Raw genomic sequence first — 230,068 nt, 5'->3', positions numbered from 1 at the left:
TAGTTAATTGTCGTAGCCTGCCACCACTAATTCGTGAAGGTTTGATTGATTTTGAACGTTACCCCAGTGACATGTCACGCTATTACAGAGTTCGACTTACCGATGAAGGAGAAAAAGTCCTGGAGTATGGAGTGTGAAGTTACGTATATATGATTAAGTTGTTTTAGATGATTGTAACTTGAGAAAAATCAAATAGTTGTCAATTAGCGCCTTCAGGCGCTTTTTCTGTTCTATCAATTCGTATAGTAAATGTTCTCTCCAGATATTCAGGAAAACATGTAGTAGTTTGTCAGGTTGTGCAATTGGCGCAACTGGGGATGTTATTAATTTTCATAGGCGCTATGATGGATTTGCTGGCGGGCGTTTGCAGATTCCCCCGGCAAAGGTTGGTCCCGTTCAATTGCAGTTGATGGGGCGGGACCGGATAACAACGAAAAGGCATGGAGTAGTTAGCATGAATCAACTTTTAGTGATTGATGGTGTTTCTGTTCGTCAGGATAACGAAGGCCGCTATTGCCTTAATGATTTGCATAAGGCTGCTGGTGGTGAACGTCGAAATGATCCGCACGACTGGATGCGTCTGAAGCAAACTAAAGACCTTGTTGAATTATTGAGCGATACGGGAATCCCCGTAACGGTCATCAAGGGAGGAAAAAACCAGGGTACTTTCGTTAGCAAGGAGTTGGTGTATTCCTTCGCTATGTGGATCAGCCCTGAGTTTAGTTTGAAAGTCATCCGCACTTATGATGCTATAGCGAACCAGCAAAAACCGGTCTCAATGCCTGATGAAGTTCAGGCCAGCATTCTCCTCCTTGAGTCAGCTTCAAAGCTGCTGAATTTCTCCAACTCATCAAAACTCGGCGCTTATCAGAAGATTCAACAGTATTACGGTATCCCTAATATGATGCCGGTATATGCCATTGACGCTCCAGCCGATGCAGCAAATGGATCAAGCCGCGCAAGTTTCTCACTAACCTCATCACTGAAAACTCATGGCATTAAGTTAACGGCAAGCCAGGCATACAAACTGCTGGAAAAGGTCGGTGTTGTTGAGCAAAAGGTAAGGGTTAGCCGATCAGCGCCTGGTGGCGTTAAAAACTTCTGGTCACTCACTGCCAAAGGGTGCATGTACGGGAAAAACGTAACCAGCCCGGCGAATCCCCGCGAAACTCAGCCACACTTTTTCGAGTCGCGTTTCCCGGAGCTTCTTCGCCTGCTTGAAACCGTGCATTGAGGTGTAAATGCGAGCATTGCTTACGCCTGAAGTAGCCCCACGCACGGGAATTGTACTTCTAAAGCCGGGGAGTGATCTGCTCCCCTTGTTCCGTGGCCGTGTTCTGATATGCACGCCACCGGGAGAGCTGGCAAGCCTGCCATCAGGCTTAATCAATGACAGCAGCCAGCCATTACTGGACGAAAAAATACTGGCAGGATTCTTTAATGATGACCGGGTAATCAAAGCCGCTGGTGGATGGGAAGCCCATGATGCATGGGTGCAAAAAATTAACGCCTGCCAGCTTCAGAAAAAGGATTCATATCATCATCCGCATTACACTACCTTGCGGACCGAATTGGGCACGGTTTGCCTGTGCTATCACGATGATAACTACTGCCGTGCGAATGGGTTGCCTGTGCAACTGGAAGCGGTTGCATCAGGGAACATGGCGCGATGGGTCATTGAATCAGCCTGCATTCAGATGGGGTTAGGTTCGGACCATCGGATGACATTACCGGAGCTGTGCTGGTGGGCCTGCCTCAATGACTTTACGGACCTGATACCTGAAGCACCAGCGCGCCGTGTGCTGCGAATGCCAGTAGAGACAAAGGCTACCGGCCCACTGAAGGAATCGCATATCCAGCCTGAGCGCGCAGCGCGGGAAGTGATACAGGAAGCGGTTGAGGTAGTTAAGGCGGTCATCAGCCTGGCTATCGATCCTGAGTCACCGGAATCATTCATGAAGCGGCCAAAGCGCCGCCGACTGGAAAATGAGAAGTACACACGATGGGTCAAAGCGCAGACATGCGCCTGTTGCAATAATCCAGCAGATGACCCGCATCACATCATCGGACACGGACAGGGAGGAATGGGAACAAAGGCACACGATTTGTTTGTGATACCGCTTTGCAGGGCGCATCACGACGAACTCCACCGCAACCCTGGTGAATTCGAAAACAAATACGGGAGCCAGACAGAACTGCTGTTGAGATTCCTGGATCACGTCATAAGCATTGGCGTAATCGGGATAGCAAAAAAATAAATCGGTATGGAGAAATAATGATGCGTGACATGTCACAAGTTTTGGATTGCTGGGGAGCATGGGCATCAGCTGATAGCAGCGGCGTTGATTGGCAGCCAATTGCTGCAGGTTTTAAGGGATTAATTCCACATGGTAAAAACGCAAGAGTTCAGTGTTGTGATGACGACGGTATTGTTATTGACAGCTGCGTTGCAAAGCTAAAAAAACATAAACCCGAAGAATATGAACTCGTCATAGCACATTACGTGATAGGAATTTCACTACGAAGTATTGCAAAAAAAAGGAAGTGTTCTGATGGTACGATTAGGAAAGAGCTGCAAACAGCAGAGGGTTTCGTAGATGGATGTCTTTCTGTACTTGATATCAAGTTAGAGATGCAATGAAAAGAGGCCCGGCAAGGGCCTTTTTTTTATGCAATTCGCTTTGAGTTTGACCTGTATCTAACTTGTGTAAGCTCTGAGTTGAAATAGTCTTCATCAAGAAAGTCTAGTAGCTCTTTTATTTCTTTTTTTGATGTTGGCATTGTTATTTTCATTGCCGGTCCCGCACCAGATGTGATTAGTGGGAAGTTTAAATTCTGAGCTGCGCTTAATATCTTGCTTACAGGGATTGATTTTAATATCCCGCTTTTGTTAATAAGTGAAACTTTCTTTCTGATCACGTTGTCGGCAACAGCATCAAGGTTGAATCCTTGAGGTACGTCGAATGCAGGCTCTTTCGTAAAGTTATCTAGATCGGTTTTTGTTGCAATTGCAAAATACTGGTTCATATCAAATATACTGCGAAGATTTGTAAAGCTTCGGAATTTTATCCTTTGACCATCAATTATTGCAACAAGTTTATCATCTAAGTTAAAGCCCAGCAGGTCAGACATGCTAAATACATTTTTATTTAGCCATAAGTATTTTGAGGCGGATAGTATTTGTCTCTTGCTAAAAGTCTGTATTGCGATTTTATCTTTATTATTTGGGAAATCTGGTGCCATGAACATTGCTGTTACTGTGTCAAGGCCTATTGAATTATCCCACTTTGGAATCGCAGTGCTTCTGTTTATGGCGTCAAGCAATGGTGCGGCTTCTTGAAAACCAGTGATTGAATGGCACTCATCGGAGCTTGGAATGTATCCTGCCTCGAAAGGCAGAACTTTATGATATTGAGTTTCAAAGTCTGCTTCCTGTTTTCTGAATGCAGACGTTATCTTAGTATCGGTTTTTTTATCTGTATCAACCCTATAAATCCTCACAGCGGAAGTTTTATTCATTATCGCAAAAAGTGCCATTTTAATTCCTTATTACGTGTATAAATGTGTAGTCAGTTAGTTGTATTACCTCGAAATCTTTTCCCTGTACGTCAGTAATAACTTTTTTTGATATTAAAACAAACCCCACTCCAGTATCATCTTCAGCTTCATAAAACTTATAGCCCAGAATAGAGATTAGGGGGTTGAAGTTATAGTTTTCTGAAAAGCTCACATAAATAAGTAAGGATGCATAGAAAAATAACGCATACTGCCATTTGTCTGCAATTGAGTCAGTGCCAAGCAAAGGAAATAAATAACTCAGGAAGTAGTTTGTTACCTCTTTATTGGCTGGAGAAATTGAACTTATGTTTTTAAATAATGGTGTTATGTTTTGTGATGCATATCTTAGAAAGAAAACCACGGATATAAAGCTTACCAGACATACAGCAAACGACGACCAGATGAGCCACGGCTTGCACTTCATAAATCCTATGAATATTAAAGTTATGCTAACTGGCGCAATTGAACTGGCAGTGAGTAGAATGCGTGCGAGCTTGTTCATTTTTCTTCCTAGTAGGGTGCTGTATATAAATACAGTATACGTGCGCACTTCCTTTCTGTCCTTTTTTCTTACTCCAATTTTTTTTAAGTGTCATCACTTTTTTACTAACGCGTACGCAAAAGCTTAGGTAACCTGTTAAGAGTGGTCACTTAGACACGCAGCTTAAACATTGAAACCCTGCCTTATGGCGGGGTTTTTTAGTTTCTACGCAATACCAAAGGCGCTAAAGCATGACGGGTTCATAGCCCAATCCATGCTGGTAGCTGCAAATACCCAGCGCCTTTCATATTGTGGTGAATCCACAGCAGCATTATCCCTGCGGCTGACGAGCCAGGTCATTACCGCCGATGTGCGTCAGGGTCTTAATAACACGCTAAGCAGCGGGGTGGCGCCCGCACTTTTTCTTATGCCAGCCATTGAGCTGGCTTTTTTATTTTCTGACTACAGACAGCGCCGACCGTAATCACGGAGGTGAGAGACCATGAAAATGCATAGCATCCACACCTGGGCAGAATTCTGGGAATTACTTCGATCGTGGTGGGCCGGTGACGTCCCAGCTGGTGGTGTAGCAATGGCGATCGTTATTACGGTCCTGCGTGTGGCTTACACAGGCGGCGGCTGGAAAAAAATGTTACTTGAAGCTCCATTATGTGGGCTGGTGACACTGTCAGTTTATTCCTCACTTAACTATTTTGGCCTGCCCACGGAATTGGCTGTTGGGATAGGCGGTAGCATTGGCCTGATTGGTGTTGAGCAAATCCGCAATCTGGCTATCCGAGTTATCAACTTCCGCTTTGGTGGCGGCAACCCACAGGCGTAATCCATGAATCAGACACAATTTCAGCAGGCGGCTGGTATCAGCGCCGGGTTAGCTGCGCGCTGGTTTCCGCATATTGATGCGGCCATGAAGGAATTTAGCATCACCGCACCGATTGACCAGGCAATGTTTATTGCTCAGGCCGGACATGAAAGCGTCAGTTTCAACAGGCTGGTTGAGAGCTTCAATTACAGCGTTGCAGGGCTGGCTGATTTCGTTCGTGCCGGAAGATTGACGCAGGATCAGGCTAACTCGTTAGGTCGCCGCCCGAATGAGTCATCGCTACCACTGATTCGCCAGCGAGCAATCGCCAACCTGGTATACAGCAAACGGATGGGAAATAACGCGGCAGGTGATGGCTGGTTCTATCGCGGTCGCGGCCTGATCCAGATAACCGGTCTGACTAACTACCGCAATTGCGGCAACGGCCTGAAGGTTGATCTGGTGGCAAAGCCAGAGTTACTGGTGGATGACGCTTACGCTGCACGAAGCGCCGCATGGTTCTATTTCACTAACGGCTGTCTCAGGTATCCTGGCGATCTCAGCCGCGTTACGCAGATTATCAATGGTGGACTTAATGGCCTTGATGATCGTCGCGCCCGATTTACTAAATCCTATTCTGTTCTGGTGGTGTGACATGCGCTTAGTCGAAGACTGGAAACGCTGCTGGCGATGGTTCTCTGTCCACAGCCTGGTACTTGCTGGTGCAATACCGCCAACGTGGGCATCACTCTCTGATGACCTGAAATCACATATTCCGGCTGAATACATGGGAACGGTCACGGCTGTGGTCGCCCTGTGTGGGGTCATTGGTCGCCTCGTAGACCAGAGAAAGCGGCCATGACAGCAGAGATTAAGGCGGGGATCGTCATCGTTCTTCTAATCATGCTGTTTAGCCTGATTGGTGCCGGTGGCTATTTCGGCTATCGGTACAAAAGCAACAGTGTCCGGGCTGATACTGCCGAGCAGAATCTTAATCTGGCGAAAGACACGATTAACGATATGCAGGTACGGCAACGTGATGTAGCGGCGCTGGATAGTAAATACACGAAGGAGTTATCTGATGCTCAGGCAACTATCGATCAGCTGCGTGCTGATGTTGATTCTGGCAAGCGTCGGTTGCAGCTCAGCGCGACCTGTCCAACAAGCAACGCCACCGGCCCCACCAGCGTGGATGATGCAGCCAGCCCCCGACTTACTGACTCCGCTCAACGGGATTATTTCACCCTCAGAAGCCGAATCGAAACAGCCGGAAAGCAAATAGCTGGTCTTCAGCAGTACATCAGAGAGCAATGTCTTAACTAAGGAAAAATGAAATGACCTTTTATGAAAGTGTAGCGCTGTGGTTCTCCTTCTTCGTATCCGTGCTTTACCTGATCGCTGGTGGTTGGGTGAAGATTCGCAATTACATTAAAGCCAAAGCGCAGGCTAAAGCCGATGCAATTGAGCTGGAAGTACAGACACGCCTGAAGGCTGCACAGGCAGCAACAGCAGATGCCCCGTCAGCAACAGCTACATCCGTAGCTGGCTCAGTTAATAACTTTCAAGCTACAGCATAGTTAATCATCTGAATCGATTGTATATTTCAGTAGCAACTTTTATCAAAGCATCATGTTGAGTTGTGAATTACACTCATTTGGTTACAGCTATGAGGTAATTGAAATGAAAAGTAATGAATCAGCTTACATTGATGACACAGGTGAACTGGCCGTTATTGATATTTTTGACTCAGTCAGACACGTTCCGCTTCCGGAAGTTGATACACCTGAACAACTGATTCAGCAACTCCAGCTGTTGACCTCGCAAAGTAGTTTCAGTCATAAAGCACTGGATATGGCTTTTGAGGTAATGGCTGAAAAAATCGGCCTTGGTGCCGGTTGCTGATTCGGTGGGTGAGTTTAATAAGTTTTCATCACAAGGCGCATTTGCGAGTGCGCCTGATGATGATTTACTGCTCATATGTAAATTAACGAATGGATGTTCATCAATACAAGCTATGAGCTACCCATTGTGTTAGGGTCAGTTTTTAACTACCCGCCGCGGGATCGCATATGAAAAGCGTTATAGTCTTCTTCAATCTTGAGCCTGCCGAGGTCATTAGTGTAATGCGAGGCGTTACCTCAATTGGCCGTAATTATCCCAATGGTGATAGAATTCAACTTCCAATAATGTCAGCCGGATTTCCATCTTTAACAGGGGACTCAAAAATTGTTCATATCGCCTCTGACCGGACCCTAACCAGTGATGAAATTCTGGAAGCGGCTAACAAAATGTTGTGAATAGTTTTAACTTAGTTTACTCCACCACCGTCTTCGGACGGTTTTTTAATCCTCCGCCAGGGATAACGGTTTACTACGCTATTAAGCATTGCGGACAGGTGTAAATCATGCGAGGACTCTCTCACAACTGGAATACTCTGTCAGCAAAATACAAATTAGTAGGCTAAGCTTCTTCATAAACCAACTAGGAAGAGTATGAGCTGATTTTGAAGAATATCGATATGAATTTTTTCGCTATTGAAATCAAAAAATTAGCCGCTGAATACCAATCGGGCAAAGTGCTTCAAGAAGTGAAAGCAGATGTGGATGGATTAATCCAGTCAATCAGAGAGAGTATTGGTCCTGATAAGAAGGTCCAGATTGAGCAATGGTCAATTCTGCTTGAAGCGTTAGAGGGGTATCGGAATAGCAGAGCTGACCCGGCATGGAGCATCGTGATATCGCATGCAGTTAGGAGGATAAAAAGTCGGAGGAGTAGTGCGAAGTTCAGTAGAAGGCGCTTTGCTGGTAAAAATCCATCCACTTATAAATAAAGCAAACCACTTAGAAGGTATATCTATAATGACCAGCTTTCCTGAAAGTTTACTGGCCGCCTCCGGGCGGTTTTTTCTTATCTGAAGGAAGGCAACTACCACATGACTGAAATCAGATTTGTGGTGGTCGGCCATCACACCCGCAGTTATGCCGCTGTTCAGCTGGCTAATTCGATTGGCGCTCATCTGCTGATTGATGATTAACGCAGGGGAGCCAACTGGAATCATCACCGTGCTATTGAGTGGGCTGCACAACAGGACTGCCGCGTTGTCATTCTTGAAGACGATGCACAGCCGGTTGATGGCTTTCGCCTGCTGGTTTCCGAATGGCTGGAGCGATTCCCTGATGATCTGGTGAGCTTCTACCTAGGCACCGGCAGACCACCGCAGTACCAGAAAGAGATTGCAGGGATGCTGGTTGAAACAGACCGCACCCGCGCGAGTCACATCGTAATGAGTAAGCTAATTCACGGTGTCTGTTACAGCCCGCCACAAAGCAGCCTGCAACAGATAGTCAGTAGATGGAATCAGACCAAAGCCGCTGATTATGCTGTCGGCGATGCATACGGTGGATGTGTCATTTATCCATGCTATTCACTCGTTGACCATGCCGACCTGCCAACGGTTGAGCGTCACCCGGACAATGAGCCGAGGACAGAACGCCGCAGAGCATGGAGACTGGCATGAAAACGCTCAACGCTGGGTTAATCAGGCGGTTATGGCTTTTTTGACCTGAATCTCTCAAGACCAGAAAACACCCGTGGGGTAATTGAACCGGTTACCAGTATTGATGGTTCAGGCTTTGACTGAATTTTATACACTGCAATCTGAGCCTTGCTCAGTATCTTTTCTGGTGCGAGGTCTGACACGATTGAGTATTCAGATGTTGGCAACTCCCACCTGATTCCATCAATACCAAGACTTCGTGAAAAACCTTCCAGTTTCATTTGCTTATGGAGGTTTTCATATTTATTGCTTTTATCTGCATCATGCAACTCAACGCGTACCGTGTAATTGATCATAAGAACTCCTGTAACAAGGGCTTATTAAGATAATTCCTAATCGGTAAAGCGACAATGTTTTTAATGGATTGGGATATGAAAGAACCCCGCATCTACGGCAGCAGATGGGATAAAGCTCACCTGCGATTCCTGCAACAGCATCCGCTGTGTGTGATGTGTGAACAGCAGGGAAGGATCACAGCGGCCACGGTTGTAGACCACATCGAACCACACAAACTGAAAGACGCGCTGAAGACTGGCAACAGCCAGGCGATATCGAAAGCACAGCATTTGTTCTGGAGTAAAGACAACTGGCAATCGCTGTGCAAAGCGCATCATGACTCAACCAAACAGAGAATGGAGAAAAGCGGAACCGTCATCGGCTGCGATGCTAACGGCTACCCGCTCGTTCCTGCTTCTCACTGGAGTAAGTAATGACGGCAGATGAACAAACCATTCTGATGTTCAGAGGATTGATCGCATCACTCCCTGAAGAGAGTCAGGCAAAGGTAAAGCAGGCAGAGAAACAGATTCGTGACCTGCTGCCAATTTACCCGGAAGGCGAAGCATTCGTGGCGATGGGATTGATTGGCGCAGAGCTTCAGGGTGATGAGATGGTTACTGTCACCAAGTGAAATCATTTCATTTGCAATGATATTGATTCTCATTTGACGGTGGGGGAGGGTAAATCTTCAAAGTGTTTGCTCCAAATGACCGCCGCCAAAGTTTTATTTAAACGCTAACCCGATTTTTTCAGTTTTAAGGGTGTTGACATATGGCAGAAAAAAGAACCCGCTCCGACAGTTCAGCGGCAGCGGTTCGGGCCATGCAAAATGCAACCGTGGACACCATCCAGCCCCCGGTTCATGCGGGTCTGGAAAAAAAAGCCGAACCATTCTGGCACGACAATATCAGATCGAAAGCGCTGGACAGCTGGACGCCAGCCGATCTCCTTGCCGCCGCTGAACTGGCAAATAATCAGCTTTATATCACCGTTTTACGCAAGGAATTGCGCAAAGAAGAGCGGATCAGAGGTGAAGAGCGCGCTGAGGGGGTTATCAAGGATTTGCGCAAGCAGATCACCGAATTGCAGCGAACTATTCTCGCCCAGCGCCGTGACCTGCAAATCCATTCGCACGCCACCAACGGTGAGAGCCGCGACCAGCAGAAACGCAATCAAAATGATCGTGATGCCCGCAGCACCAAAGAGCAGCACGACAGTGAAGAAGACAACCTGATCGCCTTCCCCAAACACGGATAACAGCCTATGACGCGAGGTGAGCGTGTAATAGCGTTCATCGAACGTTATTGCATAGTGCCGGAAGGCAAGCTAATCGGTCAGCCTATGCGGCTTGACCCGTTTCAGAAAGATTTCATCCTGGCTGTGTACGACAACCCTGTCGGCACGGACATGGCGATTCTGAGCATTGCCCGTAAAAACGGGAAAACCGGCCTGATAGCCGGAATACTGCTGGCGCACCTGGTGGGACCGGAAGCGGTGCAAAATACGCAGATAGTGAGTGGTGCACTCAGCCGTGAACAGGCCGCAATCGTTTTTAACCTCGCGGTCAAGATGGTGAACCTTAGCCCGCAGTTGCAGGAAATAGTCAGCATCACCCCGAGCGGGAAAAAGCTGATTGGCCTGCCCTGCAACGTCGAATACAAAGCGCTGTCGGCAGAAGGGAAGACAACGCACGGGCTTTCGCCGGTGCTGGCAATTCTGGATGAAACCGGGCAGGTGCGCGGGCCGCAGGATGATTTCATTGATGCTATCACCACGGCGCAGGGTGCGCATGAAAACCCGCTGCTGATTGTCATCAGTACCCAGGCGGCAAATGACGCTGACCTGCTCAGTATCTGGATTGATGACGCGGTGAAATCAAAAGACCCGCACATCGTCTGTCACGTTTATGAAGCCCCGAAAGAGGCGGATATCAGCCAGCGCGCATCATGGCTGGCGGCAAACCCGGCGCTTGGTACGTTCAGGTCAGAAAAAGACATGGCGCGCCAGGCGGAAAAAGCGGGGCGCATGCCGAGCTTTGAGAACACCTTCCGCAACCTGAACCTTAACCAGCGCGTTTCAACGGTATCACCGTTCATTTCCCGCAGCGTGTGGGAGGTATGCGGGGAGTCACCGATTAACACGCCGCGTAAATGGTATGCGGGTCTGGATTTGTCAGCCCGTAACGACTTAACCGCACTTGTAATCGCCGGGGAAGCAGATGATGGGGTATGGGACATTTTCCCCTTCTTCTGGACGCCGGAAAAAACACTTGAAGAGCGAACCAGAACGGACCGCGCACCGTATGACGTATGGGTGCGGGAAGGCCTGTTGCGGACCACGCCGGGCGCATCGGTGGATTATGCCTTTGTGGTGAACGATATCGCGGAAATTATCGGTGATTTTGACCTGGCATCGATGGCGTTTGACCGGTGGCGTATTGACCAGTTCAGGAAAGACGCTGATGCGATTGGCCTGTCCCTTCCGCTGGTGGAATTCGGGCAGGGTTTTAAGGATATGGGACCAGCGGTAGACACGCTTGAATCGCTGATGCTCAACGGGCGGGTCAGGCACGGCATGCACCCGGTGCTGACCATGTGCGCCGTGAATGCGGTGGTGGTGAAAGACGCTGCCGGTAACCGAAAACTCGATAAATCCAAAGCAACAGGCCGCATTGACGGCATGGTCGCCATGACCATGTCTGTAGGCGCGGCTAACGGGGAGGTCACTGAGCAGGGTGGTGACTTTGAAGACTTCATTTTCAGACCACTGAGCATGTGATGGAAGAACCAAAATACACAATTGACCTGCGAACCAATAACGGCTGGTGGGCAAGGCTTCAGTCCTGGTTTGTGGGCGGTCGCCTGGTCACTCCCGAACAGGGATCGCAAACCGGGCCGGTTTCGGCATATGGCCATCTTGGTGATTCCGCCGTAAACGATGAGCGAATTCTGCAAATTTCGACGGTGTGGCGCTGTGTCAGCCTGATTTCAACGCTTACCGCGTGTTTACCGCTTGATGTGTATGAAACCGACAAAAGCGATAACCGCAGCAAAGTTGGCCTGGATAACCCGATGGCGCGCTTGCTGCGCTATTCGCCTAATCAGTACATGACCGCCCAGGAATTCCGGGAAGCCATGACGATGCAGCTGTGTTTTTACGGTAATGCCTACGCGCTGGTGGAAAGAAACGGCGCGGGTGATGTGATAAGCCTCCTGCCGCTTCAGTCCGCCAGTATGGACGTGAAGATGGTCGGCAAAAAGCTGGTGTACCGGTATCAGCGCGACAGTGAATATGCTGATTTTGCCCAGAAAGATATTTTTCACCTGAAAGGATTTGGTTTTAACGGTCTGGTCGGCCTGTCACCGATTGCTTTTGCCTGTAAATCGGCAGGGGTGGCGGTGGCAATGGAGGATCAGCAGCGTGATTTCTTCGCCAACGGTGCGAAGTCTCCACAAATCCTCTCCACGGGTGAAAAGGTGCTGACAGAAGCCCAGCGCACGCAGGTTGAAGAGAATTTCAGGGAAATTGCGGGCGGTCCGGTTAAAAAACGCCTGTGGATTCTGGAGGCGGGTTTCTCAACCTCAGCAATCGGCGTCACGCCGCAGGATGCTGAAATGATGGCGTCCAGAAAGTTTCAGGTCAGCGAACTGGCCCGGTTTTTTGGCGTTCCTCCGCACCTGGTGGGCGACGTTGAAAAATCTACGAGCTGGGGCAGCGGTATCGAGCAGCAAAACCTCGGTTTTCTTCAGTACACCCTGCAACCCTACATTTCCCGCTGGGAAAACAGCATCCAGCGCTGGCTGATTCAGCCTGCTGACGTTGGCCGGTTTCACGCGGAGCACAATCTTGATGGCCTGCTTCGTGGTGATTCTGCTTCCCGCGCCGCCTTTATGAAAGCGATGGGAGAATCGGGCCTCCGGACAATCAACGAAATGCGGCGCACTGACAACATGCCGCCTTTACCGGGCGGTGACGTGGCGATGCGTCAGGCGCAGTACGTGCCGATCACCGATTTAGGAACCAACAACAAGCCCCGCACTGACGGGGCTTAATTTTTTGGGGGCCGTGATGCCTGAGATTGTAAAAACGCTGTCTTTTGATGAAACGGAAATCAAATTTACCGGCGACGGTAACCAGGGGATTTTCGAAGGGTACGCCTCTGTGTTTAACAACACGGATTCAGACGGCGACATCATCCTGCCGGGCGCATTCAAAAGCGCGCTGACGAACCAGACCCGCAAGGTCGCCATGTTCTTTAACCATAAGACGTGGGAATTGCCGGTGGGTAAATGGGATGCCCTGACGGAAGACGATAAGGGGCTGTATGTGCGCGGGCAGCTGACGCCGGGGCACAGTGGTGCAACCGACCTGAAAGCCGCCATGCAGCACAAGACGGTTGAGGGCATGTCTGTCGGCTTCTCTGTCAATAAAGACGATTACTCAATCGGTACCAGTGGCCGCATCTTCAAAAACATTCCGGTGCTGCGCGAAATCAGCGTGTGCACCTTCCCGGCCAACGAGCTTGCAGGCGTAGCCGCCATGAAAAGCGTCGATGGCATTGAAACCATCCGTGATGTTGAGAACTGGCTGAGGGATTCAGTCGGCCTGACCAAATCACAGGCAGTCGGGTTAATCGCCCGGTTTAAGTCAGCGATTCGGAGCGAGTCCGGAGGCGACGAAAACGAAGCACAAATTAACGCTCTGCTTGAGAGCATCAAATCATTTCCCTCAAATTTAGGAAAATAACATGTCCGAACTCGCGCAAATCCAGAAAGCCATCGAAGAGTCACAGTCAAAAATGACCCAGCTGTTCGATGCACAGAAAACAGAAATCGAAAACACCGGCAGAGTTTCAAAGCAGCTTCAGGATGACCTGGCGAAAGTCAACGAAGAGCTTCAGAAGTCCGGTGCCCGTCTGTTTGACCTTGAGCAGAAACTGGCTTCCGGTGCCGAAAACCCGGAGGCGAAAAAATCTTTCTCTGAACGTGCAGCTGAAGAGCTGCAGAAGTCATGGGACGGCAAACAGGGCAGTTTCGACGCCAAAACCTTCAATAAGTCGCTGGGCAGTGATGCAGCATCTGCCGGTAGTCTTATCCAGCCGATGCAGGTGCCGGGTATTGTGATGCCGGGCCTGCGCCGTCTGACTATCCGTGACCTGCTGGCGCAGGGCCGCATTTCCAGCAACTCGCTGGAATACGTGCGTGAAGAGGTATTCACCAACAGCGCTGACATCGTGGCGGAGAAGGCGCTCAAGCCTGAATCTGATATTACCTTCAGCAAACAGACGGCAAACGTGAAGACGATTGCGCACTGGGTGCAGGCTTCCCGTCAGGTGATGGACGATGCTCCGATGCTGCAATCTTACGTCAATAACCGACTGATGTACGGCCTGGCACTGAAGGAAGAAGATCAGCTGCTTAACGGTGATGGTACCGGTGATGATCTGGAAGGTATCAACCATGTTGCCACTGCGTATGACACCACGCTGAATGCAACCGGTGATACCCGCGCAGACATCATCGCCCACGCCATCTATCAGGTGACCGAGTCTGAATTCAGCGCTTCCGGCATCGTGCTTAACCCGCGCGACTGGCACAACATCGCGCTGCTGAAGGATAACGAGGGCCGCTACATCTTCGGTGGTCCGCAGGCGTTTACCAGCAACATCATGTGGGGCCTGCCAGTGGTGCCGACCAAAGCGCAGTCTGCCGGTACGTTCACCGTGGGCGGCTTTGATATGGCGTCTCAGGTGTGGGACCGCATGAATGCGACCGTGGAAGTCAGCCGCGAAGACCGCGATAACTTCGTGAAAAACATGCTGACGATCCTGTGCGAAGAACGCCTGGCACTGGCTCACTACCGCCCGACTGCAATCATCAAGGGCACTTTTGCTTCTGGCTCCTGATGGGGAGGGCGGGGAAACCCGCCCTGTTAATGTATGGCGATAGATGTACTGGATGTTTTAAGCCTGAAACTGCTGAAGCAGCATATTGAGTTTGAAGAGGACGATCGCGACGAGCTGATCACCCTCTACGCTCAGGCGGCGTTTGATTACTGCATCCGCTGGTGTGATGAACCGGCATGGAAACTGGCTTCAGATATTCCCGCTGCTGTTAAAGGTGCGGTCCTGCTTTGCTTTGCAGATATGTTTGAGCACCGCACAGACCAGAGTGAAGTGCAGCTGTATAAGAATGCGGCAGCGGAGCGAATGATGTTTATTCACCGTAACTGGCGCGGGAAAACCGATGATCAACTGGAGGAAGGCAGCTGATGGAACCCGGACGTTTTCGCCACCGTGTCACCATTCAGAATTCGCGGCAGATCAGAACGCCGTCAGGCCAGCCGCAGGATGAATGGTATGAGAGTGCAACCGCCGTTCCTGCTGAGGTTAAGGCGATCAGCGGGCGTGAACTGATGACGGCAGGCGCTGAAAAATCGGAGGCGACTATCCGCGTCTGGATGCGATACCGCCAGGATATTACTTCCGCGTCGAGACTGGTCTGCACCAGTGGGCCGCTTAAAGGCATGGTGCTGGATGTTTCCGGCTCACCCGTACCGAACGGAAATGGCACGCGCCTGGAAATTCTCTGTAAGCAGGGGGTGAAGACGTGATCGATACGAAACTGGATTTTTCCAGCCTGCTGGATTTGACCGATGACCTGATGGCGCTCAGTAAGGCCGAAAACCGCAAGGTTATGCGTGATGCGACCCGCGCCGCCGCTACTGTCTTTAAAGATGAGGTGGTGAAGCGTGCGCCGGTACGATCGGGCAGGCTGAAGAAAAATATTGTTGTGATGACCCAGCGTGATCGCAGCGGGGATATTTCCTCCGGCGTTCATATTCGCGGGACCAATCCGCGCACCGGTAACAGCGATAATAAGCTGAAAACCAGAGACTCCCGCAACGCGTTTTACTGGCGATTTGTCGAGCTGGGCACCTCAAAGCAGCCCGCCGTGCCGTTTGTCCGGCCTGCGTATGACGCCAGGCAGGAAGAGGCGGCAAAAGTCGCTTTTGCCCGTGCTAACCAGGCGATTGATGAGATTCTGACAAAATGACAGAAGCGCAAATCTATTCGCTCATTGGCGGTCTGGCGGGTGGTCAGGTTTATCCCTATGTGGTGCCGCTTAACCCGCAGGGTGACCCGTCTGTTTCGCCGCCGTGGGCGGTATTCACTGTAGTGAGTGAAGTCTTTGGCGACACGCTATGCGGACCCGCCGAGGAAACCGGCACGCTCCAGGTGGATGTGTACGCACTGACCACTGACGAGGCGAGGAACATCCGCGAAGAGGTTGCCGTTGCACTGGCACCGCTGCAATTCACCCAGCTGAATAAAACCAACAGCTACGAAACGGACACCGGTTTATACCGGGCCACGCTGGAGATACAGAGCCAGCAGTAATCAACCCTCTCAATAACGACCGGCGAAAGCCGGTTTTTTTATGCCCGGAGAAAAGCATGACCAGCAAATATGAAGTAACGAAGGGGATGACCTTTGCCGTCTCTGACGCACCGGTAACCGCCGAAGATTTCACTGATGCAGGTTTCCCGACTGCCAGCGTCAACTGGCTTGAAGCTGCCTGTGCAACCAAAGAGATCACGTATACCGGTGGACAGAAAGCCGATATCGACGTGACCACGCTGTGCTCTACCGAGCAGGAGCAGACCAACGGACTGGCCGCACCAGCGGAAATGAGTATTACCCGTAACTGGGTAGGGGATGAAGAAGCGCAGCAGGCGCTTGAAACGGCGTATGCGAATGATGAGTTGCGCGCGCTGCGTATCAAATTCCCGTCCGGTAACGGTTTCTATGTGCTGGTTGAGGTGCGCCAGAGTTCATGGGGTGCCACCACGTCAGCCGTGGCAAGTGCCACTTACTCACTGCGGGTGCGCGGTACGCCGAAACGCATCTTTGCATCCGGTTCGTAAGCGGCTCAGGCCGCTTTATTCCTCTTTTATCTTCCCTTATCTGAGAATTCCAAATGCCGAAAACCGCACAACCCAAATTTTCACTTCGCGCCCTTGCGCTGGCTCCATCGTCAGGGTTTCGCTCGAAAGTCTTCACCGTGCCGGAATGGGGTGACGTAAAAGTCATGCTGCGAGAGCCATCCGGCGAAGTCTGGGTGAAATTCCGCGAGATCATGAACCCGCCAGAGCCGCAGGAGGGTCAGGAGCCGAAGAAGCTGACCTTGCAGGAAGAATATATCCGCAACAAAAAGGCGGATGTCGTGATGTTTATCGATGTCCTGCTGGATGAAGAGGGTAACCGCGTCTTCAGCAATGAAGATGAAGATACCGTGTCGGAAATTTATGGCCCGGTCCATTCCCGCCTGCTGTCTCAGGCGCTGAATCTCGGCATGTCTCAGGAAGTCGCAGAGGCAAAGTAAAAGAGCCGCTGACTTTCTTCCTGATGTCGCTGGCGCTCCGGCTGGGGCGCACCCTCCATGAACTCCGCGAAACCCTGACCGCCAGTGAGCTGAAAATGTGGCTGGCGTTTGATCGCATCAGCCCGATTGGCGACTGGCGCGGGGATATTCAGGCCGCTCAGGTGGTGACTGCTGTCCTGAATGCACAGGGAGCCAAAGCCTCCATGTCGGAAATGGTTCTGAAGTGGGGCATTACTGAAGAAGAGGAAGAGATCAGCGGCCTTGAAGAGTGGATGGGTGGTCTTTAATTCCCGCGCCAGCGGGCTTTATACGGGTGAACTATGGCAACGCTGCGCGAACTGATTATCAAAATTTCCGCGAACTCCAGTTCATTTCAGACGGAAATCGCCCGCGCGTCGCGTATGGGCGCGGATTATTACAAAACGATGGAGCAGGGCGGCAAAAAGGCCGCTGCTGCTGCACAGAACACCCGGCAGGCCATAGCCGAACTGAATTCTCAGCTGGCTACCGTCCAGTCAACGGTAACCGGCCTGGCCGGTGCGATGGCGGGTGCGTTTGCCACCCATCAGCTGATCGAGTACGCCGACACCTGGAATCAGCTTAACGGTCGTCTGCGGCTGGCCTCAACGTCAGCGGATGATTATGTGACTTCACAGCGTACGCTGATGGAAATCAGCCAGCGTACCGGCACATCACTGGAGGCTAACTCCAACCTCTACAGCCGTATCGCTCAGTCTCTGCGGTCGATGGGGTTTGCATCGTCTGACGTGGCGAAGGTGACGGAGACGGTCGCTACCTCGCTGAAACTGTCCGGTGCCAGCACGGAAGAAGCCAGTTCTGTTATCACTCAGCTTAGTCAGGCGCTGGGTTCCGGCGTGCTGCGCGGTGAAGAATTTAACGCCATCATGGAGAACGGCCAGCGCCTGGCAAAGCTGCTGGCTGACGGCCTCGGCGTAACGGTCGGTGGCCTCCGTAACATGGCGAATAACGGCGAGCTGACGACTGATAAAATTGTACCGCTCCTGACTAACGTTCAGGTGCTGCGCAAAGAATTTGAAACCCTGCCCGCCTCTATCAGCGGATCGGCGCAGAAAGTACAGAACGCCTTTATGGCGTGGGTGGGCGGGGCTAATGATGCGGTCGGCGCGTCCTCTTCACTTTCCGGCATGCTCGACAGTCTGGCGAAAAACATCGATACGGTTGCCGACACTGCCGGGTTGCTGGTGGGTATCGGGCTTGCGCGCTATTTCGGCAATATGGTCGGCAACGTTGCGCAGTCAACGGCGGCAGTGGTGTCTAACACCGCCGCTGAAGTGGCGCTGGCACAGGCACAGGTCCGGGGCACACAAATAAGTGTGGCCGCAGCGCGTCAGACACTTTACCGGGCACAGCAGGCGAAAGCCGCTGCGGTATCGATTGAGGCGCAGATAGCCGCCGAGCGCAGTCTGGCGGCGGCACAGACCGGGCTGAATAACGCCATTGCTGGCCGTTCCTCAGCTATGGCAAATCTGACCAATACCGCCTCAGTGATGTCCCGCCTGGGGAGTGGTGTGCTGGGTATCCTCGGCGGCTGGCCCGGCGTCATTATCGGTGCCGGTGCGGCGATGTATGGCCTGTATCAGAACACCCAGCAGGTGCATAAAGAGGCGGTTGGTTTTGCCAATAATCTCGATGAGATTAACGGCAAACTGAAACAAATGTCCGTGCTGGGCCTGAAGTCTACCGCAGCGGATGCCCGGATATCATTACAGGCGCAGCAGAAAGACCTGAACGATCTGGACGCGCAGATTCTGAAGGTGAAAGACAGCCTTTCCGCGCTCGACCAGATTCAGCAGGATTACAACAAACACCCCACGCTGACCTATATCAACACGTTCATGGATCAGGCCGATATCACGGCCAAAAACGTTGAACTGACGGATAAGCTGAACAAGCTGGAGTACCAGCGGGAAGATGCAGCGGCAAAAGTTGCGGGTACGCAAAAGCTGGTTAACGATGCCAGCGATCTGGCCGCACAGAAAGCGGTAGAGCAGGCCGGGGCCGTTTCAATCCTGAAGGGTGCCTATGACCTGCTTAACCGCTCGATGTCTGCGACCGCAGGCGCAACGCCGCCGCAGTATCAGGGACCGGTAGTTTCCACGGCGAACGCGACACCTCAGCAGCAGACAGCGCTGGAGAAAGCCCGCCGTGATAACGAGCTTGCCAGCCTTGACGGACTGGAAAAACTGCATCGTCAGTATCAGTACGAAGCGGATGACCTGAAGCTGACCGGCGCACTGTACACGACCTACGTGTACAACAAGGATCAGGCAGCGAAAAAGGATGCTGCCGCAGCGCAGGCTAAAAAGGACGGCACTGCGGCGACCAATGCGCAGAATAAAGCCGAACGTGAAGCGGCCACGATTGCCGAGAACTATGCCCGCAAGATGGCCGACCTGAGTGTCGCCATTGAAGTGCAGAAGGTTCGTGCCACGGAAGGAGAGAAGGCGGCTGATCTCTATGCTGCTGCGCATCAGGCCGGGATTAAGTGGACGGAAGAACAGCGCAAAGCTATCCGGGACTCCTCAACAGAGCTGGCAACCTGGACACAGCGCGCTGAAGAGAACGTAAAAAAACAGCGTGACCAGACTGAAGCGCTGAAGGATTTAACTGACGCGGCCCGCAAATACCGCGATGAAGCAGCGCAGACGACCGACACTGCAGGCATGAGCGATCTGCAACGCCAGCGTTATGATGAAACGCAGCAAATTGATCGTCTTTTCGATAAAGCTGGCGGGAATAGCAGCACGCAGGCAATCGCAGAGCGCCAAAAGGCGCTGGATGCGCTGGAGAAGAAATACCAGGCCATTTCCGCGACGGAATCCAGCTGGCTCAACGGCGTTTCAAAAGGCTATGAAAACTGGCTGGAGAACGCCAGTAACATATCTGGCACGGTGGCAAGCGGCATCACATCCACGATGGACAGCGCGATGGATAACATGGCCGCGATGCTGACGGGCAGTAAAGCCGACTGGAAAAGCTGGGGGCTGTCTGTTTTGCAGATGATCGCCAAAGTTGCTTTGCAGATGGCGGCAGTCAGTGCAATGAGCGGCGTTGCCAGTATTTTTGGCACCACGCTTACCAGCCTGGGCGGTGCGGCTTTTGGCTCGGTCAGTGCCGGGGCGGCAAGTGGCTCCGTGGGCGCTATGGGAATGCCAACCAGCTTTGCCAGTTATGACGGTGGTGGTTATACCGGAATGGGTGGTAAATATGAACCCGCTGGTATTGTTCATAAAGATGAGTTTGTTTTCACCAAAGAGCAAACGGCCCGTATTGGTGTGGCGAATCTCTATGACCTGGCAAACGGATACGCAAACGGTGGGTATGTTGGCGGGACGGTCCCGTATTCATCCGGGGTCAATCGCGCTACCGGCAGCGGCAATATTAATGTGCAGGTGGATGCGCCAGTCAGTATCACACAGGGCGCAGACAGTGGCGGTGTGAGCAATGCTAATACCACTGCCGCCTCTAAACAGCTGAAAGCGATGATTCAGCAAACTATAAATGAGTGGGCAAGGCAGGCAATTTCTCCTGGTGGATTACTTTACAAAACATAATAACAGCGCCTATCTTGCATACTCACTTTTTTGCACAAGGAAATGATTATGGATGGTGGTGCTTTTTTGTTCTGGTATTTGATATTTGCCGTTGCTGGCGTTGTTATTTGGTATTTTCTCAACCGTGCCAGTGTAAGAGCTAATCGGCAAATTGAATTACTGGAATCAATTGATAAAAAGCTAAATAAAATCATTGATTCGGAATATGACTTATCTGAGGTGAAAGATAAGTCAGCACAGGGATATCTGGAAGAAGCCAGGAAAAAAGCAGGGCTTTAATAAAGCGGAAATCTAAACAGGGCCACCTTCGGGTGGTCTTTTCGTTTCTGGAGATGAGATGGCAACGGATACTTTCAGCTGGTGTGTCAGGATCGGAGCCGAAGAAGAGGTCACGGTAGCGACGCTTCAGGCTCAGTTCGGTGATAACTATAAACAGGTGGCCGGGGTGGGTATCAATCAGGATGCCGAGTCCTGGAATTTATCCTGCAACGGCAAAATTGCCGACATGGCAACGGTGCGCGCCTTTCTGAAATCCCACGTTACCTCCTCTTTCTGGTGGGTGAATCCGTGGGGAGAAAAGAAACTTTATCGGGTAAAAAACGATTCCATCAAGCCGAGTTTTCAGAACGGAATTATTGCGGATATCGCTTTTACCTTTGAACAGTCATTCGCGCCCTGATTGGGCAGTTAACTATCTGAGGCGCTGATGCGCCTTTTTTTATGGGGCGAATATGAGTTTTACGGCAGATATTCAGCAACTGGAGCCGGGTAGCCTCGTCCAGTTGATCGAGATTGACGGCACCGCGTTTGGCATGCCGGATGTGCTGAGATTCCACGCTCACAATATCGCGGAGGCAGACTGGAATGCGTTTGCCGAGGGGCTTCCGGCCATCATCTGGCAGGGAAACCAGTACGACCCGTACCCCTATGAATTACAGGGCGTTGAGCTGTCCAGCACCGGATCACAGCCGACGCCAACGCTTTCTGTGGGTAACGTGGGCAACTACGTTACTTCGCTGTGCCTTCAGTTTGATGACATGGTGAAAGCGAAGGTAAAAATCCACACCACGCTGGCGAAGTATCTGGACGCGGCAAACTGGACTGGAGGCAATGCCAGCGCCAGCCCGACAGATGAACGGGTGCAGGTGTTTTACGTCAACTCGAAGAAAAGCGAGACGCGTACACAGGTCGATTTTGAGCTGTGCTCGCCCTTTGATGTTCAAAGCCTGCAACTCCCCTCCAGGCAGATTACGCCGGTGTGCACCTGGTGCATGCGGGGCTGGTATCGTACCGGCACCGGCTGTGATTACAACGGCGCAAATTATTTTCTGAAGGACGGCACACCAACGGCTGATCCTTCCCTTGATGTCTGCGGCGGGCGGCTCAGTGACTGCCAGCTGCGTTTTGGTTCTGAAAACCCGATTCCGTTTGGTGGCTTCCCGGCTGCAAACCTCCAGAGCAAATAATCATGCGCGAAAAAATCATGAACGCTATACGTGAGCACGTCTCTGCTGAATACCCGAATGAGGCATGCGGGGTGATCATTCAGGCCGGGCAGTCACAGGAATATATCCCCTGCCGGAATATCTCCGATAAGCCCACGGAACATTTCACGCTTGCGCCTGATGACATGGCTGAAGCGGAAGAACGGGGTGAAGTTCTGATGATAATTCACTCTCACCCGGATGTGGTGCAGCTGATACCGTCCGAACTGGACCGTATTCAGTGCGACCATTCCGGCGTGGAGTGGGGGATCATGTCGTGGCCGGACGGTGATTTCTGCACCCTTTCACCGCGTGGCGACCGGGAGTTAGCCGGGCGGCGCTGGGTGCTGGGGCATGCCGACTGCTGGTCACTGTTGCGTGATTATTTCCGGCTGGAACATGGTATTACGCTCGGTAACTGGTCCGTTGATTACGAGTGGTGGGTGGATGGCAAAGAAAACCGCTACGACGACAACTGGCAGGGCGAGGGCTTCACAGAGGTCGATGCAGCTGCCATGCAACCCGGTGACGTGATCATGATGCGGGTGCAGGCACCCGTGACTAACCATGCTGCCGTTTATCTCGGCAATAACATCATCCTCCATCATGCCTTTGGCAATCTGTCTGCCCGCGTCCCTTACGGTAAATATTACCGTGACCGCACCGTGCGGATAGTCCGGCATAAGGAATTATTCAGTGCTTAAAAAACTGACCCTCTCCGGTGGTCTGGCGAAAAAGTTCGGTAAGGTGCATCAGTTCCACGTAGCCGACCTGAAGGAAATGATCCGTGCCATGTGCTCACAGGTGCCCGGCTTCAAAAAATACCTGTCGAATGCGCACCTCAGCGGGGTGAGTTTTGCTTTCTACAGCGGCGGTAAGAATATCAGCCTGGAAGAGTTCGATATGTCTTCGGGCGCAACTGAATATCGCATGACTCAGGTTATCAAAGGCAGCAAGCAGGTCGGCGTGCTCCAGATTGTGATCGGTGCGGTGGCGCTGGTGTCTGCCTATTTTACCGCTGGTGGCACGCTGGCGCTGTGGGGTTCTGCACTCGGAACCGCAACGGCGACAGGTGTTGCAACTACCATGCTCACCGGTATGGGGATCAGCATGATGCTGGGTGGCGTGATGAGTATGCTGACGCCGCAACCCAACTTCAATGTCGGGGCATCGTCCAGCGCGGACAATAAGCCTAACTACGCCTTTGGCTCTCCCGTTAACACGGTTGCAATGGGGTATCCCGTCCCGCTCCTTTTCGGCACGCGTGAAATAGGCGGTGCCATTATCAGCGCTGGGATTTATTCCAGCGACCAGCAGTAATATTTTATTCAGGAGTTAAACCATGACCTTAGAACAAAGAGTTGAAGAACTTGAAACAGAGATGAAAGTCTTAAAAAAACAGCTCGCAGATGCACAGCAATCCACAAGCTGTATTTTAGACTCACAAACTGCAGAAATTCATTCTATTAAATCCAATTTAGACTTAGTGAAAATGAATGTTAATTGCAATCAGTGAAACTTTGGCGAGCATGCTGAATAGCTAGATTTTCAATTTCTAACAAAGTTAAGCTTTTAACATCTCTACCACTGACATCTATTTGAAAATTGTGCTGAGACTGGTCTTCACCAACCAAGAAGACATGCAACTTTTGATTGCTTCCTTCAGAATTTATACCGCTGACCGTATTTAGCTTGTATTTCATCAATCTTCCTTAAACTGAGGTAATCAGCCATCCCTCATTGCTGTGTGCGCCCATGCCCCAAACATGGACGGGCTGAATACTCAACATATCCTTATCTGTAAATCAGCAACATCCTGATATTCGATCAGTAATTAATCATGCCCGCCACCGTGCGGGCTTTTTTTATGGGTGAAATATGCGACTTCTTGACGGTGCATTGATTCAGGGCAGCAAAGCGGGAAGCAGCAGCGCCCATACGCCGGTAGAAGAACCGGATGACCTGTTATCGGTCGCGAAAATTAAAATGCTGCTGGCGATTGCTGAAGGGGAGATTCAGGGCGAACTGACCGCGCAGAATATTTTCCTGAATGATACCCAGCTGGCTAATGAGGACGGCACCTACAACTTCACCGGAGTGGTATGGGATTACCGCAACGGCACGCAGGACCAGACCTACATTCAGGGCATGCCGGAAATCAATAACGAGTCCTCTGTGGGTGTTGAAGTCACAACAACTTCACCCTGGACCCGGCAGTTTACCGATCTGACGCTGGATGCGGTGCGCGTAAAACTGAGCCTGCCTTTGCAGTATCTGTACAAAGATAACGGCGATATGGTGGGCACGGTCACGCAGTACGCTATCGATCTCTCAACCGATGGCGCAGCCTGGGTAAACGTGGTTAACGGCAGCTTTGACGGTAAAACCACTTCGGAATATCAGCGCGATCACCGTATCAACCTGCCAGCAGCTACAACCGGCTGGTCCATCCGTGTCCGCCGTATTACTGCTGACTCGACCTCAACGAAGCTGATTAACGCCTTCAAAGTGTTCTCTTTCGCGGAAGTCATCGACAGCAAGTTACGCTACCCGAACACCGCATTACTCTACATCGAGCTGGATTCCAGCCAGTTCAACGGCAGCGCACCGAAAATCACCTGTAAACCGAAAGGTAAGCTGGTTCGCGTGCCGACAACGTATGACCCTGTCACCCGGACCTATAGCGGCACCTGGACGGGTGATTTCAAACTGGCCTGGACAGATAACCCGGCGTGGGTGTTTTACGATCTGGTGCTGGATGAGATTTACGGCATGGGCAACCGTGTTGACGCCACCATGATTGATAAATGGGAGCTGTACACCATTGCGCAGTATTGCGATGAGATGGTGTCAGACGGCGCAGGCGGCACGGAGCCGCGTTTTACCTGTAACGTGTACATCCAGAGCCAGGAAGATGCCTACACGGTTCTGAAGGACATTGCGGCGATATTTCGCGGGATTACCTTCTGGGGTAATGACCAGATTTACGTGAAAGCGGACGTACCACAGGACGATGTGGATTTTGTTTACCACGCCTCAAATGTGATTGACGGCCTGTTTACGTATGCGGGTGGCTCCTACAAAAACCGTTACACCTCCTGTCAGGTGTCATGGTCCGACCCGCAGAATCATTACTCTGACACGGTTGAAGGCGTTTATGAGCCTGACCTTGTTCAGCGCTACGGTGTTAATCAGACCCAGCTAACGGCCATCGGTTGCACCTCGCAGAGTGAAGCGCACCGGCGCGGGCGCTATGTGATCCTGTCGAACGCGAAGGACGGGACCACAACATTTGGCGTTGGGTCTGGATGGTTATATCCCGCTGCCGGCTGAAATCATTGGCGTGGCCGATCCATTCCGTGCGGGCAAACAGAACGGTGGCCGCATCAAATCGGTTAACGGTCTGAATATCGAACTTGACCGGGAAGCGGATTATGCCGCAGGTGATCGCCTGGCGCTGAATCTGCCGGACGGTACTGCGCAGACCCGTACCATTGCGTCAGTCAGCGCCGATAAGAAAACGGTCACGGTCAGCACTGCATTCAGAATGACACCAGCGGCGGGGGCGGTATGGGCTATCGACAGTGATAATCTGGCGATTCAGTATTTCCGCGTGACCTCCATTGCGTCGAACGATGACGGCACCTTTACGATTGCTGCCGTACAGCACGACCCGAACAAGTACCGCTACATTGATGACGGCGTGAAAATCGACCCGGCACCGATCACCGTGACGCCACCAGGCGTAATGACTGCGCCACAAAATATTACCATCTCCCAGGTGGATTACGTCGAGCAGGGGCTTAACGTGGCCTGCATGCAGGTGACGTGGGACGCCGTGACAAGCGCTATCAGCTACACCGCACAATGGCGCAAGGATAACGGTGACTGGGTTAATGTGGGTCAGCAGAGCGCGAAGGGCTTCACCATTTCCGGGATTTATGCGGGCGTGTATGACGTGCGCGTGCGTGCCGTGAATGCGGTTGATGTATCATCGCCGTGGGGTTACGCGCAGTCAACCACGCTGACGGGGAAAGTAGGCAAACCCGGCACGCCGGTCAGTCTGCTGGCCTCTGATGATGTTGTGTGGGCTATCGATATTCAGTGGGGATTTCCGGAAGGTTCCGGCGACACCGCCTACACCGAGTTGCAGGTAGCCACCACGGCAGACGGGCAGAACCCGCTGTTTCTGGCTTACGTGCCATACCCCGGCGTCAGCTATCAGCATGGCCCCATGCCCGCAGGCGTGCGCCGCTGGTATCGTGCGCGGCTGGTGGACCGTATCGGGAATGTGGGCGACTGGACGGAGTTTGTAACCGGCGCGAGTAGCGTTGATGCCACGGCATTGCTGGGGGATATCACTGAGCAGGTATTACAGACGGATGCCGGAAAGCAACTGGTATCGAAAGTGGATACCAACATTGAAGGAATGCTCCAGAATGCCCTGGACGGTGATGCCACAGTTGATCATCAGTTCCAGCTGTACGGACAAAACCGCGCTGATATCCTCACCGTTAAGCAGACGATTGCAACAAACGACCAGGCCTATGCTCAGAAGTTTGAGCAGGTGCAGGCCAGCATCGACACGAACACCGCCGCCGTTCAGCAGACATCAACGGCGCTGGCTGACACCAACGGCAAACTCTCCGCGCAGTATTCTGTCAAGGTTGCGGTAGACAGCAACGGTCGCCAGTACGCTGCCGGTATGGGGATTGGTGTTGAGAACTCACCGTCAGGCATGCAGACGCAGGTGCTGTTTCTGGCTGACCGGTTTGCAGTGATGAGTCAGGTAGGGGCAACCCCGAAAACCTTCTTCGCTATTCAGAATGGGCAAACCATTATCGATACAACATTTATCGGTGATGGTACCATTACCAATGCGATGATCGGGGCTTACATTCAGTCAACAAACTATGTGGCTGGGGTTTCAGGCTGGCGACTGGGGAAAGATGGAGCGTTTGAGCGTAATGCTGCGAATGGTTCCGGGCGTGTGGTTGATACTGGAGTGCTGAGGCAGCTTTACGATGCAAATGGCACGCTGCGTATCAGAGACGGACTTTGGTAAGGAGATTATATGCCCTGCGGACTACAATGCTGGGATGCAACGGGCAAATTGATAGTAGATATTGGTGATTACAATACGCGATATCTTGGAAGGACAACCGTCACTATTCCCGCCAATTCAAACATTGCCACCGGTTCTTTTAGCGGAATGACGGATACAGGATCATTTGTCGTCGTTGTCTCAGCAACAAGTACATCTTATTTCACTCCTGCTAATTTTGCTGCGCGGGCTTATAGCGGCGGCTTTCGTGTATTTAAACTCTCTTCATACACTGCCGCCGTTACACTCACACTGGATATGTATGCGTTTTTATGAGTGGATATCAGGTATTTAACTCTTCGGGTGCTCTTGTAATCGATTCTGATTATAAAGGTACTTATTACAAAGACACCGTAGCCTATGCCGGATTAACCGACATTGGCTATTACAATATTTCCTGTCAGTTAGGTGACTCGACTGATATGGGCCATGTAACCAACAGTGTTGCCCTTGATGACCATCTGAGATGGTTTAAGCCGAATAATAATGCAAAGATGTTTTTTACCGGGCCGGACTGGATGACGGCGAATGCCGGTTCGATGGCAAGAACGCGCAGCGATATGCCAGTGGAAAGCGGATACAGGGATGTTTTTAATGCGTCTGGAGAATTGATTTGGTCTGCGGTTATGGCTGCAAAAATCCCACGCATTTTAGGTTTTTTCGATATACCCGCTAATTTTGACCTTGATAATAGCGTGTACTCGCAAAGTATTGGCACAAACGTTTGGCTTCTTGTCAGTTCAGTTCCGGGTGGTAATATATCTGATGATGGTGCTGTAACTGGTTTTTCTGGTCCCTTTTTTAGATTTACTAATGGAACACTGCAATGCCAGTGGGTAAACCAGAAGCAGCTTTCATGGGCTAACACCCTAAAGCCCTATGGACTGCGCATTCCTTATGGGATTCTCTCAAATCTGACTTGATAGAATTAGATCTTTATGATCGATTTTATGAATTGAAAAGAAAGACCATTACCGCTTTTATACCTCTAATTTTGGAGGATATATGCGAATTATTATCTTTGTGTTTTCAATAGTGTTTTCAACAATTGCATTTGCCAACAATATCATTACTTATCCTAAACGTGCCGAGAACCTGCGCATAGATGGTGAAGTCAATGTGCTTTATGACGTGAATGCACAAGGAAAGCCGGAAAATATCCGTATTATCAGCATGCAACCGAGATATGTATTCAATCGTTCAGTTCAAAATCAGATAGCACGATGGAAGTATCCAGTGGGATATCCTCAGACCGACATCGCGTTGCGGGTGATTTTCAGGGCGAACTAAAAACCCTGACCATCGTAACTAGCACATTGTAGTGAGCGTCTTTAGTGGGACCTTACATCCTCTACACTAAAATACTACCCAATTGGGCGGGTTGCAGGTTAATGATTTTCCATCTTTTCATCATGGTGTTAGGATTGGCTCACTAATGGTTAACTGGTGACACTAATGATTAAAAAAATATTTCCGGCCCTTACATCCTGTTTTTTGTTAGCAGGATGTATGAATAATTTACAAGATGCTAGAGCATATAATGGGGTTGACAGCTCATACCTTTCTTCTCATGACATACAGACCACTGCTGTATGTATAAAAAAAGGATGGCAAGAGGTTTTTTCCACTGATCCGTCCCGCATTTGGATGACAGATGAAAAAGATGGGGTTATTTCAATCTATACGCCTCAATTTATTTATCTTGCGGATATTAAAGCGGAAGGAAGTAAGTCAAACGTCACTTACTATCACAATGGTGACAGGTTTTGGGGAACTAAGGAAAAGCTAACCTCAGCCATAAAGAGATGTTTATAAATCATTCCCAAATAAACCCGGCCATCGTGCCGGGTTTTTTATTGCCCGGAGAAAATATATGCCAGCAGGCACTATTACCCTGACCAACAATTCTTCAACGGTATCAGGAAACGTAACGGCATTCGCCACAGAATTAAGCGCGAATGATTTTCTGGTGGCGGTTGTCGGTGGTGTGACTTATACGCTGGGCGTTAAGTCTGTTGAATCCGCTACCAGTCTGACTTTAATTACCGCTTATGGCGGACCGACAACATCAGGGTTGGCCTGGACTGCTTTACCCAATCAGGCGCTGGTGGGTATTACTGCTCAGGTGGCCGCTGATGTAGCAAAGGCAATTCGCGGTCTGAATCTGGACAAAGCCAACTGGCAGCAGATTTATACCGGTACAGGCAATGTCACCGTAACCCTGCCAGACGGAACAACCTATACAGGACCAGCCTGGAACGGAATAACAGCCACGCTCGCAGGTAAAGCGGCAAAAGGTGTAAATAACGACATCACATCGCTTACAGGGCTGACCACAGCCCTTAGCGTTGCGCAGGGCGGTACAGGAGCTATAACGGCGTCTGCTGCCTGGACGGCATTATTAAATGGGCGCACAGTTGCAAATGCAAGGGGTGATCTTGGGCTTGCAACTAGTTCCGCTGCAAACTTTGCAGCATTAGAACTTTCAAGTGGCACACCGTATATTGATTTTCATTATGCATCTTCAGCCAGTGATTACTCAGTTAGGTTAATCAATGACGGTGCAACAAAGTTATCCCTTATTGCTGGTCAGTTTGACTCATCTGGTGGATACACCTCAAGGATTGGTACAAATGGCGGCATCGATACCGCTGTACCCTGGAATTTCTTCTGGAACTATAACAACGCAGTACAGCTTGGAATGTTTGTTGGAACCGGGTTTATTGGGTATGTAACTACAAACTCTGCATCAGATAAGGGCTGGAAAAAAGATATTAATTACCTGTCTGAAATTTCAGATAAAGCAAACAGTGATGCATTAAACGAGGTTTTACAATGGAAAGTCGCCACGTTTAAATATAAAGCTAGAGGGATAATTCCAGAGTCTGCTGAAAAACTCGGCTTCATTGCAAACGATTTAGTTAACACGAGTCCTGCATGTGTGACGGGGCAAGGTTTGCCTGATGATTATGATATTGAAGCAGACCCGAATAACCCAAATGCGTATAACCTGGATCAGATTGCAATTATCGCCAAACTGACTCAGGCAGTGCAGGCCCAGCATCAGATGATTACCAGCCAGAATGAGACAGTAACGGATTTGCAAAAGCGTATCTCTGTACTTGAGGGGGCTGGGGCATAATCAAAAAAAGCACAGGCCAGCCCTTGAGTCCAGCCTGTGCAAGATACAATCCGTGAATGTCATTTTTCTCAGTGGCTTAAAAAATTTACATAAATCTGTTTTTACTTTCAACAAAAAAAGCCCGCGCTCCAGGACGGAAGTGCGCGGGCAAGTTCTACCATGGATATAGGGTTGCGGCATGTCGGTGTGGCATGCCGCAGTATCAGTTTAGCAGCGGTTGTTTGGGGTGCAAAAAAAGCCCGCATCCCACGGAATGAGAGGAGCGGGCAAAGTCCATAGCTGATGGATATAGCGATTCCGGCATGTTCAGGATATGCCGTGTAAAGATTGTAGTAACAGCTGGGCGTTATGCAAAAAAAAGCCCGCATTAGCGGGCGAAATTCGTTACATGGGATTATCCATATAATTTATGACCCAATGTCCCTCCAAAGGTTCAACTCTCCCCGCACTAAATTTCCTTTCCTGGCAATCCCTTCTCAGAAACCTCTGATGATCTACTTGATCGATTCTGCCGATTAATAAATACTGTATGTACATACAGTAATAATCGGGAGTTGATCACCATGCCACGTTACAGCGACATCAAGAACGCCTTTTACCAGAGCATCAAGATGGACCAGAAAGGGCAGAAGACAGTGAACACAACTGACTTCGTTGCAGAACTGGAGCGGCATCATCACCACTGGTCATTAAAGCAAGCGAATGACTGGATTGAGAATCAGATGAATTACTTTCGTGACATTACGCCGGACTTCAGCGAAAACCGGACGTTCTGCCTGTTCAATCCTAACGGACCGTACTGATTACTGATATGGGCTTTCCATCCCCTGCAAGGGACTATCTGGAAAAGCGTCTCGACTGGAACGAGATAATGAACGCCCGCTATGAAGGCACAATTATGGTGGAAACTGCAGACGGCCTGGTAGTGGTGGATACCACTATCAGACCGAAGCAGGGTAACATGGGTAGTTACCCGTGCATGGGATGGTCCATGTCCATAAAAAAGCCCGTGCTACGGCTCCCGAACAGCACGGGCAAATGCTTGCATAAAATCCACCTCACGGCAGGTTTATAGCCATGCCGTCTTATCAGTTTATGCAGCGGTAATAATGTGTGCAAAAAAAAATGCCTGCTGAGTGTGCAGGCTTAAACACTCCAATAGGGAAAAATCTCATCGCACCACAATTGCTGTGTGCAGTGCATCTCTATAATAGCGACATTGAAATATTTGTACACATTCATACCGATGATTAAATTTTGTCGATTTGATTAATTTTTGTTAGGCATAGTCCGAAAAGAAACCCGGGCAGTGGGATAAGTTTGCCCGGGCTAAAGGTGTATCATGAACAATATAAGTTTAACTTAAGTCGCTGATTACGCCAGCCAGGCAGCGAGATGGTCACCCATTAAACCAGTCATCTGCTGATTCCCATGCATCCTGAAGCACCTGTGAAACAATCGCTTTATCACCTTCCTTATCTTTTGAGCGCAAAAGTGACAGGCCGTCATTACTGGCGGTCTTAACCACAACGCTCAGGTCATCAAAGTTGTGACTCAGGCGCTTAGTGAGTTCCTCCCGCAACGCATCCATTGCACCCTTCGGCATCCCCTTAGCCTTCTCCTTTGCGATCATCACTTCAACAATCATGCTTCCCCCTGATTACTGTATCGGCATCCACTAACTAAAAAGATACTGGTTGAATGTACAGTATATTTATATACTGTGATTTCATACAGTGCAACGGCAGAGGTGAAAATCATGGGCTTCCCATCCCCGGCAGCTGATTATCAGGAGAGTGCTCTCAACCTGAACGAGATAATGATCAGTCATCCATCGGCTACTATCCTTGTCCCTACAGCGAATGGCTGGTTGCTGGTAGACAAATCCATCAGCCCGGTAAGGGGGAATCAGTTGTATTTCCTGCTGTGGGGTCAGGAAAAGATTGGAGTTCTGCGGCACAACTCAATCATCTGCACTGATGGAGAAGAAGTCCGAGGGGAAGCGCTGGAGGAGATAACTGTAGTTGGCGTGATAACCTGGGTGATTACCCGTCATTGGGACAGGGAAAGCCCAACGATTTAACGCTGTGGCATGCATGGGGCACCAGTGGGGCAAAAATTAACGCCGAAGTTCGATTAAGTTCATAAACATGCATTTCTAAGTTGCTGTCCAACCGTGATAAATCGGCGCTCCTGGACGATCTTTGATGATTTTTAAATTAAATTATCCATACCGCTGATATGCAGCAGCACACAACCCAGCAACACCACCAGCGGCATGATCGCCAGCTTGGCGACGGTAATGCCAACCACCGCCGCATTGGGGCGCAGACGAAAGCCAGAGAGATTGGCCCCGAGCACGATCAGCGCGCAAGGCAGTGCCGCCTGTGCCAGCCAGGTCGCCAGCTTCATGCTCCAGTCAGGCAACGCAAGATGCGCAAGATTCACCGCTGTTCCCAGCAACAATCCAATAATCATCGGGTTCGCCAGGCTTGCCAGCAGGACGCCGGGTTTAAACGGCTCGCTTCCGGCGAGGGTGCTATACAGGCTTTGAAAGCCAAACAGCAGCAGGCTGTGGACCGCGAGTACCGTGAACAGCAACACCAATCCCGCATCACCGTACATACCCGCCACCATCGCCAGACCGATCAGGGCATTATTGGAAAAGGAAGCCGTCAGGCCAAATGGCGTCGGATTCCCCATATGGCGATGGGTAATGATATTCACCACCGCAAAAATAAGCAGCGCCGGGACAAAGTACGCCGCCAGAATTTTGATATTCAGGCCATCATGCAGCGGCGCGTTGACCATCCCGGTAAACAGGACCATCGGCATAAACAGCTTAAAGGCGAGACTACCCAGCGCTTTGTTGGCATGGGCATCGAGGGCACCGCGACGGGCCAGTATATAGCCGAGAATAATCAACAGAAAGACAGGCAGAATAATGTGTGCGACGCTCACAATCGATGGCTCCGGTAAAAACTTGCGAATCATATTATTACCGAACGCTCCCCTCGCTGTCAGCGCACTTCCCCGTAGCGGAACCCCTCCTGGCATGCTAATTGCTAACAACCTATAACCTGGTGTTAAGCGTTTAACAGCTCAGCACACGCTATTCATTCCTCAGAGGAAAACCGAATGCAGTCGCTTAATCTACGTCAGATTGAAGTCTTTCGGGCGATTATGATTACCGGTTCGATTAACGGTGCCGCGCAACTGCTGTTTGTGTCTCAACCCGCCGTCAGTCGGATGCTGTCGCACACGGAAGCTCGCATTGGCTTCCGGTTGTTCGAACGGGTTAAGGGAAGGTTATATCCTTCGCCAGAGGCACGCAGCCTGTTCAATGATGTCGAATCGGTGTATCGCGATATCCAGCGCGTCAATACCACGTTGCACAACCTGGTACAGCAGCGTCAGGGTGTGCTGCGCATTGCCAGCAGCCCCAGTCTGGGGCATCAACTGGTGCCAGATGCTATTGGTGCTTTCAGGCAGTGCAACGAAAACATCCTTGTCAGCCTCGAATGTTTGCGACACCGGTTGCTGCGGGATCGGCTGCTTGATCAACATGCGGACCTCGGTATCTCCTTGTTTCCTATCGATCATCCCAACCTGTGTGCCGTGCCCCTGAGTTATATCCGCGTGATGGTGGTGTGCCCGGCCAATCATCCACTCACCCGATTACCGGCCAAAGAGTTGCCTGCGGCGCTGGCGGAGACGCCCTTTATTGGTTACTCCACGGATACCCCGTTCTACAGTTTTATGATGAAGGCCTTCGAACGCGTTGGTCTGCCTTATCGTCCAAGTATTGATGTCGATTCCCCACATCACGCCTGTGCGCTGGTTAAAAACGGCACCGGCTTCTCGGTAGTTGATGAAATCTCGTTCCGTGCCTCCGGTGCTGAACACATGGCGGTGCTGCCGATTCTCGGTGAAGAACGCCTGACCATCAGCCTGGTGCATCTGCGCCACGAACCGCTGGCGCAGTTCGCGCAGGTGTTTATCGACCATTTGCGCAAGGTGCTGGATAGCAGCGGCTTCCATCTGTTCAACATGGATTAACTTTAGGTTAAGTAAGGCCCACATTTTGGTATACGACAGAGCGCTCTGAACCTCACACAATGGCCCTACGACACTGTGTCGGTCTTGTTGAGGAAAAGTGCGTGCGTGAAATTGTAATTGGCGGAGCTCAGTTGGGAGCAATTCAAAAAAGCGACTCAAGAGAAAGTGTGGTCCAGCGCATGCTGGCATTACTGGAGCAGGCGTGGCAGCAGGGGTGCGAGCTGGTGGTGTTTCCTGAGCTGGCGCTGACGACGTTTTTCCCACGCTGGTATATGGAAGACCAGCATGAAGTCGATAGCTGGTTTGAACGCGAAATGCCGAATGATGTGACGCGCCCGCTGTTTGATTTCTCCCGCGAGCATGGTATTGCCATCACCTTTGGTTACGCCGAACTGACCCCGGAAGGGCGTCACTTTAACACCTCCATCATGACCGATCGGCAGGGCAATATTGTCGGCAAATACCGCAAGGTGCACCTGCCGGGGCATGTTGAGTACGATCCACATCGTGATTTCCAGCATCTGGAAAAACGTTATTTCGAGCCGGGCGATCTGGGCTTCCCGACCTGGGAAAACCAGGGCGCGATCATGGGCATGTGTATCTGCAACGATCGCCGCTGGCCGGAAACCTATCGCGTCATGGGGTTGCAGGGCGTGGAACTGGTCACGCTGGGCTACAACACCCCTTCCGTGAATTCCCTTGAGCGCGACGAAGGCGAAACCAAACGGCTGTTCCACTCCGAACTCTGTATGCAGGCAGGTGCTTACCAGAATGCAACATGGGTGGTTGGCGTGGCGAAGGCCGGCGTGGAGGATGGCTTCCCGTTGATGGGCGGCAGCATCATCGTGGATCCAAACGGCTTTGTCATGGCGCGCGCCAGCGGGCAGGGTGATGAGTTGATCTCCCACCGCTGCGACATGGATCTGTGCCAGTTCGGCAAAACCACCATCTTTGATTTTGCCCGTCATCGTCGCATCGAACATTACGGCATCATCACACGCCAGACCGGCGTGGAACGCCCCTAACCCGGAGAAATTGAGTCATGCGCACCGTCTATCTGAATGGTGAGTTTATTGCGGAAAATGAAGCGAAAATCTCGGTCTTTGATCGGGGGTTCACCTTCGCCGATGCCATCTATGAGGTGACTGCGGTATTGCAGGGCAGGTTGGTGGATTTCGAACAGCACCTCAAGCGCCTGCGCCGTTCGCTGGGCGAGCTGGCGCTGTCGTTACCGGTTGATAACGATCAGTTGCTGGCGATCCATCGGGAACTGGTCACCCGCAACGATTTGCACGAAGGTCTGATTTACCTGCAGGTAAGCCGTGGCGTCGAAGACCGTAACTTCTCGTTTCCCGCAGCAGGTACGCCACCGACACTGGTGCTCTATACCCAGGCCAAAGATATCCTTGGTAGCCCACTGGCGAAACGCGGGATGAACATTATCAGCCTGCCGGATTTGCGCTGGGGGCGTTGCGATATCAAGACCACGCAACTGTTGTATGCCTGCCTGGCGAAAGAGCAGGCGCGGCTGCGTGGCGCTGACGATGCCTGGCTGGTAAAGGATGGCCTGATTACCGAAGGCACCTCCAACAATGCCTTTATCATCACCCACGCCGGTGCCGTCGTCACCCGTGAGCTTTCTCAGCTGTTGTTGCCGGGTATCACCCGCAGTGCGCTGATTGCCCTGATTAACGAACATGGCCTGCGTCTGGAAGAGCGCGGCTTCACTATCGATGAAGTCAGGGAGGCCGCAGAAGCTTTCATTACTTCCTCCACCTCCTTTGTTTACCCGGTCGTCAACGTCGATGGCCAGCCGGTTGGCGCGGGTCAGCCGGGTCCCCTGACTCAGCGTTTACGCCAGCTTTATATCGAGCATGCCTTAGCAGCAGCACTCTGACGGCAGCAGGACGCTTACGTCCTGCGTTGTCCCCTTACATTGCACACACCGCATTTCCCGACACCAGGGTTTGCCTTTTACTGGAGTGTTAAGAGTGAAACTATTTCCGTCCCGTACTTTGATCGCTTGTCTGTTATCGGTTGGCCTGAGCGCCGCCATTGCCGCGCCATCGGTGATGGCGGCAGAGAAAACCCTGCATGTTGTGATGTCATCTTCCTTACGGGTACTGGATCCGATCGCCACCACGGCGCAAATCACCCGTAACCATGGCTACATGATTTACGACACCCTGATCGGCATGGACGATAAACAGACGCCGCAGCCACAAATGGCGGACTGGAAAATTTCACCCGATGGCCTGACTTACACCTTCACCCTGCGTGACGGCCTGTTATGGCATGACGGCAAACCGGTGACCGCCACCGATTGTGTTGCCTCGCTGAAACGCTGGGCGCGTTACGATGTCGGCGGGCAATTGATGATGAAGTATGTCGCTAGCCTCACCGCCACCGATGATAAAACCATCACCCTCAAGCTGGCGAAACCCTTCGGCTATGTGCTGCAACTGCTGGCGAAGCCCTCGTCAGTCGCGGCATTTATGATGCCGGAGAGGGTAGCGAACACCCCGGATGGCAAGATGATCACCGATTACACCGGTTCCGGGCCGTTTAAATTTGTCGCCAGCGAATTTGATCCGGGTAACCGCGTGGTTTATGAAAAATTCAAAGGCTACGTGCCACGCAAAGAGCCGGCCAGCGGCACTGCGGGTGGCAAAGTGGTGAAGGTGGACCGGGTCGAATGGATCAACATGCCTGATCGGATGACGGCGATTAATGCCTTAACCTCCGGTGATATCGATTTTATTGAACAGCTGCCGATCGACCTGCTGCCGATGGTGCAGGCCGATCCGAATCTGAAGTACGGCACCTTGAGCAAGCTCGGTTCCATGACCGGTGGGCGTATGAACTTCCTCTATCCACCGTTTAACAATCCTGATATCCGTCGCGCGGCATTGCTGGCCATGAACCAGAAAGATGTGCTCGATGCGCTGGTGGGCAATCCGCAGTACTACAAACTTTGTGCCTCGGTGTTCGGTTGCGGTACGGCACTGGAAAGCCAGGCGGGCGGCGAATCGCTGCTGAACGGCGGCAATATCGAGGAAGCGAAAGCGCTGCTGAAGAAAGCCGGTTACGACGGCACACCCGTGGTGATCATGCAGCCAACCGATGTGCCAAGCCAGGCCTCACAACCGGTGGTGGCGGCCCAGGCGTTGCGTAAGGTGGGCTTTAAGGTCGATTTACAGCCGATGGACTGGCAGACGCTGGTGTCGCGTCGCGCCAACCCGAACCCACCGGCCCAGGGCGGCTGGAATATGTTCTTTACCTACTGGAATGCCGAAACCATCTGGAACCCGGTGGTGAACCCAATGCTGGACGGTGGCGGACGTAACGGTGCCTGGTTCGGCTGGCCGACCGATCCGCAGATGAACCAGCTCAAAGTGGATTTTGCCACCGCCACCGATGCGGCCAAGCAGAAAGAAATTGCGGTCGAGATCCAGAAGCATGCGATGGACGAAGTCAGCTACATCCCGCTGGGGCAATTTTATGATGTCGCTGCGTGGAGCAACCATATCAGCCACTTAATGACCGGACCTTCCACCGTGTTCTGGAACGTCGAGAAAGACGATTAATTGCTGACTTAAACACAACCTTCGGAGGCTCCTGTGGCTGGTTATTTTATTCGCCGCGTACTGGCGGCAATCCCGGTGATGCTGGTGGTCGCGCTGTTTGTTTTTCTGTTGTTGCGCCTGTCGCCGGGCGATCCGGCGGCAATTATTGCTGGTGATATGGCGACACCTCAGCAGCTGGCGGCGATTCGCGCCAATCTGGGTCTGGACCAGCCGCTATATCAGCAATTTTTCGTCTGGATCGGACAGCTGTTGCATGGCGACTTCAGCACGTCACTGATGGCACATACCCCGGTACTGACCATGATTGGTCAGCGACTGGAGCCGACACTGAGTCTGGCGCTGGTGGCGATTATCTTCACCATCCTGATTTCCGTGCCGCTCGGCGTGCTGGCGGCGTGGAAACACGGCAGCTGGATCGACAACCTGGTGATGTCGGCATCGGTGCTGGGCTTCTCGATTCCGGTGTTTGTGATTGGTTATCTGCTGGCAACCCTGTTCGCCATTGAACTGAGATGGTTGCCGGTGCAGGGATTTACCAGCATCACCAAAGGGGTGTGGCCGTTTGCCGAGCGCATCATTTTACCGGCTCTGACGTTGTCATCGGTGTATATCGCGCTGGTGGCACGCATGACTCGCGCCAGCGTGCTGGAGGTGCTGGGTGAAGACTATATCCGTACCGCCCGCGCTAAAGGGTTAGCGGAAATCCATGTGCTGTTTCGTCACGCGCTGCGTAATTCGATGATCCCGATCCTGACGGTGATCGGCACCGGCTTTGCGCTGATGATCTCCGGCGTGGTGGTCACCGAAAGCGTGTTTAACATTCCCGGTCTGGGCCGATTGATTGTTGATGCGGTGCTGGCACGCGATTACCCGGTGATTCAGGGCATGATCCTGCTGACCAGTGGGGTCTACGTCATCATCAATCTGTTGATTGACCTGTCGTATGCGCTGAGCGATCCGCGTATTCGTTACTGAGGGTAAGGCATGAGCATGATTAAACCTGTTTCAGTGGTGCTGCCAGCGCCCCGACGTCGTTGGTTAACGCTGCCGCGCATCCCGCTGTTATCGGTGATTGCGCTGGTCACGTTGACGCTGATTGTCGGCATGGCGATCTTTGCCCCGTGGATTGCCAGCCATGATCCCGAGGCGCTGTCACCCGCGTTTCGTCTCAAACCACCCAGCGCGGAGTTTTGGCTGGGGACCGATGCCTATGGTCGTGACCTGTTTGCACGCGTGGTGTATGGCGCACGCATTTCGTTAATGGTCGGGCTGGGCGTCACGCTAATGAGCGTGTTGATTGGCCTGCCGCTCGGGTTGCTGGCCGGGTATTTTCGCAGCCTCGACGCGATAGTCATGCGGGTGATGGATGGCCTGATGGCGATCCCCGGCATCCTGCTGGCCATTGCCATCGTTTCACTGAGCAGCGCGGGCATCTGGACGGTGATGGTGGCGATTATGGTGCCGGAGATCCCGCAAGTGGTGCGCCTGGTGCGTTCCAGGGTGCTATCGGCGCGTGAAGAACCCTATGTAGAAGCGGCGATCCTGACGGGCACCTCCACCTTCCGGGTGCTCACCCGGCATTTGATGCCGAATACCCTGGCTCCGCTGATTGTGCAAAGTACCTATATCTGCGCATCGGCGATTCTCACGGAAGCGATTCTGTCCTTCCTCGGCGCGGGTATCGGCACGGAAATTCCCACCTGGGGCAACATCATTTCCGAGGGCCGCCTTTATTTCCAGCTGAAACCCTCGCTGGTGCTATGGCCGGGGCTGCTGCTTTCGCTGTGCATTCTGTCGATTAACCTGCTGGGCGATGTGGTGAGCGATGCCCTCGACCCGCGACTGAAAAAAAGGGGCGATAAATGACGGAACAACATTATGAGGTGCTGCATGTCGATCGCCTGTCAGTAAGCACCGCACAAGGTGTGCCGATCCTGCAGGATATCTCTTTCCGTATCCACGCCGGAGAGACGCTGTGTCTGGTGGGGGAAAGCGGTTCGGGTAAATCGGTCACCTCACTGGCGACTCTTGGTTTGCTGCCAAAAGGCGCGCTGAAGGTCACCGGTGGCCGCATCCTGCTCGATGGCGAAGATGTGTTGCAGGTGAGCAATAGCCGCCAGAAAGCATTGCGTGGCAGCCATATGGCGATGATTTTTCAGGAGCCGATGACGGCACTCAATCCGGTGCTGACGGTGGGACGCCAGATCGACGAAGTATTGCAGACGCATACCGGGCTCGGCGCGGCGGAACGCCATGCTCGCGTAATGGATGCCTTATCGCAGGTGCATCTGCCGGATATCACCCGTATCTATGGTGCGTATCCGCACCAGCTGAGCGGCGGCCAGCGTCAGCGCATTATGATCGCGATGGCGCTGGTGCTGGAGCCCCGGTTACTGATCGCCGATGAGCCGACCACCGCGCTGGATGTCACCACGCAGCAGCAAATCCTCAAACTGATCCGTGAATTGCAGCAAAAGCACGGTACAGCGGTATTGTTTATCACTCACGATATGGGCGTGGTGGTGGATATTGCGGACCGCGTCTGCGTGATGCGCAAAGGCAATATCGTTGAATCCGGTGGATTAGAACAGGTGCTGTCACAACCCCGCGAGGATTACACCAAAGCGTTGCTGGCGGCGGTACCTGGCCTGGCGCCACGACCGGCACGCAAAGCCATCAGTCCGCAGGTGGTGCTGGATGTGGTGGAGCTGGGCAAAATCTATCGGGCGAAAGGGGGGCTGCTGAGTTGGTTTGGCAAACGGCGCGCGGGAACACGCGCATTGGATGATGTCACCTTCAGCCTCAAGAGAGGGCGCACGCTGGGTATTGTCGGCGAAAGCGGGTCCGGTAAATCCACCATGGCACGCTGCGTAATGCGCTTGCTGACGCCGGATGAAGGGGCGATTCGCATCACCGGCAACGATATTTCCGAGCTGTCTCCCGCGGGTCTCAAACCACATCGTAAACGCATTCAGATGATTTTTCAGGATCCGAACCGTTCGCTCAATCCGCGCATCAGTATCGGAAAAAGTCTGGTGGAAGGGCCGATGAATCACGGCGTCTCTTTCGCCGAGGCCTGGGCGCGTGGACAAGAACTGCTGGAACTGGTCGGGTTGCCTGCTGACGCTATCGAGCGTTTTCCCCATCAGTTTTCCGGTGGGCAGCGGCAGCGTATCGCTATCGCCCGTGCGCTGGCGATGGAGCCGGATGTGATTGTGGCGGATGAAGCGGTATCAGCGCTCGATGTTTCAGTGCAGGCGCAGGTGTTGCAACTGCTTGATGACATCCAGCGTCGTCTCGGGGTGGCGATTTTATTTATTACCCATGATTTACGTGTCGCCGCTCAACTATGTGATGACGTGCTGGTGATGCAGCACGGCAAGGTGATCGAATACGGTGCAGCAGCTGATGTGCTGGGTGCGCCACAACATCCTTATACCCAACAACTGATGGGGGCGGTGCCTGGTAAAGGCTGGGATTTTGCCGCAGGCCGGAGGATCGGAGCATGACTTTTGATTTGCTGTTTCGTGCCGTCACGGTGGTGGATGGCAGCGGTGCTGAACCCTATATGGCGGATGTGGCCGTTGCGGGCGAACGGATTGTCGCTATCGGTGATCTCAGAGGAGAGGCGGCGCAGCGCGTGATTGAAGGCAATGGGCGCTGTCTGATGCCGGGGTTTATTGACGTCCACACCCACGATGATACCAATGTGATTCATCAGCCGGAGATGCTTGCCAAGATTTCCCAGGGGGTGACCACGGTGATTGTCGGGAACTGTGGCATCAGCGCGTCGCCAGTGGTTTTACCGGATGCGCCGCCCGATCCGATGAACCTGTTAGGGAAAAAAGACGCCTTTGTCTATCCCACTTTTCAGCATTATGTCGCGGCGGTGGAAGATGCCGGTCCGAGTGTGAACGTGGCGGCGTTGATTGGTCATACCGCGCTGCGAGCCAACGTGATGACGCAATTTGATCGTCCGGCCACCCGCAGCGAACTCGAACAGATGTGCGGGACGTTGCAGGACGCGCTTGATGCGGGGGCCATCGGTCTGAGTTCCGGCCTGGCCTATACCAATGCCCGCCAGGCACCGATGTCGGAAATGCAGCCGCTGGTGGATATCGTTGGTGCCTCGGGAGCAATTTACACCACGCATATGCGTAATGAACACGATGGTTTGCTGGACTCGCTGGAGGAATCATTTACCACAGCGCGGCAGGCCGGGGCAGAGCTGGTTATCTCGCATCTGAAATGTGCCGGAGCCGGTAACTGGGGTCGGGCACCGCTGGCACTGGCGGCGCTGGAAAAAGCCGCTAGCGAACAATCCTGTAACTGTGATTGCTACCCTTACAATTGCAGCTCCACCACGCTCGATGCCTGGCGTGTTGATGGCAAGATGGAAATTTATATCACCTGGTCGGAACCTCATCCGGAGATGGCAAAAAAGACCTTGCAGGAGATCGCTGAACTTTGGGGTGTTGATCAGTGGCAGGCCACCGAGCGCCTGCGTCCGGCCGGGGCGATCTACCATATGATGAGTGAGGACGATGTGCGTCAGGTGCTGGCCCATCCGTTGTCGATGGTAGGCTCCGATGGCTTACCTTCCGATCCCAATCCTCACCCACGTCTGTGGGGCACTTTTCCGCGCGTGCTGGCCCATTACTGCCGTGATCTCAAATTGTTCGACCTGGCAGAAGCGGTGCGTAAGATGACCGGCCTGTCTGCCACACGCTTTCGCCTGCGCGATCGTGGCAGGGTCCGTGAGGGGGCATTCGCCGATTTAACCCTGGTGGATATGACTCGCATTGAAGATGTTGCCACCTATCGCGATCCCTGCCGCCAGGCCCCGGGCATAGATCTGGTGGTGGTCAACGGGGTGGTGAGTTATGAGGACGGAAAAGTGCAGGGCCGGAATGGGCGGTTGTTAAAACGTGAGACAAAGAACGCGTAACCCAGAAAGGCTTGCAGGCTGTAATAAGACTTGTTAAGTGGTCTTTTCAGTTTTACTATAAAGACCGGTTAAACAGTCCTTAAGGTGCATTATGCCAAACATCATTTTGAGTGACACGAGCGCCAGTGTCAGCGAGCTTAAGAAAAACCCTATGGCGACAGTGAGCGCCGGAGATGGATTTCCGGTAGCCATCCTTAACCGTAACCAACCCGCTTTTTATTGTGTTCCTGCTGAGTTGTACGAAAAAATACTGGATGCACTCGATGATCAGGAACTGGTTAAGCTAGTCAGTGAACGCAGCAACCAGAATCTGATTGATGTGGATCTGGATAGTTATTTATGAGTTATCGAGTCAAATTCAGGGAAGATGCGCTGAAAGAATGGCAGAAACTCGATAAAACCATTCAACAGCAGTTTGCCAAAAAACTAAAGAAGTGTGTTGAGCACCCACATATTCCTTCTGCAAAATTAAGGGGGATAAAGGATTGTTACAAGATAAAACTCCGTGCGTCCGGTTTCCGTCTCGTTTACCAGGTGATAGATGATGAATTAATCATCGCTGTGGTTGCCGTCGGTAAACGTGATCGGAGTGAAGTTTATAATCTGGCAAGTGAACGCCTGAGATAATCAGCATCGGCTCCCGCTGGGAGCCGATGTTATCAGTGCCACAAGGGTTGCCATGTCCCAACATCACTTGCATTAATGCGTTTGGGTAACAGCTTCGCATCGTAGAACGCATCGGCAATTTTCTGTTGTTCTGCCAGGTTACTGATGTGCACCGGTTCGATCTGATAGCTGCGCTGGGCATTTGCCTGTTCCACGGTGGAGACGGGCAGATTACCCCACAACGGCGACAGGATTTTCGCCGCCTCGGTGGGATTGGCTTTCAGCCAGGCGGATTCCTGTTGCAGCGCCTGATACACGGTATTCAGCACCTGAGCATGCGCTTTGGCATAAGGGGTGGACACCAGATAATAGCGCTGGTAGCTCGCCAGGCCGTCACCGCTGGTCAGCACGCGCGCGTGCTGTTCCACCTTCGCACTGGTGACGTAGGGTTCCCAGGTGACCCAGGCATCAACACTGCCATTCTCCAGCGCCGCACGACCGTCTGCCGGTGTCAGCCAGGCGGCCTTGACGTCATTAAATCCCAGTCCCGCCTGTTTCAGCGCCGCAATCAACAGATAATGGCTGCCCGCTGCTTTGGTGACGGCGATCCTTTTCCCTTTCAGGTCCTGCAACGTTTTAATCGCTGAGTTCGCCGGGACCAGGATCGCCTGTGCGTTGGGGGAAGGGGTTTCGCGTGCGTAGTAAGTCAGGTCCGCGCCTGCCGCCTGGGCAAATACCGGCACCGTGTCGGCGACATCGGCGGAAAGATCGACGTTGTTCAGATTGAGCGCTTCGAGCAATGGCAGGCCGCTGGAAAACTCGTGCCAGCTGACGTTAATGCCTTCGGCAGCAAGGGATTTGTCCAGGTCGCCGCGCTGCTTAATCAGCGTCAGTAACGTTGAGGATTTCTGGTAACCAATTCGCAGCGTTTCAGCCGCCTGGGTGGAAGCGGAGATGAGTGCTGTGAGCAGCAACGCGCTGACCAGCAGCGGTCGTAAAGTGGGCATGACCTTTCCTTTTGGCGTTTATTGTCATGCGATGGTAAAAGCCGGGCCGCTACACACCAACTGCCGTCTTTGCATAAGGTTTGCCGGATTTGAGATATCCTGCAACGGCGCAATAAATCGCGCCGTTACAAAATAAGCTAACCCGTAAGTTCATCATATAAATCACGCAGCCGGGTACGCAGATAAAGCACCGCTTTATGCTTACGAGATAACAATGTTTGCACGCTAACCCCTGATTCTTCTGCCAGCTCTTTATAGCTGTACCCCTGCAACTCGGTTTTATCGAATACTTCCCGCTGCGTGGGTGGCAGCTCCGCAAGGGCTTCGCCTAACTCTGCCCATATCATCGCTTTCAGGTATTCATCCTCGGGCGTGTGTGGCACACCGAAAAGCGTCTCCGCCAGCTCATCTTCCGCCGTATCGCCTGTATCATCAGCGCCAAAATAGGCAGACAGAGGCAGCTCGCTTTTTTTGCGCGATCGGTCGGTCATTTCATTGCGGGCGGCGCGAAACAGCCAGGCGACGGCATTCTCCACCGGCTGATCCACCGTCATCAGCCGCCAGGTAACTTCCTGCAGGATATCCTCGGCATCGTCACGTACCGGGATGCGACGGCTGATAAAGGACTTCAGCCGCGATCGGCAGGCACCGATCGCTGACATTAGCAGGGATTCCTTCGCCGTTGCGGATTTCATGGCTGTCACTCAGCTTCCGGCGTTTTAGGCGGCGTGTTTTCCGACGGTTTGCGGGTATCCGTATTATCCTCCCAGCGTCCACGCCAGCCACAGTGACCGCGAGCATCACGGCGTCCAAAACCTTCACGGCGTTGGCGCATAAACTCTTCACGTTGTTCGGGGGTCATTTGCATCCAGCGTTCGTGCATGCGGCGACGTTCGCGCACCATGCCAAACATGCCTGCATGGAAACCCAGGCCACCAAACAGGATGCGGCACAGGACTAACAACCCCAGCGCCTGCCAGAAGCCAATACTTTTCACCCCGATGATGGCGGGAAGTAACGCATTCCACAACGACATCACCAGCAAGCCAAGTACCACCACCAGCGCGACACCCAGCAACAACGGTTTAGCCATTCTGTGTCCACCCATGCCGCGACCACCAAACCGACGTCCACGCATATCAAAATCTCTCATCGTCTTTCCTCTCATCACATTAGCGGATTACTGCCTGTGTTGAGGTAGACGAATGAGCGAAAGAAATATTGCTAAAAAAAAGAAAAATTGTGGTGCACTGACTTTCTGATGATCTTTGTAGAGCAATTTACTGGCGCAATTCTTAATCAAATTTTTTGAATTTTTTCAGCAAATCCCTCAGCTTTTACTCGCCGGCCTACAGGTCTATTCTCTCTCACATCGGGGCACAACGCCCCACCCACTAAAAATTATCTCTGAGGAATTGACCATGAAATCTATCAAAACTTTCGTTGCAGTTGCGGCCCTGTCACTGGTTTCTTTCGGCAGCTTCGCACAGAGCATCACCGCTTCCGCTTCAACCCTGGATGGCGCAGAAGCCAAAATCGCCGCTCAGGCTAAACAGGCCGGTGCCTCTTACAAAATCACCGGTGCACGTGTGGATAACGGTGCTTACCTGTCAGCGGAACTGACTAAATAAACGGTTAACGCGGGAAGTAATGATTAGCCAGATCACAATGATCGCACTAATTATCAAGAAAGAAACAATAACTATGGTTATTATTATTTCCATCGAAGGCGCACAGCCTTCTAAACAGACAAATTAAGGATTAAGACCATGAAAACTATCAAAGCAATGTCCATCGCCGCTGTCGCTGCTCTTTCACTGATGTCATTTGGCAGCTTTGCTCAGAGCATCTCCGTAACCTCTTCAACTCTGGACGGTGCGGAAGCGAAAATCGCCGCTCAGGCAGCACAGCAGGGCGCGCAGTACAAAATTACCGAAGCGAACACCAATAACCGTGTTCACATGACCGCAGAACTGTACAAATAACGGATGGTCGTACAGGGAAGTGCCGGAAAAGGTCGCCGCAAGGCGGCCTTTTTCGTATGCGTGGCCCGTCCTGTGAGCGGGTAAGGCAAAGTAGAAAGTCGTTAAACCAGCCAGAACGTGATGGCAATGACGACAATTGCGAAAGTCGCCGTCGTACCCCAGGCGTAAGACGGCCAGAATGTCACTGACAGCATCCCGAATCCGAGAATGAGCAGCACCGGGATCAGGGTGCTGGCAAAATATCTCAGTTGCCTGCGCAGCCTGGTCATAAAGTCATTACTCAACTTATTCGACTCCTTTCCCTGGAAAACATCTTTGATCGTCCGGGAACTCAACCCGGTCCGTCGCTGCCTGCGGCCAGTAGCGCCACGATAATGTCGCTGATCGGTGTCGCGATGCCATGCGTTCGGCCAAGCCGTGACACCACGCCATTACGGATATCCCATTCCAGCGGGCGTCCGGCCTGGCGATCGGCGAGGATGGAGGTGCCTAAATCCGGCGGGGCACGATGGAAGCCATCGATAATCTCCTGCGGCACGTCATCACTCAGGATTGCCCCCTCGGCACGGGCAACCGACAGGCATTCACGTAAATAGGCTAATGCCACATCGGTGATATCGGCACGGGAGAACATACCGGCGCGGCGTCCTGACAGCACCATTAAACCGGCGACTGCGTTTTGCAGCAATTTACGCCAGGCAACCGAGGTGAAATCATCAGAGAGGGCGGCTTCACAGCGCGTGCCCTCCAGCGTTTGCTGCACCCGTCTTGCTGCGGGCGTATCAGGCAAGGTCAGCCGTGGTTTGGCTCGCAGCCAGACGGAAGCATCCGGCTCGCGCTGTGCCGGAAACCACACCACCGATGGCAGCACAGTCGCTCCCGCAACGGCATTCGCCAGCATCGCTTTCTGCTCCACACCGTTTTGCAACACGCAAACCACCGTGTTCTCGTTGCATAACGCAGCCAGCCACGGGGTAGTGGCTGCCAGCTGCGTCGTCTTCACGGCGACGAAAACCACGCTGAATGGATGGGTAATCGCTGCCGGATCGGTCAGTACCGGTCCCGGCACCACGATTTGGCCGCCATCAAAACGCACTTCCAGCTGTGGGTGAGCGGTACGTCCACACACCACCGGCGTACGTCCCACTTCATGCAGGGCGGCGACGATAGTGGTGCCAATCGCCCCTGGGCCGATAAGCGCAACCCCTGAATTTCCGGACATCATCAACTCCTCAAAACGACGAATAAGGTGAGTCATACCATCAGGCATACGCTGATGCTATGCAGCCCAGAGCCAGAATTAAAGCAAAGTCTTTTCATTATGGTATGAATAAAAACTCATGCTTCAGAGATACAGGTCCTGTGCCTTACGCGACTCTGCCAGCAGCCAGTTGCGGAAACTCACCACATGCGGCTGCGTTTCTAACCCTTTCGGGCAAACAAAATAGTAGGCGATAGGGGAGGGAAAGGGCGTATCGAATAAGCGGATTAGGCTACCCTCGCCAATCTCTTTTTCCACATGGCCACTGCGCGCCAGAGCGATGCCCTGGCCCAGCAGTGCAGCTTCAAGTGTCATATTGGTATCCGCCAGCCGGACGTTTTCCTTCAGTGCCGGAATGCTGACGCCAACCTGTTTAAACCAGCTCTCCCATTTGGGCACCAGATCAGCACCGTCACGTGTGAGCAGGGGATAACGTAATAATTCGGCGGGTTCCTGCGGGGTGCCAAAACGGCTGAGCAACGCCGGACTGGCTACCGGAAAGATTTGCTCCCGAAACATAAATTCGGAGTGCAGTGCGGGATAATTGCCGTTGCCGAAACGGATCGCCACGTACGAATCAGAACTGGAAAAATTGATCACTTTATCGCTGGATTCCAGCGTTACCAGGATTTCCGGGTGTTGTCTCGTCAGATCAGGTAAACGGGGTAACAGCCATTTCAGTGCGAAGGAGTAAGTGGTGTTCACCCTCAGCCGGAACCTGCCGTTTTGCTCGTGGAGATCGGCCAGGGTGGCATCCAGATTCATAAAGAATTCACGCACTATCGGGGCAAGGGCTGCGCCAGCTGGCGTCAGACTTAAGGTTTTTCCACGCTGAAAAAGCGGTAACCCCCAGATGTCTTCGAGATTTTTCAGTTGATGGCTGACGGCGCTTTGCGTGATATGTAATTCTTCTGCAGCCGAGGTGAAGGTTGAATGCCGGGTGGCGACTTCAAAGGCGCGTAAGGTCGCGGTTGGCGGCAGATGTTTCATAAAGCGGTGTCTCCCCGGCGTGCAAACCCTGGACGATAGCTATGAGTGAATGGTCATAGTATGGCATGTTCCGGTAACCGACAGGGAGTGCACCTTATTATTATTTTATTAAATTGTTATGTTGTTATAATACTCGCAGCATAAGAACAACCGGCTCATTTCTTATCCAGCCCGCCAATAAAAAAATCACTGAACGCCGCCACCTGCTGTGGCTGAAACCCGCCGATAACTGCTATACCCGCCGGTGTCTGGCTGGCGGGTACAGGTCCAAATCGGATCAACGTCGTTCAGCAACTGTTCCTATACTTCTGATTCATCCCATTATCCCCCAGGGAGGATCACGATGATCACGCTTCACCATGCGATTAAAATTTCTGCCAGCCGCCATGCGGTGTATGCCTCACTTACCGACATCAACCACATGGCAGCATGGCATGCCGGGAAGGTTGAGGGAGAGATTGCACCCGGCAAAGTGCTGACGCTGCGTCCCAAACCCGAAACCTGCTTCAGCTGGCGAACCGATCAACTGGAGAGCGATGCGTTGATTGTTCAAACGTCACAGGAAGAAACCGATAGTCACGCCGGTAAAACCCTCACTTTTTCACTTTCCGATCTGGATGATGGCCGCACGCTGGTGGAATTGACGCACGGAGAATGGGCAGAGAGCGATCCACATTTGCCGTTCTGCAACACTTATTGGGGTGAAGTGCTTTTTCATCTGAAAACTTTCGCCGAACGCGCCTGAGGACAAGCCACCATGCCACAGAAAAAACCTGTCACTTATCACGTTGTCAAACCCGGTGAACCGCACCCACAGGGCTGGAAGGTGCCTCCGGTTAACGATTTGCGCTCAGCCATTGAGCTGCTAAAGACCATGCCAGGTCACTATATTGAAACTGATCGCGAAGTGGACCCAAACGCTGAACTGGCAGGGGTTTACCGTTATATCGGTGCTGGCGGGACAGTGATGCGCCCAACGCGCATCGGTCCGGCCATGACGTTCAATAAGATAAAAGGCTTTCCCGATGCGCGCGTACTGGTTGGTTTAATGGCGAGCCGCGAAAGGGTGAGCGCATTGCTGGGTGCTCCGGTACGTGAGCTGGGTATCCAGATGGCAGAAGCACGTAAGAATGTCACGCCGCCGGTGGTGGTGGAGCGGGAAAATGCCCCTTGCCAGGAAGTGGTGTATCGCGCCGGAGACGAAGGTTTCGACCTGCGTAAAATCCTGCCAGCTCCGACAAATACTACCGAAGATGCAGGCCCCTATTTTTGCCTCGGTCTGGTGCTGGGAAGTGACCCAGATGATCGCGGCAACGTTGATGTCACTATCCATCGTCTGTGCGTGCAGAGCGCAGATGAACTTTCCATCTTCTTTGCTCCGGGCCGCCATATTGATGCCTTCCGGCAGAAGGCGGAAGCCGCAGGCAAACCACTGGCCGTCTCCATCAATATGGGACTGGATCCGGCTATCTATATCGGTGCGGAATTTGAAGCGCCAACCACGCCATTTGGTTTTAATGAGTTATGCGTTGCGGGCGGCTTGCGGGGACGACCTGTAGAGCTGGTGGAATGCTTAACTATTAAGCAACGGGCAATTGCGCGTGCCGAGATTGTGATTGAAGGTGAGATCTTGCCCGAGGTGCGTGTCGCTGAAGATCAAAACAGCAAAACCGGCAAAGCGATGCCGGAGTTTCCTGGTTATACCGGTGATGCCAACCCTTCGCTGCCGGTGATAAAGGTCAAAGCGATCACTACCCGTACCCATCCTATCCTGCAAACGCTGGTGGGACCGGGTGAAGAACATGTCAGCCTGGCAGGGATCCCCACTGAAGCCAGTATCCATATTGAGTGTCAGGACGCGTTACCAGGATTGGTGAAAAATGTTTATGCCCACAGCGCAGGCGGCGGTAAGTTTCTGGCAGTGTTGCAGGTGGAGAAGAAGAATGCCGGTGATGATGGTATGACACGCCAGGCAGCACTGATTGCGCTGGCGGTGTATCGCGAGCTGAAGAATGTCATTCTGGTCGATGAGGATGTTGACCTGTTCGATACCGACGATGTGTTATGGGCGTTGCAGACCCGTTATGTCGGCGATCTCGATACCCTGTTTGTTCCCGGTATCGCCGGGCATGTGCTCGACCCGACGCAGCAACCTTTTTACGATCCGCGCGTTACGGCGAAGGGCACTACCACCAAAACGATTTTTGACTGCACGGTGCCATTCCATCTGAAAGAACACTTCATTCGTGCCCGGTTTAAACAGGTGGACGCGAGCCTGTGGGCACCTGAATTGTTTGGTAAAAGCTAAGCCGATGACTCCAGTGAACGCAGCCACTGTGCCAGCACTGCAGCATGGTTGTGCTGCGTATCTTTCGCCGCATATAACAGGGTGACGGTGCCGTTGTTACCCCGCTCAACCAGCTGGTGGCCTTCATCCTGATGTGCGAGCAATTCCCGCTGGTAGCTTTCACTGAACGATGTGAAATCAAGGGTTTCAGCGTGGAAGGCTTTACGCAATCCTGTTGAGGGAGCGAGGTTTTTACACCACTCGTCATAATGAAGATCGGTCTTTTTAATTCCGCGCGGCCAGAGTCTATCAACCAGTACCCGGTAGCCATCGTCATCACTGACAGGATCATAGACGCGTTTACATTGGATCACGGTTATTTTCTCCTCGCCTGGAATTCCAGCCAGCCCAGGGTTTTTTCCATCGTCTGGCGCTCCTGATCGGCCTGCATAATAAAAGGCGCTGAAATAGTCGCGCCTGCGGCGGATTTCGCCAGAATATCAAGACTATCCCCAATGCCGTACCCGCCATGGGTGATAAAAGGGATGATATTTATTCCAGATAAATCATGGCGAACTAAAAAGGAGCGCATGATAGAAGGCAGACTCATGCCCCAGATAGGATAACCAAGATAGACCGTTTTATATTTTTTCAGGTCGGCCAGATTATTCAGTAAGGGGGGATTAAAGCCGCTTTTTCTCTCGTTGCTCGCCTGCTCAACCATTTCCAGGTAATCAGCAGGATAGGGTTGCCGGGGGAGAATTTCATATTGGTCAGACTTAAGGGCGCGTTGAATAATACCGGCAATCACCCGCGTGTTGCCGCTGCGGGAATGCCAGGCCACCAGCGTATCTGACTGGCCGGTGAGGATCGAGCCAGAGATGGGCTGCGCCACGGCGTCCTGCGCCAGCAGGGAAACGCCGGTCAGGAAGGGAAACAATGCCCGGCGGCTGAGGTTAAATTCATCGTTCATACTGCCTCCGGCAGCAAGGTATTTATTCAGTTCAGGGCAACCTTAAAGCTTAACAGGCCCGGAAAAATACACCTTTTGCGGCATGATTGATGAGCAGGATTCATAGGGGTTATCAGGCTGTAGCGGAGCAAGTTATTGCGCGGGGTTTACCGGCACCGTACTCAGAATTGCGCGATGAATCGCGCCGCTACGGAATCGTGCGGTTATTATAATGGCAGCGATAAGCTGCCATTTTTTAATTAAAGGATAGAGAACGGATATTCAACAAATACGCGGACTTCATTACCGCCGACATTATAGTCTGAAGCATCAGACGAGACGCGCAATGAGGAGAAGCGCAGTTTCACTTTCAGGTCCTTCGCGACACCATCCGGCACTTTATACTGCAGCTGGTTGAAGAATTCGTGCTCGTGACCATTATCGGTCGCTGCGGTTTTGATATTGTCACCACGGACATAAGCAACGTCATAGCTCAGACCATTGATACCGACACCGCTCAGATCGATGGAGTAAGCCACCTGCCATGAACGCTCGTCTTCACCATTAAAATCAGACCAGTAAGAGTTCGCCAGCCAGATGGTGTTGCCGCCATCGCCTACGCCACCCTGATTACGGTATCCGCCATAATGGTAACCGGTGCTCCCGCTGCTTTGCTGATAAGCAACTTTGAAGGTATGGATATCGAAGGTATAGCTGGCAGCCAGGCTCCAGATGGTATTACTGCGGCCAGTGTCGAGCTGATCGGCATATTCCTGGCTCAGGCGTGAGTTATAACCGTTGAAATCCAGGCCAAAGGATTGATTAGCCGCAATTGGCGCTTTGTAGTTCAGACCGAGATATTGCTTGTTAATCACGTCTTCAACATTTGACGCGTAAAATGCACCACTCAGCTGATCGGTAAATTGATAACTGGCCCCGGCAAAGCTCAGGGATTTCAGGCCGGTATTATGGCTGTCGTCACTTTTCTGCTGTTCATCGGTGAAATAACCGGCTGAAACGTTTAATCCGGCAACTTCCTGCGAGTTGATCATGAAACCGGTATAGGTTTCATCCAGCAGGCGTGAATCATCGGCGGTCAGGATTGGCAGAACCGGGCGCTGTGTACCGTAGCTGAGCACGGTGTTGGAGAAGCGCATTTTTGCCGTGGCACCGAATTTAGCCAAATCTGACTTTGCCTTGCCATCGTTATCCTGGGCAAAGAAATCGATGCCGCCTGCGCCACTACGGCCACGGCCGCCATCCAGTCGAACCGCATACTGCGCCAGACCATCGACGCCAAATCCGACCGGTCCCTGAGTGAATCCAGAGGAGAAATTGGCGATGATGCCTTGTCCCCACTCGCGGCGAGTGCGAATGCCGTCGTCTTTATAATTCCTGTTGATGTACGCATTGCGTAACAACACATCCAGATGGCTATCGTCGAGGAAACCGTTGGAATCCTGCTGCGCCGCAGCGGCCATTCCCGAGAGACCCATTAATGATGCTACCAGTGAAAGTTTGAAGATCTTTTTCACGTTATGTCTGCCTTAAAAAATCAATATTATTCTGTTAATGCGAAAGACTGCGCGCGGGATATTACCATCGAATGCGTGACCGAAAGTGCCTCGTTTTTATCGATTTATGCGATTTTAACGGCATTAAATCCTTTCCTGGCGGGATGTAATGATGTGGAGAGTCTATAATTCGTACGTTCAAATGGCCGGAGACGTGGCGATATTAATTAAAATCACTCATAACTGATATCAGGCAATAACGCTACAAAGCTATTTTACTCATGGCTACAATCATTTCGTGCATTACGTAAATTAAATACCACCACCCGTACCCTCTGTATGTCCCACCTGTCATGACTGGCTGATATTAAACAGTCTGAATTTTTGCAGTGATGTTTGTCGCATCGTTTTCATAATAACAATTGAAGCAAACTACTGGAGAGCTATGGAACTTTTTATCAATAATCAGACGGTTCAGGTCGATGCAGACGCCGATACCCCGTTGCTCTGGGTCATTCGTGATGATCTGGCGATGACCGGGACGAAATATGGTTGCGGTCTTTCGCAATGTGGAGCCTGTTCAGTGATGGTTGACGGGCAACTGGTCCGTTCCTGTGTCACGCCGATAGATAAGCTGGCCGGTAAGCAGATTACTACCATCGAAGCGATAGAAAGCGACGAGGTTGGCAAGCGCGTGGTGGCCTCCTGGATAAAGCACCAGGTTCCGCAGTGCGGGTATTGTCAGTCAGGACAGGTGATTGCGGCGACGGCGTTGTTGAAACAGATTGCGCATCCTTCTGATGAAGAGATTGCGGCGGCGATGGTCAACCTGTGCCGCTGCGGCACGTATAACGCCATCAAAGCGGCCATCCATGAGGTTGCCGCACAGGAGGGTGAAGCATGAAATTCTCTGCGGACATCTTCACCGCCTCGTTGGCACAAATGACAGAGGGAGAGGCGACCAATCTCTCACGCAGACGTTTCCTCCTTGCCTCGGCCGGAACCGTGGCGGGGGCGTTTGTCTTGGGTTTTGGCCTGCCGCTCGGCGAGGCGCGGGCGCAGGATGCTAACGCGACCGTCGCTGCCGGGACGCGCGTACCCGCCTTCCTGGCAATTCGTCCCGACAACAGCATCCGTTTCCTTTCCCCATTTGTTGAAGGCGGGCAGGGTATCTTCACCGGCATGGCGCAAATCGTGGGGGAGGAGCTGGATGCTGACCCCTCGCTGTTCATTGTCGAAAATGCGCCAGCAGGTAACGATTACAAAGTGATGGAGGGCGGCAGACGCATCACCGGGGGCAGTATGTCGGTGCGCATGAGTTACGACACCATGCGCCGCCTCGGCGCACTGGCACGCCACATGTTACTCCAGGCCGCCGCCGCAGAACTCGCGGTGCCGCTAAGTTCGCTGATCACGGAACCGGGTAAAGTGATCGATCCGGCATCCGGCAAGTCCCTCTCCTATGGTGAGCTGGCCGCGCGTGCCATGGATCTGCCCGTACCTGCGTCAGACACGATTAAATTGAAAGACCCGGCACAATTTCGCTGGATTGGCAAACCCGTCCCACGTCTTGATATCCACGCAAAATCAACCGGCCAGGCAATCTATAGCATTGATTGTAAGGTGGAAGGCATGTTGCAGGCAGCGGTTCAGCATGCACCGCGCCTCGGTTTGTCGGTGGGGGAGATCCGTAACGAAGAACAGGTTTCAGGTATGAAAGGCGTTCATTCGGTGCATCGCTTACCGGGAGCCGTAGCGGTGGTCGCCGAGCGCTGGTGGCACGCTAAGCGAGCCGTTGAAGCCTTACAGGTCAGCTGGAATGAACCCGATGAATCGGCACGTGAGCGTTATATGCCAGCAGATTTCTCCTCAGACCAACATGCAGAGGCACTCGCGAATGAACCGGGTAAGGGTGACGATGCCGAGACTAAAGGCAATGTCAGCCAGGCATTAGCTAGCGCCCACAGCACGCTGCAAGCCACGTATCATTCGCAGTATCTGAACCATGCGCAATTAGAGCCACCCTCTGCCCTGGCGCGTTTTAACGCTGACGGCACCCTCGAACTGTGGCTGCCTAATCAGGCTCCGGAAATGTTCCAGGCTGACGCCGCAAAACGCACCGGGCTGCCGCCCGAAAAGATTTTCATCCATTCGCCGCTGTTAGGGGGCTTTTTCGGCAGACACTTTGTCTATGACACGGCGATGGTGTATCCCCAGGCAATTGAACTGGCGAAGGCGGTCGGGCGTCCTGTGAAAGTGATCTGGAGCCGTGAAGAGGAGTTTTTACGCGACACCCATCGCCCGATGGCTGCCGTCCGTTTTCAGGCCGGGCTTGATGAGGCGGGCTATCCGGTGGCGCTTGAGGTGGTCAGTATTACCGAAGGCCCTACCGAGGGCATTGTCGGTAAACGTGGTGCCAAACTGGATCCCAGCGCCGTCGAGGGATTGACCGGCAAAGCCTATGACATTCCGCATCGCCGTATTGCCCAGATTTACAAAAAAGGGCCGGTGATGCTGGGTTACTGGCGCTCGGTAGGCAACTCGATGAATGATTTTCTCTACGAAAGCTTCCTCGATGAGATCGCCGTTGCCGGAAAAAAAGATCCGTTTGAATTGCGCCTGCATCTTTTACAAGGCAATCAACGGCTGACTCATTTGCTCAATGCCGTAGTTGAACTCTCCGGTGGCTGGAAACCCGGTCCTTATGACGCTGCTGATGGCTCGAAACGTGCGCGGGGTATCGCGATGGCCTCTCCTTTTGGTACTCAGGCTGCCGCCATCGCTGAAGTGTCGATTGTGGATGGCAGGGTGAAAGTCCATGAAGTCTGGGAAGCGATTGATCCCGGCAGCATCATTAACCCGGCGATTGTGGAAGCGCAGGTGAACAGTGCTGTCGCGCTGGGATTATCCCAGGTGCTGCTGGAAGAAAGCGTCTATGAGCAGGGAAAACCCGTCGCCCGTAATTACGATATGTACCCGATTCTGCCGCCTTCAGGTATGGCCAACGTCCACGTCAGGATTGTAGCCAGTGGTGAAAAAATGGGAGGGATTGGCGAACCGCCACTTCCGGCTATTCCCCCGGCTGTCGCCAATGCGGTGTTCAGGCTCACCGGCCAGCGTGTTCGCAGCATGCCGCTATCACGCCACAACTTCGCGTAATCCTGAACTGAAGCCGGAGAATAACAATATGACCAAGCGCAGTATCAGTGTGGTGTTCGCTTTATTGATCGTTATCCTGGGCGTTGTGGCGTGGGTAATGCGTACCCCGACAGATAACATCGCAGTGAATGAGTCCCTGAATCCCCCGTCGGCTGAGTTGCTGAAACAGGGGGAATATGTTGCCCGATTAAGTGACTGTGTTGCCTGCCACAGTGTGCCAGATGGCGCGCCGTTTGCGGGCGGGTTAAAAATGGCGACACCGGTCGGCAATATTTATTCAACCAACATCACCCCGGATAAGGAAACGGGCATCGGTGAATATACCCTGACCGAATTTAGCCGAGCGGTACGGCATGGCGTTGCACGCGATGGGCATCGTCTCTACCCGGCGATGCCTTATCCTTCCTATGCCAAACTGAGTGATGAGGACGTTGCCGCGCTTTACGCCTGGTTCAAATACGCGGTTAAGCCGGTCAATCAACCCAATAAACCCAGTGATATTCCGTGGCCGTTAAATATGCGTTGGCCACTGGCCTTCTGGAATAGTGTGTTTACCGTTAATGGTCCCTGGCAGCCAAAGTCCGGCCAGGATGCGCAGTGGAATCGCGGCGCTTATCTGGTCGAGGGACCGGGTCACTGTGGCAGCTGCCATACGCCGCGTGGCCTGGCCTTTAATGAAAAAGGTCTCGATGCCGACAGCCCGCATTTTGTCGCCGGTGCAGCGCTGGATGGCTGGTATGCCCCGAGTCTGCGCGGGGACATCAATACCGGGCTGGCGCGCTGGAGTGAAGACGACCTGTATCAGTTCCTGAAAACCGGACGTAATCAGCATGGTGTGGTGTTTGGTTCGATGGCGGATGTGTTTAATAACTCGACGCAATACATGAGCGATGACGATCTTAAAGCTATCGCACATTATCTGAAGTCCTTACCTGCGGGCAGCAACAACCAACCTCAGGCATGGAAATATGATGGTGATTCGATCAACAAACTGAGCCTGCCGGCAAGACTCAGCACCCCAGGGGCACAGACCTTTATGGCCCGTTGCAGCAACTGTCATGGTGCTGATGGTCGTGGACAGGCACCGTGGATCCCGCCGCTGGCCGGGGCGACCTCCATGCTGGTGGATCAATCGTCGGCAATCAATGTGACGCTGAATGGCTCGGCACGCGTGGTGGCGAATGGCATGCCGGATGCTTATCGTATGCCGCCGTTCCGCAAACAGCTGTCCGATAAAGAAATGGCGGATGTGCTGAGTTTTATCCGCTCTTCCTGGGGGAATACCGGCGTGCCGGTGAGCGAAAAAGATGTGCATGATTTGCGTCAGCGCACCGATCCGGCCAGCAGTGATGTGATTATTTTGCAAATGCGCTAAGTACAGAGGATCGCTGTAGAGTGACCCCGTCTTGTAAGACGGGGTCACTCAATACTACCGTCGATAGCGCAGCGCATCCACCATCAGGGTAAAGGCGCGGGAGGGTGCCCGGCGGCTTGGATAGTAGAGATGGTAGCCATCCCAGTATGGACACCAGTCTTCCAGCACTCGCACCAGTTTTCCCTCGGCGATCAGCGGGGCTGCAAGATCTTCCGGTACATGCGCCAGGCCAAAACCACTCACCGATGCATCGAGTACATGGAAGATATTGTTGAAAACGGTCTGGCCCTCAACCCTGACGCGTAGCTCTTCCCCCTCTTTTTCAAACTCCCAGGCATATAAGCCGCCATGCGTCGGCAGGCGAAGATTAATACAGCGATGCGCTACCAGATCGCGTGGATGGAGCGGGGTGGGATAACGTTGAAAATAGTCAGGCGAACCCACCACGGCAAAACGGACATCGTCACTGATTCTTACCGAGATCATGCCCTGAGCAACGGTCTCTCCCAGCCTGATCCCGGCGTCAAAGCGGCCGGCAACAATATCGGTCAGCCCATAATCGGTGATCAGTTCTACCTGGATATCCGGATAGTCAGGCAGGAATTTTTCCAGTTTCGGCCAGACCAAATAGGTGATCGCATAATCAGTCGCGGTTACGCGCACCACGCCGGTCGGGTTATCCCGCAGGTCGAGTACCGCATCCAGCTCATTTTTGATTTCATCCAGCTTCGGACCGAGTGCCTGTAATAAACGTTCACCCGCTTCTGTGGGCGAGACGCGGCGGGTGGTACGAGTGAGAAGGCGCAACCCCAGTCTGGATTCCAGCGCCTTCATGGAATGACTGAGCGCCGACTGGGAAACGCCCAGTGTTGCCGCTGCGCGAGTAAAACTTTGCTCGCGGGCTACCGTGATGAAGGCCACCAGATCATTTAGGTTATCGCGCGACATTAATGAAATTCCTTCATCATTACATCCTGTTTTTACACCATAGTCAGAAGTTAACCTGTCAGATAAGGTTAAGAGTAGAGCGGTAAGACACAGACGAAGGGGGGGGTATGAACACAATCCGGGCGGGATTGGGTTCATTTTCCGGGGAACTCTCCGACAGGTAAAGTAAAATTCAGTACAAATCACCCGTAAGGATAAAAAATGCCACATGTAGATATTAAATGTTTGCCACGTAACCTGACGGAACAGCAGCTTGCAGCGTTGGCTGATGATATTACCGCTGCGCTGGTAAAACATCTGGGCACCACTGACGATGCGGTATCCGTTGCACTGAATGAAATTCCATCCGAAAAATGGAAGGGTGACGTTTATGACACCATCATCAAACCGCATTTAGCTGAGTTAATTAAAAAACCAGGTTACCAATACTAAGTTTATGCAGGCCGGAATCGCCTTCCGGCCTGTGTCATACCATTTATGCCGGTAAGCGGGTTCTGCTGATGGTTAACCAAATCAGCGTCATCAGCATGGCGGTTGCCGCCACCATTTTCAGGCCGCCAATCAGGTTTTCATCACCACTGGCACTGATCATCAGGCCGAACACCGCAACGCCCATCACCCCTCCCATCTGCCGTGCGCAGGAAAACAGGGCTGACGCCGATCCGGCTTCCTCATGTGTCGCCTGAGAAAAAATCAGGTTAGCCACACCGGGCATCGCCAGAGACGTTCCGGCACCCAGGAGCATCATCGGGGTAAACAGCTGATAGGTTCCCCAGTCCTGCTTAATCAATAACAGCAGGCCGAAACCGACAAAACTGACCAGGCTACCCACAGACGATAACCCGCGCAGACGAAACAATCGCCCCAATCTGCCACTGCTGAAATTCACCAGCGCGGTACACAGCATCATTGGCAGAAAAGCCAGGCCAGCCTGCAAAGCGGTGAGTTTCAGTTCACTCTGGAAAAAAATACTGAAAATGAACACGGCACCATAAAACACCATATTGCAAAGAAAACCGATTACCACTCCGCTGAGGATAAGCCTGTTGCCCAACACCGATGGCAGCAGAACCGGATCGGCCGACTTTTTCTCGCCACGAATAAATAGCGCCAGCGCGAGCAGTCCGGCCAGCAAAGACAATAAGGTGATACGGCTATCCCAGCCGAAGCGCCCGGATTCTGTCAGAGCAAAAGTCAGCAGCCCGAGCGCCAGAATAATCAGCGTCTGGCTGACAACCTTAATCTTCCGGTTAAAGCGTGGGCTGACCGGGGCAAAGCGCAGGGTAAAAAATACGCTTAGCAAACCAACTGGCACATTGATCAGGAAAATACTTTTCCAGCCCAGCAGTTTAATCAGAAAACCACCCGCGACCGGGCCCGCAGCCAGCGCAAAACTGCCTGACGCCGCCCACAGGGCGATCGCCCCGGCACGCGCCTTGCCATCAGCGAAATACTGACGCAGCAGCGTCAACGAACTGGGGACCAGCAGGGCAGCACCCACCCCCTGAATGCCGCGTGCGATATCCAGCCAGTAGATGCTGGGCGCAAAGGCACAGCTTAGCGATGCGCCGATAAAGATTAAAATGCCAGTGACAAAGATATTCCTGACACCAAAGCGATCGCCCAGCGTACCGGCACCCAGCAGCAGCGAGGCAAAAAGCAGGGAATAAGTATTAATTACCCATTCGAGGTCAGCGATCCCGGCATGGAAATTCTGCCGCAGGGTTTCCAGCCCGACGTTAACGATGCTGACATCAAGCTGGACCAGAACGAAACCCAGACACACCGCTGTGGTGAACAGCTTGTCCTGAGTGGTGTTTTTTATATGCATGTTTATTCCAAAGAGGTGCGGACCCACGGCAGTAGGTCGCTACCGTACTGATGAATGTATAAGTTGCAGGCGAAACCACAGAGCAGTTTGGTGTCTGAAGTGTATGTTACAGAGGTGGGTTGAGATTTTTAATAATCTAAAATCTATATTTGTTTTGTGAGAGTCTCATTTTTCGCCTTCATTGGCCGCGAAAGGGGCCAGATGCTGCAGCGGACCGTCCTGTTTTGCCAGACGATGTGCTGATGGCGGTAACCCGTAAACGCGCCTGAAGACGGTGCTGAAGGTGCTTTCGGAGGCATAGCCCAGGCGAAAAGCCAGTTGCTTGATCGGCTCGGCACTCAGTCTGAGGGCTTTGCTGGCAATCTGCATGCGCCAGTGCGTGACATAATTCAGCGGGGAGGTGCCGGTAGTTTCGCTGAACCGACGTGCAAACCCGGCGCGTGACATCCCGGCGATATTTGCCAGTTCCATCAGATGCCAGTTTTTTGCCGGTTCGGCGTGAATGGCGGTAATTGCACGCATAATGCGCGTGTCGCGCAACGCTCCCATCCAGCCCTGCAACTGCGCCTCGTCAGAGAGCACCCAGCTGCGGATACCTTCAATCATCACCAGATGCATCAGATGGTTCCCGGCGACGGCGGAACCCGGGCGGTGAGACTGGCTTTCGGCATGCAGCCGGGTCATCAGCCAGCTGAGCGTAGAGGAGGACTCCGAATCGGCGTGCAACGGAATCACCAGCGGCAGCAGATCCAGCAACTGCTCTGCGGAGACCGGATCGATCTCCATTTTCCCCGCCAGGAGCAGGCTGTCGTCACCACCGTAATCGGCGAGGCCATTTTTTCTCACATAGGGCACGGTGGCGGACGCGACCGGGGTAAGGGCAGGATCGGAGGCCATGATGAATGGCGCTGAACGGGTGATGATCACCCCGTCACCGGCAGTAAGCGCACGCCAGTGATCTTCAGCCACCAGACGGAACCAGATTTTTCCTTTACGCACCGCCATAAACTTCATCCCGGAAAATCCGGGATAGCACATCGACCAGCTTGCTCCGGTAGTTTGTCCGGTGGTGATATAGCTTTGGGCGGACAAGAGCTGAAGCACATCGGATAACGGGTCCATAAAACGCTCACAATATAGCGGAAGGGTTAATAGTATCTGTTAACGCCCCGATTCTGTAGCGGCGCAATTTATTGCGCTTTTATCATCTGCATCTATGATTTTTGCTCATAACACTATTCACCTTTACGCGGTTCATTTTGCGCTAACATTTTGCTAAAAGACTCGCCTGTCATTTTCAGTGATAGTGTTGGTTCCGTGCTCATCACATCGTAATCACTCCACACGCATTTCCGGCTCCAGCCCCAATAATCAAGCAATGCAAAATAAAAGGAGAAAACGTGGCCAAAGCGGCACATGCCTCTCACTCTGTGGGAATGACCAAAAGCCTGACCTTATTATTCTCGATCGCCGGGGGGATAGCGGTAGGAAACCTTTACTGGGTGCAACCTCTGCTCGACTACATTGGCAACGCATTTCACGTTTCTTATAGCCATGCTGGATTGTTGGTCACCCTGACACAGATTGGCTATGCGTTAGGTGTACTGTTACTGGTTCCGCTGGGAGATAGCCACGATCGCCGCCGCCTGATTCCCGCCATTATGGCGGTATCCGCCCTGGCGTTAATTGCCTGTGCTTTTGCACCCACGTTTAGCTTCCTGCTGGCTTCACTGTTTTTTGTTGGTCTCACCACGGTGACGGGCCAGTTACTGATTCCGTTAGCGGGCGATCTGGCGGCGGATCACCAGCGCGGCAAAATCGTCGGCACCGTGGTTTCAGGTGTTCTGACCGGCATTCTGGCTTCGCGTACGGTCAGCGGCCTGGTGGCCGATGCCTTCGGCTGGCGTGCGATTTATGTTCTCGCGGCGCTGATGACGCTGGCTTTGGCCCTGATTCTGTTACGGTCTTTGCCAGCCGATCAAAAACGCGCAGCGGGTTCATACCCGCAGCTGCTGGGTTCTATTATCACGGTCGTGCGTCAGCATCCTACCGTGCAGGTTACGCTGGTCCTGGGGGCCATTGGGTTTTCAGTGTTCACGCTATTCTGGACCGGGCTCACTTTTTTACTCAGCTCGGCTCCCTACGGTTACAGTGCCAGCCAGATTGGCCTGGTCGGCCTTGTGGGGCTGGCTGGCGCACTGGCCGCACGACGTGCCGGGCGACTACACGATCGTGGTTGGTCAGCCGGTGCGACAGGTGGGGCGTTGCTGCTGGTGATGGTGTCCCTGATCATTGCCGAGATCGGGGGTTCCTCCATCTTTGCCATTCTGGCTGCGGTGTTATTGCTGGATATCGCCATTCAGGCCACCAACGTACTCAATCAGACGCGATTATTCGCGGTGGATGTCACGGCAAGGAGCCGTCTGAATACGGCGTTTGTGGTCAGCAACTTCATCGGTGGGGCGATCGGTTCTTCTCTGGCAGGTACGCTGTGGCAACTGGGTGGCTGGTCAGGGATTACCGCAGGAGAGATGGTCCTGACAGGCTGCGCGTTGCTGATATGGCTGGTACAGCGTAAGCGGCTGACGGTATTAGCATAAAAACAGCCCGCAATCCTTCTCAGGATTGCGGGTGGCGATTACTTGCCAGCCAGTTTGCTCAGCAGACGTTTGGCGACATCTTCGGAGCTGGCCGGGTTTTGTCCGGTGACCAGATTGCCATCTTCCACCACAAACGACATCCAGTCGGCACCTTTCTGGTACTTAGCGCCCTGGGCGATAAACACATCTTCAATCAGGAAAGGCACCACATCCGTCAGTTCCACCGCCGCTTCTTCGCTGTTGGTAAAACCGGTGACCTGCTTACCTTTCACTAACGGTTCGCCATTGGCGGCTTTGACATGGCGCAGTGCGCCCGGTGCATGGCAAACGAAGCCAATCGGTTTACCTGAGCGTTCAAAAGATTCAATCAACTGAATGGATGTGGCCGACTCGGCCAGATCCCACAGCGGACCGTGACCACCAGGATAAAACACGGTGTCAAACGCCGCCTGGTCAACGGTGTCCAGCTTCACGGTAGTCGCCAGCGCCTGCTGCGCCGCCGGGTCGGCTTTGAAACGGTCGGTCATTGCGGTCTGAAAATCAGGCAGGTCGCTTTTCGGATCCAGCGGTGGTTGCCCACCTGCCGGAGAGGCCAGCACAATCTCTGCACCTGCGTCTTTAAACACGTAGTAAGGTGCAGCAAATTCTTCCAGCCAAAATCCGGTTTTCTTACCGGTATTGCCCAGTTCTGCGTGTGACGTCAGTACCATTAACACTTTCATGATAAATCCTCAGGTTACGTAGTGAATTACTGCTGTTGGGTCTGGAATGACTGGTCAAGCATTGAGGCGATGATGGCCGTTTTTTCCTGATAAGGCGCACGTAGCCGCAGGTTTGTGGTTCCCGCCTCGTCCTGAATCACCACCGGTTTGGCGTGGCTGAAACGTCGGAAGCCGTGAATGCCGTGGTAAGCGCCGATACCTGACGCACCGACCCCACCGAACGGTAAACTGTCGAGAGAAGCATGCGTCATCACATCATTGATGACCAGTGCGCCAGATGTTGTTTGTTGTGCCATCTGCTGCTGATGCAGCGGGTCATTACCAAAATAGTAGGCAGCCAGCGGACGCGGATGCGCATTGATGTAAGCAATGGCTTCACTGGCTGAGGTCGCATAGGTTTTCATCGGTAACAGCGGACCAAAGATCTCTTCCTGCATGATAAGCATCTCTTCGCTGACATCGAGCACCAGATGCGGCGCGATTTTTCTGCTGCGGGCATCGAAATCCGGCTCACCCTCAGGCGCCAGGCTGACCACCCGTGCGCCTTTGCTTTTCGCATCGTCAAGCACCGCAAGCAGGCGCTGATAATGACGATCGCTGATGATTGCCGTGTAATCTGGATTCGCCTGGACAGTCGGAAATGCCTGACGCATAAAGTTGCGGGCTGCGGTGACAAATGTGGCTTCAGCCTGCGGTGGCAGCAGCAGATAATCCGGTGAAATACAGATCTGTCCGGCGTTAAAGGTTTTAATGGTCATGGTTCTGGCTGCGGCCAGTGCGGCATCGGCATCCACATCCAGCACCACCGGCGATTTACCGCCCAGCTCCAGCGTCACCGGCACCAGGTTCTCTGCGGCAGCACGCATGACGTGTTTACCCACAGCGGTGCTGCCGGTGAACACCAAATGGTCGAAAGGTAAACGGCTAAACGCCTGTCCGACATCGGCATCACCTAGCACCACGGTCAGCTCCTGCGGGTCGAAATAACGCGCGACCAGTTCAGCCAGCAGTTCGGAGGTTTTTGGCGTCAGCTCCGAGGGTTTCAGCATCGCCGTATTACCGGCGGCAAATACGCCTGCCAGCGGACCGAAAGCGAGGTTGATGGGGAAATTCCACGGACTGATGATGCCCACCACGCCAAGCGGTTGCGGTGCAATCCATGCCTGCATACCCGGGACCGGTACTTCGGCTGCTTCCGGTTCCATCCATTGCGCCAGATTATCGGCGGAATGTTGCAGCATATTGATGGTGGTGACCAGGTCGGCAGCCATGGTCTGGTACAGGCTGCGATGGCCGAAATCAGCACTGATCGCGGCGCTGATGGCAGCATGGTTATCACGGATCAGCGCGATGCTGCGCATCAGGCGGTCACGACGTAATTCAGCTGAAGCCGGACCCGCCTGCAAATGGGCGTTCTTCATCGTTTGCAGGATGTGCTGCAGCTGTTGATCATGGGGAGCGTTGTTCATCATCTTTTCCTGTCTGAATGCGTTTACTCAAGATGCGACAAGCTTAACCGCGCTGGATTTCCGCGGCTAACAAGGCTATTTTCGTGGGGGTATAAATTAATTTATGGGGACGTATGTCACTGGTTCGTTTGCGCACCTTTATGGAAGTTTACCGTCAGCGATCAATTTCCGGCGCGGCCAGAGCGCTGAACCTGACGCAACCTGCGGTATCTCAGCACATCAGCGGCCTCGAAGTGGCGATCGGACGACCGTTATTTGAACGCCAGCCACAAGGGGTCATGCCCACGCCAGCGGCTGAGGATTTGGCGGCGGATATTGGCCACTCCCTCGACACCGCCGAATCGGCACTCGCTTCGGCCAGGGCGCGTTCGATGGATGTCAGCGGTACTTTGCAAATTATCGGACATGCCGATTTTATGGCGGATAAACTGGCCGGGGAGCTGTTGCCGTTGCTGGAAAGCGGTATCCGGGTACATATGCATACCGGTGATGGTCCGCTGGTGGCGCAAATGGTCATTGAAGGTCACTGTGATCTGGGGATTACCGCGCATCCGGTGACCGATAGCCGTCTCAAAGGGGAAGTTATCTTTAGCGACAAGGTAGTGGCGGTAGCCGCCCCTGAGGTAGCGGAGCGGATCCATACCCGCCACGATTGTGCGGCGGGCCTGCTGCAGGAGCCGCTACTGGCGTATAACCTTGAACTTTCGCTGATCGATCACTGGCTGGATAAAAATCGCATCAAATACCAAACCCTGTTGCCTGCGCTTGTCGGCCAGGATTTACGGGGTCTGCGTAGCCTGCTGCTGCAGGGATTTGGCTGGTCGGTGATGCCGCTGTTTTTGTGCCAGCAGCATATCGACAACGGCGAGTTGGTCGCTCTGCACGCCCCCGTGGGAGATACCGAAATACGTTATAACCTGGTCTGGCTGCCCAGCGCACTGCGACAGCCAAGGATTGCCCATGCCCGGCAAACCCTGGTCTGGCGGCTGAACCGGGCAAATTGAGGAACGCGCATCAGAATGCGTGCTTTTTCTCCAGCACCCGGCAGGTAACGAAAGCACCGGCGGCGCACAGCAGGGCGGGAACAAAATAGTCATGATCCATGTGGGTAAACTCCATCACCAGCGTCACGGCGGTCAGCGGCATTTGCATTGATGCTGCGAGGAAGGCGGCACCGCCCACCAGCGCAAAGCTGCCGTTGTCACCGCCGGGGAAAGCCAGTTGCCAGAGAAAGCACAGCAGCAGGCTCAGCAGCCCCCCGACGGTTAACCCAGGGGTGAGTAGCCCACCTTCGGCTCCGCCCCGCAGCACCGCCAGAATGACCACCATCTTCAACCCAAGCAGTAACGCCGCATCTCGGTAATCAATACTGTCGCTCAGGGCCAGCTGCATCGGCCCTTTACCGTTGCCCGGTAACTGGGGGAAATGGAGGCTGAGAACAGCGAGCAGCGCGAACGCCAGCAAACAAAAAACCGGCATTTGCCAGTTGGCACGGACACCGGCGCGGGCGGCACCGGTGGTTTTACGAAACAGCCATGCGGCACAGCCCAGCACCGGACCCGCAACAATCGCCCACGCCAGGAAAGAGTGGGAAAGGGTGCCAGAGGTAAAGTGATATTGTGATTCATTGCCCAGCCCCAGCGTTGCCGTCCAGGCCGCGATGGCGGAGGTGATGATGGCGGCCAGCGCTTTCTCCCAGCTGAACGACAGCAGCAGCACTTCAAGGCTGAACAACGCGCCGGCCAGCGGCACGTTGTATACCGCAGCCAGGCCAGCACCGGCACCACAGGCAATCAGCGTGCGGGTTTCGTCGGGATCCAATCCCACCCGGCGAGCCATAAATCCCCCTGCCAGCGCCCCCATTTCCCGTGGCGCAACTTCACGCCCCAGCGGAGATCCCAGTGCGACGGTGATGATTTGCAGCAATGCATGCAGGGTGGTGGTTCCCATCGGCATCCTTGCGCCAGATGGCGCAGCAGCCGCGGCGACAGAGACCCGCTTGCGCCCATAGCGGCCGAGCAGCCACCAGCCACACCCGGCGACGATGCCCCCGGTTACAATGGCTGCAATACGGCGCAGATACTGTGAATCCGTCACCCCTTGCAGAAAAGATTCCGGGCTGATGACCCGGTCCATGCTGTAGCCAAAAGCGAGATGCTGGATGCTGTGTAAAATCATGGCGAGGAGCATTCCTGCCAGCCCGGCAAGTAATCCGGTTATTACCACTGCTGCCAGTCGCGGCAGGTATTTTTTATCGCCAGAAGAGGGAGTCATGACCAGGCGTCCTGTAAAAAGTGAAGCGTCAAAGATAACAGGGGCTTAGTCAATAGAAAGTCTATCAATGAATATTTAAATATTTTCCCACTGCGTGCGTAAAAGATCTTCATATCATTCCAGGCCAGTGTCACTCTGTCTTCGCAGCTTTCCGTTGCACTTAACGCCACAGCAAATGCCATCTCTCGTAAGCAGATTATTAGGTGCAGATGCTCAGGCAATGGCGTGGGTATTGATGTCAGATTATTTCATTTCACAAATAAATAGTTGAGGTTTGGCTGTGTCGCTGGATATGTTACGGGTCTGTTCTGAATTACTGGAACTTGTGCGGATAAAGAAGTGTGCTGATGTGTAATCATTAATTATTGGCATTTTAATTTCCTGATTCTGTTTTAATATTTCACTCCCAATATGATTATATTATAATGACCATTGACGCGTCCCTGCGTCAATGGGCGCCAGCAGGATGGTATTATTTTTTATCTTCTGGAGGTTCAGGGATACTGGCTTTGCCCAGTTTTATTTTAAATCGCTCACCTTCTTTTTTGATTTTTGCCCCCCGCTCACACCAGTAATCGGAGAGAGCAAAGAAGTCATCACTGCTGATATCAAAATCGATAACAACTTCTTTGAATTCACCGTTGAGCAGCTTCTCGTTCACCTCACGAATTGATGTGGCTTTTACGCTTTTCATCTCGTTCCCCGGGTTAATGTCATCAGATTACAGCCATGCTTTTGTAGCACAGTTTTGGGGCAAGAACGGAAAATTAGGAGAGAACCAGGCCACTTTCTGGTGCGATAATTGGTCAGGCGATTGTTATTTATAGAAAATCATTCTGCCCGGTGCGTCACCGGGCAGAGGGTTTTCTGAGCGGTTTCAGAGGCGTTGTTACTTCTTGTATTGCTCGTCGGTGACCTTTTCCATCCAGTCAACCGGGCTGCCATTGACAGATTCGGCGATGGCGATATGTGTCATGGCATTGTCGGGGGTTGCACCGTGCCAGTGTTTCACACCTTCCGGGATAAAAATGATATCACCCTGATTCATCACCACGGTCTCTTCACCTTCACACTGAATCCAGCCCTGACCGTGAGTAATGATCAGCGTCTGGCCGAGCGGATGGGTGTGCCATGCGGTACGCGCACCCGGTTCGAAGGTCACAGTCGCGCCACCCACCTGAGCCGACCCGGTGCCACTAAAAGGTGCATCAAGACGCACGGTGCCGGTGAAATACTCTTCCGGGCCTTTGCGTGAGGGTACGGAACCATTAGGGATAATTTTTAACATGTTTACTTCCTTCTTAATCAGTCTCTGAATAACAGCTAAACCTTAGCAAAGCTGCGGGCCGAGGATTAGATGCCATACGCGGGATGTACCTATGAGCATTATTCATGAATTTGTTGCACTACTGGCGCGTTGTGACTGAGGAGAGGTGGTTATGACGCTTCAGCCCCCAACTAATAACGCAACCGGTGATAGCAACCGCACCTAAAACCGCACCCATCGGCCAGGGAGAGCCATCTTTCCACCATCCCAGCACTGCGGCGCTAAAGATGCCTGAGCCATAATGCATGGCACCAATTAACGATGAGATACCGCCAGCATTGGTGGTGGCCTCGGCTAAGGCACCGGCAACCGAGTTGGCTACAATCAGCCCGTTCATGGCAGCATAAACCAGAAATGGCAGGATCAGGCCGCTAATGCCGCCCCAGCCTGAGCGACTATCCAGTGCGAACATCACCCCGGCTAATGCCGCAATGGTACTGCCGAGATGGAACAGACGATCGCTGCCGATGCGTTTCACCGTACGGCTGTTGAGAAAGTTGGCACCCATCACGCCAATAATATTGACGCTAAACAACAAGCCATAAATCTGCGGTGAGATATGGTAATAGTCGATATAGGCAGAAGGCGTACCGGCGATAAAGGCGTAAAACCCCGCGTAGTAACAGGCTCCCGCCAGGCCATAACCCATGACCCGTTTATCCTTCAGTATTTTGACGTAGTCCTTCAAAGCATAGGAGAGCGGGGTGGTGGCGCGTGATTCAGGGTTGAGCGTTTCCGGCAGAAAGGCCAGCCCGACGATGGCAATCACGCCCAGCAGCACCATAAACCAGAAAATCATATGCCAGTTACTCCAGGCCATGATTTGGCCACCGAGTATCGGGCCGGATAACGGCGCAACCGCCATAAATAAAATCAGCGTCGACAGCATTTGTGCGGCACGCTCGCGGCTATAGAGATCGCGTACCATGGCCCGTGCCAGTACCGGTCCGGCACAGGCTCCAACAGCTTGGATCACACGCCAGCTGACCATCTGGGTGATGGTGGTGGATAAGGCACAACCCATTGAGCCGATCAAAAACAGCACCAGACCGAGCGCCACCGGAATGCGTCGTCCATAACGATCACCCGCTGGCCCCCAGATTAATTGCCCAAGGCTAAAGCCAATCAGAAAGCCGGAAAGGGTGAATTCGATTCCCCCGCTGGCAGCATGCAAATCCTTGCCCATCACCGGCATCGCCGGCAGGTAGAGGTCAGTTGATACTGAGGCAAACGACATCAGTGCGCTCAGGATAATCAACAGACGTAAATCACGCCGTTGCGTTACAGCGTCCATCACAGGAGTAGTCATAGTCGGTTTCTTGCTGGAGAAGTTATTCATGCAGGTGCGGAGAACAATCGGTATCTGCAGGTAAATTAACAGATTTTTTGCCGATGATTAGCCTGGCGACAGGGATTGACCTTATGAGGCGGATTCATAAAAGATGCCGAACGCCAGCCAGGGCGTTCGGTGACATCCATTTATTCCAGACAATAGCAAACCAGGACACCGATACCAGGTGTACGCAATAGAATTAAATTAATCCGGAGAAGGGCTTATATCGGCTTATTTGGTCTTCAGAACGGGGGAATTACTTATAAATTTCCGCCACACCGTAAAGTTTATTTTCACCGCCAGCGGCGATAATTTTCATTGATGTTGCGCCCTGTGCCTCGGCCTTATCCGCCAGTTTATTGGTCAGCCCGTCGAGGGAATAGGCACCGGAAGCAGAAACCACACCGACTTTTTGTTTACCGGCGGTATCGTTGATGACATCGACGGCAAAGGCGCTGTTAACAGCAAAAGAGTGGTTAAGGCAAAAGCGGAAGCGATTAACGTTTTCATAGAAACCTCACATAATTAAAAGAAGAGTTGGCTAACGACGAGATAATAGTATCATTACGAATTACAGTTTATTAGCGGGCAAAACCCGATAGGCGTAATGAGTAAAACTCATCAGTACCGCTCCAAAAGGTTAAGCATTGAACCGAAATCTGGCTTAGAACAGGGCTTATGTCACAATCCGTCAGCTTTTTCTGGTCAATTTGTGAATAAATCACATATATTTCAGTTTGTGTATGGTTTTCAGGCCGGTAGCCTGACAAAAGATGACAAAGAGGCGTAATCGATGCTCAGGGAAAATTTTAACGACCTCATCTATCTGGTGATGGTGGCGCGAGAGCAGAGTTTTACCCGTGCTGCAGCCAAACTGGGGGTATCGCAATCGGCGCTGAGTCACTCTATTCGTGGACTTGAGGAGCGGCTTAATACCCGCTTACTAACCCGCACCACCCGCAGCGTGGCACCGACGGAAGCAGGCGAGCGATTAATTCAGAATGTCGGGCCGATGATTGCCGATATCGAAAAAGCCTTGCTGCAATTAACCGATGATCAGGGTAAACCCTCCGGGAATATCCGTATTACTGCCGGGGAGCACGCGCTGGCTTCAACCCTCTGGCCGTTATTAAAACCTTTTTTACAGGCCTACCCGGAAGTCAATATTGAATTATCGGTGGATAACACCCTGACGGATATTGTCAGTGGCCGCTTTGATGCTGGGGTGAGGTTGGGTGAACAGGTTGAGAAAGATATGGTGGCGGTACGCATTGGTCCGGACTGGCGCATGGTAGTGGTGGCTTCCCCCGGCTATTTCGCACAAAACGGGATACCGGAGACCCCCTATGAACTCCAGAACCATAACTGCATCAATATGCGTTTGCCGACACTCGGGGGGATTTATAACTGGGAATTTAGCAAGGATGGCAAAGAGATCCGGGTCAAAGTTGAAGGACAGCTGATTTTTAATAACCTTGCCTCGCGCGTTGATGCCGCATTAACCGGAATGGGGATCGCCTATGTGCCTGAAGATAGCGCCAGAAAATACATTGATGAGGGGAGACTTCAGGTGGTGCTGGATGACTGGTGTGCGCCTTTTGCCGGTTATTATCTTTACTATCCCAGCCGTAAACAGCACACCGCGGCATTTTCGAAATTGATTGAAGCGGTGCGCTATCAATCGTAATCGGCGTGGGCAGCCGACCTACAGTCGTAGAGTCGGCAACACTTGTCAGTTAGCGGCGGAGGTTTCCACGGTGTAAACATTAACCGCGAAAGATTTCACCTCATCCTTGAAGTTGTTAGTGGATACCGCGATATAGGCATTCTTCGTGGTTTTAAATTGCTTCAGCACGATCTGGACATTTCCCGTGCAGACAAAAGAGGTGGCGAGATTGCCTCCTTCTTCTGAGAAGTCTTTCAAAAATGAGCAATCCTCGGCATGCCCGTTAGCTTTGAAGGTGGCATCGTCGCCTTGCCAGGAAAAGGTCGCGTTAACTCCCTCATCGATGGATTTCGCGATCAGACGCTGTGGTGTTGTGGTGGCTGAGGGTTGGCTGGCAGTGCTGACCCGATAAATCTTTTTCGCTTTCATCTCTTTCACGGTAGAGCAGGCTTTCGGCACCCCGCGATCACAGGCGGTGCTATAGAGCTCAGTCGCTTTGGAATAATCCTTTTTCACGCCCAGCCCGTTGAGATAAAGATATCCAAGGGTGGTCATCGCCTCTGGCACGTCTTTCGCCACCGCCTGTTCCAGATAAAAGCGGGCTTTGGTGTAATCCTGCTTCACGCCTTCACCATCAGTGAGCATGGCGCCCAGATTGGCCATTGCGGAACTGTTGCCCTGGTCAGCGGCGAGCGCATCGTTACGTTTTACCCCGATCCCATCGTCGTACGCGCTGGCGAGGGAAGCCTGTCCCTGAGGGTTACCGAGCGCGGCTGGGACTTCTCATAATACTGAAACGCCTTACGAGTGTTTTTAGGCACCCCATCACCGGTGGCATATTTCCAGCCGATCACCACCTGCGACTCGCTGTTACCGGCATCAGCGGCCAGTTGATAATACTTAATGGCCTGAACGGGATCTTTTTTACCATTCAATCCCTTGCCATAGATTACCGCCAGATTGTTGTAAGCGTCGCCCTGCTGCGCCGGACCGGCCTTTTTATACAGCTCGATGGCTTTATCAAGATTCTTCGACACACCATTACCATAGGTATACATCATGGCGAGTGCATAACAGGCATCCGGGTCATCCTGAGCCACCGCTTTTTCCAGCCACGCCTGTGCTTTGCTATAATTTTGCGTGACGCCGTCACCTTTCAGGTAATCGATGCCGAGGGTCGTTTGGGCGGCGGCATTACCGTTAGTTGCCGCAGTTTGCAAATCAGCCAGACTTTCCCCGGCATAGGTAGCACTGCAACAAAATAATGTCACCAGCAGAGCGATAGCGTTAGGGGTAAATAGTTTCATCTCAATATTATCCAGAGGGGCAATGGCTAAGAAGGGGAATTAAGTACATGAACAACATCATGACGCCTCTTTCGCACGCAGCAATTCTTCCAGCGCGGCGGATTGCGTCACCAGAGCATAATATTCACTCTTAAACAAATTGATCTTGCTTTGATTGCCGCCATTGGTTTTTATCACCGCGCTTAAATCTTTGAACCTGCCGATGGCGTTATAATAACGTACCAGTTTGTCGACATACTCAGGGGGGAGGTTCTGTAACTTAGGCAACGTGGCTTTATAAATATCATCATGCAAATAGCCAGCAACAACATCAAGCCGCTCAATAGCTTCGCTATCGTTATCTGGTAAAGGGACGCAGACTTCAAGCCCCTCGACGAGGGATTGCTCATAGCCTCCGGTTTCCACCGCCTGCAGGTTATATTCCACCTCGGAGTGCAGCATGATTTTTATTTTTTGCACTTCATCAATAGCATTTTGTTCTTTATCCACTGAGGCAGAGTGATTGCCCCAGAGAAATATGCCTAAAGCGACGATGACCGAAAACGCTTCCCAGTTTATTTTTCGCAATAACCCCATAAAAAATATTTTGATGTCAGCAAATTTAGGCCATGTCATCCTGACTTACCCGATTTAATTAAAACAGGCGATCAATGTTGCCAGCATCATCATCATTATTCAAGAGAACCCATTAATATGCTTAAAGGATCACACTGCCGTAATGCTGAGGATTCAGCATGACATGGGCAATAGTCTGTAAATTTTCCGCGCAGGTTTCCCGTGACCAGGAGCCACCCAGACAAATACGCAGCGCATCCGGTGGGTTATTATCGGTGCAAAAGGCCGCACTTGAGACAGCACTAACGCCAAGCTCGCGCAGCTTTACCGCCATCTCGGCAGGATTCCAGTTGAAATGACGCGGCAGCTGCAACCAGAGGTGGAAACCCTGCGGTGTGGCTCGGTAACTAAAATCGCGCAAAATGTCACTGGCCATTTTCTGGCGAATCACCGATTCGGCACGCACGGAAAGCAACACCCGATCGGCGGTGCCATCGCTGATCCACTGGGTCGCCAGCGCGTTGGTAATCGGGCTGGCCATGACGTTCAGGGCGCGCAGCGCACCCGCCAGCAGCTGGGTATTGCGCTTACCCGGACCTTTGATAAATGCGGTGCGCAGCCCCGGCCCAAAACATTTGGACATGCCGGTGACGTACCAGGTCAGTTCAGGGATGAGCTCGCTGAACGACGCAATATGCTGTGTCGCCAGCGCAGCATAAGCCTCATCCTCAATCACTGGCACGCTGTAACGTGATGCCACATCAGCCAGCGCTTCACGGCGGCGCAGCGGCAGCGTCAGGGTGGTGGGGTTCTGGATGGTGGGATTGATATACAATGCGCTGATGTTGCCGGTCTGGCATTGATGTTCAAAGGCGCGCGGCAGCGGGCCATCTTCATCGCAGGGCAGGGATTGCAGCGTAATATTCAGCTGGCTGGCGATGGCTTTCAGGCCCGGGTAGATCAAATCACTGACGCACACGCTGCCACCCTTGCGGCACAGCAGGGTCAGCAGTCCCACCAGTGCGCTATGGATCCCAGGGGCGACCAGAATGTCTTCCATGCTCACGGCGGGCAACTGCTTCTCCAGCCAGACCTTTGCCATCGCCTTATCATCGGCCTGCCCGCCAAAATCCTGGTAACGCAGCAGGCTGAGAATGTTTTTCTGCGCGAACAGGTTAATCGCCCCTTCACTGATCGCCTGTGCCAGCTCGATACCGGGTTCAATCGGTGAATTCATCGTCATCTCATAACTGCTACCCCCGCTCAGCGGGACGGCGGGCACCTTACCACGAATGTAACTGCCGAGGCCTGGCCGTGAGTCAATCAATCCACGCCGTTTGGCTTCCGCGTAGCCACGGGTCACGGTGGTGTAATTGAGCGCCAGCAGCAGTGCCAGCTCACGTAACGGCGGCAGACGATCGCGGGGCTGAAACTCGCCGCTGTTGATGCCGTCGGCGATGATATCGGCAATCAACAGATAAGCCGGGCGTTGGGTGTTCTGATTTTGATAGCTGTTCCAGCGACTGCCGAGTTTATTAAGCATGCAGACAATTCCAGCAAAATGGCGAAGTGTGCATCACTATTGCCTGGCGGAGGTTAATCTGCAATCACCTTATCCATTGATTGCATCATTGATTGCATGATGATTTTAGTTGTGTGCATTTATGGTGCAAATTGGCATCAATTCAGTGCATCTCAACGTGATTTCTCACTATCTTGCACGGCAGGTTATGGGAATGTTAGTAGGATGAAAATTTTTTTTGCGCATAATTTGAGCATTTGATGGGCTATTGATTGCATGCCCCGGATCTGCCGCTGGCACGTACCTTGCTCCAGTCTCTGTGCATCACCTGCGATGTACCATGACGGGGAGCGAGGCTCCCCCTGATCAAAACCGGGAGAAACGTGCTATGCCAAAAGTAACTTTGCCAGCTCATAAGACGGGTGATTTCTTTGTCGATTACGAAGAAAAAGTGTTTGAAGATGTGAAGGCGGAGCCGGGCCAGAAGGCGCTGGTGACTTTCCACACCGTGGCTTTTGAAGGCTCGATCGGTTTCGTCAACATGCTCCAGGCTACCCGGCTGCAACGTAAAGGATTCGAAACCTCCATTCTGCTGTATGGACCAGGCGTATTGCTCGGCGTGCAGCGTGGTTTCCCGACCATCGGAGCCGAAGCTTTTCCCGGTCACCAGAACTATGCCAATCAGCTGACCAAATTTATGTCTGAAGGCGGCAAAGTTTACGCCTGCCGCTTTGCCTTACAGGCCCTGTATGGTCACGGCGAGCCTTCGCTGCTGGAAGGGGTTCGTCCAATCAATCCGCTGGATGTGCTGGACCTGAAACTGCTGCACGTGCGTGACAACGCGGTGATCATCGATACCTGGACGATGTAAGCGGAGGCGCGTTATGGCTGAGTCACGCATTATTCGTGCCGCCGCCGCCCAGATTGCGCCAGATCTCCATGAGGCCAGCAAAACGCTGGCCCGGGTGCTGGACGCTATCGATCAGGCAGCCGCACAGGGGGCAGAGATCATTGTCTTTCCTGAGACTTTTGTACCTTACTACCCCTACTTCTCGTTTATCACGCCCGCGATGACCGCCGGGGCGGCGCATCTGAAATTGTATGACCAGGCGGTGGTGGTGCCCGGCCCGATCACCCATGCGGTGGGCGAACGTGCCCGTCTGCGCAACATCGTGGTGGTGCTGGGGGTGAATGAGCGTGACCACGGCACGCTCTACAACACCCAACTGGTGTTTGATGCCAGCGGGGAACTTGTGCTGAAGCGTCGCAAGATCACCCCGACCTATCACGAACGGATGATCTGGGGGCAGGGAGACGGTGCCGGATTGAAGGTGGTGGAGTCCGCGGTTGGGCGCATCGGAGCCTTAGCTTGCTGGGAGCACTACAACCCGCTGGCGCGCTACAGCCTGATGACTCAGCACGAGGAGATCCATTGCAGCCAGTTCCCCGGTTCGCTGGTGGGGCCGATTTTTGCCGAGCAGATGGACGTCACCATTCGCCATCATGCGCTGGAGTCCGGTTGCTTTGTCATCAATGCCACTGGCTGGCTCACTGAGGAGCAAATCAACGAACTGACCAGCGACCCGGCCTTACAGAAGGGTCTGCGTGGCGGCTGCAACACCGCCATCATCTCGCCGGAAGGCCGTCACCTGGTGCCGCCGCTGACCGAAGGTGAGGGGATTTTGATTGCCGATCTGGACATGGCCCTGATCACCAAACGCAAACGCATGATGGATTCTGTCGGCCACTATGCCCGACCAGAATTACTCAGCCTGCGCCTTGACGCGACACCTGCCCGTTATGTGGTGGCGCGTGATGATGAGTCCGAAATGGGAGGAGACCGCGATGCAGAACGTACCGTCTACGCGCCAGCAGCTGATCACTGAGCTGCTTACCCAGGGGGTTAACGTGATCAATCCCCGCCAGGACCATGTCAGCCGTCATGGCGGCGCCGGGCCATCGGATCATCAGGCGATGAATATCGATGGTGTGACGGTGATGGTGCCGATCTACACCCATTCCGCGCGCCAGTCGCCGTGGCAGGTGAAACACGAGGAGTCCGGTGCCACCCGGCTGTACAACAACCTGATTCCGGTGCGGGAGATCAGCATCGCCCAGAAACCGCGTTTTTATGAGCGACAGACGGCGGACGGCGTACCCTACTCGCAGATTGCGACGCTGCATGGCACCGACGTGCTGGCGACCACCGTGCTGCAAACCTGCATCCGCTATGAAAATCGCGCCAAAGCCTGCCAGTTTTGCGCTATCGGGCAGTCGCTGGCGGCGGGCAGCACCATTGCGCGTAAAACCCCGCAGCAACTGGCAGAAGTGGCAAAAGCGGCCGTGGAGCTGGATGGGGTGAAACATATGGTGATGACCACCGGCACCCCCTCAGGCAGCGACCGTGGTGCCCGCATTCTGGTGGAAAGTGCGCTCGCCATCAAAGCGGCGGTGGATTTGCCGTTGCAGGGACAATGCGAGCCACCGGGAGATGCGAAATGGTTCCGACGCATGAAAGACGCAGGCATTGATGCGCTGGGCATGCATCTCGAAGCTGTCACGCCGGAAGTGCGCGCCCGCATTATGCCGGGTAAGGCCCAGGTGAGCGTGGATCAGTATCTTGAGGCGTTCGCCGATGCGGTGGCGGTGTTTGGCCGGGGCCAGGTCAGTACCTATATCCTGGCGGGTCTGGGCGATACGCCGCATGCCATCCTGTCGCTGTCGAAGACGTTGATTGACCTCGGGGTTTATCCGTTTGTGGTGCCTTTTGTTCCGATCAGCGGCACACCGCTGGAACATCATCCGGCCCCTGACAGCCAGTTTATGTCGTCCATTTTGCAGCCGCTCGGGCAGATGCTGAGCCAGGCAAGCCTGCGTTCCAGCGATATCAAGGCGGGGTGTGGCCGTTGCGGTGCCTGCTCATCACTTTCCAGCTTCGAACAGGCGATGGCGTAAGGGGGCATGATGAATCACTACGCGGGTTACACCATCAAATGGGTCACGCTGCCGTGGGAACGGCGGCAGGCTTACGCACTGCGCCAGCGGGTGTTCTGCCAGGAACAGGGATTGTTTGAGGGCGATGACCTGGATGACATCGATGGCCATGCCCGGCTGCTGGTGGCACTTGGCAGCGTGGGCGGCTGGCATGATGAAGTGGTGGGCACGGTACGCATCCATGAACTGGCACCAGGGGTCTGGATGGGATCGCGTCTCGCCGTGGATAACGCCTACCGTCGCCAGGGCCAACTGGGGCCGACGCTGATCCGTCTGGCGGTGTGCAGCGCTCATGCGCTGGGCTGCCGGGAATTTTATGCCCAGGTGCAGCATCAGAACGAACCGCTGTTTCGCCGCATGCACTGGCACACGCTGGAGTGGCTGGATTTGCGTGGTGTCCGCCATGCCAGGATGCAGGCCGATCTTAACTTCTATCCCCCCTGCTACGACCCGCTAAGTGGCATGGTGATCAATACCCCGGTGCGCAAGCCAGCTGAGATACCGATCTTTCTGACGGGGGTGGCGCAATGAATCATGACTTACCCGCGCTGATTGCACGGCTGCGTGCTTTTAGCGGCCTCACCCATAAGCGTGATATCCAGCAGGTGGCGCAGCAGCTGCGCGATGCCTGGCCTAACCCGAACCCCAATGGGGATGATTGCGCGCTGATCCCGGATGGCAGCGGCTACAAGCTGCTGGCGATGGAGGGATTTATTAATCGCTTTGTCGCGGAAGACCCGTGGTTTGCCGGCTGGTGTGGCGTGATGGTCAATCTGAGTGACATTGCTGCGATGGGCGGACGCCCTCTGGCGGTGGTTAATGCCCTGTGGGATGACGCGTTACCCCATGCGGAGCAGATCCTGCAGGGGATGGCGGCAGCATCACGCGCGTATCAGGTGCCGGTGGTGGGCGGCCACACCAATCTGCGTAGCGATCAGCCACAACTTGCCGTGGCTGTGCTGGGGGAAACGACCCATCCACTCAGCAGCTTTGCCGTACAGCCGGGGCAGACGCTGATGGTGGCGATCAATCTGCATGGGCGCTGGCATCCTCCCGGTTACAACTGGGATGCGGCAACCCATGCCGACCCTCAGGCCCTGCGTCAGGCGTTGTCTCTGCTACCGGCGATGGCCGACGAAGGATTGATTCAGGCAGCGAAAGACATCAGCCAGGCCGGGCTGGCGGGCACGCTGGTGATGATGCTGGAGAGTAGCGGGCTGGGTGCCGGGCTGGACCTGACGCAAATTCCCATCCCGGCTGGCGTGGAACTGGAGCAGTGGCTGTGCGCCTTCCCCAGTTTCGGTTTCCTGCTGGCTGTGGAACCACAACATTGCGACGAGGTGGCTGAACGCTTTACCCGCTGCGGGATTGCCTGTGCAACGGTGGGACATTTTACCCCGGAAAGAAAACTCATCATGCAGTACCAGCAGCAGCGTACCTGCTACTGGGATCTGGCACAACAGCCGCTTACCGGCATGAACAATCAAGAGAGGAACTGACGATGCCTGCAATGCATTTTGTCGTTTGCTGGCCTGACGGCAGCAAAGATACCTGTTATTCCCCCTCCACCGCGATTGAGAAGCATCTGGAGGTGAATCATCCCTATATGCTGGCGGAGTTCGTCACCCTGAGTACCCGCGCGCTGGATGAAGCCAGTGAAAGGGTAAAAGCGAAGTTCGGTTATTTCTGCTCCAGCGCGCAGGATCAGTCTGCGGTGATTGTGCAAAAAGCCCGCCAGTTCACGGCGGAGCAGCAGGTCATTGTGGAAAAAATCACCCCCGTCCCGGTCTGATAACAAGCGAGATTACGATGAACAACAATCATTATCCTGTCGTCATTATTGGCGGCGGGCAGGCGGGTCTCGCCATGAGCTGGAACCTGACGCAAAAAAACATCCGCCATATCGTGCTGGAACGCCACCAGCTGGCCTGGGCATGGCGCGAACAACGCTGGGACAACTTCTGTCTGGTGACGCCTAACTGGCAATGTAAGTTGCCCGGTTTTCCCTATGACGGCGACGATCCGCACGGCTTTATGCTGCGCGATGAGATCATCGATTATGTTGCACGCTACGCCCGTAGCTTTAATGCGCCGTTACGCGAAGGGGTTAACGTGTTGCGCGTAGAGAAAACGCCACAGGGTTTTCAGTTGCTGACCTCTGCCGGGGTTTTCACCGCTGATCAGGTGGTGATCGCGGTGGGTAATTATCATCGCCCGCGCTTCCCGGAGATCGCCGCACAACTGCCAGAAAGCATCATGCAGGTGCATTCCGCCAGCTATAAATCGGCGCAGCAACTGCCCGCCGGGGACGTGCTGGTGGTGGGATCGGCGCAATCCGGCGCACAGATCGCGGAAGACCTGCATCTGGCCGGTCGCCGTGTGCATCTGTGCGTGGGCAGCGCGCCGCGCGTAGCGCGGTTTTACCGTGGGCGTGACGTGGTGGACTGGCTGGATGATATGGGACATTACCGTCTGACGGTGGACGATCATCCGCTGGGTGAAGACGCGCGGCGCAAGACTAACCACTATGTCACTGGCCGTGATGGTGGGCGTGATATCGACCTGCGCGCTTTTGCGTTGCAGGGTATGCAGCTATATGGCCGCCTGCTGGGTTATCGCGACGGCAAACTGCTCATTGCCGATGACCTGAAGGCTAATCTGGACGGCGCTGACGCCACCTCGCAGAAAATTAAAGACAGTATTGATGTCTGGATCGCTGAGCAGGGTATCGACGCACCCACTGAAGCGCGCTACCAGCCGTTGTGGCAACCGGAAGAGAGTGCAACGCATATCGATCTGACCAACATTGCCGCCATTATCTGGGCGGTGGGGTTCCATACCGATTTCAGCTGGATCGACGCACCTGCATTCAATGATAAAGGCTATCCACGGCATACCCGTGGCGTCTCGGTTCAGCCGGGGCTGTATTTCCTTGGATTACCGTGGCTGTGGACCTGGGGATCAGGCCGCTTTGAAGGTGTGGGTGAAGATGCCGCCTGGCTGGCGGAGGCGATTGAGCAGCAGCACCAGGGCGCTGCGGAGGCGGTGTATGTCAATGATCACCGTTGAGGATGGCGCGTTCTGGCAGCAGGAAGCGCAGCGTCTTGACTGGCAGCAGGGCTTTAGCGCGCTGGTTGCAAGTATTGAGGGTGGGCCGCGCTGTCGCTGGTTCCCCGGAGGGAAAACCAATCTGAGCTATAACGCCCTCGACCGCCATCTGGCGACCCGGGGGGAACATTGCGCCATTATCCACCGCGATTACCTTGGGCAGACCATCGGCTCAGCTACCGTGAACTCTGGCAGCAGGTCAACGCCCTGAGCAGCCTGCTGGCAAGCTGGGGGATTCGCCAGGGAGATCGGGTGCTGATTACGTTACCGATGACGCCGATGGCCGCCATCGCCATGCTGGCCTGCGCCCGGCTTGGGGCGGTGCATGTAGTGGTTTACTCTGCCAGTACCAGCGAAGCGCTGGCCCAGCGTATCCACGCCTGCCAGCCGGTATTGTTGATCCACAGCAGTGAGAAGCGCAGCCGCGAGAGCCTGCCCTCCATTCCTGCTGCCACCGCCACGTTACGTGAGGCAGATATTGCGAGTGCGGAATTTAGCCGTGAGCTGGCGCAGCATCACGGGCGCGTGGTGCCCTGTGTCTGGGTAGAGTCGTCTCAACCTTCACATTTGCTATTTACCTCCGGCACCACGGGAGCGCCAAAAGGTATCGTGCGCGATACCGGTGGCTACGCCGTGGCGCTGCTGGCTAGCCTGAATCACCTGTTTCAGGTTCAGGATGATGAGATTTTCTTTACCACGGCGGATGTAGGATGGGTCACCGGACATAGCTACGGCGTCTATGCACCGCTGCTGGCGGGGATCACCACGGTCATGTGTGAAGCCAGCCCGGCGAATGCCCCTGGAGAAAGCTGGTGGCAAATGGTGGCGGAGCTGGGCATCACCCGTATGTTAACCATCGCAGGTGCGATCCGCATGGCGCGCCAGCAGGGGACGCCGCGTGCCAGCCTGTCGGCGCTGCGATCGCTCTATCTGGCTGGCGAACCGCTCGACAGTACAACTCATGACTGGGTGAGCACGGAGATGTGTGTGCCATGCGAAAATCATTACTGGCAGACTGAGTCCGGCTGGCCGCTGCTGACGGGGGCGGGCAGCGGCCTGAAACCGGTGTTCAGCCGCTCAGTGGCGATCGTGGATCCGGCGAATGGTGCATTATGTCTTGCGGGGGAAGCCGGGATGCTGGTGGTAAATGGCACGCTCGGTCCGGGTGGCATGTCAACGCTCTGGCAGGATGATACGCAGCATGATCAACGTTACTGGCTACAGCGGGATGGGCACTGGAGTTACGCCACCCATGATTGTGCCATGTGGGTGGGCGATACGATCGTGATTCAGGGGCGTATGGATGACGTGATCAACATCGGCGGCAAACGTCTGGCGACGGCGGAAGTAGAAAATGCACTGGCGGGTCTGGATGGCATCGTTGAAGTGGTGGCTACCCGCATCCCACATCACCTGCTGGGTGAAATGGTGGCGCTTTTTGTGGTTACCGATGGGCTAAATGCGCAACAGGAGGCGGCCCTGAAGCAGCAAATACGCGAACGCCTGGTCAGTCGCTGTGGCCGTTACGCGCTGCCGCGCAAGATTCACTTCCGCCGTTCGCTGCCTAAGACCTTTTCAGGGAAGTTTTTGCGCCGGGTGCTGAGTGCGTGACTGGTAAGGCGTCTCACAGGGGCTAGTCGATTATCGGGTTATTTTTCAGTTCATTATAAGGAATAAGGCCTACCCCGTTAAACACGGTTCTCTGCTGATCGGCGATCTGTTGCGGGGACCGTGCCGGTATCAGCTCGCTATTGATACCCGTCAGCTGTGAAAACAGCGACATAAAATGTCTGGCGCTGATGGGGGTGTCATCAATCAGATGTTGGTGGTTATCACTGGTGAGAATAAAGAACGGAATATTGTAATTTTGCCGCGCATCATTGCCATGACGTACCGGACGCTCACTGTCATCGACAGTCATACCGTGGTCAGAAAAATAGACAAGTGCGTAAGGTTCGCCGCTGCGCGCCAGAATGTCATGGGCGCGTTGAATAAAGGTATCCAGCTTCTGCAGGGTAGCGAGATAGCAATTGAAGCTCTCCTGCTGGCTGATATGCAGATTAACCGGATAGCCATTTAAGCGTGAACAGGTGTCGGGATGAGAACCGATCATATGGAGAAATACGGCATTATCGGTGCTGTGGTTGCTACTCACAATGCTGCGTAAATGTTCCAGCAACGTCATATCATCCGTATCGTTCTCTTCATAATCCCCTTTCTTGAAGAAAACCTGATGATTCACTCTGCTGGCAATGAGGGTTGCTGGCGTGTCAAAGGTGCCGAGATATCCCTGATTTGACACCCAAAAGGTGTTAAACCCCGCTTTATTCGCCAGGGCGACAATGCTGTTATTTTCCTGCGTTTTCACCCCGTCACTGAGCGCGAGCGTGCGAGGCAATGACAGGTAGGTATTAGGTGCAGTGGAAATATAGTCAGTAAAAAACAGACCCGGAGCCGTATTCAACCACGGCGTGGTGTTATGCTGATAACCATAAACGGATAAATAATCCCGTGCGACACTCTCGCCAATAATAACAATCACATTCTTGTATTTTCCGCTATGGCTGAGGATAGGAAAATCATCTGTAATTGAATTGGATGCTTTTAGCTTTTTTAACTCCAGACTGGCCTTGTACACGGAGGTGATAACTTGCGTTGCCATCCTGTTTGGAAAGGAATTCATATTAACCATGACGAAAAGAGTGAAATAGATGGCCTGATGTTTTTTGCCAAAGTCGCCACCGTAAATAATAAATAGCAACAGTGAGGTGATTGCCATAACAAACAGCAACCAGGCGGTAAAGCTCACCCCTTGCAGGAACTCCAGACTTTCACCTGGATTAGTCTGCAATGCTGACACCACATAAGGGTAGCTGATCCGCCCAAAGTTGTAACCTACCGGGATATAGAGAGAAAGAAGCAGCAGCATTAAGCCTGAGAAGTAGAAAGTCAGCGGGTTTTTTCTGGCAATAAAAAGAATAATGAACGTCAATACGATATTTCCCGCACTGGCGTATCCCGCACCGACGGGAATGGCTAGCGCGGCGATTACTGCCGGAATAATCCATTTTAATGCTGACTTAATCGCCACTGAGTTTTCTTTTAATCTCAGTGGTTGTTTAGAAATATCTACTCTATTTTCAGCCATAACACTTTTCCTGGATGGTAAATACCAGCGCATCTTTTAAAAGTCGCGCAAAGTACATCAATCCGGGAAAGGATTAAATGACGTGGGGTTGAGATATTCCTGAATATCCAGGGTGGTCAGATGACGCACCCTTAAAAACACCAGTAATAAGACTAAAAGCGTTTTACCAGCAGGGGTTTCAATCGTATAAAGTCATGAAGATTTAAGTACCACCACGGCATAAAAGCAGGGCTTTGCTGTGGCATTTTTGAAAACACAATCGGTGGGATCCCCCAGTTCCAGACAATCGCCCTTATGCATCTCAAAAAGGGTACTGCCTTCCTGAAAGGTGAGGGTACCCTCAAGCACCCAGATCAGCTGACGGCGGGACAGATAAGATATCGCTGGCATGGGAACGGCAACGCCTGCTGGAAGTTCAACGCTTACCAGGTCAACGGGGATTTGTCCCGGTGATATGTGGCGTCTGATGTAACCGGTCTCCGGGTCTTGCCAGACCGCCTGTTGATCGTGTCTGACCAGCGTGCCGGTCTGAACCTCGCTCAGCGCTATCAGCTGGGACATACTCATATCAAAAGCACCCGCCAGACGCGCCAGCAAGGTTGCGGTAGGGCTGCTCTCGCCACGTTCAATTTTGTGGATCATTGCCCGGGAAACACCCGAGTTTTCGGCAAGGTCTGTCAGAGACCAGGCTCGCTTTTCCCTTTCGGCCTTAATTTTTTGTCCGATCCGCTGGTTTACATCATCTTCTTTACTGGACAATTTATCTAACATAATGGATAACTAAGATAGTGAACAATACATCTACTTTAGTGACAGAGAAACGAGGTGTCCACCATGAAGATTCGAACCGCAAATGAAGGGGATGCAGATGTCATCGCCGACATTTATAACGACGCAGTACTTAATACCACGGCTATCTGGAATGACAAAACCGTCGATTTCCTCAACAGAATTAAATGGATGCGCGATCGGAATGACGCTGGCTTCCCAGTGCTGGTTGCTGTTGATGAGCAAGGGCAGGTACTGGGTTATGCCTCATATGGCGACTGGCGTCCGTGGGATGGCTACCGCCATACGGTGGAACACTCAGTTTATGTCCACAAAGAGGCTCGCGGCAAAGGTGCGGGGGGAGCCCTGATGGCCGAACTGATTCAGCTGGCTCAGCAACAGGGCAAACACGTGATGGTGGCGGGTATCGAATCCGGCAATGAAGCCTCTATCGCACTGCATAAAAAACTGGGTTTCACCGAGGTCGGGCGGATGACTGAGGTGGGAACCAAGTTTGGTCGCTGGCTGGATCTGACTTTCCTCCAGTTGCGCCTGGATACCATAACCCATCCCTGATACGGGACGGCACAGGGAAGTGCCCTGGCAATGAAGTAAATAAACAATGCTTCGCAGTGGTAATCTCAGCTGATATTTTTATCAACATACTGAATTCACATCAGACACAAGCCTGAGAAACCCGATGCAACCTTCAATGCCCAACTGGAATGATCTGCGAATATTTCTGGAAGTTTATCGTTGTGGCAGCCTGTCTGCGGCGGCACGTCAGTTACGTATCGATGTTTCCACCGTGTCACGTCATATCGCCAGCCTTGAAAAGTCGCTGGCTGCCCCGGTATTTCAACGACTGCCGGCTGGACTGAAAGCCACCACTAAAGGACGTGAAATTCTCTCCTTTATAGAATCCATGGAATCCCATTCGCTGGCGATGATGCAGACGGATAAAGCGGGTGTCAGCCATTTGCCCGCCGGGGAAATCAGAATTGGCACCATGGAAGGGATAGCGTCGTTCTATCTGGCCGGGAAGATCGGTAAGTTTAATGAAAAATACCCCAATATTCTGGTGGAATTATTAACTTCATCGCATCAGGTGCATGTGAACCGTCGCGAAGCCGATCTTTTTCTCAGTTTTTATCCCTATGATGGTAAAGGACTGGATATTCTTCCGGTGGGTAAGTTCAGGCTCTATCTGTATGCCCATAATGATTACCTACAAAAATACGGTGCTCCCGCCCATATCAGTGAGTTGCGTAATCATAAATTTATCAGTTATATCAGCGACCTGATTCAGCTGGATACCGTGCGCTGGCTGGATGAGGCGATTATTAATCCGGATATTATCTTTAGTTCCAGCAGCCTGGTTGCACAAATGTTTGCCGCCGCCAGCGGGACAGGCATTGCTATGCTGCCGGAATTTATGCAGGCGGAGCGATTTGGACTAAAACCCCTACTCAGGGAGTCGGTTGAAGTGAGCCGTGTGGTATGGCTTTCCGTCCATAGCGAACTGCGTTATTTGCCAAAGATGAAAGCTATCATCGCATTTTTGCTGGAGGTGTTCGGAAATGATTATCCGAACGATCCTGGTATTCGCTTAAAATGATGTCATTGCACTGACAAAGTGCAAACTCTGAGCAAGCCAGGTAAATGCTAAAACCATTAATATCAATGTAATGGGGTTGTATCATGCCTCCATGCTAGTGTCAGATCTTATCAGCCAACTCAAATTCCTTTTATTGGTGCAGTACCGCCCTTGCAAAAATGCAAGGGCGAGTGCTAAATCGCCAGTTCCTCATAGTTATCCCGTTTGTTAGGATTTCCGGAAAGAATGGGGAATCACAATGAACAATGAAATAGAAACAACAGAGCTGAGAATTAATAAGATATATTCTTCGGGGGAGTTTAAATCACACGTAAGAAACAAAGGTTTGATAATAACCTTTCTGGTGCTAATCACCTTTATTTTCTTCTTTTCATTACCACTGCTGAACTCGTTATTTCCGGCAGTGATGAAATACCAGATTGCCGGTTCATTTAATATCGGGCTGTTATGGGTCATCCTCCAGTACCCATTGGGTGCAGCGGTTGCATGGTGCTACGCAAAAAAGATGGGGCGCTATGACGACCCGAAATGGATCACACATTATCTGGCACGTGGTAAAGCGAAATGAAAACGAAATATCTGCTGGCTGTAACCATACTTACTCTTTTTTCTGCAACGGCGAATGCCGCCGACACCATGGTCGGGCAGGGTCACAAATATATGACCTTTACCATTTTTACCCTGTTGTTCCTGGCATCACTCTCCATCACCTGGATTGCCTCACGTAAAAACAGTTCTGCCGGAGATTTTTACACCGCCGGTGGCCAGATTGGGCCGTTGCAGAACGGGCTGGCCATTGCCGGGGATTATCTCTCGGCTGCCGCTTTTCTGGGTGTTTCCGGGTTGATCGCGCTTTATGGTTTTGATGGTGTTAATTACCTGATTGGCTTTTTCGTCGCCTTCATTCCGGTATTGTTACTGGTTGCCGAACCATGCCGCAACCTCGGACGTTACACGCTGGGTGATGTGCTGGCCTGGCGTAATGGTTTTCGTGCCACCAAGTTTGTCGCGGCGGTATCGAGCGTCATCGTGGCGCTGTTTTATATGGTGCCGCAGATCGTCGGGGGCGCGGTGATCGTCAGGGCACTGATTGGCATCCCCTATGAAGTGTCAGTGATTGCGGTTGGCATGCTGATGCTGATTTATGTCGCGTTTGGTGGCATGCGTGCGACGACGGCGGTGCAGGTCACCAAAGCCGTATTGTTGATCTCCTGTTGCTTTATCCTGGTGGTGCTGTCCTGGTTACCCTTTGGCTTTAATGGCCTGGCGTTCCTCAACACCCTGACCGCCGATCATCGCCTGCAACAATACGTGATGTCGCTGGTTAACGATCCTTCGTTCACGCCGCAGGAGGCAGGACAACGCTTTTTAGAAGCCGGGCTTTACCTGAAAAAACCGCTTGAGCAGGTTTCTCTCGGACTGGCCCTGCTGCTGGGCACCGCAGCCATGCCACATGTGCTGATGCGCTTCTTCGCCGTGCGTAATTCTACCGATGCCAGAAAGTCTGTGCTGTGGAGCATGTTGTTTATCGGTGTTTGCCACCTGTTCATTATCGTCATTGGCTTTGCCTGCGCACATTACCTTGGTGCGGATGCGGTAAAAGCAGCGGATAAAGGTGGCAACCTGGCGGCCCCGTTACTTGCACAGTATCTGGGTGGCGGCGCTGAAAGTTTTGCGGGCAACTTCCTGCTGGCGCTGGTTGCCGCTATTTCCTTCGCCACCATCGTTGCTGTTGTCGCCGGTCTGACGCTGGCGGCTGCATCGGCGATGGCGCATGACGTCTATGTCGGCGCGATTAAGAACGGCGTCGCGACCGAACGGCAGCAGGTTGCCGCAGCGAAAATTGCCACATTGCTGATGGCGGTGGTGGCGGTTATCGCCGGAATCGAAGCCAAAGGGCAAAACGTGGCACACCTCGTTGGTCTGGGCTATGCAGTGGCGGCTTCTGCCAACCTGCCGGCACTGGTGATGTCGCTTTACTGGAAGCGCTGCAATACCGCAGGGGTGATCGCCGGGATCGTCGGCGGCACCGTGCTGGCTATCGTTATGGTGATGGTTTCACCCTCAATGACCTATCCGCTCCATCAGCGCGCGGTGCTGGAAGGCCAGCTGAAAACACGGGCTGCGGAACAGGCAAATACGCCGTCACGTCAGGCGTTGCAAGCGCAGATCAACGCTATCCCGGATGACGCCACCAGTATTGTGGGTCTGAAAGCCCCGCTGATTGAACTCAGCAACCCTGGCATTGTGTCAGTGCCTGTTGGCTTCCTGCTGGTGATTGTCTTCTCTCTGCTGTTCCGTGACGAACGCGCTGAGCGTTTATGGCCGGAACTGGCGGTTCGCAGGGAACTGGGGCCGCAGCTGAAATGAACTCCCGGCCGTGAATAAATCCGGCCGCATAAATAAGGACTGAATGATGTTTTTACCTCAAGTGAAAGTGGCTGCCGTGCATGCTGCACCGGTTTACATGAATGCCCAGGCCACTCTGGAGAAGGCGCTGGCCTATATTGCGGAAGCCAGCCGCAACGGTGCTGAACTGGTGGTGTTTCCCGAATCCTTCATTCCCGGATTTCCGGTGTGGGCGGCGCTGTGGGGACCGATCCATAACCACCGCTGGTTTGAGAAAATGGCAGAAAACAGCCTGCTGATTGATGGCCCTGAAATTAAGGCACTGTGCAGTGCGGCTGCCCGTCACGATATTCTGATCTGCATGGGGTTCAGTGAGCGCAGCCCGGTCAGCGTGGGCTGTCTGTGGAACTCTTCGGTGCTGATCGATCAAAGCGGGCAGATTATTAATCATCACCGCAAACTGGTGCCGACTTTCTATGAAAAGATGGTCTGGGCGCCGGGGGATGGTGCCGGCCTGAAGGTATGCGAAACCCGCATCGGCCGCGTGGGAGGATTGATCTGCGGCGAAAACACGAATCCACTGGCGCGTTATGCATTGATGGCGCAGGGAGAGCAGATCCACATTTCGCAGTGGCCTTCTATCTGGCCGACTAAGCGACCTGCCGCCGGAGGGAATTTTGATAACCTGGCGGCCAATCGAATCCGTGCCGGGGCGCATTCATTTGAAGCGAAATGCTTTGGCATTATGAGTGCGTCAGTGATGAATGATGAAATGAAAAACATGCTGATTGACTGCGACAGCGCGGTCGCGGACATTCTGGAAAACACCCCGCAGGCCGCCACCCTGTTTGTTGACCCGACAGGCACACCGATCGGCGACACGCTGCAACATGAAGAGGGTATTGCCTGGGCCACCTTTGATCTGAAGAAGATCATCGAAGTGAAGCAACTGCATGATGTGGTGGGTTATTACAATCGTTTTGATGTTTTTAACCTCGAGGTTAATCGACGCCGACTGGTTCCGGCGACGTTTTCCGACGATGATGTTCAGCCCGAGGCAGAAAATAAAGTGGTGGAACAGCAATAAATATTCCGTCAGCTGAACAGGGGCCAGGGACGGCTCACTCTGCTGATTAAATAATATTCCTGCTAACCACTTCCTTTCCTGTTTTTTGTTCTTTTTATTGTCAGGAAACCGTAAAAATCAATTCCACTATGCAACCATCACCAAACGCCAATGTCTTCATGGAGGCATGATAATGTGTTTCTATGGTGAGTAATGTGAAGAATAAAAAGATACTGGTGATCTGTCGGGATAATATTGGTGATAGTTTGCTTGCGACACCGTTAATAAAACAACTTTCCAGGAGCAACGAGGGACGAATAGATATTCTGACCAACAGTTATGCATCGCCGATATTTGATGGAAATCCGTATATCGGGAAAGTGTGGATATACAGTAAAACTAAACACTGTCAAAACAGGTTCTCTGCGTTAAAGTCGTTATGGGACAGGGTACGGCTTTGCCTGGCGTTAAACCGGGAAAAATATGATTGTGTGGTGATTGCGAAATCACTTTGGGATAAGCATTCGCTGAAGTGGGCCAAAATTATTCGTGCAAAGGAGATCGTTGCTTTCGGTAATGACCGCCATCCACGCATCACCAGACTGCTGCCAGTGCAGGACAGCAAACTCCACGTAGCAGAAGTGTTTTTTAATCTGGCGAAAGGGGTTTATGTTGGTGCTATGGAACCTGAAGGGCTTGATATTTATCCGAAAACTGAACTGGTTGATCACTATCGACGTGTGATAAATAACAAAGACAATCAGATGTTGATTGCGATACAAATCAGCTCACGCAAGAAATGCCAGCGATGGCCGCTGGAGAGCTTTATTTCCCTGGTGAAGAAAATAGCTGACAGAACGTCCTTTCGTATTGTTTTGCTGTGGTCGCCCGGCGAAGAAAGCTCACTGACACATCCAGGCGATAATATTAAAGCGGAAATGATCACCTCCGCCTGTAAAGATATTAATTTAACGCCGGTCTATACCGATTCGTTAGAAGATCTTAAAGCGGTGCTGGCGAATTGCCATGCGATGGTTAGCAGTGATGGCGGGGCGGTGCATATCGGTGCGGCAACCGGATTACCGGTAGTGGCGATGTACGGTAATAGCGATCCGGCAAACTGGCATCCGTGGAAAGTACCGCATTGTATTCTTCAGGGTATTGATAACAATGTCAGTAATATTACGTCTGAACAGGTGTTTAAGTCGCTAATATCATTATTGCCCGCTATTCCTGAGCAAAAAAAAGATCATAGCCCGGAAAGACAATCGCTTTCCGGACCGGATTTTATGGCGACAGAAAAATTCCAGAGGAGTGGGGTTTAAGCAATTGCACCGCCACCGTCAACCAGCACCGTCGAGCCAGTGGCATACGGGGTAGAAGCAAGATAGAAAATCGCGTTGGCGATATCTTCCGGCTGCCCCATGACACGCGCCGGTAATGTTGCGGCAGTGTCTTCATACATCTTCTGACGATCCGCCTCGGGTAAGCCTTCCCATAACGGTGTGGCGATCATGCCCGGTGAAACGGTATTAACGCGAACTTTTTGCGCAGCCAGTTCCAGCGCGAGACCACGGCCTAACGACTCGATGGCCGCGTTGATGGCACCCTGTAATACCCACTGACCCGGACGCACACTCAGGAAACCAGAAATAAAGGTCAGTGAACCGCGTTCATTGATGGATACCGCCCGCGCCACGCGATAGGCACCCCAGAATTTGCTGTCCATCGCGCTATAGGCATCGGATAAGGCCAACTCTCGTACCAGACCGCCTGGCGTTTGTGCCGCACTGACCACCACATGATCAAAACTACCCGCCTGGGCAAAATATTTTTCGACAGCGACGTCATCGGTGAAATCAAGGGCGGCGGTGTGTACTCCGCTGCCAATGCGTTGCGCCACAGCATTCAGCTTATCCAGACTACGTGAAGCGATAACCACCTCGGCACCCGCTTCAGCAAAAACTTTTGCCGCCGCAGTGCCGATCCCTGAACTTCCACCAACGACAAGTACACGTTTACCTGCGAAGGAATGTGACATGAGAATGCTCCTGTGATGTTAACTGACGCGATAACACAACGCGCTCAGGACGATAAATACAGTGTAGACAGGGATGCTATCATTGGATTAAACAATGATAATCAATGCAGAAAATAATTAACTATTCGTGGATTAAGAATAATGGATCAACTCAGCCTGTTTCGTCTGTTTATCGCCATTGCTGAACGCGGCAGCCTGGTGGCGGCATCACGGGCGCTGGCCATCGCCCCCTCGGTGGCAACGCTGGGCCTGCAACGTCTGGAAGAGATGCTTGGCGTGGTGCTGGTTATTCGTACCACGCGCCGCTTATCCCTGACGCCGGAAGGGGAACGTTTTCTGGCAGATTGCCGCCGCATCCTGATGGATATCGAGGAGGCGATCGATGCATTATCCGATCGCGGACCATTACGTGGGGAGATTCGGCTGACGGCGACCAATGACTTTGGCCGTAATACCCTGGCACCCTTGATTGATACGTTTATGCAGAGCAACCCGGAAGTCCGTATTGCGCTGTATCTCAGTGACTCGGTGATTGATCTCGCCGAAAGTGGTTATGACATTGGCTTACGCTTAGGATCCTTCGGCAAATCGCGCGCTGACAGGCAGCTACTGATCGCCGGTACGCGCCAGGTGTGTGCGTCCCCTGCATACTGGCGAAAGGCGGGTAAGCCGCAGCATCCGCTGGAACTGGAACAGCATAATTGCATGGTGCTGGCTCGCCCAGATGCCCCGCAATCGATTTGGTACTTCCGCGATGATGACAGGGAATTCGGCGTGCGAGTCAGCGGCGATCGTACAGCCAACGAAGGGGCGACACTGCGCAGCTGGGCCATTGCGGGAGCCGGGGTTATTCTCAAATCCAGCATTGATATTATTGATGATGTTGCACATGGGCGATTAGTCCCGGTGCTAAGCGGCTTTGAACTGGCCGAGGGGCATGACTATAACCTGTATGCCATTACGCCTGCTGGCCGTCGCCAGTCGCGTCGTGTGAAGGCGCTGGTCGATTTTCTGCGGCAACAGCTGGCGACACCTTAACCAGACGGGAATAGACTGAACCTGGATGCGGGCTTATTTTTATCTTGAAAGTAATCGATTACAAAATAATAATATCCGACATCTACCCCACGCTGACATCCCACAACAGGAACCCGTGATCCATGAACCCGGCAACGCTCAATAGCCATCCCGACACTGATCTGCAGTTCCGCAATGTTGTGGTGGACATGGTTGACTGGATTGAGAAAAACCTCGGTGCAGATCTGCAATTGAGAAGGGTAACGAAGAAAAGCTGCTATTCCCACTGGCATTTTCAACGCCGCTTTACCGAGATCAGTGGCTGGAAGCTAGGGGAGTACATCAGGGCACGCCGCCTGGTGAATGCCGCTTATGATCTTGCTTTCACAAGCAAAAGCCTGGCTGAGATTAGCGTTGAGTATGGGTTCAAAAGCCAGAATTCTTTTTCCAGAACATTTATTCGGTTGCTACGCATTAAGCCCAGCGTGGTGCGTAAAGACTTTGCCGGTCATGGCGATGCATTGTGCCAACTGACCTTCCACCTGCTGCCATGCGGGGACTGGTATCGTCAGGACGATTTGCTGTTACTTTGCGGCGAGCGGGAAAAACAGCCCGCGATGGCGGGCTGAGTCTAATCTGATTCGCGCACAATCAGCCTTGCTTGCTGCAAATGTTGAAAATCTGCTTCTCCAGGCTGAAAGATACGTCGGCTAAAAAAGATACCCAGTTGCTTACCATTCTCTTTAGGAAAGGGATCCATGGTGGTGAGTGGCGGGCTTGAATAGGTTGCGCCAGGCGTATTACCGTAACCAATCAGGCTAATGTCTTTGCCGGGTTGCAGCCCCAAAAGACGGCACGCTGCCATGGCGCCGATAGCGATATCATCCGTTGCGCAGACAATAGCGGTGGGGATGGGCTGTACTTTAAGCAGGCGACTGGCCAGCACATAACCGTCCATCTCGGTCAGCCCCCCGACCATTTGCCACTCGTTACGATAGATAAGCTGATGATCCAGTAAACACTGCTTGTAACCCTCGTGGCGTAAGCGTGCATAGTTGAATTCAGCCGACGTATTGATAAACGCAATATGCTTATGGCCGCGAGCAATTTGCCGCGCGGTAGCCTGATAGAACGCATCGAAATGATCGACATCCACCCATGCATGCGGGGTGGAGGATTGCGTTCTGCCAAAGGTAATAAAGGAGACATTTTGTTGCTGGGCAAACTTAACGCGCAGGTCATTAACCCGCGTCCGCAATATCAGAATGGCGTCGACCAGTTTTTGCTGCACCATGTCCTGATAGCCACGGACATCGTCATCACTTTCATTGCTGTGCTGATTGGTGATGAGCAATTTCAGGCCAGAAGCCTGTAATTCAAAAACCAGCGCCCCCAGCATGGATGAGTAAAATGGCTCAACCAGCATGCCATTAACCAGTGGCGGCGGCAGGACCACACCGATCATATTGGTTTTGCCGCCTTTAAGCCTTCTGGCAACCGGATTAGGGATATAGCCTAATTCGATGGCCCGCTGCATAACGCGTTGCCGGGTATCATAAGCCACATCGCTATAGCCATTCAGCGCCCGTGATACGGTTGACGTTGATAACTTTAGGTCTTTGGCCAGTTCCGAAAGTGACATACATGTTCCCTGAAATCGCTGTCTGAACGAAAAGTGATTTAGCTTACCCGGTCAAGCGCTTGTCTTAAATCATTTAGAATATCATCGATATCTTCGATACCCACCGACAGACGAATCATTTCTGGCGAGACACCCGCAGCAAGCAATTCAGCGTCGTTTAACTGACGATGCGTTGTTGAGGCGGGATGGCAGGCCAGAGAACGCGCGTCACCAATATTGACCAGGCGTTTGAAAAGATTGAGCGCATCGTAGAACGTTTCACCGGCTTTGAAGCCGCCTGTTAAACCGAAGGACAGAATCCCGGAAGGTAAACCCTGCATATAGCGCTGAGCAAGTGCATGATGGGGATGTTCGGGCAATCCGGCGTAATTAACCCAGGAAACCGCCGGATGCTGTTGCAAAAACTTCGCCACCTGCAGCGTGTTGGCCACGTGAGCTTTCATGCGCAGCGTCAGTGTTTCGAGACCCTGCATCAATAAAAAGGCATTCATCGGAGACAGGGAAGCGCCGGTGTTTCTCAGCGGAACCGTGCGGGCGCGCGCGATAAATGCTGCTTCACCGAAGCTTTCGGTATAAACCACGCCATGATAAGCAGGCTCAGGGGTCGTCAGGCAGGAGAATTTCTCTGGATGCAAATGCCATGGGAATTTCCCGCTATCCACAATGACGCCACCCAATGAATTGCCATGACCGCCAACATATTTGGTCAGGGAATGGACAACAATGTCGGCACCATGCTGAATCGGTTTGCATAACACCGGCGAAGCAACGGTGTTATCAATCATTAAAGGAATGTGATGTTGATGGGCAACCTGCGCCAGGGCAGCGATATCAATAATATTACCGGCGGGATTACCAATGCTTTCACAGAAAACGATTTTGGTATTTTGTTCGATAGCTTTTTCGATAGCCTCGGGACTGTCATTTTCGGCAAAAATCACTTTGATGCCGAGGCCCGGCAACATATGCGCTAACAGGGTATAGGTGCCGCCATACAATTGCGGTGTTGCGACAATGCTGTCCCCGGCACGCGCTAACGCCAGAATGGCGCAGGTTATTGCGGCACTGCCGGAAGATAATACGAGCGCACCAATCCCTCCTTCCAGGGCAGCCATGCGCTTCTCCAGAACATCATTGGTTGGATTCATGATCCGACTATAAATATTACCCGGCACCTCCAGATTAAAAAGGTCGGCGGCGTGCTGGGCACTGTCGAATTCATAAGCGACATTCTGATAAATAGGCACGGCAACACTTTTGGTTACCGGGTCGCACTGGAAGCCAGCGTGAATAGCAAGGGTGGCATCTTTCATTATTATCTCCTTAAGATAAGTAATACGGGAGGTATCGAATCGGATAAATTGAGCATTAGATGTAATGCATCCCGATCAATTCTTCAATCCCTGCATCTTTCGTTCTCATCAGCTAATATTTAAAAAATGCCCAATTTGGTGCGATGTATGGTGCGTGCGCACTCTTTTTGTGCATAAAAAGAACGATTGTTATTAATAAAGGGGAATCAAAAACGGTTTTGTTAACTGGCATCCGACTTGCAGCGAACAGGAAAATACGCCTTATTTTATTTTCTAATAAACTTAGAATTAAAAAACACGACTACGGTGGTTGATACATGAGAGAGTTAAGTTTAAAAGATGTCCAGCCTGCAATGTATGGTGGGTTATTGCTGTCGGCGGGGGGGAGTGGTGTTAATAATTCTCTGGAGAAACACGATCTCGCGGCTGAAGTGGCACTGGGTCTTAATATTGTCAAACTGGCGGAATTGGATGAAATCGATCCTGAAGGGTATGTATTAATTTCCACATCAGTAGGTGCGCCAGGATTTGCCCAACCAGAACTGGTGTTAAAAGATCATATTACCGCCGCCGAAAATCTGATTGAAAAACTCGGGCGCAAACCTGCCGGTGTGATGTGTGGTCATGTCCCCGGATTTAATGGCTGGCTGGTGGCTGCGGCCCTGGATCTGCCCTACATTGACGCGGCCGCCAATGGCCGTGGGCATCCCACCGTGAAAATGGGCGGAATGGGACTGGCCTCCAGGCCGGATATCTCGATTGTTCAGGTTGCGCAGGCAGGTTTTGCCTCATCCGGGTCAAAAATTGCCGTCGTCGCTGAAGGGAATTTGATCAAAACCTCCCAGGTCATGCGCCATTGCGCCACCATCAGTGGTGGGTTGGTAGCCTCAGCGAGAGGCCCTTACCAGGCTGATTTTATTCGTGAAAATGGGGCTGCCGGGGCCATATCGTTCCAGATTGAACTCGGCAAGGCGATGTTATCCGCCCCCCAGGGATTGGCCCGGGCTAGTGCTGCCGCCGCATTTATGGGGGGAGAAGTCATTCTGACCGGTAAAGTGGTAACGAACGATGTGGTCTATCAGGATGGCTTCGACATTGGTTTTGTCACCATAACCGATGGCACTGAGACCCTGCGTCTTGGGGTTTACAATGAATATATGACGGCCGAAAAAGACCATGCTCGTCTGGCGACATTCCCGGACATGATTGGCTCTGTCGATGCATTGACCGGAGACCCGATTGCCATTTCAACCATGAAAGTGGGCCAGGAAGTCAGCATTATTATTGCGCACCATTCCTCCTTCCCGTTGGGTAAAGGTGCTCTGGACCCGGTGGTATTTGCAGAGATCGAGCAAGGGCTTGGGCTGGAACTGTACTCATATATAAACGCAAAATAACAGGACGTATTATGATTAAGTTGTATGACAGCAAACTTTCCGGCAATGCATGGAAAATTAGATTGATGTTGAATTTTTTGCAAATCCCCTACACCAGGGAAACCTTAAATCTGGCGGAAGGTAAGCATAAAGAAGAAGCCTTCAAAAAAAGAAACCCATTTGCCCGTATCCCGGTAGTTGAACTTGCTGATGGGCGTCACCTTAATGAGTCAAATGCTATCCTGCTTTATTTTGCCGAAGGTTCGTCATTGCTACCTGCCGATCCGGTCATGCGATGCAAAATTAATTCGTGGTTGTTCTTTGAACAGGCGGATTTATTGCGTTTCCTGGCTTATCCACGTTTTTATACCATGACGAACCAGCGTGAAAAGTTTGCCGATATCATTGCGCATTATATGGAGTTGGGGAAAGTCGCCCTTACTCATGTTAATCAGGCGCTGGAGAACAGTAGCTGGATCGCCGGGGAAAGTTTAAGTGTGGCCGATTTCAGCCTGTATCCTTATATCTCGATGGCGGAAGAAGGTGGATATAACTTAGCGGAATGGCCAGCTATTCAACGCTGGATTGGTAATTTCAAAGATATTCCCGGTTATGAAAATCTGGTGAATGCCTGATTATTATTTCTTTCGCTAACAGGTGGGTGGCACGACGTTGCTGCCAGGGTTAATTTTTCGACCTTTCAGGATCATAATTATGTCTCGTCACATCACTGCCCAGCGGGGTAGCGAATTGCGCTGTAAAGGATGGCGTCAGGAAGCCATTCTCAGAATGCTGGAAAATAATCTGGAAAATGCCGAGAACCCAGACCAGCTGGTGATTTATATGGCCTGGGCAAAAGCCGCACGCGACTGGGCCAGTTTCGATCACACGGTTGCGGCCTTAAAACGGCTGGAAACCGATCAGACGCTGGTGATGCAATCCGGCAAGCCAGTCGGCATTTTCTCTTCACAAAACACCACGCCAGTGGTCCTGATGGCAAATGGCAATGTTGTCGGCGGCTGGGCTGGCGATGATGACTATCGCGCGCTGGAACGTGCTGGGTTGACGATCATGCCGGGCATGACGGCGGCAGCCTGGCAGTATATTGGCAGCCAGGGCATTTTGCAGGGCACTTATGAAACCTTCATGTCCGCTGCACGGCAACATTTCTCTGGCAGCCTGGCGGGTCGGCTGATTGTCACGGGCGGATGCGGTGGCATGAGTGGCGCGCAACCACTTGCCGGGCAACTGGCCGGGGCCGCAACGCTGGTGGTGGAAGTGGACGCGAGAAAAATTCAGCGCCGCCTCGACAGTGGTTACTGCCAGGTGCTGACCTATGAACTGGATGAAGCGCTGGCCCTGTGCGCCGAGGCGCAGTCTGCCGGTAAAGGGATTTCCGTCGGTTTAGTCGGGAATATCGCCGAAGTCCTGAGCATCCTGGTTGAGCGCAATCTGACACCGGACATTGTGACTGACCAGACCATCGCTGACCCGGTCAACGGTTATTTCCCGCTGGGTGTGACGCCTGAAGCGGTTGCCAGCCTGCGTCAGACCGATCCGGAAAAATTAAAGGCATTGTCGTATGCCACACTCAACCAGCATGTTTCAGCCATGCTGACGTTGCAGTCGCGTGGTGCCATTGTTTTTGAATATGGTAACAACCTGCGCAAATATGCCAGCGAAGCGGGCGTCAGCGCAGCCTTTGACATCCATTCCTTTATTGAACTGTTTATTCGCCCCCTGTTTTGCCAGGGCATCGGTCCATTCCGCTGGATCGCGGTGAGCGGCAATCCCCAGGACATCTATAAGATTGATGAGCTGGTGCTTGAGTTGTTCCCGGAAAATCAGCGCATCGTCGACTGGATAAAAACCGCCAAAGAACATGTGCAGTTTACCGGTCTGCCCGCGCGTATTGGCTGGATGGGGTACGGTGAACGCAAAAAGCTGGCGCTGGCGGTGAACCAGCTGGTGGCGGCGGGTGAAATTGGGCCGATCGCTTTTACCCGTGATCATCTCGATTCAGGTTCTGCCACTTTGCCGCATCGTGAAACGGAAAATATGGCGGACGGTTCCGACGCGATTGCTGACTGGCCGATTCTCAATGCTCTGCTCAACTGTGGTTCAGGTGCCGATCTGGTGGCCGTGCACTCTTTAGGCAACTGGGGGGTATCTGCCGGGGTCACCACCGTGGCAACGGGGGATGAAGAGTCTGCCGGGCGTTTAGCCCGCGTGATGGATAACGATACCAGTATCGGGATCCTGCGCCATGCCAGTGCCGGTTATGAGACAGCGGTTGATCTCGCTATCGAATCCGGACTGGGTATTGCGGCACAGTTCAGGGGCTGATATCGATGTCACAGTCATCCACGCGCTCCGTTCTGACCTCAACGCACTGGGGGATTTACCAGTTGCAGATTGAGAACGCGACCATTGTCGGCGTGCAGCCCTGGGCGGATGATCCGGAACCCTCGGCGATTGGTGAATCGCTGCCGGAAGCGGTTGATAGTCCGGTGCGCATTGCCCGTCCTTTGATCCGCCGTGGCTGGCTGGATAAAACCCTCCGCGACCGTAAGCCGCGGGGCCGGGATGAATTTATCGAGGTGTCCTGGGACGAAGCACTGGGGCTGGTGGCGGGAGAGCTGGATCGTGTGCGGCGGCAATATGGTAACCCGGCGATTTATGCAGGTTCCTACGGCTGGGCCAGCGCTGGACGTTTCCATCATGCCCAAAGTCAGATCCATCGTTTTTTGAATCTGGCCGGGGGCTATACCGGCTCAGAGAATACCTACTCATCTGCGGCAGGTGAGGTGGTTCTGCCGTATATCATTGGCAATCAGCGCGGGTTGGTGAGCCATTACACCACCTGGGAGCAGATCGCCAATCATAGCGGCCTGGTGCTGACTTTTGGCGGCTTACCTGGCCGCAATAGCCAGATTCAGGGCGGTGGCGTCGGCAGGCACAATCATCAGCAGGCGCTACAACATGCTGCTGAGCAGGGCGTGCAGTTTATTAATGTTTCGCCCTGCCGCCAGGATATGCCGGAGCAGATGGCGTGTGACTGGTTGCCCATCCGCCCAAATACCGATACCGCGTTGATGCTGGCGCTGTGCAGTGAATTGATCCGGCAGCAGCGGCACGATATGGCGTTTATTCAGCGTTATACCGTGGGTTTCGAAAAGGTTCTGGCCTATTTACAGGGTCAGGACGATGGCATAACCAGGGATGCAGCGTGGGCTGCGCAGATCTGTGACATTCCGCAGACAAAGATTATCGAGCTGGCAGAGTTAATCGCCGCGAAGCGCACCATGATCATGGTTAACTGGGCCATTCAGCGCGCGGAATACGGCGAGCAGCCCTACTGGGCCGCTGTGACCCTGGCTGCTTTGCTTGGGGATATCGGTTTACCGGGGGGTGGATTCGGCTTCGGCTACGCCTGTCTGAACGGCGTGGGTCAGGATGAACTGGGCTATCGCTGGCCAAGTCTGCCGCAGGGGAAGAATCCGGTTGAGGACAGTATCCCGGTGGCCCGGCTGGCCGATATGCTGCTGTCACCGCATGCGGAATATGCCTTTAACGGCAAGACGCTGCGTTACCCGGATATCCGCCTGGTGTACTGGGCGGGCGGTAACCCTTTTCATCATCATCAGGATCTTAATCGTCTGGTTGAAGCCTGGCAGCAACCGGAAACCATTATCGTGCAGGAACCATTCTGGACGGCCACCGCACGTCATGCCGATATTGTGTTGCCAGTCACCACTTCATTTGAGCGCAACGATCTGGCGCTGGTGAACCGCGATAACACCGTGGTGGCGATGAAGCAGGCGATCCCACCTTTCCGGGAAGCGCGGGATGATTACCATATTTTCCAGGGACTGGCGCGACTGATGGGCTTTGAAGCGTCGTTCACCGAGGGGAAAACAGCAGAAGACTGGGTTGCCGAACTTTACGAGCAATCGCGCAGCCGCAATCCACAATTGCCGCCGTTTACCCAGTTCTGGCAACAGGAAGTCACTACCTTCCCGTTACCTGACAGCCATTTCAACCTGCTGGCAGAATTTCGTGCCGATCCGCTGGCTCATCCTCTGCGCACGCCTTCGGGCCGCATTGAATTGTTTTCACAGCAGGTTGCCGATTTTGGTTATGCGCAGTGCCCGGGGCATGCGGTGTGGCTGGCACCGGATGAATGGCTGGGATCGGATCTGGCCCGGCATTATCCGATTCATCTGTTATCGCCACAGCCCGCGGACAAATTGCACAGCCAGTATGATCACGGCAAACACAGCCGCGCCGGGAAAATTGCCGGACGTAATCGTCTGCTGATGAATGCAACTGATGCCGATGCGCGGGGAATTGGCGAGGGCGACATCGTGCGTATTTACAACGCGCGTGGTCAATGTCTGGCCGGGGTGAGGCTAACGGATACCCTGATACCCGGGGTGGCGCAACTGCCCACCGGTGCCTGGTTTGACCCGATCTATCTTGACGATGGCTGCCTGGATAAGCATGGCAATCCCAATGTCCTGACGCAGGATAAGGGCAGTTCTCCGCTTGCGCAGGGACCCAGCTGTAATTCTCTGCTAGTGGAAATTGAGCGCTATGCAGGCATAGCGCCGCCTGTTACGGCATTTACCCCGCCGGATATTTATTACCAGACTGAATAAGTCTGCGGGTTATTCAGCATTAAATAATGCGTGAGAAGTCATGCGGTTTTAACAGCCTGGGTGATTTCATTCCGATTTGCAGTGGTATTAATTTAAATTTAAAAAGGTATGAATATGTCTTCGCAGAAATTCACATGTGAAAAGGTCATCACAGGTATCGTTGTTCTGGCCGACAGAATGATTGATGACGGTTTTGTCGCGATTAACCAGGGACTCGTTGTCGCGGTAGGTTCAGCAGAAGAGGGCGTGCCTGAAGCGAATGAGGTTATTGATTATCGTGGTAGCTATATTTTCCCCGGTGCGATTGATGCTCAGGTTCACAGCCGCAGTCAGAAAGACAATGAAGATTTTATCTGGTCAACGAAGGCCGCTGCTGCGGGCGGTGTGACCACCATCGTGGATATGCCTTATGATGCCGGGCGTTTAATCTGCAACGAAGCACTGTTTAACCTGAAAAGAGCAGAAGCAGAAGCTCAGGTCAGGGTTGATTTTGCTTTGTATGGCACGGTTCATCCAGAGGAAGGCAAACAACATCTGGCGGCGATGGCGCAGGCCGGTGCCATCGGTTTTAAATTCTCCAGTTTCGGCACCGATGCTCAGCGTTTCCCGCGTATTGCCCCGCATATGCTGCATGAATGTTTTAGTGAAATCGCCTCGCTGGGTTTAATTGCTGGCGTGCATAATGAAAATGATGAGTCGGTTAAATTCCTGATTGAAAAATTGAAACAGGAAAATATCACCGACTATCGCGCGCATAATCTTTCCCGTCCTCGTTATACGGAAAATATCGCCAGTGCCGAAGTGTATGAACTGGGCGCGGAAACAGGTTGTCGTGCGCATATTGTTCACTGCTCGAATGGCCGTGGTATTCAATTATGCAAGAGTTATCGTGACCAGGGATACGATGTGACCGTCGAAACCTGTCTGCATTATTTAACGCTCAGCGAAGAAGAAGATGTTGCCCGGCTGGTCGGAAAGGCAAAAATTAATCCACCGGTGCGCCAGAAAGCGGAGCGTGAAGCCTTGTGGCAGCATCTGGAACAGGGAAATATTACCGTCCTTTCCACCGATCACGTTAGCTGGTCACTGGATCGCAAACAATCCGCCAATATGTTTGAAAACGCTTCAGGGGCGTCTGGTCTCGAACTGCTGGTGACGCTGGCGCTGACCGGTGCTGAACAACGCAATGTGGCCTTTCATCATCTGGCGAAAGTGCTGAGTTATAACGCGGCGCGGCTGTTTAAACTGGATAATTGCAAAGGCGCATTGGAATGCGGCAAAGATGCCGATCTGATCATCATTAAACGCGACCCTTATATCTATTCGGCGGCGGTCAGCGGCAATAACTTCTCTGGCTGGTCTCCTTATGATGGACGCGAAATCTATTACCGGGTTGAACGCACCATGCTGCGCGGTGAATGGATCTATGCCGACAATATGGTGACGGCAGAACCCGGCAATGGCCAGTTTGTGTCGCCACAGACCCGCCGTCAGGAGCCGGGCACATGCTGATCAACGACAATCGGATGTGGCAATGGCTGCAAACCCTGAGCCAGTACACCGACCCGGCGCAACCCTACACGCGTCGTTCGTTCAGCGATCGTTTCCTGCAAGGACGTGGCTGGTTAACCCAACTGATGCAGGAGCTGGGGCTGGCAACTCGCATTGATAGCGCGGGCAATCTGATTGGTACCCTCCAGGGGACTGATCCCGACGCGGGAACTGTCGTTATAGGCTCTCACAGCGATACCGTGCCAGGGGGCGGGCGCTTTGACGGTATCGCCGGGGTGATTGCCGGGCTGGAGTGCGTGGCAGCCATGGGCCATGCCGGTTACCGGCCACGGCACACCCTTGAAATCATCGATTTTCTCGCGGAAGAACCCAGCGAATGGGGTGTTTCCTGCGTCGGCAGCCGGGGAATCAGTGGCTTTCTCGATGAAAAATTACTGGCGACACCACACCCGGTAAGTGGAGAAACGCTGCGGGAGGCGGTACGGCGTATGGGCGGCAATCCTGACCAGCTGTCTGTCAGAAACGACATCACCGCCAGTTTTGAACTGCACATTGAACAGGGGCAGATCCTCGAACATCACGAGGAGGATATCGGTATTGTCAGCGGCATTGTCGGGATTTTACGTCTGACGCTGACGTTAAGCGGCCAGGCCGCTCATGCCGGTACTACACCAATGGCGATGCGTCAGGATGCGCTGGTGGCGGCGGCCAACGTGATTCAGCGTGCCGATAGCCATGCGCGTGCGGTACTTAAAACCACCGATCACCATCTGACTGTCACCTGCGGGCAAATTTTCGCCTTACCCAACGCCAGCAATGTGGTGCCGGGTGAAGTCAGGCTGGTGTTTGACATCCGTTCAGACAATCACGCGTTGATGGAGACATTCGCCGCATCACTGCGAGCGATCGCCGCACAGGCAGCGGAGGAGTGCAGTGTCTCGTTGCATGACTTTGAAGTCCTGACGGACACCCATCCGACCTTATGTCACCCGCAGCTGATGGCGTTGATTGAGCAATCATGCCAGCAGCGCGGATGGTTATCCCGGGTCATGCCCAGCGGTGCCGGGCACGATAGCGCCTTTATTGCCACCCTCGCCCCCGCAGCAATGCTGTTTGTTCCCAGCCTGCTCGGCAAAAGCCACTGTCCGGAAGAGTGGACATCACAAGAACAACTGGCGCGTGGCATCAGCGTATTACTGGATTCTTTTATCGCTTTTGACCAGCACGACTCCTGAACACCAGATTGCCGCCCCTCATTCAGCGTTCATTGCGGGGTGGCACAGAAAATAAGGTAGTGGATTAATCATGATTTCGTTCGAGAACGTCACCAAACATTATGAAGATGGCACGCTGGTTGTTGACCGGCTGTCCTTAACGGCGCCGACCGGGAAGCTCACCATTCTTGTCGGGCCATCAGGATGCGGCAAAACCACCACATTACGCATGATTAATCGGTTAATTGAGCATTCATCGGGGAAAATTTTACTCAATGGTCAGTCCATTGAAGAAATGGATGTGGTCAAACTGCGCAGAAGAATTGGCTATGTCATTCAGAATGCGGGGCTTTTTCCGCATAAAAACATCATTGATAACATCGCTGTGACCGCCATTCTCAACGGTGCAACCCGCCAGGCGGCGCGTAAAACGGCACACGAATTGCTGGAACGGGTGGGGTTATCGGCAGCACTGGCAACCCGCTATCCCTGGCAGCTTTCAGGCGGACAGCAGCAGCGCGTCGGTGTTGCGCGGGCGCTGGCTTCTGACCCGGAATTTATGCTGATGGATGAGCCATTCAGCGCGGTTGACCCGGTGGTGCGTGAACAGCTGCAGGATGAATTTCTCCGTCTGCAACGGGAAATTGGCAAAACCATCATTATGGTCACCCACGATATTGATGAGGCGATGAAGCTGGGAGACCAGGTCGCGGTGCTGATGCCGGGTGGCAGACTGGCGCAAATGGCATCTCCGGCCACATTGCTTAGCGCGCCTAAAAGCCCGTTTGTTGCTGATTTTATTGGCCGGGATCGTGGCTACCGCCGCTTAACTTTCAGCCCTTTGCACCCGCAGTTGCCTTTGCAGCCTGAACCCAGTATCAGCGTGGGCGAGAGCGTGGCCAATGCCAGAGCGCTGGCTCAGGGGCGCTGGATCCTGGTCACCGAAGATCAGAAACCGCTGGGATGGTTTGATGTGGAACAGACCACGGCAGCAACCGTTGACCTGCACGACATTAATCTTGGCAGCACTTTCTCGCCTTTATCCGGCACGTTACGTCAGCTGACGGACGCGGTTCTCAGCTCCCCCTGCCAAAGGGGCATTATTGTTGATGACCAGCAACGCCTGTTAGGGGCAATGGATTTTGATAATGTGCTGGAAACCCTGCGTGCCAGTAATAAGGAGGTGGGGTTATGAGGTTTGATTGGTTATGGCGGCAAAGCGATCAGATCTTCCAGCTGTTTATCTGGCATCTCTGGCTGTCTGTGGTGCCGGTGTTTATCGGCTTATTGCTGGCTATCCCGATTGGACGCTTAATTCAGGCTGTGCCGCGCCTGAAAGCGGTCATCCTCAATCTGTTTGGCCTGCTATATACCATTCCCTCGCTGGCGCTGTTTATTTTGCTGCCCGCCGTGCTGGGAACACGCATTCTCGACACCATCAATGTGGTGGTGGCGCTGACAATTTACGCCTTCGCCTTATTGGTGCGTACGGTATGCGATGGACTGGATTCCGTCGCGCCGGATATCCGCCAGGCGGCTCTCGCCCTGGGATACAAACCCTTGCAGCAATTTGTTGCCATCGATCTGCCGATCGCCATACCGGTGATTGCCGCAGGTATCCGTGTTGCCATCGTCTCTAACGTCAGCATTGTCTCGATTGCGGCGCTGGTGGGCACGCCACAATTAGGCAGTTTGTTTACCCAGGGTTTTCAGCTGCAATTTCTGACGCCGATCATCGCCGGGGTGGTGTTGTGCATTCTGCTGGCCTTTATCCTCGATAACCTGGTGGTCTATGGCACCCGTCGCCTGGTGCTGTGGCAACCGGCAAGGAGAACATCATGATTGACTGGTTTGCTGATGGCGCACACTGGACGGGCGATAGCGGCTTATGGGTACTGATCTACCAACATCTGATTTACAGTGCGGTTGCCCTGATTTGTACCATGATCGTGGCCTTTCCGATTGGTTGCTACTGCGGCCATACCGGCAAAGGTGAACGATTATTACTCGGTTGCGCCAACGCTCTGCGGGCTTTGCCTTCATTTGGCCTGATCATTATCCTGGTGATTGTTCTGGGGCCGGTTTTTACCTCGGATTTAGCCTTTATCATTCCGAGCCTGATTGTGTTAATTGCCCTGGCACTGCCTTCGATCATGCTTGGCATCTGGTCGGGAATAACCAGTATCGATCGTACCGTGATTGATGCCGCCAGAGGAATGGGATATTCCGACTTACGTCTGTTATTAACCGTAGAATTACCCTGTGCCTTACCCTTGATTATTTCAGGTATTCGTAGCGCAACGCTGCAAATCATCTCCACCGCCACCATCGCTGCTTATGTTTCATTAGGCGGTCTGGGACGGTTAATTATTGATGGGCGCGCACAAAACGATTACCCACAGATGATTGCTGGCGCAGTGCTGGTGGCATTGCTGGCACTGCTTGTTGATTGTTTTTTTTCACTGCTGATCAGAATCATTGTTTCCCCTGGCATTTTACGGCGGGAGTCCCTGCTGAAATCACCCATCCGTTTATTTTCTACACGCAACCGGAGTTTGCTTAAATGAAATTGAGTCATTTTTTTGCCGTGTCACTGTTTTCTCTCGCGTTTGCTCAGGCATCCTATGCGGCAACGCCAACAACGATTATTGTCGGATCGGCGGATTTTCCTGAAAGCCAGCTGTTAGCGACTATTTATGCGGATGCGCTGGCAGCGAAGAATATTCATGTTGAAAGGAAAATGAATATCGGCAGCAGGGAGGTATACATGCCCGCGCTCACTGATGGCTCGATCAACCTGATTCCGGAATATACCGGTGCGGCTCTGCAATATTTTGATAAGAATTCTACGGCGAAAAGCAGCGATCAAGTGACCAGTGACCTGAAGAAGGTGTTGCCAAAAGGGATTGCCATGCTGACGCCCTCACTGGCTCAGGATGTGGTGACCCTCGCGGTAACGAAGAAAACCGCCAGTGAATATAATCTGAAAGATATCGATGATCTTAAGGATCACAGTAAAAATATGATCCTCGGGGGTCCGGCAGAATGGAAAACCCGCCCGGAAGGGATCCCCGGATTAAAATCAGTCTATGGGTTGAATTTTAAATCCTATAAAACGCTGGATGTCTGTGGTCCGCTGACGCTTTCTGCCCTGGAACACGGGCAGGTGAATGTTGCCTGTGTGTTCTCCACCGATCCTGCCATTAACACCAAAAATCTGGTGTCGTTAAAAGATACCAAAAATCTTAATCCGGTGCAGAATGTCGTTCCCTTGCTGTCCGCCGATAAGGCAGATAAGACCGTGAGTGATACGTTAAATGCGATCTCGCAGGCGTTAACCACGGAAGATTTGATTGCGATGAATGCGCGTCTTAATGATCATGATGATTTTGATACGATCGCCAATGACTGGCTTAAAGCACATAAAATAAACTAACTCCACACGGTGGAAGAGGAAACTCTTCCACCTGATTATCATGACGGCTGGATATGAAATGAAAGACTTCATGCATGCAGTGTTGATGAAGCAAGAGCGTGTGATATTAAGCGATCAGGGATGTTCCGTTGACGATATTGTGGCAATCGCTGCCGGGGCTAAGGTTTTACTTGATACCGCCTCTCTGGAAAATATGCGCAAAACGCAGATGCTTATGCAGAGTGCAATAACCAGTGGCATGCCAATTTATGGTCTGACAACCGGTATCGGTGATTTGTATTCCGTCAAATTGACCCCTGAAGAGATCAAACGCACTCAACTGAATATGCTGCGTAGCCACGCCAGCGGAGTCGGTGAACCGCTCGATGCCGGCAATGTCAGGGCGATTATGGCAACCATCATTGTGGCGATGCTGAAAGGGGCCAGCGGTGTTTCACCTGAGTTGCTCCAGATTATGGCGGAAATGCTGAATAAAGGTGTCATCCCGCGCGCCCCAATGGGTGGTTCTGTCGGCTATCTGATTGCGACGGCGCATATCGGGCTGGCGGTGTTTGGCGAAGGCGAGTCCTGGTATGAGGGCGAACTGTTATCCGGCGCTGAAGCACTGCGTCGTGCTGGTATTGCGGTGCGTGAACCGGGACCGCGTGAAGGGCATGCGCTGATCAGTGGCACTTATGAGATCAGTGGCCTCGGGGCAATAGCACTGGTCCGCTGCGAGGCGCTGATCAAGCTGGCCGATCTCGCTGGTGCGATGAGTCTGGAAGCCATGAAGGGGAATACCCGTGGTTACGATCCACGCTTGCATCGCTTTCGTCCGCATCCTGGTCAGACCGAAACCGCCGAACGCTTAGTGAAAATTTTAGCGGACAGTGCAATCCTGGCTCACTATCGTGATCATCGCTTGCAGGATGCGCTGAGTTTGCGCTGTATTCCGCAGGTGCACGGTGCGGTGCGGGATGCTATCGCCTGGTGCCGACGCGTGCTGGAGATAGAAATCAACTCGTTAACCGATAATCCGGTGTTTATTGTTGAAGATAACGCGTTAGTCGCCCTGCCTGGTGGTAATGGGCATGGTGCTCCGGTGGCACTGGCACTTGATCACCTGGCGATAGCGATTGCCGCTTTATCAACGATATCGCAGGCCCGCAGCGATCGGCTGGTGAACGGCCATCTGAGTGGTTTACCGGGATTTCTTTCCGCTGATCAGGGCGGTGGTTCGGCATTCTCCATCTCGCCTTGCGTGGCAGCGGCGCTGTCTGCTGAGAATCGTCTGTTGGCGGCCCCGGCGTCAGTACACACCATGTCTACGGTGGCGGGACAGGAGGATCATATTTCACAGGGCGCGGCATCAGCGCGTAAAGCGCAGGCTGCCACCCGTAATCTGGCCGATTTATTAAGTGTCGAATTGCTGTGCGCGGCCCAGGCACTGGATTTTCATGCACCATTACAACCCGCTACTGTCACCTCAGCGGCGCTGCAATTGATCAGAACAAAAGTGGCGTTTCGCGATCGTGACCGCGCCATGTACCCGGATCTGGCGGCGGTTCGTCAGTTCATTGATAACGGCGAGCTGAATAAAATTGTTGATGCGGTAATGGCATAACGCGCGTCAGGCACCCAGCGGGTGGGTGCCTGATAAAACGATCAGAACACGACGGAATAGTTCAGCCCAAAGGTTCGGCCTCGCCCCTTGTAAGTATAAAGACCGGCATCACCGTAAGTCGGACTGTACAGACCCGGCGCGCGCTGGCCCCAGACGGTGGTGTAATCTTTGTCCAGCAGGTTTTCGACACTGAAGCTGAGTTTGCCGATCGGCAGGTCATAACTTCCCAGCAGATCCACCGTATTGTAACCATTGATTTTTTTGCCATCCGCATCGGAAACATCGAAGGTCTGGGTGCTCTGCACTCGCAGATTCCAGTTACCTGGTGCCCAGTTGAGCCAGGCGCTGACTTTAGAAGGGCTGGCGCTATCCACGCTCAGCTTCTGCCACTTTCCTTCGACACGGGTTTCAGATTTGATCAGATTGAAATTGGTCCCGGTACTCCATTCGCTGTCGCTAAAGAAATAATCCACCTGACCTTCCACGCCATAAATGCGGCGTTTGTCGTCGTCGAGGTTAATCGTCATGTCTGTTTTGTTGATGCTGATGGTTTTATCCGACAGGGAATAATAGGCCGCGATTTGGGTTCGCACATTATCGCCGGTAAAACGCCAGCCAAGTTCATAGGCATCAACCTTGATACCGTCCAGTTTTGAGTTATTGACGTTGACGCTATTGGTCAGATTGTAGTGACCATTACTGAGCTGATAGGTGCCGGACCCGTAATATTTCGCCAGATCCGGGATTTCAAAGCCTTGCGAAAAATTGAACCACAGCTGCTGACGTTCCGTCAGATGTCCCAGGATACCCGCATTGAAAAGCAGGTTGTTGTAGTCGGTGGTGCCGCCAGGAACCGCATCTGCCGAGTTGGCTCGACCAGTGGCAATCGCCTGCTGCTGGGCATAGCCGACAAAATCATCCACTTTATTTTTGGTGTACTGATAACGCACGCCGCCGCTCAGCGTGATGGCGGCAAAGTCGTAGCTGGATTGCAGGAACGGCGCGAGATTAGTAATACTGTAACCCGGGTAGCGACCCACATTATACGCATTGTTCAGCGTCATCCCACCACTGGCGGCAGCGGTGGTGAGGTCAAAAAATTGCTGATTAGCATCAAAGGTTTCATGTTCTGCATCGAGACCATAAGTCAGCGTCAGGGCATCAACCGGCTTGCTGTTAAGCGTCAGTTTTCCGCCATAAAAATCCGTTTTTTGTTGTGACGCACCGATGCTGGTAACGCGCCCGCCACTGAGCGTCGGGAAGGGGTAAAACGTCAGACTTTCATCGCGATAGTAAATCTGGGCAACCAGATCCTGACCGAGAAAATCGGTATTCGAGTATTGCAGATTAATCAGATGACGTTCAGTGCCGGGAAGACGATCTGAATCCAGATTGCCGCTATTGTAAGCATTACCCGAGCCTGTCACGGCGGAGAAGTTCTCTCCCAGATACAGGCCGTGTTTGCCATCCGACTCGCTTTTATAATACTGCGTTGTCAGCTGCAATTGCTGATGGTCGTCGATGTTGAGCGTTCCCGTGCCCATGACATCCAGGCGGTCGGAATATTGCAGCCCGGTCTGGGTGTTATCGATAATGACTTCATCGCCCTTACCGTCATACCAGCCACCGTAACGCTGGTATGCCACTGACAAGCGTCCAGCTGCCTTGTCATTACCGCCACTGACTGCTGCGGCGATGTTCTCATCATGATCGTTATGACTGTTAAATCCGCTTTTAAGTCCGGTTTGAACTTCAACCTGCGTTTCTGCCTGACCTTTTTTGGTGACGATGTTGATCAGGCCGCCGGTACTGCCGCCGCCATAAAGCGATGTCGCCCCTGAAATCACTTCAATGTGTTCGATATTAAAAGGATCGATGGAATCCAGCTGACGGCTGTCGCTACGCGATGAATTGAGACGCACGCCATCAACCATCACCATCATGGAGCGTCCACGCATATTCATACCGTAATTGGTCCGTCCCTGACTGCTTACGTCCATACCAGGAATGAGCTGCGCCAGAATTTCCTTCAATTCCTTGCCGCCCCGAGCCTGCTGCTCGATCTCGGCCTGTTCAACAATCCACGTGGTTTGGGCCATTTCCGTCACGCTGCGGTGTGAACGGTTGGCAGACACCACCAGCTGTCCATCCGGTGACTCCTCCGCCCAGGCCACGGAAGAGAGCATGGCAAGCAGGCAGGGTTTTATGACCCAGAGATAAGGTTGTTTCATGGTTATCTTTCCCAGAATATATTTTATGTTATTGTTTAATATTAATTTTATTGCAATACGGGTAGAGCACAGGAGAAGGGCGAGTCATAAATACCGGCCGGGTCATCGCGCTAATACCCGGATTTACAGAAGGGTGATTCATAAGGGAAACTCATCTTATTGTTGATAATGATTATCGTTATAATAAGTATTTCTTTTACATTCTCAACAACATCCTGAAATATTTACATACTTATTTTTAGCGAAATCCTCACAAAATTAATGCGTTTGTCATTCCGGATGGCGGGAAGATGCGCTTTGCGCTGGCACAATCTTCCACTGCAAAACCCGAAATCTGTCTCAGTCTTTTAAACTAATACGCCGCACCGGCAGCGCCTGAAACACCCGGCGGCTCGGTCTATCGGCGGTGGGGGACAGTAGTAGTTCGCAGGTGGCTTCGGCCATCTCGGCCAGCGGCTGGGAAAAGGTGGTGAGTTGATAACCCAGCCAGCTGGCCTGTTCGATGTTATCGAAGCCAATTACACTGATATCCTGTGGAATGCGTAAACCAAACTCATATCTCGCCGCATCCATAAACCCGCAGGCGATAAGGTCGGTTACGCAGAACACGCCATCCGGGCGTGGCGTCTGACTCAGCAACTCCCGCGCCGCATCGACACCGCTTTGATAGCTGGCGCTACCGGGCCTGACCAGCGACACCTGAGTCCCGGCTTCAGCCGCGGCTGCCAGAAAGCGGGTTTCGCGGATCACCATACTTGGCGAGCGCGCAGAGGAGGAAACCAACGCGATCTGCTGACAGCCCGCGTTAACCAGCAGCTTAAAGGCTTCATTCATGGTCGAGCTGTAATCGATCTCAATGCTATCTGCTCCGGCAAACTGCCCCATGCGGTTGATCACAATCACCTGTTGACCACTTTGCAGACATATTTCAATCAGCGAGCTGGGGGGCTTGCCTGACAACACAATGGTTGCCGTGGAACGGTAGTTAAGCGTCTGTTGCAGGGCTTCTCTGGCACTGTCCTCGCCGTCATCGGTGTTGATCACCATCACCGCCCGGCCATATTTATTCAGGCTGCGGGTAAGGTGTTCCAGTAAACTGGCCTGGTACGGCGACGCCAGATTGCCGCCGAGGATACACACCGGGCGGCTGGCCTCTTTGGAGAGGCCACGCGCCAGATGATTGACGTGATAATTAAGCGCCTGTGCGGCCGCGAGCACTTTACGCCGGGTTTCCGCCGAAACGCTGCAGCCAGGGGTAAAGGTGCGCGACACCGCGGAACGGGAAACGCCCGCGAGGCGCGCCACCTCGGTGGCGCTGGCAAAACCCGGATTTTTACCGCTCATGACGCAAACCTGCTGCGCTGAGTGCGTTTTCGATGGCGATGGCATGCTCCGCCAGCCGGGTCAGCGAGGGTTTAGGTGTCTCAAACCATTCATCCGGATGGAGCTGACGCTTGTCACGGACCACGGTCAGGGCATCATCCAGGGTTGGATAGCGTTGCGGACATTCAAGGTGCATAAACAATGCCACCAGCGCGACAGAGCGACTGCGTCCGCCACGGCAGTTAACCAGAATATTGCCCCTTTTGCGGTTGCGGTAGGAGGGTTTATCAGGAATCTGCTGCTGGAGCGCCGAGCGCATCAGGTAATACCCGGCATGCAGCATTTCTGGCGCATTGCCGTCGCCGTCAATCAGGCCGAGTTTGTAGTAACGCACCGCACCGGAACCGTGATTCAGCAGATGTGCTGCTGCAAGATCTTCCGGGGTGGTGACCCAGTCGATATCGAGGTTCACCGCGCAGTTAATCACGATACCAATATCATGTTCGGCCAGCAGCGCTGCATCGCACACGCCGCTGGATCCGCCGATATAGATATCCACCTCCCAGCCGGGAAAATCGCTGACGATTAAACTTAGCGGCGGGCGGGGATAATGCGTTGTCAAGGTCGGGAGCGGCGTTGGCGGGGTGTCCAGTGGGATGCCTGAGGCGCGTGCAACGGAGGCCGCGATGCCTGGCGCGGACGCCAGTACCGGCAGGCCGTTAAAAATACCGGCTGCATCGGCGGGAACCGGCCCGGTCTGGCCGCCTGCTTCGCGCACCAGCAGCAAGCCTGCGAGACAATCCCAGGCATTCATATGCAGTTCAACATAACCATCAGTGCGTCCTTCCGCGACCCAGGCCAGCGCCAGCGCACCGGAGCCGCCGCGACGCACGCTGGCCCCCTGATTCAGCATGGCAGCCATCACATCGAGATAGCGGCGCTGACTATGACGGGAAGACCAGCCCAGTTCTAAAGAGGCCTGCTGCATATCGTCAATGGCGTTACAGTGTAACGGTTGATCATTTTTCAGCGCATAGTGACCACGGCGCGTCTGGTAAAGCTCCTTGCTGACCGGGTTGTAGATGGCACCCAACTCGGTGATGCCCCGGTGAACCCAGGCAATACACACGCAGAAATGGGTGATGCCGCGGGCATAGTTGGCGGTGCCATCAATCGGATCTACCACCCACAAACTCTCTGCACTGGCGGGTGGATGGGCGCTCTCTTCGCCCAGCACCAGGTCGTCGGGGAAGGCGTCGGTGATGGCCTGCAACACCAGCGCCTCAACGGCGGTGTCGGCTTCGGTGAGAATATCCTGATGGCCTTTGAGTTGATATTCACCCGCTTTGCGCGATTGAAAATAACGCAACGCGGACTCTCCCGCCTCGATGATAATGCGTTTTAGCGCCGCTTCTCGTTGTTCTATATCGATATGGGTCAAGGTTATCTGCCTGTGATGAAGAGAAAAAGGGTGATCGCCTGGTCTGGTCAATCGCTATTTTTGATAGTTCAGGCTCCAGATATCCTGCCAGTCCTGACGGCTTTTCCAGTCGTTTTTGGCCGTTGCCGTCAGGTATTCCATCAATTCTGCCCGGTATTTTTCGATGCCGGAGGCTTCATCAGCAGGCAGTTTTACCGTCTGATTGGTAGACATTTTGCCGTCTACACCCTGTGGGGCTATGCCTTCAGCCGTTAACAGATAATGAATAAACAGTTTAGCCGTATTCGGGCTATGGCTACCGGTGGCGATCACGCCGAGGCTGGGATAATTCCAGCCAATAAAGGGTTTCATGCCACTGCACAGGCCCAGTTTCATGCCCAGCTTGTTGTCTCGAAATTTGGCAGTTGAAACCAGCCCAACAAAATCAGTTTTGCCATCCGGCGCGCCAATGGCGGAAGCGGCATCGTTATCAGAATGGGTGAGCAAAACGCCGTTGCCTGCCAGCGCTTTGACGAAAGCCGCGGTGGCCGATTTTTCATCGGTTTGCAGCGGTTTGCCGAACTCCTGCTGGTACGCATCGCGGATCTGCTGATCGTAATGGGTTTCCATCTGGCTGAACCAGTCGGTATACGCGGGTTTGCTGGTGGGATCCTGCATCGCCACCCGGCCATGCCACTGCGGCTCGGTAAGCTGCCAGATATTGGTGACCGGGCAGGTGGTGTGATGATCGGTGTTGTAGGCGAAGACGTTCGGTGCCAGCACCACGGTTAGCGGTTGCTGATAACGGGCGGCAATGTTGCCGCGCAGATCCTCTGGCACCCAGCTTTGGGCATAACCTTTATTGATCAGCTGTGTCATCCCGGCTGGCGCATCCTCGACAATGGCTACATCCGTCCTGACATTCTTTGCCTGCGCTTCACGACTCATGATTTCAATGATCTGCGGGGCATCGGCTTTTACCCCGGTCGCCTGTAACCCGTATTGCTCACTGAAAGCTTTCGCCTGCTGCACAATCTTCCCGGTGGAGGCATAGACGGTAATCGGTTGTTCTTTTTTGGCGGCAGCGATCAGGGCCTGCAAATCGAAGGATTCCGCCTGGGCCAGCGGGCCGCTGAGTAAGGTACTGGTGACGAAAAGGGCGGTTAAACGACGTTTCATTTTGCTTCCATCATCAAGTGAACAATTGGGTTAAAGGGCAGGGACACGCTGCCCGTGGCTGTTAAAGAAATGCAGGGAGTGAGCGGGTAACTGGCAATGCACCTGCTGCTGTGCCTGCCAGCGCGGTCGCAATTGGGTGGAGTGGAACAGATGATCATTGCCAGCCACCAGTTCAATCACCCAGCTGCCGCCAGTGGGCATGATGTTATCGATGGTCATTGGCACGCTGTTGCTGACGGATTCCGCGCTGATCACCACTTCTTCTGGCCGGATCCCGCAGACCTGCGCCGGTGCGTCCAGCGAAAAGCGCTGCTGTAAATGCTGCGCCAGCGGGCTTAACGGCTGATCAAGCGGGATCATATTCAGCCTTGGCGTGCCGATAAACTCGGCGACAAAGCGGTTCGCTGGGGTGGCATAGATTTCATCCGGCGTGCCGACCTGCTGCATCTGCCCGGCGCTCATCACCGCGATGGTGGTGGCGAGAGTCATCGCCTCCCACTGATCGTGGCTGACAAAAACAATGGTGGTGCCGAAGGTGGCATGTAAGCGGCGCAGCTCGGCGCGCATTTCCAGCCGCAGCGTGGCATCGAGGTTAGACAGTGGCTCGTCAAGCAACAGCACGCCGGGGTTAACCGCCAGCATGCGCGCCAGGGCAACACGCTGCTGTTGTCCGCCAGACAGCTGGGCCGGATAACGCGCGGCGTAATCGGCGATACGCAGTTTCTCCATCACGTCGCGGCACCGGGCAACGCGCTCTTTAGCCGGGACTTTTTGCAGACGCAGACCGAAATCCACGTTCTGCTCCACGGTCATGTGCGGCCAAAGCGCGTAGCTCTGAAAAACCAGGCCGATGCCGCGTTTCTCAGGAGGCAACCAGGTCCCCTGCAGTACGGAGTCCACCACGTTGTCTCCGATGATGATTTCGCCACCGCTGGCATGCTCAATCCCGGCAATCATGCGCAGGATAGTGGTTTTACCGCAGCCGGACGGTCCGAGCAGGCACATAAATTCGCCGTCTTTAACTGTCAGGTTGATGTTGTTGACCGCTGGCGCGCTGCTGCCAGCATAGGTTTTGGTCAGATTGGATAAATGGATTGAGGGCATGTTAGTTCTCCAGACCATCGGCCAGACCAGTCCCGGTGATTTTCTGAATGATCACCGTGCCAGCCCAGGAAATAAGCGCAATCATCAGCACCACGGCGTTGGCCGCCTGCTGGTAGTTGTAGTCAATCAGACGCAGGGAATAGGTGGTCAGCACATCTGTGGCCGGGGTCGCGAGGATGACGAACAGGCTCACGCCTTTAATGCCAGAGATAAACGGCAGCAGGATCCCGGTGGCCAGCGGGGCCGCCTGAATGGGGATAACAATGCGGGAAATGCGCGCGAACCAACCGGCACCGGCGATACGTGCCGCTTCTTCCGCTTCTTTGCCTAACTGGGTCATGGCCGCAATACCGGAACGGCTGGCATAAGGCATTTTTTCGGCAATTAATGCCAGGATGAGAATCAGCGGGGTGCCGTACAACGCCGGTACCGGTCCGCGCGCCACGGCAAACAACGAAAGAAAGGCGGCGGCAAAAGCGATGCCGGGCACCAGATACGGCAGGAAGGTTAACTGACGCAAGAACGCTGCGATCCAGCGCGAATGGCAGCGCATTACCGCATAACCCACCAGTAAGCCCAGCACCCCACAGGCAGCGGAGGCGGAGCCGACGATCAGCAGCGTGTTCCATACCGTATGCCAGAATTCCGGCGTCAGCAGGATGCCGTTATGCAGGGCGACGGTATCGAGGTTATGCCCGATCCAATACGCCAGCGTGAAGTTGTCGGCGGTGAAGCGGCCTGGCAGGGTCATCACCGTTGACAGGAACAGGGTGATCAGCGGAATCGCCACCCCCAGCAGCACAAACGTCAGCGGCAGGAAGGAGGCCAGTATGCGCCAGGAACCCAGCTGGCGGCGACGTTCCATCACGCCTTTACCGCCGACGGTGACGAAGCGTTTTGCCTCGCGCAGCATCTTCATATCGAGGATCAGGGTGATCATCCCCATCAGCATTATCACCGTGGCGATAACCGCTGCCACGCCGGACTGGCGAGTGCCAATCGCCCGGTATAACCCGGTGGAGAGGGTGTCGAAGTGCACCGGAAGCCCAAGAATATAGGGCAGGGCGAACTCACCGATGCAGTCGGCGAAGATCAACAAGGCGGCAGACAACAGCGCCGGGCGCATCAGCGGAATGATAATTTTCCAGGCAATGGTGCGGCGCGAGGCACCCAGCACCCTGGCGCATTCTTCCATCTGGCTATCCATGCGCTTCAGGGCATTGCCGACAATCAGGATCACCAGCGGCGCGTAGTGCAGCACCATGATCACCACAATCGGGAAGTAACCATAGGCCACCCAGTTTGGCGTCTGGATCCCCATCGCCTCCAGCCAACCCGGCTGACCGCCAATGGCGTGATTTTTAAAAATGGTGGTCCACGCCAGGGCGAAGGTCCAGGAGGGCAGCATAAACGGCACGATAAGCAGGGTGGCGAACCACTTTCTGCCCGCGACGTTGGTGCGGTTGATTAGCCAGGCCAGCGTCATCCCGACGATCAGTGCACCCACCATGGTGCTTAGGGCCACGGCCAGCGTATTGAGTAACGGTGTCCAGAGCAGCAGATCCGACATTTTTGATGTCAGGGTGCGCAGCAGGTAGTAAGTGGTGAATGCGCCCTCAGTGGCATCGGTGCGGCCTTCGTCGCCACTTTGCACCAGCACGGCATTCAGCAGTACCGCAACCACCGGGGCAAGAATGATCCAGCTAAATAGCATCATCAGCAGTGCACCCAGCAGATTCGCAGGCTCCTGGCTGATGATGGACAACGCGTGGCGAAGTTTCGTGCGCGGGTGAGTTTCGGCTTGATAAGACACAGATGCATCCCTGTCGGTTGAAAACAGACAGGAATATATCGGTGCAATGTGACAGTTTTGCGACCTTTTTGCACATATGTGCAAAATGTTGCGCGCGGCAAATTAACCGGCGGAAACCGGAGCTTCGCCTGAGGGGAGAGCCGCCTGTTGCAGGCACTCGATGATCAGGCGATGTAAAGGGGCATTATGGTTGGCATAGCGCGTGACGACGATCAGTTCGCGGTAGAACGTCAGCTCGCCAAGGGGGAGAATACGCAAGGCACACTGCCGCTCCGTCCATAATCCGGCCCAGGGAACCAGCGCGATACCTAAGCCGCTCTCAACCATTTTTACGATGGCATCGATTTCATCCACTTCCAGCGCCAGTTTGGGTTCCAGACGATGTTCACGCAGGAACATGCTGACTTGACGCCCACCAAACGAGGTGCGGTCATAGCGAATAAACGGCTGGCTGCGCAGCAACGCCAGCGGTTCGTCGCCCGTAAGCGTTGCGGGCGCAATAAGCACATAAGGTTCGCGCACCAGCGTGTTATGCCATAGCTCTTTCGCCAGCGGAAATCCCGGTTTGATCACCACGGCAAGGTCAATATTCCCCGCTTCAACCTGGGTCAGCAGGTTAAAAGAAACCCCCGGCAGCAGTTTGGTCTCCAGCCCTGGTGCGGTGGCGTGCAGTTGAGTCAATGCCTGCGGTAACAATCCGGTCTGAATCGAGGATATCGCGCCAATTTTTATCGAACCGCGATAATCATTCAGGTTTTCGGGCTGGGCCATGCGGGAGAAAATTTGCAGAATCTCTTCGGCCATCGGTAACGCGCGATTGCCATCAGCATTGAGAATGGCGGTGCGACCGGAGCGGTCAAACAGCTGCATTCCCAGCGCTTCCTCCAGGCTGCGAATTTGCGCACTGACTGCCGACTGGGTTAAGCCAATCCGTTGTCCGGCAGCGGCAAAAGATCCTAACTGAGTTACTGCTACAAAGGTTTTTAGCTCACGCAGCATAATATCCACACTCATCGAAAAAATTGTTGTTTGACGAAAAATATATTCGCTTTTAATAAAAAATTTTATCCTTATTATCACAGAATCACAACGACACCAATACAACCTTGATTCTGGAGCACAACATGGCGTTAAGTCCTTTTCACCTTGCGATTCCTGTTTACGATCTGGCTGCTGCGCGTAGCTTTTACGGCGAAGTCTTTGGTCTGAGCGAAGGTCGTTCCAGCACCCAGTGGGTGGACTTTGACTTCTATGGTCACCAGCTGGTGATCCACGAACATCCTAAAACCGCGAACCAGGATCATGCGCATACCAACCCTGTCGATGGTCACGATGTGCCAGTGCCGCATTTCGGCATCATTCTGAGCTGGGAAGAGTGGGAAGCGCTGGCTGCCCGCCTGCGTGATTTCAAGACTGAATTCGTGATCGAACCCTATGTCCGTTTCAAAGGTCAGGTGGGCGAGCAGGCAACCATGTTTCTGTTCGACCCGTGTGGCAATGCGCTGGAATTCAAAGCGTTCAAAGATATGAGCCAGCTGTTCGCTCGTTAAGCCACTGCCAGGGCGAGGTTCGCCTCGCCAGATCACGGGACACTATGGTCAAGAAAACATTGACGTGGCGGCGCGATCCTTCAGGTGAACGCTGCATGATTGTCACCTTACCCGGGCATTCCGCCCCCCATACTCTGCTCTCCCAGCTCGCGCGATTTCTGCATGCTAATCCACTGCCTGGCGTCCGTGATATCGTCCCTGCGGCGCATTCGCTCGGTATTCACTATCAGCCGGAAGTGCTGTGGCGTATCGATAATTCCCTGTCACCTTACAGCCAGCTGGTGAATCGCCTGGATGCAATCTTGAGTCGTTTTTCCCCGCAGGAAACGGAACAGGGCCGCGAGAGGGTCATTCCTGTCTGCTATCAGGGGGAGTACGCGCCGGACCTGATAAATATTGCGCAGCATTGCGGGATATCACCCGAGGAAGTGGTCAGCCGTCACCAGCAAAAAGTCGTCGATGTACTGATGCTCGGCTTCTTGCCCGGTCATCCCTACCTTGGGGCGCTGGATGCGATCTTTACCTTGCCGCGTCGCGCTACACCGCGTCTTTCTGTCGCAAAAGGATCGATCGGTATCGCCAACCAGATGGGGGTGATTTACCCACTGACCTCACCGGGCGGCTGGAATCTGATAGGGCGAACGCCACTGACGCTGTTTTCCAGCGAACGCCAACCGGCGTGTCTGCTACAGGCCGGTGATCGGGTGCGCTTTCGCGCCATTGATGAAGCGGAATTCAAAGCGCTGGAGGACATGTCGTATGTCGCTTGAGGTGTTACACCCGGGTATGGCAAGCAGCCTGCAGGATGAAGGGCGTTACGGTTATCAACAGGCGGGTGTTCCGGTGTGTGGTGCGATGGACCGCTACTCTCACCGCCTTGCCAACCTGTTAGTCGGTAATCAGCGCGATTGCGCTTCTCTGGAGATTACCCTGCTGGGGCCACGCCTACGCTTCTGGCGTCGTGCTGTTATCGCACTGTGCGGGGCCGATCTTTCACCGCATATTGATGGGCAGCCGGTGCCCATGCAGCAGGCGATTTCTGTTCCTGCCGGGACGGTGCTCGGTTTTGGTCAGCGTCGGCAGGGAGCGAGGGCATATTTAGCCGTGCACGGTGGCTTTCATGTTTCACCGACGATGAACAGCCGCAGCACTTGCCTGATGGCGCAGTTTGGCGGTTTTGCCGGACGCTATCTGCGTCAGGGCGATCATCTGGTTACCCGCAGTGCCTTTGCCAACGCCACACCCCGCGTATTGCCCTTTAACGCGCCAGCGCTTTTCCCTCGCGAGCAACAACCCATTCGCCTGATGGCCGGACGTCACTGGCAGCAACTCTCCGCTGACATGCAGCAACGCTTTCTGGCTGCTGTTTATCGCATCGGCCAGGATTCGAATCGCATGGGCTATCGCCTGGAGGGGGAAGTGATTACCCGGGAACAGGCCAGGGAACTGCCTTCGGAAGCGGTGGATTACGGTACCCTGCAACTGCCGCCCGATGGACAGCCGATTATCCTGATGGCCGATGCGCAAACCACCGGCGGCTATCCAAAAATTGCCCATGTTGCCAGCGTCGATCTGCCGCGCCTGGCGCAAATGCTGCCTGGCGACGAAATACAATTTCGGCTGATCAGCGTCGATCAGGCACAACAACTGGCGATTGAGCGTGCAGCATGGCTGAATGCTTTGTGCACGTAAGCGTTATTTTATTCGCGGTAAATATAAACCGGTCAATGACCGGTTTTTTAATGCCTGCGATTTCCCTGCACCAAAATGAGGATATTGCCTGCATAACGTGCAGCGGAATAAATGATCGCCGACTAAGTGTTTTTTATTTCCCGTTTAACGGATGAAAGGAGGGGGAAAATAAGCGGGAAAGTAAGCTCGCAAATGAAAATAAAAATCATTTAATTAACTCATCCATCATTTTTATCATTCAATGGCGCTAAGCACGAAACATTTTTATCAGTTCGATAAATGGCATTTCTCTTGCTCCAGATCAATGACAGTGTTCAGAAAAAACAATAGCCGCACGGCTGATATTGAACCTCCATCTCATTGTTTTACAAGGCAGGTGAAAAATGTCGTATGAAGTTGAATCACAATTAACCTTACCTCGCGGGCGTGTCAAACCACAGTATGGTGAAAGCAGCGTTGCCCGGCGTGCGGCAATGGCCTCCATGACCGGGACCGCCATTGAATATTATGAATTCGGTATTTATGGCTTTATGGCGGTTATTATTGGACCGCTGTTTTTCCCCGGCGGGAATGATACGGCAGCACTGCTTTCTATATTGGCGGTATTTGGCAGCGCGTTCTTAATTCGTCCGCTGGGTGGGGTTTTACTGGGCAGACTTGGCGACCGTATCGGACGCCGCAAAGTATTATTATTGACCGTGTTGGGTATGGGGGGCGCAACAGCAGCCATTGGTCTGTTGCCAACCGCCGCTGCAGTGGGTATTTCGGCACCCTTGCTGCTGGTGGTGTTGCGCCTGATTCAGGGATTCTTTGCCGGTGCGGAAATTATTGGAGCGGCGGCATTTGTTGCCGAATCTTCACCGACGGGGCAACGCGGTTTTTATGGTGCCTTCACCCCGGTAGGGGTGGCGCTCGGTGGCGGGTTTGCAGCGCTGGTGTGCGGTGTGACCAGCAATCTGCTGGACAATACTCAGCTGGCGGCCTGGGGCTGGCGCATACCCTTCCTGCTGACCATCCCATTGGTGATTTTCTCGGCGTTAATTCGCCATCAGGTCGAAGAAACCCCGGCCTTTAAAGAATTTCTTGCCAGCAATAAAATACAAAAGCGTCCGTTCAGCGATGTCTTCCGTACCCAAACGCCAGCCATGTTACGTGTCATCATGCTGACGTTCGGCCAGAATGCCGGTTACTGGATTGGCCTCGTGTTTATGAATATCTATCTGACCTCCTGGCTGGGCTTTGACAAAAAACAGGTGTTCTGGCTGATGGCCGGCATCAGCCTGGCAATGGCCAGCATGATGCCGTTCTGGGGGGGGTTGTCAGACCGTTACGGACGTCGTGCCATTCTGCGCATTGGATTTATCGGTTATGTGGTGCTGGTGATCCCGATGATGATGCTGATGGACCACCACAACATCTGGCTGGCCGCGCTGGCGATGTTTATTGCCACGCTACCGATGCCAATTGTGCAATCGGTAGGGTATCCCACTTATGCCGAGCAGTTCCCGACAGCCATGCGCTACACCGGCATGGCGATCAGCATCAATATGGGCGCGATTCTGGGTGGCGGTATCACGCCGTATTTAGTGACCCTGCTGATCAATAAAACCGGTTTCCTGCTGGTTCCGGGCATCTTTATGGCATGCGCGGCGCTACTTAGCCTGTGGACGCTGATGCGCCTCAAAGATACCCATAATGAGGTGCTTAAATGACCCCTTTTAGCACACCGGCGGCGTTACGGGCGGCGACAGCGCGTGGCGAATGGCGTCAGCCCACGGCTGGGTTATTGGATGGCTATCAGCAAGCCAATCTGGTGGTATTGCCGCAATCTGACGCCTATGAATTCCTGCTGTTTTGCGTGCGCAATGCGAAAGCCTGCCCGGTATTAGCAGTCAGCGAACCGGGACAGACCGAAATTTTAATGGGGAAAAGCCACATTGATCTGCGCAGCATGTTTCCCCGTTATCGTGTCTGGCAGCAGGGCCAGCTGGTAGATGAGCCGTACGATTTGCTCGGCCGTTGGCCGGATGATGCCGTGGCGTTCCTGCTGGGATGCAGCCACTCGCTGGATGGTGCATTGCGCCGCGCAGGTATTCCGGTGAGTCTTGCCGCGCCACCGGTCTATCTGACACAGATTCCGTGCCAGCCCACTGCCCGTATGCAGGGATATGTGGCAGTGAGTATGCGTCCCGTCGCAGCAGATAAAGTGGATGAAGCGGTGGCGCTGAGTGCGGCCTATCCCTCTGCACATGGGACGCCGTTACATATTGGCGATCCCGCAGAGATTGGTATTACCGATCTGGCAGCACCGGACTTCGGTGTCTTTCCCGGGGTGCACTCCGGCCAGGTGCCGGTGTTTTGGGCCTGTGGCGTGACACCGCAGCAGGTGTTACCCGCGCTGGGGAGTGCATATCTGTTTACTCACTATGCCGGGCATATGCTGGTGCTGGATGACAGGGTAGAACACTACTCGGCGCAACTGCGTTAACGCAAGGAGAGGCCGTCCAGCAACAAAGCGACTTTAAAGTTTGCATTCAATTTCGGAGCCGGGGGTAAATTTACCCTCCGGCTTTAATATTTTGGCATCCACTTCTCTTCCTGGTGTTACTGCAACATTTTGGTGCAAGCTGGTGCTGTAATATGCCAATATTCTGCCGCTGGCGTCGCCTTAACACCGATATTAACTTTGGCATGGTATATGCAAATCTGACTGACTCACTTGTCAGTCGGAGCAATAATATGACTAATACAGCATTGTCTGACGCTGTCGTCGTTAGCCAAAAGAAAAAATGGGGTCAATTGGCTTTGGGACTGCTTTGTATGATATCGATCTCCAGCCCCCAATATGTCTGGGCATTATTTACCCGCCCATTGATGGAAAAGCTAAATGCGCCTTTGGCCGAGATTCAGATTACTTTTTCAATTCTGATTATTTTGCAAACGTTCTTCTCACCTATTCAGGGCAAGCTTATTGATCGCTTTGGGCCGCGTAAATTGATTGCCGTAGGGACCGTATTGACGGGACTGAGCTGGATGCTGGTTGCGCGCATGGAATCGCTGATGGAGTTATATCTCTATTATGTTGTGCTGGGAGGGCTGGGTACCGGCATTGTTTATATCGGTGTCGTCGGCCTGATGGTGCGCTGGTTTCCTGAGAAGAGAGGGTTTGCTACCGGCATGGTGGCGGCAGGATATGGTATGGGGGCGGTCCTGACGACGTTTCCGATCACCTCCTCTCTGGCAGCGAAAGGGCTGGAAAATACCTTGTGGCAGTTTGGTCTGATCATGGCTGTGGTGGGTTTTATCGCCAGCCAGGGGCTACGTGCACCGCAAGCTTCAACGGCTCAGAGCGCCGATGTTCCCCACAATGTCAGCAGCAAAAACTTCACATCGCGGGAAATGTTACGTCAGCCACTTTTCTGGTTGATGTTTGTCATGATGACCATGATGTCAACGTCTGGCCTGATGGTGACATCGCAAATGGCCATTTTTGCCGGTGATTTTGGTATTACTTCGGTGACGGTGCTGGGTATGGCTGCGCTGCCTCTGGCCATGACCATTGACCGTTTTATGAATGGCCTCACCAGACCGGTGTGCGGCTATATTTCCGACCGTATTGGCCGTGAAAAGATGATGTTCATTGCGTTTGGGCTGGAAGGTTGTGCAATGACGTTATGGCTACTGTGCAAGGATGATCCTCTGCTGTTTGTTTTGCTATCCGGGCTGGTGTTTTTTGGCTGGGGCGAGATATTTTCGTTATTCCCGGCCACGTTAACCGATACCTTTGGCACCCGCTTCGCCACCGCTAACTATGGATGGCTGTATATTTCTCAGGGTATTGGTTCGATCTTTGGTGGCCCGCTGGCGGCATTATTGTATCAGCATACCAGCAGCTGGGGCCTGGTGTTTGCATGCGCGATTACGCTGGATATTGTGTGTGCGTTACTGGCCTTACTGGTACTCAAACCCTGGCGCAGCCGTTTTATCCAGCAATTAAAAGTAAATATCTGATTATCCCCCCGGCATAATATTATTTCTGATTATTATGCCGGGGTGTAATAAATATCGCTTGTCAACGATCCCTCGCAAAATAACTCTTTTCTGCCCCGTAACGGGCATCAGGTTTGGTCCTGAGTACCTGTCTTAAACATAAGCACCAGGTCTATCATTTCCCTATGGCGTGTGGCATATATGGCGCATGTGGATACCGCTGTTGTCAGCCAGAGGAATAAGATGAAAAAAACGCTTTATGTCAGCGATCTTGACGGGACTCTCCTGAACAGTGGCGGGGTATTGTCGGACTATTCCCGACATGCCATAGAAGCTTTCTTTGACAAAGGCGTGTTTTTCACCTGTGCAACGGGCAGAACGCTGAGTTCAGTCAATATGCTGCTGGAAGGCGTAAAGTTCTCCTGCCCGGCGATACTCAGTGATGGGCTGTTTATCTTCGATATGATTGCGGACAAGCCGGTGAAAACCCTGCGTCTGCACGATGATTTAATCCGGGCTGTCGAGCGTGAACTGGAACGATGCGGCCAGGAAGGATTTCTCTACTGCCTGAAGGGCACTGAATATGGCCTGTTCTATAAGACAGCCAGTGATGACCTGAGCCAGCACTTTATCGAGAGTAAACGCCCCTTTCTGGGGGAGAAAATCTTCAAAACGGTGTCATTTAGTGAACTGCCGGAAGAGTATGTCCCGCTCTATTTTGTCATTTACCATGACTACCACACCCTGTCATTACTGCAGAGCGCTATCACCGGCGAAGAGGGTGCGCATTGCCTTCTCAACCGTGATGTCTACAGCGCGCAACCGGATATTTATTTTATGAATATCCTGTCTGACCAGACGTCAAAAAGCTCAGCCATCGACTTCCTGCGAGATTATCTGGGGGCTAACGAAGTGGTGGCGTTTGGCGATAACTTTAATGATCTGCCGATGCTGATGAATGCCGATCGCTGCTACGTTCCTGAGAACGGCATTGAAGAAGCAAAAGCTATCGCTACCGAGGTGATTCCTTCATGCGATGCGGATGCTGTGGTCAGGTTCATCGAAAAAGACCTTCTGAATCGGTAGCCCACTCAGTCCCTGCGAAATACTGATAAGTCTTTACTGAAAACGCAATGTCGCAGGAAAATATCCGTCAGTACTCACAGGCGGGTATTTTATCTTATCCGTATGACTCATTGCCCCTTTACTGCTACGTAATGTTACAAGGACGTGTTACCAAAATTAAGTTACAGGACAGAATGTAAAAACCTGGTTGAGACATTGATCACAATTCTTGTGATGGCGCTTCAGGTAGGGTTACGGGTAACAGATTGGGTGGTTTTTTAAAATTATCCCGTTTGTCTTCCAATAGTAACTTTCATATCCAGGGGCGCACTGATGAAAGAAATGCATAAGAATAATATTGCATTACCTGCCAAACGCTGGTGGTATTTAATGCCAGTTATATTTATCACTTATAGCCTGGCTTATCTGGATCGGGCTAATTATGGATTTGCTGCTGCATCAGGAATAGAAAAAGATCTGGGGATATCTCATGCAACGTCGTCGCTGATTGGCGCATTGTTCTTTTTAGGCTATTTCTTTTTTCAGGTGCCGGGCGCAATTTACGCCGTTCATCGCAGTGTACGGAAACTTATTTTCGTCAGCTTAATTTTGTGGGGTTTCTGTGCCACCGCCACCGGGTTTGTGACCAATATCCCCATGCTGATGGTCATCCGCTTCATATTGGGCGTTGTCGAAGCGGCAGTGATGCCGGCAATGCTGATTTATATCAGTAACTGGTTCACAAAAACCGAACGTTCCAGAGCGAATACTTTCCTCGTGTTAGGCAATCCGGTGACCGTGTTATGGATGTCAATCGCATCGGGTTATCTGATTGATGCCTTCGGCTGGCGGGAGATGTTCATGATTGAAGGGGCTCCTGCGGTACTGTGGGCATTTGCCTGGTGGTTTTTAGTCAGAGATAAGCCATCACAGGTGACCTGGCTGAATCCTGAAGAAAAACGCGTGTTACAAAACCAGCTCGATGAAGAACAAAAGAATATTAAGCCGATGCGCAACTATGGCGAGGCTTTGCGATCCAAAAAAGTGGTGATGCTCTGTTTCGTTCATGCACTGTGGAGTGTCGGAGTTTATGGTTTTATGATGTGGATGCCTTCTATCCTGAAAATGGCCGCCACCATTGATATTGTCTCCGTAGGCTGGCTTACCGCGGTGCCATACTTTGCCGCGATTGTCACCATGTTGCTGGTTTCCTGGTTATCGGATAAATTTCAAAACCGGAAAGTATTTATCTGGCCATTATTAATGGTTGCTTCGATAACTTTCTTTGGCTCCTGGCTGATTGGTTCACAGCATTTTTGGCTGTCTTATGGCTTACTGGTTTTAGCCGCAGCCTGTATGTATGCACCCTATGGACCTTTCTTTGCTTTTATTCCGGAAATTCTGCCAAAGAATGTGGCGGGTGTTTCAATGGGGCTGATTAATTGCTGTGGTGCATTAGGGGCATTTCTCGGTGCATGGTTAGTCGGTTATTTAAATGGTTTAACCAACTCGCCGGGTGCATCCTATACTTTTATGGCAGTTTCGCTGCTGATGTCGGTTGTCGTGATGTTTTATGTTAATTCATCCGGCGATAATGAAGCCGATGCCGGAAAAGTTAACCTGATGCTGGAATAACAAGATATTTAATTAAGCCCCGGAGAAAATCTGCCGGGGCTTAGATTTATCGATTACTGTATTTTGCTACCCAGCCACGGCTGCGCCTGGGTTGATGAACGTGCTTTTGCCACATCCTCTGTAGAGACCTGTCCAGCCGAATTACCCCAACTGTTACGAATGTAGGTCATCACATCCGCGATGTTACTGTCAGAAAGTTTCTGGGCAAAACCCGGCATACCCGCTGCCGTTGGATTCGCATGGGTAAATGGCCCCTGGCTGCCATTCAGTGCCACATTAATCAGGCTTAATGGGTCAGGGGAATTCACCTGCGGGTTACCTGCCAGCGCAGGGATCATATTACGGATGCCACTCCCATTAGAGACATGGCAGGCGCTGCATTGAGACTCAAAGACTTTCTTGCCTACAATCATGGCGGTATTGTCAGCTGAAAGAGGCTGGGGCACAGGTGTTCCGGATGCAGGCAGAGACTTCAGATAAAGTGCGATTGCCTGAAGATCGTCATCTGTCATGTGTTGCGTCGAGTTTTCGATGGCTTCCGTCATCGGACCGGATGACGCAGTCATCTTATTGGTGCCCGAGCGCAGATAAGACACGATATCGCTTTCACTCCATTTGCCGAGACCTGCATGGGGATCAGGCGTCAGATCTGGTGCGTACCATCCCTGCAACGCTCCCCCCTGCAGATAAGCGGAGGTATCGCCACCCAGCATATTTTTTGCCGTATGACAGGACGAGCAGTGTCCGGGACCATCAACCAGATAAGCACCACGGTTCACCTGGTCACTGACATTAGCCTGCGGCTCAAATACCTTGTCTTTGAAAAATAACAGATTCCATCCTGCCAGCGTCCAGCGCTGGTTGAACGGGAACGGGAGCTGGTTCTCCACAACCTGGTTTTTGACTGGCGGAATGGTACGGATATAAGCCCACAAATCGGCTAAATCCTGATCGGTTAATTTAGCGTAAGCATTGTAGGGCATTGCCGCATACAGGTATCCGTGAGAGCCGACACCGTGACGCACTGCACGATCGAATTGCTCCTGCGACCAGCCGCCGATGCCGGTATCCGGATCGGAAGTGATATTGGAAGAAAGGATCGCGCCAAATGGGGTGTTAAGTTTGTAACCCCCGGCGAACGGTTGACCACCCTCTGCGGTATGACAGGCCGTACAATCTGACAGCCTGGCAACATACTCCCCGCGCTTGATTTGTTCGTTCAGTTGATCAGGATTCTCAGCAACCAGCACCTGTTGCGGGTAGCTTTTATGCAGCCCATATTGCACTAACGCGGTATAACCTATCGCGCCGAGCACCGCGACCGTGACCACTCCATAGGCGACACGTCGAATGTTTTTACCCATGATATTCTCCTTATCGCACCAGTGATCCCGGATTTTTGAGATAGTCATTGACGATGGCGTGAGCGGTCCACAACGTCAGTGCGCTGAGGGTAATGGTGGGGTTATATCCGCCGTTATTGGGATAAGAAGAAGCACCCAGCACAAACAGGTTGTGCGCGTCCCAATGTTGCTGATAGCGGTTAAGCACCGAGGTCGCTGGGTCCAGCCCCATCACCGCGCCGCCAATGGTGTGCGAGCTGTCATAGGCGCGGAAGGGGGAGTTGTGCTTATCCGGGAAGGCTTCCGTCTCCCAGGATGTGGCACCGGATACACGGCATATATCTTCGATGCGATCGCGGATAAAGCGCGCCATGAGTCGATCATTCTGGTTGTAGTCAAAGGTCAGTCGCAGTAACGGCTGGCCATTGTCATCGGTGTAGTTTGGATCGAGCGAAAGATAAGAATCGCGATGCGAGTATGAAGTCCCCTGACCCTGGATTTTGGCGTAGTTTTGGTAGCTTTTCTGGAACGTTTTCTTCCAGGCTGAGCCCCACATTTTACTGCCAGGGGGCAGGCGGTCAGTCATTCCCAGCGGCGTACCCTGGTCGGACAGCGCCTGGATCCCTGCGCCACCGAGGAAACCTAATCCGGAGTGATCGAAGTTATCGCCGTTGAAATCATCAATCTGTGTCGACAAGGCCCCGGTAGAAATGAACGGGTTCATATGTTCATTTTCATAATAGAGATAGCCCATCGACATGGTTTGATAGTTATAGGCACGGCCTAACGTACCTTCACCGGTCGCATGGTTATAGGCTTTGCCGATTTTGGACAGCAACAGTAAACGCACGTTATCCAGTTGATAGGCCGACAGGCAGACGATATCCGCAGGCTGGAAACCGGTATTCCCATCCGAATCGCGGAAAGTCACCCCCGTCACGGTTTTCCCGTCTGCGGCTTTATCGATATAAAGCGCGGTGCATTCGGTCAACAGCGTGAAATGAGTTCGGTCCATCAGCGCCGGGACCACGCAAATATTCGGTGATGATTTGGACCAGTTGCCGCAACCGTAGAAACCGCAGTAGCCGCAATAGGTACAGGGGGCGAGATTCACACCCAGCGGATTGGTATAGGCAGCGCCAATGGTCCCGGCAGGAATCGGGAACGGGTGGTAGCCCATCTTCTCGGTGATCTGGTGAAACTTATCATTCCAGTGGGAGCGGATCAGCGGGGGAGTAGGGTATTCGCTGGTGCGGCTGCCTTCAAACGGGTTACCACCGGGTTGTGTTACGCCGCCGATGACGCCCGCTTTGCCTGAAATACCGGCGATTTTTTCAACACGATCATAAAAAGGCTCAAGCTCGGCATAACTGATGCCCCAGTCCTGCACGATCAGGCCATCAGCCAGCTTCATATTATGGTAACGGTCGCGCAGGCGGGTCGCCATTTCGAAATCTGAAGGGTTGAAACGCCAGGCATTCGCCGCCCAGTGCTTGCCGGCACCGCCGACACTGAACCCCATCTGGAAGGCATTCCAGTCACGAGCGGGAAGGGCTTTTTGGCTGCTGTCATTACGAAAAGTCAGCGTTTCTACCCGTGGTGGTTTTAAAATCTCGCGTCGCACGCCATAACGTAGCTCGTCGGCGGCAATCGCAGGAGAGAAGTTAGTTTGTGTTTGTTCCCATGGGCCACGTTCAATTGCGACGACATTTAATCCTGCGCGGGTCAGTTCTTCAGCCATAAGCGAACCGGCCCATCCGAGGCCGATAATAACGGCATCAGCCTTAGGTCTGGTGTAATTCATAATTTGCCTTGTCGGGTTTACGCTTTCAGAAGTTCAATAATGCTGATTGGTTCGATATTCAGTTTCTGTCCTTTTAACGGCGCATAATCACGATAGTCGTAACGTGCACCAGGGAAACCAATCATTTTCCAGCCGACCATATTGCGGTTACCACCATAAATAGGATCAGCAAGGAATCCTTCCATCACATTCGATAGAAACTGTCCAAATAAGACCTCTGAAGAAAAGGTTGGGTATTTGAATTCACCCGATTCCATTTTTTCCAGGTAACTATCCTGGGCGTCATGAGACAAAGTAGTAAAGGATTTGCCAAAAAGCGACAGGCAATGGTTATCCAGTTCCAGTAAGCCTTTGCGGTAAATTTCCGCAGGTGTGTAGGGGGTCTGGGTACCTTGAGATGCGGTGCCCTTTTCGAAGGGTCCCTGATTATAACGCCAGCTCGCCTTACCATAATCTCCGGCGAGTTGATTATCGATGAAGACAACACAACCCGCTTCGGAGGCAGCGGGGCTGAGTTCATCGGCGGGTATCAGGCGGTCAAAGATTGCTGTGACCAGGTTGTATTCGCGTTCATTCAGATATAATCGCTTTGTTGGGTCTGCGGGTACCGGCAAGGTCGTTTCTTTAGCGCGCCACAGTTTCCCACCTTGCAATACATTATTATTTTCAGCTGCACCTGCTGGCTTAAATACAGATGCAGCGGTTCCTGTTCCTGCCAGAACTAAACCTGCTTTAATAAAACTTCTGCGTTCCATACGATGCTCCAGGCAAAAAGAGTCACCGACTACATGAACACGCTCACTGATAAAATATTCAGAAGAATGTATCTAATAGACAGTGTTATTTGATTTTGAATTGAGTAGATCGAGTATGACGGCGATAGATTGTTGGGTAATGGTCTCCTGTTATTTTCGCCATTATATAAATAATGGCGAAAGCATGGTTTATTTTCTAAGATGCGAGCGGCGCAGGCATAATTCTCCTTTCTGCCACTCTCCCCCTTCATCAATCCGATCATCCAGTAACCGATTGATGGCTTCGGCGGTCTGGAGGTCGGCTCGCTGATTCCAGCTGGTTAATTCCCAGGTACTGGTGTGAGATTCATCAATATCATCAAATCCCACCACGCCAATATGCAGATCCGGACTGAAATCCCGTATGGCCTGGATGGCACCGAAAGCCAGTACATCGTTTTCGCAAAACAATGCATCGATACATTGATCTGCTGGCGTTTCATGCAGATATGCCATCATGCATTGATAAGCAAGATCGCGGTCGTAATGCCCGGCAACCAGCACAACCTCTAATGACTGACCTTGCGAAGCCAGACAAGCTTCATACCCCTCCATTCTTAACAGATGATTTGAAGCGGTATCTGGCCCTTTCATATAGCCATAGCGCTGGTAATTCTCACTGATAAGCACTTGTCCCAGCGCCTGGCCCGCTTTGAATCCATCATTGTTAACCACTTCAACGTCAGCACTATCGGTGTTTCGGAACACATGGATAGCCCGAATATGGTGAAGCGATTCGGCCACCACCAGCAACTCATCACTGACAATGGTGGCCAGATAAATGATGCCATCAACCTGCAGCTGACCGGCCATTTGCAGTACCGATTGATAATTTTCCGGGGACTCAATATTCAACAGCAGCGTCATGTAGCCACGTTCGTTGAGTTGCTGAGTCACCTCTTTCAGCATGCGCAGCGTATGCGGATTGCTGAACTCATCGGCTACTACGCCAATAATCTTTGTGCTGCGCTGCTTTAAGCCACGTGCCAGCAGGTTTGGTCGAAACCCCAGCTGGTTCGCCGCTGTTAGCACGGCCTCTCTGGATTCAGGGGAAATGGAGGCATTTTCTTTGAAAGCCCGCAGTACCGTCCATTTCGAAACACCAGCCAGCCTGGCAACGTCATCTGCCGTCGGTTGCTGAAATTTTCTATCACCGCTTTTCGCTCTACTCATACTCAATACACTGTGCCCGGACGCGTCATGGCACACAGCATAAAGTATCCTCTCCATGCGCCCAAATGCTTAGAGGGAGTGTTTCAGCGATTTTCTCATCCCACACAGTCTGTGCGTGAAGTAATGTTGCGATTATGTTTTCCTTTGCTACCGTTGGCAACACTCTTTGCCAACGGTAGCAAAAGGGTGAAAATTTGACGTGAATCACGTGATGGAAAAAAGATGAATACAATCAGTTGGTTAAAATCGTGGAGTGGTGGTGTTAATTATTGATTTTGCAATTGTTAATAATTGTAACGCAGATGAAAAGACCTGACATGGCCCTCTATTTTGCCTGTACGCCATCTTGTGTACCTTTGCTGTGCATACGATGACCAGCGTGCTGCTGTTCCATTCACATCCCGCCAGGCAAATAGCCTCTCACCCCAGGCTTCCTGACCTGAAGTTTTAATAAATCATTATATTTCATGCTGTTATGTTTGATGTGAGGTGTTTTTAAGCCTTGACAGTTGTTATCAACTATACATAGATTGTACAGGCATGGTGTAAAATGTAACATCCTTTCTTAAGTTGCATTACACGCCCGTAACTCTTTGCATCCATTCAGCGCAATTTTTCCCAAAAAAATGTCAGTGCCATGTCCCCCGGCGGAGGGAGGGTGACAAATTGAGCTAATGTTAAATTCTGGTTATATATCTGTCATATAACGATATTTCATAACTAATCACGGCAAAAAGGTTGCCAGAGCTGAATGAATGTGGAAATCTGTCCGTCTGGACATCCAAACATCTAGATGATGACAACGATAAATAGTAAACATGACGCAACTAACTTTAACTAATGAAATCGAGCAGACTGAATCACCAGGCTCAGCTGTTCACACCATCCGCAGCGCTTCCGATGTCAGCCAGTTAGTCAACAACTCCACCCAGGCGCGGAGCAATGCACGCATCATTGTTGCCATTGCGCTCGGCGGTATTTTCCTGGATGCCTACGATCTCGGTGCGCTGGCCTTCGGGGTAAAAGACATCACGCGTGAATTCGGTCTTGGCCCTAAAGGCATTGGTCTGGTGGTCTCCGCGATCACCATGGGTGCCATTGTCGGCGCGCTGATCGGCGGTTATCTGACGGATAAAATTGGCCGTTATCGTGTCTTTATGGCGGATATGTTTTTCTTTGTCTTTGCCGCTATTTTGGGCGCTTTGGCACCGAACGCCGAAGTGCTCGGCATCAGCCGTTTTATTATGGGGCTGGGTATCGGCATTGACCTCCCGGTGGCGATGGCATTTCTGGCCGAGTTTTCCAGGCTAAAAGGGCGTGGCAACAAGGCCGCCAGTATCGCGATGTGGTGTCCGACCTGGTACGCAGCCATCTCGGTTTCTTACCTGTTGGTGCTGGGCTTCTTTTACTGGCTGCCGGAAAGTCAGACTGCATCCCTGTGGCGCTACATTGTCGGATTTGGGGCGGTACCTGCGCTGGTGATTCTGACGATTCGTAAGCGTTATATGACGGAATCTCCGGTATGGGCTGCCAATCAGGGCGATCTGGAGCAGGCGGCGCAAATCCTGCGCGTGTCCTACAACATCCCGGCCGTGGCCGCTCCACAGACGGAAGCGGCAGGCTCATCAACCGCTATCAAACACAAAGCAAGCTGGAAGAATTACGGTTTACTGTTACGGGGCCACTACCTGCGACGGACCATCCTGACCAGCGTGATGTCCTTCGTTTCTCCCTTTGCTTACGGGGCCATTGCCTTCGGGTTACCGATCATCGTTTCCACGTTGTTCCAGCAGTCGATGCTGACCACCATTTTAGTATCGCTGGCACTCAACCTGTTTTTCGCCTTTACCGGGGGACTGGCCGCTGTGAGGCTGGTGCCGCGTTTTGGTGCGCGGGCGATGAGTATTGCAGGATACGCATGTCAGTTAGTGGCCCTGCTGGGACTGGCGCTGGCGGGACGACCTGATGATGAACTGAAGGCGGCCCTGTGCTGTGCTTATCTGGCGCTGTTTCTGCTGGGGCAGGGGTTTGGACCGGGTGCACAAACCATGGTGTATGCCTCACTGAGCTATCCGGCATCAATACGCGGTGTTGGGGTGGGACTGAATCAGACCATCACCCGTTTCGCCACCACTATCGCGCTGTTTTTATTCCCGCTGCTGACCGCGAGTCTGGACACCGGCCTGTTCTGGGTGATTGCCCTGTCGCCGGTGTTGGGCCTGCTGGCACTGTTTGCAATTCGCTGGGAGCCTGCTGGCTATGACATTGATGCTGAAGATTATGCCGATGTTGTGCAGCGTTAATACGATAATTATCCAGGAAAGAAAAAATGTCTTTTACTGAAATTCAGGTAGTACCAGGGCCAGCTAATTATTACTGCTTTCCGGGCGCGATCCGTGAATTAAACAACTTCTATAGCGAATCTGACTTACAACATGCGATGTGGTTGTATGGTGAACAAGCGTTACAGGCCGCGCAGGCCTGGTTGCCAGAGGCGTTTGCTGTTGAATCCGCCGGTAAAGCTTGTATCCGTGAGCATTGTAATGACCCAATGATTCGCCGTCTGGCTGAGCAGGCCGGACCACGCTGTAAAGTGATCATTGGCGTCGGTGGTGGCACGGTGATGGACAGCGCGAAAGCGCTGGCAGCCCGCATGCAATTACCGGTAGTGCTGATTCCTACTATTGCAGCGACCTGCGCAGCCTGGACGCCGCTTTCCGTCTGGTATAACCCCCAAGGGGAGAATATCGGCTATGAGATCTTCAAACAGGCGAACCATCTGGTTTTAGTCGAGCCAGAGATCATTCTGCAAGCTCCGGCACCTTATCTGCTGGCCGGGATCGCCGATACGTTAGCCAAGTGGTATGAGGCCAGCGTTTTGGTGGGTAATTTCCAGGCATCGGAGGTGCCTTATCTCGCGCGCACCGCACTCAATATGGCGCGCGGACTTAAGGAATTGTTGCTGAGTGACAGTGTAACGGTATTGGCCGATCTGCATAATGGATCATTAACCGAACGATTCATCGCTGTGGTGGATGCAATCATTGCCGGTGGCGGATTAATTGGTGGGTTGGGCGAACGTTTTACCCGCGTGGCGGCAGCCCATTCGGTACACAATGGTATGACGGTACTGCCGCAGACGCATAGTATTCTGCACGGTATCAAAGTGGCGTACGGGATTCTGGTCCAGGTCGCGCTGATGAAGGACGAGCAGGAACTGCAAATGCTGCTGGGCTTCTATCGTCAGTTGAAATTGCCAACCAGCCTGCGCGAGCTGGGCATCGATATCTCAGACAAAGTGCAGATTGAGGCGATGATTGCGCATACCCTGCGTCCGAAAGAGACCATTCACCTGATGCCGGTTAAAGTCACTGCCGAAGTGTTGTTCGAAGCTATGGAAACCGTTGAGCAGGCGGCTGAGACAGTCAGCGTAGAATAAATCTAAAATTAGCCGGTAGTTATTATGCTACCGGCCTTCAAACGGCTTCCCCTCTAAACAGAATTATCTTAATTAAATTATTATAGATATATTTTCTTCTTGTCTTCGGTTGTGATTGTTAATATTCTGATGGGGTGCCGTAGCCCGCCCAATATCCATAACAATCTGGCAGCAAATCACAAACAATCCGCATGCTTCAGTAGATAACCATCCGTCAACCCATCCCGGACATTAATTTAATTTTGTGATCCACTTCAAATAAATTCTTCAAATAACATAAAAACAGAGAAAATAAATCACTTTGTTATGCAAATGCACATTGTCTTGTTCTCCCTGGAATCCTATCGTATTCATATCAAAAGATACCATTATTAAGTCAGGTCATCCTGCAAGATGAAATAGAAGGATATTTATCCGGAGTACAAATAATAAATTAAATCAGGTTGTGCGGCATCTGAGTCATTCATTATTTGCATTTTTGATCTTCTAACAAGTTTAAGGTGGTGTCACATGGCTCAATTAAATGAAATTGATGACATTTCGCATGACAGGAAAACCAATGTCAGATGGCATGTCGTTATTATTTTATTTATCATAACAGCAGTGAGTGTGGGGGATCGCTCAACGCTGGCAATTGCAGGTAAAGATATGACATCTGCTCTGGGTATCAACCCCGGTCAGATGGGATGGATATTCTCAGCGTTTGCATGGGCATACTGTCTGGCACAGATCCCCGGAGGCTGGTTACTTGACCGTTTTGGTTCGAAAAAGATTTACCTGGCTGGTTTGTGCCTGTGGTCAGTTTTTACCTTGTTGCAAGGCTGTGTGGAAATTTTTCATGGTCTCGGTGCCGTTGTTTGTTTCACTATTCTTCTTTTCCTTGTCGGTTTGTGTGAAGCACCGGTGATGCCGGGCAATAGCCGTTTTGTTGCTGCCTGGTTCCCATCTAAAGAGCGTGCTACTGCCGCAGCAGTCTTTAATTCTGCGCAATATTTTGCGACCGCTATCTTCGCTCCGATAATGGGATGGCTGACACTCAATTATGGTTGGCAATCGATTTTTATCTTTATGGGCGTGTTGGGTATTGTGATTACGTTTACTGCGGCAAGAGTGATACATAATCCGCTGGACCACCCACGAGTTAATAGCGAAGAAATTGATTATATCCGTCAGGGTGGGGCATTGGTGGATATGGATCAAAGCAAAACCCAGAAGAAAAGCGGATTTGATTTAAGCGCATTAAAACAATTAATGACTAACCGCATGCTGCTGGGCATTTATCTTGGTCAATATTGTATTAACGTTCTGACTTTCTTTTTTATTACATGGTTTCCGCTCTATCTGGCGATGGAGAAAGGGCTGAATATCAAAACTGTCGGATTTATTGCTGCCATCCCGGCGATTTGCGGTTTCCTGGGTGGGCTGATGGGAGGCATTATTTCGGACCGTATTCTGCGCATAACAAAGTCACTCTCTGTTGCACGCAAGACACCGATTGTACTCGGTATGTTGCTGTCAATGGTGATGGTGTTCTGTAACTATGTCGACTCGATTTATCTGGTGGTCTTGTTTATGTCTTTAGCGTTTCTGGGTAAAGGCATTGGCGCACTGGGATGGGCAGTGATGTCCGATACCGCACCAAAAGAGATGGCCGGTGTTGCTGGTGGCATTTTCAACTTGTGTGGTAACTTCGCTGGGATTGTTTCCCCGGTGGTTATTGGTTACATCGTCAAAGCGACAGGCCACTTTGAATGGGCGCTGGTATTCGTCGCCATTCATGCGCTGATCGCCATTTTCAGCTTTGTGGTGATTGTCGGCCCGATCAAACGGCTCGAACTTAAAAAAGTGCAGTAACACGATAATTGCCTAGACCACTTCAGGCAGCGAGTGCTGGCTGCCTGAAGCGAACATCAGAAATGCCGAACAGTCTTTTTTTTTAAAGAAAATGAAAAGATTATGCGAGATCATTTCCTGATGGCGAAATTAGGAATAATCTTACCTTTCGCTTTCTTTGGATTTGTTCTCATGCTTTACATTGATGCAGTTGGGGGTAGTAAGTACCTGATCAAAATGGATTCAATCCTGTATGTTAAAGGCGAGGGTCACAAAACCTACGTCTACATCAACTACATGAAAGAACCCATTGTCAGTTCAACACCTTTTGATGAACTCGTCGCACAGATTGCTGTGAAGCGAAATGTTGTCTATTCAATGCCTCAGCACGAAAAAATCGCAGGAAAATACGAAGAGCCAATACAACTAGTGCACAGCCATCGAAATTGAGTTTCAGGTGTGATGGTTAGTTTAGGGTGACATCTTAATTAAGCCGCTATAAAAGTTCGGGTAATGATAGTTATGTTAAATTAACTATCCGAAAGCGCACTTCATAACTCACCTCACCCGTAGCGGCGTGATTTTTCGCGCATCGTCCAGCCATGATGACGTACAAACTGCGCGATAAATCGCGCCGCTACGGTTTGTGCCAATCCAGACAACGCTACGGCAAAACTCCTTACCAAATACCCTGCTCTTTTCTCAGATTTCACGTAGCATCGCCTGCACTGATTAAGAGCGTATAGTCTTTCTCGAAGAACACTCATGTTGCACATATACAAAGCATCTGCATATACTAAGCATATGTGAAAGACTCTCTGTATTGTAGTCAACCAACCTGGAGAAGATCATGAGAACCGTATCAATTTTTAAAAACGGAAATAACCGTGCAATACGCTTGCCTCGTGATCTCGATTTCGAAGGAGTAAGCGAGCTGGAGATCATTCGTGAAGGTGACAGCATCATCCTGCGTCCGGTTCGGCCGACCTGGAGTTCATTCTCTCAACTTGAAAAAGCTGACGCAGATTTTATGGCAGATCGGGAAGATGTTGTTAACGATGAAGGAAGATTCGAACTGTGAACAAGACGTACATGCTGGACACTAACATCTGTTCTTTCATTATGCGTGAGCAACCGGAAGCTGTGATTATGCGGCTGGAACAGGCCGTGTTACGCAACCATCGCATTGTTGTTTCAGCGATCACCTATGCTGAAATGCGCTTTGGGGCAATCGGTAAAAAGGCCTCTCCTCGCCATGCGCTGCTTGTAGAAGCCTTTTGTGCTCGTCTTGATGCAATTCTTTCATGGGATCGAGCTGCAGTAGATGCAACGACCGAAATCAAAATCGCACTTGCAGCCTCAGGCACACCGATTGGTCCAAATGATACTGCAATTGCCGGACATGCGGTGGCATCATGTTCCATTCTTGTGACCAATAACACGCGAGAGTTTGAGCGTGTAAAAGGACTTCAGCTGGAAGACTGGGCGAAATAATTTATTCCGGGTCTGTGCTGGCTGCCCTTATCTCCGTTTCGTGGTTACACTGCATGCTGCAATATGTCCATCTGGCCAGAATTTTCTCTCGGTAAGTCTAATTCTGAGAATTTTTATACGTCTTAACCTCTTTTAAACCGCCATCTTATTGCTAACCCTGATAAAGTCAGCAGCAGGAATGAAAATAAGGTGTTCGCTATTGCCACACAGGATAAAAATACTGATTTTATTAAATTACCCTCCTGTATCTCTTGCGTGTTTTTAAGATTATCGAAAGGTTGAAATGTTTGCTTTAAAGTGAATATTAAGGAGTTGGTGATGTTTTTCCAGTCTATCGGCAAATCAACAGCGACCGTGTGAGTTCTGATTAACGAGTAAATAATTGTGAAGAATGGAATTGATAACAGAAAGATAATCAATGGTCTGCGATAGTTGGTGCCGTAATCTGACAATAAATAATACATATTGCTGATACTGAATAACTTATGCAGCTTATTTTTCGTGTTAAGTAAGCTCTCTTGTTCCAGTGAGAAAAACATCCCCTCCATATCGCGGTTTCTTTGTGATTCCATGATGTATCTTAGTGTTCGATAACAAGAGGCATCGTGCTCACCTTTTCTGCTAACAAAATATTTCCTTATAGGGAACTGGCTTCCTTCGGAAATTTTTGCGCCAAACATCTGAGGCGCGGTATTGAAAACGGTATTGGTTAAAACCAGCTCATGTACGATATCCCGGTAGCGTAAACTTAACTCATTAACAATCGATTCCGTAATTACAACGTTGTAGATGGCGTTTTTCTCATCATTTTCTATAGTCGCTAATTGCAAGGATCCTACTGAACTATCATTTATGATCAGATTTTCAATTGAAGACATAAATAAGGATAAACATAATTTACTTAGATTGGATTTTATTATCTTTATATCTATAATTTCCGAGTTGGCCGGGAACGTTATCGAGGGGTGAAACCTTTCGTCGGTACTGGTTGTGCGGCAGTTTTCAAGATGAATTGAAATTTTTGCATGGATGTTGATGTTTATTTCAGTGTAATCCTGAAAAATGCAATCATAAAAAAATAAATGCTCGTGTTCTTCCTCATCATCACTGTCAGTGTTCTCTGTGGCAATCTTCGGTGTTTTTTTATTTTTTGTTAATCTAATCTTATCAATAAAAGACACGTGCTTAAATACTGCTGGCACTTTTCCCACGCAAATACATGAATTAAAGATGCACTCTTCAATATCTGGTGATAGTAAGCCTGGTGAAATACGCCTCCCTTCCTGCGAAATTTCAAAGTAATTACAAACAATCCCTCTTATTTTAACATTGCCTAATAATAAATCTTGTCTGCAATTTTTTAAAATAACGCTCCTGCCATTTTTCAATCCGGATAGCTCAGTTGGTGCTGCGAATTTACATTTCTCAAACTGCATTGAACTTACGGCGTCAGGTATATCCAAAACGTTAGTTAGAATAGTGTTATCTTTTAAAATTACAGCGATATCATCAAGACCAGATAGCAATGATTTCACATCATTCCAGACGGCGTCTGTTATGTTATCTTCGATATGAAGTGCCCCGTCATTGAGTTGCATACAGAACCCCATTCGCAATCTGGCCTTTATCGCGTCAGGGTTAAGATTTCCACACCTTACTCAGGAAGTCTATGCCCCTGGATCCGGGTTCCGGCATAAATAGCCAGCAGACTTCCCAACACGACCAGCAATAACCCTGCTTTAAACGATATGCTCATCGTCGTTCCCAGAATAAACAGTGAAGCAATATTGCCCACCACAGGGACACCTAAAGTGAAATTGGACATGACAAAACTACTGACTTTTCGGCCACAAGAGGTTGAGATAACGAAACATATTGACGTTGCAACCGGACCGATAAATACCAGTAAGCTGAAAATTGATGGGGTAAAGACTATAGCTTTCGGCTCTCCTTCAAAGATTAAAGCCAGAATAAACATTGGCACTGTGGCAAACAGCATTTGCCAGGGAGCCAGGGCAAGTGGGCTTTGTACCCAGCGATGGTGGCGAACATGAAAGATTACCACTGACCAGCACCCAGCGGCCAGCAACAACAATAGACACCCCTTCAACACACCTGGGGTATGCCAGTCTATTTCGGAAGGAGAACACACCAGCACTATCCCGACCAAACCGGTTAATAATGCGCAGAGTTGTGCCAGGCTGGGGACCTGACGGAAAAACACCCCGGAGATAACCACCCCCCATAAGGGTGTGGTATAGGCTAATAACGCCGCGCGGCTGACGTCGGTATACTGCATTGCCACCAGTCCCAAAGCAGTAAAAGCCAGCATTTGTAAACACCCAACGCTAAGCAGAATCGGCAGGTCCTGTTTCGCTGGCAGCGTTAATCCTTTTTTGCAGGCAAGGAACAGAAATAAACAAAGACTGCCACTCAGAAAGCGGATCACACCTAACCATAATGGCGGAATCACATTTAACGCCATCTTCATCGCGGGCCAGCTGATTCCCCATAACAACACCATCAGCACTAACAGCAGCCAGGTCAACAGCGTTGGGTTCTCTGCTTTCATGAGTACACCGGGGTCATCAGGCTAATGGCATCCAGTGCCTGCTGCATATCCGCAATCAGGTCATCGCTGTTTTCAATCCCTACGGACAAACGGACCAGGTCAGCCGGGCAACGCGACTGATCGCCTTCGGTACTTTGGCGATGTTCAATTAAACTTTCTGTCGAACCCAGAGAGGTGGAATGGCGGATCGTGCGCGTGAGAGTGCTGATTAGACTTGCCGCAGTCACGCCTCCGTGTAAGCGAAAAGACAGCATTGCGCCATAAAACCCATTCATTTGCCGCTGAGCATTACTGTACCACGGGTCCCCCTCCAGGCCGGGATAGTGAACCTCGCGAACGGCAGGATGCTGCAACAGGGCCTGAGCCAGTTTTTCCGCATTGTCACAGGCGTGTCTGAAACGTAATGCCAGGGTTCGCATACCACGCAGCAGCATCCAGGCATCCAGCGTTTGCAGCACCGTACCAGAACTGGTGCGGAACCACATCATCAATTCCCACCATTCATCAACCTCTCGGGTAACAAGAAATCCGGCAGTTAAATCGCCGTGACCATTAAGATATTTGGTCGCGGAATGCAGAACAATATCGGCCCCCAGTTGCAGTGGATTAATCGCCAACGGGGTTGAAACGGTGGCATCGACCACCAGTCGGGCCTGATAACGGTGCACCAGCGCGGCAACCTGCGCGATATCGATCACTTTCCAGAGTGGATTAGTGGCGGTCTCTGCCCATACGACGTTGACCTGATGGCAGCGCAGCACCTGCTCAAGCGCTTCGTTGTCATTCAGATCAACGAATATCAGCTGGATTTGATGCTGCGTGCAGTAAGCCAACATGATGTTGCGGAACTCGTAGTAACATTCTTCTTCCACAATCAGGCTGTCGCCGTGCTTTAGTGTCGAGAGGACTGCCCAGGCGGCAGAGACGCCGGAATTAAACAACGCAGCCTCAGCCCCGGATTCCAGTTTGGTCATCAGTTTTTCGGCCAGCCGGGCAGTCGAATTTCCACTGCGGGCATAATGTAGCGCACCCTGTCCGGGCAATATTTGAGAGGTTACCGCAGGTTGAATTGCGGGAACGAGGCCGCCATTGGCATCATCAGTAAAATGATCCAGCCCGGCTAATAACGTTTCAACATGTTCCATTGCGCATTCACTTATTGTTAATCCAGCCGCACGTCAGGCCGTTGGTTGTTACTGATGGGAGGCAAGCATCAGTGAAAATGCGCAAAAATTAAATGGAAAAAAAACACGGCTGAGACGCATTAAAATTAATGCATGCCGGTTAAGGTTTTTCGTTACACTCTGGCTATGATTCGGGATAAATAATAGCAACCCGACATTTCAGGGTATTAACAGGAAGATATTGGGCGCTATGCAGAATTTAAAAAAGTTACCCCCGCTGAACTGGTTGCGTTCTTTCGAATCAGCCGCGCGGTTGCAGAGTTTTACGCTGGCTGCGGACGAACTGCATATGACGCAGGGGGCGATCAGTCAGCACATCCGCAGTCTTGAGTCCCATTTTAAAACCAGCCTTTTTATTCGCCATGCGCGCAAAATCGAACTGACCGAGGAAGGCTTGTCCTACCTGACGGTGGTGCAGGCTGCGATTCAGCGCCTTGAGGTAGCAACCAATGAGATCTTTGGCGAAGGCCATCGGCGACAGATCAAAATTAAAGGCAGCATCGCCTTCTTTACCTACTGGCTCAATGCCCGCCGACTGGGCGAATTTAGTCAGGAAAACCCGGATATCAACCTGCAATTCAATACCGATATCTGGATGCGTGAGGAAGATATTAAAGCGGATATGGAAATTCGCTGGGGCAAAGGCCAGTGGACTGGCGTTAATGCCGTGCGACTTAGCTATGATACCCTTTTCCCGGTCTGTTCCCCGCGTGTGGCCGATTCGCTCCCTCTGCAACAGGTTAGCGATCTTAAACACCATCACCTGCTGCATGTCATGGGTTATCAGGAAGGATGGGGAGAATGGCTGAAATTTGCCGGAGCCACAGATATCAATGCTTCTGAAGGTGTTCAGTTTGATACTTACGCCTGTGTGCTGAATCTGGTTGAGTCTGGTTTTGGTGTTGCTCTGGGCCGTCTTTCTCTGGTGGAAGATCAGCTACACACCGGAAAGCTCATCGCCCCGTTCTCTGCCCGTTTACAAAGCAGCGAAGACTTTTATCTTATCTATCCTCAAACGGGTTTTACTAATCCCTATGCCCGGCGTTTTGCCGAATGGCTGATTAAACATGCAGTAGGCGGTAAACTGACAGAATAATTATTAATAACCATTTCTTATTACAGGCGTCTGGTGCTTACCCGGCGCCGTCCATGCTTCTGATATTGTTATCTGACCGGCTATCAAACACTTTTGGTTAATATCGCAATGCCTGCGTGATAATTATTTCATATGAGAATTCGTTCATTCCCTGTTAAATCCAGACCTATTAAAAAAAACGACCCTGAGGCAGGAGATAAATGGTTTTAATAAAAATAGCGTCTGGTGAATGCTGCGATCATTAAGAAAAGACCGTGGCAGAGTAATTCATTTCACTCCCTGCTATGGCGAAATTTTCCAACACCAGGGGTAATGATGCATAACCTTCAATCGCAAGATTTGACGCTTCATATCAATAATAAAGTTGCTGAACTCGAACCGCATTTAATCGCTATTCGTCGTGATATTCATTCCTTTCCTGAATTGGGTTTTGACACAGTCAGAACTGCGGAAATTGTCAGGTCTGAACTGGAGAAAATGGGCTATCAACCGAAAACCGGCGTAGGACGAACCGGCGTTCAGTTAGATATTTCAGGGGGCGCGACTGGCCCGACGTTATTGTTACGCGCCGATATGGATGCACTGCCGATGCAGGAGCAAACGGGTTTGTCCTATGCCAGCCAGATTGCCGGGAAAATGCATGCCTGCGGGCATGATCTGCATACGGCGACCCTGCTGGGCGTGGCGGCTACCCTGAAAGATCTCACGCCGCAGCTGAAAGGCAATGTGCGTCTGATTTTCCAGCCTGCCGAAGAGACCGCAGAAAGTGGCGCCGCTGCCATGATCGCCGATGGCGCAGCCGACGGTATCGATCTGGCCATCACGCTCCACAATAAACCAGAGTTGCAGGCGGGAAGGATCGCGCTGACGCGTGGTGCCAGTACCGCCTCCAGTGATGAATTTGATGTGGCGGTGAAGGGGGTATCAACCCATGCCGCCCGCCCCCATATGGGCCGCGACCCCATTATCGCCGCCGTCGGTTTAATCACTCAATTGCAGACCATTATCTCGCGCGAGGTCGATCCGGCAGATTCTGCTGTGCTGACCATCGGCCACATAGGGGGGGGAAGCACTCATAACATCATTCCTGACAGCTGTATTTTTCAGGGCACGGTGCGCGCGCGCTCTGCGGAACGTCGGAACCAAATTGAGGCCGCATTCCGTCGCATCTGCACCGGGTTTGCCCAGGCAATGGACGTAGAAATCACGCTGAATTACCAACGTGGTGTCCCGCCTCTGATTAATGACGAACATCTTATCGATCAGGTCGAAGGCATCCTTTCACAACATTTTGGTGAGCGTATTGAAGCCACGCCGAAGTCCAGTTTTGGCGCTGAGGATTTTTCATACTTCACGGAGCGTGTACCGGGTTGCCAGATTGAGTTCGGTTCAGCGATTGACGGGCGTCATGACCATTTGCACAACTCCGATTATCAACCTGATGAAGCCTGTATCAAAGTGGGTGCCATTGCCCTAAGCCGCATCGCTGTTGATCTCCTTTCCTGAATTTCTTTTCACCGAGGGTAATGAAATGAATAAAAAGACTTTTTTACCGGGAATCTTGTGTGCGGCTCTGATGCTTGCTCTGCCGGTGCTAAGCCAGGCTCAAACTGCCCCTCTGCGCATTGCTACTGAGGGTGCATTCCCCCCGTTTAACCAAACCACACCCAATGGAAAAATCATTGGGTTCGAACCGGACATGATTGCTGAAATCGCCAAGCGCGCAGGTTTTAGCTACGAAATCATTGCCCAGAAATGGTCGGGGATTATTCCCGGGCTGATGGATGGGAAATATGACGCGGTAGTCGATTCCATCACCATCACACCGGCCAGAGCGCAGGCGATTAATTTCTCGCGCCCCTACACCAATAGTATCTCGGGTTTTGTCACGCTGAAAAAAGGGGCGATTCCCGTCCTGCCAGGTGCTGACACCGTGATCCCCGCCAGTGATGACGCTGGTATGAATCAATCTCTGGCACAACTGAAAAAAGCCTTCGCTGGCAAAACCATTGCTGTGCAGGTCGCCACTATCCAGGCTGACTTCCTCAATAAGTATCTGGCTGATGTTGCCACCATTCGCACCTATCAGGCTGGCCCGGAAACCTATGCTGACCTCAGCAATGGTCGGGTTGATGCGGTGATGGCGTCGGTGACTAACATGGCGGCATTTGTTGATAAGCATAAGGAAAGCGCGGCGATCACCGGTTTCCGCTATTCCGGCGGCGTATTAGGTGTCGGCTCCGCCATTGGCTTACGGAAAGATGAAGGTGAGCTGAAAACCAAAATCGATGCTGCACTGAATTCGATGATCAAGGATGGCACCTTAAAAGCCCTTTCCCTCAAGTGGTTTGGCACTGATGTCACGCCGGCGGAATAAATGAGGTCACCGGTATGAATATCGACTGGCAACTGCTGGGGTTTAGTGACGAAGGCTGGGGGATGGCACTGCTGAGAGCGGCTGGCGTGACTTTTTCGGTGTCCCTGTGCGCCTTTGTACTGGGGATGCTGTTAGGCAGCCTGTTGTGCTGGATGCAACTGAGCGGGGATCGCTGGCAACGTAAAATTGCCAACGGTTATGTCATTGTGATGCGCGGTGTGCCTGAACTACTGGTCATTTATCTGTTCTATTTCGGGGGGCGTCAGGTCGTTGCGTTTTTTGGCGGGGTTCTGGGGCTGGCTGGCCCCTTTGACGTCAATGGCTTTATCGCCGGGGCAATGGCGATTGGCCTGATCTCAGGAGCTTATCAAAGCGGCGTATTTCGCGGTGCCTGGTATGCCATTCCGAAGGGAACCGTTGAAGCAGCGGTGGTTACCGGTATGACGAAAATGATGATGTTCCGCCGTATTATCGTTCCCCAGGCATTGAAAACAGCGGTTCCAGCGCTGGGTAATCAGTGGCAGTCGGTGATTAAAGAGTCAGCGCTGGTTTCCGTTACCGGGTTGGTGGAAACCATGAGCCAGGTTTCATCTGCTTCTGGCTCGACACAGATGCCCTTCTTTTTCTACGCCGTCGGCGCTGTTATTTATCTGATCATCACCGTTATATCAGATCAGGTATTTCGCCATATCGAGAAATTTTCTTTGCGCGGACAGAAAATTATCAGTCAACAAGGGTAATGCAGTGGACAGTTCATTTTTTTCCGAAACTTTTATCAGCCTGATGAAAGCCTTGCCTTTGACACTGAATCTCACCGTATTGTCGCTGGCAGGTGGAGGTTGTCTGGCATTATCGCTGAATTTATTACGTCTTACACGAGCAGGGTCCTGGTTCTATCGTGGTTACGTGTTTTTATTTCGCGGCACACCGTTATTAATTCAGATCTTCATGATTTATTACGGGCTGGGAAGCCTGACATTTATTCATGAAAGCGTGATGTGGCTGGTGCTGCGTTCGCCTTACTGGTGCGGGCTGATTGCACTGATCCTCAATGATGCCGCTTATACCTCGGAAATTCTGCGCGGCGGGTTGAATGCTGTCACCCATCAATCTACGGAGGCCGCCAAAGTCAGTGGCATGTCAGCCTTCCTGCGGCTGAGGCGTATAACCTTGCCAATTGCTGTGCGCCAGGCTTTACCGGCTTACAGTAATGAAATCATTTCCATGCTCAAATCGACCTCACTGGTGAGCACCATCAGTCTGATGGAGATGACGGGTATGGCGGATGCCATCGTGTCATCAACTTTCAGGGCGTTGGAAGTGTTCCTGATCGCCGCAATTATTTATTTGGTGATTTCAGTTGTGGTGAGTTACGCCATATCCCGTCTGGAAAAACACCTTTCACCGCAGAATTTCGGAGTACATTAATGGCTATCCCAACGATCATGCTCAGTAATATTAAAAAGAGCTATGGCAACCATGACGTTCTTCATAACGTCAGTCTGACGGCAAATGACGGGGATGTTATTTCATTGATTGGTGCCAGTGGTTCAGGAAAAAGTACCCTGTTGCGCTGTATTCCCTTTCTTGAAGTCCCCCAGGCCGGGGAAATAGCCATTGGCAATGATATCGTCACCATCAATAATCCTGACGAGTCGTTGAATCGCTGGCAGCGCAGAACGATCAAATCTATCCGCATGCAGTTAGGTTTTGTCTTTCAAAGTTTTAATCTGTGGCCACATAAGACGGTTTTGCAGAACATTATTGAAGCACCGGTGTTTGTGCAAAAACGAAATAAACAGGAATGCATTGATGAGGCGGAAGCATTGCTGCATAAGGTCGGAATGTATGAAAAGCGTCATGCCTGGTCATCCCAACTCTCCGGCGGCCAGCAACAGCGTGTCGCCATAGCGCGGGCGCTGGCACAACAACCGAAAGCGTTGTTGTTTGATGAGCCTACCTCAGCTCTCGATCCCGAACTGGTGGGGGAAGTGTTGCGGGTGATACGTTCACTGGCGGAAGAAGGCCGCACCATGGTTATCGTGACCCATGAAATGGGTTTTGCGCGTGAGGTGTCTAATAAGGCAGTGTTTCTTCATCAGGGAGTGATTGAAGAACAGGGGGCACCTGATCAGGTCTTCCTCGATCCCATCTCAGACCGTTGTCGGGCTTTTACCAGCAGCCATTTTAAAAGAAACCCTTAATTGCCCGGGTTTCACCTTTCCTGTTCGGTTGAACAGGAAAGGTGAGCAATTTAGTTACAACAGGCGTATAGCGCAACCAAAACACCCGACCTTCAACGCCGCTGATCGAATGCACGGAATTAAGGCTGGATAGTAAATAACTAACAGTTTGTTGTAACTATACTCCCTGCCGGTTATCTCTTTGGTAAGGATAAGAAGAAATCCGCAATCACTTCGCTGGCGTTAATCTGATGGCTGGGTTGCCCGGTAATTCGCGGATGAAATGACAGGCTATTACCCGGCCAGACATGGCCTCCTCCCCTCACCGAAAGGACGGTCACCTTACCCACAGGTGGACAACTGAGGTAATCCGTACGCACGATTCTGGTGGGGTCGGACATGACAACAACGGGAAGCCTGACGGATGTAGACTCACCTGCACATCCGTTATGCCTGGCCCAAAAAGCCGCGGTCTCTGCAACGGATATCACCTGCCCCCCTTCCCCTCTGCCACCAAAATCTTCCACCCATCCACCACTGTAGGGCATGATCGGGTCAGCCATTCCGTTGATCTGCATCACCGCAACCGGCTTTGCAGGCCGACAAGCCGGGGCCAGGTCCGCAGGAAGTGAACCCGCCACAGGCGCAATCGCGGCGATGCGGGATGAAAGATCACAGCCCAGGCGCTCAGTAAACAATGCTCCGTTGGATATGCCGGTTGCAAAGATCTGCCTGCGGTTGACGGCATAGTTACGCTGAACCTGGTCAAGCAAAGCCGCGACGAAACTGACATCATCCTGCGGATTTTTGATCGTTGTGCGACCATCATTCCAGTGTTTACCGATGCCATCCGGATAAATGACGATAAAGCGGTCCTGGTCGGCCACCGCATTGAATCCCGTCATTCTCTCCATTCCAGCTCCTCTCATTCCACCGCCATGAAAGGCCAGAATCACGGGAAATCCGCCAGCCGGAGGGGGGCCATCAGGAACATGGAGGGCAAAGGTTCTGGCCTGCCCTCCAACCTGTACCTCCTGTGAACCATCAGCCGCCAGCGCCGCGCCCGAAATAAAAACAGCAAGAACAACAACAATCCTGAAAATATTTCCCATCACCTTCATTTGCTTATCTACCCACTATTGGTCGGTTTAGATACCAGATCCTGACGGGATGATGTTCATTGATTTTCCCTATCACCGCAATAGTTAGCATGATCACAATACCAGCATTTATTGTTAATATGCTAATGGTTACCATGGTTATCATTATTCCCATCGAAAGCAATCATGCTTTCAACCATACAAACCAAGGAATAAGACCATGAAAACTATCAAAGCAATGACCATCGCCGCCGCAGCCGCTCTTTCTCTGATGTCAGCAGCAAGCTTCGCCCAGAGCATCTCTGTGACCGCCGATACCCTCGACGGCGCTGAAGCTCAGGTTGCCGCTCAGGCCGCACAGCATGGCGATCAGTATAAAATTACCGAAGCCAACACCAACAACCGTGTGCATATGACCGCTGAACTGTACAAATAACAGATGGTCGCAAAAGGAAGTGCCGGAAGAGGTCGCCCCACGGGGCGGCCTTTTTCGCTTATGAAATGTGTAGGTTGCCAATAAATGATGGGACATTGCTCAGCAGTGTGCTGTGCAACTCAAGCTAACCTCTCATGAAAACCCAGCCCGTAGAAACATACCTACTATATGATTACTGTATGTTTTTTCATCCCTCATGGTTTTACCCTATGAGAGCAAACCATCCGCCCATCCGGACCGCGCGTTAATAGCCCCGCCAGCCGGGCAGCGAATGCCGCAAACGCCTGTTCATCACATCCCTGTCTGGTCATAAACTGAGTGCCCACGCGCAGGGCAAACTTCCCGGGTACCTGCGGATCGTTGCAGGTGCCGACCAGCACGCCTTGCCGGGCCAGCCTGTCGATGACCGCATTCGGCGGTAAATCGTCGCTCATCGGCACCAGTAACTGGTGAGTAGCGATTTGTCCCGCGGTTGCCGCCGTTACCGTCACTCCCAGCCCGGCCAGCGCCCCAGCCATCGCCAGCGTATTGCAGCAAATTTGCTGCGCATAATGCGCCCCCTCTTCACGCGCTTCCCGCAGGGTGACCAGCAGAGACGGCAGGCATCCGGCGTCGGCATTTGCGATAAATCGCTGCCCGATAAGTTGCGCTAATTGTTTCCCTTGCCCGGCATCGCGCCCGGCAATGATGCTATGCGGGCGTCCCGGCAGCGTTTTGTAGGTGGAACTGGTCAATATATCAACGCCCAGCGCCAGCGGGTTGGGAAACACGCCGCCGGTAATCAGGCCCAACACATGGGATGCATCGAACACAGTTACAGCGCCCACCTCGCGGGCCGCAGCGACCACCGGCTCCACGTCATCCGGTTTGATCATCACCGAACGCCCCAGCATCACCATCGTTGGTCGTAGCAGCCGTACCTGGTCTGCCGCCACTGCCGCATCGAGGCAACAATTGTTCACCTCGAACGGCAGATCCGTCACACGCAGACCAGCCAGCGCCGGGGTTCCATCACGCCGCTGGCTGAGATGGCCACCGTGGGCCGCAGCCGGTGCCAGCATTAAATCGCCAGGCTTTGTGAAGGCGTGGAATACCGCCAGATTGGCGGTGGTGCAATTGGGCAGGCGCGTCTCGGCCCAGGTGGAACCAAGCAATCCATTGATTTCCTGGGTTAGCGCGACTTCCAGTGCCGAAACCAGCCCGGTGTCCGGTTGCTCTTTGTCAAAGGCCGGCCCCATCGCCGGATAAGCGCTGAGTCCTGGCGCATAGGCAGCCATTGCAGCCGGACTCGGTAGGTTGGCTCCAGCGTAGAGCACGATACGGTCGTGTTGCAGCACCTCAGTCCGCGCCGCTGCTGCGCGTAACAACGCGTCAGGATCGTTAGCAGACGAGGTGAAATCATGGGTATCGGGTACAGTCATCAGAACATCCGTCAAAGTGAAATGTCGTGCTAGCGCACAATGGAGATGCGCTTTTGCAGATAGCGCACGCCGCACGAAGCGCCGTAAGAGATCAGGAAATAAACCGCCGCCGCAAACAGATACATCTCCAGCAGGCGGCCGTCACGCTGCGCCACTTTCGCGGCGGCACCGAGAAAGTCGGTGATCGACAGCACGTAAACCAGCGAGGTGTCCTGAAACAGGATGATGGTTTGTGTCAGGAACAGCGGCAGCATGTTGCGCATCGCCTGAGGCAGTACCACGTAAAACAGGGATTGTGCCGGAGTGAGACCCAGCGCCAGCGCCGCATTGCTTTGCCCACGCGGCAGCGACTGGATCCCGGAGCGGACGATCTCGCAGAAATAGCAGGCTTCGAATAAGGTAAAAGTCACCACCGATGACCAGAACGGATCCACCCGGACCGGAAACGAGGAGCCGGTCAGCCATTGCAGCAGATAAGGCACCAGGAAATAGAACCAGAAAATCACCAGCACCAGCGGCAGCGAACGCATCAGGTTGACGTATCCTGTTGCGATCATTGCCAGCAGCGGGTAGCGGCACAGGCGCATAATCGCCAGACCGGTGCCAAATACGATACCGATCACCGTGGCACAGAGGGTCAGGCTGAGGGTGAAGCGCATACCGGTCAAAATCAGATAAGGCAGCGCGCTGATAATGCTTTGAACGTCAAATCCTGACAGCATAACCTATCCTTTTTTTCCATAACCCGGCAGCGCAGCCCGCTTTTCTATGCCGCGCATCGTGAAGACGATGGTCATATTGAGCAGCAGATACAGCAAGGTGGCGATGCTGAACGCCTCGAAGACCTGAAAGGTGTTTTCCTGCATGGCTCGGGCGCTGCCGGTCAGCTCAATCAGGCCAATAGCCAGCGCCACTGAAGTGTTTTTGGTACAGCTGAGGAATTCGGAGGTAATGGCCGGTGTCACGATGCGATATGCCACCGGCAGCAGGACATAGAGATAGGTCTGGGGCAGCGTCAGTCCCAGCGCCTGCCCGGCCATACGCTGACCTTTGGACAGACTCTCCAGCCCGGCACGCAACACTTCCGCCATACGCGCCCCGTGATAACAGCCGAGGCACAGCACCGCAGTATAGAACTGAGCGTCAGGCAGTTGCTTGAGCCAGTCTCCGGCCTCCTTTGGCAAGGCTTCCGGCAACACGAAGTACCACAGAAACATCTGCATCAGCAGCGGAATGTTACGGAATACCTCGACGAAGGCACTGCCGCCCCGGTTCAGCCAGGGTGACGGCACATTGCGCAGCACGCCAGCCAGCGAACCGAGCAGCAGCGCAATTGCGAAAGCGCCAACCGCCGTAGCCGCCGTCCACCCCAACCCCATCACCAGCGTTTCCCAGTAAGTATGAGCACCGTCCAGCGACACATCGAAAAAGGCAGCCCAGTTCCAGTGGTAGTTCATGTATTTATCCTGCCCGCGTCTCGTGGCTTAGCGATACAACTCTGGATTCGGATCGTCGGTCGGATTAGCGATGGCTTTCGTCAACTGCGCCGACATCGGGAAATTCATGTTGACGTTCATTGGCGCGATCGGCTGGGTAAACCATTTGGCATAGATGGCGTTAATCGCCCCGCTTTTATACAGCCCCTCGATGGCGGAATTCACCAGCGCTTTGAACTGCGGATCGTCGCGGCGCAACATGATGCCATAAGGTTCTACGGATAAAGGCTGATCTGAGATCTGATAGTCATCAGGTGATTTGGCGGTGGCGCGAGCCCCTGCCAGGGAAACATCATCAAAGATAAAGGCAGCAGCGCGACCGGTTTCCAGTGTCAGCATCCCTTCTCCCAGATCTTTCGCCATCAGGATGCGCATCCCCAGATGTTGGGTATTATTCGCCTCGTTGATGATCTTCACGCTGGTAGTGCCCGACAGCGTGACTACCGTTTTGCCTTTCAGCTCAGCCATGTCTGCCACCGGCGCGGATTTTTTCGACATGATGCGGACTGCGGCGACGAAGTAAGTCGTGGAGAACGTCACCTGCTTTTGTCGTTCAGCGTTGTTGGTGGTTGTGCCACATTCCATGTCAATGGTGCCATTGGCCAGCAACGGGATGCGCGTCGCACCGGTCACCGCCATGGTATCAACCTTGAGGTCAGGCTTGTTCAGCCGGGTTTTCACCGCATCCACCACCGCACCGCAGATATCCATCGCGTAGCCGATCGGCTTCTGGTTGTCGTCGTAATAGGAAAAAGGCACAGCGCCATCACGATGCCCGACGGAAATCTGTCCGCTGTCGGCAATCTTCTTCAATGTTCCGTTGAGTTCTTCACCGGCAACCGGCAAAGCAGACAATCCCAGGGTGATAACGGTTAACAGGGGCAGATATCGTTTCATGATCTCTCCTTGGTAAGCCAAATACTGCAATCAAATGAAAATTCGGCTGTTCCCACCTGGCAGCAGGAACAGAAGACGACAGCGCTGAAGGCCAGAATGATGCGTTGGCGAGGATCCCGTCAACGAAAATTAATAATGTATAATGAATTCATATTGCACAAAGACAGCCAAAAGCCGCTGCGTCAGCAGCAAAAGAAAGCAAAAAAGGGGGATAACGGCGAGGGAACCCCGCCGTAAATCGTCAGTCAACCGCAGGTCGGCTGGCGTTCATCGCGTTGCGCACCGCGTTGGCGGTACTCATTACGTGCTGACGCATGGTTTGCGCCAGACGGGTGGATTCGCGCGCGCGCAGGCAGATCATGATCTCCTCATGTTCCTGCATCGCCAGCCGCCAGTCATCAGGCAACTGGCGCACGGTATGGCGAATATTACGGATGCGCTGCTCCAGGTTGCGGTAGAGCGCCAGCAGGGATTGATTACGGGCGGCAGCGAACAACGCAAGATGGATTTCCCGATTCAGCCGGGCGTATTCCAGTTTGTCCTGCTGCTGGTAAGTTTGCAGCATAGCGGCGTGCAGCTGTTCGATAGCGATAAGCTCGTCATCAGTTATTTTCTCGCAGGCTAATTCACAGGCCAGCCCTTCCAGGCTGGCGATGATGGGAAACAACTCGTACAGTTCTTCATCGGTAAGCATCGCTACGCGTGCACCGCGCTGCGGCAGCAGAACCAGCATCCCCTCGGTTGCCAGCACCTTGAGCGCCTCCCGCAACGGGGTGCGGGAAATACCAAACCGTTCACAAAGATCTTTCTCCGGTATTCTGTCGCCCGGCTCCAGCTCACCGCTGACGATCATCTCCCGGATGGCATCGGCTATTTCACTGTGCAACGTGGTGCGTGAAATAGGCATTCCCTTATTCATAGATGGTTGCCCCGAGCGCATAGGACAGTTTTCTGGCTTCTTCGATTAACAACTGCTGGCTGTCGGGATTAGCCGGATCGAAGCGAATGATCGGACCGGAAATGCCCAATGCACCCGCCAGCTGGTTATCGTGCTTAAAAATGGGAACCGACATCGAGGCAGTCAGGCTGGTCGGCAGGTTACTCCCCGCGCCAGTAGAGGTGAACACGCCCTGCGCGTAAGACCAGCCTTCCGGTATCCCCTGCTCAAAATGGCGTAAGGCTGTCGCTGCGGAGGTATCGTCCATCGGCAACAAGGTGCCGACAGGGACGCTGGAGCGAATATGTTGCGGCGAATCTTTCCGATACAGACACAGACGAAAATCCCCTTCACGCACAAAGAAGGAGCTGCTTTCCACTGTCACTTCCGTCAGTTTATTCAGCACCGGCATGACGTGTTCGCGCAGGTTGAAAGTTCGCTCGTAAGTACAACCTAATTGATAGGCGCGGGAACCCAGTTCATAGCAACCATCAACCCGCTTGGACACGTAGCGCTCCGCCTCCAGCGACAGCATGTAACGCATGATGACGCTTTTAAACAAACCTGTCGCTTCTTCCAGTTCTCCCAGCGTCATGCCACCAGGGTGATCAACAAAGGCATCTAAGATGGCCAGGGTACGCTTAACCGCTTTGACGGAACGATCGATATCGGTAGTTTTCTGCCTTGCCATAATTTCCTGTCAGGTAAACAAAAGCCGTTATTCAATGAAAAGTAATGTACTAGCATTAACATACCCTGCCAATCAGCTCACTGCCTGAGAAATACAATTCAACATTGTCCAGCATACGTTTCTGCTGCGCGGCTTGTGCATAATGGGTATTGGCAGCGATATGCGGTGTCAGAATCACGTTTTGCGTAGCGCGTAAGCGGGCGGAAACGGCGGGTTCGGATTCATAAACATCCAGAGCGGCCCCCGCCAGCTGGCCGTTGTCCAGCGCATTACATAGCGCGGTTTCATCCACCAGCATTCCACGCGCAATGTTGATCAAATACCCGTGCGGACCCAATCGCTGAAGAATATTGTCGTTGATGGCGTGATAGTTTTCTTCGCTGCCGCGGGTGGCGACCACCAGAATATCAGCCCAGTCAGCCAGGGCTTCCAGGCTCGCCAGATACTGATAAGGCACCGGCTTGCGACTGCGGCTGTGATAGCCGATGGACATATTAAATGCCTCTCCCAGACGGGCGATGCGACTGCCAATTTCCCCCAGCCCGTAGATGCCAAGTCGGCAATCCTGTAATCCCGGCACGAGGTGATAACGTTCGACGCTGTTGCCTTTCCACAGACCGGTACGCAGAAAACGGTCACCCGATAAAATATGCCGCGATCCGGCTAAAATCAGCCCCATGGCGAACTCCGCCACGCTGCTGGCATTGGTTCCGGCGGCATTGGTCAGGGCGATACCTCGCTGTTTCAGATACTCGCAATCAACAAACTCCACCCCGGAGCCATAGCAACTCACCAGCTGCAACTTTGGCAATGCATCGATCAGTGCCTTATCGGTTTTAATGCTGCTCATGGTCAGCAGAACCTCGGCTGACTCCGCTCCTTCCGGCAAATCGCTGCCATCCAGACGGGTTAATGGGCCAACGAGGTGATAATGTTCACGTAACTGCTTAACCAACTCATCCGGCAGCGTGCGCGCCATCAATATTGTTTTTTTCATCTTTTGTTCTTTCATTGCGTCGTTATAGGAAGGGGTTATTTCCACTTCAGAAGCCCCCACTGCCCGGCAAGCAAAACAGCCAGTGCTACCGCCATCACCATAAAAGTCAGGGTGATATTGCCCACCGAGGCCAGCATGCCGACCAGCAGGTTGCCGAGCGGCATGGTGCCCTGAAATGACATGCTGTAGAGACCAACCACCCCGCCGCGCAACTCGGGCGGGCTGCGGTGTTGCAGGGTAGAATTGATCATGGTGGAGAAAAACGTCAGGGATAACCCCAGCAACAGAAAGCACAGGCAGGTCAGCAGCGGCTGATGGGACAAGGCGATGCCGCCCAGAGCCACAACCCCGCTCCAGGGTGCAACCTGCAACCATTGCAGTAGCTGCTGGTGTGACACCCGGCTGGAGATAAACACCGCCGAGCAGAGCGAGCCGACACCCGCGCTACTGAAAAACCAGCCGGTGTAGCGTGCGGTATCATGGAAACTCTGCGCCGCCAGTACCGGGATCAGCGACTGATAAGAGCCGGCGAAGATCCCGACAAAGGCCAGCATCGGTAAAAAGCGCAGCGCAAAGCTATCCTGGGTGACGAAACGCAGCGCGTTGCGCATCCCCCCGGCGCGGCGTTGGCTGTGTTCCGTTTCCACCACCTGAATGGTACGTACCGCGCAGAACATGGTCGTCAACCCACACAGGGAGATGACGAATCCCCCGACGGCTCCCACATGGTTAAAGCTATAGGCGGCCAGCGCTGGGCCAAACATCCGCCCGATGTTGAATACCATGGTGTTCATGGCAACGGCGTTATACATCAGGGATTTGTCGTGCAGGCTGCTGGTCAGCAGCAGTTGTCGGGTTGGAAGCTCCATTGAGGAGATGCACCCGGCGACTGCCGCCACCAGCAGCACGAAAGTCGGGCTGATGAAACCAAAGATCACACTGGCGAGCAGCAACGTGGTGATGGTCATCGAGAAACACAGGATGCGCATCATGATGGTTTTCACCCGTGATGGCGTCAGACGGCTGCCAAACAGCAACGGAACCACCAGAGATGGACAGTACAGCAAGAAGTTCAGCACCCCGAGCAGCCAGGGTGAATGACTCATCTGCCATAACAGTAAATTCAGGGTGACGTTTTGCGTCCATAAACCGAGGATTGATGCGGCCTGCCCCATTAAATACCTGCGGGTCATCGGTTCTTTAAACACAGGAAAAGTCGTGGTCAGCATTGTGAATCGGCCAAAAGATGTTCAGGTTGCAATGTGGCCCGGGTGGAAGCCCGGGCAGTGGCTTAGTGCAGGCTGCGGCAGAAACGCTGGATACGCGTGCAGGCTTCCTGCAATTGATCCATAGACGCGGCGTACGAGAGACGGAAATTCGGTGCCAGGCCGAATGCGTCGCCGTGCACCAGCGCCACGCCTTCGCTTTCCAGCAGGGCTTCGGTGAAGTCTTTATCGCTGCGGATAACGCGTCCGGCTGGTGTGGTTTTATTCAGCACACCGGCACAGGAGGGATAGACATAAAACGCCCCCGCAGGCACCTGGCACGTCAGGCCAGGGGCCGCATTCAGTGCCTCAACCACATAATTGCGGCGCATAACAAAGCTGGCGCGCCACTCATTAAGGAAATCCTGCGGACCATTCAGTGCGGCAACGGCAGCCCATTGGGAAATAGAAGAGACACCAGAGGTGATTTGTCCCTGGATCGTTTCCATCGCTTTTATAAGCGTTGCAGGTCCGGCACCGTAACCGACGCGCCATCCGGTCATGGCATAGGCTTTCGATACGCCGTTGATCACCAGAGAACGATCCATCAGCGCGGGTTCAACCTGCAGGAAGGTGTAAAACTGATTGTCGTCATAAATCAGTTGTTCGTAGATATCGTCACACATCACCCAGACATGCGGATGGCGCAGCAGAACATCAGACAGCGCACGCAGTTCCTCCAGGGAATACACCGCGCCCGTAGGGTTGGAAGGTGAGTTGAACAACAACCACTTGGTTTTCCGCGTGATCGCCTGCTCCAGCGCTTCCGCTGAGAGTTTGAACCCCTGCGCTTCACTGACCGCGACGGTGACCGGCGTGCCGCCCGCCAGCGAGACCATTTCCGGGTAAGACACCCAGTAAGGGGCGGGAATAATCACCTCGTCACCTGCGTTCAGCGTCGCCATCAGCGCATTGGAGATAATCTGTTTGGCACCATTGGAGACGATGATTTGTTTAACAGTATATTCCAGCTGGTTGTCGCGTTTAAATTTGGCAACCACCGCTGCGCGCAGCGCAGGAATACCTGCGATGGGCGGATATTTCGTTTCGCCCTGCGTCATCGCCTGCAATGCCGCCTGCTTGATGTGCTCCGGGGTATCGAAATCCGGTTCCCCGGAACTCAGGGCGATAACATCCTTCCCCTGCGCTTTCATATCACGCGCCAGCTGGCTGGCCGCGTTGCTGGCGGAAGGTTTAATCCGGGAGAGGGTATTGGATAAAATGGTCATTCTTATTGGTCCTGTCAGTGGCGAATATCGGCGACAAATTTTTGCGCGCGCGGATGTTGGGGATGGTGGAAAAAGTCTTCTGGCTTAGCTCGTTCAAGGATTTCACCGCGATCCATGAAGATCACCCGGTCGGCCACTTCCCGGGCAAACCCCATTTCGTGGGTGACACACACCATGGTCATACCTTCCTTGCCGAGTTGCTTCATGACCTGCAGGACTTCGCCGACCATTTCCGGGTCGAGCGCACTGGTCGGCTCGTCGAACAGCATGACCGGAGGTTTCATCGCCAGGGCACGGGCGATGGCGACACGCTGTTGCTGTCCACCCGAGAGCTGATGGGGATAAGCATGCAGTTTCGCTGAGAGGCCGACTTTCTCCAGCAAGGCCATGGAAACCGCGTCGGCTTCCCGTTTGTTACTCTTGCGCACCCGGCGCTGCGCCAGCGTGACGTTCTGCAACACGGTGAGGTTGGCAAACAGGTTGAACTGCTGGAAAACGAAACCGATGTTGCTGCGAAACTGGTTGAGGTCGGTGTTTTGCGCACGACTGTCTACGCCATTGACCAGAATCCGTCCTTGCTGAATCTCTTCCAGCCGGTTGATGGTGCGGATCAGGGTTGATTTGCCAGATCCGGATGGACCGCAAACCACCACCACTTCGCCTTTTTCCACCACCTCGTTGACGTTGTTGAGGACTTTATTGGGTCCATACCACTTCTCAACGTTTTCAATTCTTAACATCTGCCCTCTCCTGCAGGTTAACTTAGTGTTTTTTCTTTAGGACGCTTTCCAGTTTTCCAACCAGCTGCGTCAGCGAAAAACAGATAATGAAATAAATAATTGCCAGCACGCCAAATACCTGGAGCGGTTTGGTTAACTCCAGCGTGTTGATTTGATAAGCGGAGTAGGTTAATTCGGCAACGCCAATGACATAACCCAGCGAGGTATTTTTAATCAGGTTGATAAACTGATTCAGAATACTGGGGATCATATTAAATAATGCCTGCGGCAAAATAATTTCAAACATAGTTCGGGTATAACTGATCCCCAGGGTACGGGCAGCTTCAGTTTGTCCCTTTGGAATCGCATTAATACCGGCCCTGACCACTTCGCCTAAAAATGCCATTTCGTAAATAATCAACGCCACCGTCAGCGTCTTCACGCCCGAGATAGAATGGCCGGAAATTAACGGCACCGCAAAATAAGACCAGAACACCAGCATCAATACCGGCAGGCCGCGAATCACGCTGGAAAATAGTGTTACCGGCACATAGATGATTTTATGTTTGCTGGTGCGGGCAATGCCGATCAATATCGCCAGCGGGAAGGCGCAGATTAAACCCGCCGCCGCAATCAGCAACGTCAGGGCTAATCCGCCCAGCGGTCCGTCGGGATAACCCCCCACCAGAATCAGGTCGCGATAGTTCACCACGATTGAAAGCATATCGTTCATCTTAGCGGCTCCCGGCGTGGTAAATGAAACGATCGTAAGCAAAGCCGACGCCAACGATCAGTAACGAGCCCAGCAAATAAATCACCGAGACAATGGCGAACGCTTCAAAGGTCCTGAAGGTTTCATTTTCAATCTGCTTGGCCGCGTAGGTGAGCTCTGCAACGCTGATCGCCATTGCCAGGCTGGTGGCCTTGTACAATGCCAGTGACTGATTAATGAGTGGCGGAACAGAGACGCGAATCGACTGCGGTAAAATCACATCCCGCATGGCCTGGGCAAAAGTTAGCCCCAGCGCCCGGCAGGCTTCCATCTGGCCACTGGCAATGGAGCGCAAGCCACTGCGCAGATCTTCAGACATAAATGCCGCGGTATTCAGCGTCAGTGCCACATAGGCAAAGAAGAATTCACTGCCGTGCTCATTGACCCACTGAGACAATATATCGGGTAACACTGCCGACAGTCCGAAATACCACAGCAGCAACTGAACCAGTACCGGCACATTACGGTGATATTCGACATAAATAACGACAAACCAGCGCAGGGGGGCAATACCTGATATACGCATCGCGGTCAGAAATAATGCCAGAATAAAGCTGGAGATCAGACATAAAGCAAAAAGGCTTAATGTTGTTTCCAGACCTGTTATCAGCCACTGCAAATAAGCACCCTGCAGCAGTGAAAGTGGATCAAAACTTACCATCGCAACTCAGCTCCTTAACGCAGTGAGATCCGTAATAATCAATAATCATCATGATGAGATAACTGCGTATAGAGGTTGATATTCGTTTCTTGCAAAACAGGCGTAATGATTACCGCACCGGAATCAGATGCGGCATTATCATCATCTATTTTTCGGCGATTTATTCTGTACTGAGTTTGATTTGTTCGATCGGTTCTAATTTATGTTCCCGCGGCATATTATAGACGGTACCCTTACCCAGCCATTTATTCCAGATGGCATCCAGTTTGCCTTCCTGCTCCATTTTTTCCAGTGCGCTGTTAACCGCCGCCAGAAATTCAGGTTCGCCTTTTCTGACGCCCAGCGCGTTGGGTTCCCAGCCAATCGGCTGATCGATGAAGGTATATTTCCCTTTCCCGGCCTGCAGATAACGGATGCCGGAGGTTTGTGCGAATGCCTGCCCGCTGATTTTCCGTTGCTGAAGTGCCAGAAATGCTGACGGGGAATCGTGATAGGTAACGACGCCGATTTTCGGGAAAGATTTGCGCAACCAATATTCAGAAGTGGACCCGGAAGTCATGCCGACACGTTTATCGTCCAAATCCGCCAGGGATTTATCGCCATCGCTGACCGGCACCAGCACTTTCAGGGGTACCTGGAAATGTGAGGAAGTGAAATCAATCTGTTTTGCCCTTTCTGCTGTGTAACCGAGTGCGGCGGAAAGGATATCAACCCGGCCAATCTGTAATTCCGGAATGCGTGCTTCCACTGACAGGGTTTTCTGCACCATTTTCACGCCGAGTTGATCGGCCAATGCCTGACAAACATCAACATCAAATCCGACAACTTTACGGGTTTTGGCATCAGTAAACCCCATTGGCTCGGTGGTGGAGAGCGTGCCGCACACCATCTCGCCGTGTGCTTTGATGTCCGCCAGTTCGTTAGCAGATGCGGTGCCACTGACTCCAGACAGTCCGAGTACGGCGCTGGCCAGCACAACGGCGCTGAGGGTTTTTCTTTGCCAGGTACAGCTGATTGCATTTTTAGCCACAGGGAGATCCTCATAGAAGCGAAACGACGCCAGACGTATGTCCAGGCCTGCTTAACCCACACTCACTCAAAACAAAGTGCATTTTCATAATGCCATTATGATTTTGATAATGCATAAAGAATGCCATCTTGTGACATTAAGGTCAGGAATATGTTTATTGGTTATTTATCAGAATGTTGTGTGATATTTTCAATGATACCTGGGCATACTGACGGGTATCTCTCAGGGAAAGGATCGCAGAAAATAGTGAGATCCAGCGCACTATTTTAGGGATGAGGATGCTCCATAACAGGGCCAGTAAGATATTCAGGCATGGCTGGCATTATTAAAGATAAAAAAAAACCGGGCAAAGATGCCCGGCTTGTTAATTAATGATGATCAGAACGACACGCCCAGTCTGACCTGTCCATAGTAGCCGCCGGATTCCGCGCCGTGCAGCGCATCAGACCAGCCCCCCTGCACACCCAGCGTCACGTTCTGACGGATGCGTGCGTCCAGACCACCGTTGATCCCAACCCCGGTACCCGACAGGTTGCTCCTGAACGATGCTTCCGATCCCGCCACACCCGGCACCGATGCCGTCACGCCGCTGTGGCCGCCGTAGCTCTGCGTTATCGATGGCGTAACCCACCAGCTCAACTTCGCCTTCGCATCCTGCGACGAGCCAACCTTCAGACCTGCACGGACCGACTGGCGATGAGTGTTGGACCAGCTGAGTGATGCTGCTTCATCCTGTGCGTCATCCACGCTAAGGCCCTGCACCGTGTACTGCAACTGCGGTTCCAGTGACAGGTTTGATCCGACGCTGAACGCCTGTCCGACTTCTGCCGAGGCCAGCCAGCCAGTGCCATCGGTTGACAACCGCGTACCGTCGTTCGAGTTGGTAGACAGGCTGTGATGACTCGCCTGCAGCACCCCGTCAACATGCAAACCTGCATGGCTGTGGCCCGACAGATACACGCCACCGGTATAAGAGGTGTCGCGATCAGTACCCGCCGCGTGGCTGCCGCCGTCACGCCAGACATCGCTGCGCATCAGGCCGGTGGCACCGTACAGCCCTGCCCGCCAGTCGGCATTGGCGCCGTCAAGCTGCCAGAGATCCCCACCCAATTGCAGGAAACTATACGCGCTGCTGCTTTCCGGCACGCTGCCGCCTGTCAGGCTGCCGCTGTCCGCATGGCGCAGATGGCCCGCCACCAGACGGCCCCAGACCCGGCTGTCCGGCGCGTAATGGAAGCGCGTATCCGCCGTGCCTGCCACCAGGCGATCGAAATCGAGTGACAGTGAAGGCAGCGCCGCATAGCTCCACATGCCATCACGGTAGTTGGTAGTACCGCTGACCGGCGTAGTGTCGCTGCTACCTTCATCCGGCGTGGTGCTACCGGTATCCGTAGCGGGCGTTTGCGTCAGCTGTGAAGTCAGGTACCAGCTCTGGTCAGCATTGCGATACAGGCTGTAGGAATACGCACCCGCCACCAGCGGCTGGTTCAGGGTAAACGCGCCGACGTCGGTCGTACCCCCGTTAATGGCCTGGATCACCGCGATACCGTTGCCAGTGGTCTGGGCACCCAGTCCACCCCGGTTCAGCACCAGCAGGCCGGTGCTACCGGTAGCCTGGCCGCCATCAATAACGACTTTATCGATCGGTGAGCTGCTGTCGCCCGCCACGGTGTAGAGGGTGATGGTGCCGCCATTCCCGACCAGGTTGGTCACAGTCAGCGTATACGGGGTAAAGGCTCCCTGCGACGGTACAAATACGATGCTGCCTGCATTCGTCAGGGTATCGACCAGTGAGTCACCGGTGATATTCCAGCTACTGCTCTGGTCAATGTTCACGTCAGTCGGATCGATGATACCGGTCAGGGTGGTGCTGTTAACCAGCGACAGCGAGGTACCGGACTGCGCGACAATGTCCGTGGTCGCCTGCAGGCCGTCCATGATCAGTGCGCCGTCATTGAGGTTAACCTGTGACTGGCTGAAAGTGCCGCCCAGCGTAAGCGTACCGGAACCGTTCTTGGTGAGCTGCCCGCTACCGCTGATGTCTGTGTTGAGCGACGCACTGGTGCTGGTGTCATAGGTGGTGACGCCGTCGTTGACGAAGCTGCTGTTTGCCAGAGTCAGCACGCCGCCATCCGCAATATTAAGTAGCCCCCCCGCCGCCACCGTAGTGTCAGTGGCGGTACCACCACTGCTGACTGACAGGAGCCCGCCATTGTTAATGATAGAACTGGAGGCTATGCCGCCGTTAAATACCGAAAGCGTACCGCCAGAGTTAACGGTGGTTGAGGTCACGGTGCCCAGTACGCTCTGCACGCCGCCTGAATTCACCGTGGTGCCAGTGGCATGGCCGGTGACGTACTCCCAACCCCCCTGGTTAATCACCGTCCCGATCGATGAGTCGCCAGATTTGACATTCAGAAAGCCGTTGTTCTCCAGCAACACGTTTTGTGCCTGACCGCCGCTGATAGAAAACGCGCCCAGTGCGTTGGTACCCGCAAGAGCGGCACCGGTACTGGTAATCAGCACCGCGCCGGATGCCAGCGTCAGACCGGTGGCGCTGGCACCATCATTGACATACAACGTTCCCCCGGAGTTGACTGTGGCATCGGAGGCAGAACCGCCGCTATTGACGTTCATGTAGCCGTTATTGGTCACGGTAGTCCAGTTCGCCGTGCCGCCGTTGTAAACATACTCCGCGCCGCCAGACGTCACCGTAGTTGAGTTGGCTGTCCCATAGATACCCTGAGCCGCGCCGCTACCTATCTGTGTACCGGTCGCCGTGCCGCTGCTGTAAACATATTGGGCACCGCCTGAATTCAGCGTGGTTGACGTCGCTTCACCAAAGACCTGTTGAGTTCCCCCCGACACCGTGGCCGCAACGGCTTCACCGCCAGCATATATCGCCTGGTAGCCACCTGAGTTCAGCACAGCTGAAGTGCTTGAAGTTCCTGAATTGACGTATTCGATACCGCCAGAATTGATCTGGGTCGCATTGGTTGAGCCGCCACTGTAGAGGAACACTCTTCCGCCATTATTAATCGTGGCGGAGGTGACACTACCCAACGTATTAATCTGTCCACCCGAATTCACCACGGTATCCATCGCCGCCCCGCCGCTGTAGACGTACTGATTACCGCCCTCAACGGTGGTTGCACTGGCGCTGCCGCCGCTCTCAACATATTGTGTGCCGCGGGAATTTACGATGGCAGAAGTGGCACTGCCATAAACTTCCTGAATCCCCCCGGAATTCAGGATAGTGCCGGCAGCCACGCCACCTGCGCTTACGTATTGCACCCCGTTCAGGTTCACCGTAGTCCCTGTCGCCGTCCCTGTTACCGTTTCCTGTCCGCCATTAAGGACAGAAGAGGAGGCTGAGCCGCCGGCAAGGATTATCTGGCTGCCATTGCTGGTTACGGTAGTACCGAGGGCCGTTCCGCCGCTGGCAACTAACGCCGCTCCTGCTGAGCCAACGGTGGTGTTTGTCGCACTGGTGCCAGACAGAACAGATAATACGCCCCCCTTCTCCAGCAGAAGATTATTTGCCACGCCACCACTGATAGAAAAGGCCCCCAGGCTGTTGATGCCGTAGATCGTGGTGCTGGTGTCGGCGGTTAATGATCCCCCTGACAGCTGAGTGATATCAGTCACCACAGCGCTAACCACTGCACTTAAGTATCCACCCGAGTTGAGCACGACGGCACTGGCTGAGCCGCCAGCAATATTCGCCCGTCCGCCTGAGTTAATCGTAATACCGGAGGCCGTTGCACCCGGATTCAGCCCGATGCTTCCTCCGCTATTCAGCGTCGTTGAGAAAACAGAGCCCCCTGAATAGACATACTGCCTCCCCCCACTGTTGACCGTTGTGCCTGAAGCCAGGCCACCACTGCTGACGTACTGGAAAGACCCGCTGTTGCTGATGGTGGTCGCTACCGCAGAACCTCCGGCATAAATCACCTGATTACCGTTATTGGTGATGGCCGTTGAGGTTGCTACAGCACCGCTACTGACATATTCATAAGCATTGTTGGTCACGGTGAGGCTGCTCGAGCTATCACCACTGTTAAGCGTTATCGAGGATCCGGCTCCCGTAAGGGTTCCGCCCCAAACCACCGCTCCTGCTGGCAGCGACGCCACACCACTCCCCAGCAGCAGGACCGCACATGCCGCTTTCTTCACCGCCAGCGGCGGACGTCCACCACTTCCGGCACGCTCTGACGCCACCACCCATGCCTGACGCGCCGCGCTCCAGACAATTCTGTAAGCTTTATTCATTGCCCTGTCTCTCTTGTTTTAGTGTTTGCAGGTGAACGCATCACCTTGTGTGTAGTTTTTATTGCGTGATTCACTGCCCATGCAGCTGTGCATGGAGCCGGTCAGTCACGCCACAGACCTGTTTTCCGGTAATCAGACGGGTGCATTCGAACTGCCGATCGGTTCCCTTGTGACGGGGGCACCAGAAAAAATCCTGGTGGTCGAAAGTTTCATGCAGGCTGTCCCAGCAGCCGCTGCAACCATGGCTGCTGAAAACCCGCCAGGGTGTGTAAAATTCGGCCCCTGGCAGGCTGAAACCGCTGATCAGCACCACCGGTATCTGCGCCGCCCAGGCGAGCCAGGACAGGCCGCTGGCGAGGCCGATAAAAAAGCTGGCGTGCCGAAGCAGGTCTACCCGTTTCTGCAAAGGCAGATTGCCGGTGAAGTCTTCAGCGCCGTAAGGGATGTGGTTCCAGACAAAACCGCGCCCGGTACGGGCCTCACGGTCGATACACAGCACCCGGTAGCCGAGCGCCTTCAGATGTGCCACCACCTCCGCCCAGCCGTGTCCGTTATTCCAGAACTTGGCCTGGGAAGTAGACTGAACAGCGATGCAGACGTATGGCTCGGTAATGGTGCGCGCGGCGCTCAGGTTGAGGCGTGGAGCCTCCTCCCGTGGGTCAACGCCGAGGATGTGTCCGGCAATGCGGTGAAAACCTGTCTGGCGGAAGTCGATTGGCTGGTGCGTATCGTTGCCGCCGAAAAACAGGCCGATGCGATAAGTAGCATACGGGGCGCGCTGCACCACAGCGTCCGGCGCGGAGAAGCGAATGTGCGGATACTGCCCTTCCAGCAGGCTGATGATGTTCGGTGCCATCGCACACTCAAGCCGGCAACCGTGCAGCAGGCGGAAACGTTCCGCGTAGTGGAACCAGCCAAGCAGATCGCCCAGCGTGCCGGTGGGGAAGGAAATCAGCACCTCCCGGTCCTTCAGGGACAGGGTTTCATCCAGCAGCGGAGCCACTTCATCGCCACGCCAGACCTGAATGCGGAAACGGACAAAATACTTTTTGGCAGATGTAACCCAGCCAGCACCGGACTCACAGCTGAACAGGACGTTGCCTGAGTCATCGTCCAGTAAGGCAACGCGCCAGCGCCCTGCGGGCAACAGTATCCTGGCCCCATCATTAAAGTCGTAGAAGATGCCTGCTGGCCCCTTAATGGAGGGACGGTCTGGCGGAAGAACGAATGGATAAGCGACGGGCGCTGCGGTATGAACTGGCGCAGACGCAGTAATATCAACAGCCGGGATAATTTCAGTCATGGCAGGCCCCCGCTGTGTTTAACCTGCAACCAGCGAACCTGCCACTCTGACGGGTAAGTCATTCCTCTCACACGCACTCCACGATGCCCTTAAAATAAGAACATTCTTAATTTAGCGACGACATGGAGGGGTTATCGGAGGGATTGGGCGTTTCAGTAGAGGTGTTAAGTAAAAATAGTTTAAGCCGCTCCTGACGCGGCTTTACTCAATTTATGGCGCGGTCACATCCACTGCATTCAATCCGCCATTGATGCGGAAAGCGACCCGTTGCGGATGGTTTACTGAAACCAGATATTCAATCGGCTGACGCTGGTTGTCATAAATCACACCCCGGTACACCAGCGCCGGGCTTTCTGGTTTCGCCTGCAACAACAGATGGTCCTCTTCACTCATTGCGGCAGCACGGAGGGTCCCTTCATCATAAACATCATGAATAGCGTAACGTTCCGCCAGCAGACGATAGAGGGAGCCTTCTTTTTCTAACATCTCTGCGCTTAAATCCGCGACACGCGCTCGCGGTAAGTAACTGGTTTCAATACAGAAGGGATGACCATCGGCCAGACGCAGGCGTTTGATCATCACTAAATCATCCCCTTCTGCAATCTGCAACAACCGTGCAATGCGCGCGCTGGCCGGAGAAATGTGAAAGAAGATCAACTGGCTGCTGGGCACTGCACCATTGAGTTCGAGAATTTTACTGATCCCCAGTGCCGGTTGCAGCGGACGTTCAATGGCGGTATCGACCAGCCAGGTCCCCTGATTCCCGCGCCGTTCCAGCACATCTTCATCAATTAATTCTGCGAGTAGCTTGCGCACCGTCATCCGGCTAATCCCCAGCATCTCGCTCAACTCGCGTTCTGCCGGGATCTGATCACCGCTGTTGAAATCGGGTGAATTTAGTATTTCGAGTAAGCGTTTGCGCGCATCAAGATAACTTCTGCGCGGCCTTCTGGTCTGCTTTTCTGGACTGTTCATGGTCTGTTTTGTTCTGGTGTCAGTAAAAAGAATTTAAAAACCAATCATTTGATTTAGAAAATAAAAATGATTGATAAGCTTGTAATTTGATAAATAATCATAACATACCACGATAATTTTTTTACGCCTTTGCGGCGAATTGTTGTTGCTATATACATCAAATTGCGTGTAAATCAATCTATATGGTCTGTTTTTAGGTATAAATACAACACCAGGGAAACAATAATGAAAATAAAAAAAACCATCTCCGTAATAGCCGCAACAATAACCTTATTTGGTTGTGTCCACACGGCGATGGCCGCAGATCCACTGCGTTTAGGCATCGACCCCACTTTCCCGCCATTTGAATCGAAAAATGCCAGTGGTCAACTTGTCGGTTTCGATATTGACCTTGGTAATGCGATTTGCGCGGAAATGAAGGTGCAATGCTCGTGGGTGCAGAACAGCTTTGATGGGCTGATTCCGGCACTACAGGCAAAAAAATTTGATGCCATCCTTTCTTCTCTTTCGATCACCGACGAACGCAAAAAAGCCATCGCTTTCAGCGACAAACTGTTCAACACCCCTGCCTTCCTGATTACCGCCAAAGGCAGTTCGCTGACCCCCACGGCACAGTCGCTGAAGGGCAAACGTATCGGGGTGCAGCAGGGTTCGGTATTTGAAAACTACGCCAACAAATACTGGCGCAACGCCGGTGTGGAAGTGATCGCCTATCCGGATGCGGAATCGGTGTATGCCGATCTGACCAACGGTCGCCTCGATGGCACCCTCGACGATGCCGTGGTGGTCACCGAAGCCCTGCTCAGTAAACCTCAGGGTAAAAACTTCGCGCTAGTGCAACCACAGGTGAAGGATGACGAGATCTTCGGACCCGGCACCGGTATCGGCCTGCGCCAGAGTGACACCGCATTACAGGCTCGTTTCAACCAGGCCATCGCCACCATTCGCGCCAATGGCACCTACGACCGCTTAGCTAAAAAATACTTTGATTTCAATATTTACGGTGATTAATTACATGCAGACCCAATCGATTATTTCCTCCCTGATGAGCGGCCATTTTCAGCATATACCGGTGCGTCAGGTGTTCCTTGTGGCCTGCGGGGGTTCGCTGGTAGATATGTACCCGGCGCATTATTTCCTGAATGAGCAAGGTGAAAACCTGCGCTCGTGGATGATGACAGCCAATGAATTTGTCTATGCCACCCCTCACGCATTAGGTGAGTCGTCAATCGTTATCGTCTGTTCACATGGCGGCAATACGCCGGAATCGGTCGCTGCCGCCCAGCTGGCGAAAACGCGCGGAGCCGCCACCATCACCCTGACGCACAATGCCGAAGCGCAACTGCTGCAATGGGCCGACCATAACCTGCTGTATAAATGGGGTGATGACACGCTGGTTACTGAAAACCCGATGGCGTTGATCCTCAGCCTGTGCGTTGATGTGCTGCGTCAGGTGGAAGACTACGCCGGATGGCATGATTTCCAACAGAGCTTTGGTCAGATCGATCAGGTGATTCGCCGGGCCCGCACCCAGGTCGCCGCCCGCTGCGCCGACTTCGCGCAACAATATCAGCATGAATCGCTGTTTTATGTGCTCTCCAGTGGCGCCTCATACGGACACGCCTATGGTTTTGCTATTTGTTCCCTGATGGAAATGCAGCGTCTCGATGCCGCTTCGATTCACAGCGGGGAATTCTTTCATGGTCCGTTTGAAGTCACCGATAATCACGCTCCCTTTATTCTGTTGATGAATGAAGGCCGCACCCGTGGTTTAGATCAGCGTGTGCTGGGATTCCTCAATCGTTACAACGACAAAACCGTGGTGGTGGATGCCCGCGAGCTGGGTCTGGATACCCTGCCGGTGTCAGTGGTTGACTACTTTAACCCGGTGCTGTTTTACAGCATCATGTGCGACTATCGTGCGGCACTGGCTGATATTCGCCAGCATCCGCTCTCAACCCGTCGCTATATGGGCGTAGTGGAATACTAAGGACAGCGGGCAATGAAAGTGATTGGCGTAGGCGACAACGTTGTCGATAAATATGAGCACCGCCGCGTGCGCTATCCGGGGGGCAACGCACTCAATTTCAGCGTGTATGCCGCAATGCTGGATGCCTCTGCTGCTTATCTGGGTATCTTCGGCAACGATGCGGCGGCAGACCATGTGATGCGGACGCTGGCAAAACGCGGTATTGATACACGTTATTGCCGGACGGTTGAGGGTGAAAATGGTTATGCGCGCCTGACCATCGAGCAAGGGGAACGGGTGTTTCTCGATTCTAACCTCGGCGGCGTTCGCCAGACGGAATCGATGGATTTCGTGCTGCAACATCGCGCCTGGCTGGCGGATTTCGCGCTGATCCACACCAGTAGCTACAGCTATATCGACGCGCAATTGCCTGAGCTGGCAAAGCTTCCCGGCTGGCTGACCTATGATTTTTCCGATGACTTCGTCATTGAGCAGGCATTGCCATTATGTCGCTGGCTCGACGCGGCCTTTTTCTCCTGTGCCGGATGGTCTCTGACAGCCACGCGCGACCTGCTGATGCAGGCGGTGCAGGCCGGTAGCCGCTATGCCGTCGCCACGCGGGGTGCAGAGGGGGCCATACTGTTCGACGGAGAAAACTGGTATCAGCAGCAACCAGAAGCAGTCACCCCGGTGGATACCTTAGGGGCCGGTGATGCCTTTATCACCGCCTTTCTGCTGAGCCTGCACGCTCAGGGAAATATCCCGGCAGCGTTACAGGCCGGGGCGCATTTCGCAGCGAAAATTTGCCTGTTAGAGGGAGCCTTCGGCGAAGGCGAGCCTTACTGAATTAATGCTGGTGAGATGCCAGCGTTTGCCATCGCCCCGCAGGGTCGTGATACTTAGCGGGGCGATATCAATCAACTGAAAAGCACTGGCCGGTGCCCCCAGTAAACCAATAACCATTGCCCGAATCACCACAGCTGACACGATGGCGCACTGCGGTTGACGATCGGCAATGCTACCAGACAACCATGCGCCGGTGCGCGCGACCAGTTGCGCCATCCCTTCCCCACCCGGTGCAGCCTCGCCTGCCAGCCAGCGCTGAAAATCCTCACTATGCTGCATGATCACTGCTTTGATCGGCATCCCCGCCCAAAGCCCATAGGCCGGTTCGGCCAGTGCCTGCACGCTCCGCCCCGCTAACCCCAGCGCCAGTGCCGTTTGCTGCGCCGCTAATTCCGGTGCCAGCCATATCTGGCTACCCGGTGCGATGCCTCCCTGCATCTGTTGCGCGGCCAGGCGGGAAGTTTCGCTCAGCGCATCATCAGCGGGAAAACGTGAGTGGCGATTTGCCAGGGTTTCCCCCTGGCAAATCAGTTGCAGAACAGCGACCATCAATATCCTGCCGTCGCGTAGCGGTGACGGGGATTCTGCACGGTCTTTTCGGCAAACAGGCCAAACAGCAGCCCGGTGGCGCACCACAGGGTCAGCTGCGTGCCGAATGAACTCAGACGGAAACGCCAGAGCACATCGGCAGAGAAGCCATGCGGGACCTCATTTATCGCTGGCATCAGCAGGCAGGCCACGATCAGCATCGCCAGCCCGGCCAACAGGCCCCACAACGCCGCATTCCAGCTTCCCAGCCGCGCCCGCAGCTGATGCGCGCTCCAGGCAGCGGTGACCACAATCACGGCGGAGACCAGCAGCATCACGAAGTAGAGCATCGTTCGGTAGCCAATGGTCGATGCATCACCCACCGCCGGTGGATTAGGCGGATATTTAAGCCCCGGCATCAGGCTCATGATCAGAAATCCCCCCAGTGCCAGCGCCAGAGCCAGTGCTCTCGCCCCGGCCGGACCGGTACGCTGCCAGCATAATGACCAGACCAGTGCCAGCGCACCGCCCATCGCCGCACTAAACAGGATCATCCCGCTCAGCAGACCTGCGCCGGACTGCGTACCGCGACTGAAAACTTCGCCATCGGCATCATGATCATGGTGATGCTCACTCCCGGCGCTACTGTGCTGTGCGGCGAGGGTTTCTTCGAATGAAATCGCCCGATCAACCTGCGGTTCACCAAAGAAATGGGCAAAACTGAAGGCGATGATGCCAGCGAGGATCCCTGCCATCATCCCGTTTAACAGAAGTTTTCCGGTCATGGTGATGTCCTTAGTGGCAGGGGAAACCCAGCAGATGCCGCGCATCATGAAAATATTCATGGATCTGATTGCCGGAGAACACCGCAGTGGCCCCCTGCTCAGCACCAATAAAATACACCGCCAGCAGCACCATCAGCGTGATAAAAGCCGCCCAGGGTAATACGCTATTGAACGGGATCGGAGCCTGACCTGCATGAATATCATTAACGGTACGTTCCATTTTTCTTCCTCATATCTGGCTGATAATAATCAATTCAGGGATTGGCGCGCGCCACTGCCGGGCTGACCGCCACCGGGACGCGCAGCACCGGGTGGTGATGGTCATGGTCATGCGCGGGCGGGCAGACAGCGCTGGATAGCGTCACCGGCATACCATGCGGAGTATTGAGATACGCCTGCCGCCATTCATCGGTGCGGCGGGCAATATCGGCCTGCCCGGTCAATTGCAGCAACAGCAGCATGTGCTCGGTGGCGGCGACCCACTGACGGTAATAAGCATCATTAACGCTTTCATGTTCCTGTATTGGGTGCGCTTTGATTTCGGTGCTGAAAACATCCACCCACTCTTTCCAGCTGAACTTGCCGGCCTGATGCAGACAAACGATCAGGGAAAACACCTGTGCCTGCCATGGATGCTCAAACGGCGCGTTTTCCGCATCATGGTCCGTAAAGGATGTACTCATAACGCCTCCAGATAGTCGTCCCACAGATCGATACGCACCGTGTCTTTCGACGGCGCGTTATCACCCCACAACTCGGTGGCGGCAAAGCTGACGCTGTACACGTGCTGCGGATGTTCACCCAAGCCGTGAGCAACGGTGTCCGGGGTAACAAAGACACCGTGATCAATCACGATGGTGCCGATTTTGTCGCGCACATAGCGTGGCAGGCGGGTATGTCCGCCGGGATTGATGTTTTTCGCCCGGACGCGATCACCCACCCGGAAGCTGGCGGGTACATCAACATCAACGCGCGCCGAGGCACCGGTGGTGACCACCGCCTGTACCATTTCCTGGCGCAACACCGGTGTTTCCGCCGATGCGATAACGGGCTTGACCGCCCCAGACAGCTCATCAAGGGTGATCACCCCCTTCTCCAGCAGCAGCGTTTCGAAAGCGTGCATCCAGTGTTCGTAATAACTTTCTTCGAGATAGTGCGCCGGATTCATGCGCTCAATCGCATGGCGGAACATATCCACATTGAAGTGACCACCGACAAACAGCGAGGCAAAAAAGGAAAAGGCGCGTCGCTCCCATTCATGATGAAAAGGAGGTTCGTTTTCTTCGGTAACAACAGCACCCATACCGTGCATACCGCCCAGATCATGTATCCCGTTCATAGCGTCTCCTGAAAAGAAGGGTTTAGTTACCCGGTTGCAGCGCCACGCCCGTGCCGATCATGGCATCGCGCGTGACCAGTGAGGCGAGCTGTGCTTCACTCCAGCCCTCGGTTCCGGCCGGTCTTTCCGGCAGTACCAGATAACGCAGCTCGGCGCTGCTATCCCAGACGCGGATTTCCCGATCTTCACTGATGTGCAGGCCAAACTCAGCCAGCACACTTCTCGGCTCAATCACGATGCGCGAGCGATAAGGTGCGGATTTGTACCAGGCAGGCGGCAGTCCCAGCGTCGGCCACGGGTAGCAGGAGCACAGGGTGCAGACCGTGACGTTATGAACATCGGCGGTATTCTCCACCACCATCATGTCTTCCCCCTGCACCCCGGAAAAACCCAACTCAGCAATGGCCTCGGTGCCTTGCGCCAGCAGACGGGCCTTGTAATCCGGGTCGCTCCAGGCTTTCGCCACCACCAGCGCGCCATTGCGGGGTCCAATGCGGTGTTCGTAGGTGTCAATAAGTTCATCCAGCGCGACGGGATCAATCAGCCCCTTTTCCGTCAGCAGCGACTCGAGTGCTTTCACGCGTAGCGCAATTTCCGCAGGCGGCTCGGTGTGGTCGTGATCATGTTCCATGGTGTTTCTCCGGGAAAGTAAAGGTGAGTACTGTGATGACATCTGCTTCCAGTCACTGCTCGCTTCAAACGCAGCAGAGGGCTGATTACTGACCTGAACATAACGCGACTGCACAACACCTACCTGGTTGAGAAGGACAGTCACCTGGTCAGGAAGGACAGCATCAGAAAACGCGGGCATAACGCAGGTTCAGGCGGAAATCCTCTTCCGCGCCATTTTCCACGCGCAGGTCCCGACCCAGCTGAATCTGGAACTGATCGCGCGGGGTGACAAATTTGGTGGCGGTGATGCGTACATTGGTGGTCTGCGCCGGGTTGTCCTGTTTCTCACCGTCAACGGTGGTTGCACCGCCCCAGGTCTGACCGAACCCCAGACCGAGCGCCAGCGTCGGATCAGGCATATAACGCCCCATAACCTGCGCTGCCCAGGCGTTGTCCTGCTGCAAACGGGATGAGGCGGTTCCATAGTCGTTATTGTTGCCGTACCAGATGGCGTCACCGACCACATCCAGCGCCCATTTTTCCGTGAAGAACTTGACCCAGGCGGCCTGCAAATCCACCTTCCAGCGGTTCTCTCCCAGATTCAGGGCGTCGTTATGGTCATAGTTACCGGTGGGAACGTAGAGATAAGGGGCGAAACCAAACACATCGCCGCCTTCGCTGAGTTTCACCTTTAACGGCACGGTCAGAATTAAGTCGCCAGTGCCATTGGCGGAACCGAGCGCCGCAGCATCACCACCACCGGATATGCGGCCAAATGGCAACAGGAACTGTGGATCGAGGGTAGCGGATTCGCTGATCTGCACGGTATGCAGCAGACGCAGCATGCCGATATCGGAGGTCAGGTTGTAATCCGAGCTGACTTTGTCACCGCGCGAGTGCGCCGAACCGGTTGACGCGTGCTGGTAATAAAGCAGCCCTACCGTGGTGCCGTCGGGAAACTGACTGTAGTCGCCGGGTGCCACTTCCACGGCGAACGCAGGTAAAGAAGCCAGCAGGGTGGCAGGCAGGAAAAAGCGTAATGCGTGCATAAGGTAAACCCCAGAAAGTGATCGATGGATGAGATTTCGTCGTGTTTTCAGCGCAGTGCGTCACGCAGCATCCCGGTCTGGGGATGGCAGTTGATGTATTCAAAGGTCTGATAACGGGCGTCAGAGACCGATACTTCGTGGTAGAGCCGTAGTTTTTGTAGTCCGGTCACCACACGGAAAAAGGTGGTGAAGATACGCAGGTGGGTGGGATGGGATTCTGCCCAGCGTTCAAGCCGGTCCAGGGATCGCCAGAAGCCAATGTCGTAGGCAATATCCAGCAGGTTGCCGTCTTTATCGACGTTGCGCACAAAGCGATTGCTATAACAGCCAAGTGGCTGCCCTTCGTCGCGCAGAAAATCCATACCTGCCTGTAACGGCGGCAGCATTTCCGTGAAGTACAGCTGACGCTCCTGTTCGTCGGCCTCCACCCAGTCCTGGCCGGAGCGGATCAGCGTAATGTTGTCATGGCCCTGCACCACCACCCGACCTCCGGCAGCGGGATCGCCGGCAATCACCCGCAGTTCCCCGTCCGGTTGCAGCCAGTCATTTTGCGAGGCCGGAATGCGATCGCGCACCGATCCCCAGTAGCCGTGCTCCTGAATCTCACCGCTGAGGTTATCCATCACTGCGCCGACACCGGGCAGATCCTCTTTAAAGGCGTACAGGGTTTCGAACTGTTCGGCGCGCGGGGCAATAATCTCGCGGAAATAACCGAGGCCTTCGTGCAAACGGTCATCAGCGGACCACCATTGGTCGATTTCCGGCTGACGGATCCAGCGACAGTATGCCGCCGGATCGCGCCAGTAGCCCACCACGATAAAGTTACCGTAACCCTGGTTATCAACATGGAAGGTGATGTCATGGTTGCCCGGTCCGTTATCGAGGCTGAAGCTGGCAACGATGTGCTGCATGGCGCTGACGGCTGTTGCCCGCTGTTCTTCACGAAACTGCACGCCCAGATACGCCATCACCACCTGAGTCAGGCTGGCATCGGCCCGGCCAACGAACATCGGGAAAGGCGGTTGATAGTCGTCATGAACCCGACGGGACAAGGTGCGCGGACATTTCAGGTGTTTATCAATGGCAGATTCCATACAGACTCCCAGGTAAATAGTTTTCAGCGATGGGTTAATTCGCCATTGATACTAAGGAGATTTTTTCTGGCTTCCTGGCTTAGTCGGACAATCACCTGGCTGGAAAGGACAACCCTGCTGACGCAGGTGATGATGGAATGAAACGGTGCAGCGTTGCCCGCCAATAGTGCGGCTGCGCCGCGGCAGCGCCACTGAATAGTCAAATTATCCCGCCAATTCATATCGCCAGCGTCATGGCGTAAAAATTGCTTTCAGTTTGAAACCATCAATCCTGATGCGCAGTTTTCATATGAGGTGTCGCTGTGAAGAGTCATTCCACATCCAGGGATATCCGCTATTCCACCGAACATGTTGCCGTGCCTCAGCGCTTTGAATACTGGAATGATGTCATTCTGCGTCACTGCATTCCTTCAGATGGTAAGCCGCTGGCGGAGGGTCGTTTTGAGGGGGAGCTTGCGGTGCGGGAGGTCGGTCTGATCGATGTCTGCACCCTCACCTCGACGCTGCACTACTGGGAGCGTAAGTCACAGCATCTGCGCACCGGACCGGAAGACGACCTGTGGCTGGGTTATATCCAGGGTGGCTATGGTCAACTGGAACAAGGGGGACGTAAAGCCAGCCTCGCGGCGGGGAATCTGGTGCTGTACGATGCCGCGCAGACCTTTCGTTTTAGCATTGGCGGCAAAAATAACCATCTGATTCGCATCCCGCGCCATCTGCTGACCGGGAAAGTACCTGCCAGCGTGGGTTTCACCGCCACCATCCTTGATGATACCCGCCCGGGGATTATCCCGTTGCGGGAGATGATTTATCAGACGGTGCAGACGCCGGTGCTGATGGATAACCCTGATGTAGCTGGCCGCTTCTCGCAAACGCTGCTGGATCTGCTGGTGCTCAGTCTTGAGCTTCAGGATCACGCCAACGCGGCGTCTGAGCGCGATCTGTACGCCAGAATGCGCAACTACATTAGCCGAAACCTGACCAATCCTGAGCTGAGCGTAGAAAGTATGGCGCTGGCCCATCACGTCTCCGTGCGTACCGTGGCCCGGACGTTTGCCCGTAAACAGAAGACACCCGCCGCCGTCATCTGGCAGGAAAGATTACAGGCCAGCCGCGATGCACTGGAGCAGGGCCGGGTAACCAGTGTCTCTCAGGCGGCACTCGACTATGGATTCTCTGATTTTTCTCACTTTAGCCACGCGTTCCGTAAAGCCTTTGGGGTCACACCTAACTCGGTTCTGAAGCAAAGTGTGCAGGTTTTTATCCCCTCGCCGGATAAATCCTGATGTTCTGCAACGGAACCAGGGGGTTCCGTTGCGGTTATTTGTCTTAATTTTAGCTCTTATTGTCATGCTATTGTTAAAACAAAGGCACATTACACCAGGTGTGATACGATATATTTTCACCGGGATATCCAGCTAACATTTGGTTTGTTTAATGATGCAGGAAGAAATAGAACAATATATCGCAGTCATTCTGCAAGAATGGCGTCCATTACGTGCAGCACTTCCGCAAGATGTTATCGCTATTTTACGTCAGATTGCGGAAACGCAGTCCGATAATCTTGCTCACCGCTTTTATGAAACATTGCTCAAAGATCCGGCTATTTCCAGGCATTTGTCTTATGAACTTGTTGAGGAGCGACTCAGTAGTTCACTGTCGAAATGGGTTAAGGCCATTCTGACCGAGGATGAAAGCCAATTTGAAAACCTGGCGCAGCTGCAATACCACGTCGGTGGCGTACATGCCCGTATTGGTATTCCGGTTGAATTTGTTCAGCGCGGTGCCCGGCAGCTAAAATACGGTATTTTTGCTTATGTTGCCCAGCATGATATACCGTATCCCCTCAGTTTACAGGTGATGCACTATGCTGCGATGGCAATTGATATTGCCATCGAAATGATGAGCCATGCCTATGCGATGTCCCATTATCGGGCCACGCGTAATGAAGAAGCTTATCGTATGCATGTACTGATGAATAATGCCTGGCAGGAACAGGGCAAACAGCAATCTGCCCTTTCCAGCTGGGAAAACTCGGTTATCTATAATCTGGTGAGTGGCGTATCGCAAACGGAACAACTGCTGAATATTTCCGAATCTAACTTTGGCCTGTGGTTCCGCCATAAATGCGTGCGCCAGTTTGGTGAAAACCCCCAGATTCAACAGATGCGCCAGCTGATGGCGAAGATTGATGCAACCATGGCGGGCATTGATTTAACCACGGCCATACCGGTAGAAAAATTGCAGGAACTGTTGCGTGTTATCCACGCTAACTGTCAGAAAATTAATACCTATATGGAGATGTTATTTAACGACGTCTCTCATATGCAGGATGGTAAAGATGCGCTGACTAATTTACTCAATAAACGTTACCTGCCGATTATTTTAAAACATGAAGTCAGCCTGGCAATGGAAAACCGTTTGCCGTTAAGTGTCGCTATCATTGACGTGGACTTCTTTAAAAAGGTGAATGATGAATGGGGACATTCGGTTGGTGATCGCGCGTTAACACATATCGCTAACCTGTTGAGTGATAATATTCGTGCTAGCGACTATTTATTCCGCTATGGCGGTGAAGAGTTTTTGATTGTTCTGGTTGAGGCTGGTCAGTCGGAAACCTATACGTTATTAGAACGGATTCGTCGCATTGTCAACAATACGCCTTTTGAAACCGTGTCCGGAAAAACAATCACTCTCACGGTCAGTATTGGTTATACATTACATAGCGGTCACCCGGATTATAATTTATTACTGAATAAGGCCGATACTGCGTTATATGAAGCCAAACGCGGTGGCAGAAACCGTATTGTTCAGCAATAAACTTGCGTATTTGCACACATTCGTAGCGGCGCGATTTATCGCGCTGTTACAAATAGCGCTGTTATGATTGCCGCAACATGACAATTTCGTCATCCTGGCCGGATTCACTCTTAAAACTGGCCCCTTTAAGTTTTCCTTAAGAAATGCATGGCTAAACTCCAGTGATACACCTGGAGGTGATAACCGTGATATTAACCACTTTTTCATTGCTCAAAGAAAAGACCCGTTATATGCAGGCGTTTATTGCTAACCCCCGCGCCTTTGGCTCAATTGCTCCCTCTTCACCCTCCCTTTGTCGCAGAATGTCAGATGCGGTGGATTGGGAGCAGGCGCATCATGTCGCAGAGCTGGGTGCCGGGGACGGCGTTCTGACGCGCCATTTATTAAACCGTATGCACTCCAGCGCCACTCTGTCAGCTTATGAAATCAATCCCCGGCTGGCGTTGAAACTCTCCTCGCTAAACGATAACCGCCTGACCGTGTTCACGGATTCTGCAGAACAGGTCGAACAGGGATGCGATGCCATTTTTTCCTGTTTACCCTTATTGTCGTTGCCGGAACCGCTGCGCCATCGCATCCTGCAACGTGTGGTCGCCTCGCTGAATCCCGGCGGCGTATTTATTCAGTTCCAGTACACCTCGCTGTCAGAACCGTTGCTTTCCGGCTACTTCCACTGGACGCGCACCAGAGTGATGCGCAACCTGCCCCCGGCGTTGGTCTATCGCTGCCAGAGCGTTGGTGTCTGCGCTGCCTGAGGCCATTTATGACGACTTGTTCTTACGCGCACCAGGACGAGTCAGCGCATTGCTGATCTCATACAGCTTGCTCATGCTGGTCATGGTGGCAACCGGTGCTGCGGCGGCCAGCCCCAGCACCAGGATTTCCAGGCAGATCATCGGCGTGGCATGTACTGGCATTTTGTCAGCCGAACGACTGCGCGGAATCTCAATCATCACATCGGCATGCTGCGCGAAAATGCTGTCGGGCGTGGCGGTTAGCAGCACAATTTTCATCCCCAGCCGCTGAGCTTCTGCCAGAGTCACCAGCCCTTCCGGGTGCGCACTGCTCTGCACCAGCATAATCAGCACATCCGCGTGGCGCATATCAGCGATCTGTTCACTCAGCGAAATGCCGGTGCGGTTAAGCACATACGAAGGGGTGCCATTGCGTTTGAACAGCCGCGCGGTGTAATCCGCCAGGATGGCGGATGCGCCAATACCGAAAATCGCCACCCGCTCCGCCTGCTGCAACAGCCCGATGGCCTGCTGAATGGCCTGACGATTGTCCGGTGCCGCCAGCATCTCGCAACTGATGCGATAACTGTCGAGCACGAAATCGATGCTGCCCCGCGCATCCTGTGAGAGTTCATTGACGGTCACCGCCACTCGCGCCGGTGAACGGCGGGTGACCCCCAGATATTCGGCAATCACAATCTTCAGATCCCGGAAGCCAGAAAAACCCAGCGCCTGGATGGCGCGGATCACCGTGGCGTCAGAAGTCTGGGTATCAATCGCAATCTCCAGCGCGGTTTTATCCAGCACGGCACTGCGATGCTGGTGAATGTGCTGTGCGACTTTTAACAGCCGGGGAGTTAACAGATGCTTATTGGCGTGGAAGCGTTCGCCATAGAGATCATAGGGTTTTTTACTGATTTTGGGATTGGACTCAGTCACCGGAGTTAAACACCTTATAAATTATGCAGTTAATCAGCCTTTTCTCATTTATTGTCACGTTTTCAGGCTAACTTTCGGGCCGTTTTGCTTAATAGTAAAGCCTGAACAGGCTCGCTAAGTAAAGAATGGTCGATGGTTATTTAGTCAGCCATAGCGTCGCATTCGCTCATTATTCTTCTGAATATTAAGAATACCTTAATTTATGACTTAATAAGTTCAACGCAATAATCCATCAAAAGTGTCGTTGCTAATCCCTTCCTGGCAGAGAAATGTAGTCTAATGAGGGTAAATATTATGACGCTACATCAACTACTACATTTACAACATATCATAATGATTTTAAATCATATTATTCACTACATTATATTTTCCATTATCAGGAAATAATGTTTTCTCCTGCGTGAAAATCTCCATTTTTTATTTAGGTGAATGATTTATTTTCCCTGAAATAACAAGAAATGGTTGTAAATGAAAATCAATCTCATTAGTATCCAGCTTTCAAAATAATTCTCTTTGATGCGGATTTAGTTAAATGAAGTATCTTTCTTTCTTTTCACCAGCGGTAAAATATACGCTCTCTGGGTCACAGGTCTTACTGGCATCAACGCTTCTCTATGGTCATTCTGCCGCAGCCGCAGAAACCACTCAGGATCAAACCCTGACAGTGACAGCCGATCAGTCTTCTACCAGCAACACCGGCAGTTATAACCAGGATGATGCGGCGGCAACGCTCAGAACCAATACGCCGCGTAATGAAACGCCACAGTCGATCAGCGTGGTGACACCCCAGGTAATGAAGGATTACCAGGTCACCAGCCTGAACGATGCCGTGAAGTTTGTCAGTGGCGTGACCCAGGGCAACACGCTGGGCGGCACCGAGGATGGCTTCGTGAAGCGTGGATTCGGTTCCAACACCGACGGCTCGATCTTTATCGACGGCGTGCGCAGCAACCAGGGACTGACCATGGACTCCAGCATCGACCATGTGGAAGTGCTGAAGGGTTCTTCCTCCCTGCTGTACGGCATCCTTAACCCAGGCGGCATCATCAACCTGGTGAGTAAAAAGCCGCAGTATGAGTGGAACACCCATATCAGCGGCGAGTCCAGCAGCTATGGCGGCGGCACCGGCATGGTGGATATCACCGGCCCGCTGGGTAATGGCTTTGCCTTCCGCATGGTGGCGGAACGCCAGCGCGAAGATTACTGGCGCAATTTCGGCGTGAATGAACACACCCTGCTGGCCCCTTCACTGAGCTGGTATGGCGAGCGTGCCACCTTCAACATCAGTTACGTCGAGTACAAATACGATGTGCCTTACGATCGCGGTACCGCCTTTATCAACGGTAAACCGGTCGATATTCCTTACAACCGTCGCCTCGATGACAGTGCCAACCATGCGTGGGGCAAAAACAAACGTCTCAACGTCAGCTATGGCTACAACCTCGATGATACGTGGGACACCCACCTGAACTATGGCTGGATGCAGCGCCGTTACGACAGTAACGAAGTGCGCGCCACAGCGATTAATACCACCACCGGCATTGTGTCACGCCGTGCGGATGCCAACCGTGGCTTCAACCACCAGACCGAGTACGTTTCCTGGGATATCAGCGGCTCACCGGTGATCGCCGGGATGCAGCATGACCTGCTGCTGGGCGTTGATTATGAGCAAAATGAAACCTACAAGGCACGTTCTTATCGCGGTACCGTTTCCCGTACTTTTAACATGTACGATCCGGTGTATGGTGAGGAGCCGGTACTCAGCGACAGCACTTACAATGACGCGCTGAGTAATCTGCGTACCAACCTGTACAGTCGTTCGCTGTTTGCCAAAGACAACATCCATCTGACGGATAAGTGGATCGCGGTACTGGGTGGACGCTTCCAGCGTTATACGCAAACCTCCAGCAACGGTTTTATCAACCCGGAAACCACCCTGAACGATCGCGGCAACGCCTTCCTGCCGCAGCTGGGCGTGGTGTATAAAGTGTTGCCGGATGTCTCGCTGTACGGCAGCTACAGCAAGTCCTTCACCCCGTCCACACAGACCGACGATAACGGTGATGTCGCCTCCACCGAGAAAGGCACCACCTGGGAAGTGGGTTCGAAATGGCAGGTCGCACCGAATCTGGCCGCCACGCTGGCGCTGTACCGTATTGATGAAAGCGATATGTCGATCTTTATCAACGGTGTGACGCGCAACATTCCCAAGGCCCGCTCGACCGGGGCGGAACTGGAAGTTAACGGTGAAATCGCACCGGACTGGAATCTGATTGCCAACTACAGCTACGACAAGACGGAAATCGTCGAAGATAACGTTAACCCGGATAACGTGGGCAACCGTCTGGTCAACGCCCCCACCAATATGGGCAGCCTGTATCTGAGCCATACCCTGCGCTTCTCCTGGCTGCCGGGTGAGTTGCGTGTTGGTGGTGGCGGGCGGTATGTCGGCACCCGTGCGGGCGACCCGGAAAACAGCTTTGTCATGCCTGCCTATACCGTGGCCGATGCCTTTATCGCCTGGGATAGCCAGCTGGTGGGTAAACATACCCAGCTGAAGTTGAACGTGAAAAACCTGTTTAACCGGGAATATTACGAATCCAGCGCCGGTAACCTGCGCGTGATCGAGGGTGAGCCGCGCGTGATGTACCTGCAGGCATCAGTGGATTTCTAACCTGATTCGCTCCGCCTTAACGGGCGGAGCCACAAGAGAACCTATGCATGAAACGATTTCTCGCGGCATTGTGCCTGCTGTTGCCGTTTGTGGTGCAGGCCAAAACCCTCACCGATAGCCTGCAACGTCAGGTGGAGGTGCCGGATAATCCGCAACGTATCGTGATTGGCGAGAGCCGGATGATTTATACGCTGGCACTGGTTGAAGACGGCAACCCGGCGAAGCGTGTGGTGGGCTGGCCCGCAGATCTGCGCAATCTCGACAAACAAACCTGGCAGCGCTATGTCAAAGCATTCCCGGCCATCGCCAATATCGAGCAGATCGGCAACTCCAACTTTTCCCAGCTCAATGTTGAGAAGATTATTGCCCTGCGCCCTGACCTGGTGATTTTGCCGGTCTATGCCCGCACCCCGCCTAACAACTCCCTGTTTATGCAGCAACTGGCTGCGTCAAAGATCCCGGTGCTGTTCCTCGATTTTCGCGTCGATCCGCTGGCGAATACCGTTGCCAGCCTGCGCACCCTCGGGGAAGCGCTCAATGACCAGGCGAAAAGCGAGCGTTTTATTGCCTTCTATCAGCAGCATATGCAGCTTATCCGCGATCGGCTGGCGGGCTGGAAGGGACCGCGTCCTAAAGTCATGCTGCAACTGCATCTGGGGAAAAAGGCCGAATGCTGCACCACCGTGGCTCACGGTAATCTCGCCGATCTGATTGCCTTTGCCGGAGGTGACAATATTGCCGCCGGACGCTTCCCGGCGGTGTTTGGGCAACTCAACCCTGAGGCAGTGCTGGCCGCCAACCCGGATATTTATATCGCCACCGGCTCGGCAGGCCCGGAGGATAAAGCTTTCCTGCAACTGGGACCACAGGTAAACGCAGCCAGTGCGCAGACCACCTTTATCAGGGCGCTGGCGCAGGATGGCACGGTATCGGTGCTTAACGCCGTGCAGCAGCACAAGGCGTTCGCTTTCTGGCAGAACTTTTATATGAGCCCGTGGCATCTGCTGGTAGCCGAGTTCTTTGCCAAAACCTTCCATCCGGACTTATTCCACGATTTATCCCCGGATGAAACCCTGCGTGAAATGAATCAGCAGTTCCTGCCGATTCCCGAAACCGGCACCTACTGGACCCATAATTGAGCATCCGGCGGCTACCATTTTCGCTAGCCGCCTCTTTCATCTATCCCACTGATTAGTCGCAGCAAAACCTAGTCATCAAAATTTCCTATGGCGACAAATTAAGCAATGCGTTGACAACTTCACCTCACATATCCAATGATGCGTACACGGCGTTAACATTGTTGACAATCTACTATTTAGCCTTAACAAAATTGTCGATAATCAGCCATTCATTTTCAGCATCATGCGGGGAAACCATTGTGAATAACCAGGTTCGGGATAACTTTCGTCACTGTATGCGGCGGCTGGCCGCCACGGTTTGCGTCATCACCTGTCAGCATGACGGCATGCGCTACGGCATTACCGCCACCGCGGTGACATCACTCTGTTTTGATCCGGTGTCGATCCTGGCGTGCATCAACAGCTCCTCCAGCCTGTTACAACCGCTACTCGCCAGCGGCAAATATTGCATCAACCTGCTGAGCAACCAGCACACCGCCGTGTCACAACGTTTCAGTACCCCGCTTTCCGCCGACGAGCGCTTCTCGGCGGGAGAATGGTGCAGCAATGCGCAGGGCGTACCTTACCTGGCCGATGCACAGGCCACTCTGTTTTGCGAGCTGGATCAGACGCTGCCCTACGCCACCCATCACATCGTGATTGGTCAGGTGAGCGACTGCCAGTTCAGCGAGGCAATTGCACCCTTGCTTTATCAGAACGGTGCGTATGTCACCTCCGCTCCTTTAACCACCCCCGTTGCGGGCTAAGCAACGCGATTTTTTCTTACCGCAGGAGAACAGAATGCAGCTTGGATTATTCAGCCTGATGACTTTGCGCGATCATCCGCAGGGCGTGAAAGGCGTGATGAATGACACGCAAACCATGGTCAAAACCGCCGAAGAAGTGGGTTTTGATATTGCCTGGTTTGCCGAACACCACTTCGCAAACTATTCCAGCAGCCCCTCGCCGCTGATGATGGTCGCCAATGCGGCGGGCTGGACATCAAAAATCAAACTCGCCCCCGGCGTGCTGGTGCTGCCGCTGTACCATCCACTGCGGCTCGCGCAGGAGATTGCCGCTGTCGATGCTATGACCGATGGTCGCCTGGTGGTGGGGATGGGAACCGGTTATCAGCAATACGAGTTTGACCGTTACCATGTGGAGCTGGAGAAAAAGGTCGATATTTTCCTGGAGTACTGGGATGTGATGGAACAGGCGCTGGTCACCGGCGAAGTAGAATATCGCGGTGAACATCTATCGATACCGCAGACTACCTTTGCTATCAAATCGTATCAGACGCCGCTGCCACCGCTTTTCGTGACAACGTCACACCCACGACTGCTGGATCGCCTGAAAAAATGGCAGGTGACACCGTTCCATGCCGCCAGTACCCTCGGCTCACCGGTGCTGTACAAAATGGTGGACGGCCTTAACCAAAGCTGGGAAACCCTCGGTGAAAATCCGGCCACCAAGCCACTGGCCATCATGCAATACGTGCATGTCACCGACAGCAAAGCCGAAGCGCTGGAAGCCGCTGAACGCGCCCGTTATGTTGGCCGCATGGCGAATCATCTGCGTAAACCGGTACTGCCGCTGGATGATAACGGCTATATCCGCAATGAACCTTTTGACGGAGAATATACGCTGGAGCAATACGCCAGCAATATGGTGGTAGGTGATCCCTATATCGTGGCGGAAAAAATGATCGCCGATATTAAACGCCTCGACCCGATTAATTACACCTGTAATTTCCAGTTTGGTTGTATGCCACTCGAACGTGCACAACGTTCACTGTATCGTTTTACCAAAGAAGTGCTGCCATTAGTGGAAAAAGAAGTGGGGCCGATTGCCAATATCGGCCTGAAATAAATTTACCTGCTCGTAGTTGCCTTACCCTGTCCGTAAAGAAGTAAACAGCTTTATATGGAGCGTTGTTACTATTTCAAACCATCGCGGGGAAGTCATTATGTTTAACAAGACGACAAAGTCAGTCCTTTTTATTGCCCTTTCTTCATTGTTTTATCTTCATGCTGCACAGGCGGAATCTACGCTGGATGCCGTCATTAAAGCTAAAAAATTACGCTGTGCAGTAGTATTAGATTCGCCACCGTCGGGTTTTCTGACGCCAGAGAATAAACCCGACGGTTACGATGTGGCCTATTGTGACGATATGGCGAAATCCCTCGGGGTAACGCCTGAGATCGTGCAGACTCCAGCCTCGGACCGTATCCCGGCGTTGGTTTCCAAACGTGTCGATATTGTGGTGGGTTCCACTACCATCACTCCGGAACGCGCCATGACTGTGGCCTTCACCCAGCCGTATGTTAACTACACCATCACGGTGATGACGCGCAAAGATACCGGCATCAAAACTTACGATGATTTGGAGGGTAAAAAACTGGGTGCGGTGACGGGTTCCACCTTTGAGCAGTTATTTAACAAGGAGTTACAGGGTCGCTGGAAAGATACCGGCACCACCTATACCGGCTACGGCAGCGATGCTGAGGTGTTTATGGCGCTGCAACAGGGGAAAATCGACGGCATCTTACAGGCGTCATCGGTCTACAACACGCTGGAAAAAAGCGGCCAGTTTCCCACCTTTACTGCTGCGGGTCTGGCACCGCTGTCGGATATGGATGGCCTGGCGGTACGCCGAGGTGACCCGGAATTTCTCAACTGGGCACGCGTATTTGTCTGGCACCAGGTGGTCTCAGGCCGCTACGCCGAGTTGTATAAAAAATATATGGGCGATGGCCCGCTACCTTCTCTGACCATGGCCGGTGTTGATTTCTAAGCCCCGGTAAACATTGTCCGACTTTCCAGGGTACGCCCATGCAGGATTATCAGTTTTATTGGTCAATCGTTTTTAACGCATTGCCGCAATTATTATCAGGTGCCTGGGTGACATTACAGATCACGCTATTATCGGTGGTTATCGGTATGGTGTTTGCCATACCGATGTCTGTCATCCGCCAGAATGGCAGTGGCTGGCGCTATTATTTCACCAGCGGGTGGGTGGAGTTATCACGTAATACGCCAGTGCTGTTCCAGGTTTATATTATGTATTTCGGGCTTGGCGCGCTGGGGATTAATATCTCCAGTTATCTCGCGGTATTAATTGCCATTGCATTTAACAACGCCGGTTATATGGCGGAGATCTTTCGTGGCGGCTTAAACGCGATCCCGCGCCAGCAAATGTCCACCGCACGATCGCTGGGGATGACACCGCGCCAGGCTTTCCGCCATGTGATATTTCCCCAGGTGTTTAAAGTGGTGTTTTTACCGTTCGTCACCCAATGCATCTGGGCGATGCTCAACACCTCGATGGGAATGTTGGTCGGACTGCGCGAGCTATCCGGTGCCGCGCAATATGCGCAATCCATCAGCTTCCGCACTTTTGAGTTTTTCATTGTCACTGCCGGCATTTATTACGCCATCGCCAAATTCATTCAGTTTGGTGCGCAGCTGACCTTCCGTCTGATGTACCGGAGGTAACCATGCAATTCGTTCTCGGTTATCAGCCTTTGCAGTGGTCCGACAGCGGGTATCTGCTGCTGGGTGCACTGAATACGCTGGCGATGGCAGGCACTGCCGGGCTACTTGGCACCCTGCTCGGCATCCCACTGGGATGGGCGCGCGCGTCTTCATTTAGCTTTCAGATTCTGAGCGCTCCGCTGGTGGATATCTTCCGTAGCGTACCGATGATCATCATCCTGATTGTGCTAAACAGCCTGTTTTCACTGCTGAATATGCCGCTGTCGCCGTATGTGCTGGGCAGCCTGGCGCTTGGCGTATGGATGGCGTGCGTCACCTCGGAAGTGGCACGTGCAAGCTTTCTGGCGGTACCGCACACCTTTCGCCGGGGGGCACGCTCGCTGGGCATGAATGGCTGGCAGGAATTACGTCATATTTCGCTGCCGCTGGCGCTGCGTACCGGTCTCAGTGCCTGGGTCAATCTGCTGCTCAGCCTGATCAAAGACAGCGCGCTGGCGAGCGTGGTCGGTTACGTCGAATTTATGCGTGCCACGCAAACGCTGATGAACCGTACCCATGAAACCTGGCTGCTGCTGCTCGGCACCGGCTTGTTTTACTTCCTTATCTGTTACCCGGTTTCCCGTTATAGCCGTTATCTGGAAAAAAAGGTGGCCCTGTGATCGAAATTCGTAACGTGCAAAAAGCTTTTGGCCCGGTCAGCGTGCTGAAAGGTATCGACCTCAGCATCGATAAAGGCGAACTGGTGTGCCTGATTGGAGCCAGCGGCTCAGGCAAATCCACCCTGCTGCAATGCATCAATGGGCTGGAGAGCATTCAGGGCGGTGAGATTGTGGTCGACGGTATTAGCGTGCATGCGGCAGGTACCAATATCAACCAGCTGCGCCGCCAGCTCGGCATTGTTTTCCAGCAGTACAACGCCTTTCCCCATCTGAACGCCCAGGAGAACGTGGCGCTGGCCCCGCAGGTGGTGGCAAAGCTGGGGAAACGTGAAGCCCTTACCCTGGCGCAAAAACATCTGGAACACGTCGGTCTGGGCGGTAAAGCGCTGATGATGCCTTCACAACTTTCCGGCGGCCAGCTCCAGCGACTGGCGATTGCCCGCGCGCTGGCGATGAACCCGTCCTACATGCTGTTCGATGAGGTGACGTCCGCGCTGGATCCGGAACTGGTGGGCGAAGTGCTGGCGACCATGCGGCTGCTGAAATCGGAAGGGATGACCATGGTGGTGGTGACCCACGACATCAATTTTGTGCGCGAATCTGCCGACCGCGTGGCCTTTCTGCACCAGGGCAGCGTGTGCGAAATCGGTAACGCCGCTCAGGTTATCGACCACCCCAGCCAGGAACAGACGCGTAAATTTATGCGCCGCGAACGGCGCAGTGAACAGGCGGCCTGAAGTGGCCAACATCGAGGAGAAACCCAACATGATGACATTCGATTTGCAGGGCAAGACCGCGTTAGTCACCGGTGGTGCCAGCGGCATTGGTTTTGAAGTGGCACGCCTGATGGCGCGCAGCGGTGCGACGGTGGCGATTAACTTTCTGCCGAACGATATTCGTGGAGAACAGGCACTGGCAACCCTCCAGGCTGAGGGGCTGGCGGTGGTTGGCGCACCGGGCGATTTAGCGGACCCCATTCAGGCAGAAGCAATGGTTAAACAAGCGGTGCTGGCGCTCGGCCATCTCGATCTGCTGGTGAATAACGCCGGTACGCCCGGTGTGACCAAACCGATTCCGATACAGGACCTGGAGAGTGTGACCGAAGAACTGTGGCAGACGCTGCTGAACGTTAACCTGATGAGCGTTTTCCGCTGTGCCAAAGCGGCAGCGGCCAGCCTGAAAGCCAGCCACGGTGCCATCGTCAATACCGCCTCGATTGCCGGTTTTGGTTCGATCGCCAGCACCCTCGCCTACAGTGCGTCCAAGGCGGGCGTGATCAATCTGACCAAAAACCTTGCTCACGCGCTGGCTCCCGAAGTGCGCGTTAACGCCGTGGCCCCCGGTTCGGTGGAGAGTTCATGGGCGATTGAATGGTCGGAAGAACGCCGCCGCAACACGGTAGCCGCCACACCACTGCAACGCTGGTGCACCCCAGACGACGTCGCGGAACTGATTGTCTATCTCGGTTTTGCGGGCCGCATGATTACCGGACAAACGGTAATCATCGACGGCGGTATTTCCATCTGATTTTTAGCCAACCCCAGGGAACATCATGATCGACGAAATCATAAAAGTGAAATCAGGCAGCATTCTGGAAGACCAGGAAAGCTACTCTCGCGTACTGGTGCTGGGCGACTGGATTTTCATGTCGCTCACCGCCGGACGCGACTACAAAACCCGCGCCATGCCAGACACCGCTGTCGCCCAGGCTGAACAGGCGTTTCGTAACGTGGAGGGCGCGCTGGCCTCAGTGGGTGCCTCGCTGGCTGATGTGGTGCGTTCCCGTCTGTTTATTCCGCGTCAGGAAGATGTCAAAGCAGTGATGGCGTTTATCGGCGAGAAGTATCGTGGCATCGATCCCACCAGCTGCGTGACCTGTGCCCCTCTCGGCGGGCCGGAGTATCTGTTCGAAATGGAAATCACCGCATATCGCGGCGCAGGCGAGATGCCGCAGCAGCGGCTGGTGATTGCGTTATAGTGTCGTAGCGGCGCGATTTATCGCGCTGTTTACCGCAGTGCCCCAATCAAAGGCGCGCGATAAATCGCGCCGCTACGCCAGGTATATTTATTTCGCTTTTTTGATGCTTTTAGCTGGCTTCTGTTCTTTCTCCAGCAGCGCCATATAACGCGCCACCGCTTTAGCGAATTTGTCTTTCCAGATCGCCAGCGCTTTGTCGATGTCGTGAGCTTTGATTGCCTCCAGCAGAGCCACCACATAATTCTGCGCGTCAGCTTCCCGCTCGGTGTAGACAATGCCGGTCAGGTTGTTGAAGCGCTGCACCTCAACCGTGGTTTCGGCAAAATAACGCGCGCAACGCTCCAGCCCACTGGCAATCACGATGGTTTCCTGAAATTCCAGATCGTTTTGAATGGTGGCCTGCTGATTATCCTGACGCGCCAGTTTCAGTGCTGCAGTGGCCATTTTCTCCAGCGCTTTTATCTCGTCATGCGAGGGCAGCGCCGGATTGTCATGAAACGCCTTCAACGCCAGTTCACCCAGCGCGGAACGAATGGCATAGACTTCAAGAATGCTGGCAGGATCGAGTTTCGCCACTACGGCACCACGGTTGGGACGCATCTCCACCAGCCCTTCCTGGCTCAGGCGTCGCAGTGCTTCGCGGATCGGATGGCGTGAGATATTAAGTTGATCGGTCAGGTTTTTTTCAATCAGTCGGTCACCCGGACGGAATAACCCTTTAATAATCGCGGCACGAATCTGATCGGCCGCATGTTCCGAGCTGGCAATGTTGTTCATTGGCACCAGCTGCGCCCGGCTTACGACATCTTTTTTGATCGGCATAGCGGTCAGACATCCCTGAGTTAAGAAAAAAACAGCATAGCGGGTGTCGTCGATAATTGTCGACAATCTTCCACCGTGAAGAAAAAGCCTGAGCACAGGCTCAGGCAGCTTAGAACAAGGGTGAGAACAACATAAATTAATGCCAGGCGATTTTCTTCATAAAATCCTGGGTACGCTGCTGCTTTGGTGTACCGAAAATCTCTTCGGGGGTACCAAATTCGATGATTTTGCCCTGATCCATCATCGCCACCTTATGCGACACCTCGCGCACAAAGCGCATCTCATGTGAGACCAGAATCATGGTGATGCCATCGCGTGATAACTGGCGTACCGTGTTGAGCACCTCACCCACCAGTTCCGGGTCCAGCGCTGAGGTCACTTCATCCAGCAACAGAATTTGCGGCTTCAGTGCCAGCGCGCGACTGATCGCCACGCGCTGCTGCTGTCCACCCGACAGATTGGCCGGAAAAGCCTCGGCTTTATGGCGCATACCGACCTTGTCCAGCAGCGCCAGCGCTTCCTCACGCACCACTTTCTGATTGCGCTTCTGCACTTTAACCGGTGTCACCATCACGTTTTGCAGCACGCTCATGTTCTGGAACAGGTTGTACTGCTGAAAAACAATGGCGACTTTTTCGCGAATCTCGCGCACGCTTTGCAACGAGTCATAATCCACTTCGTCATTCTGTACACGTACCGCGCCCCCTTCTGGTTTGGTCAGCCCCATAATCACCCGCAACAGCGTGCTTTTACCGGAACCGGATCCGCCGATCAGGCTGACAATTTCGCCAGGCTTCACTGTCAGGTTGATACCATCCAGCACCCGATGCTCGCCGTAGGAACACTTCAATTCAACAATATCTAACTGCGACATAGCCTCACTCCTGCGCGCTATTACGGCGGCGTTAACGATGAAAGGGATTTTGTGATCGGTGACGGGGTGCGACTGACGACGCTGCCAGGGGCGGCCAGACGGCGCTCCAGCCACTGTCCCAGCAAACTCAGCGGGTAGGACATGGCGAAGTAGATCAGCAGAATCACGCCATAAATCAGAAACTCGGAATAGCCGCGACTGATCAGGATTTTGGCGGAGAACGTCAGTTCAATCACCCCCAGCTGCGACGCCAGCGCCGTGTCCTTAATAAAAGACACCATAAAACTGAAGGCAGGCGGAATCACCACCTTCCATGCCTGTGGCACGATCACGTAAAACACCATCTGGCGATAGCTGAAGTTCAGCGTCTGCGCCGCCTCAAGCTGCGTTCTCGGCACCGACTCGAAGCCAGTACGAAAGATCTCCGCCATATAAGCGCTGGAAATCAGGCACACCGAAATCAGCGCGATGGTATAGAACGACAGGCTGTAGCCGAAGCCCTGAAACAGAAAAAATACCAGGAACAGCGTGACCAGAAACGGAATACGGCGCAGCAGTTCAACCGTCACAATCGCCAGCACACGCAGCGGCAGGAAAGCCACGTGACGCGTGTGGCGCAAACAGGCAATGAAAAAGCCCACCAGCAAACCCACCGAACAACCGATCGCCGACAGGCTCAGGGTGTTCAGCGCTGCCTGAAGGATAAATTCCAGCGTGAACTGGCTGAACAAATTGGTTAATTGCTGCGATAAGGTAAGCATCAGATAAACCTCGCCCGGACACGGAAACACCAGTAGCCAATGGCATACAGAAAGGCACTGGCGATAAAGGTCAGCACCACATACATCCCGGCAGCGACCACAAACGACTCAATGCTGCGGAAGGTGCTGGAGCTAATCTCAATCACCGCTCCGGTCAGTTCGTTGACGCCGAACAGCCCGCCAATCGAGCTGCCCAGCAGGATCCAGATAAAGAAGTTGGATAGTAGCGGATAGATGGTTTTTGCCAGATGCGGCAGAGTGACAAAACGGAAGCTCTGGAAACGCGACATATTCAGTGTGGCGGCGGCTTCCAGTTCGGTTTGACTCACCGACACCAATCCGCTGCGCATGATATCGGTGAGATAGGCACCGGCATTCAGCGACAACCCAATCAACACCGCCGTCATCGGCGACAGCACAATGCCAAAATCCGGCAATCCATAAAACAGCACGAAGATCTGAATCAGCGATGGCGTGTTGGTGAAGAACACGACATAAGCGCGCAACAGCCGACGTAGACCGGGGCGCGCGTGCTGCCCGGCTAATGCGCCGAGCAGCCCAATCACGCAGCCAATCCAGAAGGCGAGAAACGCAACCAGCAGCGTAATCAGCGCTCCCGACAGCAGATCAGGCCAGTGTTTTAACACCTCACCAAACTGAAAACTGTAATGCATAGAAATTCACTCCCGGGCAGCTGCGCCCTGACATCAGAAGTACGGTGACGGCACCACTTTCACCAGCATCGGTGCTTTAAACCACTTCTCCCATGTCTGGTTAACGAAGCCACTGGTGTGCATGTCATACAGGGCGATGTTGAGCACATCGCGCAGCGCGGTGTTGTTCTGTGCCAGACCAATGCCGTCGTAAGCGGTATTCAGCGCTTCCGGTAACACCTTCCATTGCACATTGGGGTAGTTTTTGGTGAAAGGGACATAGAACTCAATGTTCTCCACCAGCGCATCGGCACGGCCCTGCGCCAGCGCGCGAATGGTATCGGCCATGGTATCGACATAGAGGATTTTCGCTTTTGGCAGGTTCTGCTTGAGGAAATCCGCCGTCCAGACACCGCGAATCAGCACCAGGGTGTATTTCTCGTCATTCAACTCTTTCCAGCTGTTGATAGCGAGTTTATTGGTGGTCAGCACTCCCATCGATTCGGTATGCAGCGGCACGGTATAGCTGATGGATTTGGCACGTTCGACGGTACGGGTTAACCCGCCCAGACAAATATCAATGCGGTCAGCAACCAGGAAAGGCACGCGCTGGGCAATTTCGGTCATCACGAATTCGGTTTTTACCCCTAATTCGCTGGCCAGTTTATTTGCCACATCGACATCAAAGCCTTCCAGTTGATTGGTGGCACCGATCGAAGATTGCGGCGGTGAATTAGGTAATACACCGACACGCAGCACCCCACTTTTAATAATTTCATCTAACGTTCTGGCGTTGGCAACATTCACGGCAAGTAATAATACGAGCAAACTGAACAACACTGTTTTCAATTTTTTAAACATAGTGCTTTCTCATCTTGAATGGCGTTATACGTATTTTCCCCTGAACTGCGGATTGATGATTGTCAACAATTTGACTTTTGTCAATCAGTTTCAATATGGTTAAAGAGACGGATAAAATCATTGAAAATCAACAGTAAAATCAGAATCATGACATTTGCAGGGGTGCATAGCAGCGTGAATCGCCGCTAACATATTGATCTCATAAAGGTATACAAATTACTTATATTTTTTTAACGTTGCGGCGAGTGAGCGTTATCCATTCAGGTGCAGCCTGCACCATTTACGCGCAATAAAGTCTATTTTTACCAGCCGGTAAAAATTAAAAAAATATAAACATTCCGCGCGGAAAGCGGTTGAACAATATTATTTCTGGGGGCATTGTTTTATTAGCGCAAAGCGATCATCCTGGTGCAACCAGCCGCCAATCCACATCGTGCCAAATCGAAGATGACAAATTTGTCATCTTCCCTTTTCCTTTTTGTTCGGAGCCATTCGATAAACTGGCGCAAATGAGTTTATCGCTTTGAGGCACCATGGATCTTCGACATAAAGGAACGTTATTACTGATCGCCGGTTTGGTGATTGGCTGCGGCAGCTGGTATTTCTGGCCACGACAACAGGCCGATGCGGCGATGAAACCCGCGCACTCCGCGCCGTTAGTCAGCATGGTGACCGCCATGGTCAAGCCATTGCCCATCACCCTGACCACCCAGGGGCATATCATCGCGCTGAATCAGGTCGATATTCAGGCGCAGATTACCGGCACGGTGAAGACGGTGGCTTTCCATGAAGGGGATTTTGTTAAAGCCGGACAACTGCTATTCACCCTCGACAATGCCAGCCAGAGCGCGGCTTACGATCGTGCGGTGGCGGCGTTAGGCGAATCCAAAGCCTTGCTGGTCAAAGCGCAAAATGACCTGCAACGCGGTCGAGCGCTGAAAGCAAAAAACTACATTTCCATGTCTGACTGGGACACGCTGCAAAGTAACGTCCAGCAGTATCAGGCACAGTACAAAGCGGCGCAGCAGGATGTGCAGACCGCCGACGTGACGCTCGGCTACACCCGTATCGTGGCACCGGTCAACGGCAAAACCGGCGCGCTCAATGTCCATCCGGGCAGTCTGGTGCAGCCCGGCAGCACCCTGCCACTGGTTTCACTGATGCAGTTCGATCCGATTGGCGTGTCCTTTACCTTGCCGGAAAAAGACCTGAAACCCGTGCTGACGGCGCAGGCAAAGGGGCCGGTGACCGTGTGGGTGGAGAATGCCAGCGGCACACCGACTGCCGGTAAGCTGGATTTCATCGATAACAGCGTCAGCACCGCCAGCGGCACCATCACCCTCAAAGCCCAGTTCAGCAACAGCAATACCCTGCTGTGGCCGGGCCTGTTCCAGAATGTGAAGGTGGATGCAGGTGTCACCCCGGACGCCGTGGTGCTGCCACCGCAGGCGGTGCAGAACGGACCGGATGGGCATTTTGTTTATGTTGTCGACAAGCATAATCAGGCGGCGGTTAAACCGGTGACGCTCCTGCGCATTCAGCAGTCGTTAGCGGTGGTTACCGGCATTTCCCAGGGGACCAAAGTCGTGAATGAAGGTGCAAACAATTTGCGCCCTGGCATCACTGTGCAGATCGCCAGCAACATTGATAAGGCGATGATGCAGCCATGAAATTCTCAGAACTCTGTTTGCAGCGGCCCATTGCCGTACTGTTGTTGTGGATTGCCGTGATGGTGGCGGGTGTGGTGTGCTGGAATAATCTGCCAGTGGCCGCCCTGCCAACCTTCGATACTCCGACCATTAAAGTCAACGCGTCACTTTCCGGTGCCAGCCCGGAAACCATGGCTTCCTCGGTTGCCACGCCGCTGGAGAAAAATCTGGCAACCATTCCCGGTGTGGCGATGATGACCTCGACCAACCTGGAAGGCGCGACCACCATCGTGCTGGAATTCGATCCCTCGGTGAACATTGATTCGGCATCGGTGGATGTGCAGGCGGCGTTATACCAATCGTTAAAAAAACTGCCGTCGCAGATGACCACGCCGCCCACCTTTAAAAAGGTAAACCCGGCAGACGCACCGATTGCGCAGATCAGTCTCGACTCCCCGTCCATGACCCTGTCGGACCTTAACCGCTATTCGGACGATCTGATTTCGCCCTCGCTGTCGATGATCAAGGGGGTGGCGGAAGTGACGGTAATCGGTCAGAAACGTTATGCGGTGCGGGTCGAAGTCGATCCGGCCAAACTCGCCGCGACGGACATGACGCTGGAAGAACTGCACACCGCGTTGAAGGCCGCCAATGACAATTCGCCGGTGGGCGAACTGGATGGCAAACGGCAGATGATGATGTTGCAGACCAGCGGCGATCTGCGCAATGCCAGTGATTTCAGCAATGTGGTGGTGGCAACGCGCAACGGTCAGCCGGTACGCCTGTCTGATATCGCCAGCGTGCAGGACAGCATCGAAAACACCCTTAGCCACAGTGCAGTCAACAATCACACCGCTATCGTACTGAGCATCACCCGCCAGCCGGGTGCTAACCTGGTGGCGACGCTGGACAGCATCAAACAGCTGATGCCGAAGTTGCAGCAGCAGATGCCGTCATCGGTGCATATGCAGCTGCTTAATGACCGTTCTATCTCGATTCGTAACGCGATCCACGATGTAAATATCACTCTGCTGCTGACCATCGCACTGGTGATCATGGTGATTCTGCTGTTCCTGCGCCATGTGCGTGCTACGGTGATCCCGGCGCTCAGCGTGCCCATCTCGCTGCTGGGATCCTTTGCCCTGATGTACGCCTTTGGCCTGAGCCTCGACAATATCTCGCTAATGGGGCTGACGATTGCCGTCGGCCTGGTGGTCGATGACGCCATCGTGGTGCTGGAAAACATCATGCGCTATATCGAGGAAGGAATGGAACCTAAGCAGGCGGCGCTGAAAGGGGTTAAAGAGGTCGGCTTTACGGTGGTCTCGATCTCGCTTTCGCTGGTAGCGGTGTTTATCCCGATCTTCTTTATGCCCGGTACCATGGGCCTGCTGTTTCACGAATTTGCCTGGGTAGTGTCCCTCGCCATTCTGGTCTCTGCTGCGGCGTCACTGACCATCATCCCGTTGTTAGTGCCGATGCTGTTTCGCCACGATCCCCATCAGGATAAACCGGAGCCGGCCTGGAGCCAGCTGTTTGAACGGATGTTTGAAAACCTGCGGCAACGCTATGCCCAGGGTCTGAACTGGGCAGTGGATCACCGCACGGTTATGTTGTCGGTGGCGGCACTGACGGTGGCGCTGACTGCCTGGCTGTATGTCAGCGCCCCCAAAGGCTTCTTTCCCCAGGAGGATATCGGCCAGGTGACGGCCAATATCGATACGCCACAGGATATGTCCTATGACGCACGCAAGAACGTGGCTTTCCAGCTCGGGAACACCCTGCTGAAAGACAGCGCGGTCGAGACCATTGTGACCAAAGTGGACCACGACACCACCCAGCTGAATCTGACCCTGAAGGATCAAAGCCAGCGCCCGGCGATGGCGCAGGTATTGCAGCAGCTGCGCAGCGAAACCAGCTACCTGCCCGGTATTAAGGTGTACTTCAGCCCGGTGCAAAACTTCAAAGTGGGTGGCCGTTCGGCGAAAAGTACTTACCAGTACACCCTGCAATCTGTCAGTAGCAGCAGTGGCCTGAGCCTGAATGATTACACCAACCAGCTGATGGCGGAGATGAATAAAAGCGGCGTGTTTGTTGGCGTCAACAGCGATGCCCAGCTTAATGGCCTGCAGGCGCAGCTGACCATCGACCGCAACAAAGCCTCGCTGCTTGGCGTGGATGTGGACCAGATCCGCAACAATCTGTACGACGCTTTCGGTACCTTGCAGGCTTCCACTATTTATGCCCCGGAAGACAGCTATGAAGTGATCATGGAAGTGCAGCAGCCGTTCCGCCAGGACGAGAGCGATTTGTCACAGATTTACGTGCGATCCTCCTCCAATGACCTGCTGCCGCTCTCCACCTTTACCCATATCAGTCGCGTACAGGGTGTCACGGCGGTGAATCATCAGGGACAGCTGCCTGCGATTACCATCTCCTTTGACCTGGCGCCGGGCAAGTCCCTGTCGGATGCCACCCAGGCCATCACTCAGGCGGAGAATAATATCAATCTGCCGTCCACCGTGTTTGGCAGCTATGCCGGACAGGCGGCGTTGTTCCAACAGTCACAGACCAGCCAGGTCTGGCTGATTGTGCTGGCGCTGGCGGTGATTTATGTGATTCTGGGTATGCTGTATGAAAGCTGGATCCATCCGGTGACCATTTTGCTGGGGCTGCCCTCGGCGGCGGTGGGAGCACTAATGGCGCTACGCCTGATGCAGCTGGATCTGACCTTTATCGCCATGATTGGTATTCTGCTGTTGATTGGTATCGTGAAAAAGAACGCCATCATGATGATCGACTTCGCACTGTCAGCGCAGCGGGAACAAGGTATGAGTGCGCATGACGCTATTATTCAGGCCTGCTTACAGCGTTTTCGTCCGATAATGATGACAACCCTGTGCGCCATTATGGGTGCCCTGCCCATTGCCTGCGGCTGGGGAGCGGGTGCCGAGCTGCGCCAGCCGATGGGTGTGGCGGTGGTAGGTGGGCTGGTGTTCTCGCAGTTTATTACCTTATTCATTACACCTGTGCTGTATCTGCTGTTTGACCGCACGGGTGCCCGTCTGGACGCGTTGACCCATGCGACGGAGGAACCATGAGACTGTTGTTAGTTGAAGATCAAAGCATGGCGGCGGATTACATCGCCAAAGGCTTAAGAGAGAACGATTTTGTGGTGGATGTGGCCGCCAACGGTATCGATGGCCTGCATCTGCTGCTGACCAACGATTATGACCTGGCGATCCTGGATGTGATGCTGCCAGGCATCAATGGCTGGAAGCTACTGGAAATGGCGCGACAGGCGGGACGCGCCACCCCGGTGATGTTCCTCACCGCGCGTGATGATGTCGAGGATCGCGTCAAAGGGCTGGAGCTGGGTGCAGAAGATTATCTGATCAAACCTTTTTCCTTCAGCGAACTGCTGGCCCGTGCGCGGGTAATCCTGCGCCGCCAGACCAGCAACAATGTGGTGGTCAGTGACGAGTCGCAATTGCAGATTGGCGGGTTGGTGCTCGATTTTGTTAAACACAAAGTGACCCGCGATGGTAACCGTATCGAACTGACACAAAAAGAATTCCTGCTGCTAAGCCTGCTGATGCGGCGCAGCGGCGAAGTATTGTCGCGCACGGTGATAGCTGAGCAGGTGTGGGATATGAACTTCGACCCGGAAACTAACGTGATTGATGTGGCGATACGGCGTCTGCGCGGTAAGATTGATGATAACTACGATGTAAAACTGCTGCACACCATTCGCGGCGCAGGTTATGTGTTGGAAGAACAAGAGCATGCTGATACCCCGTAATGTCCCGATCACCGTTCGTCTGACGTTGTTCTTTTCCGTGGCGATGGCCATTGTGTTGTATAGCGTTTCCGGGTTGCTGTATCAAACCTTACGCGATCAGCTGAATACCAAAGATGTCAATGAACTGCGCAGCACCTTACAGATCCAAAAGGAAATCGCCGGCACCATCAGTGAACGCCAGGGGCCACAGGAGCAGTGGCAAAACGAGCTGTTTGAATTTATCGCCGAGCAGGATCGCCTGTCGCTGCGCATTATCAGTCCGGATGGCAAGATCTGGTCGCAATCGAAGAACATGCGCGTCCCTGAAGCCAATTACCCTGCTCCCACAACCCGCTTTAATTACTCCAGCTGGCGGCATCGTGATGGCGATCATCATGAAAAATACCTGATCACCGCCACCACCTTCACCCTGAAAGACAAAGAACTCTGGACCGTGCAGGCGGCGCTGAATGTTTCCCGCAACAATGAAATCATTGAGAACTACTGGGCGCGGATGCAAATCGCCGCAGCGCTGGCGATCCTGCTATTTGCTGCCTGTGGCTACGGCCTGGCGCGCCGCGGATTGCAGCCATTACGCGTGATCAGCCGTCAGATTGAGAACATCAATGTGGAGGAGCTACATACCCGTCTTTCTACCGAGCGTTGGCCGTCAGAGCTGGTGGTACTGGCAACATCATTCGATAGCATGATGACCCGGCTGGAGGCGTCTTTTGCCCAACTGACGCGCTTTTCCTCCGATCTGGCACATGAGCTGCGCGGCCCGATCAATAACCTGATTTCTGCCGCCAGCGTCACCCTCAATCAGCCGCGTAGTCCGGCGGAATATCAGGAAACGCTGGAGGCGATTGTGGAAGAAGGTGAACGGCTGTCGCGCACCATCTCCTCGATGCTGTTTCTGGCGCGCGCCGATAACAGCCGCGAACCGCTGAAGAAAGAGACGCTAAATAGCGAGACCGAATTCAGACGCCTGACGGGTTTTTACGAGATTCTGGCAGAAGAGAAAAATATTACCCTCACCCAACAAGGTGCCTTAACCTTTGCTGCCGATCCGCTGCATTTCCAGCGGGCGATGGCCAACCTGTTATCCAATGCGCTGCATTATACGCCGTCGGGTGGACACATTAGCCTCAACGCACGGCGGGAGAATGGCTGGCTGTATTTCAGCGTGACGGATAATGGTGAAGGGGTCGCATCTGAGCATATTCCGCATTTATTTGAGCGTTTCTATCGCGCAGATGAATCGAGAAGCAGCGCGGAAAATACCGGGCTGGGTTTGGCTATCGTCAAAACCATTGCGGAATTGCACGGCGGTAAAGTCAGTGTCGAAAGTGCTTTAAATAAGGGCAGTACCTTTACCCTGATATTGCCGGATACCCCGATCTGACAAAATTGTCATCTCCCCGTTTCGGCCGGGTCACCACCCGCGTGAGAAAATGATGCTGTAAACAAAACAGTAATCGTTAAACCACAAGGTGACCCTATGAAACAGAAACTCATTGCTATTTTACTTGGTGCATTATCTTTGCTGGCAGTTACGCAGGTAGAAGCCAATACCGGTGTTGAACGCACCGCCAATACCTGGCTATTGACGCCAGCCAGCTGGCATCCCAATCCCAGTAAAACCCATGAAAATTACCCGTTCGATTTGCAGGAAAGCAAAATCAATATGGGTGATGCGGAACCCTTCCACCATTATAATAACGACGATGCATTGCATCCGATGACCGATAAATCCGTGAGTTCACCGGTTTATCATCAGAAAAGTCAGTAATTAAATCCGTAGCGGCGTAATTTATTGCTCGATAAATCGCGCCGCTACAACTCATTAATGTTTTACGCGGGTATTTCGCAGGTAACCAAAAATAGCATCATTCAGTCGATACAGCTGCTTAAACAGCGGAATCAGGATGTACTCTGCTTTCTTCACACCCCACGAACAGAACCAGGCCACCAGAACTGAGCCCAGCATATCGGCCGGGAAATGCACCCCCATATAAATCCGCCCCCAGGCAATAAACAGGCTTAACAGCAACAGACTGACTCCGGTATAAATCCGTTGCCCTAACAGGAAACTAAAGGCGACGGCACAGGCCAGCGTCATATGGTCACTCGGAAAGGAGGAATCTGCCACATGGCTAATAAAGGTGTGGCCAATCGGCACCATAAATGGCCGGGGATGCGGAAAGAAATTGCCAATCACCAGATTTACCGACAACGCCAGTAAAGCGGATATCAGCGCCAGTAACGCCACCTGTTGTTTTTCAGTTTTGAAACTGAACCAGTAAATAAGTAGCGCAAGAGGGAAAATAAAAACCAGCCAGGCGGCACAGGCATTGCCGATGGTCAGCATTAAGGATGATGCATGCACTGGCGCATTTATCAGCAGGAAGAGGGTGTCGTTAATCTTTCCTGCCGTTTCAGAAGTCAGAAACATCGTGTTCTCCTTGTGGAAATTAAGATAATGGCAAAGTAATACTGACTTTCAGCCCGGAAATAGCCTGATCCGCGTCAGTGAGTGTTACTTCCCCTTTCATGCGCGCCACCATAGCGCTAACGATGGATAAACCCAGCCCAGAACCCGTTACATCGCTGCCTTCAATACGATAAAATGCATCAAATACTCTTTCCCTTTTATCAATGGGAATACCGGGACCGGAATCCTCCACCTCAATAAAGACGAAAGTTTCATTATTATTAATACCAATATCAATCCGGCCTTCCGCGGGCGTATATAGAATCGCGTTATGGACGATATTGCGTAATACGGTATACAGCGCCGAGGGATGAGCGGCGATTTTTGCCTGGCTCGCGCCCACCACCCCAATGTCGATTGATTTCTGTTCCGCCAGCGGATGCAAATCGGATATCACCTGCTTCACTACGTCAAACACCGCGATATCTTCCGGTGCGGGAATTTTGCTGATCTCGCCGCCCTGCGCCCGGCTCAGGCTGAGTAATTGTTCCACCAGCCATGCCGCCCGCTTCATGCCTTCACGCAAACTCATCAACCGCTGGCGGCTTTCGTCCGGCATGGCGGCCGATTCCAGCCGTTCGGCCTGGAGCATTAACGCCGTCAGCGGAGAACGCAGCTCATGGGCTGCATCCGCCACAAAACGACGCTGAAGCTCCACTGATTCAGCCGCACGTTTCAGCAGGCGGTTAATCGCGGTAATAAACGGGGTGATCTCCCGTGGTATTGTTTCGTTACTCAGAGCGATACTGAGATCATCATTTTGCCGGTCCACGTCCTCAGCCAGTTTGCGTATCGGCCTGAAAATTTTCCGGACCAGATCGGCTGCCAGATACAGCAGCACCGGGAACAGAATGCAGAACGGCACCAGGGTGCGCAGGGCTGACCACAGCGCGACACTTTCGCGCACGGAAGCACGCTGCGCCACCGCCAGCCGGATGCCATCATGCACCTCCTCAATCAGCACACGGTAACTGTGGTGATCAATCGGCAGCGTGTAGAACCCCGCCGGTAACTGACGAGGCCAGCCAAAACGATCCGGTGCCTGATCACCTGGCAGGATGTAGTGCACAAGGATGCGCGATGATTCCTCATCCTGGAGCGGTGGGCTGATAAAACTGCTGCTGCGTGGTGTCAGCATGCCGTCTTTGGCGAGGCTGGCAATTTGCTGCAACGAGGAGTCCTGCAATTCATGCGCCTCATCCCAGGCGGAGAGAAAGCCCAGCACGCCACTCAGCAGCGCGATTCCACCTATCGCCATGCACAGGACAAAAGACAGGCGAAATTGCACCGAGTCGCTCAGTCGCTTTTTGAGACTTTCCATCCCACGCCCCGGATATTCCTGATGGCATCACTGCCTAATTTCTTGCGCAACGCATGGATAAAATATTCCACCGCGTTGCTTTCCACTTCCTCGCCCCAGCCGTAGATTTTTCCTTCAAGCTCGCTACGAGAGAAGATTTGCCCCGGTTGCATCAGCAACGCCTGCAAAAGGGCATATTCCCTGCCGGATAAGCTGTATCTTTGATTGCTGGCAACATGCAGCACTTCACGTGTCGCCGGATCGAGCACGAGAATGCCGTTACTTAATAGCGGGGTGGCGTGACCCGCTTTACGCCGCATCACTGCCCTGGCACGCGCCAGCAGTTCGCTCATTTCGAAGGGTTTTAAAATGTAATCGTCCGCGCCGGAATCCAGGCCCTGCAAACGGTCTTCCAGCGCATCACGCGCGGTGACAATCACCAGCGGCACCGGGTTACCACGCCCGCGCACGTCGCGCAGCACCTCGAAACCGTTACGGCAAGGCAGGCCGAGATCGAGCAGCACCAGATCGTAGTCATGCGTTTCCAGGCTGAGTAACGCCTGCGCACCGTCACGTACCCAGTCCGTAGCGTACGAGGCATCCTTAAGTGCCGCCTCGACCGCAGAGCCAATCATGCGGTCATCTTCGACCAACAATACTCTCATGGCAGATCCTGTGCTGCCGGGCGCAGAAACGCCGACACCACCGGCAGCAGCGAGAATGCAACAATCAGTAGCGCCAGCCATTCACGATGGTCGCGTACCCAGGCCAAATCACCGAGAAAATATCCCAGGGTGACAAACCCGCCACACCAGACAACCGCACCGGCCAGATTCCACAGCAGAAACTTCGTGCGTGGCATTGAAGATAAGCCAGCCATAAAAGGCGCGAGGCTGCGAACAATCGGCACAAAGCGACTGATAAAAACCGTCGCGCTGCCATATTTCTCGAAGAACGTTTCTGCTTTTAAACGGTGTTGTTCTTTTACCCATTTGCGGTGAAGAATATAACGCCCAATGGCACCTTTCCCGATATGGTAATTCAGCGTATTACCGAGGAAAGCGGCACCCATCAACACCAGTATAATCAACAGAGGCGAAAGATGAGTTGCCGGTAAAAAAGCACCCAGGGTAAATAATAAGGAATCACCCGGCAGGAAAGGTAAAATAACCAACCCGGTTTCACAAAAGATAATGGCAGCAACAATGGCGATCACCATCATCGGGTCGGCATTCACCATATCGACAATATGATTGCCTGAGATAAAGTCCAACAGATGTTGTAGCATATTTTATTCCCGTAAATTCAGGCGTGCGGTGTATTGCGCGATGTCGGATAAGACATGCTGGACACGCTAATTAAAATCACCATGGCAATCAGGAAAATAATATTCACCGGTGTCGTGCCGTAGCCCAGCCCCCCTTCTTTAATCGGTTGCGAGAATAAATCCGCCAGTGACGCACCGAGCGGGCGTGTCAGGACATACACCGTCCAGAAACAGGCCACACTACTGAACACCGCCAGCCGCCACAGGAAGCAACAGATGGCAATCAATACCGCGAAGACCAGCGTGGTGGACAAATAGCCCAGTCCCAGTTTTTCTGCCAGAGCATCCCCGAGCGCCGTACCAAAAGCAAAGGTGATCATGATAGCTAACCAGTAATACAGCTCCCGGCCAGTGGTATTAATAGTGGCGAATTCCAGCGTGCCTTCGGTGCGATGCCAGAACATCAACACCATTACTAATGCCGAGCCAAACATGGCAACGGAATAAAGTAGCGGAACCTGAAGTTGATCAGTTAAATAGTCGGTAATCAGCGTGCCGGTAATGCTTACCAGTAACACAGTCAGCCAGTAAAGCCAGGGAATATAACGATCTGATTTCAACTGAAACAACAGCGTAACGACAAACAGACCTGCGGCAATAATTGAGGTATGGGTCAGTCCAAATCCTAAACCAAAGTTAATCCAGTCAGCCCCGGTTTCCCCCACCGTTGTTGACATCATTTTTAGCACCCAAAACAACAGGGTAACCTGCGGAACTTTAGTTTTTAGTTCGTTTAATGTGTCAGTCATCATGGCACTCCCCATCAGCGTATTGTCGCTATGATGACGAGTGAAACTTAAAACACCCTTAAAGGAGGTTAATTATTGGGGAACAGCTGAAACGGCAGAGAGGAGCTGCCGTTGCACATTACAACGCCGGTAGCGTAAAGCGGGTGAGGATTTCTATCGGTAAAAAGGTATGGGAAGCAAAAGTCTGGTTATTTTTCATCGCCGCCAGCTTATCAACGGTTTCAAGTAACAACTTCGCGATATCCTGGGACAAGATGTAATCGATCTTCTCGGCAAGAATCAGTTTTTCCGTCACCTTATTAATTTCATGGGTGATCACAATTGGTCGGATGGCACTCTGGCATTCATCCAGTGCCGCAGCCAGCCCGGCGTTTCCCCCGGCAACATTGTAGACAGCGCGCAGAGTTGGATCGTTACGCAGCAGTTGCACTGCAGCATCGTAGGTTTGCTGGGTGTTATCGTTGCCGGAAATCACCTCTGCCACGCTCACTGAAGGCAGGGTTTTCCTGATCTGCGCCCGAAAACCAATTTCCCGGTCATCGTGGCAACTGTAGGAAAGCGTACCAACAATCACCGCTACGCTCGCATGGGTGTCATGCTGTAAATGCCTGCCAAGGATAAAACCCGCCGCCTGCCCGGCTGCGCGGTTATTGATGCCAACATAGGCATCCCTGGCATCAGGATCGAGATCGCTGACTAACGCAACAATATGCTTCCCCTGCTGCCTGAGTTTCTGCACCGCGGCATTGATGATCGGGGTGTTCTTCGCCACCACAGCAATGCCATCCGCATGTTCCGTCTGCTGATACAGCAGACGCACCACATCGTCGTCCTGCACATCGGAACAGCTGGTAATATCGAGGCTGACATTGCGCGCATCCAGCTGATTTTTGATCTTCTGCGCCGTGGCGATCACCGATTCGTTGTACTCCTCGCTGGCCTGCACCACCACCGAGAAACTGGCTTGTTGTGTCACTGAGGCAAGTTGCACACCACCCGCCGCCTGGACCAGTAATGAAGAATAAGCGCGCTGAACAACTTCAACCGTTTTTGGGTTGACGCCGGGTCGATGATTGAGGACACGATCGATAGTTGCCCGGCTCAATTGCGTTGCCGCGACCAGCTCTTTCATGGTGGGTTTACGGTTCATAAACAATAGCCTGCCTTCAGTGGTCCATTCCTGCCGATGTTAACCCATCTGTTACCCGGAAGTCTCCGGAAAACCCCATGATTCATAATGATACCGCCATTGCCTCATTTTGTTATTTAATTGAGACATATTTGTATCATTTTGTTCTCATTATGATCTAAAATCGCCACTTCGCCTCATGTGAGAATAATTCTCAAAGGCGATCAGGTTATCTGGCTGATGTTTAGCCTCCATCATTATCGTTAACTGGGCATATTAAAATGAGAAAAATGGGATGGTTACCTCCCCTGATCGGCGTCGTGATTGCTCTGGCAGGACTCGCGCTGGGCGCAGGCGGTGGGTATCTTGCGGTACTCGGCGGCTCATGGTTTTATCTTTTCACCGGGATCGTCTGGCTGCTAACAGGCTGGACACTGCTCCGTAGTCAATTTATTGCCTGGCCGCTAACGCTGGCGATGACGCTGATTGCTGTCATATGGGCGTTGTGGGAAACCGGCACTGACTTTTGGCAGTTCCTGCCCCGCGTCATTGTCTTTGTGGTGTTTGGTGTACTTGTCTCAGTCTGCGTGCCTCATTTGCATCGCAAAGATGGCAGCCAGCCGGTCAGTACCAAAGCTGCCTTCGCGGTTGCCGGTGTCTATGCCGTGAGTTTCGTGGCGTTACTTGCCGGGATGTTCGTGCCGCACGCTGAGGTTGAAGCTTCTGGCGCAAGCGCCAAAGTGATTCATCCTGAGGCCGGGAAAGCCGATGGCAAAGACTGGCCCGCCTGGGGACGCAATCTGGGTGGCAACAAATACGCGCAGTTTGATCAAATCAACAAGACCAACGTCAAAGATTTGCAGCTGGCGTGGAGTTATCGCACCGGCGATCTGGCGATTGATGGTTCCGAGTATCAGGTCACACCGCTGAAAATTGAAGATACGATGTACCTGTGCACCCCGCTGAATAAGGTGATTGCACTGGATCCCACCACCGGCAAGGAGCGCTGGCGTTTCGACCCGAACATGAAGGAAACCGCCAGCAACAAAGGCTGGAAACGCTGCCGTGGCGTTAGCTATGCCGATCTGTCAGCCATGCCAGCTCCCACCCCGGATGCTGCCCCGCTGGCAACCTGTCGCAAGCGTATCGTCAGCAACACCAACGATGGCCGCCTGTTCGAGCTGGATGCGGAAACGGGCAAGCTTTGCGAAGATTTTGGTGACAAAGGTTATGTTGACCTGACCGCTGATATTGGTTCCAGCCCGGAAGAAGGTTCGTATTACCTGACATCCGCCCCGCTGGTGGCTGATGGCGTGATCATGGTGGGCGGCAAACTGAACGACAACATGTCTACCGGCGAACCTTCCGGCGTAGTGCGCGGTTTTGATGTGCGCAGCGGTAAATTGCTGTGGGCCTTCGATCCGGCACGACCTGACGACAGCACCCCGTTGCCACCCGGTCAGCACTATGCACCGGAGTCCCCGAACTTCTGGGGTACCGCGTCTTATGATCCGAAACTCGGACTGGCCTATTTCCCCACGGGCAACCAGACACCGGATTTCTGGACCGGCAATCGTCACCCCTACTCGGATGAATTTAACGACTCTATCGTCGCTATCGAACTGAAAACCGGCAAACTGCGCTGGCACTTCCGTACGGCCAATAATGACCAGTTTGACTATGACGTTTCATCACAACCGATTCTGTACGATCTGCCGAATAAAGACGGCAGCACCACACCGGTGGTGATCCAGCTGACCAAGCGCGGTCAGGTATTTATGCTGGATCGCCGTGACGGTAAACCGGTAGCACCGGTGGAGTACCGCAAGGTCCCGACCGATGCTATGCCAGGCATGAAAGTGGCTGATACCCAACCCTATTCGGCGATTTCCGTCGGCGTCGAGCCGCTGAAGGAAGCCGATACCTGGGGTGCCACGCTGTTCGACCAGCTCTACTGCCGCATCGAGTTTAAGAAAATGCGCTGGGAAGGCGAGTGGACTCCGCTTTCTGATAAACAACGTACCCTGATCTGGCCGGGTTATTACGGTGGCTTTAACTGGGGTGGCGGTGCGCTGGATGCCTCAACCGGTACCTTAATCGTCAATGATATTCGCATGGCGATGTGGGGGCAGTTCATCAAACGTGAGGAAGCCGCGCAACACGGTCTGGTGCCGTCAACGGAAGGTGAATATTCCGAACAAAAAGGCACGCCATGGGGAGTGGAACGTTCAATGTTCCTGTCACCACTCGGCACGCCGTGCTTCAAACCGCCATTCGGCAGCATGACCGCCATCGATCTGGCGACGGGTAAAACGAAGTGGCAGGTGCCGATGGGCAGTATCCAGGATGCACCGATTCATGGCATCTTCCCGGGTGAAGGTGTGGTGCCACACGTGTATATTCCGATTGGCATGCCAACCCTGGGTGGCCCGTTAGTCACCGGCGGCGGACTGACCTTCTTCCACGGCACGCTCGATTACTTTATTCGTGCGCTGGATAACGATACCGGTAAAGAGTTGTGGCGTTCGCGCCTGCCGGTAGGTGGCCAGGGGGTGCCCATGACCTACATTGGCAAGGATGGTAAACAGTACGTGGTGGTGGTTGATGGCGGTGCGACCCGCACCGGTACTAACAAAAATCGCGGAGACTACGTTATGGCTTACGCCTTGCCATGATGCTCATCAGATGCCCGGCAATGCCGGGCATTTTTTACATGGCAAACGTGTGACGGATAAACTGACGCGCCCGGGCAACAGTGATTTCCGGGGGTTCCCGTGACGGGTCCTGTTCGGCCTCCACCACCATCCAGCCCTGATAGCCGCTTGCACGCACAAACTGCGCCAGTGGGGCAAAATCAATCGCGCCATCCCCCGGTACGGCAAACATCCCCTTTCTCACCGCATCGTTAAAGCTGAGATCGTCCCGACGTACCTGCTGCAATACGTCGGCGCGGATATCCTTCAGATGGATATGATTAATCCGCTCACCAAACTCCTCCAGCAGGATTTGATAATCAAAACCCGCGGAGAAAGCATGGCCGGTATCCAGCAATAAACCGACGACAGGGCCGGTTGCCGCCATCACCGCCCTGACTTCATCCAGCTGTTCCGCCACCATCATCAGATGATGATGGTAAGCCAGCCCCAGTCCATAACGGGACTGCAGCTCGCTGGCAAATGCCGTGAGTCTGTCGCCATAAGCGCCGATCTGCGCAGCTGTCAGGGTGAGTCGCCCGCTCATCGCAATATCAAGCGCATTGTCCGGCATGTTGCCGCACTCACCGTACACCATGACGCTGGCACCGGTGTCGCGTAACAGGATGGCAAAAGGCGCAACGGCGGCCAGTTCTTCATCGACACTACGCTGCGTCAGGAAGCCGCTGTGCCAGCCGGATGCGTGTTTCAGCGGGTACTGCTGAAGCAATGCAGTCAGCTCCACTGCCGTATGCGGAAATAAACGGCTCATTTCAACACCGTCGTAACCCGCAACTTTCGCACCGCTGAGGCACATGTCTGCGGTGGCATCCTGACCAAATTCCGCAATCACTTCATTGGCCCAGGATAATGGGCTGATAGCGATTGGCAGTTGATTGTTTTTTACCTGAGTCATAATGTTCCTCATCCATAGTCAGACATCCGGAATATAAAATCCCGGATGTTCGATAACAGAAATAATGACGATTAAGCGGCGTATTGCTTCAGGGAATGACACAGCGTCTTTGTGGTAATAACCGGATCTTTTTCCCAGATGGCCGGGCTGATTAATTCAACAGACCAGGCACCGTCATAGCCGGTGGCTTTAACCGCATCTGACCATTGCTGCAAATCAATCTCGCCTTCACCCGGCATACAGGAGCGCAGAATAGTTTCATCCCAGCTGTCGCTTTCATTTTTCGGTACGAATCCATCACAGAAATGGACGCCGAAAATATGATCTTTATTCATACGACTGACTTCCTCAGGGGTACATCCCGCTGCGTAGAAGTGCCAGAAATCGACCACAATACCGACGTTCCTTTTACCGACACGCTCAATCACCTCAAGGCCTTGCTGAAGGGTTCTGAACTTAGTAAACGCCGGTAATTCAATCATATAACGCACACCGTAACGCTCACCGATGCTGGCTATCGCGGCGATATTGTCCGTCATAATATTCATGATCTTTTCATCGGAGAATTGGTCGATACCGTTTCTCGGCAGCACCATCACCGTGTCTGTGCCTAACTGCACCGCTTCCTGGGTAATTTTCTCTGCTTCGGCCAACAGCGCGGCACGATCGTCCTGTTCGAAACGTTCGATATGATCGAGGGCGCTGAGAAAAGATACCGTCAGACCCGCGTCATGGATTTGTTTTTTTAACACCTCAATCGTCCCGCCATTTTCCAGATAACGGACAAATTTTGGATAAAATATTTCCAGCGAATTAAATCCCGCCTCTTTGGCTAAGCGTATATCACTAATCAAATTTCCGTGCATTGTCGAAATACCATGCAGTGACGTAATCATTTTATTTCCTCTGACTCTCAGGGACTGAATGAAAACTTTCAGGCCGGGCAATGGTACCTGCGCCCCGCCTGATAAGTGGAGAAGCTGATCCCGATACTACCCAAATGAATGTTTTAAAAAATACACAAATGGCATTTTCATTTCATTCCTGTGAGAGCGATCATAGAATTGATACAAATATGATCATTTGAGTTGCAGAATGAGACAGTAAAGATGATCACTAATGCATCATTGATAGCTCAGAGGTTCTGCGATGTCCTACGAACAAAAATTTAATGCCGGCTATGTGTATCTCATATGCTGCTGTGCTTCCCTCGGGGGCCTGATGTTCGGCTATTCTACCGCCGTCATCTCTGGCGCAATTTCACCGGTTAAAATGTATTTCGCTCTGTCACCCGCCGAAGTGGGTTGGGCGGTCTCCAGCATTATCGCCGGGGCGACGGTGGGTGCGTTGCTGGCCGGGACCATTGCCGAAAAAGTGGGACGCCGCCCTGCGCTGTTGCTGTCGTCGCTGGTGTTTATCGCTACATCACTGCTTTGTTCCCTGACGGATTCCTTTGAAGTGTTCTGGTCCGGACGCATCCTGTGCGGGTTCGCTGTCGGCGTCGCCGGTACCATTGCCCCGATGTATATGTCGGAAGTCGCGCCCACCGCCATCCGGGCAAAATGTTCGGGCCTGTTTAACCTGGCGATGGTCATTGGCGTGCTGGGCGTCTTTATCGTCAATTACACCATTGCCCGCGGTATGGATGATAACTGGATGCAAAATCAGGGATGGCGCTGGATGATGGGGTCGCAGCTGGTGCCTTCGGTGATCATGCTGGTGCTCAGTACCCTCATGCCCGAGTCACCGCAGTGGAATCTGCGTCATAACCACAGCGCCCGGGCGATTAGCTTATATAGCCGCATCTACCCGCATTTCAACAGCGTGGAGGCACAACAAATCTTTGCCGCCCATCAGGCGAGAAACACCGGAGCCAAAATTAAAGGCAGCCTGCCTGACACGCCAGTGCTCAAATTTATTCTGGCGGTGGGCGTGATGATTGCCGTGCTTCAGCAGTTCACCGGTATCAATGTAATGAACTACTACGCACCACTGGTGCTGGAACAGGGATCCTCCGGCAAAGATGCGGTGCTGTTCCAGACGATTTTCATCGCTGTGGCCAATGGTGTCGGCGGCTTCATCGGCATGAATTTATTTGATCGCTATGGCCGGTTGCCGATCATGAAAATCGGTACTGCGGGTGCCACACTCGGCCTGCTTATCGCCTCGTGGGGTTTATACAGCCAGGATACCGGCTACTTAACCGTGTTCGGCATTCTGTTATTTATGGTGTCGTTTGCAATGGGCTGGGGTGCCGGTGCCTGGGTGCTGATTGCTGAAATCTTCCCGGAGAAAATCCGCAACGTCGGCATGAGTCTGGCGGTGAGCCTGATGTGGGTGGCGAATTTCATCATTACACTGCTGTTCCCGATCGTTAATGATAATGCCTGGCTGCAAAGCCACTTTAACGGGGCGTTTTCGATGTGGATATTTGTGGGCTTCAATGTGATCTGCTATCTGTTCCTGGTCAAGTTTGTCCCGGAAACCAAAGGTGTCGCGCTGGAGGATATCGAAAAAATTGCCAGTGCGAAGATGCGCAAAAACGGTCGCCATGCTGCCGTTTCTGACATTGTGCGTTAAAAAATCATTCGCACCCGCCTGATGCATTTTCGCTGCTTTTTTGCACCAGTTCTGTGCTTATGAAAAACGCTGGGCCTGATGAGAATATATAACCGAATGATTTTTAATGAATATTAAATATGGCACTTAATTTGCTTAAAAAAATCATCGCATAGTCAAACGTTTTCAGACGTCGATAACTAAGTTATCAGCATACGACCAGGCAAAGATGCCCCATTGTCCTTAACCGGCAATGGGGCTTTTTTTTTCTCAAGGAGCAAGACAATGATTAAAGAGCACCTGTCCGTTGCGGCGATTCAATTTGAACCGCAGCAATTCCGCAAAGAAGAAAATATTCAACGTTTGTGCGCCCTGGTGGAAGAGGCGGCACGTAATGGCGCTCAATTGATTGTCATGCCCGAAATGGGCACCACGGGCTATTGCTGGATGGATCGCGGAGAAGTGGCTGATTTTGTCGAGACCGTACCCGGTACGACTACCGCACGCTTTACGCAACTGTCTGCCCACTATGGCTGCTATCTGGTACTCGGTATGCCGGAAGTGGATAGCGTTACCGACCTGTATTACAACACCGCGGTGCTGATCGGCCCTGAGGGTGTCATCGGTAAACACCGCAAGACCCATCCTTATATCTCAGAACCTAAATGGGCCGCCAATGGCGATCTCGGTCATCAGGTCTTCGCCACGCCGATCGGTAATATCGCCCTGCTGATCTGCATGGACATCCACTTTATCGAAACGGCAAGGCTGGCCTGTGTGCAACAGGCCGATGTGATTTGCCACATCAGTAACTGGCTGGCGGAACGTACCCCGGCACCTTACTGGATCAATCGCGCCTATGAAAATGGTTGCTACCTGATTGAAAGCAACCGCTGGGGTGCCGAACGTGGCGTTCAGTTCAGCGGCGGCAGTTGCATCATCGATCCGGATGGCAACGTTCAGGCATGGCGAGACAGTGGCGATGGCATTGTGTATGGCGAATTATTGCCGGAAGTGACGCTACGCCCGCAGTTAACCCGCCGTCGCCCGGAGTTGTATAAAAGTTTAATGACGCACACCTTTATGTGGAATCCGCTCGATTTCTTCCGGCTTTACGATAAATTCCCGCTGCCGACGGGCAAATGCTCGCGTATCGCCGTGGCGCAGTTTACCCCGGTAAGTGAGGTGGCAAGCAATCTGGCCACCATCACCCACTGGGCCACTGCGGCCGCACAGGCTGGTGTCGAATTGTTAACCCTGCCGGAATACAGCCTGACCGGGCCTTATCTTTCCTCAGAGAGCGCCATTACTCAGCAGCACCCGGCCATTCATAACCTGATGGCACTGACGGCTCGCCTGCGACTGTATCTGGTGCTGGGGATGGCAGAGAAAGATGACGAAAATAACTGCTACAACAGCGCATTGCTGATCGGCCCTGATGGCCTGGTCGGGCACTATCGGCAGACCCACCTCAGTGATGCCACCCGCGACTGGGCGCGTGCCGGTGATTGCTGGAAAACCTTTGACCTCCCCTGTGGCCGCGTGGGGCTCCTGTTGGGTGAAGACCTGCTGTATCCCGAAGCGGGACGGGTATTATCGATGCAGGGTTGCGATATTATCGCCTGTCCGGCCACGCTGGCGTTGCCGCCTTCGATGCCCCATCCGGGAACCGCAGTACCGCATAATTTTCCGATATCCACGGCGGCCTGCGATTACCACTGGCTGTTACCCCGTGTCAGAGCCGGTGAAAACAATGTTTATCTCAGTTATGCCAATGCCGATGCCAGTGGATTGAGCGGCAATTTTGGCCCGGACACCTTCGCCTGGCCACGGCAGGAAACGCTGATCACGGATGCCGAAGGCCTGGCGTTACTCGACATCGATACCAGCAACCTTGCCTCCGGTTATCCCACCAATGTGGTGCGCCGTAAAGATCTGGTGGCGATGCGTCAGCCACATTATTACCCCCTGCTGATCACGGTGGCAGAAGCGGATTAATGGAGAGGAGAACGCGCATGTCAGCAAAAGAAGCCCCTTTCGCACCGCGTGAGCGCAGGTGTAAGTCCACCATTCCGGTTGGCATTCTCTACTCGGTGTCCGGGCACTATGGCAGCATTGGCCGCGAGATGCTGAACGGCATCATGCTGGCGATTGAAGAGGTCAACGCCGATGATAGCCTGGACTTTTCCCTCGCACCGATCGTCTGCGATCCCGGCTGCCAGCTGGAGAATTACTATCGCTATTGCCGTGATTTGCTGCACAGTCACGGCGTGAAACATATTGTCGGTTGTTACACCTCGGCGTCGCGCAAACTGATCCTGCCACTGGTGGAGGGAGCGAACGCTCTGCTATGGCACACCGCACGTTACGAGGGATTTGAAAGCAGTGACCATGTGATGTATCTCGGGGCGGCCCCCAATCAGCATGTCCTGCCGATGCTGGATTATGTCTTCGCACATTATCCGCGCGAGGTTTATCACGTCGGGTCTAACTATATCTGGTCCGAAGAGATCGACCGCATTACGCGCGAAACGGTGGAAGCCCGCGGTGGAAAAATGATCGCCAGCGAGTTCCTGCCGCTGGGGGAAACCGATGTGCTGCCGATTATTCAGGATATTCTGGCGCGTCGTCCGCCGGTGATTCTGATCACACTGGTCGGCATCTCCGCTTATCGCTTCTTCCAGCTGTGGAAAACGATGATGCCGGAACATCCTTTCCTGCGTGAAGCGGCTCCCGCGCGCCTGAGCCTGACCCTGTGCGAACGTGAAGTGGTGATGATCGGGGCTGAGGCGCTGGAAGGTTGTCTGGTATCAGCGGTCTATTTTCATAGCATCGCCAACGCGCAAAATGAACAGTTTGTCGCCCGGTATCACCAGCGTTTCGGTGAACAGGCCACCACAACTGTCGATGCAGAGGCGGCATGGATGAGCGGCCATTTTCTGGCAAGAGGTATCCAGGCCAGTGGTAGCGATGATCCTGCGCTGGTTAAGGAAGCGATTTATGGCTATGAACTGCTTGCTCCGAACGGGGTAACCCGGATTAATCGCGAAAACAACCATGCCAGCCTGACGCCACGCCTGGCGCGCATCGGGGCGGATGGTCAGTTTCACCTGCTGTGGCAGGCGGCTTCACCTGTGACACCGGACCCGTGGTTAACCTGGTCCGATTTGTCCCGTCAGTAACCGGTCGCAAGGGGGTAAGCTGCATATGCAAAAGCAACTGATGGTGGTGAGAGGATTACGCATCGCACTCATTGGCTGTCATACCCGTGACGAAAATGCGTTGCTGCTCCAGTTCCAGCGACTGGGGATCGCGGGTGACAGTTTTAGCCATTTCCACCCGACTATTTTTGATGCGCCATATGACGGCATGATTTTTGATTCGGATAATCGGGCGCTGATCCACAGCATGGAAGAAAACAGCTGGCCCGCACTGGCAAAAATTGCGCTGCTGGGTATGGAAACCCCTTCACGGGTTAAATGGGTGATCGATCAGAACATCAATGGTTATTTACGCAAACCAGTTAAAGCTGAGGGAGTGCTATCGACCCTGATTCTGGCGCGCCATGATTTTCAGCGTCAGAAGCAATTACAGCACCAGTTGCAGCAATTTGAACACCGGCATCAACTGCGACGTTTTTTATTATCAGCGCAATTATTGCTGATTAAAGAGTTTAATTTTAGTGAACAATCTGCCTATGCTTTATTACGTCAACTGGCAACCGAACAGCAAAAAACGGTGGAAGAGTTTTGCCTGATAATGCTCGCTAATCCGGAGGCCTGGATCAGGCATATAAAATTATTATCATTGTGATGGCATCGCTATTTCGCACCAGCAGAGTGATGGCGCTGCACTAAAAATGCGCAACAGAAAAAACCTTTTATTACGCCCCGATGACTGGCGTTAAAGACCATGATTAACATCATGTTTTAAAACATAAAAATGAAGTAGATCAAAGATTATTTTTATGGCATATATATTGCTTAGTTAAAGAGGTCATGTGATATTCCTGTCACGCTAAATTGGTTTACTGCTTTTTTAATATTTTCGTTCGCCTGCTTCATAAATAATCTGACAATGGCAAAGATGCCCCTGTAGCTCGCAAGAGCTTAGGGGCTTTTTTTTTGCGAAAAATAATCCCACGCCAATGAAATGGTTCACGGATTGCGTTACCAACAGAAAATGAGGAAAGACAATGAGCACTATCACCGAACCCACAACACCCCCGAATATTCCGACGCTGCGGATTAAGGCAATTCAGTCGTTATTAATTGAGAAGGGCTACATCCAGGCGGACGCCGTCGATGAAATCATTGATATTTTTGAACATCGTTTTGGCCCGAAAAACGGCGCCAAAGTGGTGGCGAAAGCCTGGACCGATCCGGACTATAAACAGCGCCTGCTGACCGATGCCACCGCCGCCATTGCCGAGCTCGGTTTCACCGGTCTGGAAGGCGCGCATATGTATGTCGCTGAGAATACCGCGGACGTCCATAACATGGTGGTGTGTACGCTGTGCTCTTGCTATCCGTGGCCCACCCTTGGCCTGCCGCCGACCTGGTACAAAGCCCCGCAATACCGCTCCCGCGCCGTGATCGAACCGCGCAGCGTGCTGGCGGAATTTGGCGTCACCCTGCCAGCCAGGGTCGAAATCCGTGTCTGGGATAGCAATGCCGAGATTCGCTATATGGTGCTGCCGCAGCGCCCCAGCGGCAGTGAACATTTAACCGAAGCGGAGCTGGCAGAACTGGTCACCCGCAACGCCATGATTGGCACCGATCTTTTACCTGCAGTGCAATCCTGAGGAGATCCTGATGAATTCGATTCATGACGTTGGCGGTATGCATAACCTGGGGCCGATCCAGATCGACCTCAACGAGCCGGTATTCAAAGCGGAATGGGAAAAACAGGTATTTTCCACCATTGGTCTCTATTTTGCCGGTGGACTCTGCCCGATTGATGAGTTTCGTCACGCCATTGAAGTGATGGACCCCAGTGAATACCTCAGCACCCCTTATTACGTGCACTGGTATCACGCCATGGAAACACTCGGTATTGAAAACGGCCTTTTCACGCTGGATGAGCTGGAAGCCAAAGTGAAACAACTCGCCGCTCAGGAGACTCAGGCATGAATATTTTAGAGAAAGATCAGGTCTATGCGGCAGTAAAAACCAATCCGGTGTATGTGCGTGAAACCACCCTGCCGGTACGTTTTGTGCCCGGTGATAGCGTGCGGGCGAAAAATATCCACCCAATCGGCCATACCCGCTTACCGCGCTATGTCCGTGGACGTAGCGGGACCATCGTGCAATACCACGGTTCGTTCGTATTCCCGGACACCTATGCCCATGGCAAAGGCGAAAAACCGCAGCATCTCTACAGCGTCCGTTTTGAGGCAGAAGAGTTATGGGGAGAGGCGGCAACCGAAGGTTCTGCGGTCTACCTCGACCTGTGGGATGACTACATCGAGCCAGTGGCCTGAGGAGCATAGCCATGACGTTAATGTCGATGACACTGGCCCCAGAGGCGGCCACTGAAGAACCTGAAATGGCGTTCGGCGAACCCTGGCAGGCGGAAGCCTTCGCCACCGCCCTGCAACTGTCGCAAAACGGGGTTTATTCATGGAGTGAGTGGGTTGAAGCCTTTGCCACTACCATCCGCGAGCAACCGCAGCAGCCCGGGGAAAGTTTAGGCGAAGCCTATTATCGCCAGTGGCTGACCACGCTGGAAATGATGTTACAGCACAAGGAGCTGGTCAGTGAGCAGGATGTGGAGGATCGCCAGGCGCTGTGGCATCTGGCTTATCTGCATACTCCGCACGGGCAGCCGGTGCAGCTCGATCGAGTGGCGCACATTATCGATCCCTGCTCAACGCTGAAAGGCGTGCAGGACGATCATGACCATCATCATCATCACCATGGGCACCTTCATGGCATCCCAACGCCGATCACTATCGTGCCGGGAAGTCGTTAATGTTCGGAGCCGCCACGTCTGGCGGCCTTCCCTGCCATGTTGATACCACAATTTACAGGTGATACCGATGAATACAGCTCTATCGTCAACGCGTCTGAAAGGTCTGTGCTGGGGCATTGTTGTGATCAATATTCTGGCCTGGTGCTGGGCATGGGTTGAGTTTCGCACGCAACCCACGCTGATGGGCACCGCGCTGTTAGCCTATATGTTTGGCCTGCGCCATGCCGTGGACGCCGACCATATCGCGGCTATCGATAACGCGACGCGCAAACTGTTGCAGGAAGGGCGCTCAGCCGAAAGCGCCGGTGCGTTCTTTTCGCTGGGTCACGCTGCCGTGGTCATTATCAGCTGCTTATTTGTGGCGTTAACCGCCAGCGCGCTGGATAAGGCGTTGGGTGATGCGAAGGAAATTGGCAGCCTGATCAGCACCCTGGCATCTGCCGGATTTATGCTGGTGCTGGCCTTCGCCAATCTGTCGATTTTGCTGTCAGTGTGGAAAACCTTCCGTCAGGCCAAAAACGGCGGCACCGTGGTCGCGGATGACCTGGACATGCTGCTGAACCGTCGTGGCTTGCTGGCACGCCTGTTCCGGCCGTTGTTCCGGTTGGTTTCCCGTAGCTGGCATCTGTTTCCTATCGGCTTTCTCTTCGGCATCGGCTTTGATACCGCCACGGAGATCGCCCTGTTTGGCCTCTCCTCGGCACAGGCGGTGGGCGGGATCTCCTTCGCCAGCATCATGGTGATGCCCGCACTGTTTACCGCCGGGATGCTGCTGGTGGATACGCTGGACGGAATTCTGATGGTACGAGTGTATCGCTGGGCCTTTGTCCGCCCAATCCGCAAGCTGTATTACAACCTGACCATTACCATGATGTCGGTTGTGGTGGCCTTTTTTATCGGCGGGATCGAGGTGCTGAGTTTGCTATCAGACAAGATGGCGTTTACCGGCCTCTTCTGGCGCGATGTGCAGGCCCTGACCGATCACTTCAATACGCTTGGCTACGCCATTATTGCCCTGTTCCTGATTAGCTGGGGTATCTCCGCCCTGATTTACCGCCTGAAACGCTATGACGAAGTCGATGTTAACTTCGAATAGCCGCGACGCGGGCCTGCTGTCACGCAACGGGTAATTCACATCTTCGCCGTTATCTAAAGGATATTCGGATATGAGTTCACTCTCGTCGGGTCTTGATCCCAGGACCCCAGGCTCCCCTCGGCCTGTGAAAAGAGGTTTGACCGCCCCCAACGGGGCCGTGCTGGCCGTGGTGTTGTATGTGCTGATGTATCTGTTGTACGGCTGGTCCGAACCCGATGCCTTTAGCGCTTACGCGATTGGCAATCTGGTGAATAACGCGGCTCCACTGGCGCTGGCAGCCGCCGGACAAACGCTGGTGGTGCTGGCAAAAGGCTTCGATTTATCGCTGGTTGGGGTGATTTCGATTGCCAATGTTCTGACCGCCGTCTTCCCGTTTGAGGGACCGCTCGGTGCCTGCTTCAGCCTGGCCATGTGTCTCGCCGCCGGGGCGTTGATTGGGCTGGTGAACGGTTATCTGGTGGCGTGGCACGGCGTGCAGAGCATTGCGGCTACTCTTGGCACCATGATTGTGGCGCAGGGTATCGCCCTGCTGCTGCTGCCGGTACCCGGCGGCAGCGTGTCGGCGTTTATCAGCGACACGCTGACCGATTCCCTGTGGCAGGTTTTGCCGATCTCGGGCCTGTTTCTGCTGATATTCGCCCTGATCTGGCTGGTGATCAAACGTACCGATACCGGTACCGCTATCTATGCCATCGGCGCAGATGAAACTGCCGCCGGTCTCTCTGGTGTCGCGGTACGCTGGACGCGTTGCAAAGCCTTCATTCTGGCGGGTTGTTTCTATGGCGCGGCCGGTTTCATGCTCAGCGCGCAGACAGCGACCGGCGATCCCAATGCCGGGCAACCGTTCCTGCTGCTTTCCTTTGCGGCGGTAGCCCTGGGTGGCACCAGCCTGAGCGGGGGTCGCGGTGGCGCGTTCGGCTCGATGGTGGGCGCGGCGGTACTGCTACTGATGCAGAAAATGTTGTTCGCGCTCGGCGTCTCCTCGTTCTATATCGGGTTTTTCCAGGGCGTGCTGCTGATCCTGTCGATTGTCTCCAGCCATTTACTTAACCGACGTGCGACGAAAAAAGGAGCAACGGTATGAACAAAGCAACCATAGCCCGCGCGGAGATCAACCGCGACGATCGCCGCAGCGGTAGCCGTCTGAATGCCGATTTCATTGCGCCAGTGCTGTTATTACTGCTAACCGTGGTGATGATTCTTGCCTCACGCCTGATAAGCCCGGCCCTCGGTTCCTGGTCGCAGGTGATGATGATTATCACCCTCGCCTCATTTTTACTGGTGGTGGCTTTTGGTCAGGGACTGGTGATTCTGTCCGGGGGGATGGATCTCTCCGTCGCCTCGTTATTCATGTATGGCGGTGTGATGGCCGCAGGGATGATTGGCGAGAATGGCAGCAATACGCTGTGGATGCTGCCGTTAATTCTGCTCTCTGCCGCCGCGATTGGCGCTATCAGCGGCCTGGGCATTACGCTGCTGCGCATTCCATCATTCATTATGACGATGGGGTCCGGCATCATCGTGGCTTCACTGGCGCTGGGGGCAAGCGGCGGCAGTACCCTCGGTGCTTCGCCCCCGCTGCTTTCGGCCGTGGTAAAAGGCAGCCTGTTCGGTATCCCCGGTATTTTGCTGTTCTTTATCGTGTTCAGCCTGCTGGCGCTGTTGCTCCAGTCACGCACCCTGTTTGGCCGCCAGCTGTATGCACTGGGTGGCAACGGACGTGCCGCCGCCATTAGCGGTATTCCGGTGGGCAAGGTAACGGTACTGGCGTATGCCCTGAGCGGATTATGTGCGGCCCTGGGCGGTGCACTGCTGACCGGCTATTCCGATGGTGCCACGTTGCGTATGGGTGATCCCTATTTACTGCCCTCAATTGCCGCCGTAGTGGTAGGTGGATCCTCCATCCTCGGCGGCAAAGGAACCTTTATCGGTACGCTGGCGGGTGCGCTGTTTTTAACCACCGTCGATTCGGTGATTGCTGCGACCGGATTAGACCAGGGCTGGCGCTTAATTGTTTCCGGCTTAATTATTCTGCTGGCGCTGTTATTCCAGTCCGGCTCCATTAATTCTATTTTAATTTTATCAAAGAAAATCGGTGTCTTTTCTAAATAAATGTAATACCTGAACGCTAACATTCTATTTCCTGGAGTCATTATGTCCTTTCAAACACGTGTAAAAAAATACGCGGCGTTAGCCTGCGCCTGCATGCTGATGGTCGGATCGGTTTCCGCTGTTCACGCCGATGAACCGCCGAAGAAATACAAAATATTTCTCAGCTTAAGTTATAGCGGAAATAACTGGATGAGCGAAACCGCAAACATTATAAAATCACTAGCAAAAACGCCACCTTATGACAAGATGGTTGACCTGACCGAGGTGATTTCCGGCACCGATCCGCAGGCGCAGATCTCCGCTTATGAAAGTATGATTGCGGCAAAAGCGGATGGCATTATTAGTTTTCCTATTTCTCCCACCGCATTAAACCGGGTTATTCGCCGCGGCTGCAGCCAGGGGGTGAAATTCTTTATGTTTGACTCCACCGTCACCGAGAAATGTGCCTATAACGTCAGTTATATTTCGGCGGGTGCGGGTGAAAACATGGCTCAGGAACTGGTCAATGAATTAGGCGGTAAAGGGAAAATATTTATGAACCGTGGTGTGCCTGGCACCTCGGTGGATAAACGCCATTACGATGGTGCGATGCATATTTTTAAACAATATCCAGGCATCCAGATTGTCTCCGAATATTATGGTTACTGGGATGATCGTATTAGCCAGCGCGAAACCGCGAAAGCGCTTGCCGCCCATCCTGATGTCAATGGTATCTGGTCAGAATTGGGTGAAGCCGGGGTGCTGAACGCCGTTGCGGACCGCAAAGGCAAAATGATCCCGATTATGGGCGAAAATATGAACGGGTTTCGCCTGGGATTCCTGAATGCGGATTATCGCAAACGTGGGCTGAGTGGCGTATCAGCCGGTTCGCCGCCTGCCACCGCTGGTTATGCTTTCAAACTGATGATGGAAGTCCTCACCGGTAAGCGCAATCTGCCGCCGACCAACATCGAATATCCATTGCCGTGGGTTACCGCCGATCAGGTCAAAATGTGTCAGGACGGAAAAATCACTGAGGGTTGTAATGTGTTCCCGGCCAATATGGTGCCGGAAGGATTCTCCGCCGAAATCTATAACCCGGTGTATTTGCCTGAGGTCTCACTCGATTCAGCTCTGAAGGGTATCCCTACGCCGGGCACCACTATCCAGCCTCTGCCTGCCGCTATTGTGAAGGCTGCCGATGAACCGGGGATCAACTGTGATCGCTGCCAGGCCGCACCGGATGAATACAAGCTCACCAAAGTGAAGCCAACCGTCACCCCATAATTTTGCCTGACGTCGCCTGATGGTCTGCTGCCATCGGGCGACAGGAGACGCACCATGCAACATGCCATGCCGCAAGGCATTCACCTTTCATCTGTCGCCAAATCCTATGGTCCGACCGTCGCGCTGGAGCAAGTCAGCATGACGCTGCAGCCGGGTCAGGTGCAGGCTATTCTCGGTGAAAACGGTGCCGGAAAATCTACGCTGGTGAAAATCCTCTCCGGCGTGGTGGCCCCCAATAGCGGAGCCATGATGATGGATGGCGAGACTTACGCGCCGCATTCCCTTCAGCACGCCCGCAGACTCGGGGTCAGCACCGCATTTCAGGAACTGAGCCTGTTGCCCAATCTCAGCGTGGCGCAGAATTTTTTTCTGCCCCATGCGCCGAAGAATGCATTTGGCCTGCCCGCGCGCAAACGCATGCAACAGGAAACCGAAACCATTCTTAATCAACATGATGTCTTCGATATCTCGCCGCAGGCCAATGTCGAAAGCCTGTCCTTAGCAGCGCGTCAGCGGCTGGAGATCGTGCGTGCGATGCACCTCAATCCCCGCCTGTTGATCCTCGATGAACCGACCGGGGCGCTGGCTGATGTGGAGTGGTTATTCCGTCTGGTGCGCCGCCTGACGCAACAGGGCAGTTCAGTGCTGTATATCTCGCATCGTCTGGCTGAAATTCGTGCCATCGCCAGCCATGCCACAGTGCTACGCAGCGGAAAAAGTATCGAAACCGTCGATTTATCCGCCGTCAGCAATGATGATATTTTCGCCCTGATGGTGGGCCGCCGATCCAGCCAGCGCTCGACCACCCGCCGTCAACCCGCCATCGCAGCACACCTCCCCCGCCTGGTGACCAATGACTTGAGTAGCAGTGCCTTTGCAGATGTCTCGCTGGAACTCCATCAGGGCGAAATACTGGGCGTGGCAGCCCTTGAAGGACAGGGGCAGCGGGAATTATTTCGTACCCTTGCAGGCCTGATGAAACCCGGCAGCGGACAAATACAACTGGATGGGCATGTGGTCAATTTACGCCATTCCCGTGAAGCGCTGAATTTGCATAGCGGGATAGCCTTTGTGCCGGAAGACCGTAAAAGCGAAGGGATTTTTCCCACCCTGTCCACCGCTGCCAATGTGACGCCTTCGGTGCTGTCGCGGTTTACCCGGCTGGGCCTGATTAAACGCGATGCCGAAGACGAGGCAATTGGTAGCGTCGCCCCGCGCGTGGAGCTCAGCGCCCGCTACCTGAATTTTAAAATTGGCACCCTGTCCGGCGGCAATCAGCAAAAAGCACTGATTGCGCGGGCGCTGCTGTCCGGGGCGAAAACCTTGCTGTTATTCGACCCAACGCGCGGGGTCGATGTCGGAACTAAAGAAGTTATCTATCAGGCGATTCGTCAGTTTGTGGCGGATGGTGGTTCGGTGCTGGTTTACTCCACCGATCTACCTGAATTACAGGCGCTGGTCGATCGCTGTCTGGTGATGTACCACGGGCGCGTTGTCGCAACGCTGGAACAACAGGATATGGATGAGAACCGGATGGTGGGTTTAATGACTGGGAATGATGCAGGGGTGGATTAAGGCCTTAAAACACGGGCTGGCTCCACTCTACGGGGCCAGTCTGACTTAATCATGGGGTGATAGTACTCACGGTCCGTGAATATATCCCGCCTGAGCGATCTGACTTTTCTACACTTTTCATTGCGTCCTTAACATGAGGTCATTATATGAACAGTTATGTATTAAGCGTCAGAATGAAAATGACGGGAAATGTCTTCGGCAATCAGGTGGGTGGGGTGACTTATCTGGAAGTGCCTGATACTGCCAAAGTTCCCTTACCCTCCCATACGGCTGGCACGGCTCAGCAATGGATGACGAAAGTGCTGCAAATAGCCAAGCCCGACAACGTTCCGGAACACAAACGCGATATTGTCTTCTTTGTGCACGGTTATAACACCTCCCCCGAAGAGGCCTTAAAGCGCCAGCGGCTCGCCGAGTTAAAACTGAATGAACACAAATTCAATTGCATGGTGATTGGATTCGACTGGCCTTCAAACGAAAAGCCTCAGGATTATCTGTCAGATCGTGGGGATGCGTTGGATACTGCCCCGGTTCTGGTGAGAGGCGGCATCATCCCCTTCACCATTTTTTCTAAAAAAGATTGTCCGGTAAACGTTCATATTATGGCTCATTCGATGGGAGCGTTTGTAGTGCGGGAGGCCTTCCGTCATGTCGATAAAATGCGTGATTCAGACCTGGCAAACGACTGGCGAATCGGGCAGATCGCGCTCTTTGCCGCAGATATCTCCTCCAGCTGTTTCGCAGCAGATAATGCCGACATGCTACCCGTCTTCAATCACTGTGGGCGGCTGACAAATTACTACAGCGGTTTTGACGAGGCACTGGCCGCCTCCAATATCAAGAATATCGATTTAAGTTCGCGCGTGGGACGGGTGGGAATGCCAGTGGATACTCCCGTCCCAAACAAAGCGGTGGACGTAGACTGCGGGGCACGCTATCAGGCTATCCCCTATCCTAAACTTAAAATACTCGATGGCATGGAGTCTCACTCCTGGTACCTGGAAGACGAAATCTGGTATGAGGATCTGGCGCAGACCCTTAGCGGAAGCACCGACAGAAATTACATCACCTCTCGCCATGCGAAAAATGGTTCGAATGACTTTGAGCTCAACACTGATTGAGTCACTCCATACCTTGTTTCCAGCATTGATTGAAAGACTACATGGCTGAATTGACTTATCCACCCGGCACCCGGTTCACACCTCACAGTGGAACATAAAGGCTCTGCGGAGCCTTTCTCTACCACCTGCCAGGCATCGGCCACAACGCCGTTGCTGGCCATACGCCAGAACATGAAGATGACTCATGTTCCTTTGAAATTTAATCACTTTTCCTCATACAACTCTTCTGGCATAAAAGATGCATTGTTAACTTCAAAACAATATAAAGGCAACTGATTGAGAACGCCCGCCATCAAATTGGGCAACACTCAAAAGACAAGAAAAAATCAGGCTTTATATTGGATACCAGGACACCAGATCACCATGAATAAGCATTTTTCATTTACGGTTAAAAGCCTTCGTTTCGACGAAAATTATAACCCCTCCCAAAACACTCGCATCACCACCAACTTTGCTAATCTGGCCAGGGGGGATAAACGTCAGGAAAACCTGCGCAACGCCCTGGTGATGATTGACAATCGTTTCAATTCTCTGGCGCATTGGGATAACCCTAATGGCGATCGTTATGCTGTCGAGCTGGACATCATTTCTGCCGAGTTGAATATTAACCTCGAAGGCCATGGCAACGCCTTCCCGGTGATTGAAATCCTGAAAACCAATATCGTTGAT

Annotated in this window: 235 protein-coding genes and 2 pseudogenes (1 of these 237 cut by a window edge); 149 read left to right on the top strand and 88 right to left on the bottom strand. The window is 53.0% G+C overall.

The genetic code is table 11. The features are described 5' to 3' along the window. From PW844_RS17290 to PW844_RS17275, 4 genes are all read left to right on the top strand, one after another. A protein-coding gene (locus PW844_RS17290) for a hypothetical protein (protein ID WP_299454348.1) crosses the window boundary here: on the top strand, positions 1 to 137 show its 3' portion. Its footprint begins 127 nt before the window's first position; only the last 137 of its 264 coding nucleotides appear in the window; its start codon lies off the left edge, out of view; its stop codon occupies positions 135 to 137. A gap of 317 nt (positions 138 to 454) precedes the next feature. Next, on the top strand, positions 455 to 1,234 hold the full coding sequence (locus tag PW844_RS17285) for a KilA-N domain-containing protein (RefSeq protein ID WP_299454346.1): 780 nt from the start codon (positions 455 to 457) through the stop codon (positions 1,232 to 1,234). Between the two features lie 7 nt (positions 1,235 to 1,241). After that, positions 1,242 to 2,258: a DUF968 domain-containing protein gene (locus PW844_RS17280; protein WP_299454343.1), complete on the top strand. Its 1,017-nt coding sequence runs from the start codon at positions 1,242 to 1,244 to the stop codon at positions 2,256 to 2,258. 20 nt (positions 2,259 to 2,278) lie between these two features. Beyond that, entirely contained in the window at positions 2,279 to 2,641 is a 363-nt protein-coding gene (locus tag PW844_RS17275) for an antiterminator Q family protein (RefSeq protein WP_299454614.1), read from the top strand. Positions 2,642 to 2,667: 26 nt separating this feature from the next. On the opposite strand, the gene PW844_RS17270 is transcribed toward PW844_RS17275, so the two are convergent. After that, a complete protein-coding gene (locus PW844_RS17270; protein ID WP_299454340.1) occupies positions 2,668 to 3,537 on the bottom strand; it encodes a hypothetical protein in 870 nt (289 codons plus the stop codon). A 1-nt stretch (position 3,538) separates the two neighbouring features. Continuing rightward, entirely contained in the window at positions 3,539 to 4,060 is a 522-nt protein-coding gene (locus PW844_RS17265; protein WP_299454337.1) for a hypothetical protein, read from the bottom strand. Positions 4,061 to 4,541: 481 nt separating this feature from the next. On the opposite strand from PW844_RS17265, the gene PW844_RS17260 reads away from it, so the two are divergent. From PW844_RS17260 to PW844_RS17225, 8 genes and pseudogenes are all read left to right on the top strand, one after another. Beyond that, positions 4,542 to 4,880: a phage holin, lambda family gene (locus PW844_RS17260; protein WP_299454335.1), complete on the top strand. Its 339-nt coding sequence runs from the start codon at positions 4,542 to 4,544 to the stop codon at positions 4,878 to 4,880. Positions 4,881 to 4,883: 3 nt separating this feature from the next. Further along, positions 4,884 to 5,513, top strand: a complete 630-nt coding sequence (locus PW844_RS17255; protein ID WP_299454332.1) for a glycoside hydrolase family 19 protein — start codon at positions 4,884 to 4,886, stop codon at positions 5,511 to 5,513. 204 nt (positions 5,514 to 5,717) lie between these two features. Further along, the gene (locus PW844_RS17250) at positions 5,718 to 6,182 is read left to right on the top strand and encodes a lysis protein (protein WP_299454329.1); all 465 of its coding nucleotides are present in this window, start codon (positions 5,718 to 5,720) and stop codon (positions 6,180 to 6,182) included. An 11-nt stretch (positions 6,183 to 6,193) separates the two neighbouring features. Further along, on the top strand, positions 6,194 to 6,436 hold the full coding sequence (locus PW844_RS17245; protein WP_299454326.1) for a DUF1378 family protein: 243 nt from the start codon (positions 6,194 to 6,196) through the stop codon (positions 6,434 to 6,436). A gap of 103 nt (positions 6,437 to 6,539) precedes the next feature. Continuing rightward, positions 6,540 to 6,761 carry a hypothetical protein gene (locus PW844_RS17240; RefSeq protein WP_299454323.1) on the top strand — a complete coding sequence of 74 codons (222 nt, stop codon included), beginning with the start codon at positions 6,540 to 6,542 and terminating at the stop codon, positions 6,759 to 6,761. A gap of 167 nt (positions 6,762 to 6,928) precedes the next feature. Then, a complete protein-coding gene (locus PW844_RS17235; RefSeq protein WP_299454319.1) occupies positions 6,929 to 7,156 on the top strand; it encodes a hypothetical protein in 228 nt (75 codons plus the stop codon). Between the two features lie 206 nt (positions 7,157 to 7,362). After that, a complete protein-coding gene (locus PW844_RS17230) occupies positions 7,363 to 7,689 on the top strand; it encodes a hypothetical protein (protein WP_299454316.1) in 327 nt (108 codons plus the stop codon). A 102-nt stretch (positions 7,690 to 7,791) separates the two neighbouring features. Next, positions 7,792 to 8,376 (top strand): annotated as a pseudogene (locus PW844_RS17225) (hypothetical protein). A 29-nt stretch (positions 8,377 to 8,405) separates the two neighbouring features. On the opposite strand, the gene PW844_RS17220 reads toward PW844_RS17225, so the two are convergent. Continuing rightward, positions 8,406 to 8,711, bottom strand: coding sequence for a hypothetical protein (locus tag PW844_RS17220; RefSeq protein ID WP_299454313.1), 306 nt, complete (start codon positions 8,709 to 8,711; stop codon positions 8,406 to 8,408). A gap of 63 nt (positions 8,712 to 8,774) precedes the next feature. Between PW844_RS17220 and PW844_RS17215 the strand changes: the two genes are divergently transcribed. From PW844_RS17215 to PW844_RS17115, 21 genes are all read left to right on the top strand, one after another. Further along, positions 8,775 to 9,125 (top strand): HNH endonuclease signature motif containing protein, encoded by a 351-nt coding sequence (locus PW844_RS17215; RefSeq protein ID WP_299454611.1) that lies wholly within the window; start codon positions 8,775 to 8,777, stop codon positions 9,123 to 9,125. Further along, positions 9,125 to 9,325 carry a hypothetical protein gene (locus PW844_RS17210; protein WP_299454311.1) on the top strand — a complete coding sequence of 67 codons (201 nt, stop codon included), beginning with the start codon at positions 9,125 to 9,127 and terminating at the stop codon, positions 9,323 to 9,325. The genes PW844_RS17215 and PW844_RS17210 overlap by 1 nt, the downstream gene beginning before the upstream one ends. Positions 9,326 to 9,465: 140 nt before the next feature. Next, positions 9,466 to 9,951, top strand: a complete 486-nt coding sequence (locus PW844_RS17205; protein ID WP_367187764.1) for a terminase — start codon at positions 9,466 to 9,468, stop codon at positions 9,949 to 9,951. A 6-nt stretch (positions 9,952 to 9,957) separates the two neighbouring features. Beyond that, positions 9,958 to 11,472, top strand: coding sequence for a terminase TerL endonuclease subunit (locus tag PW844_RS17200; protein WP_299454305.1), 1,515 nt, complete (start codon positions 9,958 to 9,960; stop codon positions 11,470 to 11,472). Next, complete coding sequence (locus tag PW844_RS17195; RefSeq protein ID WP_299454303.1) at positions 11,472 to 12,746, top strand: phage portal protein; 1,275 nt, start codon at positions 11,472 to 11,474, stop codon at positions 12,744 to 12,746. The genes PW844_RS17200 and PW844_RS17195 overlap by 1 nt, the downstream gene beginning before the upstream one ends. A gap of 16 nt (positions 12,747 to 12,762) precedes the next feature. Then, a complete protein-coding gene (locus PW844_RS17190; protein WP_299454300.1) occupies positions 12,763 to 13,440 on the top strand; it encodes an HK97 family phage prohead protease in 678 nt (225 codons plus the stop codon). A gap of 1 nt (position 13,441) precedes the next feature. Next, on the top strand, positions 13,442 to 14,599 hold the full coding sequence (locus tag PW844_RS17185) for a phage major capsid protein (RefSeq protein WP_299454297.1): 1,158 nt from the start codon (positions 13,442 to 13,444) through the stop codon (positions 14,597 to 14,599). A 33-nt stretch (positions 14,600 to 14,632) separates the two neighbouring features. Next, on the top strand, positions 14,633 to 14,965 hold the full coding sequence (locus PW844_RS17180) for a head-tail connector protein (RefSeq protein ID WP_299454294.1): 333 nt from the start codon (positions 14,633 to 14,635) through the stop codon (positions 14,963 to 14,965). Beyond that, on the top strand, positions 14,965 to 15,306 hold the full coding sequence (locus PW844_RS17175) for a phage head closure protein (protein WP_299454291.1): 342 nt from the start codon (positions 14,965 to 14,967) through the stop codon (positions 15,304 to 15,306). The genes PW844_RS17180 and PW844_RS17175 overlap by 1 nt, the downstream gene beginning before the upstream one ends. Next, positions 15,303 to 15,749 (top strand): HK97-gp10 family putative phage morphogenesis protein, encoded by a 447-nt coding sequence (locus tag PW844_RS17170; protein WP_299454289.1) that lies wholly within the window; start codon positions 15,303 to 15,305, stop codon positions 15,747 to 15,749. Before PW844_RS17175 ends, PW844_RS17170 begins: the two co-directional genes overlap by 4 nt. Continuing rightward, positions 15,746 to 16,093, top strand: coding sequence for a DUF3168 domain-containing protein (locus PW844_RS17165; protein WP_299454287.1), 348 nt, complete (start codon positions 15,746 to 15,748; stop codon positions 16,091 to 16,093). The genes PW844_RS17170 and PW844_RS17165 overlap by 4 nt, the downstream gene beginning before the upstream one ends. A gap of 56 nt (positions 16,094 to 16,149) precedes the next feature. Then, the gene (locus PW844_RS17160; RefSeq protein ID WP_299454285.1) at positions 16,150 to 16,620 is read left to right on the top strand and encodes a phage tail tube protein; all 471 of its coding nucleotides are present in this window, start codon (positions 16,150 to 16,152) and stop codon (positions 16,618 to 16,620) included. Positions 16,621 to 16,673: 53 nt separating this feature from the next. Beyond that, complete coding sequence (locus tag PW844_RS17155) at positions 16,674 to 17,078, top strand: phage tail assembly chaperone (RefSeq protein ID WP_299454283.1); 405 nt, start codon at positions 16,674 to 16,676, stop codon at positions 17,076 to 17,078. A 23-nt stretch (positions 17,079 to 17,101) separates the two neighbouring features. Beyond that, positions 17,102 to 17,365, top strand: a complete 264-nt coding sequence (locus PW844_RS17150; RefSeq protein WP_299454281.1) for a DUF4035 domain-containing protein — start codon at positions 17,102 to 17,104, stop codon at positions 17,363 to 17,365. Between the two features lie 33 nt (positions 17,366 to 17,398). Then, positions 17,399 to 20,674 (top strand): phage tail tape measure protein, encoded by a 3,276-nt coding sequence (locus PW844_RS17145; protein WP_299454278.1) that lies wholly within the window; start codon positions 17,399 to 17,401, stop codon positions 20,672 to 20,674. 48 nt (positions 20,675 to 20,722) lie between these two features. Continuing rightward, positions 20,723 to 20,953, top strand: a complete 231-nt coding sequence (locus PW844_RS17140) for a YebO family protein (RefSeq protein WP_299454275.1) — start codon at positions 20,723 to 20,725, stop codon at positions 20,951 to 20,953. 58 nt (positions 20,954 to 21,011) lie between these two features. Continuing rightward, positions 21,012 to 21,353, top strand: a complete 342-nt coding sequence (locus PW844_RS17135) for a phage tail protein (protein WP_299454272.1) — start codon at positions 21,012 to 21,014, stop codon at positions 21,351 to 21,353. A gap of 52 nt (positions 21,354 to 21,405) precedes the next feature. After that, a complete protein-coding gene (locus PW844_RS17130; RefSeq protein ID WP_299454269.1) occupies positions 21,406 to 22,140 on the top strand; it encodes a phage minor tail protein L in 735 nt (244 codons plus the stop codon). Positions 22,141 to 22,142: 2 nt separating this feature from the next. Next, positions 22,143 to 22,862 (top strand): C40 family peptidase, encoded by a 720-nt coding sequence (locus PW844_RS17125; protein WP_299454266.1) that lies wholly within the window; start codon positions 22,143 to 22,145, stop codon positions 22,860 to 22,862. Further along, positions 22,855 to 23,478, top strand: coding sequence for a tail assembly protein (locus PW844_RS17120; protein WP_299454263.1), 624 nt, complete (start codon positions 22,855 to 22,857; stop codon positions 23,476 to 23,478). Before PW844_RS17125 ends, PW844_RS17120 begins: the two co-directional genes overlap by 8 nt. Positions 23,479 to 23,500: 22 nt before the next feature. Continuing rightward, on the top strand, positions 23,501 to 23,674 hold the full coding sequence (locus PW844_RS17115; RefSeq protein ID WP_299454260.1) for a hypothetical protein: 174 nt from the start codon (positions 23,501 to 23,503) through the stop codon (positions 23,672 to 23,674). Here PW844_RS17115 and PW844_RS17110 read toward each other — a convergent pair. After that, complete coding sequence (locus tag PW844_RS17110; RefSeq protein WP_299454257.1) at positions 23,658 to 23,861, bottom strand: hypothetical protein; 204 nt, start codon at positions 23,859 to 23,861, stop codon at positions 23,658 to 23,660. The two genes, PW844_RS17115 and PW844_RS17110, sit on opposite strands and share 17 nt — an antisense overlap. Before the next feature lie 175 nt (positions 23,862 to 24,036). On the opposite strand from PW844_RS17110, the pseudogene PW844_RS17105 reads away from it, so the two are divergent. From PW844_RS17105 to PW844_RS17075, 7 genes and pseudogenes are all read left to right on the top strand, one after another. Further along, positions 24,037 to 27,223 (top strand): annotated as a pseudogene (locus PW844_RS17105) (host specificity protein J). A gap of 9 nt (positions 27,224 to 27,232) precedes the next feature. Continuing rightward, positions 27,233 to 27,538, top strand: coding sequence for a hypothetical protein (locus tag PW844_RS17100; protein WP_299454254.1), 306 nt, complete (start codon positions 27,233 to 27,235; stop codon positions 27,536 to 27,538). Beyond that, positions 27,535 to 28,185, top strand: a complete 651-nt coding sequence (locus tag PW844_RS17095; protein WP_299454251.1) for a hypothetical protein — start codon at positions 27,535 to 27,537, stop codon at positions 28,183 to 28,185. Before PW844_RS17100 ends, PW844_RS17095 begins: the two co-directional genes overlap by 4 nt. A gap of 82 nt (positions 28,186 to 28,267) precedes the next feature. Then, the gene (locus tag PW844_RS17090) at positions 28,268 to 28,552 is read left to right on the top strand and encodes a TonB family protein (RefSeq protein WP_299454248.1); all 285 of its coding nucleotides are present in this window, start codon (positions 28,268 to 28,270) and stop codon (positions 28,550 to 28,552) included. 219 nt (positions 28,553 to 28,771) lie between these two features. Beyond that, the gene (locus PW844_RS17085; RefSeq protein WP_299454245.1) at positions 28,772 to 29,077 is read left to right on the top strand and encodes a hypothetical protein; all 306 of its coding nucleotides are present in this window, start codon (positions 28,772 to 28,774) and stop codon (positions 29,075 to 29,077) included. 58 nt (positions 29,078 to 29,135) lie between these two features. Then, a complete protein-coding gene (locus PW844_RS17080; RefSeq protein WP_299454242.1) occupies positions 29,136 to 30,404 on the top strand; it encodes a tail fiber domain-containing protein in 1,269 nt (422 codons plus the stop codon). 563 nt (positions 30,405 to 30,967) lie between these two features. Then, the gene (locus PW844_RS17075) at positions 30,968 to 31,207 is read left to right on the top strand and encodes a hypothetical protein (protein ID WP_299454238.1); all 240 of its coding nucleotides are present in this window, start codon (positions 30,968 to 30,970) and stop codon (positions 31,205 to 31,207) included. A gap of 596 nt (positions 31,208 to 31,803) precedes the next feature. Here PW844_RS17075 and PW844_RS17070 read toward each other — a convergent pair. Beyond that, a complete protein-coding gene (locus PW844_RS17070; protein ID WP_299454235.1) occupies positions 31,804 to 32,052 on the bottom strand; it encodes a DinI-like family protein in 249 nt (82 codons plus the stop codon). Between the two features lie 111 nt (positions 32,053 to 32,163). On the opposite strand from PW844_RS17070, the gene PW844_RS17065 reads away from it, so the two are divergent. Then, on the top strand, positions 32,164 to 32,487 hold the full coding sequence (locus PW844_RS17065) for a hypothetical protein (RefSeq protein ID WP_299454232.1): 324 nt from the start codon (positions 32,164 to 32,166) through the stop codon (positions 32,485 to 32,487). Positions 32,488 to 32,618: 131 nt separating this feature from the next. Here PW844_RS17065 and PW844_RS17060 read toward each other — a convergent pair whose 3' ends face one another. Beyond that, positions 32,619 to 33,365, bottom strand: coding sequence for an AEC family transporter (locus PW844_RS17060; RefSeq protein WP_299454229.1), 747 nt, complete (start codon positions 33,363 to 33,365; stop codon positions 32,619 to 32,621). Between the two features lie 177 nt (positions 33,366 to 33,542). Between PW844_RS17060 and PW844_RS17055 the strand changes: the two genes are divergently transcribed. The 10 genes from PW844_RS17055 (at position 33,543) to PW844_RS17010 (ending at position 43,625) form a co-directional block, all read left to right on the top strand. Further along, positions 33,543 to 34,463 (top strand): LysR substrate-binding domain-containing protein, encoded by a 921-nt coding sequence (locus PW844_RS17055; RefSeq protein ID WP_299454226.1) that lies wholly within the window; start codon positions 33,543 to 33,545, stop codon positions 34,461 to 34,463. A 101-nt stretch (positions 34,464 to 34,564) separates the two neighbouring features. Then, on the top strand, positions 34,565 to 35,488 hold the full coding sequence (locus PW844_RS17050) for an N-carbamoyl-D-amino-acid hydrolase (protein ID WP_299454223.1): 924 nt from the start codon (positions 34,565 to 34,567) through the stop codon (positions 35,486 to 35,488). A gap of 17 nt (positions 35,489 to 35,505) precedes the next feature. After that, positions 35,506 to 36,360, top strand: a complete 855-nt coding sequence (locus tag PW844_RS17045) for a D-amino-acid transaminase (protein WP_299454220.1) — start codon at positions 35,506 to 35,508, stop codon at positions 36,358 to 36,360. Positions 36,361 to 36,454: 94 nt separating this feature from the next. Then, positions 36,455 to 38,050 carry an ABC transporter substrate-binding protein gene (locus PW844_RS17040; protein WP_299454217.1) on the top strand — a complete coding sequence of 532 codons (1,596 nt, stop codon included), beginning with the start codon at positions 36,455 to 36,457 and terminating at the stop codon, positions 38,048 to 38,050. Positions 38,051 to 38,083: 33 nt separating this feature from the next. After that, positions 38,084 to 39,025 (top strand): ABC transporter permease, encoded by a 942-nt coding sequence (locus tag PW844_RS17035; RefSeq protein WP_299454214.1) that lies wholly within the window; start codon positions 38,084 to 38,086, stop codon positions 39,023 to 39,025. 15 nt (positions 39,026 to 39,040) lie between these two features. Beyond that, on the top strand, positions 39,041 to 39,916 hold the full coding sequence (locus tag PW844_RS17030; protein ID WP_299454211.1) for an ABC transporter permease: 876 nt from the start codon (positions 39,041 to 39,043) through the stop codon (positions 39,914 to 39,916). Then, positions 39,913 to 41,559, top strand: coding sequence for an ABC transporter ATP-binding protein (locus PW844_RS17025; RefSeq protein WP_299454208.1), 1,647 nt, complete (start codon positions 39,913 to 39,915; stop codon positions 41,557 to 41,559). The genes PW844_RS17030 and PW844_RS17025 overlap by 4 nt, the downstream gene beginning before the upstream one ends. Further along, positions 41,556 to 42,998 (top strand): amidohydrolase family protein, encoded by a 1,443-nt coding sequence (locus tag PW844_RS17020; protein WP_299454206.1) that lies wholly within the window; start codon positions 41,556 to 41,558, stop codon positions 42,996 to 42,998. The genes PW844_RS17025 and PW844_RS17020 overlap by 4 nt, the downstream gene beginning before the upstream one ends. 91 nt (positions 42,999 to 43,089) lie before the next feature. Then, positions 43,090 to 43,341, top strand: coding sequence for an antitoxin (locus PW844_RS17015; protein ID WP_299454204.1), 252 nt, complete (start codon positions 43,090 to 43,092; stop codon positions 43,339 to 43,341). Continuing rightward, positions 43,338 to 43,625 (top strand): type II toxin-antitoxin system RelE/ParE family toxin, encoded by a 288-nt coding sequence (locus tag PW844_RS17010; RefSeq protein WP_299454201.1) that lies wholly within the window; start codon positions 43,338 to 43,340, stop codon positions 43,623 to 43,625. The genes PW844_RS17015 and PW844_RS17010 overlap by 4 nt, the downstream gene beginning before the upstream one ends. A 32-nt stretch (positions 43,626 to 43,657) precedes the next feature. Here the strand turns inward: PW844_RS17010 and PW844_RS17005 are convergent, their stop codons facing one another. The 3 genes from PW844_RS17005 to PW844_RS16995 all read right to left on the bottom strand — a co-directional run bounded on the left by PW844_RS17005 (position 43,658) and on the right by PW844_RS16995 (position 45,764). Then, on the bottom strand, positions 43,658 to 44,611 hold the full coding sequence (locus tag PW844_RS17005; protein ID WP_299454199.1) for an aliphatic sulfonate ABC transporter substrate-binding protein: 954 nt from the start codon (positions 44,609 to 44,611) through the stop codon (positions 43,658 to 43,660). A gap of 137 nt (positions 44,612 to 44,748) precedes the next feature. Further along, entirely contained in the window at positions 44,749 to 45,306 is a 558-nt protein-coding gene (locus PW844_RS17000) for a sigma-70 family RNA polymerase sigma factor (protein ID WP_299454609.1), read from the bottom strand. 5 nt (positions 45,307 to 45,311) lie between these two features. Next, the gene (locus PW844_RS16995) at positions 45,312 to 45,764 is read right to left on the bottom strand and encodes a hypothetical protein (RefSeq protein WP_299454197.1); all 453 of its coding nucleotides are present in this window, start codon (positions 45,762 to 45,764) and stop codon (positions 45,312 to 45,314) included. A 268-nt stretch (positions 45,765 to 46,032) separates the two neighbouring features. On the opposite strand from PW844_RS16995, the gene PW844_RS16990 reads away from it, so the two are divergent. Together PW844_RS16990 and PW844_RS16985 are read left to right on the top strand one after the other, a co-directional pair. Then, positions 46,033 to 46,242, top strand: a complete 210-nt coding sequence (locus tag PW844_RS16990; RefSeq protein WP_013508023.1) for a YdgH/BhsA/McbA-like domain containing protein — start codon at positions 46,033 to 46,035, stop codon at positions 46,240 to 46,242. A 138-nt stretch (positions 46,243 to 46,380) separates the two neighbouring features. Next, positions 46,381 to 46,596 (top strand): YdgH/BhsA/McbA-like domain containing protein, encoded by a 216-nt coding sequence (locus PW844_RS16985; RefSeq protein WP_084878987.1) that lies wholly within the window; start codon positions 46,381 to 46,383, stop codon positions 46,594 to 46,596. 101 nt (positions 46,597 to 46,697) lie between these two features. On the opposite strand, the gene PW844_RS16980 is transcribed toward PW844_RS16985, so the two are convergent. The 3 genes from PW844_RS16980 to gcvA form a co-directional block, all read right to left on the bottom strand. Beyond that, positions 46,698 to 46,880, bottom strand: a complete 183-nt coding sequence (locus PW844_RS16980) for a hypothetical protein (RefSeq protein ID WP_299454194.1) — start codon at positions 46,878 to 46,880, stop codon at positions 46,698 to 46,700. Between the two features lie 47 nt (positions 46,881 to 46,927). Further along, entirely contained in the window at positions 46,928 to 47,818 is an 891-nt protein-coding gene (locus tag PW844_RS16975) for an oxidoreductase (protein ID WP_299454192.1), read from the bottom strand. Between the two features lie 123 nt (positions 47,819 to 47,941). Beyond that, positions 47,942 to 48,847, bottom strand: coding sequence for a transcriptional regulator GcvA (gcvA, locus tag PW844_RS16970; protein ID WP_299454189.1), 906 nt, complete (start codon positions 48,845 to 48,847; stop codon positions 47,942 to 47,944). A gap of 343 nt (positions 48,848 to 49,190) precedes the next feature. On the opposite strand from gcvA, the gene PW844_RS16965 reads away from it, so the two are divergent. Together PW844_RS16965 and PW844_RS16960 are read left to right on the top strand one after the other, a co-directional pair. Further along, positions 49,191 to 49,592 carry an SRPBCC domain-containing protein gene (locus PW844_RS16965; protein WP_299454187.1) on the top strand — a complete coding sequence of 134 codons (402 nt, stop codon included), beginning with the start codon at positions 49,191 to 49,193 and terminating at the stop codon, positions 49,590 to 49,592. A gap of 129 nt (positions 49,593 to 49,721) precedes the next feature. Continuing rightward, complete coding sequence (locus PW844_RS16960; protein WP_299454607.1) at positions 49,722 to 51,155, top strand: UbiD family decarboxylase; 1,434 nt, start codon at positions 49,722 to 49,724, stop codon at positions 51,153 to 51,155. Here PW844_RS16960 and PW844_RS16955 read toward each other — a convergent pair. The 3 genes from PW844_RS16955 to PW844_RS16945 all read right to left on the bottom strand — a co-directional run bounded on the left by PW844_RS16955 (position 51,152) and on the right by PW844_RS16945 (position 53,621). After that, positions 51,152 to 51,508, bottom strand: a complete 357-nt coding sequence (locus tag PW844_RS16955; protein WP_299454185.1) for a DUF488 domain-containing protein — start codon at positions 51,506 to 51,508, stop codon at positions 51,152 to 51,154. The two genes, PW844_RS16960 and PW844_RS16955, sit on opposite strands and share 4 nt — an antisense overlap. 2 nt (positions 51,509 to 51,510) lie before the next feature. Beyond that, positions 51,511 to 52,107: a flavodoxin gene (locus PW844_RS16950; protein WP_299454182.1), complete on the bottom strand. Its 597-nt coding sequence runs from the start codon at positions 52,105 to 52,107 to the stop codon at positions 51,511 to 51,513. 239 nt (positions 52,108 to 52,346) lie between these two features. Next, positions 52,347 to 53,621, bottom strand: a complete 1,275-nt coding sequence (locus tag PW844_RS16945; protein WP_299454180.1) for an OprD family outer membrane porin — start codon at positions 53,619 to 53,621, stop codon at positions 52,347 to 52,349. Between the two features lie 424 nt (positions 53,622 to 54,045). Between PW844_RS16945 and PW844_RS16940 the strand changes: the two genes are divergently transcribed. From PW844_RS16940 to PW844_RS16930, 3 genes are read left to right on the top strand one after another with little or no spacing between them, the layout of a single operon-like run. Further along, a complete protein-coding gene (locus tag PW844_RS16940; RefSeq protein ID WP_299454177.1) occupies positions 54,046 to 54,504 on the top strand; it encodes a (2Fe-2S)-binding protein in 459 nt (152 codons plus the stop codon). Next, positions 54,501 to 56,759, top strand: coding sequence for a xanthine dehydrogenase family protein molybdopterin-binding subunit (locus PW844_RS16935; RefSeq protein WP_299454175.1), 2,259 nt, complete (start codon positions 54,501 to 54,503; stop codon positions 56,757 to 56,759). The genes PW844_RS16940 and PW844_RS16935 overlap by 4 nt, the downstream gene beginning before the upstream one ends. Before the next feature lie 28 nt (positions 56,760 to 56,787). Then, positions 56,788 to 58,134 carry a cytochrome c gene (locus PW844_RS16930; RefSeq protein WP_299454172.1) on the top strand — a complete coding sequence of 449 codons (1,347 nt, stop codon included), beginning with the start codon at positions 56,788 to 56,790 and terminating at the stop codon, positions 58,132 to 58,134. 54 nt (positions 58,135 to 58,188) lie between these two features. Here PW844_RS16930 and PW844_RS16925 read toward each other — a convergent pair whose 3' ends face one another. Next, a complete protein-coding gene (locus PW844_RS16925; protein ID WP_299454169.1) occupies positions 58,189 to 59,082 on the bottom strand; it encodes a LysR family transcriptional regulator in 894 nt (297 codons plus the stop codon). 201 nt (positions 59,083 to 59,283) lie between these two features. On the opposite strand from PW844_RS16925, the gene pptA reads away from it, so the two are divergent. Further along, positions 59,284 to 59,514, top strand: a complete 231-nt coding sequence (pptA, locus tag PW844_RS16920; RefSeq protein ID WP_084879355.1) for a tautomerase PptA — start codon at positions 59,284 to 59,286, stop codon at positions 59,512 to 59,514. Positions 59,515 to 59,557: 43 nt separating this feature from the next. Here the strand turns inward: pptA and PW844_RS16915 are convergent, their stop codons facing one another. Both PW844_RS16915 and PW844_RS16910 read right to left on the bottom strand, forming a co-directional pair. Further along, complete coding sequence (locus tag PW844_RS16915; RefSeq protein WP_299454163.1) at positions 59,558 to 60,913, bottom strand: MFS transporter; 1,356 nt, start codon at positions 60,911 to 60,913, stop codon at positions 59,558 to 59,560. Positions 60,914 to 61,078: 165 nt separating this feature from the next. Continuing rightward, on the bottom strand, positions 61,079 to 62,035 hold the full coding sequence (locus tag PW844_RS16910; protein WP_299454160.1) for an AraC family transcriptional regulator: 957 nt from the start codon (positions 62,033 to 62,035) through the stop codon (positions 61,079 to 61,081). 278 nt (positions 62,036 to 62,313) lie between these two features. Between PW844_RS16910 and PW844_RS16905 the strand changes: the two genes are divergently transcribed. Beyond that, a complete protein-coding gene (locus tag PW844_RS16905; protein ID WP_299454157.1) occupies positions 62,314 to 63,513 on the top strand; it encodes an MFS transporter in 1,200 nt (399 codons plus the stop codon). Between the two features lie 38 nt (positions 63,514 to 63,551). Here PW844_RS16905 and PW844_RS16900 read toward each other — a convergent pair whose 3' ends face one another. Then, positions 63,552 to 64,235, bottom strand: a complete 684-nt coding sequence (locus PW844_RS16900) for a type 1 glutamine amidotransferase domain-containing protein (RefSeq protein ID WP_299454154.1) — start codon at positions 64,233 to 64,235, stop codon at positions 63,552 to 63,554. 26 nt (positions 64,236 to 64,261) lie between these two features. Next, positions 64,262 to 65,704 (bottom strand): coniferyl aldehyde dehydrogenase, encoded by a 1,443-nt coding sequence (locus tag PW844_RS16895; protein ID WP_299454604.1) that lies wholly within the window; start codon positions 65,702 to 65,704, stop codon positions 64,262 to 64,264. 113 nt (positions 65,705 to 65,817) lie between these two features. On the opposite strand from PW844_RS16895, the gene PW844_RS16890 reads away from it, so the two are divergent. After that, a complete protein-coding gene (locus tag PW844_RS16890; RefSeq protein ID WP_299454152.1) occupies positions 65,818 to 66,708 on the top strand; it encodes a LysR family transcriptional regulator in 891 nt (296 codons plus the stop codon). A 10-nt stretch (positions 66,709 to 66,718) separates the two neighbouring features. Here the strand turns inward: PW844_RS16890 and PW844_RS16885 are convergent, their stop codons facing one another. The 6 genes from PW844_RS16885 to PW844_RS29465 all read right to left on the bottom strand — a co-directional run bounded on the left by PW844_RS16885 (position 66,719) and on the right by PW844_RS29465 (position 71,041). Continuing rightward, a complete protein-coding gene (locus tag PW844_RS16885) occupies positions 66,719 to 67,978 on the bottom strand; it encodes a chloride channel protein (RefSeq protein ID WP_299454149.1) in 1,260 nt (419 codons plus the stop codon). Continuing rightward, complete coding sequence (locus tag PW844_RS29470; protein WP_367187763.1) at positions 67,975 to 68,160, bottom strand: hypothetical protein; 186 nt, start codon at positions 68,158 to 68,160, stop codon at positions 67,975 to 67,977. The genes PW844_RS16885 and PW844_RS29470 overlap by 4 nt, the downstream gene beginning before the upstream one ends. Before the next feature lie 290 nt (positions 68,161 to 68,450). Continuing rightward, entirely contained in the window at positions 68,451 to 68,672 is a 222-nt protein-coding gene (locus tag PW844_RS16880) for a hypothetical protein (protein ID WP_299454146.1), read from the bottom strand. Positions 68,673 to 68,867: 195 nt separating this feature from the next. Continuing rightward, entirely contained in the window at positions 68,868 to 69,266 is a 399-nt protein-coding gene (locus tag PW844_RS16875; protein WP_299454143.1) for a cupin domain-containing protein, read from the bottom strand. 118 nt (positions 69,267 to 69,384) lie between these two features. Further along, complete coding sequence (locus PW844_RS16870) at positions 69,385 to 70,614, bottom strand: Bcr/CflA family multidrug efflux MFS transporter (RefSeq protein WP_299454140.1); 1,230 nt, start codon at positions 70,612 to 70,614, stop codon at positions 69,385 to 69,387. A 280-nt stretch (positions 70,615 to 70,894) separates the two neighbouring features. Beyond that, positions 70,895 to 71,041 (bottom strand): YdgH/BhsA/McbA-like domain containing protein, encoded by a 147-nt coding sequence (locus PW844_RS29465; protein WP_367187762.1) that lies wholly within the window; start codon positions 71,039 to 71,041, stop codon positions 70,895 to 70,897. A 390-nt stretch (positions 71,042 to 71,431) separates the two neighbouring features. On the opposite strand from PW844_RS29465, the gene PW844_RS16860 reads away from it, so the two are divergent. Next, positions 71,432 to 72,325: a LysR family transcriptional regulator gene (locus PW844_RS16860; protein WP_299454138.1), complete on the top strand. Its 894-nt coding sequence runs from the start codon at positions 71,432 to 71,434 to the stop codon at positions 72,323 to 72,325. Between the two features lie 45 nt (positions 72,326 to 72,370). On the opposite strand, the gene PW844_RS16855 is transcribed toward PW844_RS16860, so the two are convergent. The 4 genes from PW844_RS16855 to PW844_RS16840 form a co-directional block, all read right to left on the bottom strand. Continuing rightward, the gene (locus tag PW844_RS16855) at positions 72,371 to 72,967 is read right to left on the bottom strand and encodes a tetratricopeptide repeat protein (RefSeq protein ID WP_299454135.1); all 597 of its coding nucleotides are present in this window, start codon (positions 72,965 to 72,967) and stop codon (positions 72,371 to 72,373) included. 44 nt (positions 72,968 to 73,011) lie between these two features. Then, the gene (locus tag PW844_RS16850) at positions 73,012 to 73,611 is read right to left on the bottom strand and encodes a tetratricopeptide repeat protein (protein WP_299454132.1); all 600 of its coding nucleotides are present in this window, start codon (positions 73,609 to 73,611) and stop codon (positions 73,012 to 73,014) included. A gap of 57 nt (positions 73,612 to 73,668) precedes the next feature. After that, positions 73,669 to 74,226 carry a hypothetical protein gene (locus tag PW844_RS16845; RefSeq protein ID WP_299454129.1) on the bottom strand — a complete coding sequence of 186 codons (558 nt, stop codon included), beginning with the start codon at positions 74,224 to 74,226 and terminating at the stop codon, positions 73,669 to 73,671. 82 nt (positions 74,227 to 74,308) lie between these two features. Beyond that, complete coding sequence (locus PW844_RS16840) at positions 74,309 to 75,709, bottom strand: PLP-dependent aminotransferase family protein (protein WP_299454126.1); 1,401 nt, start codon at positions 75,707 to 75,709, stop codon at positions 74,309 to 74,311. 367 nt (positions 75,710 to 76,076) lie between these two features. Here PW844_RS16840 and PW844_RS16835 point away from each other — a divergent pair, with 367 nt between their 5' ends. Genes PW844_RS16835 through PW844_RS16795 form a run of 9 tightly spaced genes read left to right on the top strand, consistent with a single transcriptional unit; the run spans position 76,077 to position 83,401 of the window. After that, on the top strand, positions 76,077 to 76,559 hold the full coding sequence (locus PW844_RS16835; protein WP_084879338.1) for an MSMEG_0572/Sll0783 family nitrogen starvation response protein: 483 nt from the start codon (positions 76,077 to 76,079) through the stop codon (positions 76,557 to 76,559). A 13-nt stretch (positions 76,560 to 76,572) separates the two neighbouring features. Beyond that, positions 76,573 to 77,574, top strand: coding sequence for a Nit6803 family nitrilase (locus tag PW844_RS16830; RefSeq protein WP_299454120.1), 1,002 nt, complete (start codon positions 76,573 to 76,575; stop codon positions 77,572 to 77,574). Then, positions 77,534 to 78,643, top strand: a complete 1,110-nt coding sequence (locus PW844_RS16825) for an MSMEG_0568 family radical SAM protein (RefSeq protein ID WP_299454117.1) — start codon at positions 77,534 to 77,536, stop codon at positions 78,641 to 78,643. The genes PW844_RS16830 and PW844_RS16825 overlap by 41 nt, the downstream gene beginning before the upstream one ends. A gap of 6 nt (positions 78,644 to 78,649) precedes the next feature. After that, positions 78,650 to 79,213 carry an MSMEG_0567/Sll0786 family nitrogen starvation N-acetyltransferase gene (locus tag PW844_RS16820; protein ID WP_299454115.1) on the top strand — a complete coding sequence of 188 codons (564 nt, stop codon included), beginning with the start codon at positions 78,650 to 78,652 and terminating at the stop codon, positions 79,211 to 79,213. Further along, the gene (locus PW844_RS16815) at positions 79,210 to 80,181 is read left to right on the top strand and encodes a sll0787 family AIR synthase-like protein (RefSeq protein ID WP_299454113.1); all 972 of its coding nucleotides are present in this window, start codon (positions 79,210 to 79,212) and stop codon (positions 80,179 to 80,181) included. Before PW844_RS16820 ends, PW844_RS16815 begins: the two co-directional genes overlap by 4 nt. Positions 80,182 to 80,183: 2 nt before the next feature. Continuing rightward, a complete protein-coding gene (locus PW844_RS16810; protein WP_299454111.1) occupies positions 80,184 to 80,474 on the top strand; it encodes an MSMEG_0570 family nitrogen starvation response protein in 291 nt (96 codons plus the stop codon). A 17-nt stretch (positions 80,475 to 80,491) separates the two neighbouring features. Then, positions 80,492 to 81,751 (top strand): MSMEG_0569 family flavin-dependent oxidoreductase, encoded by a 1,260-nt coding sequence (locus tag PW844_RS16805; protein ID WP_299454109.1) that lies wholly within the window; start codon positions 80,492 to 80,494, stop codon positions 81,749 to 81,751. Then, positions 81,732 to 82,001 carry an acetyl-coenzyme A synthetase N-terminal domain-containing protein gene (locus PW844_RS16800; protein ID WP_299454107.1) on the top strand — a complete coding sequence of 90 codons (270 nt, stop codon included), beginning with the start codon at positions 81,732 to 81,734 and terminating at the stop codon, positions 81,999 to 82,001. The genes PW844_RS16805 and PW844_RS16800 overlap by 20 nt, the downstream gene beginning before the upstream one ends. Then, positions 81,920 to 83,401, top strand: a complete 1,482-nt coding sequence (locus tag PW844_RS16795) for an AMP-binding protein (protein WP_299454106.1) — start codon at positions 81,920 to 81,922, stop codon at positions 83,399 to 83,401. The genes PW844_RS16800 and PW844_RS16795 overlap by 82 nt, the downstream gene beginning before the upstream one ends. Positions 83,402 to 83,423: 22 nt before the next feature. On the opposite strand, the gene PW844_RS16790 is transcribed toward PW844_RS16795, so the two are convergent. Both PW844_RS16790 and PW844_RS16785 read right to left on the bottom strand, forming a co-directional pair. After that, complete coding sequence (locus tag PW844_RS16790) at positions 83,424 to 84,971, bottom strand: phosphoethanolamine transferase (RefSeq protein WP_299454104.1); 1,548 nt, start codon at positions 84,969 to 84,971, stop codon at positions 83,424 to 83,426. Between the two features lie 159 nt (positions 84,972 to 85,130). Next, positions 85,131 to 85,709 carry an XRE family transcriptional regulator gene (locus tag PW844_RS16785; protein WP_299454102.1) on the bottom strand — a complete coding sequence of 193 codons (579 nt, stop codon included), beginning with the start codon at positions 85,707 to 85,709 and terminating at the stop codon, positions 85,131 to 85,133. Between the two features lie 63 nt (positions 85,710 to 85,772). On the opposite strand from PW844_RS16785, the gene PW844_RS16780 reads away from it, so the two are divergent. The 6 genes from PW844_RS16780 (at position 85,773) to PW844_RS16755 (ending at position 92,064) form a co-directional block, all read left to right on the top strand. Further along, on the top strand, positions 85,773 to 86,282 hold the full coding sequence (locus PW844_RS16780; protein WP_299454101.1) for a GNAT family N-acetyltransferase: 510 nt from the start codon (positions 85,773 to 85,775) through the stop codon (positions 86,280 to 86,282). 124 nt (positions 86,283 to 86,406) lie between these two features. After that, complete coding sequence (locus PW844_RS16775) at positions 86,407 to 87,324, top strand: LysR family transcriptional regulator (RefSeq protein ID WP_299454099.1); 918 nt, start codon at positions 86,407 to 86,409, stop codon at positions 87,322 to 87,324. 238 nt (positions 87,325 to 87,562) lie between these two features. After that, positions 87,563 to 87,892 carry a DUF485 domain-containing protein gene (locus PW844_RS16770; RefSeq protein WP_299454097.1) on the top strand — a complete coding sequence of 110 codons (330 nt, stop codon included), beginning with the start codon at positions 87,563 to 87,565 and terminating at the stop codon, positions 87,890 to 87,892. Next, a complete protein-coding gene (locus PW844_RS16765) occupies positions 87,889 to 89,694 on the top strand; it encodes a cation acetate symporter (protein ID WP_299454094.1) in 1,806 nt (601 codons plus the stop codon). Before PW844_RS16770 ends, PW844_RS16765 begins: the two co-directional genes overlap by 4 nt. Before the next feature lie 46 nt (positions 89,695 to 89,740). Further along, complete coding sequence (locus PW844_RS16760) at positions 89,741 to 90,760, top strand: carbon-nitrogen hydrolase family protein (protein ID WP_299454092.1); 1,020 nt, start codon at positions 89,741 to 89,743, stop codon at positions 90,758 to 90,760. A 182-nt stretch (positions 90,761 to 90,942) separates the two neighbouring features. Further along, positions 90,943 to 92,064: a glycosyltransferase family 9 protein gene (locus PW844_RS16755; protein ID WP_299454090.1), complete on the top strand. Its 1,122-nt coding sequence runs from the start codon at positions 90,943 to 90,945 to the stop codon at positions 92,062 to 92,064. Here the strand turns inward: PW844_RS16755 and PW844_RS16750 are convergent. Further along, complete coding sequence (locus PW844_RS16750) at positions 92,061 to 92,780, bottom strand: SDR family oxidoreductase (protein ID WP_299454087.1); 720 nt, start codon at positions 92,778 to 92,780, stop codon at positions 92,061 to 92,063. The two genes, PW844_RS16755 and PW844_RS16750, sit on opposite strands and share 4 nt — an antisense overlap. A 141-nt stretch (positions 92,781 to 92,921) precedes the next feature. On the opposite strand from PW844_RS16750, the gene PW844_RS16745 reads away from it, so the two are divergent. Both PW844_RS16745 and PW844_RS16740 read left to right on the top strand, forming a co-directional pair. Continuing rightward, the gene (locus tag PW844_RS16745) at positions 92,922 to 93,818 is read left to right on the top strand and encodes a LysR family transcriptional regulator (RefSeq protein ID WP_299454085.1); all 897 of its coding nucleotides are present in this window, start codon (positions 92,922 to 92,924) and stop codon (positions 93,816 to 93,818) included. A gap of 122 nt (positions 93,819 to 93,940) precedes the next feature. Further along, positions 93,941 to 94,426, top strand: coding sequence for a helix-turn-helix domain-containing protein (locus PW844_RS16740; protein ID WP_299454082.1), 486 nt, complete (start codon positions 93,941 to 93,943; stop codon positions 94,424 to 94,426). Positions 94,427 to 94,428: 2 nt separating this feature from the next. Here PW844_RS16740 and PW844_RS16735 read toward each other — a convergent pair whose 3' ends face one another. Both PW844_RS16735 and PW844_RS16730 read right to left on the bottom strand, forming a co-directional pair. Continuing rightward, positions 94,429 to 95,439, bottom strand: coding sequence for a LacI family DNA-binding transcriptional regulator (locus PW844_RS16735; RefSeq protein WP_299454079.1), 1,011 nt, complete (start codon positions 95,437 to 95,439; stop codon positions 94,429 to 94,431). Between the two features lie 38 nt (positions 95,440 to 95,477). Further along, on the bottom strand, positions 95,478 to 96,752 hold the full coding sequence (locus tag PW844_RS16730) for an O-acetylhomoserine aminocarboxypropyltransferase/cysteine synthase family protein (protein ID WP_299454077.1): 1,275 nt from the start codon (positions 96,750 to 96,752) through the stop codon (positions 95,478 to 95,480). Between the two features lie 317 nt (positions 96,753 to 97,069). On the opposite strand from PW844_RS16730, the gene PW844_RS16725 reads away from it, so the two are divergent. The 11 genes from PW844_RS16725 (at position 97,070) to hutH (ending at position 110,554) form a co-directional block, all read left to right on the top strand. After that, positions 97,070 to 98,149, top strand: a complete 1,080-nt coding sequence (locus tag PW844_RS16725; RefSeq protein ID WP_299454074.1) for a DUF917 family protein — start codon at positions 97,070 to 97,072, stop codon at positions 98,147 to 98,149. Positions 98,150 to 98,160: 11 nt separating this feature from the next. Next, positions 98,161 to 98,763, top strand: a complete 603-nt coding sequence (locus tag PW844_RS16720) for a glutathione S-transferase family protein (RefSeq protein WP_299454072.1) — start codon at positions 98,161 to 98,163, stop codon at positions 98,761 to 98,763. A 79-nt stretch (positions 98,764 to 98,842) separates the two neighbouring features. Next, positions 98,843 to 100,474, top strand: a complete 1,632-nt coding sequence (locus tag PW844_RS16715; RefSeq protein ID WP_299454069.1) for a urocanate hydratase — start codon at positions 98,843 to 98,845, stop codon at positions 100,472 to 100,474. A gap of 5 nt (positions 100,475 to 100,479) precedes the next feature. Then, positions 100,480 to 102,789, top strand: coding sequence for a molybdopterin-dependent oxidoreductase (locus tag PW844_RS16710; protein ID WP_299454067.1), 2,310 nt, complete (start codon positions 100,480 to 100,482; stop codon positions 102,787 to 102,789). Between the two features lie 114 nt (positions 102,790 to 102,903). Further along, positions 102,904 to 104,301, top strand: a complete 1,398-nt coding sequence (locus PW844_RS16705) for an amidohydrolase family protein (RefSeq protein ID WP_299454065.1) — start codon at positions 102,904 to 102,906, stop codon at positions 104,299 to 104,301. Then, entirely contained in the window at positions 104,295 to 105,536 is a 1,242-nt protein-coding gene (locus PW844_RS16700; RefSeq protein ID WP_299454062.1) for a Zn-dependent hydrolase, read from the top strand. The genes PW844_RS16705 and PW844_RS16700 overlap by 7 nt, the downstream gene beginning before the upstream one ends. Positions 105,537 to 105,606: 70 nt before the next feature. Further along, positions 105,607 to 106,710 carry an ABC transporter ATP-binding protein gene (locus PW844_RS16695; protein WP_299454059.1) on the top strand — a complete coding sequence of 368 codons (1,104 nt, stop codon included), beginning with the start codon at positions 105,607 to 105,609 and terminating at the stop codon, positions 106,708 to 106,710. Further along, on the top strand, positions 106,707 to 107,357 hold the full coding sequence (locus PW844_RS16690; protein ID WP_299454057.1) for an ABC transporter permease: 651 nt from the start codon (positions 106,707 to 106,709) through the stop codon (positions 107,355 to 107,357). Before PW844_RS16695 ends, PW844_RS16690 begins: the two co-directional genes overlap by 4 nt. Further along, complete coding sequence (locus PW844_RS16685) at positions 107,354 to 108,082, top strand: ABC transporter permease (protein WP_299454054.1); 729 nt, start codon at positions 107,354 to 107,356, stop codon at positions 108,080 to 108,082. The genes PW844_RS16690 and PW844_RS16685 overlap by 4 nt, the downstream gene beginning before the upstream one ends. Further along, positions 108,079 to 108,951, top strand: a complete 873-nt coding sequence (locus tag PW844_RS16680; protein ID WP_299454051.1) for an ABC transporter substrate-binding protein — start codon at positions 108,079 to 108,081, stop codon at positions 108,949 to 108,951. The genes PW844_RS16685 and PW844_RS16680 overlap by 4 nt, the downstream gene beginning before the upstream one ends. An 85-nt stretch (positions 108,952 to 109,036) precedes the next feature. Then, on the top strand, positions 109,037 to 110,554 hold the full coding sequence (gene hutH / locus PW844_RS16675; RefSeq protein ID WP_299454601.1) for a histidine ammonia-lyase: 1,518 nt from the start codon (positions 109,037 to 109,039) through the stop codon (positions 110,552 to 110,554). A gap of 41 nt (positions 110,555 to 110,595) precedes the next feature. Here hutH and PW844_RS16670 read toward each other — a convergent pair whose 3' ends face one another. The 7 genes from PW844_RS16670 to PW844_RS16640 form a co-directional block, all read right to left on the bottom strand. Further along, complete coding sequence (locus tag PW844_RS16670) at positions 110,596 to 112,785, bottom strand: TonB-dependent siderophore receptor (protein WP_299454048.1); 2,190 nt, start codon at positions 112,783 to 112,785, stop codon at positions 110,596 to 110,598. Between the two features lie 339 nt (positions 112,786 to 113,124). Next, positions 113,125 to 114,129 (bottom strand): substrate-binding domain-containing protein, encoded by a 1,005-nt coding sequence (locus PW844_RS16665; protein ID WP_299454046.1) that lies wholly within the window; start codon positions 114,127 to 114,129, stop codon positions 113,125 to 113,127. Beyond that, positions 114,119 to 115,549 (bottom strand): inositol monophosphatase family protein, encoded by a 1,431-nt coding sequence (locus PW844_RS16660; protein ID WP_299454044.1) that lies wholly within the window; start codon positions 115,547 to 115,549, stop codon positions 114,119 to 114,121. Before PW844_RS16660 ends, PW844_RS16665 begins: the two co-directional genes overlap by 11 nt. Positions 115,550 to 115,603: 54 nt before the next feature. After that, complete coding sequence (locus tag PW844_RS16655; protein ID WP_299454041.1) at positions 115,604 to 116,707, bottom strand: ABC transporter substrate-binding protein; 1,104 nt, start codon at positions 116,705 to 116,707, stop codon at positions 115,604 to 115,606. Positions 116,708 to 116,737: 30 nt separating this feature from the next. Next, on the bottom strand, positions 116,738 to 117,811 hold the full coding sequence (locus PW844_RS16650) for an ABC transporter ATP-binding protein (RefSeq protein WP_299454038.1): 1,074 nt from the start codon (positions 117,809 to 117,811) through the stop codon (positions 116,738 to 116,740). A gap of 1 nt (position 117,812) precedes the next feature. Continuing rightward, positions 117,813 to 119,624, bottom strand: a complete 1,812-nt coding sequence (locus tag PW844_RS16645) for an iron ABC transporter permease (RefSeq protein WP_299454035.1) — start codon at positions 119,622 to 119,624, stop codon at positions 117,813 to 117,815. 102 nt (positions 119,625 to 119,726) lie between these two features. Then, positions 119,727 to 120,638, bottom strand: a complete 912-nt coding sequence (locus PW844_RS16640) for a LysR family transcriptional regulator (RefSeq protein WP_299454032.1) — start codon at positions 120,636 to 120,638, stop codon at positions 119,727 to 119,729. Positions 120,639 to 120,748: 110 nt separating this feature from the next. Here PW844_RS16640 and PW844_RS16635 point away from each other — a divergent pair, with 110 nt between their 5' ends. The 8 genes from PW844_RS16635 (at position 120,749) to PW844_RS16600 (ending at position 129,556) form a co-directional block, all read left to right on the top strand. Then, entirely contained in the window at positions 120,749 to 121,174 is a 426-nt protein-coding gene (locus PW844_RS16635; protein WP_299454029.1) for a VOC family protein, read from the top strand. A gap of 44 nt (positions 121,175 to 121,218) precedes the next feature. Next, positions 121,219 to 121,944, top strand: a complete 726-nt coding sequence (pxpB, locus tag PW844_RS16630; protein ID WP_299454026.1) for a 5-oxoprolinase subunit PxpB — start codon at positions 121,219 to 121,221, stop codon at positions 121,942 to 121,944. Then, positions 121,934 to 122,866, top strand: a complete 933-nt coding sequence (locus PW844_RS16625; protein WP_299454024.1) for a biotin-dependent carboxyltransferase family protein — start codon at positions 121,934 to 121,936, stop codon at positions 122,864 to 122,866. Before pxpB ends, PW844_RS16625 begins: the two co-directional genes overlap by 11 nt. Positions 122,867 to 123,249: 383 nt before the next feature. Continuing rightward, a complete protein-coding gene (locus tag PW844_RS16620) occupies positions 123,250 to 124,578 on the top strand; it encodes an MFS transporter (RefSeq protein WP_299454022.1) in 1,329 nt (442 codons plus the stop codon). Continuing rightward, positions 124,575 to 125,354, top strand: coding sequence for a DUF1445 domain-containing protein (locus tag PW844_RS16615; RefSeq protein ID WP_299454019.1), 780 nt, complete (start codon positions 124,575 to 124,577; stop codon positions 125,352 to 125,354). The genes PW844_RS16620 and PW844_RS16615 overlap by 4 nt, the downstream gene beginning before the upstream one ends. A 251-nt stretch (positions 125,355 to 125,605) precedes the next feature. Further along, a complete protein-coding gene (gene oxlT / locus PW844_RS16610; protein ID WP_299454016.1) occupies positions 125,606 to 126,877 on the top strand; it encodes an oxalate/formate MFS antiporter in 1,272 nt (423 codons plus the stop codon). Positions 126,878 to 127,099: 222 nt separating this feature from the next. After that, on the top strand, positions 127,100 to 127,942 hold the full coding sequence (locus PW844_RS16605) for an HAD family hydrolase (RefSeq protein WP_299454013.1): 843 nt from the start codon (positions 127,100 to 127,102) through the stop codon (positions 127,940 to 127,942). A 312-nt stretch (positions 127,943 to 128,254) separates the two neighbouring features. Further along, the gene (locus tag PW844_RS16600; RefSeq protein ID WP_299454011.1) at positions 128,255 to 129,556 is read left to right on the top strand and encodes an MFS transporter; all 1,302 of its coding nucleotides are present in this window, start codon (positions 128,255 to 128,257) and stop codon (positions 129,554 to 129,556) included. A 53-nt stretch (positions 129,557 to 129,609) separates the two neighbouring features. Here the strand turns inward: PW844_RS16600 and PW844_RS16595 are convergent, their stop codons facing one another. From PW844_RS16595 to PW844_RS16580, 4 genes are all read right to left on the bottom strand, one after another. Next, positions 129,610 to 130,920: a cytochrome c gene (locus PW844_RS16595; protein ID WP_299454008.1), complete on the bottom strand. Its 1,311-nt coding sequence runs from the start codon at positions 130,918 to 130,920 to the stop codon at positions 129,610 to 129,612. Positions 130,921 to 130,930: 10 nt separating this feature from the next. Then, entirely contained in the window at positions 130,931 to 132,703 is a 1,773-nt protein-coding gene (locus tag PW844_RS16590) for a GMC family oxidoreductase (RefSeq protein WP_299454005.1), read from the bottom strand. A gap of 17 nt (positions 132,704 to 132,720) precedes the next feature. After that, positions 132,721 to 133,458 (bottom strand): gluconate 2-dehydrogenase subunit 3 family protein, encoded by a 738-nt coding sequence (locus PW844_RS16585; RefSeq protein WP_299454003.1) that lies wholly within the window; start codon positions 133,456 to 133,458, stop codon positions 132,721 to 132,723. A gap of 189 nt (positions 133,459 to 133,647) precedes the next feature. After that, positions 133,648 to 134,670: a LacI family DNA-binding transcriptional regulator gene (locus PW844_RS16580; protein WP_299454001.1), complete on the bottom strand. Its 1,023-nt coding sequence runs from the start codon at positions 134,668 to 134,670 to the stop codon at positions 133,648 to 133,650. Between the two features lie 818 nt (positions 134,671 to 135,488). Between PW844_RS16580 and PW844_RS16575 the strand changes: the two genes are divergently transcribed. The 6 genes from PW844_RS16575 (at position 135,489) to PW844_RS16550 (ending at position 141,436) form a co-directional block, all read left to right on the top strand. Then, a complete protein-coding gene (locus PW844_RS16575; protein WP_299453999.1) occupies positions 135,489 to 136,973 on the top strand; it encodes an MFS transporter in 1,485 nt (494 codons plus the stop codon). A gap of 26 nt (positions 136,974 to 136,999) precedes the next feature. Beyond that, positions 137,000 to 138,109 (top strand): oxidoreductase, encoded by a 1,110-nt coding sequence (locus PW844_RS16570; RefSeq protein ID WP_299453997.1) that lies wholly within the window; start codon positions 137,000 to 137,002, stop codon positions 138,107 to 138,109. A 510-nt stretch (positions 138,110 to 138,619) separates the two neighbouring features. After that, positions 138,620 to 139,963 (top strand): MFS transporter, encoded by a 1,344-nt coding sequence (locus tag PW844_RS16565; RefSeq protein WP_299453994.1) that lies wholly within the window; start codon positions 138,620 to 138,622, stop codon positions 139,961 to 139,963. Positions 139,964 to 140,065: 102 nt separating this feature from the next. Continuing rightward, on the top strand, positions 140,066 to 140,392 hold the full coding sequence (locus tag PW844_RS16560) for a hypothetical protein (protein WP_299453991.1): 327 nt from the start codon (positions 140,066 to 140,068) through the stop codon (positions 140,390 to 140,392). Between the two features lie 400 nt (positions 140,393 to 140,792). Beyond that, a complete protein-coding gene (gene vapB, locus PW844_RS16555; RefSeq protein ID WP_299453989.1) occupies positions 140,793 to 141,023 on the top strand; it encodes a type II toxin-antitoxin system VapB family antitoxin in 231 nt (76 codons plus the stop codon). Next, a complete protein-coding gene (locus PW844_RS16550) occupies positions 141,020 to 141,436 on the top strand; it encodes a type II toxin-antitoxin system VapC family toxin (protein WP_299453986.1) in 417 nt (138 codons plus the stop codon). Before vapB ends, PW844_RS16550 begins: the two co-directional genes overlap by 4 nt. Positions 141,437 to 141,558: 122 nt before the next feature. Here PW844_RS16550 and PW844_RS16545 read toward each other — a convergent pair whose 3' ends face one another. From PW844_RS16545 to PW844_RS16535, 3 genes are read right to left on the bottom strand one after another with little or no spacing between them, the layout of a single operon-like run. After that, positions 141,559 to 143,034 carry a hypothetical protein gene (locus PW844_RS16545; protein WP_299453983.1) on the bottom strand — a complete coding sequence of 492 codons (1,476 nt, stop codon included), beginning with the start codon at positions 143,032 to 143,034 and terminating at the stop codon, positions 141,559 to 141,561. A 56-nt stretch (positions 143,035 to 143,090) separates the two neighbouring features. Then, positions 143,091 to 144,008, bottom strand: a complete 918-nt coding sequence (locus PW844_RS16540) for a DMT family transporter (protein WP_299453980.1) — start codon at positions 144,006 to 144,008, stop codon at positions 143,091 to 143,093. Then, a complete protein-coding gene (locus PW844_RS16535; protein WP_299453977.1) occupies positions 144,005 to 145,153 on the bottom strand; it encodes a PLP-dependent aspartate aminotransferase family protein in 1,149 nt (382 codons plus the stop codon). Before PW844_RS16535 ends, PW844_RS16540 begins: the two co-directional genes overlap by 4 nt. 229 nt (positions 145,154 to 145,382) lie before the next feature. Between PW844_RS16535 and PW844_RS16530 the strand changes: the two genes are divergently transcribed. From PW844_RS16530 to PW844_RS16505, 6 genes are all read left to right on the top strand, one after another. Then, a complete protein-coding gene (locus tag PW844_RS16530; RefSeq protein WP_299453974.1) occupies positions 145,383 to 146,288 on the top strand; it encodes a LysR substrate-binding domain-containing protein in 906 nt (301 codons plus the stop codon). A gap of 315 nt (positions 146,289 to 146,603) precedes the next feature. Next, entirely contained in the window at positions 146,604 to 147,794 is a 1,191-nt protein-coding gene (locus PW844_RS16525; protein ID WP_299454598.1) for a M20 family metallopeptidase, read from the top strand. A 25-nt stretch (positions 147,795 to 147,819) separates the two neighbouring features. Beyond that, positions 147,820 to 148,665: a transporter substrate-binding domain-containing protein gene (locus tag PW844_RS16520; RefSeq protein WP_299453971.1), complete on the top strand. Its 846-nt coding sequence runs from the start codon at positions 147,820 to 147,822 to the stop codon at positions 148,663 to 148,665. Between the two features lie 14 nt (positions 148,666 to 148,679). Continuing rightward, positions 148,680 to 149,405 (top strand): ABC transporter permease subunit, encoded by a 726-nt coding sequence (locus PW844_RS16515; protein WP_299453968.1) that lies wholly within the window; start codon positions 148,680 to 148,682, stop codon positions 149,403 to 149,405. Positions 149,406 to 149,409: 4 nt separating this feature from the next. Further along, positions 149,410 to 150,093 carry an ABC transporter permease subunit gene (locus PW844_RS16510; protein WP_299453965.1) on the top strand — a complete coding sequence of 228 codons (684 nt, stop codon included), beginning with the start codon at positions 149,410 to 149,412 and terminating at the stop codon, positions 150,091 to 150,093. After that, positions 150,093 to 150,869: an ABC transporter ATP-binding protein gene (locus PW844_RS16505; RefSeq protein WP_299453962.1), complete on the top strand. Its 777-nt coding sequence runs from the start codon at positions 150,093 to 150,095 to the stop codon at positions 150,867 to 150,869. The genes PW844_RS16510 and PW844_RS16505 overlap by 1 nt, the downstream gene beginning before the upstream one ends. 173 nt (positions 150,870 to 151,042) lie before the next feature. On the opposite strand, the gene PW844_RS16500 is transcribed toward PW844_RS16505, so the two are convergent. Continuing rightward, positions 151,043 to 151,969: a hypothetical protein gene (locus PW844_RS16500; RefSeq protein ID WP_299453960.1), complete on the bottom strand. Its 927-nt coding sequence runs from the start codon at positions 151,967 to 151,969 to the stop codon at positions 151,043 to 151,045. Between the two features lie 199 nt (positions 151,970 to 152,168). Between PW844_RS16500 and PW844_RS16495 the strand changes: the two genes are divergently transcribed. Continuing rightward, entirely contained in the window at positions 152,169 to 152,384 is a 216-nt protein-coding gene (locus tag PW844_RS16495; protein WP_084872098.1) for a YdgH/BhsA/McbA-like domain containing protein, read from the top strand. Positions 152,385 to 152,578: 194 nt separating this feature from the next. Here the strand turns inward: PW844_RS16495 and PW844_RS16490 are convergent, their stop codons facing one another. The 16 genes from PW844_RS16490 to PW844_RS16415 form a co-directional block, all read right to left on the bottom strand. After that, a complete protein-coding gene (locus tag PW844_RS16490; protein WP_299453951.1) occupies positions 152,579 to 153,805 on the bottom strand; it encodes a glycine hydroxymethyltransferase in 1,227 nt (408 codons plus the stop codon). Positions 153,806 to 153,834: 29 nt separating this feature from the next. Beyond that, positions 153,835 to 154,527: an amino acid ABC transporter permease gene (locus PW844_RS16485; protein ID WP_367187761.1), complete on the bottom strand. Its 693-nt coding sequence runs from the start codon at positions 154,525 to 154,527 to the stop codon at positions 153,835 to 153,837. A gap of 3 nt (positions 154,528 to 154,530) precedes the next feature. Further along, positions 154,531 to 155,262: an amino acid ABC transporter permease gene (locus tag PW844_RS16480; protein WP_299453949.1), complete on the bottom strand. Its 732-nt coding sequence runs from the start codon at positions 155,260 to 155,262 to the stop codon at positions 154,531 to 154,533. A 27-nt stretch (positions 155,263 to 155,289) separates the two neighbouring features. Further along, a complete protein-coding gene (locus PW844_RS16475) occupies positions 155,290 to 156,198 on the bottom strand; it encodes a transporter substrate-binding domain-containing protein (protein WP_299453947.1) in 909 nt (302 codons plus the stop codon). Positions 156,199 to 156,439: 241 nt separating this feature from the next. Further along, positions 156,440 to 157,117, bottom strand: a complete 678-nt coding sequence (locus tag PW844_RS16470; RefSeq protein ID WP_299453944.1) for a GntR family transcriptional regulator — start codon at positions 157,115 to 157,117, stop codon at positions 156,440 to 156,442. Further along, on the bottom strand, positions 157,110 to 157,826 hold the full coding sequence (locus tag PW844_RS16465) for an IclR family transcriptional regulator (RefSeq protein WP_299453942.1): 717 nt from the start codon (positions 157,824 to 157,826) through the stop codon (positions 157,110 to 157,112). Before PW844_RS16465 ends, PW844_RS16470 begins: the two co-directional genes overlap by 8 nt. A 55-nt stretch (positions 157,827 to 157,881) precedes the next feature. Then, on the bottom strand, positions 157,882 to 158,823 hold the full coding sequence (locus PW844_RS16460; protein WP_299453939.1) for a 2-hydroxyacid dehydrogenase: 942 nt from the start codon (positions 158,821 to 158,823) through the stop codon (positions 157,882 to 157,884). Between the two features lie 35 nt (positions 158,824 to 158,858). Then, positions 158,859 to 160,052 (bottom strand): MFS transporter, encoded by a 1,194-nt coding sequence (locus tag PW844_RS16455; protein WP_299453936.1) that lies wholly within the window; start codon positions 160,050 to 160,052, stop codon positions 158,859 to 158,861. A 62-nt stretch (positions 160,053 to 160,114) separates the two neighbouring features. Next, complete coding sequence (locus PW844_RS16450; RefSeq protein WP_299453934.1) at positions 160,115 to 161,317, bottom strand: pyridoxal phosphate-dependent aminotransferase; 1,203 nt, start codon at positions 161,315 to 161,317, stop codon at positions 160,115 to 160,117. Between the two features lie 14 nt (positions 161,318 to 161,331). Further along, the gene (locus PW844_RS16445; RefSeq protein ID WP_084879590.1) at positions 161,332 to 162,057 is read right to left on the bottom strand and encodes an amino acid ABC transporter ATP-binding protein; all 726 of its coding nucleotides are present in this window, start codon (positions 162,055 to 162,057) and stop codon (positions 161,332 to 161,334) included. 22 nt (positions 162,058 to 162,079) lie between these two features. After that, complete coding sequence (locus tag PW844_RS16440; protein WP_299453931.1) at positions 162,080 to 162,769, bottom strand: amino acid ABC transporter permease; 690 nt, start codon at positions 162,767 to 162,769, stop codon at positions 162,080 to 162,082. Position 162,770: 1 nt separating this feature from the next. Continuing rightward, positions 162,771 to 163,469: an amino acid ABC transporter permease gene (locus PW844_RS16435; RefSeq protein WP_299453929.1), complete on the bottom strand. Its 699-nt coding sequence runs from the start codon at positions 163,467 to 163,469 to the stop codon at positions 162,771 to 162,773. A gap of 160 nt (positions 163,470 to 163,629) precedes the next feature. After that, positions 163,630 to 164,499, bottom strand: coding sequence for a transporter substrate-binding domain-containing protein (locus PW844_RS16430; RefSeq protein ID WP_299453926.1), 870 nt, complete (start codon positions 164,497 to 164,499; stop codon positions 163,630 to 163,632). Positions 164,500 to 164,877: 378 nt separating this feature from the next. Further along, entirely contained in the window at positions 164,878 to 168,771 is a 3,894-nt protein-coding gene (locus tag PW844_RS16425) for an AIDA repeat-containing protein (protein WP_299453923.1), read from the bottom strand. A 70-nt stretch (positions 168,772 to 168,841) separates the two neighbouring features. Then, positions 168,842 to 170,074: an autotransporter strand-loop-strand O-heptosyltransferase gene (locus tag PW844_RS16420; RefSeq protein WP_299453921.1), complete on the bottom strand. Its 1,233-nt coding sequence runs from the start codon at positions 170,072 to 170,074 to the stop codon at positions 168,842 to 168,844. Positions 170,075 to 170,284: 210 nt separating this feature from the next. Continuing rightward, a complete protein-coding gene (locus PW844_RS16415; RefSeq protein WP_299453918.1) occupies positions 170,285 to 171,049 on the bottom strand; it encodes a GntR family transcriptional regulator in 765 nt (254 codons plus the stop codon). A 225-nt stretch (positions 171,050 to 171,274) separates the two neighbouring features. Here PW844_RS16415 and PW844_RS16410 point away from each other — a divergent pair, with 225 nt between their 5' ends. Genes PW844_RS16410 through PW844_RS16400 form a run of 3 tightly spaced genes read left to right on the top strand, consistent with a single transcriptional unit; the run spans position 171,275 to position 173,864 of the window. Further along, positions 171,275 to 172,060 carry an ABC transporter substrate-binding protein gene (locus tag PW844_RS16410; protein ID WP_299453916.1) on the top strand — a complete coding sequence of 262 codons (786 nt, stop codon included), beginning with the start codon at positions 171,275 to 171,277 and terminating at the stop codon, positions 172,058 to 172,060. Between the two features lie 4 nt (positions 172,061 to 172,064). Next, positions 172,065 to 173,039, top strand: a complete 975-nt coding sequence (locus PW844_RS16405; RefSeq protein ID WP_299453914.1) for an SIS domain-containing protein — start codon at positions 172,065 to 172,067, stop codon at positions 173,037 to 173,039. Positions 173,040 to 173,051: 12 nt separating this feature from the next. Beyond that, positions 173,052 to 173,864 carry a PfkB family carbohydrate kinase gene (locus PW844_RS16400; protein WP_299453912.1) on the top strand — a complete coding sequence of 271 codons (813 nt, stop codon included), beginning with the start codon at positions 173,052 to 173,054 and terminating at the stop codon, positions 173,862 to 173,864. Here the strand turns inward: PW844_RS16400 and PW844_RS16395 are convergent. From PW844_RS16395 to PW844_RS16360, 8 genes are all read right to left on the bottom strand, one after another. Next, positions 173,829 to 174,413: a histidine phosphatase family protein gene (locus tag PW844_RS16395; protein ID WP_299453910.1), complete on the bottom strand. Its 585-nt coding sequence runs from the start codon at positions 174,411 to 174,413 to the stop codon at positions 173,829 to 173,831. The two genes, PW844_RS16400 and PW844_RS16395, sit on opposite strands and share 36 nt — an antisense overlap. Then, positions 174,413 to 175,177, bottom strand: coding sequence for a CbtA family protein (locus PW844_RS16390; protein ID WP_299453908.1), 765 nt, complete (start codon positions 175,175 to 175,177; stop codon positions 174,413 to 174,415). The genes PW844_RS16395 and PW844_RS16390 overlap by 1 nt, the downstream gene beginning before the upstream one ends. 10 nt (positions 175,178 to 175,187) lie before the next feature. Next, positions 175,188 to 175,397, bottom strand: a complete 210-nt coding sequence (locus PW844_RS16385) for a CbtB-domain containing protein (protein ID WP_084879573.1) — start codon at positions 175,395 to 175,397, stop codon at positions 175,188 to 175,190. 34 nt (positions 175,398 to 175,431) lie between these two features. Next, complete coding sequence (locus PW844_RS16380) at positions 175,432 to 175,860, bottom strand: nitrile hydratase accessory protein (protein ID WP_299453904.1); 429 nt, start codon at positions 175,858 to 175,860, stop codon at positions 175,432 to 175,434. After that, positions 175,857 to 176,516, bottom strand: a complete 660-nt coding sequence (gene nthB, locus PW844_RS16375; protein ID WP_084879571.1) for a nitrile hydratase subunit beta — start codon at positions 176,514 to 176,516, stop codon at positions 175,857 to 175,859. The genes PW844_RS16380 and nthB overlap by 4 nt, the downstream gene beginning before the upstream one ends. A 22-nt stretch (positions 176,517 to 176,538) precedes the next feature. After that, entirely contained in the window at positions 176,539 to 177,147 is a 609-nt protein-coding gene (gene nthA / locus PW844_RS16370) for a nitrile hydratase subunit alpha (RefSeq protein WP_299453900.1), read from the bottom strand. Positions 177,148 to 177,310: 163 nt separating this feature from the next. After that, positions 177,311 to 178,177 (bottom strand): transporter, encoded by an 867-nt coding sequence (locus PW844_RS16365; RefSeq protein ID WP_299453898.1) that lies wholly within the window; start codon positions 178,175 to 178,177, stop codon positions 177,311 to 177,313. Positions 178,178 to 178,224: 47 nt separating this feature from the next. Continuing rightward, entirely contained in the window at positions 178,225 to 179,271 is a 1,047-nt protein-coding gene (locus PW844_RS16360; RefSeq protein WP_299453895.1) for a phenylacetaldoxime dehydratase family protein, read from the bottom strand. A gap of 302 nt (positions 179,272 to 179,573) precedes the next feature. Here PW844_RS16360 and PW844_RS16355 point away from each other — a divergent pair, with 302 nt between their 5' ends. The 3 genes from PW844_RS16355 to PW844_RS16345 all read left to right on the top strand — a co-directional run bounded on the left by PW844_RS16355 (position 179,574) and on the right by PW844_RS16345 (position 182,846). Continuing rightward, positions 179,574 to 180,557 (top strand): helix-turn-helix domain-containing protein, encoded by a 984-nt coding sequence (locus tag PW844_RS16355; protein WP_299453892.1) that lies wholly within the window; start codon positions 179,574 to 179,576, stop codon positions 180,555 to 180,557. 154 nt (positions 180,558 to 180,711) lie between these two features. Further along, entirely contained in the window at positions 180,712 to 182,091 is a 1,380-nt protein-coding gene (locus PW844_RS16350; protein WP_299454593.1) for a diguanylate cyclase, read from the top strand. 188 nt (positions 182,092 to 182,279) lie between these two features. Then, complete coding sequence (locus tag PW844_RS16345) at positions 182,280 to 182,846, top strand: rRNA adenine N-6-methyltransferase family protein (RefSeq protein WP_299454590.1); 567 nt, start codon at positions 182,280 to 182,282, stop codon at positions 182,844 to 182,846. A 6-nt stretch (positions 182,847 to 182,852) separates the two neighbouring features. Here the strand turns inward: PW844_RS16345 and PW844_RS16340 are convergent, their stop codons facing one another. After that, positions 182,853 to 183,764: a MurR/RpiR family transcriptional regulator gene (locus PW844_RS16340; RefSeq protein ID WP_299453889.1), complete on the bottom strand. Its 912-nt coding sequence runs from the start codon at positions 183,762 to 183,764 to the stop codon at positions 182,853 to 182,855. A 532-nt stretch (positions 183,765 to 184,296) separates the two neighbouring features. Between PW844_RS16340 and PW844_RS16335 the strand changes: the two genes are divergently transcribed. The 10 genes from PW844_RS16335 (at position 184,297) to PW844_RS16290 (ending at position 193,688) form a co-directional block, all read left to right on the top strand. Further along, a complete protein-coding gene (locus PW844_RS16335) occupies positions 184,297 to 186,438 on the top strand; it encodes a TonB-dependent siderophore receptor (protein ID WP_299453887.1) in 2,142 nt (713 codons plus the stop codon). A gap of 47 nt (positions 186,439 to 186,485) precedes the next feature. Next, a complete protein-coding gene (locus PW844_RS16330; protein ID WP_299453884.1) occupies positions 186,486 to 187,577 on the top strand; it encodes an ABC transporter substrate-binding protein in 1,092 nt (363 codons plus the stop codon). 239 nt (positions 187,578 to 187,816) lie between these two features. Continuing rightward, positions 187,817 to 188,323: a flavin reductase family protein gene (locus tag PW844_RS16325; RefSeq protein ID WP_299453881.1), complete on the top strand. Its 507-nt coding sequence runs from the start codon at positions 187,817 to 187,819 to the stop codon at positions 188,321 to 188,323. Between the two features lie 34 nt (positions 188,324 to 188,357). Further along, a complete protein-coding gene (locus tag PW844_RS16320) occupies positions 188,358 to 189,425 on the top strand; it encodes an LLM class flavin-dependent oxidoreductase (protein WP_299453878.1) in 1,068 nt (355 codons plus the stop codon). A 97-nt stretch (positions 189,426 to 189,522) separates the two neighbouring features. Beyond that, positions 189,523 to 190,350 carry a transporter substrate-binding domain-containing protein gene (locus tag PW844_RS16315; protein WP_299453875.1) on the top strand — a complete coding sequence of 276 codons (828 nt, stop codon included), beginning with the start codon at positions 189,523 to 189,525 and terminating at the stop codon, positions 190,348 to 190,350. Between the two features lie 38 nt (positions 190,351 to 190,388). Then, a complete protein-coding gene (locus PW844_RS16310) occupies positions 190,389 to 191,051 on the top strand; it encodes an amino acid ABC transporter permease (RefSeq protein ID WP_299453873.1) in 663 nt (220 codons plus the stop codon). Between the two features lie 2 nt (positions 191,052 to 191,053). Further along, a complete protein-coding gene (locus tag PW844_RS16305) occupies positions 191,054 to 191,710 on the top strand; it encodes an amino acid ABC transporter permease (RefSeq protein WP_299453870.1) in 657 nt (218 codons plus the stop codon). Further along, entirely contained in the window at positions 191,707 to 192,447 is a 741-nt protein-coding gene (locus PW844_RS16300) for an amino acid ABC transporter ATP-binding protein (protein ID WP_299453868.1), read from the top strand. The genes PW844_RS16305 and PW844_RS16300 overlap by 4 nt, the downstream gene beginning before the upstream one ends. A gap of 28 nt (positions 192,448 to 192,475) precedes the next feature. Further along, complete coding sequence (locus PW844_RS16295) at positions 192,476 to 193,237, top strand: SDR family oxidoreductase (RefSeq protein ID WP_299453866.1); 762 nt, start codon at positions 192,476 to 192,478, stop codon at positions 193,235 to 193,237. Between the two features lie 25 nt (positions 193,238 to 193,262). Beyond that, a complete protein-coding gene (locus PW844_RS16290; RefSeq protein ID WP_367187760.1) occupies positions 193,263 to 193,688 on the top strand; it encodes a Rid family hydrolase in 426 nt (141 codons plus the stop codon). An 87-nt stretch (positions 193,689 to 193,775) separates the two neighbouring features. Here PW844_RS16290 and PW844_RS16285 read toward each other — a convergent pair whose 3' ends face one another. From PW844_RS16285 to PW844_RS16265, 5 genes are all read right to left on the bottom strand, one after another. Then, entirely contained in the window at positions 193,776 to 194,510 is a 735-nt protein-coding gene (locus tag PW844_RS16285; protein ID WP_299453863.1) for a GntR family transcriptional regulator, read from the bottom strand. A gap of 136 nt (positions 194,511 to 194,646) precedes the next feature. Continuing rightward, on the bottom strand, positions 194,647 to 195,384 hold the full coding sequence (locus tag PW844_RS16280) for an amino acid ABC transporter ATP-binding protein (RefSeq protein WP_299453861.1): 738 nt from the start codon (positions 195,382 to 195,384) through the stop codon (positions 194,647 to 194,649). Positions 195,385 to 195,404: 20 nt separating this feature from the next. Further along, positions 195,405 to 196,145, bottom strand: coding sequence for an amino acid ABC transporter permease (locus PW844_RS16275; protein WP_299453859.1), 741 nt, complete (start codon positions 196,143 to 196,145; stop codon positions 195,405 to 195,407). Next, a complete protein-coding gene (locus tag PW844_RS16270) occupies positions 196,145 to 196,819 on the bottom strand; it encodes an amino acid ABC transporter permease (RefSeq protein WP_299453857.1) in 675 nt (224 codons plus the stop codon). Before PW844_RS16270 ends, PW844_RS16275 begins: the two co-directional genes overlap by 1 nt. 33 nt (positions 196,820 to 196,852) lie before the next feature. Further along, on the bottom strand, positions 196,853 to 197,659 hold the full coding sequence (locus PW844_RS16265; protein WP_299453855.1) for a transporter substrate-binding domain-containing protein: 807 nt from the start codon (positions 197,657 to 197,659) through the stop codon (positions 196,853 to 196,855). Positions 197,660 to 198,012: 353 nt separating this feature from the next. Between PW844_RS16265 and PW844_RS16260 the strand changes: the two genes are divergently transcribed. The 6 genes from PW844_RS16260 to PW844_RS16235 all read left to right on the top strand — a co-directional run bounded on the left by PW844_RS16260 (position 198,013) and on the right by PW844_RS16235 (position 204,881). Continuing rightward, the gene (locus PW844_RS16260) at positions 198,013 to 198,186 is read left to right on the top strand and encodes a hypothetical protein (RefSeq protein WP_299453853.1); all 174 of its coding nucleotides are present in this window, start codon (positions 198,013 to 198,015) and stop codon (positions 198,184 to 198,186) included. A gap of 6 nt (positions 198,187 to 198,192) precedes the next feature. After that, complete coding sequence (locus PW844_RS16255) at positions 198,193 to 199,329, top strand: efflux RND transporter periplasmic adaptor subunit (protein ID WP_299453851.1); 1,137 nt, start codon at positions 198,193 to 198,195, stop codon at positions 199,327 to 199,329. Continuing rightward, positions 199,326 to 202,409 carry an efflux RND transporter permease subunit gene (locus tag PW844_RS16250; RefSeq protein ID WP_299453849.1) on the top strand — a complete coding sequence of 1,028 codons (3,084 nt, stop codon included), beginning with the start codon at positions 199,326 to 199,328 and terminating at the stop codon, positions 202,407 to 202,409. The genes PW844_RS16255 and PW844_RS16250 overlap by 4 nt, the downstream gene beginning before the upstream one ends. Then, positions 202,406 to 203,110: a heavy metal response regulator transcription factor gene (locus PW844_RS16245; protein ID WP_299453847.1), complete on the top strand. Its 705-nt coding sequence runs from the start codon at positions 202,406 to 202,408 to the stop codon at positions 203,108 to 203,110. The genes PW844_RS16250 and PW844_RS16245 overlap by 4 nt, the downstream gene beginning before the upstream one ends. Continuing rightward, entirely contained in the window at positions 203,094 to 204,494 is a 1,401-nt protein-coding gene (locus PW844_RS16240; RefSeq protein ID WP_299453844.1) for a heavy metal sensor histidine kinase, read from the top strand. Before PW844_RS16245 ends, PW844_RS16240 begins: the two co-directional genes overlap by 17 nt. 96 nt (positions 204,495 to 204,590) lie before the next feature. Further along, positions 204,591 to 204,881: a hypothetical protein gene (locus PW844_RS16235; RefSeq protein WP_299453841.1), complete on the top strand. Its 291-nt coding sequence runs from the start codon at positions 204,591 to 204,593 to the stop codon at positions 204,879 to 204,881. 54 nt (positions 204,882 to 204,935) lie between these two features. On the opposite strand, the gene PW844_RS16230 is transcribed toward PW844_RS16235, so the two are convergent. The 6 genes from PW844_RS16230 to PW844_RS16205 all read right to left on the bottom strand — a co-directional run bounded on the left by PW844_RS16230 (position 204,936) and on the right by PW844_RS16205 (position 210,109). Then, the gene (locus PW844_RS16230) at positions 204,936 to 205,544 is read right to left on the bottom strand and encodes an undecaprenyl-diphosphatase (protein WP_299453839.1); all 609 of its coding nucleotides are present in this window, start codon (positions 205,542 to 205,544) and stop codon (positions 204,936 to 204,938) included. 19 nt (positions 205,545 to 205,563) lie between these two features. After that, entirely contained in the window at positions 205,564 to 206,904 is a 1,341-nt protein-coding gene (locus PW844_RS16225; protein WP_299453837.1) for an ATP-binding protein, read from the bottom strand. Beyond that, entirely contained in the window at positions 206,880 to 207,548 is a 669-nt protein-coding gene (locus PW844_RS16220) for a response regulator transcription factor (protein ID WP_299453834.1), read from the bottom strand. Before PW844_RS16220 ends, PW844_RS16225 begins: the two co-directional genes overlap by 25 nt. Next, complete coding sequence (locus PW844_RS16215; RefSeq protein WP_299453831.1) at positions 207,545 to 208,171, bottom strand: VTT domain-containing protein; 627 nt, start codon at positions 208,169 to 208,171, stop codon at positions 207,545 to 207,547. Before PW844_RS16215 ends, PW844_RS16220 begins: the two co-directional genes overlap by 4 nt. A 17-nt stretch (positions 208,172 to 208,188) precedes the next feature. Then, positions 208,189 to 208,959 carry a hypothetical protein gene (locus PW844_RS16210; RefSeq protein ID WP_299453829.1) on the bottom strand — a complete coding sequence of 257 codons (771 nt, stop codon included), beginning with the start codon at positions 208,957 to 208,959 and terminating at the stop codon, positions 208,189 to 208,191. A gap of 118 nt (positions 208,960 to 209,077) precedes the next feature. Further along, positions 209,078 to 210,109, bottom strand: coding sequence for a substrate-binding domain-containing protein (locus PW844_RS16205; RefSeq protein ID WP_299453826.1), 1,032 nt, complete (start codon positions 210,107 to 210,109; stop codon positions 209,078 to 209,080). Positions 210,110 to 210,378: 269 nt separating this feature from the next. Here PW844_RS16205 and PW844_RS16200 point away from each other — a divergent pair, with 269 nt between their 5' ends. After that, on the top strand, positions 210,379 to 212,763 hold the full coding sequence (locus tag PW844_RS16200) for a membrane-bound PQQ-dependent dehydrogenase, glucose/quinate/shikimate family (RefSeq protein ID WP_299453825.1): 2,385 nt from the start codon (positions 210,379 to 210,381) through the stop codon (positions 212,761 to 212,763). A gap of 34 nt (positions 212,764 to 212,797) precedes the next feature. Here the strand turns inward: PW844_RS16200 and iolE are convergent, their stop codons facing one another. Then, positions 212,798 to 213,697: a myo-inosose-2 dehydratase gene (iolE, locus tag PW844_RS16195; protein ID WP_299453822.1), complete on the bottom strand. Its 900-nt coding sequence runs from the start codon at positions 213,695 to 213,697 to the stop codon at positions 212,798 to 212,800. Between the two features lie 71 nt (positions 213,698 to 213,768). Further along, positions 213,769 to 214,593 carry a sugar phosphate isomerase/epimerase gene (locus PW844_RS16190; RefSeq protein WP_299453820.1) on the bottom strand — a complete coding sequence of 275 codons (825 nt, stop codon included), beginning with the start codon at positions 214,591 to 214,593 and terminating at the stop codon, positions 213,769 to 213,771. A gap of 253 nt (positions 214,594 to 214,846) precedes the next feature. Between PW844_RS16190 and PW844_RS16185 the strand changes: the two genes are divergently transcribed. The 15 genes from PW844_RS16185 to PW844_RS16115 all read left to right on the top strand — a co-directional run. Further along, positions 214,847 to 216,277: a sugar porter family MFS transporter gene (locus PW844_RS16185; RefSeq protein ID WP_299453817.1), complete on the top strand. Its 1,431-nt coding sequence runs from the start codon at positions 214,847 to 214,849 to the stop codon at positions 216,275 to 216,277. Positions 216,278 to 216,541: 264 nt separating this feature from the next. Further along, positions 216,542 to 218,254: a nitrilase-related carbon-nitrogen hydrolase gene (locus PW844_RS16180; RefSeq protein ID WP_299453814.1), complete on the top strand. Its 1,713-nt coding sequence runs from the start codon at positions 216,542 to 216,544 to the stop codon at positions 218,252 to 218,254. Positions 218,255 to 218,271: 17 nt separating this feature from the next. Beyond that, on the top strand, positions 218,272 to 219,438 hold the full coding sequence (locus tag PW844_RS16175; protein ID WP_299453811.1) for a transporter substrate-binding domain-containing protein: 1,167 nt from the start codon (positions 218,272 to 218,274) through the stop codon (positions 219,436 to 219,438). A 25-nt stretch (positions 219,439 to 219,463) separates the two neighbouring features. Next, entirely contained in the window at positions 219,464 to 220,069 is a 606-nt protein-coding gene (locus PW844_RS16170; RefSeq protein WP_299453809.1) for an antitermination regulator, read from the top strand. A 382-nt stretch (positions 220,070 to 220,451) separates the two neighbouring features. Continuing rightward, positions 220,452 to 221,060, top strand: a complete 609-nt coding sequence (gene nthA, locus PW844_RS16165) for a nitrile hydratase subunit alpha (protein ID WP_299453806.1) — start codon at positions 220,452 to 220,454, stop codon at positions 221,058 to 221,060. Between the two features lie 10 nt (positions 221,061 to 221,070). Beyond that, the gene (locus PW844_RS16160) at positions 221,071 to 221,388 is read left to right on the top strand and encodes an SH3-like domain-containing protein (protein WP_276329381.1); all 318 of its coding nucleotides are present in this window, start codon (positions 221,071 to 221,073) and stop codon (positions 221,386 to 221,388) included. Continuing rightward, a complete protein-coding gene (locus PW844_RS16155; RefSeq protein ID WP_299453801.1) occupies positions 221,385 to 221,738 on the top strand; it encodes an SH3-like domain-containing protein in 354 nt (117 codons plus the stop codon). The genes PW844_RS16160 and PW844_RS16155 overlap by 4 nt, the downstream gene beginning before the upstream one ends. Before the next feature lie 11 nt (positions 221,739 to 221,749). After that, on the top strand, positions 221,750 to 222,229 hold the full coding sequence (locus tag PW844_RS16150; RefSeq protein ID WP_299453798.1) for a nitrile hydratase accessory protein: 480 nt from the start codon (positions 221,750 to 221,752) through the stop codon (positions 222,227 to 222,229). Between the two features lie 67 nt (positions 222,230 to 222,296). Further along, a complete protein-coding gene (locus PW844_RS16145; protein ID WP_299453795.1) occupies positions 222,297 to 223,325 on the top strand; it encodes a HoxN/HupN/NixA family nickel/cobalt transporter in 1,029 nt (342 codons plus the stop codon). A 136-nt stretch (positions 223,326 to 223,461) separates the two neighbouring features. Then, positions 223,462 to 224,409, top strand: coding sequence for an ABC transporter permease (locus PW844_RS16140; RefSeq protein WP_299453792.1), 948 nt, complete (start codon positions 223,462 to 223,464; stop codon positions 224,407 to 224,409). Next, positions 224,406 to 225,437 (top strand): ABC transporter permease, encoded by a 1,032-nt coding sequence (locus PW844_RS16135; RefSeq protein WP_299453790.1) that lies wholly within the window; start codon positions 224,406 to 224,408, stop codon positions 225,435 to 225,437. The genes PW844_RS16140 and PW844_RS16135 overlap by 4 nt, the downstream gene beginning before the upstream one ends. A gap of 42 nt (positions 225,438 to 225,479) precedes the next feature. After that, positions 225,480 to 226,703, top strand: coding sequence for a sugar ABC transporter substrate-binding protein (locus PW844_RS16130; protein WP_299453787.1), 1,224 nt, complete (start codon positions 225,480 to 225,482; stop codon positions 226,701 to 226,703). A 54-nt stretch (positions 226,704 to 226,757) separates the two neighbouring features. Further along, positions 226,758 to 228,278 carry a sugar ABC transporter ATP-binding protein gene (locus PW844_RS16125; RefSeq protein ID WP_299453785.1) on the top strand — a complete coding sequence of 507 codons (1,521 nt, stop codon included), beginning with the start codon at positions 226,758 to 226,760 and terminating at the stop codon, positions 228,276 to 228,278. 146 nt (positions 228,279 to 228,424) lie between these two features. Beyond that, positions 228,425 to 229,399 carry an alpha/beta hydrolase gene (locus PW844_RS16120; protein WP_299453783.1) on the top strand — a complete coding sequence of 325 codons (975 nt, stop codon included), beginning with the start codon at positions 228,425 to 228,427 and terminating at the stop codon, positions 229,397 to 229,399. A gap of 363 nt (positions 229,400 to 229,762) precedes the next feature. Continuing rightward, the coding region (locus tag PW844_RS16115) for a putative oxygenase MesX (protein ID WP_299454587.1) at positions 229,763 to 230,068 on the top strand (306 nt) is incomplete at its 3' end.

This window comes from Pantoea sp., assembly GCF_028283705.1.
Classification (GTDB): domain Bacteria; phylum Pseudomonadota; class Gammaproteobacteria; order Enterobacterales; family Enterobacteriaceae; genus Pantoea.
Note: the sequence above shows the minus strand (reverse complement) of the source record. Positions and strands in the feature narration are given on the sequence as shown.

Bases quoted from the DNA above. Each gene is read 5' to 3' on its own strand.
- PW844_RS17285 (WP_299454346.1), top strand. From the start codon at position 455: ATGAATCAACTTTTAGTGATTGATGGTGTTTCTGTTCGTCAGGATAAC.
- PW844_RS17280 (WP_299454343.1), top strand. From the start codon at position 1,242: ATGCGAGCATTGCTTACGCCTGAAGTAGCCCCACGCACGGGAATTGTA.
- PW844_RS17275 (WP_299454614.1), top strand. From the start codon at position 2,279: ATGCGTGACATGTCACAAGTTTTGGATTGCTGGGGAGCATGGGCATCA.
- PW844_RS17270 (WP_299454340.1), bottom strand. From the start codon at position 3,537: ATGGCACTTTTTGCGATAATGAATAAAACTTCCGCTGTGAGGATTTAT.
- PW844_RS17265 (WP_299454337.1), bottom strand. From the start codon at position 4,060: ATGAACAAGCTCGCACGCATTCTACTCACTGCCAGTTCAATTGCGCCA.
- PW844_RS17260 (WP_299454335.1), top strand. From the start codon at position 4,542: ATGAAAATGCATAGCATCCACACCTGGGCAGAATTCTGGGAATTACTT.
- PW844_RS17255 (WP_299454332.1), top strand. From the start codon at position 4,884: ATGAATCAGACACAATTTCAGCAGGCGGCTGGTATCAGCGCCGGGTTA.
- PW844_RS17250 (WP_299454329.1), top strand. From the start codon at position 5,718: ATGACAGCAGAGATTAAGGCGGGGATCGTCATCGTTCTTCTAATCATG.
- PW844_RS17245 (WP_299454326.1), top strand. From the start codon at position 6,194: ATGACCTTTTATGAAAGTGTAGCGCTGTGGTTCTCCTTCTTCGTATCC.
- PW844_RS17240 (WP_299454323.1), top strand. From the start codon at position 6,540: ATGAAAAGTAATGAATCAGCTTACATTGATGACACAGGTGAACTGGCC.
- PW844_RS17235 (WP_299454319.1), top strand. From the start codon at position 6,929: ATGAAAAGCGTTATAGTCTTCTTCAATCTTGAGCCTGCCGAGGTCATT.
- PW844_RS17220 (WP_299454313.1), bottom strand. From the start codon at position 8,711: ATGATCAATTACACGGTACGCGTTGAGTTGCATGATGCAGATAAAAGC.
- PW844_RS17215 (WP_299454611.1), top strand. From the start codon at position 8,775: ATGGATTGGGATATGAAAGAACCCCGCATCTACGGCAGCAGATGGGAT.
- PW844_RS17210 (WP_299454311.1), top strand. From the start codon at position 9,125: ATGACGGCAGATGAACAAACCATTCTGATGTTCAGAGGATTGATCGCA.
- PW844_RS17205 (WP_367187764.1), top strand. From the start codon at position 9,466: ATGGCAGAAAAAAGAACCCGCTCCGACAGTTCAGCGGCAGCGGTTCGG.
- PW844_RS17200 (WP_299454305.1), top strand. From the start codon at position 9,958: ATGACGCGAGGTGAGCGTGTAATAGCGTTCATCGAACGTTATTGCATA.
- PW844_RS17195 (WP_299454303.1), top strand. From the start codon at position 11,472: ATGGAAGAACCAAAATACACAATTGACCTGCGAACCAATAACGGCTGG.
- PW844_RS17190 (WP_299454300.1), top strand. From the start codon at position 12,763: ATGCCTGAGATTGTAAAAACGCTGTCTTTTGATGAAACGGAAATCAAA.
- PW844_RS17185 (WP_299454297.1), top strand. From the start codon at position 13,442: ATGTCCGAACTCGCGCAAATCCAGAAAGCCATCGAAGAGTCACAGTCA.
- PW844_RS17180 (WP_299454294.1), top strand. From the start codon at position 14,633: ATGGCGATAGATGTACTGGATGTTTTAAGCCTGAAACTGCTGAAGCAG.
- PW844_RS17175 (WP_299454291.1), top strand. From the start codon at position 14,965: ATGGAACCCGGACGTTTTCGCCACCGTGTCACCATTCAGAATTCGCGG.
- PW844_RS17165 (WP_299454287.1), top strand. From the start codon at position 15,746: ATGACAGAAGCGCAAATCTATTCGCTCATTGGCGGTCTGGCGGGTGGT.
- PW844_RS17160 (WP_299454285.1), top strand. From the start codon at position 16,150: ATGACCAGCAAATATGAAGTAACGAAGGGGATGACCTTTGCCGTCTCT.
- PW844_RS17155 (WP_299454283.1), top strand. From the start codon at position 16,674: ATGCCGAAAACCGCACAACCCAAATTTTCACTTCGCGCCCTTGCGCTG.
- PW844_RS17150 (WP_299454281.1), top strand. From the start codon at position 17,102: ATGTCGCTGGCGCTCCGGCTGGGGCGCACCCTCCATGAACTCCGCGAA.
- PW844_RS17145 (WP_299454278.1), top strand. From the start codon at position 17,399: ATGGCAACGCTGCGCGAACTGATTATCAAAATTTCCGCGAACTCCAGT.
- PW844_RS17140 (WP_299454275.1), top strand. From the start codon at position 20,723: ATGGATGGTGGTGCTTTTTTGTTCTGGTATTTGATATTTGCCGTTGCT.
- PW844_RS17135 (WP_299454272.1), top strand. From the start codon at position 21,012: ATGGCAACGGATACTTTCAGCTGGTGTGTCAGGATCGGAGCCGAAGAA.
- PW844_RS17130 (WP_299454269.1), top strand. From the start codon at position 21,406: ATGAGTTTTACGGCAGATATTCAGCAACTGGAGCCGGGTAGCCTCGTC.
- PW844_RS17125 (WP_299454266.1), top strand. From the start codon at position 22,143: ATGCGCGAAAAAATCATGAACGCTATACGTGAGCACGTCTCTGCTGAA.
- PW844_RS17115 (WP_299454260.1), top strand. From the start codon at position 23,501: ATGACCTTAGAACAAAGAGTTGAAGAACTTGAAACAGAGATGAAAGTC.
- PW844_RS17110 (WP_299454257.1), bottom strand. From the start codon at position 23,861: ATGAAATACAAGCTAAATACGGTCAGCGGTATAAATTCTGAAGGAAGC.
- PW844_RS17100 (WP_299454254.1), top strand. From the start codon at position 27,233: ATGCCCTGCGGACTACAATGCTGGGATGCAACGGGCAAATTGATAGTA.
- PW844_RS17095 (WP_299454251.1), top strand. From the start codon at position 27,535: ATGAGTGGATATCAGGTATTTAACTCTTCGGGTGCTCTTGTAATCGAT.
- PW844_RS17090 (WP_299454248.1), top strand. From the start codon at position 28,268: ATGCGAATTATTATCTTTGTGTTTTCAATAGTGTTTTCAACAATTGCA.
- PW844_RS17085 (WP_299454245.1), top strand. From the start codon at position 28,772: ATGAATAATTTACAAGATGCTAGAGCATATAATGGGGTTGACAGCTCA.
- PW844_RS17080 (WP_299454242.1), top strand. From the start codon at position 29,136: ATGCCAGCAGGCACTATTACCCTGACCAACAATTCTTCAACGGTATCA.
- PW844_RS17075 (WP_299454238.1), top strand. From the start codon at position 30,968: ATGCCACGTTACAGCGACATCAAGAACGCCTTTTACCAGAGCATCAAG.
- PW844_RS17070 (WP_299454235.1), bottom strand. From the start codon at position 32,052: ATGATTGTTGAAGTGATGATCGCAAAGGAGAAGGCTAAGGGGATGCCG.
- PW844_RS17065 (WP_299454232.1), top strand. From the start codon at position 32,164: ATGGGCTTCCCATCCCCGGCAGCTGATTATCAGGAGAGTGCTCTCAAC.
- PW844_RS17055 (WP_299454226.1), top strand. From the start codon at position 33,543: ATGCAGTCGCTTAATCTACGTCAGATTGAAGTCTTTCGGGCGATTATG.
- PW844_RS17045 (WP_299454220.1), top strand. From the start codon at position 35,506: ATGCGCACCGTCTATCTGAATGGTGAGTTTATTGCGGAAAATGAAGCG.
- PW844_RS17030 (WP_299454211.1), top strand. From the start codon at position 39,041: ATGATTAAACCTGTTTCAGTGGTGCTGCCAGCGCCCCGACGTCGTTGG.
- PW844_RS17025 (WP_299454208.1), top strand. From the start codon at position 39,913: ATGACGGAACAACATTATGAGGTGCTGCATGTCGATCGCCTGTCAGTA.
- PW844_RS17020 (WP_299454206.1), top strand. From the start codon at position 41,556: ATGACTTTTGATTTGCTGTTTCGTGCCGTCACGGTGGTGGATGGCAGC.
- PW844_RS17015 (WP_299454204.1), top strand. From the start codon at position 43,090: ATGCCAAACATCATTTTGAGTGACACGAGCGCCAGTGTCAGCGAGCTT.
- PW844_RS17010 (WP_299454201.1), top strand. From the start codon at position 43,338: ATGAGTTATCGAGTCAAATTCAGGGAAGATGCGCTGAAAGAATGGCAG.
- PW844_RS17005 (WP_299454199.1), bottom strand. From the start codon at position 44,611: ATGCCCACTTTACGACCGCTGCTGGTCAGCGCGTTGCTGCTCACAGCA.
- PW844_RS17000 (WP_299454609.1), bottom strand. From the start codon at position 45,306: ATGAAATCCGCAACGGCGAAGGAATCCCTGCTAATGTCAGCGATCGGT.
- PW844_RS16995 (WP_299454197.1), bottom strand. From the start codon at position 45,764: ATGAGAGATTTTGATATGCGTGGACGTCGGTTTGGTGGTCGCGGCATG.
- PW844_RS16990 (WP_013508023.1), top strand. From the start codon at position 46,033: ATGAAATCTATCAAAACTTTCGTTGCAGTTGCGGCCCTGTCACTGGTT.
- PW844_RS16985 (WP_084878987.1), top strand. From the start codon at position 46,381: ATGAAAACTATCAAAGCAATGTCCATCGCCGCTGTCGCTGCTCTTTCA.
- PW844_RS16975 (WP_299454192.1), bottom strand. From the start codon at position 47,818: ATGTCCGGAAATTCAGGGGTTGCGCTTATCGGCCCAGGGGCGATTGGC.
- gcvA (WP_299454189.1), bottom strand. From the start codon at position 48,847: ATGAAACATCTGCCGCCAACCGCGACCTTACGCGCCTTTGAAGTCGCC.
- PW844_RS16965 (WP_299454187.1), top strand. From the start codon at position 49,191: ATGATCACGCTTCACCATGCGATTAAAATTTCTGCCAGCCGCCATGCG.
- PW844_RS16960 (WP_299454607.1), top strand. From the start codon at position 49,722: ATGCCAGGTCACTATATTGAAACTGATCGCGAAGTGGACCCAAACGCT.
- PW844_RS16950 (WP_299454182.1), bottom strand. From the start codon at position 52,107: ATGAACGATGAATTTAACCTCAGCCGCCGGGCATTGTTTCCCTTCCTG.
- PW844_RS16940 (WP_299454177.1), top strand. From the start codon at position 54,046: ATGGAACTTTTTATCAATAATCAGACGGTTCAGGTCGATGCAGACGCC.
- PW844_RS16935 (WP_299454175.1), top strand. From the start codon at position 54,501: ATGAAATTCTCTGCGGACATCTTCACCGCCTCGTTGGCACAAATGACA.
- PW844_RS16930 (WP_299454172.1), top strand. From the start codon at position 56,788: ATGACCAAGCGCAGTATCAGTGTGGTGTTCGCTTTATTGATCGTTATC.
- PW844_RS16925 (WP_299454169.1), bottom strand. From the start codon at position 59,082: ATGTCGCGCGATAACCTAAATGATCTGGTGGCCTTCATCACGGTAGCC.
- pptA (WP_084879355.1), top strand. From the start codon at position 59,284: ATGCCACATGTAGATATTAAATGTTTGCCACGTAACCTGACGGAACAG.
- PW844_RS16915 (WP_299454163.1), bottom strand. From the start codon at position 60,913: ATGCATATAAAAAACACCACTCAGGACAAGCTGTTCACCACAGCGGTG.
- PW844_RS16910 (WP_299454160.1), bottom strand. From the start codon at position 62,035: ATGGACCCGTTATCCGATGTGCTTCAGCTCTTGTCCGCCCAAAGCTAT.
- PW844_RS16900 (WP_299454154.1), bottom strand. From the start codon at position 64,235: ATGAAAGTGTTAATGGTACTGACGTCACACGCAGAACTGGGCAATACC.
- PW844_RS16895 (WP_299454604.1), bottom strand. From the start codon at position 65,704: ATGAACAACGCTCCCCATGATCAACAGCTGCAGCACATCCTGCAAACG.
- PW844_RS16890 (WP_299454152.1), top strand. From the start codon at position 65,818: ATGTCACTGGTTCGTTTGCGCACCTTTATGGAAGTTTACCGTCAGCGA.
- PW844_RS16885 (WP_299454149.1), bottom strand. From the start codon at position 67,978: ATGACTCCCTCTTCTGGCGATAAAAAATACCTGCCGCGACTGGCAGCA.
- PW844_RS29470 (WP_367187763.1), bottom strand. From the start codon at position 68,160: ATGGCATTTGCTGTGGCGTTAAGTGCAACGGAAAGCTGCGAAGACAGA.
- PW844_RS16880 (WP_299454146.1), bottom strand. From the start codon at position 68,672: ATGAAAAGCGTAAAAGCCACATCAATTCGTGAGGTGAACGAGAAGCTG.
- PW844_RS16875 (WP_299454143.1), bottom strand. From the start codon at position 69,266: ATGTTAAAAATTATCCCTAATGGTTCCGTACCCTCACGCAAAGGCCCG.
- PW844_RS16870 (WP_299454140.1), bottom strand. From the start codon at position 70,614: ATGACTACTCCTGTGATGGACGCTGTAACGCAACGGCGTGATTTACGT.
- PW844_RS16860 (WP_299454138.1), top strand. From the start codon at position 71,432: ATGCTCAGGGAAAATTTTAACGACCTCATCTATCTGGTGATGGTGGCG.
- PW844_RS16855 (WP_299454135.1), bottom strand. From the start codon at position 72,967: ATGGCCAATCTGGGCGCCATGCTCACTGATGGTGAAGGCGTGAAGCAG.
- PW844_RS16850 (WP_299454132.1), bottom strand. From the start codon at position 73,611: ATGAAACTATTTACCCCTAACGCTATCGCTCTGCTGGTGACATTATTT.
- PW844_RS16845 (WP_299454129.1), bottom strand. From the start codon at position 74,226: ATGACATGGCCTAAATTTGCTGACATCAAAATATTTTTTATGGGGTTA.
- PW844_RS16840 (WP_299454126.1), bottom strand. From the start codon at position 75,709: ATGCTTAATAAACTCGGCAGTCGCTGGAACAGCTATCAAAATCAGAAC.
- PW844_RS16835 (WP_084879338.1), top strand. From the start codon at position 76,077: ATGCCAAAAGTAACTTTGCCAGCTCATAAGACGGGTGATTTCTTTGTC.
- PW844_RS16830 (WP_299454120.1), top strand. From the start codon at position 76,573: ATGGCTGAGTCACGCATTATTCGTGCCGCCGCCGCCCAGATTGCGCCA.
- PW844_RS16825 (WP_299454117.1), top strand. From the start codon at position 77,534: ATGCAGAACGTACCGTCTACGCGCCAGCAGCTGATCACTGAGCTGCTT.
- PW844_RS16820 (WP_299454115.1), top strand. From the start codon at position 78,650: ATGATGAATCACTACGCGGGTTACACCATCAAATGGGTCACGCTGCCG.
- PW844_RS16815 (WP_299454113.1), top strand. From the start codon at position 79,210: ATGAATCATGACTTACCCGCGCTGATTGCACGGCTGCGTGCTTTTAGC.
- PW844_RS16810 (WP_299454111.1), top strand. From the start codon at position 80,184: ATGCCTGCAATGCATTTTGTCGTTTGCTGGCCTGACGGCAGCAAAGAT.
- PW844_RS16805 (WP_299454109.1), top strand. From the start codon at position 80,492: ATGAACAACAATCATTATCCTGTCGTCATTATTGGCGGCGGGCAGGCG.
- PW844_RS16800 (WP_299454107.1), top strand. From the start codon at position 81,732: ATGTCAATGATCACCGTTGAGGATGGCGCGTTCTGGCAGCAGGAAGCG.
- PW844_RS16790 (WP_299454104.1), bottom strand. From the start codon at position 84,971: ATGCGCTGGTATTTACCATCCAGGAAAAGTGTTATGGCTGAAAATAGA.
- PW844_RS16785 (WP_299454102.1), bottom strand. From the start codon at position 85,709: ATGTTAGATAAATTGTCCAGTAAAGAAGATGATGTAAACCAGCGGATC.
- PW844_RS16780 (WP_299454101.1), top strand. From the start codon at position 85,773: ATGAAGATTCGAACCGCAAATGAAGGGGATGCAGATGTCATCGCCGAC.
- PW844_RS16775 (WP_299454099.1), top strand. From the start codon at position 86,407: ATGCAACCTTCAATGCCCAACTGGAATGATCTGCGAATATTTCTGGAA.
- PW844_RS16770 (WP_299454097.1), top strand. From the start codon at position 87,563: ATGAACAATGAAATAGAAACAACAGAGCTGAGAATTAATAAGATATAT.
- PW844_RS16765 (WP_299454094.1), top strand. From the start codon at position 87,889: ATGAAAACGAAATATCTGCTGGCTGTAACCATACTTACTCTTTTTTCT.
- PW844_RS16760 (WP_299454092.1), top strand. From the start codon at position 89,741: ATGTTTTTACCTCAAGTGAAAGTGGCTGCCGTGCATGCTGCACCGGTT.
- PW844_RS16755 (WP_299454090.1), top strand. From the start codon at position 90,943: ATGGTGAGTAATGTGAAGAATAAAAAGATACTGGTGATCTGTCGGGAT.
- PW844_RS16750 (WP_299454087.1), bottom strand. From the start codon at position 92,780: ATGTCACATTCCTTCGCAGGTAAACGTGTACTTGTCGTTGGTGGAAGT.
- PW844_RS16745 (WP_299454085.1), top strand. From the start codon at position 92,922: ATGGATCAACTCAGCCTGTTTCGTCTGTTTATCGCCATTGCTGAACGC.
- PW844_RS16740 (WP_299454082.1), top strand. From the start codon at position 93,941: ATGAACCCGGCAACGCTCAATAGCCATCCCGACACTGATCTGCAGTTC.
- PW844_RS16735 (WP_299454079.1), bottom strand. From the start codon at position 95,439: ATGTCACTTTCGGAACTGGCCAAAGACCTAAAGTTATCAACGTCAACC.
- PW844_RS16730 (WP_299454077.1), bottom strand. From the start codon at position 96,752: ATGAAAGATGCCACCCTTGCTATTCACGCTGGCTTCCAGTGCGACCCG.
- PW844_RS16725 (WP_299454074.1), top strand. From the start codon at position 97,070: ATGAGAGAGTTAAGTTTAAAAGATGTCCAGCCTGCAATGTATGGTGGG.
- PW844_RS16720 (WP_299454072.1), top strand. From the start codon at position 98,161: ATGATTAAGTTGTATGACAGCAAACTTTCCGGCAATGCATGGAAAATT.
- PW844_RS16715 (WP_299454069.1), top strand. From the start codon at position 98,843: ATGTCTCGTCACATCACTGCCCAGCGGGGTAGCGAATTGCGCTGTAAA.
- PW844_RS16710 (WP_299454067.1), top strand. From the start codon at position 100,480: ATGTCACAGTCATCCACGCGCTCCGTTCTGACCTCAACGCACTGGGGG.
- PW844_RS16705 (WP_299454065.1), top strand. From the start codon at position 102,904: ATGTCTTCGCAGAAATTCACATGTGAAAAGGTCATCACAGGTATCGTT.
- PW844_RS16700 (WP_299454062.1), top strand. From the start codon at position 104,295: ATGCTGATCAACGACAATCGGATGTGGCAATGGCTGCAAACCCTGAGC.
- PW844_RS16695 (WP_299454059.1), top strand. From the start codon at position 105,607: ATGATTTCGTTCGAGAACGTCACCAAACATTATGAAGATGGCACGCTG.
- PW844_RS16690 (WP_299454057.1), top strand. From the start codon at position 106,707: ATGAGGTTTGATTGGTTATGGCGGCAAAGCGATCAGATCTTCCAGCTG.
- PW844_RS16685 (WP_299454054.1), top strand. From the start codon at position 107,354: ATGATTGACTGGTTTGCTGATGGCGCACACTGGACGGGCGATAGCGGC.
- PW844_RS16680 (WP_299454051.1), top strand. From the start codon at position 108,079: ATGAAATTGAGTCATTTTTTTGCCGTGTCACTGTTTTCTCTCGCGTTT.
- hutH (WP_299454601.1), top strand. From the start codon at position 109,037: ATGAAGCAAGAGCGTGTGATATTAAGCGATCAGGGATGTTCCGTTGAC.
- PW844_RS16670 (WP_299454048.1), bottom strand. From the start codon at position 112,785: ATGAAACAACCTTATCTCTGGGTCATAAAACCCTGCCTGCTTGCCATG.
- PW844_RS16665 (WP_299454046.1), bottom strand. From the start codon at position 114,129: ATGAGCGGTAAAAATCCGGGTTTTGCCAGCGCCACCGAGGTGGCGCGC.
- PW844_RS16655 (WP_299454041.1), bottom strand. From the start codon at position 116,707: ATGAAACGTCGTTTAACCGCCCTTTTCGTCACCAGTACCTTACTCAGC.
- PW844_RS16650 (WP_299454038.1), bottom strand. From the start codon at position 117,811: ATGCCCTCAATCCATTTATCCAATCTGACCAAAACCTATGCTGGCAGC.
- PW844_RS16640 (WP_299454032.1), bottom strand. From the start codon at position 120,638: ATGAGTGTGGATATTATGCTGCGTGAGCTAAAAACCTTTGTAGCAGTA.
- PW844_RS16635 (WP_299454029.1), top strand. From the start codon at position 120,749: ATGGCGTTAAGTCCTTTTCACCTTGCGATTCCTGTTTACGATCTGGCT.
- pxpB (WP_299454026.1), top strand. From the start codon at position 121,219: ATGGTCAAGAAAACATTGACGTGGCGGCGCGATCCTTCAGGTGAACGC.
- PW844_RS16625 (WP_299454024.1), top strand. From the start codon at position 121,934: ATGTCGCTTGAGGTGTTACACCCGGGTATGGCAAGCAGCCTGCAGGAT.
- PW844_RS16620 (WP_299454022.1), top strand. From the start codon at position 123,250: ATGTCGTATGAAGTTGAATCACAATTAACCTTACCTCGCGGGCGTGTC.
- PW844_RS16615 (WP_299454019.1), top strand. From the start codon at position 124,575: ATGACCCCTTTTAGCACACCGGCGGCGTTACGGGCGGCGACAGCGCGT.
- oxlT (WP_299454016.1), top strand. From the start codon at position 125,606: ATGACTAATACAGCATTGTCTGACGCTGTCGTCGTTAGCCAAAAGAAA.
- PW844_RS16605 (WP_299454013.1), top strand. From the start codon at position 127,100: ATGAAAAAAACGCTTTATGTCAGCGATCTTGACGGGACTCTCCTGAAC.
- PW844_RS16600 (WP_299454011.1), top strand. From the start codon at position 128,255: ATGAAAGAAATGCATAAGAATAATATTGCATTACCTGCCAAACGCTGG.
- PW844_RS16595 (WP_299454008.1), bottom strand. From the start codon at position 130,920: ATGGGTAAAAACATTCGACGTGTCGCCTATGGAGTGGTCACGGTCGCG.
- PW844_RS16590 (WP_299454005.1), bottom strand. From the start codon at position 132,703: ATGAATTACACCAGACCTAAGGCTGATGCCGTTATTATCGGCCTCGGA.
- PW844_RS16585 (WP_299454003.1), bottom strand. From the start codon at position 133,458: ATGGAACGCAGAAGTTTTATTAAAGCAGGTTTAGTTCTGGCAGGAACA.
- PW844_RS16580 (WP_299454001.1), bottom strand. From the start codon at position 134,670: ATGAGTAGAGCGAAAAGCGGTGATAGAAAATTTCAGCAACCGACGGCA.
- PW844_RS16575 (WP_299453999.1), top strand. From the start codon at position 135,489: ATGACGCAACTAACTTTAACTAATGAAATCGAGCAGACTGAATCACCA.
- PW844_RS16570 (WP_299453997.1), top strand. From the start codon at position 137,000: ATGTCTTTTACTGAAATTCAGGTAGTACCAGGGCCAGCTAATTATTAC.
- PW844_RS16565 (WP_299453994.1), top strand. From the start codon at position 138,620: ATGGCTCAATTAAATGAAATTGATGACATTTCGCATGACAGGAAAACC.
- PW844_RS16560 (WP_299453991.1), top strand. From the start codon at position 140,066: ATGCGAGATCATTTCCTGATGGCGAAATTAGGAATAATCTTACCTTTC.
- vapB (WP_299453989.1), top strand. From the start codon at position 140,793: ATGAGAACCGTATCAATTTTTAAAAACGGAAATAACCGTGCAATACGC.
- PW844_RS16545 (WP_299453983.1), bottom strand. From the start codon at position 143,034: ATGCAACTCAATGACGGGGCACTTCATATCGAAGATAACATAACAGAC.
- PW844_RS16540 (WP_299453980.1), bottom strand. From the start codon at position 144,008: ATGAAAGCAGAGAACCCAACGCTGTTGACCTGGCTGCTGTTAGTGCTG.
- PW844_RS16535 (WP_299453977.1), bottom strand. From the start codon at position 145,153: ATGGAACATGTTGAAACGTTATTAGCCGGGCTGGATCATTTTACTGAT.
- PW844_RS16530 (WP_299453974.1), top strand. From the start codon at position 145,383: ATGCAGAATTTAAAAAAGTTACCCCCGCTGAACTGGTTGCGTTCTTTC.
- PW844_RS16525 (WP_299454598.1), top strand. From the start codon at position 146,604: ATGCATAACCTTCAATCGCAAGATTTGACGCTTCATATCAATAATAAA.
- PW844_RS16520 (WP_299453971.1), top strand. From the start codon at position 147,820: ATGAATAAAAAGACTTTTTTACCGGGAATCTTGTGTGCGGCTCTGATG.
- PW844_RS16515 (WP_299453968.1), top strand. From the start codon at position 148,680: ATGAATATCGACTGGCAACTGCTGGGGTTTAGTGACGAAGGCTGGGGG.
- PW844_RS16505 (WP_299453962.1), top strand. From the start codon at position 150,093: ATGGCTATCCCAACGATCATGCTCAGTAATATTAAAAAGAGCTATGGC.
- PW844_RS16500 (WP_299453960.1), bottom strand. From the start codon at position 151,969: ATGAAGGTGATGGGAAATATTTTCAGGATTGTTGTTGTTCTTGCTGTT.
- PW844_RS16495 (WP_084872098.1), top strand. From the start codon at position 152,169: ATGAAAACTATCAAAGCAATGACCATCGCCGCCGCAGCCGCTCTTTCT.
- PW844_RS16490 (WP_299453951.1), bottom strand. From the start codon at position 153,805: ATGACTGTACCCGATACCCATGATTTCACCTCGTCTGCTAACGATCCT.
- PW844_RS16485 (WP_367187761.1), bottom strand. From the start codon at position 154,527: ATGCTGTCAGGATTTGACGTTCAAAGCATTATCAGCGCGCTGCCTTAT.
- PW844_RS16480 (WP_299453949.1), bottom strand. From the start codon at position 155,262: ATGAACTACCACTGGAACTGGGCTGCCTTTTTCGATGTGTCGCTGGAC.
- PW844_RS16475 (WP_299453947.1), bottom strand. From the start codon at position 156,198: ATGAAACGATATCTGCCCCTGTTAACCGTTATCACCCTGGGATTGTCT.
- PW844_RS16470 (WP_299453944.1), bottom strand. From the start codon at position 157,117: ATGAATAAGGGAATGCCTATTTCACGCACCACGTTGCACAGTGAAATA.
- PW844_RS16465 (WP_299453942.1), bottom strand. From the start codon at position 157,826: ATGGCAAGGCAGAAAACTACCGATATCGATCGTTCCGTCAAAGCGGTT.
- PW844_RS16460 (WP_299453939.1), bottom strand. From the start codon at position 158,823: ATGAAAAAAACAATATTGATGGCGCGCACGCTGCCGGATGAGTTGGTT.
- PW844_RS16455 (WP_299453936.1), bottom strand. From the start codon at position 160,052: ATGCTGACCACGACTTTTCCTGTGTTTAAAGAACCGATGACCCGCAGG.
- PW844_RS16450 (WP_299453934.1), bottom strand. From the start codon at position 161,317: ATGACCATTTTATCCAATACCCTCTCCCGGATTAAACCTTCCGCCAGC.
- PW844_RS16445 (WP_084879590.1), bottom strand. From the start codon at position 162,057: ATGTTAAGAATTGAAAACGTTGAGAAGTGGTATGGACCCAATAAAGTC.
- PW844_RS16440 (WP_299453931.1), bottom strand. From the start codon at position 162,769: ATGAACGATATGCTTTCAATCGTGGTGAACTATCGCGACCTGATTCTG.
- PW844_RS16435 (WP_299453929.1), bottom strand. From the start codon at position 163,469: ATGGTAAGTTTTGATCCACTTTCACTGCTGCAGGGTGCTTATTTGCAG.
- PW844_RS16425 (WP_299453923.1), bottom strand. From the start codon at position 168,771: ATGAATAAAGCTTACAGAATTGTCTGGAGCGCGGCGCGTCAGGCATGG.
- PW844_RS16420 (WP_299453921.1), bottom strand. From the start codon at position 170,074: ATGACTGAAATTATCCCGGCTGTTGATATTACTGCGTCTGCGCCAGTT.
- PW844_RS16415 (WP_299453918.1), bottom strand. From the start codon at position 171,049: ATGAACAGTCCAGAAAAGCAGACCAGAAGGCCGCGCAGAAGTTATCTT.
- PW844_RS16410 (WP_299453916.1), top strand. From the start codon at position 171,275: ATGAAAATAAAAAAAACCATCTCCGTAATAGCCGCAACAATAACCTTA.
- PW844_RS16405 (WP_299453914.1), top strand. From the start codon at position 172,065: ATGCAGACCCAATCGATTATTTCCTCCCTGATGAGCGGCCATTTTCAG.
- PW844_RS16400 (WP_299453912.1), top strand. From the start codon at position 173,052: ATGAAAGTGATTGGCGTAGGCGACAACGTTGTCGATAAATATGAGCAC.
- PW844_RS16395 (WP_299453910.1), bottom strand. From the start codon at position 174,413: ATGGTCGCTGTTCTGCAACTGATTTGCCAGGGGGAAACCCTGGCAAAT.
- PW844_RS16390 (WP_299453908.1), bottom strand. From the start codon at position 175,177: ATGACCGGAAAACTTCTGTTAAACGGGATGATGGCAGGGATCCTCGCT.
- PW844_RS16385 (WP_084879573.1), bottom strand. From the start codon at position 175,397: ATGGAACGTACCGTTAATGATATTCATGCAGGTCAGGCTCCGATCCCG.
- PW844_RS16380 (WP_299453904.1), bottom strand. From the start codon at position 175,860: ATGAGTACATCCTTTACGGACCATGATGCGGAAAACGCGCCGTTTGAG.
- nthB (WP_084879571.1), bottom strand. From the start codon at position 176,516: ATGAACGGGATACATGATCTGGGCGGTATGCACGGTATGGGTGCTGTT.
- nthA (WP_299453900.1), bottom strand. From the start codon at position 177,147: ATGGAACATGATCACGACCACACCGAGCCGCCTGCGGAAATTGCGCTA.
- PW844_RS16365 (WP_299453898.1), bottom strand. From the start codon at position 178,177: ATGCACGCATTACGCTTTTTCCTGCCTGCCACCCTGCTGGCTTCTTTA.
- PW844_RS16360 (WP_299453895.1), bottom strand. From the start codon at position 179,271: ATGGAATCTGCCATTGATAAACACCTGAAATGTCCGCGCACCTTGTCC.
- PW844_RS16350 (WP_299454593.1), top strand. From the start codon at position 180,712: ATGCAGGAAGAAATAGAACAATATATCGCAGTCATTCTGCAAGAATGG.
- PW844_RS16335 (WP_299453887.1), top strand. From the start codon at position 184,297: ATGAAGTATCTTTCTTTCTTTTCACCAGCGGTAAAATATACGCTCTCT.
- PW844_RS16330 (WP_299453884.1), top strand. From the start codon at position 186,486: ATGAAACGATTTCTCGCGGCATTGTGCCTGCTGTTGCCGTTTGTGGTG.
- PW844_RS16320 (WP_299453878.1), top strand. From the start codon at position 188,358: ATGCAGCTTGGATTATTCAGCCTGATGACTTTGCGCGATCATCCGCAG.
- PW844_RS16315 (WP_299453875.1), top strand. From the start codon at position 189,523: ATGTTTAACAAGACGACAAAGTCAGTCCTTTTTATTGCCCTTTCTTCA.
- PW844_RS16310 (WP_299453873.1), top strand. From the start codon at position 190,389: ATGCAGGATTATCAGTTTTATTGGTCAATCGTTTTTAACGCATTGCCG.
- PW844_RS16305 (WP_299453870.1), top strand. From the start codon at position 191,054: ATGCAATTCGTTCTCGGTTATCAGCCTTTGCAGTGGTCCGACAGCGGG.
- PW844_RS16295 (WP_299453866.1), top strand. From the start codon at position 192,476: ATGATGACATTCGATTTGCAGGGCAAGACCGCGTTAGTCACCGGTGGT.
- PW844_RS16290 (WP_367187760.1), top strand. From the start codon at position 193,263: ATGATCGACGAAATCATAAAAGTGAAATCAGGCAGCATTCTGGAAGAC.
- PW844_RS16285 (WP_299453863.1), bottom strand. From the start codon at position 194,510: ATGCCGATCAAAAAAGATGTCGTAAGCCGGGCGCAGCTGGTGCCAATG.
- PW844_RS16280 (WP_299453861.1), bottom strand. From the start codon at position 195,384: ATGTCGCAGTTAGATATTGTTGAATTGAAGTGTTCCTACGGCGAGCAT.
- PW844_RS16275 (WP_299453859.1), bottom strand. From the start codon at position 196,145: ATGCTTACCTTATCGCAGCAATTAACCAATTTGTTCAGCCAGTTCACG.
- PW844_RS16270 (WP_299453857.1), bottom strand. From the start codon at position 196,819: ATGCATTACAGTTTTCAGTTTGGTGAGGTGTTAAAACACTGGCCTGAT.
- PW844_RS16265 (WP_299453855.1), bottom strand. From the start codon at position 197,659: ATGTTTAAAAAATTGAAAACAGTGTTGTTCAGTTTGCTCGTATTATTA.
- PW844_RS16255 (WP_299453851.1), top strand. From the start codon at position 198,193: ATGGATCTTCGACATAAAGGAACGTTATTACTGATCGCCGGTTTGGTG.
- PW844_RS16250 (WP_299453849.1), top strand. From the start codon at position 199,326: ATGAAATTCTCAGAACTCTGTTTGCAGCGGCCCATTGCCGTACTGTTG.
- PW844_RS16245 (WP_299453847.1), top strand. From the start codon at position 202,406: ATGAGACTGTTGTTAGTTGAAGATCAAAGCATGGCGGCGGATTACATC.
- PW844_RS16240 (WP_299453844.1), top strand. From the start codon at position 203,094: ATGCTGATACCCCGTAATGTCCCGATCACCGTTCGTCTGACGTTGTTC.
- PW844_RS16235 (WP_299453841.1), top strand. From the start codon at position 204,591: ATGAAACAGAAACTCATTGCTATTTTACTTGGTGCATTATCTTTGCTG.
- PW844_RS16230 (WP_299453839.1), bottom strand. From the start codon at position 205,544: ATGTTTCTGACTTCTGAAACGGCAGGAAAGATTAACGACACCCTCTTC.
- PW844_RS16225 (WP_299453837.1), bottom strand. From the start codon at position 206,904: ATGGAAAGTCTCAAAAAGCGACTGAGCGACTCGGTGCAATTTCGCCTG.
- PW844_RS16220 (WP_299453834.1), bottom strand. From the start codon at position 207,548: ATGAGAGTATTGTTGGTCGAAGATGACCGCATGATTGGCTCTGCGGTC.
- PW844_RS16215 (WP_299453831.1), bottom strand. From the start codon at position 208,171: ATGCTACAACATCTGTTGGACTTTATCTCAGGCAATCATATTGTCGAT.
- PW844_RS16210 (WP_299453829.1), bottom strand. From the start codon at position 208,959: ATGACTGACACATTAAACGAACTAAAAACTAAAGTTCCGCAGGTTACC.
- PW844_RS16205 (WP_299453826.1), bottom strand. From the start codon at position 210,109: ATGAACCGTAAACCCACCATGAAAGAGCTGGTCGCGGCAACGCAATTG.
- PW844_RS16200 (WP_299453825.1), top strand. From the start codon at position 210,379: ATGGGATGGTTACCTCCCCTGATCGGCGTCGTGATTGCTCTGGCAGGA.
- iolE (WP_299453822.1), bottom strand. From the start codon at position 213,697: ATGACTCAGGTAAAAAACAATCAACTGCCAATCGCTATCAGCCCATTA.
- PW844_RS16190 (WP_299453820.1), bottom strand. From the start codon at position 214,593: ATGATTACGTCACTGCATGGTATTTCGACAATGCACGGAAATTTGATT.
- PW844_RS16185 (WP_299453817.1), top strand. From the start codon at position 214,847: ATGTCCTACGAACAAAAATTTAATGCCGGCTATGTGTATCTCATATGC.
- PW844_RS16180 (WP_299453814.1), top strand. From the start codon at position 216,542: ATGATTAAAGAGCACCTGTCCGTTGCGGCGATTCAATTTGAACCGCAG.
- PW844_RS16175 (WP_299453811.1), top strand. From the start codon at position 218,272: ATGTCAGCAAAAGAAGCCCCTTTCGCACCGCGTGAGCGCAGGTGTAAG.
- PW844_RS16170 (WP_299453809.1), top strand. From the start codon at position 219,464: ATGCAAAAGCAACTGATGGTGGTGAGAGGATTACGCATCGCACTCATT.
- nthA (WP_299453806.1), top strand. From the start codon at position 220,452: ATGAGCACTATCACCGAACCCACAACACCCCCGAATATTCCGACGCTG.
- PW844_RS16160 (WP_276329381.1), top strand. From the start codon at position 221,071: ATGAATTCGATTCATGACGTTGGCGGTATGCATAACCTGGGGCCGATC.
- PW844_RS16155 (WP_299453801.1), top strand. From the start codon at position 221,385: ATGAATATTTTAGAGAAAGATCAGGTCTATGCGGCAGTAAAAACCAAT.
- PW844_RS16150 (WP_299453798.1), top strand. From the start codon at position 221,750: ATGACGTTAATGTCGATGACACTGGCCCCAGAGGCGGCCACTGAAGAA.
- PW844_RS16145 (WP_299453795.1), top strand. From the start codon at position 222,297: ATGAATACAGCTCTATCGTCAACGCGTCTGAAAGGTCTGTGCTGGGGC.
- PW844_RS16135 (WP_299453790.1), top strand. From the start codon at position 224,406: ATGAACAAAGCAACCATAGCCCGCGCGGAGATCAACCGCGACGATCGC.
- PW844_RS16130 (WP_299453787.1), top strand. From the start codon at position 225,480: ATGTCCTTTCAAACACGTGTAAAAAAATACGCGGCGTTAGCCTGCGCC.
- PW844_RS16125 (WP_299453785.1), top strand. From the start codon at position 226,758: ATGCAACATGCCATGCCGCAAGGCATTCACCTTTCATCTGTCGCCAAA.
- PW844_RS16120 (WP_299453783.1), top strand. From the start codon at position 228,425: ATGAACAGTTATGTATTAAGCGTCAGAATGAAAATGACGGGAAATGTC.